At 70.8% G+C, this 173,215-nt stretch carries 156 protein-coding genes (1 of these 156 running past the window's edge); 53 read left to right on the top strand and 103 right to left on the bottom strand.

Going from position 1 to position 173,215, the window contains the following annotated elements; translation table 11 throughout:
* Positions 1-144: 144 nt before the first annotated feature.
* The 3 genes from IE246_RS06315 to lipP1 all read right to left on the bottom strand — a co-directional run bounded on the left by IE246_RS06315 (position 145) and on the right by lipP1 (position 2,712).
* Positions 145-831, bottom strand: coding sequence for a helix-turn-helix transcriptional regulator (locus tag IE246_RS06315; RefSeq protein ID WP_189988082.1), 687 nt, complete (start codon positions 829-831; stop codon positions 145-147).
* Positions 832-1,042: 211 nt separating this feature from the next.
* Positions 1,043-1,780 (bottom strand): GntR family transcriptional regulator, encoded by a 738-nt coding sequence (locus IE246_RS06310; RefSeq protein WP_189988081.1) that lies wholly within the window; start codon positions 1,778-1,780, stop codon positions 1,043-1,045.
* The gene (gene lipP1 / locus IE246_RS06305; protein WP_189988080.1) at positions 1,777-2,712 is read right to left on the bottom strand and encodes a LipP1 family hormone-sensitive lipase; all 936 of its coding nucleotides are present in this window, start codon (positions 2,710-2,712) and stop codon (positions 1,777-1,779) included. The genes IE246_RS06310 and lipP1 overlap by 4 nt, the downstream gene beginning before the upstream one ends.
* 210 nt (positions 2,713-2,922) lie before the next feature.
* Here lipP1 and IE246_RS06300 point away from each other — a divergent pair, with 210 nt between their 5' ends.
* Positions 2,923-3,975: a zinc-dependent alcohol dehydrogenase family protein gene (locus IE246_RS06300; RefSeq protein WP_189988079.1), complete on the top strand. Its 1,053-nt coding sequence runs from the start codon at positions 2,923-2,925 to the stop codon at positions 3,973-3,975.
* A 43-nt stretch (positions 3,976-4,018) separates the two neighbouring features.
* Positions 4,019-5,689, top strand: coding sequence for a flavin-containing monooxygenase (locus IE246_RS06295; protein WP_189988078.1), 1,671 nt, complete (start codon positions 4,019-4,021; stop codon positions 5,687-5,689).
* Between the two features lie 6 nt (positions 5,690-5,695).
* Here IE246_RS06295 and IE246_RS06290 read toward each other — a convergent pair whose 3' ends face one another.
* The 9 genes from IE246_RS06290 to IE246_RS06250 all read right to left on the bottom strand — a co-directional run bounded on the left by IE246_RS06290 (position 5,696) and on the right by IE246_RS06250 (position 14,662).
* Positions 5,696-7,111 carry an amidohydrolase family protein gene (locus IE246_RS06290; protein WP_189988077.1) on the bottom strand — a complete coding sequence of 472 codons (1,416 nt, stop codon included), beginning with the start codon at positions 7,109-7,111 and terminating at the stop codon, positions 5,696-5,698.
* The gene (locus IE246_RS06285) at positions 7,108-8,013 is read right to left on the bottom strand and encodes a LysR family transcriptional regulator (RefSeq protein WP_189988076.1); all 906 of its coding nucleotides are present in this window, start codon (positions 8,011-8,013) and stop codon (positions 7,108-7,110) included. Before IE246_RS06285 ends, IE246_RS06290 begins: the two co-directional genes overlap by 4 nt.
* A 282-nt stretch (positions 8,014-8,295) precedes the next feature.
* Positions 8,296-8,622 (bottom strand): ferredoxin, encoded by a 327-nt coding sequence (fdxA, locus tag IE246_RS06280; protein WP_189988075.1) that lies wholly within the window; start codon positions 8,620-8,622, stop codon positions 8,296-8,298.
* The gene (locus IE246_RS06275) at positions 8,622-9,398 is read right to left on the bottom strand and encodes an enoyl-CoA hydratase-related protein (RefSeq protein ID WP_189988074.1); all 777 of its coding nucleotides are present in this window, start codon (positions 9,396-9,398) and stop codon (positions 8,622-8,624) included. The genes fdxA and IE246_RS06275 overlap by 1 nt, the downstream gene beginning before the upstream one ends.
* Positions 9,398-10,579, bottom strand: coding sequence for a CaiB/BaiF CoA transferase family protein (locus tag IE246_RS06270; protein ID WP_229836512.1), 1,182 nt, complete (start codon positions 10,577-10,579; stop codon positions 9,398-9,400). Before IE246_RS06270 ends, IE246_RS06275 begins: the two co-directional genes overlap by 1 nt.
* Positions 10,576-11,928: an FAD-dependent oxidoreductase gene (locus tag IE246_RS06265; RefSeq protein ID WP_189988073.1), complete on the bottom strand. Its 1,353-nt coding sequence runs from the start codon at positions 11,926-11,928 to the stop codon at positions 10,576-10,578. The genes IE246_RS06270 and IE246_RS06265 overlap by 4 nt, the downstream gene beginning before the upstream one ends.
* Positions 11,929-11,962: 34 nt before the next feature.
* Positions 11,963-12,796 carry an ABC transporter permease gene (locus tag IE246_RS06260; protein ID WP_189988072.1) on the bottom strand — a complete coding sequence of 278 codons (834 nt, stop codon included), beginning with the start codon at positions 12,794-12,796 and terminating at the stop codon, positions 11,963-11,965.
* A complete protein-coding gene (locus IE246_RS06255) occupies positions 12,796-13,611 on the bottom strand; it encodes an ABC transporter ATP-binding protein (protein WP_189988071.1) in 816 nt (271 codons plus the stop codon). Before IE246_RS06255 ends, IE246_RS06260 begins: the two co-directional genes overlap by 1 nt.
* Positions 13,612-13,621: 10 nt before the next feature.
* The gene (locus tag IE246_RS06250; RefSeq protein WP_189988070.1) at positions 13,622-14,662 is read right to left on the bottom strand and encodes an ABC transporter substrate-binding protein; all 1,041 of its coding nucleotides are present in this window, start codon (positions 14,660-14,662) and stop codon (positions 13,622-13,624) included.
* Positions 14,663-14,984: 322 nt separating this feature from the next.
* Between IE246_RS06250 and IE246_RS06245 the strand changes: the two genes are divergently transcribed.
* On the top strand, positions 14,985-18,863 hold the full coding sequence (locus IE246_RS06245) for a hydantoinase B/oxoprolinase family protein (RefSeq protein WP_189988069.1): 3,879 nt from the start codon (positions 14,985-14,987) through the stop codon (positions 18,861-18,863).
* Positions 18,864-19,017: 154 nt separating this feature from the next.
* Here IE246_RS06245 and IE246_RS06240 read toward each other — a convergent pair whose 3' ends face one another.
* The 4 genes from IE246_RS06240 to IE246_RS06225 all read right to left on the bottom strand — a co-directional run bounded on the left by IE246_RS06240 (position 19,018) and on the right by IE246_RS06225 (position 24,157).
* Positions 19,018-20,310, bottom strand: a complete 1,293-nt coding sequence (locus IE246_RS06240; protein WP_189988068.1) for a hydantoinase/carbamoylase family amidase — start codon at positions 20,308-20,310, stop codon at positions 19,018-19,020.
* Between the two features lie 507 nt (positions 20,311-20,817).
* Entirely contained in the window at positions 20,818-21,507 is a 690-nt protein-coding gene (locus IE246_RS06235) for an AroM family protein (RefSeq protein WP_189988067.1), read from the bottom strand.
* The gene (locus IE246_RS06230) at positions 21,507-23,063 is read right to left on the bottom strand and encodes a hydantoinase/oxoprolinase N-terminal domain-containing protein (protein WP_189988066.1); all 1,557 of its coding nucleotides are present in this window, start codon (positions 23,061-23,063) and stop codon (positions 21,507-21,509) included. The genes IE246_RS06235 and IE246_RS06230 overlap by 1 nt, the downstream gene beginning before the upstream one ends.
* Complete coding sequence (locus IE246_RS06225) at positions 23,060-24,157, bottom strand: S-methyl thiohydantoin desulfurase family protein (protein ID WP_229836509.1); 1,098 nt, start codon at positions 24,155-24,157, stop codon at positions 23,060-23,062. Before IE246_RS06225 ends, IE246_RS06230 begins: the two co-directional genes overlap by 4 nt.
* Positions 24,158-24,393: 236 nt before the next feature.
* On the opposite strand from IE246_RS06225, the gene IE246_RS06220 reads away from it, so the two are divergent.
* The 6 genes from IE246_RS06220 (at position 24,394) to IE246_RS06195 (ending at position 31,196) form a co-directional block, all read left to right on the top strand.
* Complete coding sequence (locus tag IE246_RS06220; protein WP_189988065.1) at positions 24,394-25,386, top strand: AroM family protein; 993 nt, start codon at positions 24,394-24,396, stop codon at positions 25,384-25,386.
* Positions 25,387-25,585: 199 nt separating this feature from the next.
* Complete coding sequence (locus tag IE246_RS06215; RefSeq protein ID WP_189988064.1) at positions 25,586-27,163, top strand: ABC transporter substrate-binding protein; 1,578 nt, start codon at positions 25,586-25,588, stop codon at positions 27,161-27,163.
* A gap of 130 nt (positions 27,164-27,293) precedes the next feature.
* The gene (locus IE246_RS06210; RefSeq protein ID WP_189988063.1) at positions 27,294-28,304 is read left to right on the top strand and encodes an ABC transporter permease; all 1,011 of its coding nucleotides are present in this window, start codon (positions 27,294-27,296) and stop codon (positions 28,302-28,304) included.
* 3 nt (positions 28,305-28,307) lie between these two features.
* Entirely contained in the window at positions 28,308-29,219 is a 912-nt protein-coding gene (locus IE246_RS06205) for an ABC transporter permease (protein ID WP_189988062.1), read from the top strand.
* A complete protein-coding gene (locus IE246_RS06200) occupies positions 29,216-30,244 on the top strand; it encodes an ABC transporter ATP-binding protein (protein WP_229836506.1) in 1,029 nt (342 codons plus the stop codon). Before IE246_RS06205 ends, IE246_RS06200 begins: the two co-directional genes overlap by 4 nt.
* Complete coding sequence (locus IE246_RS06195; RefSeq protein WP_189988061.1) at positions 30,231-31,196, top strand: ABC transporter ATP-binding protein; 966 nt, start codon at positions 30,231-30,233, stop codon at positions 31,194-31,196. The genes IE246_RS06200 and IE246_RS06195 overlap by 14 nt, the downstream gene beginning before the upstream one ends.
* Positions 31,197-31,201: 5 nt before the next feature.
* Here IE246_RS06195 and IE246_RS06190 read toward each other — a convergent pair whose 3' ends face one another.
* Together IE246_RS06190 and IE246_RS06185 are read right to left on the bottom strand one after the other, a co-directional pair.
* A complete protein-coding gene (locus tag IE246_RS06190) occupies positions 31,202-31,660 on the bottom strand; it encodes a YbhB/YbcL family Raf kinase inhibitor-like protein (RefSeq protein WP_189988119.1) in 459 nt (152 codons plus the stop codon).
* A gap of 111 nt (positions 31,661-31,771) precedes the next feature.
* Positions 31,772-32,521 (bottom strand): hypothetical protein, encoded by a 750-nt coding sequence (locus IE246_RS06185; RefSeq protein ID WP_189988060.1) that lies wholly within the window; start codon positions 32,519-32,521, stop codon positions 31,772-31,774.
* A gap of 211 nt (positions 32,522-32,732) precedes the next feature.
* Here IE246_RS06185 and IE246_RS06180 point away from each other — a divergent pair, with 211 nt between their 5' ends.
* Positions 32,733-33,188: a universal stress protein gene (locus IE246_RS06180; protein ID WP_189988059.1), complete on the top strand. Its 456-nt coding sequence runs from the start codon at positions 32,733-32,735 to the stop codon at positions 33,186-33,188.
* A gap of 49 nt (positions 33,189-33,237) precedes the next feature.
* Here the strand turns inward: IE246_RS06180 and groL are convergent, their stop codons facing one another.
* Positions 33,238-34,860, bottom strand: a complete 1,623-nt coding sequence (gene groL / locus IE246_RS06175; RefSeq protein ID WP_189988058.1) for a chaperonin GroEL — start codon at positions 34,858-34,860, stop codon at positions 33,238-33,240.
* Positions 34,861-34,902: 42 nt separating this feature from the next.
* The gene (locus IE246_RS06170) at positions 34,903-35,871 is read right to left on the bottom strand and encodes a ribose-phosphate diphosphokinase (protein WP_189988057.1); all 969 of its coding nucleotides are present in this window, start codon (positions 35,869-35,871) and stop codon (positions 34,903-34,905) included.
* Positions 35,872-36,035: 164 nt separating this feature from the next.
* Here IE246_RS06170 and IE246_RS06165 point away from each other — a divergent pair, with 164 nt between their 5' ends.
* The 3 genes from IE246_RS06165 to IE246_RS06155 are packed head-to-tail and all read left to right on the top strand — an operon-like array spanning position 36,036 to position 38,388.
* Complete coding sequence (locus tag IE246_RS06165) at positions 36,036-36,713, top strand: dienelactone hydrolase family protein (protein WP_229836494.1); 678 nt, start codon at positions 36,036-36,038, stop codon at positions 36,711-36,713.
* Positions 36,710-37,372 (top strand): phosphoribosyltransferase, encoded by a 663-nt coding sequence (locus IE246_RS06160; protein ID WP_189988056.1) that lies wholly within the window; start codon positions 36,710-36,712, stop codon positions 37,370-37,372. Before IE246_RS06165 ends, IE246_RS06160 begins: the two co-directional genes overlap by 4 nt.
* Entirely contained in the window at positions 37,369-38,388 is a 1,020-nt protein-coding gene (locus IE246_RS06155; RefSeq protein ID WP_189988055.1) for a hypothetical protein, read from the top strand. Before IE246_RS06160 ends, IE246_RS06155 begins: the two co-directional genes overlap by 4 nt.
* 21 nt (positions 38,389-38,409) lie before the next feature.
* Here the strand turns inward: IE246_RS06155 and IE246_RS06150 are convergent, their stop codons facing one another.
* The 13 genes from IE246_RS06150 to IE246_RS06090 form a co-directional block, all read right to left on the bottom strand.
* Positions 38,410-39,036, bottom strand: coding sequence for a YeeE/YedE thiosulfate transporter family protein (locus IE246_RS06150; protein ID WP_189988054.1), 627 nt, complete (start codon positions 39,034-39,036; stop codon positions 38,410-38,412).
* A gap of 27 nt (positions 39,037-39,063) precedes the next feature.
* Complete coding sequence (locus tag IE246_RS06145; RefSeq protein ID WP_189988053.1) at positions 39,064-39,591, bottom strand: YeeE/YedE thiosulfate transporter family protein; 528 nt, start codon at positions 39,589-39,591, stop codon at positions 39,064-39,066.
* A gap of 215 nt (positions 39,592-39,806) precedes the next feature.
* Positions 39,807-40,982, bottom strand: coding sequence for an NAD(P)/FAD-dependent oxidoreductase (locus IE246_RS06140; RefSeq protein WP_229836489.1), 1,176 nt, complete (start codon positions 40,980-40,982; stop codon positions 39,807-39,809).
* A gap of 127 nt (positions 40,983-41,109) precedes the next feature.
* Positions 41,110-41,454 carry a c-type cytochrome gene (locus tag IE246_RS06135; RefSeq protein ID WP_189988051.1) on the bottom strand — a complete coding sequence of 115 codons (345 nt, stop codon included), beginning with the start codon at positions 41,452-41,454 and terminating at the stop codon, positions 41,110-41,112.
* A 41-nt stretch (positions 41,455-41,495) separates the two neighbouring features.
* The gene (locus IE246_RS06130) at positions 41,496-42,587 is read right to left on the bottom strand and encodes a c-type cytochrome (RefSeq protein ID WP_189988050.1); all 1,092 of its coding nucleotides are present in this window, start codon (positions 42,585-42,587) and stop codon (positions 41,496-41,498) included.
* Positions 42,571-43,866 carry a sulfite dehydrogenase gene (soxC, locus tag IE246_RS06125; protein WP_189988049.1) on the bottom strand — a complete coding sequence of 432 codons (1,296 nt, stop codon included), beginning with the start codon at positions 43,864-43,866 and terminating at the stop codon, positions 42,571-42,573. The genes IE246_RS06130 and soxC overlap by 17 nt, the downstream gene beginning before the upstream one ends.
* Before the next feature lie 26 nt (positions 43,867-43,892).
* A complete protein-coding gene (gene soxB, locus IE246_RS06120) occupies positions 43,893-45,584 on the bottom strand; it encodes a thiosulfohydrolase SoxB (protein WP_189988048.1) in 1,692 nt (563 codons plus the stop codon).
* Positions 45,585-45,705: 121 nt separating this feature from the next.
* Positions 45,706-46,566 carry a sulfur oxidation c-type cytochrome SoxA gene (soxA, locus tag IE246_RS06115; protein ID WP_229836486.1) on the bottom strand — a complete coding sequence of 287 codons (861 nt, stop codon included), beginning with the start codon at positions 46,564-46,566 and terminating at the stop codon, positions 45,706-45,708.
* Positions 46,567-46,625: 59 nt separating this feature from the next.
* Entirely contained in the window at positions 46,626-46,952 is a 327-nt protein-coding gene (gene soxZ / locus IE246_RS06110; RefSeq protein ID WP_189988047.1) for a thiosulfate oxidation carrier complex protein SoxZ, read from the bottom strand.
* 21 nt (positions 46,953-46,973) lie between these two features.
* The gene (gene soxY, locus IE246_RS06105; RefSeq protein ID WP_189988046.1) at positions 46,974-47,429 is read right to left on the bottom strand and encodes a thiosulfate oxidation carrier protein SoxY; all 456 of its coding nucleotides are present in this window, start codon (positions 47,427-47,429) and stop codon (positions 46,974-46,976) included.
* A gap of 36 nt (positions 47,430-47,465) precedes the next feature.
* Positions 47,466-47,936 (bottom strand): sulfur oxidation c-type cytochrome SoxX, encoded by a 471-nt coding sequence (gene soxX / locus IE246_RS06100; RefSeq protein ID WP_229836483.1) that lies wholly within the window; start codon positions 47,934-47,936, stop codon positions 47,466-47,468.
* Positions 47,937-48,119: 183 nt separating this feature from the next.
* Entirely contained in the window at positions 48,120-48,731 is a 612-nt protein-coding gene (locus IE246_RS06095) for a SoxW family protein (RefSeq protein ID WP_189988045.1), read from the bottom strand.
* Positions 48,732-48,745: 14 nt separating this feature from the next.
* Positions 48,746-49,483 carry a cytochrome c biogenesis CcdA family protein gene (locus tag IE246_RS06090; protein WP_189988044.1) on the bottom strand — a complete coding sequence of 246 codons (738 nt, stop codon included), beginning with the start codon at positions 49,481-49,483 and terminating at the stop codon, positions 48,746-48,748.
* 206 nt (positions 49,484-49,689) lie between these two features.
* Here IE246_RS06090 and IE246_RS06085 point away from each other — a divergent pair, with 206 nt between their 5' ends.
* The 3 genes from IE246_RS06085 to IE246_RS06075 all read left to right on the top strand — a co-directional run bounded on the left by IE246_RS06085 (position 49,690) and on the right by IE246_RS06075 (position 51,641).
* Positions 49,690-49,980, top strand: coding sequence for a thioredoxin domain-containing protein (locus IE246_RS06085; RefSeq protein ID WP_229836481.1), 291 nt, complete (start codon positions 49,690-49,692; stop codon positions 49,978-49,980).
* Positions 49,981-50,057: 77 nt separating this feature from the next.
* Positions 50,058-50,426, top strand: a complete 369-nt coding sequence (locus tag IE246_RS06080) for an ArsR/SmtB family transcription factor (RefSeq protein WP_189988042.1) — start codon at positions 50,058-50,060, stop codon at positions 50,424-50,426.
* Between the two features lie 114 nt (positions 50,427-50,540).
* Entirely contained in the window at positions 50,541-51,641 is a 1,101-nt protein-coding gene (locus IE246_RS06075; RefSeq protein ID WP_229836478.1) for a YeeE/YedE family protein, read from the top strand.
* Positions 51,642-51,658: 17 nt separating this feature from the next.
* Here the strand turns inward: IE246_RS06075 and IE246_RS06070 are convergent, their stop codons facing one another.
* Positions 51,659-52,621, bottom strand: coding sequence for an MBL fold metallo-hydrolase (locus IE246_RS06070; RefSeq protein ID WP_229836475.1), 963 nt, complete (start codon positions 52,619-52,621; stop codon positions 51,659-51,661).
* Between the two features lie 216 nt (positions 52,622-52,837).
* Between IE246_RS06070 and IE246_RS06065 the strand changes: the two genes are divergently transcribed.
* On the top strand, positions 52,838-54,436 hold the full coding sequence (locus tag IE246_RS06065; protein WP_189988040.1) for a Ycf46 family AAA ATPase: 1,599 nt from the start codon (positions 52,838-52,840) through the stop codon (positions 54,434-54,436).
* Between the two features lie 8 nt (positions 54,437-54,444).
* Here IE246_RS06065 and IE246_RS06060 read toward each other — a convergent pair whose 3' ends face one another.
* From IE246_RS06060 to IE246_RS06050, 3 genes are all read right to left on the bottom strand, one after another.
* A complete protein-coding gene (locus tag IE246_RS06060) occupies positions 54,445-55,272 on the bottom strand; it encodes a sugar phosphate isomerase/epimerase family protein (protein WP_189988039.1) in 828 nt (275 codons plus the stop codon).
* 122 nt (positions 55,273-55,394) lie between these two features.
* Positions 55,395-57,275 carry a methyl-accepting chemotaxis protein gene (locus IE246_RS06055; protein ID WP_189988038.1) on the bottom strand — a complete coding sequence of 627 codons (1,881 nt, stop codon included), beginning with the start codon at positions 57,273-57,275 and terminating at the stop codon, positions 55,395-55,397.
* Between the two features lie 121 nt (positions 57,276-57,396).
* Entirely contained in the window at positions 57,397-58,701 is a 1,305-nt protein-coding gene (locus tag IE246_RS06050) for an MFS transporter (RefSeq protein WP_189988037.1), read from the bottom strand.
* Positions 58,702-58,841: 140 nt separating this feature from the next.
* Between IE246_RS06050 and IE246_RS06045 the strand changes: the two genes are divergently transcribed.
* From IE246_RS06045 to IE246_RS06035, 3 genes are all read left to right on the top strand, one after another.
* Positions 58,842-59,549: an ArsR/SmtB family transcription factor gene (locus tag IE246_RS06045; protein WP_189988036.1), complete on the top strand. Its 708-nt coding sequence runs from the start codon at positions 58,842-58,844 to the stop codon at positions 59,547-59,549.
* 87 nt (positions 59,550-59,636) lie between these two features.
* Positions 59,637-59,951 carry an NIPSNAP family protein gene (locus IE246_RS06040; protein ID WP_189988035.1) on the top strand — a complete coding sequence of 105 codons (315 nt, stop codon included), beginning with the start codon at positions 59,637-59,639 and terminating at the stop codon, positions 59,949-59,951.
* Positions 59,952-59,985: 34 nt separating this feature from the next.
* Positions 59,986-60,339, top strand: a complete 354-nt coding sequence (locus IE246_RS06035) for an antibiotic biosynthesis monooxygenase family protein (RefSeq protein ID WP_189988034.1) — start codon at positions 59,986-59,988, stop codon at positions 60,337-60,339.
* Positions 60,340-60,465: 126 nt separating this feature from the next.
* On the opposite strand, the gene IE246_RS06030 is transcribed toward IE246_RS06035, so the two are convergent.
* The 9 genes from IE246_RS06030 to IE246_RS05990 all read right to left on the bottom strand — a co-directional run bounded on the left by IE246_RS06030 (position 60,466) and on the right by IE246_RS05990 (position 71,488).
* Positions 60,466-61,137 (bottom strand): GntR family transcriptional regulator, encoded by a 672-nt coding sequence (locus IE246_RS06030; protein ID WP_189988033.1) that lies wholly within the window; start codon positions 61,135-61,137, stop codon positions 60,466-60,468.
* Positions 61,134-62,186 carry a Gfo/Idh/MocA family protein gene (locus IE246_RS06025; RefSeq protein ID WP_189988032.1) on the bottom strand — a complete coding sequence of 351 codons (1,053 nt, stop codon included), beginning with the start codon at positions 62,184-62,186 and terminating at the stop codon, positions 61,134-61,136. The genes IE246_RS06030 and IE246_RS06025 overlap by 4 nt, the downstream gene beginning before the upstream one ends.
* Positions 62,183-63,286, bottom strand: coding sequence for an isocitrate/isopropylmalate dehydrogenase family protein (locus IE246_RS06020; protein ID WP_189988031.1), 1,104 nt, complete (start codon positions 63,284-63,286; stop codon positions 62,183-62,185). The genes IE246_RS06025 and IE246_RS06020 overlap by 4 nt, the downstream gene beginning before the upstream one ends.
* A 94-nt stretch (positions 63,287-63,380) precedes the next feature.
* Entirely contained in the window at positions 63,381-63,983 is a 603-nt protein-coding gene (locus IE246_RS06015) for a class I SAM-dependent methyltransferase (RefSeq protein WP_229836472.1), read from the bottom strand.
* Positions 63,984-64,221: 238 nt separating this feature from the next.
* A complete protein-coding gene (locus tag IE246_RS06010) occupies positions 64,222-64,935 on the bottom strand; it encodes a polyamine aminopropyltransferase (RefSeq protein ID WP_189988029.1) in 714 nt (237 codons plus the stop codon).
* A gap of 82 nt (positions 64,936-65,017) precedes the next feature.
* Positions 65,018-67,126: a TRAP transporter permease gene (locus IE246_RS06005; RefSeq protein ID WP_189988028.1), complete on the bottom strand. Its 2,109-nt coding sequence runs from the start codon at positions 67,124-67,126 to the stop codon at positions 65,018-65,020.
* An 82-nt stretch (positions 67,127-67,208) separates the two neighbouring features.
* Positions 67,209-68,165 (bottom strand): TAXI family TRAP transporter solute-binding subunit, encoded by a 957-nt coding sequence (locus tag IE246_RS06000; protein ID WP_229836469.1) that lies wholly within the window; start codon positions 68,163-68,165, stop codon positions 67,209-67,211.
* A 201-nt stretch (positions 68,166-68,366) separates the two neighbouring features.
* Positions 68,367-69,695: a sigma-54-dependent transcriptional regulator gene (locus tag IE246_RS05995; RefSeq protein WP_189988027.1), complete on the bottom strand. Its 1,329-nt coding sequence runs from the start codon at positions 69,693-69,695 to the stop codon at positions 68,367-68,369.
* Positions 69,692-71,488 (bottom strand): sensor histidine kinase, encoded by a 1,797-nt coding sequence (locus IE246_RS05990; RefSeq protein ID WP_189988026.1) that lies wholly within the window; start codon positions 71,486-71,488, stop codon positions 69,692-69,694. The genes IE246_RS05995 and IE246_RS05990 overlap by 4 nt, the downstream gene beginning before the upstream one ends.
* 312 nt (positions 71,489-71,800) lie before the next feature.
* Between IE246_RS05990 and IE246_RS05985 the strand changes: the two genes are divergently transcribed.
* Complete coding sequence (locus IE246_RS05985; protein ID WP_189988025.1) at positions 71,801-72,256, top strand: cache domain-containing protein; 456 nt, start codon at positions 71,801-71,803, stop codon at positions 72,254-72,256.
* 76 nt (positions 72,257-72,332) lie between these two features.
* Positions 72,333-74,021 carry a methyl-accepting chemotaxis protein gene (locus IE246_RS05980; protein ID WP_189988024.1) on the top strand — a complete coding sequence of 563 codons (1,689 nt, stop codon included), beginning with the start codon at positions 72,333-72,335 and terminating at the stop codon, positions 74,019-74,021.
* Positions 74,022-74,082: 61 nt separating this feature from the next.
* Here IE246_RS05980 and IE246_RS05975 read toward each other — a convergent pair whose 3' ends face one another.
* The 14 genes from IE246_RS05975 to IE246_RS05910 all read right to left on the bottom strand — a co-directional run bounded on the left by IE246_RS05975 (position 74,083) and on the right by IE246_RS05910 (position 90,180).
* A complete protein-coding gene (locus IE246_RS05975) occupies positions 74,083-77,358 on the bottom strand; it encodes an error-prone DNA polymerase (RefSeq protein ID WP_189988023.1) in 3,276 nt (1,091 codons plus the stop codon).
* Positions 77,359-77,554: 196 nt separating this feature from the next.
* The gene (locus IE246_RS05970; RefSeq protein ID WP_189988022.1) at positions 77,555-79,114 is read right to left on the bottom strand and encodes a Y-family DNA polymerase; all 1,560 of its coding nucleotides are present in this window, start codon (positions 79,112-79,114) and stop codon (positions 77,555-77,557) included.
* Complete coding sequence (locus IE246_RS05965) at positions 79,083-79,901, bottom strand: ImuA family protein (protein WP_229836464.1); 819 nt, start codon at positions 79,899-79,901, stop codon at positions 79,083-79,085. The genes IE246_RS05970 and IE246_RS05965 overlap by 32 nt, the downstream gene beginning before the upstream one ends.
* A 215-nt stretch (positions 79,902-80,116) precedes the next feature.
* On the bottom strand, positions 80,117-80,971 hold the full coding sequence (locus tag IE246_RS05960; RefSeq protein WP_189988021.1) for a glycosyltransferase family protein: 855 nt from the start codon (positions 80,969-80,971) through the stop codon (positions 80,117-80,119).
* Positions 80,968-81,660 carry a class I SAM-dependent methyltransferase gene (locus tag IE246_RS05955; protein ID WP_189988020.1) on the bottom strand — a complete coding sequence of 231 codons (693 nt, stop codon included), beginning with the start codon at positions 81,658-81,660 and terminating at the stop codon, positions 80,968-80,970. The genes IE246_RS05960 and IE246_RS05955 overlap by 4 nt, the downstream gene beginning before the upstream one ends.
* 88 nt (positions 81,661-81,748) lie before the next feature.
* The gene (locus tag IE246_RS05950; RefSeq protein ID WP_189988019.1) at positions 81,749-82,132 is read right to left on the bottom strand and encodes a RidA family protein; all 384 of its coding nucleotides are present in this window, start codon (positions 82,130-82,132) and stop codon (positions 81,749-81,751) included.
* A 95-nt stretch (positions 82,133-82,227) separates the two neighbouring features.
* Positions 82,228-82,992: an SDR family oxidoreductase gene (locus tag IE246_RS05945; RefSeq protein WP_189988018.1), complete on the bottom strand. Its 765-nt coding sequence runs from the start codon at positions 82,990-82,992 to the stop codon at positions 82,228-82,230.
* Between the two features lie 210 nt (positions 82,993-83,202).
* Positions 83,203-84,420, bottom strand: a complete 1,218-nt coding sequence (locus IE246_RS05940) for an ABC transporter substrate-binding protein (protein ID WP_189988017.1) — start codon at positions 84,418-84,420, stop codon at positions 83,203-83,205.
* Between the two features lie 36 nt (positions 84,421-84,456).
* Entirely contained in the window at positions 84,457-85,494 is a 1,038-nt protein-coding gene (locus IE246_RS05935) for a branched-chain amino acid ABC transporter permease (protein ID WP_189988016.1), read from the bottom strand.
* 4 nt (positions 85,495-85,498) lie between these two features.
* Positions 85,499-86,371 carry a branched-chain amino acid ABC transporter permease gene (locus IE246_RS05930; protein WP_189988015.1) on the bottom strand — a complete coding sequence of 291 codons (873 nt, stop codon included), beginning with the start codon at positions 86,369-86,371 and terminating at the stop codon, positions 85,499-85,501.
* Positions 86,372-86,381: 10 nt separating this feature from the next.
* A complete protein-coding gene (locus IE246_RS05925) occupies positions 86,382-87,095 on the bottom strand; it encodes an ABC transporter ATP-binding protein (RefSeq protein WP_189988014.1) in 714 nt (237 codons plus the stop codon).
* Position 87,096: 1 nt separating this feature from the next.
* The gene (locus IE246_RS05920; RefSeq protein ID WP_189988013.1) at positions 87,097-87,891 is read right to left on the bottom strand and encodes an ABC transporter ATP-binding protein; all 795 of its coding nucleotides are present in this window, start codon (positions 87,889-87,891) and stop codon (positions 87,097-87,099) included.
* Positions 87,892-88,109: 218 nt separating this feature from the next.
* Positions 88,110-88,976: an IclR family transcriptional regulator gene (locus IE246_RS05915; protein WP_189988012.1), complete on the bottom strand. Its 867-nt coding sequence runs from the start codon at positions 88,974-88,976 to the stop codon at positions 88,110-88,112.
* Positions 88,977-89,124: 148 nt separating this feature from the next.
* On the bottom strand, positions 89,125-90,180 hold the full coding sequence (locus tag IE246_RS05910) for an alpha/beta fold hydrolase (protein ID WP_189988011.1): 1,056 nt from the start codon (positions 90,178-90,180) through the stop codon (positions 89,125-89,127).
* A 215-nt stretch (positions 90,181-90,395) separates the two neighbouring features.
* On the opposite strand from IE246_RS05910, the gene IE246_RS05905 reads away from it, so the two are divergent.
* The gene (locus IE246_RS05905) at positions 90,396-90,581 is read left to right on the top strand and encodes a zinc-finger domain-containing protein (RefSeq protein WP_189988010.1); all 186 of its coding nucleotides are present in this window, start codon (positions 90,396-90,398) and stop codon (positions 90,579-90,581) included.
* Positions 90,582-90,585: 4 nt separating this feature from the next.
* Here IE246_RS05905 and IE246_RS05900 read toward each other — a convergent pair whose 3' ends face one another.
* The 3 genes from IE246_RS05900 to IE246_RS05890 all read right to left on the bottom strand — a co-directional run bounded on the left by IE246_RS05900 (position 90,586) and on the right by IE246_RS05890 (position 92,074).
* The gene (locus IE246_RS05900; RefSeq protein WP_189988009.1) at positions 90,586-91,056 is read right to left on the bottom strand and encodes a YHS domain-containing (seleno)protein; all 471 of its coding nucleotides are present in this window, start codon (positions 91,054-91,056) and stop codon (positions 90,586-90,588) included.
* Positions 91,057-91,140: 84 nt separating this feature from the next.
* Positions 91,141-91,623 (bottom strand): VOC family protein, encoded by a 483-nt coding sequence (locus tag IE246_RS05895; protein WP_189988008.1) that lies wholly within the window; start codon positions 91,621-91,623, stop codon positions 91,141-91,143.
* 100 nt (positions 91,624-91,723) lie between these two features.
* Entirely contained in the window at positions 91,724-92,074 is a 351-nt protein-coding gene (locus IE246_RS05890; protein ID WP_189988007.1) for a TraR/DksA family transcriptional regulator, read from the bottom strand.
* Positions 92,075-92,229: 155 nt separating this feature from the next.
* Between IE246_RS05890 and polA the strand changes: the two genes are divergently transcribed.
* Complete coding sequence (gene polA / locus IE246_RS05885; protein WP_189988006.1) at positions 92,230-95,064, top strand: DNA polymerase I; 2,835 nt, start codon at positions 92,230-92,232, stop codon at positions 95,062-95,064.
* 13 nt (positions 95,065-95,077) lie between these two features.
* Here the strand turns inward: polA and IE246_RS05880 are convergent, their stop codons facing one another.
* The 3 genes from IE246_RS05880 to IE246_RS05870 form a co-directional block, all read right to left on the bottom strand.
* Complete coding sequence (locus IE246_RS05880) at positions 95,078-96,205, bottom strand: M20/M25/M40 family metallo-hydrolase (protein ID WP_189988005.1); 1,128 nt, start codon at positions 96,203-96,205, stop codon at positions 95,078-95,080.
* A gap of 202 nt (positions 96,206-96,407) precedes the next feature.
* Positions 96,408-97,856 carry an amidohydrolase family protein gene (locus IE246_RS05875; RefSeq protein ID WP_189988004.1) on the bottom strand — a complete coding sequence of 483 codons (1,449 nt, stop codon included), beginning with the start codon at positions 97,854-97,856 and terminating at the stop codon, positions 96,408-96,410.
* 34 nt (positions 97,857-97,890) lie between these two features.
* The gene (locus IE246_RS05870) at positions 97,891-98,943 is read right to left on the bottom strand and encodes a hypothetical protein (RefSeq protein WP_189988003.1); all 1,053 of its coding nucleotides are present in this window, start codon (positions 98,941-98,943) and stop codon (positions 97,891-97,893) included.
* A gap of 135 nt (positions 98,944-99,078) precedes the next feature.
* Between IE246_RS05870 and IE246_RS05865 the strand changes: the two genes are divergently transcribed.
* The 3 genes from IE246_RS05865 (at position 99,079) to IE246_RS05855 (ending at position 102,627) form a co-directional block, all read left to right on the top strand.
* On the top strand, positions 99,079-99,987 hold the full coding sequence (locus IE246_RS05865; RefSeq protein ID WP_189988002.1) for a LysR family transcriptional regulator: 909 nt from the start codon (positions 99,079-99,081) through the stop codon (positions 99,985-99,987).
* A 97-nt stretch (positions 99,988-100,084) separates the two neighbouring features.
* Entirely contained in the window at positions 100,085-100,957 is an 873-nt protein-coding gene (locus tag IE246_RS05860; protein ID WP_189988001.1) for a TauD/TfdA dioxygenase family protein, read from the top strand.
* 50 nt (positions 100,958-101,007) lie between these two features.
* Positions 101,008-102,627: a GMC family oxidoreductase gene (locus tag IE246_RS05855; protein ID WP_229836461.1), complete on the top strand. Its 1,620-nt coding sequence runs from the start codon at positions 101,008-101,010 to the stop codon at positions 102,625-102,627.
* Here the strand turns inward: IE246_RS05855 and IE246_RS05850 are convergent.
* The 7 genes from IE246_RS05850 to IE246_RS05820 form a co-directional block, all read right to left on the bottom strand.
* Positions 102,622-102,834: a hypothetical protein gene (locus IE246_RS05850; RefSeq protein WP_189988000.1), complete on the bottom strand. Its 213-nt coding sequence runs from the start codon at positions 102,832-102,834 to the stop codon at positions 102,622-102,624. The genes IE246_RS05855 and IE246_RS05850 overlap by 6 nt on opposite strands.
* A gap of 44 nt (positions 102,835-102,878) precedes the next feature.
* Positions 102,879-103,082, bottom strand: coding sequence for a hypothetical protein (locus tag IE246_RS05845; RefSeq protein WP_189987999.1), 204 nt, complete (start codon positions 103,080-103,082; stop codon positions 102,879-102,881).
* A gap of 71 nt (positions 103,083-103,153) precedes the next feature.
* Positions 103,154-103,480, bottom strand: coding sequence for a hypothetical protein (locus IE246_RS05840; RefSeq protein WP_189987998.1), 327 nt, complete (start codon positions 103,478-103,480; stop codon positions 103,154-103,156).
* A 225-nt stretch (positions 103,481-103,705) separates the two neighbouring features.
* A complete protein-coding gene (locus tag IE246_RS05835) occupies positions 103,706-104,122 on the bottom strand; it encodes a hypothetical protein (RefSeq protein WP_189987997.1) in 417 nt (138 codons plus the stop codon).
* Positions 104,123-104,286: 164 nt separating this feature from the next.
* Positions 104,287-104,946 (bottom strand): NrsF family protein, encoded by a 660-nt coding sequence (locus IE246_RS05830; RefSeq protein WP_189987996.1) that lies wholly within the window; start codon positions 104,944-104,946, stop codon positions 104,287-104,289.
* A 95-nt stretch (positions 104,947-105,041) separates the two neighbouring features.
* A complete protein-coding gene (locus IE246_RS05825; protein WP_189987995.1) occupies positions 105,042-105,971 on the bottom strand; it encodes a metal ABC transporter substrate-binding protein in 930 nt (309 codons plus the stop codon).
* A gap of 236 nt (positions 105,972-106,207) precedes the next feature.
* The gene (locus tag IE246_RS05820) at positions 106,208-107,116 is read right to left on the bottom strand and encodes an EamA family transporter (protein WP_189987994.1); all 909 of its coding nucleotides are present in this window, start codon (positions 107,114-107,116) and stop codon (positions 106,208-106,210) included.
* 137 nt (positions 107,117-107,253) lie between these two features.
* On the opposite strand from IE246_RS05820, the gene IE246_RS05815 reads away from it, so the two are divergent.
* Both IE246_RS05815 and IE246_RS05810 read left to right on the top strand, forming a co-directional pair.
* Positions 107,254-108,549, top strand: coding sequence for an aspartate aminotransferase family protein (locus IE246_RS05815; RefSeq protein WP_189987993.1), 1,296 nt, complete (start codon positions 107,254-107,256; stop codon positions 108,547-108,549).
* A 53-nt stretch (positions 108,550-108,602) separates the two neighbouring features.
* A complete protein-coding gene (locus IE246_RS05810; protein ID WP_189987992.1) occupies positions 108,603-109,415 on the top strand; it encodes a hypothetical protein in 813 nt (270 codons plus the stop codon).
* A gap of 27 nt (positions 109,416-109,442) precedes the next feature.
* Here the strand turns inward: IE246_RS05810 and IE246_RS05805 are convergent, their stop codons facing one another.
* The 7 genes from IE246_RS05805 to IE246_RS05775 form a co-directional block, all read right to left on the bottom strand.
* On the bottom strand, positions 109,443-110,057 hold the full coding sequence (locus tag IE246_RS05805; protein ID WP_229836449.1) for a phage tail protein: 615 nt from the start codon (positions 110,055-110,057) through the stop codon (positions 109,443-109,445).
* A 58-nt stretch (positions 110,058-110,115) separates the two neighbouring features.
* Complete coding sequence (locus IE246_RS05800; RefSeq protein WP_189987990.1) at positions 110,116-110,454, bottom strand: DUF6916 family protein; 339 nt, start codon at positions 110,452-110,454, stop codon at positions 110,116-110,118.
* 54 nt (positions 110,455-110,508) lie between these two features.
* Complete coding sequence (locus IE246_RS05795) at positions 110,509-111,252, bottom strand: phage tail protein (protein ID WP_229836446.1); 744 nt, start codon at positions 111,250-111,252, stop codon at positions 110,509-110,511.
* A gap of 182 nt (positions 111,253-111,434) precedes the next feature.
* The gene (locus IE246_RS05790; RefSeq protein ID WP_189987988.1) at positions 111,435-112,745 is read right to left on the bottom strand and encodes an MFS transporter; all 1,311 of its coding nucleotides are present in this window, start codon (positions 112,743-112,745) and stop codon (positions 111,435-111,437) included.
* 71 nt (positions 112,746-112,816) lie between these two features.
* Complete coding sequence (locus IE246_RS05785; protein ID WP_189987987.1) at positions 112,817-113,995, bottom strand: YbfB/YjiJ family MFS transporter; 1,179 nt, start codon at positions 113,993-113,995, stop codon at positions 112,817-112,819.
* A gap of 38 nt (positions 113,996-114,033) precedes the next feature.
* Entirely contained in the window at positions 114,034-116,430 is a 2,397-nt protein-coding gene (locus IE246_RS05780) for a putative bifunctional diguanylate cyclase/phosphodiesterase (RefSeq protein ID WP_189987986.1), read from the bottom strand.
* 164 nt (positions 116,431-116,594) lie between these two features.
* Positions 116,595-120,026, bottom strand: coding sequence for an acyl-[ACP]--phospholipid O-acyltransferase (locus IE246_RS05775; protein WP_189987985.1), 3,432 nt, complete (start codon positions 120,024-120,026; stop codon positions 116,595-116,597).
* Between the two features lie 279 nt (positions 120,027-120,305).
* Here IE246_RS05775 and IE246_RS05770 point away from each other — a divergent pair, with 279 nt between their 5' ends.
* Complete coding sequence (locus tag IE246_RS05770; protein WP_308434476.1) at positions 120,306-121,439, top strand: M20 aminoacylase family protein; 1,134 nt, start codon at positions 120,306-120,308, stop codon at positions 121,437-121,439.
* Positions 121,440-121,605: 166 nt separating this feature from the next.
* On the opposite strand, the gene IE246_RS05765 is transcribed toward IE246_RS05770, so the two are convergent.
* Positions 121,606-123,312 carry an FAD-dependent oxidoreductase gene (locus IE246_RS05765; RefSeq protein WP_189987983.1) on the bottom strand — a complete coding sequence of 569 codons (1,707 nt, stop codon included), beginning with the start codon at positions 123,310-123,312 and terminating at the stop codon, positions 121,606-121,608.
* A 194-nt stretch (positions 123,313-123,506) separates the two neighbouring features.
* Here IE246_RS05765 and hmgA point away from each other — a divergent pair, with 194 nt between their 5' ends.
* Genes hmgA through IE246_RS05750 form a run of 3 tightly spaced genes read left to right on the top strand, consistent with a single transcriptional unit; the run spans position 123,507 to position 127,068 of the window.
* On the top strand, positions 123,507-124,859 hold the full coding sequence (gene hmgA / locus IE246_RS05760) for a homogentisate 1,2-dioxygenase (protein ID WP_189987982.1): 1,353 nt from the start codon (positions 123,507-123,509) through the stop codon (positions 124,857-124,859).
* Positions 124,856-126,091, top strand: a complete 1,236-nt coding sequence (fahA, locus tag IE246_RS05755) for a fumarylacetoacetase (protein ID WP_189987981.1) — start codon at positions 124,856-124,858, stop codon at positions 126,089-126,091. The genes hmgA and fahA overlap by 4 nt, the downstream gene beginning before the upstream one ends.
* Before the next feature lie 26 nt (positions 126,092-126,117).
* The gene (locus IE246_RS05750) at positions 126,118-127,068 is read left to right on the top strand and encodes an MBL fold metallo-hydrolase (protein ID WP_189987980.1); all 951 of its coding nucleotides are present in this window, start codon (positions 126,118-126,120) and stop codon (positions 127,066-127,068) included.
* A gap of 156 nt (positions 127,069-127,224) precedes the next feature.
* On the opposite strand, the gene IE246_RS05745 is transcribed toward IE246_RS05750, so the two are convergent.
* The 18 genes from IE246_RS05745 to IE246_RS05660 all read right to left on the bottom strand — a co-directional run bounded on the left by IE246_RS05745 (position 127,225) and on the right by IE246_RS05660 (position 146,400).
* Positions 127,225-128,025 (bottom strand): IclR family transcriptional regulator, encoded by an 801-nt coding sequence (locus tag IE246_RS05745; protein ID WP_189987979.1) that lies wholly within the window; start codon positions 128,023-128,025, stop codon positions 127,225-127,227.
* A 258-nt stretch (positions 128,026-128,283) separates the two neighbouring features.
* The gene (locus IE246_RS05740; protein ID WP_189987978.1) at positions 128,284-129,060 is read right to left on the bottom strand and encodes an inositol monophosphatase family protein; all 777 of its coding nucleotides are present in this window, start codon (positions 129,058-129,060) and stop codon (positions 128,284-128,286) included.
* 12 nt (positions 129,061-129,072) lie between these two features.
* Complete coding sequence (hisE, locus tag IE246_RS05735; RefSeq protein WP_189987977.1) at positions 129,073-129,387, bottom strand: phosphoribosyl-ATP diphosphatase; 315 nt, start codon at positions 129,385-129,387, stop codon at positions 129,073-129,075.
* Positions 129,387-131,081 carry a Na/Pi cotransporter family protein gene (locus tag IE246_RS05730; protein ID WP_189987976.1) on the bottom strand — a complete coding sequence of 565 codons (1,695 nt, stop codon included), beginning with the start codon at positions 131,079-131,081 and terminating at the stop codon, positions 129,387-129,389. Before IE246_RS05730 ends, hisE begins: the two co-directional genes overlap by 1 nt.
* A gap of 65 nt (positions 131,082-131,146) precedes the next feature.
* Positions 131,147-131,962, bottom strand: coding sequence for a phosphonate ABC transporter, permease protein PhnE (phnE, locus tag IE246_RS05725; protein WP_189987975.1), 816 nt, complete (start codon positions 131,960-131,962; stop codon positions 131,147-131,149).
* Positions 131,962-132,771: a phosphonate ABC transporter, permease protein PhnE gene (phnE, locus tag IE246_RS05720; RefSeq protein WP_189987974.1), complete on the bottom strand. Its 810-nt coding sequence runs from the start codon at positions 132,769-132,771 to the stop codon at positions 131,962-131,964. The genes phnE (IE246_RS05725) and phnE (IE246_RS05720) overlap by 1 nt, the downstream gene beginning before the upstream one ends.
* On the bottom strand, positions 132,768-133,631 hold the full coding sequence (gene phnC / locus IE246_RS05715; RefSeq protein ID WP_189987973.1) for a phosphonate ABC transporter ATP-binding protein: 864 nt from the start codon (positions 133,629-133,631) through the stop codon (positions 132,768-132,770). The genes phnE (IE246_RS05720) and phnC overlap by 4 nt, the downstream gene beginning before the upstream one ends.
* 28 nt (positions 133,632-133,659) lie before the next feature.
* Positions 133,660-134,622 (bottom strand): phosphate/phosphite/phosphonate ABC transporter substrate-binding protein, encoded by a 963-nt coding sequence (phnD, locus tag IE246_RS05710; protein WP_189987972.1) that lies wholly within the window; start codon positions 134,620-134,622, stop codon positions 133,660-133,662.
* A gap of 178 nt (positions 134,623-134,800) precedes the next feature.
* Positions 134,801-135,931, bottom strand: coding sequence for a DUF1513 domain-containing protein (locus IE246_RS05705; RefSeq protein WP_189987971.1), 1,131 nt, complete (start codon positions 135,929-135,931; stop codon positions 134,801-134,803).
* Positions 135,912-136,985 (bottom strand): imelysin family protein, encoded by a 1,074-nt coding sequence (locus IE246_RS05700; RefSeq protein ID WP_189987970.1) that lies wholly within the window; start codon positions 136,983-136,985, stop codon positions 135,912-135,914. The genes IE246_RS05705 and IE246_RS05700 overlap by 20 nt, the downstream gene beginning before the upstream one ends.
* Before the next feature lies 1 nt (position 136,986).
* Positions 136,987-138,204 (bottom strand): di-heme oxidoredictase family protein, encoded by a 1,218-nt coding sequence (locus IE246_RS05695; protein ID WP_229836443.1) that lies wholly within the window; start codon positions 138,202-138,204, stop codon positions 136,987-136,989.
* Positions 138,204-139,676, bottom strand: a complete 1,473-nt coding sequence (locus IE246_RS05690; RefSeq protein WP_189987969.1) for a multicopper oxidase family protein — start codon at positions 139,674-139,676, stop codon at positions 138,204-138,206. The genes IE246_RS05695 and IE246_RS05690 overlap by 1 nt, the downstream gene beginning before the upstream one ends.
* Positions 139,673-140,944 (bottom strand): DUF2325 domain-containing protein, encoded by a 1,272-nt coding sequence (locus IE246_RS05685; protein WP_189987968.1) that lies wholly within the window; start codon positions 140,942-140,944, stop codon positions 139,673-139,675. The genes IE246_RS05690 and IE246_RS05685 overlap by 4 nt, the downstream gene beginning before the upstream one ends.
* A 13-nt stretch (positions 140,945-140,957) precedes the next feature.
* Positions 140,958-142,241, bottom strand: coding sequence for an imelysin family protein (locus IE246_RS05680; protein ID WP_189987967.1), 1,284 nt, complete (start codon positions 142,239-142,241; stop codon positions 140,958-140,960).
* Between the two features lie 230 nt (positions 142,242-142,471).
* Positions 142,472-142,954 carry a DUF302 domain-containing protein gene (locus IE246_RS05675; RefSeq protein WP_189987966.1) on the bottom strand — a complete coding sequence of 161 codons (483 nt, stop codon included), beginning with the start codon at positions 142,952-142,954 and terminating at the stop codon, positions 142,472-142,474.
* A gap of 294 nt (positions 142,955-143,248) precedes the next feature.
* Positions 143,249-144,229: an aldo/keto reductase gene (locus IE246_RS05670; protein WP_189987965.1), complete on the bottom strand. Its 981-nt coding sequence runs from the start codon at positions 144,227-144,229 to the stop codon at positions 143,249-143,251.
* 70 nt (positions 144,230-144,299) lie between these two features.
* Complete coding sequence (locus IE246_RS05665; RefSeq protein WP_189987964.1) at positions 144,300-145,535, bottom strand: MFS transporter; 1,236 nt, start codon at positions 145,533-145,535, stop codon at positions 144,300-144,302.
* A gap of 4 nt (positions 145,536-145,539) precedes the next feature.
* Positions 145,540-146,400, bottom strand: a complete 861-nt coding sequence (locus IE246_RS05660) for an isocitrate lyase/PEP mutase family protein (RefSeq protein WP_189987963.1) — start codon at positions 146,398-146,400, stop codon at positions 145,540-145,542.
* Between the two features lie 274 nt (positions 146,401-146,674).
* On the opposite strand from IE246_RS05660, the gene IE246_RS05655 reads away from it, so the two are divergent.
* The 3 genes from IE246_RS05655 to IE246_RS05645 all read left to right on the top strand — a co-directional run bounded on the left by IE246_RS05655 (position 146,675) and on the right by IE246_RS05645 (position 150,596).
* Positions 146,675-147,103 carry a hypothetical protein gene (locus IE246_RS05655; RefSeq protein WP_189987962.1) on the top strand — a complete coding sequence of 143 codons (429 nt, stop codon included), beginning with the start codon at positions 146,675-146,677 and terminating at the stop codon, positions 147,101-147,103.
* Positions 147,104-147,115: 12 nt separating this feature from the next.
* Positions 147,116-148,348 (top strand): HlyD family secretion protein, encoded by a 1,233-nt coding sequence (locus IE246_RS05650; RefSeq protein WP_189987961.1) that lies wholly within the window; start codon positions 147,116-147,118, stop codon positions 148,346-148,348.
* 76 nt (positions 148,349-148,424) lie between these two features.
* Positions 148,425-150,596 carry a N,N-dimethylformamidase beta subunit family domain-containing protein gene (locus IE246_RS05645; RefSeq protein ID WP_189987960.1) on the top strand — a complete coding sequence of 724 codons (2,172 nt, stop codon included), beginning with the start codon at positions 148,425-148,427 and terminating at the stop codon, positions 150,594-150,596.
* Positions 150,597-150,780: 184 nt separating this feature from the next.
* On the opposite strand, the gene IE246_RS05640 is transcribed toward IE246_RS05645, so the two are convergent.
* Entirely contained in the window at positions 150,781-151,419 is a 639-nt protein-coding gene (locus IE246_RS05640; protein WP_189987959.1) for a TetR/AcrR family transcriptional regulator, read from the bottom strand.
* 211 nt (positions 151,420-151,630) lie between these two features.
* On the opposite strand from IE246_RS05640, the gene IE246_RS05635 reads away from it, so the two are divergent.
* Positions 151,631-152,230 (top strand): GNAT family N-acetyltransferase, encoded by a 600-nt coding sequence (locus tag IE246_RS05635; RefSeq protein WP_189987958.1) that lies wholly within the window; start codon positions 151,631-151,633, stop codon positions 152,228-152,230.
* A 53-nt stretch (positions 152,231-152,283) separates the two neighbouring features.
* On the top strand, positions 152,284-154,137 hold the full coding sequence (gene recQ, locus IE246_RS05630) for a DNA helicase RecQ (RefSeq protein WP_229836439.1): 1,854 nt from the start codon (positions 152,284-152,286) through the stop codon (positions 154,135-154,137).
* Positions 154,138-154,278: 141 nt separating this feature from the next.
* Here recQ and IE246_RS05625 read toward each other — a convergent pair whose 3' ends face one another.
* The gene (locus IE246_RS05625) at positions 154,279-155,436 is read right to left on the bottom strand and encodes an NADH:flavin oxidoreductase/NADH oxidase (RefSeq protein WP_189987957.1); all 1,158 of its coding nucleotides are present in this window, start codon (positions 155,434-155,436) and stop codon (positions 154,279-154,281) included.
* Between the two features lie 117 nt (positions 155,437-155,553).
* Here IE246_RS05625 and IE246_RS05620 point away from each other — a divergent pair, with 117 nt between their 5' ends.
* The 6 genes from IE246_RS05620 (at position 155,554) to IE246_RS05595 (ending at position 160,398) form a co-directional block, all read left to right on the top strand.
* Positions 155,554-156,033 carry a hypothetical protein gene (locus tag IE246_RS05620; protein WP_189987956.1) on the top strand — a complete coding sequence of 160 codons (480 nt, stop codon included), beginning with the start codon at positions 155,554-155,556 and terminating at the stop codon, positions 156,031-156,033.
* A gap of 10 nt (positions 156,034-156,043) precedes the next feature.
* On the top strand, positions 156,044-156,835 hold the full coding sequence (locus IE246_RS05615; protein WP_189987955.1) for a response regulator transcription factor: 792 nt from the start codon (positions 156,044-156,046) through the stop codon (positions 156,833-156,835).
* A 19-nt stretch (positions 156,836-156,854) separates the two neighbouring features.
* Positions 156,855-158,351, top strand: a complete 1,497-nt coding sequence (locus IE246_RS28110) for a sensor histidine kinase (protein ID WP_189987954.1) — start codon at positions 156,855-156,857, stop codon at positions 158,349-158,351.
* A 200-nt stretch (positions 158,352-158,551) separates the two neighbouring features.
* A complete protein-coding gene (locus tag IE246_RS05605; RefSeq protein ID WP_189987953.1) occupies positions 158,552-159,121 on the top strand; it encodes an RNA polymerase sigma factor in 570 nt (189 codons plus the stop codon).
* A gap of 146 nt (positions 159,122-159,267) precedes the next feature.
* A complete protein-coding gene (locus IE246_RS05600; protein WP_189987952.1) occupies positions 159,268-159,552 on the top strand; it encodes an anti-sigma factor family protein in 285 nt (94 codons plus the stop codon).
* 54 nt (positions 159,553-159,606) lie between these two features.
* Positions 159,607-160,398: an SDR family oxidoreductase gene (locus tag IE246_RS05595; RefSeq protein WP_189987951.1), complete on the top strand. Its 792-nt coding sequence runs from the start codon at positions 159,607-159,609 to the stop codon at positions 160,396-160,398.
* A 13-nt stretch (positions 160,399-160,411) separates the two neighbouring features.
* On the opposite strand, the gene glpK is transcribed toward IE246_RS05595, so the two are convergent.
* Positions 160,412-161,905, bottom strand: coding sequence for a glycerol kinase GlpK (glpK, locus tag IE246_RS05590; protein ID WP_189987950.1), 1,494 nt, complete (start codon positions 161,903-161,905; stop codon positions 160,412-160,414).
* A gap of 136 nt (positions 161,906-162,041) precedes the next feature.
* On the opposite strand from glpK, the gene IE246_RS05585 reads away from it, so the two are divergent.
* The 8 genes from IE246_RS05585 to IE246_RS05550 all read left to right on the top strand — a co-directional run bounded on the left by IE246_RS05585 (position 162,042) and on the right by IE246_RS05550 (position 170,888).
* Positions 162,042-162,809 carry a DeoR/GlpR family DNA-binding transcription regulator gene (locus IE246_RS05585; protein ID WP_189987949.1) on the top strand — a complete coding sequence of 256 codons (768 nt, stop codon included), beginning with the start codon at positions 162,042-162,044 and terminating at the stop codon, positions 162,807-162,809.
* Between the two features lie 125 nt (positions 162,810-162,934).
* Positions 162,935-164,473 (top strand): glycerol-3-phosphate dehydrogenase, encoded by a 1,539-nt coding sequence (gene glpD, locus IE246_RS05580; protein WP_189987948.1) that lies wholly within the window; start codon positions 162,935-162,937, stop codon positions 164,471-164,473.
* A gap of 431 nt (positions 164,474-164,904) precedes the next feature.
* Positions 164,905-166,650 carry an ABC transporter substrate-binding protein gene (locus IE246_RS05575; protein ID WP_189987947.1) on the top strand — a complete coding sequence of 582 codons (1,746 nt, stop codon included), beginning with the start codon at positions 164,905-164,907 and terminating at the stop codon, positions 166,648-166,650.
* Positions 166,651-166,753: 103 nt separating this feature from the next.
* Positions 166,754-167,824, top strand: coding sequence for an ABC transporter ATP-binding protein (locus tag IE246_RS05570; RefSeq protein WP_189987946.1), 1,071 nt, complete (start codon positions 166,754-166,756; stop codon positions 167,822-167,824).
* Positions 167,824-168,921 (top strand): ABC transporter ATP-binding protein, encoded by a 1,098-nt coding sequence (locus IE246_RS05565; RefSeq protein ID WP_189987945.1) that lies wholly within the window; start codon positions 167,824-167,826, stop codon positions 168,919-168,921. The genes IE246_RS05570 and IE246_RS05565 overlap by 1 nt, the downstream gene beginning before the upstream one ends.
* A complete protein-coding gene (locus tag IE246_RS05560) occupies positions 168,918-169,781 on the top strand; it encodes a carbohydrate ABC transporter permease (RefSeq protein ID WP_189987944.1) in 864 nt (287 codons plus the stop codon). The genes IE246_RS05565 and IE246_RS05560 overlap by 4 nt, the downstream gene beginning before the upstream one ends.
* 4 nt (positions 169,782-169,785) lie before the next feature.
* Positions 169,786-170,583, top strand: coding sequence for a carbohydrate ABC transporter permease (locus IE246_RS05555; protein WP_189987943.1), 798 nt, complete (start codon positions 169,786-169,788; stop codon positions 170,581-170,583).
* 11 nt (positions 170,584-170,594) lie between these two features.
* Positions 170,595-170,888 carry a DUF2160 domain-containing protein gene (locus IE246_RS05550; RefSeq protein WP_189987942.1) on the top strand — a complete coding sequence of 98 codons (294 nt, stop codon included), beginning with the start codon at positions 170,595-170,597 and terminating at the stop codon, positions 170,886-170,888.
* Positions 170,889-171,067: 179 nt separating this feature from the next.
* Here the strand turns inward: IE246_RS05550 and IE246_RS05545 are convergent, their stop codons facing one another.
* Entirely contained in the window at positions 171,068-172,768 is a 1,701-nt protein-coding gene (locus tag IE246_RS05545) for a methyl-accepting chemotaxis protein (RefSeq protein ID WP_189987941.1), read from the bottom strand.
* Between the two features lie 305 nt (positions 172,769-173,073).
* On the opposite strand from IE246_RS05545, the gene IE246_RS05540 reads away from it, so the two are divergent.
* Positions 173,074-173,215 carry the 5' end (the start) of an MFS transporter gene (locus IE246_RS05540; protein ID WP_229836436.1) on the top strand. 1,124 nt of this gene lie beyond the right edge of the window, so 142 of the gene's 1,266 nt are visible here — the first part of the coding sequence; the start codon lies at positions 173,074-173,076; the stop codon falls past the right edge of the window.

Here is a 173,215-nt window from a genome sequence, read left to right as displayed (position 1 = left end):
AGCAGCCCGGTAGCTCGTCAGGCTCATAACCTGAAGGTCGCAGGTTCAAATCCTGCCCCCGCAACCAAAAATATCAAGGCCTTGGCGCATGAACGCGCCGAGGCCTTTTTGCGTTTGGAAGCCCGTTCGGGTCCTGCGAGGGGGTTAGGCGTGTCCCACGGCCGGCGGCCAGAACGCCTGCTCCCGGCGCAGCACGTTGTCGCATTTCGACAGCATGGCCACGAGCTCGCTCTGCCGGCTGACGCCCAGCTTCGACATCACCGCCTTGAGCTGGCTGCGGGCGGTGTGCAGGGTGATGCCCTTGGCCGCGGCGATGTCGGACAAGGTGTCGCCGCCGACCAGGCGCTTGGCGACCAGGGCCTCGGCGTCGGTCAGCTGGAAGGCGTCCCTGAGGAACCGGTCGTCCAGCCCGACCGAGGGGGCGGTGTCGACCACGACCACCAGCACCGGGCGGTTCATGCCGATGCTGCCGGCCGCTTCCCCGACCGGGCACACCGACACGATCAGCGGGGCCGTCCCCCGCGATCCCCAGACCGGGATGTCGCGGGCCACCGACCGGTCGCCGGCGGAGCCGCCGCAGTCCGTGATCGCCGCCTGCAGCCGGGCGTTCTCGCCGGCCAGGACCGCGGCGATGCGGCCGCGTCGCACAACCAGCTGGTCGGCCGCACCGAGGACCGTCTCCAGCGTCCTGTTGATCGAGACGACGTCGCCATGCTCGTCGATCACGGCAACCCCGGCTTTCAGGGTGTGCAGCACGGCTTCCAGGTGTCGTGCCGCCGGCCCGGAGTCGTTGCCGATCGACGCCAGCGTCGGTGCGGTGACCGTTCTCATGACCGAGTTCATCGCGCTCCCCCACGGAAAAAGGTCCCATCGAGGCGGTCCGGGCGGGATCCCGTCGTCCGGTCGCCTCACCGGGGATTCAACAGGGGAGGCGAGGAACCCGCCGTGAATGGAGCGTGAAAGCCGCCCCGATTCGTCGCAACCCGTTCAGGAAGCGGGATATCTGACGGGCGGGGCGGCGGCTGCCCGGGTTTGGCCGGACCTACACACGCTGCCGGATCACGCTCCGTACCGAATAGCGCGACGCCGGGTATAGGTTCACGGAGATCTCGAAGGTCGCACCGGTGTGCGCGACGTAGCGACGGGCGACCTGCAGGGCCGCCGACTCCGCCCCGGCGCCGAGCAGGGCGGCGTAGTGCCGCGACAGGCCGCAAGCCGCGATCTCCTGCTCGACGTAGTCCAGCTTCAGGCCGTTGCGTTCCAGCACCACCTCGTAGATCGAGTCCCGGCCCTGGTGGAGCGTCGGCCGTGCGGGCGCTAGGTCCTCCGGCACCAGGATCTCGGACCAGCACAGCGGCTCGCCGTCCGCCCGGGTCGAACGCAGTCCGGCGATCCGGAACCAGCGGGTGTCCGCCAGGTCGGCGAAGCCGCCGATGGTTCCGCCGGCGACCGTCACGAAGCCCTCGTGCCGGATGTCGAGCCGGGTGCTCTGGGCGAAGTCGAGCAGGCCCCGCAGGTCGCGCAGACTGTGGACGTAGGGCGCCACCGGCCGGTCGGCGAGCACCACCGTCCCGGTCTTGCGCCGGCGGCCGAGCATGCCCTGCTCGGCCAGCAGTTTGAGCGCCTCGCGGACGGTGTGGCGGCCGACGCCGAACCGCGACTGCAGTTCGGTCTCGGTCGGGAACCGGCTGCCGACCGGGAACCGCCCCGCGCGGATCTCGTCGCTCAGCCGGCCGGCCAGTTCCCGGTGGCGCGACGACGGGGCCGCGAGGTCGTTCACGCCAGCGCGCGCCGCAGGGCGTCGGCCACGTAGCGCTGCGCCGCCACCGCGTCGTCGACCGCCGGGGTCATGCCGAAGAACGCGTGGATCATGCCGGGGTACTCCCTGTACTCGACCGCTGTCCCGGCCGCCCGCAGCGCCTCGGCGTAGCGCACCCCGTCATCGTGCAGCACGTCGCACTCGGCGGTGACGATCAGCGCCGGCGCCAGGCCGTCGTGCCGCTCCGCCTTCAGCGGCGAGGCCCGCCAGTCCTCGGCGTCCGCGGCGGAACCGAGGTAGTGGCGCTGGAACCACTCCATGGCGGCCCTGGTCAGGATGCCGTAGCCGGTCGCGTAGGTTCCGTAGCTGGCGCCGGACAGCGAATAGTCGGTCACCGGGTAGATCAGCGCCTGCAGCTTGATGGCGGTATCGCCGGCGTCACGGGCCCGGAGTGCCACGACCGCCGCCAGGTTGCCGCCGGCGCTGTCGCCGCAGACCGCGATCCGGGTCGGGTCGATGTCGAGTTCGGCCGCCGTCTCGACCACCCAGCGATAGGCCGCCCAGGCGTCGTCGGCGGCCGCCGGGAAGCGGTGCTCGGGACCCATGCGGTAGTCGACCGACACCAGCACCGCGCCGGAGCCGGCGCACAGGTTCCGGGCGATCACGTCGTGGGTCTCCAGGTTGCCGAGGACGTGGCCGCCGCCGTGGAAGTACAGCACCGTCGGCCGGGTTCCCGCGTCCTTCGGCCGGTACACCCGCACCGGGATGCCACCGCCCGGGCCGGGCACCGTCCGGTCCTGCGCCTCGGCGATCTCCGCCGGGGTGCCGCCGCGCGCCTTCGCCATGGCGTCGAAGAACTCCCGGGCCTTGCCCGGCTCCATGGTCTCGATCGCCGGCACCTGGGCCTCGGCCATGGCCTTCAGGGCCTGCTGGATCTGCGGATGCAACGCCATCGGACGGTTTCCTCCGGATTTCTCGGTTCGTGCGGGCCGGAAGGGTCACCGGTAGGCCCGTTCGGGTGGAATAGCGCCCGAACCGGTCGGGCCGTGTCAACGGTTGACGGTCGGCGTCGGGGTGCTGGCATACTGCCGTCGACAATAAGTTCGAACAAATAGCCGAAGCCGCTCTTCGAGAGCGCGCGAGCGGCCCGAGGGAGACAGAAGATGAAGGGCGCGGTGTTCGCCGGCGGCCGGACGGTGGAGTTGCGGGAGTTCGCGGACCCGACCCCGGGACCGGGCGAGGTCGTCCTCGAGATCAAGGCGTCCGGCATGTGCGGCAGCGACCTGAAGTTCTACCGCGCCGCCCCGGGCGAGACCGCGCGGAACCGCGGGCTCCCGGAAGGCAATCCGGTGATCGCCGGGCACGAGCCGTGCGGCGTGGTCGTCGCCGTCGGCCCGGGCGTCGACCCGAAGCTGGCCCGTGTCGGCCAGCGCGCCATGGTCCACCACTACCGCGGCTGCGGGGTCTGCCCGCACTGCTCGACCGGCTGGATGCAGCTCTGCCTCGACGGCGTCGCCGAGGTCTACGGCATCACCGGGCACGGCGCCCATGCCGAGTACATGAAGGTACCGGCCCGCACCCTGGTCACCCTGCCGGACGAACTGTCGTTCGAGACCGGGGCGGCGATCTCCTGCGGCACCGGCACCGCCTGGGGCGCGCTGAAGCGGCTCGAGCTCGCCGGCGACCAGACCATCGCGGTGTTCGGCCAGGGCCCGGTCGGGCTGTCGGCGACCCAGCTCGCCTCGGCGATGGGCGCGCGGGTGATCGCGCTCGACGTCAGCGAGGAGCGGCTGGCCCGGGCGAAGGAGTTCGGCGCCGACGTGCTGATCAACCCGACGAAGGTCGACGACCCGGTGGCGGCGATCCGCGAAGCGACCCACGGCCTCGGCGCGCATGCCAGCCTGGACGCCTCGTCCTCGGCCGAGGCCCGCCGCCAGGCGGTGCAGTGCGTGCGGACCTGGGGAAAGGCCTGCTACGTCGGCGAGGGCGGCAACGTCAACCTGGAGGTCAGCCCCGACATGCTGCGCCGGCAGGTCACCCTGATCGGCTCCTGGACCTTCTCGACCATCGGCCAGGCCGAGTGCGCGACCTTCGTCGCCGACCGCGGGATCGACGTCGACCGGCTGTTCACCCACCGCTGGACGCTGGCGCAGGCCGCCGAGGCGTACAGCCTTTTCGACAAGCAGACCTCGGGCAAGGGTGTCATCCTGTTCTGACGCCGTTCCGATCCCACCATTCACCGTTCGACGAGGGGACACCATGGCCGGTAGCGAGACCAAGACGGGCAGCGCCCCCGCCGACCCGAATACGACCAATCTGGACGTGGCGATCGTCGGCGGCGGGCTGGCCGGGCTGTACGCCCTGCACCGCATGCGCGGCCTCGGGCTGAAGGCCCGGGTGTACGAGGCCGGCAGCGGGGTCGGCGGCACCTGGTTCTGGAACCGCTACCCGGGTGCGCGCTGCGACATCGAGAGCCTGGAGTACTCGTACTCGTTCTCGGACGAGCTGCAGCAGGACTGGAAGTGGCCGGAGCGCTATGCCACCCAGCCGCAGATCCTGGCCTACATCAACCACGTCGCCGAGCGCTTCGACCTGCTGCGCGACGTGCAGCTGAACACCCGGATCAGGACCGCCGGCTTCGACCGTGCGACCGACCGCTGGACCCTGGCGACCGACGGCGGCGAGGCGGTGTCGGCGCGCTTCTGCATCATGGCGACCGGCAACCTGTCGACGCCGCGGGTGCCGGACTTCAAGGGCATCGAGAGCTTCCGCGGCCCCTGGTACCACAGCGGCCTGTGGCCGGCCGAGGGCGTCGACTTCAGCGGCAAGGTCGTCGGCGTGATCGGCACCGGCTCGACCGGCATCCAGATGATCCCGCTGATCGCCAAGCAGGCGAAGCACCTGTACGTGTTCCAGCGCACCGCGAACTTCAGCCTGCCGGCCCAGAACGGCCCGATGGAGACCGCGCGCGAGGCCGCCTACAAGGCCAATTACCCGGAGCGCCGGGCCGAGGCCCGGATGTCCGGCTTCGGGGTGTCCGGCTACCCGTCGCCGACCCAGTCGGCCCTGGCGGCGTCGGAGGCGGAGCGGCAGGGCAAGTACGAGACGCTGTGGCAGCGCGGCGGCAGCATCGGCTTCCTGTCCTGCTACAACGACTTCCTGGTCGACGAACAGGCCAACGACACCGCCGCCGAGTTCGTGCGGGAGAAGATCCGCAGCATCGTGCGCGACCCGAAGGTGGCCGAGCTGCTGGCGCCGAAGGACCACCCGATCGGCACTAAGCGGCTGTGCCTCGATACCGGCTACTACGAGACCTACAATCGCGACAACGTCACCCTGGTCGACGTGCGCAGCGCCCCGATCCAGGAGATCACCGAGCGCGGCGTGCGCACCGCCGAGCGCGAGTACGCGCTGGACGCCATCGCCTTCGCCACCGGCTTCGACGCCATGACCGGGGCGTTGCGCGAGATCGACATCCGCACCGACGGCGGGCCGTCGCTGGCGGAGGCCTGGGCCGACGGCCCGCGCACCTATCTCGGCCTGGCGGTCGCCGGCTACCCGAACATGTTCATGGTGACCGGGCCCGGCAGCCCGGGCGTGAAGAGCCAGATGATCCTGTCGATCGAGCAGCACGTCGACTGGATCGCCGACCTGATCGACCACGCCCGCGGCCACTCGATCACCCGTGTCGAGGCCGACGGCGAGGCCCAGGACCGCTGGGTCGAGCACGTCAACCAGGTGGCCGACAGCACGCTCTATCCGGTCGCGAACTCCTGGTACGTCGGCGCCAACATCCCCGGCAAGCCGCGGGTGTTCATGCCCTATGTCGCCGGTGTGGGCGTTTACCGGAAGAAGTGCGACGAGGTCGCGGCCAACGGCTACGAGGGCTTCACGCTGAGCGGGGCCGAGAGCCTGAAGCGGACCGGCTGAGCGCGGTTACGAATTCCGGGCGACCAGCGCGACGTCGCGCCGGGCCGCTTCCATGACCGCGCCGATCCGGTCGCGGAACCGGGCGATCGCGGCGGCCTCGTCGAACGCCAGGATGCGGCCGTCGCGGTAGGCCCAGCTTCCGCCCACCATGGTGGCGCGCACGTGCTGCGGTCCGCCGTGCTGCACCAGGGTGGCGACCGACGGCACGGCGGCGACCGCCGCGCTGCCGCCGACGTCGACGATCGCCAGGTCGGCCTGCCAGCCGGGCGCGATCCGGCCGGTCCGTCCGGCGAGGCCGAGGGCGGCGGCCCCGCCTTCGGTCGCCATCCGCAGCACCTCGGACGGTTTCAGCCAGCCGCGCCAGTCGCCGTCGCCGAGCCGCGGCAGCATCATCGCCAGCCGCATGATCTCGAACAGGTCAGCCGCCCCGCCGGTGTTGGCGGAATCGCTGCCGAGCGCCACGGTGACGCCGGCGCGCCGGAATCCCTGCAGCGGCGCCAGCCCGGAGCCGAGCATCAGGTTGCTGGCCGGGTTGTGCGACACCACCACGCCGCGCTCGGCCAGCAGGGCGCGTTCCTCCGGATCCAGCCAGACCCCGTGCGCGACCGACAGGCCGGGCGCCAGCAGCCCGCGCCGGTCCATCTCGCGCACCAGCCCGTGCGGCCAGACGCGCCGGCAGCCGTCGCGCTGCGCCCGGGTCTCCAGAAGGTGGGTGTGGACGCCGAGGCCGAGCCCGTCGCGCAGCCGGACCCACAGGTCGAGCAGGACGTCGGAGCAGCGCTGCGGCGCGTTCGGGCCGAGCAGCACCGCGACCCGGCCATCGCCGCTGTAGGCCTCTTCGGCGAGGCTCCGGAACATCGCCTCGGTGAAGTCCGCTGCGGCGAACCCCGGGCCTTCCAGGAACGCCCGCAGCTCGGCCGGCAGCGCCATCCCCAGGAAGTCGTGGTCGTGGATGTCGTGGAAGAACGGCGCGTAGCCGACCCGCAGGCCGCTGTCGCGATGCGCCGTGAACGCGGTCTCGTGCAGGCCGACCTGCGGGGAATGGTCGATCGCCGCGGTGACGCCGCCGCGCAGCATCTCCGCCGCTCCCAGCAGGATCGCGAGGCGCAGGGTCTCGGCGTCGAGGTGTCGGCCGTAGGCGACGGTGAACGGCGCCCACTGCTCCAGCGGCCGGTCGTTCTCGGTGCCGCGCAGGGCGTTGCCGTAGGCGTGGTGATGGGCGTTGACCAGGCCGGGCATCACCATGGCGCCGGACGCATCGACCGCCTCGGCGGCGCGCTCGGCCAGAGCCCGCGCGTCGGGGCCGTACGCCACCGCGTCGATCGTGCCGTCGCCGGCGACCAGAACGGTTCCGGGGACCGGCTCGGCATCCCAGCCGGCCAGCACCAGGCCGCCGGCGATGGCGGTCGGCGCCCCGGTCATCCGGCCGCCTCGAGCGCGCGCAGCGCCGTCGCCAGCCGGTCGGCGAAGGCCGAGGCGGCGAACGGCAGGGCGCGCGAGGTCGGCACCACCAGGCCGAGTCTGAGGGTGTTGATGCGGGCCGACGCGAACGGCCGCCACACGATCTCACCGTCGGCAATCTCCCGCAGGAAGCCGAAGCGCGTGAAGAAGGCGATGCCCATGTCGTGGCTGATCGCGTGCTTCAGCATGTGGATCGAGTTCGAGGTCAGCCGGGCCTCGACGGTGTCGCGGAAGGCGGCGAAGTCCGGATCGACGTCGATGGTCGGCGGCAGCGGGCCCTGCTGGGCCAGGATCGGATAGGCGAGCGCCTCGTCGAACCGGATCTCCTTGCGCCGGGCGAGCGGGTGACGGGCCGGCATGACCACGCCGAGCGGTGCCGCGATCGCCGCCGCCAGCTCCAGTCCCGGCGGCAGCCGCGACACGAAGGTGATGCCGAAGTCGACGTCGCCGGCGGCGATCTGGCCGCCGATGTCGGCCGGGGCGGCGGCGTACACCGAGTAGGTCACGGCCGGGAAGTCGGCCCGGAATCCGTCGAGCGCCCGCGGCAGCCAGTCGACCAGCAGGGAGTCGACGGCGGCGATCGACACGTGACCGGTCTTCACCCCGCGCAGCCCGTCGATCTCGCCGCGCACCCGCTCGAAGTCGTTCAGGGCCAGCTCGACATGGTGCAGCAGCATCTCGCCGGCGACCGTCAGCCGCAGGCGGCCCGGCAGCCGGTCGAACATCGCGGCACCCAGCTCGTCCTCGAGCTTCAGGATCTGGCGGTTGACCGCGCTGGCCGCGACGTTGAGCACCGACGCGGCGCGCCGGATCGAGCCCTGGCGGGCGACCTCGCGGAAGTACCTGAGGGCGACCGCGTGCATCAGCGGGTGCCCGCCCGTTGGGGGGGCAGGGGTTCGAGGCGGCGGGTGGGTTCCGGCTCGGCCGCGCCGAGGGCGGCGCGCCCGTCCGGAATGACGGCATGTAGGGTGGGCGTCAGAGGGCTCAACCGAACGCAGCGGATGGCATCACGCCCCTTGACGTCATTCCGGACCGGGCTGCCGAAGGCGGCACGGAGCCGGAACCCACGAAGCGACGGGCATTGCGAACTGGTATAGGCGACGGGCATGGCGGCGAGGTGCGTCCGATTTCCGCCCAGCACCACGTCAGCCACGCGGCCAGACCGCCACCGCCGGATGGTCCAGCTCGGTCGTGTAGCGTGCGTCGCGTCCACCCGGCGACCCCCAACCGGTAACCGCGGGGCCGAAGAACTCGGCGTTGATCTGCAGGAAGGGCCGCTCTTCCTCGGGCAGGCGATCGTCGGCATGGATCGCCGCCACCGGGCAGGCCGTCTCGCAGATCCCGCAGTCGATGCATTCCTCCGGATGGATATAGAGGGTGCGCCCACCCTCGTAAATGCAGTCAACCGGGCACACCTCCAGGCAGGCGGTGTCCTTGACGTCGATGCAGGCGGAGGCGATCACGAACGGCATCAGCGCCCCTCCCAGACCGGCTTTCGCTTCTCGCGGAAGGCGAGGGGGCCCTCGTCGGCGTCGCGCGACTGCAGGGCCTCGACCACCGCCGGCAGCCGCTGGGCCTGGGCCTCGGCGGCGGCCATGTGGGCGGTCCGGCGGACCGACTGCTTGACGGCTCGCAGCGACAGCGGCGCGCAGGCCAGCATGTCCTCGACCCAGGCCTCGACGGCGGCGTCGAGCTCGGCCCGCGGCACCACCTCGTTGACCAGGCCGAAGGCGGCTGCCTGCCGGGCGGCGATCCGCCTGCCGGTCAACAGCATGCCCATGGCGTGGCGGTACGGGATCTGGCGTTGCAGCAGCACCATGCCGCCGTCCAGCGCCAGCCGGCCGACCCGTGGCTCGGGCAGGCCGAAGGTCGCCTCCTCGGCCGCCACCACGATGTCGCAGCCCAGCACCATCTCCAGCCCGCCGCCGAGCGCGTGGCCGTTGACCCGGGCGATCACCGGTACGTCGAGGGTATCGCGCAGCGCGATGCCACCGAACCCGCCGGGACGCGTCGCCGCCCAGTATTCCAGGCCGGACAGCCCGCCGCCGGCGCTCATGTCGGCGCCGGCGCAGAACGCCCGGTCGCCGGCCCCGGTCAGCACCACCAGCCGGACCTCGCGGTCGGCCTCGATGCGCGCCCAAATCGCCTGCAGCTCGGCCTCGGCCTCGGCGTCGATGGCGTTCAGCACCTGCGGCCGGTCGATGGTGACCCGGGCGACGTGGCCGTCGAGCTGGTAGCGGACCGGCATCAGTCGCTGCCCGTCTCGGCGAGCGTCAGGCCGAGCTCGGCCAGCACCTCGCCGGTGTGCTGCCCGAGATGGGGTGGTGCTATGCGGATGCCGACCGGCGCGTCGGCCAGATGCACCGGCGAGCCGATGGCGCGCACCGTCTCGGCGTTGCCGGGCGCTTCCAGGACCATGCCGTTGACCGCGACCTGCTCGTCCTCCAGCGCCTCGGCCAGCGACCGGACCGGCGCGCACAGCAGGTCCTGGGCCTCCAGCCGGCCGATCCAGTAGGCGGTGTCGTTCTGCCGGAACCGCTCGCGGAAGATCGCCTGCAGGGCCGGCCGGTTGCGCATCTGCAGGTCGAAGCCGGCGAACCGCGGGTCGGTCGCCAGCTCAGGCAGGTCGAGGGCCTTGGCGATCTCCCCCAGCGGGTCGGCTTTGAACGCGCCGACCATGACCAGGGCGCCGTCGCTGGTCTCGAACACCCCCGACAGCGGCATCGAAGCCCAGTTGACCTCGGCGCCGCGCATCAGGTGGGCGGTGCCCTCCTGCATCTGGGCCGCCAGCATGGAATCGTGCAGCGACACCTCGACCCGCTGGCCGCGACCGGTCTTGTCGCGCTGCAGCAGGGCCAGCAGCACGCCCTGCACCAGGTGCATGCCGGCGCAGTAGTCGGCGAAGGTGACGCCGGGCACGGTGACCGGCACGTCCGGGGCGGAACGCCGGTACATCACGCCGGTCATCGCCTGGGCCAGCAGGTCCTGCCCGCCCTTGTAGGCGTACGGCCCGCTCGACCCGTAACCCGAGCCCTCGGCGAAGATCAGCCGCGGGTTCAGCCTGGACAGCGCGTCGTAGCCGAAGCCCATGCGGTCCATGACGCCGGCGCGGAAGTTGCTGACCACCACGTCGCTCCGCTCGATCAGCCGCAGCACCGCGTTCCTGTTCTCGGGCCGACGGGTGTCGAGCACGACGGAACGCTTGTTGCGGTTGAGCGAGCAGAACACCGGACCCAGCAGGCCGGCCGGGTCGTTCGGGAAGGCGGTGCGCGACAGGTCGCCGGTTCCGGGACGCTCGATCTTGATCACGTCGGCGCCGTAGTCGGCCAGCATTTGCGTCGCGCACGGCCCCATCATGACCTGCGTGAAGTCGACGACGGTGACGCCATCCAGTGGCAGTTGGGGGGCTGGCTGCGGGGTATCGGTCACTCGATGGTCTCCAGAATACGGGCGTTGGCGGACGGCCGGTCCCCGGGGTCGCCGCCCTGGGCGCGGACCTTGGCGCAGATCTGCTTGGGCGCGACGTCGCGCACCCGGATGCCCTGCTCGATCGCCAGCGCCGCGGCGACGCCGGCCGACTGGCCCATCGCCATGCAGGGCGGGATCTCACGGGACTGCTTCTGGGCGGCCTCGGTGGCCGAGTAGTGGCGGCCGGCGACCAGCAGCTGGTCGACGCCCTTCGGCAGCATGGCGCGGTACGGGGTGTAGTAGTCGCGGCCGCGGGCGACGGTGTCCGGGAAGTGGACGCGGTCGGCCACGTCCTCCTTGGTCACCACGTACTCGCCTTCGAGCAGCCGGGTGGTGCGCACGCCGAGCTGCGGGGCGACGTCGACCACGTAGCAGTTCTCGAAGCCCGGGGTGTTGGCGCGCACGAAGTCGACCAGGGCGTAGATCCGCCTGCGGCCCTCGAAGTCGGCGCGGGTCTGGTTCTCGACCGCCAGCGCATCGAAGCCCGGCATGTGCGGGCAGTTGCACCACACGATCCCGGGCAGCGGCGTCTTCAGCCACCACAGGTCCCAGGACCCGCCCATCACGCGCTTGGCCTGGCGCTCGACCTGGGCGAACGCGTCGGGATCCTCGAACCGGAAGCGCTCGGCCTTGTCGGTGTCGACGTTGCCGAGCCGGAACACGGTGGTGACGATGTAGTTGCCCTTGGAGTGCGGGGCGCCGGCCGCGGCTGCGACGTCCAGGTCGCCGGTGGCGTCGATGATCACGTCGCCCAGGATCGCCTGCGGCCCGGCCTTGGTCTCGCACACCACGCCCTTGATGCGGCCGTCCTCGACGATCGCCCGCGAGAACCAGGAGTGCAGGCGCAGGTCGACCGCCGACTCGGCGATCATGTCGTTGGACACCCGCTTCCAGCCGTCGGGATCGAAGGCGGCGGCGAACACGATCGGGTGCGGCTTGGTGTGCGCCCGGAAGTCGAAGGCGCCCCAGCGCGACCACTTGCGCCACATCTCCCAGTCCTGGCGGCGGTCCTCCTCCGGCGGGTACACGGCGAGGCCGAGCTTCTCCAGGCGCTCGATCATCTCCATGCAGATGCCGGTGGTGGTGATCTCGTTGCCGTTGTGCATGTCGTCGAGCACCAGCACCATCCCGCCGGACGCCAGCCCGCCGAGATAGGGGTAGCGCTCGACCAGCGTGACCTTCACGCCGAGGCGCGAGGCGGCGATGGCGGCCGAGAACCCGGCCGGTCCGCCGCCGACCACGACGACGTCTGAACGGGCGACGACCGGCGCCTCCCCGTGGCTGTCCCGTATGCGGTCCGATGCGACCATGGCGTCACACTCCCGGTAGTCGAGGTGAAGGGGATCAGGCGACGACCGGCGCCTGCCAGCGCACGACCAGGCGCTCCAGGCCGGTGATCGCCAGGAAGAACAGCACGCTGAACGTCGAGCCGACGATCACCGTGGCGTACAGCAGGGCCGAGTCGAAGTTGTAGGTCGCCTGGATGATCAGGGCGCCGATGCCGACGGTGGAGCCGATCCACTCGCCGACGATGGCGCCGATCACCGCGGTCGAGGCGGCGATCTTCAGGGCCGAGAACAGGTACGGCAGGGCGGTCGGCACCCGCAGCTTGAAGAACACCTCGCGCGGGCTGGCCGACAGCACCCGCATCAGCTCCATGGCCTGCGGGTTCACGGATTCCAGGCCGCGGACCATGTTCACCAGGGTCGGGAAGAAGCAGATCAGCGCGGCGATGGCGATCTTCGGCTCGATGCCGTTGCCGAGCAGCAGCACCAGGATCGGCGCCTTGGCGACCACCGGGATGGTGTTGATCAGCACCACCACCGGGAAGAACGCCTCCTCGGCGGTCTTCTTGTGCACGAACACCGTGGCGATCGCGATCGCCGCCGCGTTGCCGAGCAGGAAGCCGAGGACCGCCTCGAGCGCGGTCGGCCACAGATTGGCCAGCAGCATCCCGGCGTTCTCGACCAGGGTCTGCGCCACCGCGAACGGCGACGGCGCCACGAACGGCGGCACGTCGAACCCGTAGACCAGCAGGCCCCACAGCACCAGTACCGACAGCACGCCGGCGGCCGGCATGATGCGGCGGCGCAGCCGGCGCCGGCGCTGGGCCGCCCGGTACTCGGCCTCGGCGGCGTCGATGCCCTGGCCGCTCTGCAGGATCGCCACGTCGGCCATCACGCTTCTCCCAGCAGCCGGCGCAGCCGCGCCGCGATGCGCATGAAGTGGTCGGTCTCCCGGATGTCGAGGGTGCGGTCGGCCGGCAGGTCGATCGGCACGATCTCACGCACCCGCCCGGGATTGGCGGCCAGCACCAGTACGGTCTGGCCGAGGAAGGTCGCCTCGTAGATCGAGTGGGTGACGAACAGGATGGTGGTCCCGGTCTCCTGCCAGATCCGCCGCAGCTCCTCGTTCAGGTGGTCGCGGGTGATCTCGTCCAGGGCCCCGAACGGCTCGTCCATCAGCAGCACCTTCGGGCCGCCGACCAGGGCGCGGGCGATCGACACGCGCTGGCGCATGCCGCCCGACAGCTCGTGCGGATAGGCGTTCTCCCAGCCGGACAGGCCGACCAGGGCGAGCAGCTCGGTCGGGGTCGGCGAACCCGGCGGCAGCACCGAGCGGCCGCCGACCTCGAGCGGCAGGGAGACGTTCTGGATGGCGGTGCGCCAGGGCAGCAGGGCGGCGTCCTGGAACACGAAGCCGAGGGCATGGTCGCGGCGTGCCGTCTCGGCACTGCCGCCGAGCACGGTCACCCGTCCTTCGGTCGGCGGTACCAGGTCGGCGACCACGCGCAGCAGGGTCGACTTGCCGCAGCCGGACGGACCGAGGAGGGACAGGAACGAGCCCTCGGCGATCTCGAACGACACGTTCTCCAGGGCCGTGACGGTACGGCGTTCGGTGATGAACCGCACCGCCACGTCGTCGCACCGGATCGCCGGCGCCCCGGGGGCCTCGGCGACCGCCGGATCGAGAAGGGCAGCCTGGGTGACCATCACCCCGGCCTCAGCCGATCCGCGGGCGGCTCTGCTCGGTCGCCTTCAGCAGGTCGAGGGTCATCACCTCGTCGAGCTTCGGCACCCGCTTGGAGAACTGGCCGAGCGAGGCGTACTGGTCGATCTGGTCCTGCCAGACCGCCGGGTCCATGGCGCCCCAGCCGTTCGCCTTGGTGTTGCCGTTGAACGCGAACTTCAGCATGACGTCGACCGCCAGCCGCTCGTCGTCGCGCTTCAGGTTCGGATACTCCTTGACCAGCAGGTCGACCGCCTTGTCCGGGTTCTCGTGGGTGTACTGCCAGCCCTTGGCGGTGGCGGCGATGTACTTCTTCAGGGTGTCGGCGTGCTTGGTCAGGGTGTCGACCGTGGCGTAGTACGGCAGGCCGTACAGCCGCACCCCGGTGTCCCACAGCTTCATGTCGACGCGCTGGTCGCCCAGCACCTTCAGCGCCGTGGTGTTGGTCTGCCAGCCGGTGAACACGTCGACCTGGCCGGTCATCAGCGGCGACATGTCGCCGCCGGACGGAATGATCTCGACCTTGTCCTCGGCGATGCCGTTCTTGGCCAACAGCGCGCGCAGCAGGATGATGCCGGTCTTCTGGATACCGATCTTCTTGCCGATCAGGTCCTTCGGCTCGCGCACCGGATTCTTCGACAGCGAGAAGAAGGTGTACGGGTGCTGCTGGGCGCCGACCGCGAAGCAGCGGATCGGGATGTCCTGGGAGACCGCCAGCATCAGCGACGGGCTGGACGACAGCTGGCCGATCTCGAAGCGGCCGGACGCCACCATGGCGACGCCGTCGATGCTCGGGCCGCCCGGCTGGATCGTCAGCTCGATGCCCTCGGCGGCGTAGTAGCCGAGCTGCTTGGCGCAGACCTCGCCGATCTGGTTGCCGCCGATCAGCCAGCCGAGCTGGAGGTTCAGCGCGGTCTTGCCGGAGGCCAGTGCGCGCGCGCTCATCAGCCCGCCGCCGGCGGTCAGTGCGGCGGCGCCGGCGGCCTGCAGAAGCGTGCGCCGCGAAACGGTCTGGTATCGGGATTCACTGGTCATGACTTCGGTCTCCCCTGCCTACAGTGGAAGCGACACCCTGGGACGGATGCGTCTCGATCGGACGCATCTCTGATTGTTCGGTGCGGGGAGTATTCTCCCCGGCAAGCGTTCGCCAAAGATCAATTTTTCTGACGACGCGTTGCTGTTTCGGCAACGTGTGTGCGATGTCCGCCGCCGGCCGAATAGTGCTCGCCCGTATTTGCAGTCCCGGTGGCCGATCCTAGAGTCGCAAAATGCGAGGGTTCGCGCGCCCGCGGTGCCTGCCGGCACCCGGAACCGGCGGCACCCGGAACCGGCGGCACCCGGAACAGGAGGCGTTGGCATGGCATCGGCGACTGCGCGCTACCGGATCGGCTTCGACATTGGCGGCACCTTCACCGACTTCGTCCTGCTCGACGAGGATGACCGCGCGCTGCGGCTGCACAAATGCCTGACCACGCCGGCCGACCCCTCGGTCGGCGCCCTGCAGGGCATGCGCGAGCTGCTGGACGCCGCCGGGCTGAGCATGTCGGCGGTCGGGCACGTCGTGCACGGCACCACGCTGGCGACCAACGCGATCATCGAGCGCAAGGGCGCCCGGCTCGGCCTGCTGACCACGCGCGGGTTCCGCGACATCCTCGAGATGGGCACCGAGCAGCGCTACGACATCCACGACCTGTTCCTGACCTATCCGGACGCCCTGGCGCCGCGCCGCCGCCGCCGAGAGATCGACGAGCGGGTCGACCGCGACGGCAGGGTCGTCACCCCGGTGGACCTCGAGCAGGTGCGCGCCGAGGTGCGGGCGCTGCTGGACGACGGCGCCGAGGCGATCGCCGTCTGCTTCATCCACGCCTACGCCAACCCGGCGCACGAGCGGGCGGTGCGCGACCTGATCCGGGCCGAGTTCCCCGGTGTGGCGGTGTCGGCCTCCAGCGACGTGCACCCGCAGATCAAGGAGTACGAGCGCAGCTCGACCACCGCGGCCAACGCCTATGTCCAGCCGCTGATGTCGGAGTACGTCGCCAAGCTGTCGGCGGCGCTGGCGGATCAGGGCTTCACCGGCCGGTTCCACCTGATCCAGTCGTCGGGCGGGCTGACCGCGCCGGAGACCGCGGCCGAGCTGCCGATCCGGTTCCTGGAATCAGGGCCGGCCGGCGGCGCCCAGGCGACCGGGCTGATCGGCCGGGCGATCGGCCATCCCGACGTGCTGTCCTTCGACATGGGCGGCACCACGGCCAAGGCGGCGCTGATCCAGGACGGCGAGCCGGACATCGCGCCGATGCTGGAGGCCGGGCGCGTGCACCGCTTCAAGAAGGGCAGCGGCATCCCGGTGTTCGCGCCGGTGATCGACATGATCGAGATCGGCGCCGGCGGCGGCTCGATCGCCCGCGTCGACGACCTCGGCCTGCTGAAGGTCGGGCCGGACAGCGCCGGCGCCGACCCGGGGCCGGCCTGCTACGGCGCCGGCGGCACCCAGCCGACCGTCACCGACGCCAACCTGCTGCTGGGCTACCTCGACCCCGGCTATTTCCTCGGCGGCCGGATGAGCCTGGATGTCGCGGCGGCCGAGGCCGCGGTGGCGGGGCTGGCCGGCAGGCTCGGGCTGTCGACCCTGGAGGCGGCCTGGGGGATCTACGACCTGGTCAGCGAGAACATGGCCGGCGCCGCGCGCGTCCACATCGTCGAGAAGGGCCGCGACCCGCGCGGCTATGCCATGGTCGCCATGGGCGGCGCCGGTCCGCTGCACGCCGCCCGGGTCGCCCGCAAGCTCGGCATGCGCGAGGTGGTGGTGCCGCCGGCCTCGGGTGCGGCCTCGGCGCTCGGCTTCCTCGGCGCCCCGGTCAGCTACGAGATGGCGCGCTCGTTCCCGGTGCGGATCGCCGACCCGGACTATGCCGCGATCGAGGCGATGCTGGCGGAGATGGAGGCCGAGGGGCGCCAGCGCCTGGCCGATGCCGGCGCCGCGTCCGGTGTCACGGTCCAGCGCAAGGCCGACATGCGGCTGCGCGGCCAGATGCACGAGCTGTCGGTGACCATGCCGGGCGAGCCGCTGTCGCCGGACAACCTGCCGTCCATGGTCGCGGCGTTCACCGAGGAGTACCAGCGCCGCTACACCCATTTGTACGACGGCGCCGAGATCGAGGTGCTGAACTGGCGGGTCGTGTGCACCGGGCCGGCGCCCGAGCTGTCGACCCGGCTGGCCGGCGGCTCGACGGCCGAGCGTGCCCTCAAGGGTCACCGCAAGGCCTGGGTGCCGGAGCGCGGCGAGGTGGCCGAGGTACCGGTCTACGACCGCTATTCCCTGCGGCCGGGCGAGACCGTCGCCGGCCCGGCGATCGTCGAGGAGCGCGAGGCCACCACCATCGTGCCGGACGCCTGCACGGTCCGGGTCGACGAGCAGTTCAATCTCCGCCTGTCGCTGGCCGAGCTGAAGGCCGGCCAGGTGCTGGTCGGCGCCGACACCGCGCTGGACGACGCGATCGCCCGCATCGAGGCCGACCCGGTCGGGCTGGAGATCATGTGGAGCCGGCTGATCAACGTCGCCGAGGAGTGCTGGCACACGGTGATCCGCACGGCGTTCTCGCTGATCATCGGCGAGGCCCAGGACTTCGCCTGCGAGATCCTCGACGCCGACGGCAAGCAGATCGTGCACTCGCCGCGCGCCATGCCGGTGTTCAACCTGACCCTGCCGATCGCGGTCAACGCGATGATCGAGCGGTTCCCGCCGGAGACGCTGGAGCCGGGCGACGTGCTGGTCACCAACGACCCGTGGCTGTGCGCCGGCCACCTGTTCGACATCGCGGTCGCGGTGCCGGTGTTCCGCGAGGGCCGCGTCGTGGCGTTCGTCGGCGTGGTCGGCCACGTGTCCGACATCGGCGGCACCAAGGACAGCCTGAACGCCCGCGAGATCTACGACGAGGGCTTCCAGATCCCGCCGATGAAGCTGTTCCGCGCCGGCAAGCCGAACGAGGACCTGCTGGAGCTGTTCCGCGAGAACGTCCGCCGCCCGGACCAGGTGCTGGGCGACCTGCACGCCCTGGTCGCCTCGGGCATGACCGGGGCCGAGCGCATCGGCGAGTTCATGGAAGAGTACGGCATGCACGACCTGAAGGCGCTGGCCGCGGTCGTGCAGCGCCGGGCCGAGGCGGCCATGCGCCAGGCGATCCGCTCGGTGCCGGACGGCATCTACGAGCACATCGTCCAGGGCGACGGCCTCGACCAGGCGATGACCTACCCGATCCAGGTGTCGATCCAGGGCGACCGGGTCGACATCAGCTTCGACGGCGCGCCGCCGCAGATGGACCGGGGCGGCAGCAACTGCACGCTCACCTACACCAAGGCGCACGCCACCTACCCGCTGAAGTGCATCTTCTCACCGGATGTGCCGGGCAACGCCGGCTGCTACAGGCCGATGGGGGTCGACGCGCCGGCCGGCAGCATCCTGAACTGCGACCGGCCGCTGTCGGTGAACATGCGGACCCGCACCGGCTGGTACATCGCCCCGAACGTGTTCGGCGCGCTGGCCGACGCGGCACCCGACCGGGTACAGGCGTTCACCGGCCTGCCGTCGAGCGCGCTGTTCTACGGCATCGGGCCGGACGGCATCGTGTACAGCGACCACCTGTTCCAGGGCGGCGGCCAGGGCGCCTCGGCCCATGGCGACGGCAAGTCGGCGCTGCTGTACCCGACCAGTGCCGCGAACACCTCGGTCGAGTTGTTCGAGACCCGGGTGCCGGCGCTGGTGCTGGAGAAGGCGCTGATGGTCGACAGCGGCGGCCCGGGCCGCAAGCGCGGCGGGCTCGGCCAGGTGGTGTCGACCCGCAAGCTGCAGGACGACGGCCGGCCGTGCCAGGTCGGGATCTACCCGAACGGCGTGCTGACCCGGGTGCAGGGCCTGTTCGGCGGAAAGGCCGGGGCGCCGTCGGCCGGGCTGGTCGGCAGGTTCGGCGAGACCCCGCGGGACGTCGGCGTCGGCGCGCTGTCGAGCCTGACCGGCGTCGACCAGTTCGCCGAGCTCAGGATCTCCGGCGGCTCCGGCTTCGGCGACCCGCTGACCCGCGGCTACGACGAGGTCCAGGCCGACCTGGACGAGGGCTACGTCACCCCCGAGGGCGCGCGGCGGGACTACGGCTGCATCGTCGGCGCCGACGGCCGGATCGACCGGGTCGCCAGCGACCGCCTGCGCAAGGGCGAGGCGAGGGAGACCGAGCCGGCGGAGTAGGGGCTTTCCGGCTTCCGGCATGGGTCCCGGCTCGCCGCTTCGCGTCGGCCGGGATGAGGGCAGTGGGGTGACTTTCAATCCCCTCATCCCGGACGGCGCGGTGAAGCCGCGGCGAGCCGGGACCCATCGCCGCGAGAAGCAGCGGGGCGTCGACCTATCCCGCCACCGCGGCGATCGCCGCCGCCATCGTTCGCGTCCCCGCCATGAAGTCCTCGATCGCCATGGCCTCGTGCGGGTTGTGGCTGCCGTTGGTGTTGCGCACCAGGACCATGGCGCCGGGGATGCCGACGCCGGCGAACACAGCGGTGTCGTGGCCGACGGTGGCGAACTCCTGCGGCTGCATCCCCTGGGCCTCGGCCGCCGCGATCAGCGCCGCCCGCAGCCCCGGGTCGAGCGGCGTCGGCCGGGAGCCGACCCGGCCGCCGAGCTCGAAGCGCACGTCGCGGCGGGCCGCGATCTCGGCGGCCAGCTCGGCGATCCGGACCGCCGATGTTTCCAGGAAGTCGTTGGTGGTGCCGCCGAAGTTGAGGGTGAAGTCCATGCGGCCCGGCACCTTGGTCATGGCGTGCTCGGCGGCGTCGGTGAACAGCTTGCCGACGGTGAACACGGTGTCGGGCACGCCGGCCTGCTCCTGCTCGATCCACCAGGCCTCGAGCCGCGAGATCAGCTCGGCGGTGGCCAGCGCGGTGTCCTGGCGCCAGGCCCGCGGGCAGGCGGCGGAGTGGTCGTAGCGGCCGAGGCAGTGGGCATCCGGGAACCGCACGTTGCCGCGGATCGCCGTCGGGATCGCCACCGGCTGGTCGGCGTCGATCAGCAGCGGTCCCTGCTCGATGTGCAGCTCCAGGAAGGCCTTGGTGTTGGACGCGTCGATCCAGGGTTTCGCGGCGCGCAGGGCGGCGACGTCGAAGCCGCAGCCGGCGATGCACTCGGCCAGGGTCTGGCCGGTGTCGGCGCGGCGCAGCCGGTCGAGGTCGCCGTCCGGCAGGGTGCCGCAGGCCAGCTTGCTGCCGAGATAGGCGGTGCCGAACCACACGCTCTCCTCGCCGTGCATGGCGATGGCGGTGATGTCGCAGGGCGGCGTCCAGCCGAGGTCGCGGAACGCGGCGAGCGCGGTCAGCGAGGCCAGCACGCCGGCATGGCCGTCGTAGTTGCCGCCGCGCGGCACGCTGTCGACGTGCGAGCCGGTCAGCACCCGGCGGGCGCTGCGGTCCTGGCCCGGCAGGGTGGCCAGCAGGTTGCCGGCCGGGTCCCAGCTCGTCTCGAGGTCGAGTTGCCTGGCCGCCGCCTCGACCTGGCGGGCCGCTGCCATGTCGAGATCGCTCCAGGCCGGCCGGGTGACGCCCTCGACGTCGCGCGAGGCCTCGCGGGCGGTCTCGAACAGGGCGGCGGCGAAATCGGTGCGGGCGTCGACGGCACGGCCGACGGCGATCGGGTCGGGACTGGGCATGGGGGCTTCCGTTCGAACGCGGCGGGAGACGCAAGTAGAGCGCGCCGGGGCGGTGGGGGGCAACACGGACGGTCGCGGGCGGCTCGGGCCGGCCCTTCGCGGTTCATGCGCCGAGACTCTCGACAAATCCGTTACCGAAATTCGGTGACAGTGCACTCATCTCTAGATTGAGTGCACTGTCACCGGAATTCCCCTAGATTGAGTGCACTGTCACCGGATTTCCGCACCGGATTTCCGAGGTGTGCACTCCAGCGGGTAGTCGAAAGAATTCGATGTATTGTCACCGGGGCGTGGGTCTCGGCTCTGCGCTCCGCTCCGGCCGGGATGAGGGGGTAGGAATATGCCCATGATCCCTCATCCCGGCCGCAGCGGCGAAGCCGCGGAGAGCCGGGACCCACGCGCGGCGACAGTCGCGATCGCCTGACGTTGCTCGCGAGCCTGTAGACCCGGGCGCATCCCGGTGCGAGAGCGGGCCAAGAAGGGCAGGGGCCGGGTGCCCGCACCCCCTCACCCCGCCAGCTCGAGCGCCGTCCTCACCGCGCTCGACACCGCCAGGATCGCCGGGGCGCCGAGCACCTCGCGGACGATGCGCTTGGTGTCGCGGGTGTAGCTCATGCAGTCGAGCACCAGCAGCTCCGGGCGGTGGGCCCGCAGGCTCTCGGCGGCGGCGCGGATCTCGGCCTCGCCGGCGTTCGGCGACAGCGCCACCACCTCGGCGTCGTAGCCGGCCTCCCGCCAGCGCGGGCGGCTCTTCGCACACTGCTCGGCGAGCGGCGTGAACACCCCGAGCCGGCCGCCCTCGGCCAGGCAGCCGCGCACCATGGCGTTCAGGGTGCGCGACGGGAACAGCACCGGGTACTTGCCGAGCCAGTCCGGGAACTCGCCGGTGCACATCACCATTGTGACGTCGTAGCCGGCGGCAGACAGCGCCTCGAGCTGGGCGGTGCCGTGGGCCACCACGTGGCGCTTGCTGATCTTCACGCCGTCGCCGTTCGGCAGCCGGGTGAACAGGGTGTCGGGGTCGCTCTCCGGCGGGATGGCGTCGATCTCGGCCCGGCTGAGGCCATCCAGGCAGCCGCGCAGGTCGAGGTCGACCGGGCCGCCGGCGAGGTCCCGGATCACCGCTTCGACCTCCGGCCGCGGGCTCTGCCCGACCACCAGGGCACCGATCCTCGGCCCGATCCTGGGATTGCTCACTATCCGGCCCTCCTCATGCCTTCCGCCACGATGTCGCCGACCACGCGCACCCGGGCGCGCACCGCGTTGCCGGGCAGGTAGGCGAGCGGCAAATCCTCCATGTCGACGACCTTGAGGGTCGCCGGGTCGGCGCCGGCCGCCACCGCGCGCTCGCGGGCCATGGTCTCGGCCTCGCGCAGCAGGGCGTCGCGGTCCATGTCGCGGAACACGTGGTCGACCTCGCCGCTGACCTGGGCGGTGGCGGCGCCGACCGCGTTGGCGACCGCGAAATGCTCGACCCGCACCACCTCGGAGATGCCCGGCATCCGGTCCGGCGTCAGCATTGCGCCGCCGCCGACCGCCAGCAGCGGCACCGCAGCGGCGTCCGACTTCATGCGGTCGACGGTCTCGGCCAGCCGCCGGTGCACGGTCTCGACGGTCTCGCGCACCAGAGCGGCGGGCAGGGCGGCGATCCGGCTGCGATCGCCGATCTCGGCGATCCCGGCGGCGACCGCGATGTCGGTCAGGGTCAGGGTATCGCCGCCGAACACCAGGGCCTCGCGGGTCAGCCGGTGCCCGACGCTGACCGGCCCCACGGTCAGCGGGTCCTGCTTCACCACGGTGCCGCCGCCGATGCCGATCGACAGCACGTCCGGCATCCGGAACAGGGTGCGGACGCCGCCGACCTGCACGACGTTGTTGGCCTCGCGCGGGAAGCCGGCACGCAGGCAGCCGACGTCGCTCGTCGTGCCGCCGACGTCGACCACCATGGCGTCGTCGATGCCGGACAGGAACGCCGCCCCGCGCATGGAGTTGGTCGGGCCGGAGGCGAAGCCGAACACCGGCTGCTCGCGGGCGATGGCGGCGCTGGCCACGGTGCCGTCGTTCTGGGTGATGAACAGCGGGGCGTCGAGCCCGCTCTCGGCGATCGCGGTCTCGAAGGCGCGCACCGTCTCGCCGGCCAGATCCTGCAAGCAGGCGTTCAGGATCGTGACGTTCTCGCGTTCCAGCAGGCCGATGCGGCCGAGGGTGCTGGACAGGGTGATGCGCAGATCCGGATGCTCCTGGCGCAGGATCTCGGCGGCCCGGTCCTCGAACGCGCTGGTCAGCGGCGAGAACACCGAGGTCACGGCGACCGCGGTCACGCCGTCGGCGCGCATCCGGCGGCCGGCCTCGGCGACCGCGGCCTCGTCGAGCGGCATCAGCGGCCGGCCGTCGTACTCGTGGCCGCCCTCGACCAGGTAGGCGCCGCCGTCGACCAGCGCGGCCAGGTCGCGCGGCCAGTCGACCATCGGCGGCAGGCTGGCGCAGGCCGGCAGGCAGATCCGCAGGGCGGCCGCCCGGTTCAGGTGGCGGCGCTGGACCACCGCGTTGATGAAGTGGGTGGTGCCGATCATCACCGCCGCGGTGCCGGCGATGGCGCCGCCGACCTGGGCGGTCAGGTCGCGCAGGGCGGTGCGCACGCCGCCGGTGACGTCGTCGGTGGTGGCGGTCTTGACGGCACCGACCACGGTGCCGCCGTCGACCAGGACGGCGTCGGTGTTGGTGCCGCCGACGTCGATGCCGATGCGCTTCATCGGGCGCCCTCCGCAAAGACGGATCGAAAATCGAGATCGAAGCCGAAGGCCCGCGGGCCCACCGCCTCCAGCCCCTTCGGGCTCATGAACACCTCCGGCCCGGGCAGGGCGAGCACGGACACCCGCTGGCCGTAGCGGATGACGTCGGTGCCGATGCCGTCGCCGCTGACGCTGTCGACCACGCAGATCAGGTCCGGGGTCATCACCACCGGCTCGCCGTCCAGGTAGCCGACCGAGAACTCGTTCTGGAAATGCACGGTGAAGCGCCGGCCGGCATCGCCGCCGAGCCCGTCGATCTCGGCCCGGCCGCGCAGGAAGCCCTCGGTCGCCCGGCGCGCCACGTCGACCACCTTGCCGGCGAACAGCAGCTTGCCGGCGCAGGCGTCGAGGATCGCCCGGACCGGGTCGGCGTGGCGGGCGCGGGCGTCGAGCACGGCGCGGCCCAGGTCGATCGCCTTGGTGGTGGTGTACAGGATGCCGTGGTCCTTGACCTCGCGGCCGGTGCGCGGCGCCTTGCAGGTGGCGGCGACCGAGCCGACCTCGACGCAGGCCTTGCGGCTGATCCGCTCCATCCACTTCCAGCTGGCGGCGCGCGGGATGATCACCTCGTTGTCGCGGATGTCGGCCAGCGCGAACGGCCAGCACTGCAGCTCGGCGACCGCGACGCTGGTCATCTGCGCCTCGGGGTAGGCCCGGCCCATGGTGTCGGCGTCGACCACCGGGTAGCCGGTCAGCGCCGCCACCATCAGCGGGTGCACGCCGTTGCCGCCGCCGATCTCCAGCGACATGACGGCGTCGAACTTGCGCCCCAGATAGGTCTCCATGGTCCGTACCGGCTTGGTCGCGAACGCGGCGTCGGCCAGCCGCTCCTGCCCGACCAGCGGCGCGCCCATGTTGGACAGCACCGCGACCAGGGCGTCGTCGGCCAGCGACAGCGGGTCGATCAGGGTGACGGTGTGGCCCTTGCGGTACAGCTCCCGCACGTTCAGCAGCTTGTGGTACGGGTCGCCGCCGCCGCCGGTGCCGAGGATCCAGGCGCCCAGTGCCAGCGCCTCGACGTCGTCGATGGTGAGCACGCGCGGCGGGAGAGGCACGCGGCCGCCGATCGGGACGTCAGGGGCTGAGGCGCTTGGCACGGGGCAACTCCGCGTCGGTCGAGAGTCCGGAAACCGCGGCGAATATTATGGGCGAGGCGGCGGCGTCCCCAATACGCAGTGGCCCGTACGGGTCGCCACGCGGGGAACGGTCCCGGCAAACGGCCCGGCCCGCTTGATCCGCCGCCGGTCGGCTCCTACCATTCCACCTTCGACATCCCGGTGGAGGACCGTCCTTGAGCCAGGAGGCGGCGTTCGGAGCGACCCAGGCGGACCCCCGGTCCGCCGCCTCCGTGCAGCGCGTCGCCTTCGTCACGCTCGGCCAGACCCCGCGCAGCGACGTGGTTCCCGAACTCCGCAAGCTCGCCGACCGGCCGATCGAGGTCCTCGAGCTCGGCGTGCTGGACGACGTCCCGGCCGGCGACATGGCCCGGCTGGCGCCGCCGCCCGGCCACCCGGCCCTGCTGACCCGGCTGCGCGACGGTAGCGACGTGGTGCTGTCGCTGGACTGGACCAGCGACCGGATGCGCGGGATCTACGCCGAGATCGCCGCCGCCGACGTCGACCTGGTGGTGCTGATGTCGACCCTGCTGGGCGAGCCGCCGGCGATCGCCCGGACCACGATCTTCTGCGACCGCGTGGTGGCGCGCGCTATCGAGACCTTCGTCGACAGCGGCCTGCGGGTCGGCATCGTGCTGTCGCTGGAGAGCCAGGGCGACATGGTGGCGTTCCGGGGCACGCGGCGTGGCATGATCCGGCCGGCGGTCGCCCGGCCCGGCGACGCCGTCGCCCTGGAGACCGCGATCGACGAGCTGCGCGACTGCGACCTGCTGGTCCTGCACTCGGTGACCTATGCCGAGGCCGAGCGGGCTGCGGTCGCCGATCGTTCGGGAAAGCCGGTGGTGATGGCCCGGCACCTGGTGGCGAGCGCGATCCGCGAAGCGCTGGACCGGCTGGCCGGCCCGTGCGGCAACGCAGTCCACGGCGCCCCCCGCACCCACGGCGCCCCCCATAACGGTACCTTGCGCGACCGGCTGCGCACCCTCAGCCAGCGCGAGCGCGAGATCATGTTCCTGGTGGCCGACGGGCTGGCCAACAAGGAGATCGCCTTCCGGCTCGGAATCAGCTTCCGGACCGTCGAGATCCACCGCGCCCGGATGATGGGCAAGATGGAGTTCAGCACCATGGCGGACCTGGTGCGAACGGTCGACAGCCTGTCCGAGTTCTGACCGTCGGCAAGTCGAGCGGCGCCGGCTACGTGGCGGCGCGTATAGGACTCGGTCCGCGGTTCTGGCTTAGACTTTCCCTCCCGAATGCGTCGAAGAACGCAGAATCGACAGGACTCGAAGGGATTGGGAGGCCGCCGGCGTCGGTCCCGGACCGGACGGCCGTGGAGCGCGGCCGACGACGGACAACAGGGGGATGCACATGAGAAAGCTCATCGGAGTGGCCCTGGTCGCCGGCCTGACGGCGGCGAGCTTCGCGATCGCCTCGCCCTCGGCGCAAGCCTTCGAGCGGCGGGACGGCCAGAAGATCCTGGTCACGGCGCAGCGCCAGGCGGTGCCGACCATGGACCCGAGCGTCAAGTACGACGCCTCGATCCGCACCATGCAGCAGGCGATGTACGACGCGCTGCTGAAGTACGTCGACACGCCGCCGCGGATCGTTCCGTGGCTGGCGGAATCCTACGACGTCAGCGACGACGGCCTGACCTACACCTTCCACCTCGTCAAGGGCGCCAAGTTCCACAACGGCGACCCGGTCGACGCCGAGGCGGTGCGCTGGTCGTTCGAGCGCACCCTCAAGCTGGGCAAGGGCCCGGCGTGGATGCTGAACGCCTTCCTGAAGGCCGAGAACATCAAGGCGGTCGACGCGCAGACGGTCACCTTCACCCTCGACCGCCCGTTCGCGCCGTTCACCTCGTTCCTGCCCTGGTGGTACATCATGAACCCCAAGCAGGTGCTGGCGAACGAGGTCGACGGCGACCTCGGCCAGAAGTGGCTGATCGAGAACGAAGCCGGCTCCGGCCCCTACCGGCTGAAGCGGGTCGAGCAGGGCACGCTCTACGAGCTCGAGCGGTTCGACGGCTACTGGCGCGGCTTCGAGGGCAAGCTCGGCGGCATCATCTACAAGCTGATCCGGGAGTCCTCGGCGCAGCGCGCGGCGCTGATGCGCGGCGAGGCCGACCTGGTGACCGGGCTGAGCCCGGACGAGTTCGACCAGGTGGCCAAGGCCAAGGGCGTGGTCACCTCGACGCAGCCGGCGCTGACCGCCTTCGGCATCAAGTTCAACACCCAGGGCAAGCTGACCTCGGACATCAACCTGCGCAAGGCGGTCGCCTACGCCTTCGACTACGACGCCCTGATCAAGATCTACAACGGCCGGGCGGTGCTGCAGTCCAGCCCGTTCACCGACGCGATCCTCGGCAAGATCGACGTCCCCGGCATGCCCCGCAAGGACATGGCGAAGGCCAAGGAGTTCCTGGCCAAGTCGAAGCACCCGAACGGCGGCATCGAGCTGGAATACGTCTACGTCCAGGGGCTGGAGGAGGAGCGGCTGATGGGGCTGATCCTGATCGACAGCCTGAAGGAGCTGAACATCACCGTGAAGATGGTCCCGCTGACCTGGGCCAACATGGTGGCGCGCGGCTCCAAGGTCGAGACCTCGCCCGACATGATCGCGATCTTCGCCACGCCGGTGTCGATCGACCCGGACGCGGTGGCGATCCAGTACCACCCGTCCAGCCAGGGTGCGTACTACGGCGTCCACTGGCTCGACGATCCCGAACTGACCAAGATGATCGAGGAGGCCCGCTTCACCACCGACTGGGCGAAGCGCGAGCCGATGTACGCCGAGATCCAGAAGAAGATCGTCGATCTGCAGCCGGAGATCTTCGGGATGATGCGCGAGCGGCGGATCGCCTATCGCGACTGGGTCAAGGGCTACGAGTACAGCCCGGTCCGGATGACCGAGGAAGTCGACTTCTACCCGCTGTACATCGAGTGACCGATCGCGGGCGGGGACGGCCGGGCCGTCCCCGCCCCCCATCACCAGGCGCCCGGCCCCGCCCCCTCGCGGCGGCGTCCTGGCGGCTGGTGATGGGTGTCGTGGAACCGTAACGCCGAGGTCCCCGCAGATGCTTCGCTTCACGCTCAGGCGTGCAGTGCTGATGGTCTTCATGCTGCTGGGGCTGCTGGCGATCACCTTCACGATATCGCACATCGCCCCGGCAGACCCGGCCGCCCTGGCCGCCGGGCCGGACGCCGACCGGGCGATGATCGAGCGCTACCGCGTCGAGTACGGCCTCGATCGGCCGATGTACGAGCAGTTCGCGATCTACCTGCAGCGGCTGCTGACCGGCAACTGGGGCAAGTCGATCCATACCACTCGCCAGGTCTGGGACGACCTGGTGACGTACTTCCCCAACACCTTCGAGCTGGTGATGTTCTCGATCCTGATCGCGGTCGCGCTCGGCGTCCCGCTCGGCGTCGTCGCGGCGGTCTACCAGAACCGGCCGATCGACCACACGATCCGGATCCTGACGGTCTCCGGCGTCGCCCTGCCGATGTTCTGGCTCGGGCTGATGGCACAGCTCTACTTCGCCCTTCACCTCGGCTGGTTCCCGCTCGGCGGGCGCATCGAGATGATGACCGACCCGCCCCAGGCGATCACCCACCTGCTGCTGGTCGACTCGCTGCTGCGCGGCCAGTTCTCGACCTTCGTCGAGGGCCTGCACCACATCGTGCTGCCGGCGGTCGCGCTGTGCTTCCCGGCGCTGGCCTCGATCATCCGGGTCAACCGGGCCGAGATGCTGGAGACCCTCAATCAGGACTACATCGTCAACGCCCGCGCCCACGGGCTGTCGACCTTCCGGATCGTCGCCGTCTACGCGCTGAAGAACGCGATGCTGCCGACCATGGCGATGATCGGCCTGCGGTTCGGCTGGATGCTCGGCGGCACCGTGCTGGTCGAGACGGTGTTCGACTGGCCGGGGATCGGCCTGTACGCGGTGCAGGCGGCGATCAGCTCCGACTTCGAGCCGATCATGGGGGCGACCATCGTTCTCGGCTTCTTCTTCATGATGACCAACTTCGTCATCGACCTGATCTACGGCATCCTCGATCCGAGGGTGCGGGAGCAGGTGTAGCCGATGGCCGCGGGGACACAGGACGCGGCCCTGGCGCCGAGCTTCGCCGAGCGGCACGCCGGCACGATCCGCGCGCTGCGGCTGTACGCCCGCACCTTCGCGCGCAACGGCTCGGCGATGCTCGGCCTGGCGATCGTGCTGCTGTTCCTGACGACCGCGGCGATCGGCCCGTGGATCGTGCCGTTCCCCGAGGACGCCGCCGGCGCCATCCATCTCGACATCAAGCTGCAGCCGCCGGACGCGGTGCACTGGTTCGGCACCGACGAGGTCGGCAACGACGTGTTCACCCGGGTGGTGCTGGGGACCCGGGTCACCCTGCAGATCGCCTGCATCGTCACCGGCGTGGCGATGCTGATCGGCGTGCCGCTCGGCATGATCGCCGGGTTCGTCGGCGGCTGGGTCCAGGAAGCGATCATGCGGGTGACCGACGTGTTCCTGTCGGTGCCCGGCCTGGTGCTGGCGATCGCCATCGTCGGCGCGCTCGGCCCGGGCATCGTCAACGCCATGCTGGCGCTGTCGCTGGTCTGGTGGCCCGGCTACGTCCGGCTGGTGCAGGCCAAGACCCTGGCCCTGAAGAACGAGATCTACGTGCAGGCCGCCCGTTCCATGGGGGCCAGCAGCCTGCGCATCGTGTTCGTGCACATCCTGCCGAACTGCACCTCGCCGATCATGGTCAAGGCGTCGATGGACATGGGCATGGCGATCCTGGGGGCGGCCAGCCTCGGCTTCCTCGGGCTGGGCGCGCAGCCGCCGTTCCCGGAGTGGGGCGCGATGATCTCGGTGGCGCGCACCTACCTGCCGGACTGGTGGTGGTACTCGTTCTTCCCCGGGGTGGCGATCGCGGTCACGGTGCTCGGCTTCAATCTGCTGGGCGACGGGCTGCGCGACATCCTCGACCCGAAGCACCGCGAATGAGCGTGGCCGCGATGACAGGGCCGGCGCCCTTGCTGTCGGTGCAGGACTTCCGCCTGGAGTTCGACACCTTCGACGGCGTCTACAAGGCGATCGACGGCATCGGTTTCGATCTCGCCCCCGGCGAGTCGCTCGGGATCGTCGGCGAGACCGGCTGCGGCAAGTCGGTGACCGCCAAGTCGGTCATGGGGCTGCTGCCGAGCCCGCCGGCCCGGGTGCGCGGCGGCCGGATCCTGTTCGACGGCGAGGATCTGCTGCGGGTCGGCGAGCGGCGCATGCGGGCGATCCGCGGCAACGAGATCGCGATGATCTTCCAGGACCCGATGACCTACCTGAACCCGGTGTTCAGCATCGGCACCCAACTGGTCGACGTCATCCTGGCGCACCAGCGCGCGCGGCCGCGGGCCGAGCGCATGACCCGGGAGCGGGCCCGCGACCACGCGGTCGAGATGCTGCGCCGGGTGCATCTGCCGAACCCGGAGCGCCAGCTCGACAGCTATCCCTACCAGCTGTCCGGCGGCATGCGGCAACGGGTGCTGATCGCCATGGCGCTGTCCGGGCGGCCCCGGCTGCTGATCGCCGACGAGCCGACGACCGCGCTCGACGTCACGATCCAGGCGCAGATCCTCGACCTGATCGGCGAGCTGCGCCGCGACCTCGGCCTGTCGGTGGTGATGATCACCCACGACCTGGGCGTGGTGGCGTCGGTCTGCGACCGGGTGGTGGTCATGTACGCCGGGCAGATCGTCGAGGACGCCCCGGTGGCCCGGCTGTTCGACCACCCGGCACACCCCTATACCCGCGGCCTGCTGGCCGCGGTCCCGCATCCCGGCCGGCCGGCCGCAAGCCTGTCCAGCATCCCGGGCTCCCTGCCGAACCTGCTGGACCCGCCGGCCGGGTGCCGCTTCCACGGGCGCTGCCCGCTGGCCGGCGACGACTGCCTGCGGCCACCGCCGACCACGGCGGTGGCCGACGGGCACAGGGTCGCCTGCTGGCGCGCGATGGAGGCGGCTGATGCTGGCGCTTGACGGCCTGAAGGTGCATTTCGACGTCTCGCGCCGCCGCGGCGAGAAGGTGGTGGTGAAGGCGGTCGACGGCGTCACCCTGCGGCTGCGCAAGGGCGAGGCGTTCGGGCTGGTCGGGGAATCCGGTTCGGGCAAGTCGACGATCGGCAAGGCGGCGCTGCACCTGGTGCCGATCACCGGCGGCCGGCTGGAGATCGGCGGCGAGGAGATGACCCGCCTCGACCGCCGGGCCGAGAGGCGGCTGCGCCGCACCGCCCAGATGATCTTCCAGGACCCGCACTCGGCGCTCAATCCGCGCATGACCATCCTGCGCAGCGTCGCCGAGCCGCTGGTGCTGCACACCCCGCTGCGCGGCGCCGCTTTGACGGCCCGGGTGGCGGCCCTGCTGGAGATCGTCGGGCTGTCGCGGCAGTTCCTGTACCGCTACCCCCACGAGCTGTCGGGCGGGCAGAAGCAGCGGGTGTGCATCGCCCGGGCGATCGCGCTGGAGCCGGAGCTGCTGATCCTCGACGAGCCGACCTCGGCGCTCGACGTCTCGGTGCAGTCGCAGATCCTGGAGTTCCTCAAGAAGCTGCAGGCCGACCTCGGACTGACCTATCTGTTCATCTCTCACAACCTCGCTGTGGTCCGGTACCTGTGCCGGCGGGTCGCGGTGATGTATCTGGGCGTCATCGTCGAGGAGGGCGAGACCGAGGCGCTGTTCAGCAACCCCCGCCATCCCTATACCCAGGCGCTGCTGAAGGCCGTTCCGTACCCGCAGGCGGTGCAGCCGGACCGCGGGTCGCCGCTGCAGGGCGACATCCCGAGCCCGGTCGACCTGCCGCCCGGCTGCCGGTTCCACAAGCGCTGCCCGGCGTTCATCCCGGGTGTCTGCGACCGGCACGAGCCGCCGCAGGTGCGCGACGGCGACGCCATGGTGCGCTGCCACCTGTTCGCCGACGCCGCGCGAACCTAACGCCGTCAGCGCTCGTACAGCCCGGTCAGCACGGCCTCCTCGAGCGCATGCCGGGCCATGGCGGCCTTCAGCTCGGGGCAGGTCGGCTGGTTCGGGAGCGCCAGACGCTCGACCGACAGCGCGAACAGACGGAAGCGATAGCGATGGGCGCCGTGACCGCGCGGCGGGCACGGCCCGCCATAGCCGGTCCGGCCGAAATCGTTGGTGGCCTGGCGGCAACTGCCGACCCGGGCGGTCGTCGGAAATCCCTCGGGTAACCCGGTCTCGGTCGGCGGAATGTCGAATACGCCCCAGTGGTGCCAGGTGCCGCGTGGGGCATCGGGGTCCTCCACCACGATCGCCAGGCTCCGGCAGTCCCGCGGCAGGCCGCTCCAGAGGAGCGCCGGCGACAGGTCGTCGCCGTCGCAGGCATGACCCGAGGGAATCGCCGCGCCGTCCTGGAAGGAAGGACTTTCGAGTCGCATGGCCACGGAACCCGTCCTCCTCCCCGATCCGGTTGAAGCCTCGTGCCGCTCGGCCGCCCGATCACTGGTGAGGAATGATCCCCCTGCCTCGGTCGGGCGCGATGATGCAGATCAAAGTTGCGGTTCGGCCGACGCGGCAGCGCCGTCGACCAGTCGCAGCAGGGTGGTGGCCTGTCGCTGCAGTCGGGCCACGACCGCCTCGACCTGCTCGGCACCCGCGGCCAGGGCTTCGATCGCCGCGATCGCGTCGGCGTCGTCCCGGTTGGCGCCGGCGGCCAGGGTGCGCAGGGCCCCGAACGCCGTGCGGTTGCCGGCGTGCAGGGCGGCGAGGCCCTGCAGCATTTCGCCGACCGCACCGGAGAATGCCACCGGGTCGTCGATCGTGACCGGCCGGATCGGCCCTCCGGCGTGCTCGGGGGCCTCGGCCGGCGGGGCCGGGTGATGCCGGCCGCGCAGGACGGCCGTCAGGTCGGCGTCCACGACCGGCCGCCCGTCCGACGCCCGATAGACCATGTCGTCGCGGTCGCGGACCAGCCGGTCGCGCAGCACGCCGGCCTCGAACTCCAGGACCTCGCGGGCCACCGTCTCGCCGTCCAGCTCGGCGTCGAGCAGCAGCCTGCGGGCCAGGGCCTGGCGGCTCTGCCCGGCCCGCCCGTCGACCAGGCAGCGCTCGACGGCCGCACCCTGCGGGGTCCGCAGCATCGCGGTGACCGCGAGCGCCGGCAGGCCGGTGAGCGTCACCACCTGGTCCAGGGTCAGCCCATGGAACCGCGCCGCGAATTCGTCGGCTGCCAGCACCGGCGCCTCGTCGGCTCCGCCGTCCTTCAGGGCGCGCAGCGCCTCGGCGAGATTGTCGATCATCGGCTGCTCCTCGTGGCCTTCGTCCGCGGCGACGGTTCTGCCACGCCGCCTCCGGGCCTGCGTTGCGGCAGATCAACCGGTGGGCCGCGTCGACCCCGGGCACGCCCGGGTTGAGCGAGGTCAAGGCGGCTCCGCCGCCGCGGCGGATACGGTGCCGGTCGCCGGGCGTCCGTTCCGGGACGCAGCCGGCGGCTCAACCGGGAGATGCGCCATGGACATCAAGCTCATCCTGCACCCCACCGACGGATCGCCGAACGCGGCCAGGGCCCTCGACGTGGCCTGCGGCATGGCGCGCGACTACGGCGCCCGGCTGCTGATCCTGAACGCGCAGCGCCGGCACGGGCTGGACGTCATGCCCGAGGAGCTGGAGGCCTACCGTCGGGTCGAGCACGTCCGGGTCACCGATGCGGAGCTGCGGCGCGCGGCGGCCCAGGCGACCGTCGACGCGGCGGTCGAAACGGCCCGGGGCAACGGTCCGACCGAGGTCGAAGGGCTGGTGGTCGAGGGCGATCCCGGCCGGGTGGTGGCGGACGTGGCGAAGGATCGCGGGGTCGACCTGATCGTTATGGGCAGCCGGGGCTACACCGGCATTCAGGAACTGCTGCTCGGCAGCGTGACCCACAAGGTGCTGCACGCGGCCCCCTGCAACTGCCTGGTCGTGCGCTAGACGCCAGCGACCGCCCCGCGGGGAACCGGCGGGGCGGTCGCCCAAGCCCTCAGAACTCCATGCCCGGCTGGCCCGGGACCTCGGGCTTCGGTTCCGGGATCTCGGTCATGGTGGCCTCGGTCAGCAGCAGGGTGCTGGCGACCGACACCGCGTTCTCCAGGGCGACCCGGACCACCTTGGTCGGATCGATGATGCCGGCCTCCACCAGGTCGACGTAGCGGTTGCGGCCGGCGTCGAAGCCGTAGGCGCCGGCGCCTTCCAGCATGCGGGCGACCACCACGCCGCCGTCGACCGCGGAGTTCTCGGCGATCTGCCGGGTCGGCGCCTCCAGGGCGCGCCGCAGGATCTGCACCCCGGTGCGCTCGTCGCCCTCGCAGGACTCCTCCTCCTTGGCGACCGCCGTCACGCAGCGCAGCAGCGCCAGCCCGCCGCCGGGAACGATGCCCTCGTCGACCGCCGCCTTGGTGGCGCTGATGGCGTCGTCCAGGGCCTCCTTCTTCGACTTCATCTCCGCCTCGGACGGCGCGCCCACCCGGATCACCGCCACCCCGCCGGCCAGCTTGGCGAGGCGTTCCTGCAGCTTCTCACGGTCGTAGTCGCTGGTGGCGTTGTCGATCTCGCGGCGGATCTGCTCGATCCGGCCGTCGATCGCCGCGCGTTCGCCGGCGCCGCCGATGACCGTGGTGCTGTCCTTGTCGACCACCACCCGCGCGGCCCGGCCGAGGTCGGTTAGGGTCACCGCCTCCAGGGTCTGGCCGGTCTCCTCGGAGATCACCATGCCGCCGGTCAGGATCGCGATGTCCTGCAGCATCGCCTTGCGGCGGTCGCCGAAGCCCGGCGCCTTGACCGCGCAGCTCTTCAGCACGCCGCGCAGCTGGTTGACGATCAGGGTGGCCAGCGCCTCGCCCTCGATGTCCTCGGCGATCACCAGCAGCGGCCGGCCGGACTTGGCGACTTGGTCGAGCAGCTGGATCAGGTCCTTCAGGCTGCCGATCTTGCGGTCGCACAGCAGCACCAGCGCGTCCTCGACCACCGCCTCCATCTTGTCCGGGTTGGTGACGAAGTACGGCGACACGTAGCCGCGGTCGAACTGCAGGCCCTCCACCACCTCCAGCGCGGTCTCGGTGGTCTTCGATTCCTCGACCGTGATCACGCCGTCGCCGCCGACCTTCTCCATCGCCTCGGCCACCAGCTCGCCGACCTGCGGGTCGTTGTGGGCCGAGATCGTCGCCACCTGCTCCTTCTCCAGGCGCGAGCTGACCGGGCGTGACAGCTCGTGCAACGCCTGGATCGCCGCCTTCGAGGCGCGTTCCAGGCCGCGCTTCAGCTCGATGGCGCTGGCCCCGGCCACCACGTTGCGCACCCCGTCGGCGAAGATCGCGTGCGCCAGGATGGTCGAGGTGCTGGTGCCGTCGCCGACCACGTCGCCAGTACGTTCGGCGGCCTGCCGCAGCATGCGGGCGCCCAGCGATTCCTCGGGGTCCTTGAGGTCGAACTCCTTGGCGATGGTCACGCCGTCGTTGCACACCAGCGGCGGGCCCCATTTGCGCTCGATCAGCACCGATTTCGATTTCGGGCCGAGGGTGACGCGGACGGCGTCGGCCAGCTGCGTCACGCCGCGCAGGATCTTCTCCCGCGCCGCCGAACGGAACAGAACCTGCTTGTGTGCCATCAAGGTCCTCCTCTGCTTCGCGAACCCCGGTCGCGGATGCGGTCAGCGGGCTTCCTGCTCGCCGAAGTGCTCGGCCACGATCGCGTCGGCGAACAGCTCGGCGCAGCCGAGCACGGTCAGCCGGTCGCCCAGCCCGGCGCCGGTCTCCCGGCAGTTCGGCACGCTGTCGGTGACGATTACGCGGTCGAAGCCGCCGTCGCCGGCCAGGGCGGCGGTGCCGGCGCGGAACAGGCCGTGGCTGGCCGCCGCATACAGTTCGAGGGCGCCGGCGCGGCGGCAGGCGGTCGCCGCCCGCAGCATGGTCGTGCCGGTGGCGATGATGTCGTCGGCGACGATCACGCAGGCGTCCGAGACGTCGCCGTACAGCGCCTCGCCGGACACCACGCCCTCGCTGCGGGCCTTCTCCATCATCGCCCGCCCGACCGGGCGGCGAAGCCGGTCCTCCAGGTTCCGGCGCAAATCCTCGGCCCGCTTGGCGGCGCCGGCGTCGGGCGCCAGCACCACCACCGGCCGGTCGCCGACCAGCGGCGCCAGGTGGGCGGCGAACAGACCGCCCGGCTGCAGGTGCCGGGTCGGGCAGCGGAACGCGTTCTCGAAGGCCGCGACGTTGTGCACGTCCAGCGTGACCACGGAATGCACGCCCATGGCCTCGAGCAGGGCGGCGACGTAGCGGCTGGTCACCGGATCGTAGGGCTTGGTGCGGCGATCCTTGCGCGAATAGCAGAGATACGGCGTCAGCGCCGTGACCCGCTCGGCGCCGGCGTCCTTCAGCGCGGCGATGAAGAACAGCAGCCGGCACAGCCGGTCGTTGGGGCTGGCGGCGGCGTCGCCGTGCAGGCTGTGCAGCACGAAGACGTGGTGGCCGGCGACCCGCTGCAGCGGCCGGATCTTGTGCTCGCCGTCCTCGAACTCCCGCTCCTCGTGCCGGGACAGCGGGATCTCCAGCCGCTGCGCGATCCGCTCTCCCAGGGCCTCCGACCCATGCAGCGCGAACAGGGCGATCTCGGCCATGGCCCGGTCTCCGTGTCAGACTTGCGGCCATCCTGGGTATCCTGCCGAGCCGGGCGCATTGAGGTGCGTCAACCGGCTCGCCCAACGATTGATACGGGTCAAGGACGGCGCTCCCGGCCTCGGCCACGCTTGCCTGGTCGTGACCGCGAGTTCGGAGGTCGGCCATGAGGGATGACCCGGAACGCCCCGCGAGGCCGGAGGCGGGCGCGCCGCAGCCGGTTCGGATCACCCCGCTCGGCCTCGACGGACTGCTCGGGGTGCCGCCCGGCGCCCGCGGCATCGTGCTGTTCGCGCACGGCAGCGGCAGCAGCCGGTTCAGCCCGCGCAACAATTTCGTGGCCGACCGGCTGCGCGATGCCGGGCTCGCCACCCTGCTGTTCGACCTGCTGACCGAGCCGGAGGCGGCCGACCGCGGCAACGTGTTCGACATCCCGCTGCTCGCCGAGAGGCTGGCGGCAGCGACCGGATGGCTGGCGGAGCAGCCGACCCTGCGCGCGCTGCCGTGCGGCTATTTCGGCGCCAGCACCGGGGCGGCGGCGGCGCTGGTGGCGGCGGCGACGCAACCGCGGCGGATCCGGGCCGTGGTGTCGCGGGGCGGCCGCCCGGACATGGCGAACGGCTGGCTTGCACGGGTAGAGTGTCCGACACTGCTGATCGTCGGCGGGCGCGACCTCGAGGTGCTGGCACTGAACCAGGCCGCGCTCGCCCGCCTGACCTGCGAGAAGGAGCTGCGCATCGTGCCGCACGCCACCCATCTGTTCGAGGAACCGGGGACCCTGGAAGCGGTGGTCGAGCATGCGCGCGACTGGTTCCTGCACCATCTCGGCGGAGGTGCGCGATGATCTTCGCCGACCGCTTCGACGCCGGCCGTCGGCTGGCCGAGGCGCTGCAGCACCTGGCGGATCGCGACCCGGTGGTGCTGGCTCTGGTGCGCGGCGGGCTGCCGGTGGCGTTCGAGGTGGCGAAGGCACTCGCCGCGCCGCTCGACGTGGTGTTGGTCCGCAAGATCGGGGCGCCGTCGCAGCCCGAGCTGGCGGTCGGCGCGGTGGTCGACGGGGCGCAGCCGGAGATCGTCAGCAATCCCGAGATCATGGCCATGCTCGGGCTGTCGCAGAGCTATGTCGAGGCCGAGGCGAAGCGGCAGCTGGCCGAGATCGACCGGCGCCGCGCCGCCTACCTGCGCGGCCGGCCGCCGGTCGAAGTGCACGGCCGCACCGCCATCGTGGTCGACGACGGCATCGCGACCGGGGCCACCACGCGTGCCGCCCTGCATGCGGTCCGTCGCCGGCAGCCGTCGCGACTGGTGTTGGCGGTGCCGGTGGCCCCGCCGGACACCCTGGAGCGGCTGGCTGCCGACGCCGACGAGATCGTCTGCCTCGACCGGCCCGAGCCGTTCGGTGCGGTCGGCTATTTCTACAACGACTTCACCCAGGTGTCGGACCGGGAGGTGGTCGACCTGCTCGATCGGGCGCGCGCCGGGTCCGATCCGGAGGCGCCATGACCGTCGCGGACACCATGTCGCTCGCCGACAAGGTCGCGTTCCTGTCGCAGCAGTCGGCCTATCCGGGCGAGACGGGCCCGGTGGAGACCAAGGAAACCCACATGTCGTGGGTGTTCCTGACCGACCGCCACGCCTACAAGATGAAGAAGCCGATGCGCCAGGAACGGCTGGACTTCGGCACCCTCGAGCGCCGGCGGTTCTTCTGCGAGGAGGAGGTCCGGCTGAACCGGCGCCTGGCGCCGGACGTCTATCTCGCCACTCTGCCGCTGACGGTGGCCGACGACGGGGCGCCGGCGGTCGGCGGGGACGGGGCCGTCGTCGAATGGCTGGTGAAGATGCGCCGGCTGCCGGCTGCGGGCACCCTGGAGGCGATGGCGCTGGCCGGGCGCCTGCGCGGCGACCACGTCGAGGCCGTGGCCGAGCGGATGGCCCGGTTTTACGCCGGCTGCGTCCCGGAGCGTATCGCCGACCGCGACTACCGCCGGCGGTTCCGCCGCGCGCTGGCCGATACCCAGTGCGAGCTGCGGCGCCCGGAGTTCGCGATGCCGCTGCATGTCGTCGACCGGGCGGTCGACCGGCTGGCGCGCTTCGTGGACGTCGAGGGGGCGCGGCTGAACGCGCGGGTCTGGGAGGAGCGGATCGTCGAGGGGCACGGCGACCTGCGGCCGGAGCACATCTACCTGGAGCCGACCCTGCTGGTGACGGACTGCCTGGAGTTCGACCGCAGCCTGCGGCTGGTCGACCCGGCCGACGAGCTCGGCTATCTGGCGATGGAGTGCGAGCACATCGGGGCGACCCACGTCCACGACTGGCTGTTCGACGCCTACGCCGAGATCACCGGGGACCGGCCGACCGACGACCTCCTGGGATTCTACAAGGGCTGCCGGGCGCTGCACCGGGCGAAGCTGTCGATCTGGCACCTCAACGAGCCGGATTGCCGTCGGCCCGATCACTGGCGCGACCGGGCCCGCGGCTACCTGGAACAGGCGGCGATCGCCGCCGAGCGGCTGCTCTGACCGCAGGCCGCCGGGTCCGGCTCATTCGGCCGGGCTGGGATGGCCGCCCGGGACGCCGGTGCCCCGGCCGCCGCTCGTGTGCAGGCCGTCGACGTCCTCGCCCAGGTCGCGGCGCCACGGACGCCAGCCCTCGAGGGCGTACAACGCCACCAGCAGCGCCGCCGCGAGGGCGAGCGCGAGCACCCAGTACGGCAACCCGGCGAGGTCGGCGAAGGTGAGCTTGCCGGGACCGCCGGTCAGCAGCACCGGCGCCAGCGCCGGCTCGGCATAGCTGAAGGCGACGGCGCCGGCGATCCCACCCAGCAGGGTGAAGACCGCATCCCGGTAGCCGACGCCGACCTGCGCCAGGATCGTTCCGGGGCAGGCCCCGGCCAGCGCGATGCCGCCGCCGAGCAGCAGCCCGCCGACGATGTTCGCGGCGTAGACCGTCGCCTTCACGTGCAGCGTGACCAGCCCGGCGCCGTGCAGGACGGCGAGCACCACCGCCCCGGTCGCGACCGCGGTCAGGAACACCTTGAGCATGATGAAGTTTCGAAGCTGCATCTGCCCGACGATCATGCCGGGTTCGAAGACGCGCGACTTCTCCAGCGCGAGGCCGAACACCGCCCCCATCGCCAGTCCGATCAGCACTGCCGTCACGATTGACATGTCCGGTCCTCCAAGACCCGTCCGCGCTCAGACGCGGCGCAGAAGCAGAAGCGACACCAGGATGCCGCCGGCGAACATCGCGGCCACCGAGATGGTCGAGCTGACCGCGAGCTGGGAGACGCCCGACAGGCCGTGCCCGCTGGTGCAGCCGCCGGCGATCCGGGCGCCGATCAGCATCACGAAGCCGCCGGCGAACGCGACGGCATAGCGGACCGCGGCGCTCGGGGTGCCGAGCGCCCGCGTCCAGATCGGGGAGACCGGATGCCGGCGCGCGCCGGACAGCCGCATCGACGCGAACGCGCCGAGCGCGACGCCGACCACCAGGGCGACCTGCCACCAGTTCTTGGCGGTCGCGGCGACGTGCTTGGCGACGTAGTCGATCTCCGTGACCGACGGGTCGACCACCGAGGCGAGCAGCCCGCCGACGGTCACATAGGACGACGACGCACCCAGCGCCGTCTCGATGAGCAGGAAGGCGGGGATCTGGAGGAGCCCGATCACCACGCCGGCGAGATAGGGCGACCACGCCCGGTCCCGCAACGACACCTCAGACATGAAACCCTCCGAACAGGGATGCGGAGATCGCCGGCACGCGAGCCGCCCGACGGCGGTCCCATGCGCGTATTCGTTACATTAGGAATTTCTGTTGAGTGGGCATTGACCCAGGTCAATCCGGTGCGCCGCGGGGGCGGGCGGTCGCGCACGGCAAAACGCCCGGGATCGCTCCCGGGCGCCTGCGACGCGTCGAAATCACCGAAGCCGGATGCCGGTCAGCCGAAGATGTCGGCGGTGATGCTTTCGTACCAGCTGAGCGATTCGGTGTAGTTGTGCTGCCGAAGGTCGGCGGGTTCCCCGGTCTGGCTGACGAAGCTCGAGGCCGAGGCGATCTTGGTCTCCGACGCGGTGTACTGCGCGCCGACCTTCACGTCGTCGTTGGGCGCGATCAGGCTCCAGCAGGTGTTGCTGTAGCGCGCCGGGAACACGCGGGAGTCGGTCAGGTCGCCGCGGACCGCCATGGCCGCGACTTTGGCCTGGCTGTTCGCCGAGAAGGCCGATTTCGGCATGTCGCCGGCGATGCTGGCGTCGCCCACCACGAAGATCGACTCGTCGGCCTTGGACCGCATCGAGTTCGGGTCGATCGGGCAGAAGCCGCTGGCGTCGGTGAGGCCGGCCTCCGCGGCGATGGTGCCGGCCCGTTGCGCCGGAATGACGTTGACCAGGGCCCCCTTGAAGGTGTCCAGATCGGTGGTCACGGTTCCGGAGGCCGGATCGACGGCCTTGATCCCGCCGTGCACGTCCGGGCCGTACCACTCGACCATGCCGGGGTAGTGCTTCTCCCAGCCCTCGGCGAACAGGCCCTGCTTGGAGAATTTCGGCTTCGGGTCGAGAATGACGACCTTCGCGCCGGTATGGCCCTTGGCCTTGAGCACGTGCGCCATCATCGAGGCGCGTTCGTAGGGGCCCGGCGGGCAGCGATACGGGTTCGGCGGCGCCACCATGACGATCTGCTGGCCGTTCTCGACGGCGTCGAGCCTGGCCTTCAGCAGCCGGGTCTGCGGTCCCGCCTTCCAGGCATGCGGCATGGTCTCGCTGGCGGCCTCCGAGTAGCCGGGGACCGAATCCCAGATCAGGTCGATGCCGGGCGAGACCACCAGGCGGTCGTACGGGACCTTCGAGCCGTCGGCCATGACCACCTGCTTGGCGTCGCGGTCGACGGCGGCGGCGCGGGCGTTGACGACCTTGATGCCGTAACCGGAGGCGAGCTTGTCGTAGCCGTGGGTGATGGAGTCGAAGTCGCGGAACCCGCCGAGATACAGGTTCGAGAAGAAGCAGGTGGTGTAGCGCGCATTCTGCTCGATCAGCGTCACGTCGATCGCGCCGGCGCTGTCCTTGGCGATCTGACGGGCCGCGGTGCCGCCGCCGGCGCCGCCGCCGAGGACGACCACACGGGGTTTGCCTTGGGCTCGCAGGACGTTGGGGGCGGCTAGTCCGGCTAGCGTGGCCCCGGATATCAGTCCGAAACGACGACGGCTGAGCGGCAGCATGGCAGTCCTCCCTGGTGAAAACCTCGCGTCAGTTCGGCGACAGCGAGGCGAAGTACGCGGCGAGGGCCGATATCTCCTCGAGCCCGAGCGTGCTCGTCACGTTGCGCATGACCTGGTTTTCACGCTCGCCGTTCTTGTAGGACAACAGCGCGTCGACGAAGGCGGATGGCGGCAGGCCGACGATCGGCGGGATGCTGCCCTCGGAAGCGCCGGAATGGTGGCAGGTAACGCACTGCGTGGAGAGATACTCGCCATAGACGGGGTCGCCGGCGGGGGCCGCCGGGCCGGACGCCGGCGACAGCTCGGCCAGCAGCAGAACAGGAACAGCCGGCACCGCCAGCAGTGCCCTGCGGAGGTGTCCGGCTGTCGTCATCCGTCCCTGTCTCCTCGTCGGCGGGCGGCCCCGCCCGCCGGTCAGTCGACCTTGGTAGTACCCTCGTTCTCCTTGCCGGCTTCCGGGGTCACATCCAGGACCCGCGCCCGCATGGTGATCTTCACCTCGGCCTTGCAGTCTTTCATGCACGGCTCGACCTTGCCGGCGTAGTGAGGCTCCGCGCTCCGGTCGTCGGCGATGAAGTTCTCCTCGTTCGGCAGTTTTACCGAGGTGAAGTTCTCGCGCGACAGCTCGAAGCTATCGTCGGTCACAACGTCGTTCAGGTAAAGCAGGTAGGCGGTGATCGCATACACCTCGTCGTCGCTGAGCGACCGCGCGTCGCCGAACGGCATGGCCCGGCGCACGTAGTCGTACACCGTCGAGAGATACGGCCAGTAGGAGCCGATGGTCTTCTCGGGGCGGTCGGCCTTCAGCGTGTCGCGGCCGCCGGCCAGCACCGGCCAGCGCCCGGCCCCTTCGCCGAAGTCGCCGTGGCAGCTGGCGCAGCGCTCGGTGAACAGCACCTCGCCGTCGGCCGCCGTGCCGCGGCCCTCCGGCAGGCCGACGCCGTCCGGGCGAACGTCGATGTCCCAGGCGGCGATCTCGTCCGCGGTCGCCGCACGGCCGAGATGGAACACGCCGTGCGTCGGAACCGCCGCGTCCGCTGCCGGTACCGCGGCCGTCGGCGCCGGGGCGGGCGTCGCCTCCGCCGTCTTGGTCTCGGCAGGGGCCGGAGCGGCGGCCTGCTTGGAGAACGTCGCCAGATAGGCGATCACGTCGGCGCGGTCGTCGGCCTCCTTGATGCCGGGAAACGCCATCCGGGTGCCCTTGATGGCGGTCCGGGGCGATTCGAGATACGCGTCGAGCGTCGTCTCGTCCCACACCAGCCCGCCGGCACCGGCCTCGGTCATGGCCTTGGAATACTTGAACCCGTCGACCGAACCGGCGGTCCGGCCGATCAGGTCGTTCAGTTCCGGGCCGACCCGGTTCTTGGCGCCTTCGCCGACCTGATGACAGGCCGCGCACTTCTTGTACACGCGCTCACCCTTGCCGGCGTCGCCGGCGGCCAGGGCGGGACCGGCGACCAGCAGGGCGGCGCCGAGGAGCAGGGCTGCGCTAGGAGACTTCAACATTCTCGACCGTCCCGTCGGCTTTGACATACCAGGTCTGGATTCCGTTGTTGTGGTAGATCGAGTTCTCGCCGCGGGCGGCACGCAACTCGTTCTTGGTCGGCTGGACGAAGCCGGCCTCGTCGATCGCCCGCGACTGCAGCAGCAGCTCCGAGCCGTCCCAGTCGATGTCCAGGTAGAAGCGGTGCAGGGCCTTGTCGAGGCTGGGGCCGTCGAGCCGGGCCGTGGTCCAGTTGCGGCCGCCGTCGATCGATACGTCGACCCGCTTGATCTTGCCGTTGCCGGACCAGGCCAGGCCGGAGATCACGGCCCTGCCGCGCCCGTGCCGGATCGGCGCCTGCGGGCTCGGGCTGGTGATGACCGACTTCACGTCCATCACCCAGGTGAACCGGCGGGCCTTTCCGTTGGCCAGGAGGTCGGTGTATTTCGACGTCTCCTCGCGCTGGTGCCAGGGCTGGTCGCCGACCTCGAGCCGGCGCAGCCACTTGACCCACATGTTGCCTTCCCAGCCCGGCACCACCAGCCGGACCGGATAGCCCTGCTCGGGGCGCAGCGCCTCGCCGTTCATCTTGAACGCCACCAGGCAATCGTCGAGCGCCTTCTCGAGCGGGATCGAGCGGGTCATCGCGGCCGAATCCGCGCCCTCCGGCAGGATCCACTTGGCATTGGTCTTGACGCCGGCCTCTCCGAGGAGGTGCTTCAGCTTGACCCCGGTATAGACCACGCAGTGCACCATGCCGTGGGTGTACTGGCAGCCGTTCAGCTGGGCGCCGCGCCATTCCATGCCGGAGTTGGCCGCACACTCCAGGAAGTAGACGTGGTTCTCGCGCGGGAACCGCATCAGGTCCTGCATGGTGAACACCAGCGGGGTGTCGACCAGGCCGTTGATCATCAGACGGTGCTGCGACGGCTCGATCTCCGCGATGCCGGCGTGATGCCGCTCGAAGCACAGGCCGTTCGGCGTGATGATGCCGTCCAGTTCGTGCAGCGGGGTAAAGCTCACCGAGCTCTCGCGCGAGGCGGTCAGCCACTCGACGTCGCGGCGCACCACATTGGCCTCGTAGCGCGACGGTACGCCGTAGGGCTGGCTCACCACGCCGTCGCCCAGGTAGCGGTTCCAGTCCTGGATCTCGGTGATGACGGATTCGCCTTGGGCCGCCGCCGGCCCGGCGGTCGCAAGGCCGGCGGCCATCGCCGCGCCGCCGGCGGCCAGGCTGCCGGTCAGGAACCGGCGCCGGCTGGTCGCGACGGTTTCATCCTTGGTTTCGGTCTTCTCGGTCATCGTGCTCCTCGACGACGGGGTACGGCTCATGACGTCACCTTCACCGACCGGTTCTCCTCCAGCCGGACAACGGGGTTGCGGGCGAGATGGGCTTCGACGACGTCCCACACCGGCGGCCCCTCGGTGCCCTCGTTGACCGACGCCCAGCCGGCGACCACGTATTCGCGGTCGGGCTTCACGGCCTCGCCGGTCTTCAGGACGGTCATCTCGGAAATCCGGCTGCCGATCGCAGCCGTCGGGTCGATCCGATAGCCCATGCCGCCGACCCGGACCATGTCGCCGCCCTGCTGGTAATAGGGATCGGCGTTGAACAGGTTGTCGGCCACGTCCTCGAGGATGTCCTTGATCAGCTGGCCGGTCATCGGCGAGCGGTAGGCCGCCGGGTAGGTCATGGCGCAGGCGTTGTGCAGGTCCTCGACCGTGATGTCCTGGCCCGGCAGCAGCGAGGTGCCCCAGCGGAAGCCCGGCGACAGGGCGATCTCGGCGTCGCGCTCGGCCAGCAGGGCCTGGCAGATCAGGTCGTCGAAGGTGCCGTTGAAGTTGCCGCGCCGGTACAGCAGCGATTCGGTGGTCGCGAGCTTGCGGCCGAGTTCGGCCTCGTACGGCGCACGCACCTTGTCGATCAGCCCGGCGACCTCCGGGTCGGAGCCGATGACATCGGAGAACACCGGGATCAGCCGGTAGCTGTAGCCCTTGACCTTGCCGTCCCGGACGTCGAGGTCGAGGCGCGAGACGAACTTGCCGTTCGAGCCGGAGGCGATCACCAGGGTGTCGCCGACCTTGACCGGTTCCGGCAGCGCGTCGTGGGTGTGGCCGGTCAGGATGACGTCGATGCCGGGCACCCGGGACGCCAGCTTGCGGTCGACGTCGAAGCCGTTGTGCGACAGCAGCACCACCAGTTCGGCGCCCTCGGCCTTGACCGCCTCGACGTTCTTGGCCACGTCGGTCTCGCGGATGCCGAACGACCAGTTCGGGAACATCCAGCGCGGGTTGGCGATCGGCGTGTACGGGAACGCCTGGCCGATCACGCCGATCTTGACACCACCGCGCTCGAAGATCCGGTATGCCTCGAATGCCGGCTCGTTCCATTCGGCGTCGTAGATGTTGCCGCCGAGGAACGCGAACGGGAGGCTGTCGACCAGTTCCTTGACCCGGTCGGTGCCGTAGGTGAACTCCCAGTGCCCGGTCATGGCGTCCGGCTTCAGGGCGTTCATGACCTCGACCATGTCGGCGCCGAGGGTCTTGTTGGCGGTGTAGCTGCCCTGCCAGGTGTCGCCGCCGTCGAGCAGCAGCATGGAGTCGCCGCGCTCGTCGCGGATCCGCTTGACGATGCGGGCCGCCCGGTCGAGCCCGCCCATCTTGCCGTACTGCCGCGCCAGCGCCTCGAAGTCCTCCGAGGTCAGCGCGTAGGCGTGCGGGGTGCCGGGCCGGATGTTGTAGAGCTTGAGGAAGTCGGCGCCGGTGACGTGCGGCGGCAGGCCGGCGACCTCGCCGACGCCGAGGTTGATCGACGGCTCGCGGAAGTACAGCGGCTTCAGCTGGGCGTGGATGTCGGTGATGTGGACCAGGGTGACGTTGCCGTGCGGCGCCATGTCCAGCAGGTCGGCTTCGGTCAGCTTCTGCTGGGCGGCGGCCCGGCTCCAGCGCCCGACCGCTCCGGGTCCGAGGATGGCGGTGACCGCCGTGGCGGCCATCAGGAACTCGCGCCGTGAAAACATCCGATCCTCCGGCAAGCCGCCTCCGTCGGCGGAACGGCACTGTTCCGCGGCGGCCGTTGCGATGCGTCGAGCTTGAATTCGAGGGCGGCGCGGGCAGTCGGCCCGCGCCGCCCCGGTGTTGTTACTGCCGGACCGCCGGGGTCTCGATCGACAGGCCGGTACCGCGCCAGGTGACGTACACCTCGAGCGCCATCAGTTCGTCGGAGAACGCCTTTGGCTGTTCGGCGCGGGTGTCGCGGATGCAGCCGCGGAAGCGGTTGTGCAGCGACACCATGTTGGCCTGCTTCAGGCGGTAGGTCGGGAAGCCGTTGACGTTGCCCTGGCTCAGATGGTCGGCGCGGATGTACTTGCCGGCATTGGCCTCGTGGCAGGAAGCGCAGGCTAGGTTCAGCTGGCCGGTGCGGGTGTAGTAGAGGTCCTTGCCCTTCTCCCACCAGCTCTTCATCTCGCCCTGGCTGAGGTCGATCCCCATCGGGGTGCCCAGTGACTGGTGCTTGATGAAGGTGACCAGCGCCTTCTGGTCGGCATGGTCGAACTTGTACGGCTCCGCCTGCATGTTCTTCGCGCGGCAGTCGTTGACCTGCAGCTCGATGTTGTACGGCTTGCCGGCGGCGGCGTTCCACTTCGGATAGTGGGCGCCGACGTTCTTCATCGATTCGGCGGCATCACCGTGGCACGAGGCGCACGACTTGCCGGCCGCGCCGTCGACCGTGTTCCAGATCTCGGCGCCGCGCTCGACGTACAGCATGGCCGGGTTCTGGAAGGAGTCGGCCTCCATGGCACGGGTCTCGGGGGTGCGGAACAGCCACCCCGAGAGCACCTCGTCGAAAGGATGGCCCTCGGGGGCCTTGGTCCGCGTGATCATCTCCTTCTCGCCGTCGATGATCAGCTTGTCGTCCACCGGCTCGGCGCGCAGGTCCGAAGCGCCGAAGCCGATGGCGAGCGCGCCCAAAGCCACGGGTAGGATGGATTTCAGTTTCACTGTGCTTTTCCTCCCTCTCCGGCGGCTTCGATGTCCGCCCGATGTGTGCCGACCGCGGCTTACTGGACCGTGATCTTGTTCTTGGCCGAGTACGTCGAGCCGTCGTCGTCGACCCAGGTGAACTCGAAGGTCCCGCTCTCCATCACCTTGGCGGTGAACTCGAAGTACGGGTTGGCGGAGACCGCCGGCGCCAGATCGCACGAGAACACCGGCTGCCCGTTGAAGGTGCAGGTGAACTTGTTGATGATCTTGCGCGGGATCGGCTTGCCTTCCTTGTCCTTGCGCTGACCGGACTCCATCTCGTGGCTGATCAGCGTCTTGATCGTGACCACTTCGCCCTTGGCCGCCTTCGACGGGACCTTGATGCGGGGTTTCGGCGTAGCCATTGCTCGGTGTCTCCTGTTTGCTCAGCCGCCGCAGCCGCCGATCGTGACCTTGACCAGCTTGGTGTCCGAGAACACCGCGCCGTTGCTCATCTTCGCGACGGCGACGACGTTCTGGGTCTTGGCCAGCCGGATGCGGGTGGTCGCCGTGGCGGTTCCGCTCAGCGGCGTGAAATGGAAGGTGGCGACGGCCGGATTCGGGTTGCCGTCGGCCAGCAGCGTCACGGACTGAACGTAGTCGTCGCCGCTCATCGGGCTCTCGACCGAGACCGAGATCGGCACGGTATTGCCGTTCTCGGCGATCTCCGGCGCATCGAGGGTGATCCGGCCGGCCTCGGGGGCCGCGCCGCCGGTGAACTCCTTGATGGCCTTCTCGGTCGCTTCGGTGTTCGCCCAGGCGCGGGTCGTCGGCACGCCGAGAACCGCCAGGGTCGTGGCACCGAACGACAGCGCGAGTGCCTGGCGTCTGGTGAGCTTCATGATCATCTCCTTGGTTTTCCGCCCAGTTTCCCGGTCTTATTCCTTCAGGGTCCCGAGATAGGCGACGATGTCCTCGACCTGCTGTGCGGTCAGGATCGTCTGGCCCTGGAAGTTCTTTGCGACGTGCGTGCCCACCTCGAGGGTGTAGAAGCCCGGCATGACGGTGTCCGGGCCGAACACCTGCTTCGAGTTCACGACGATGGCGCGCAGTTCCTCCGGCTTCCAGCGGTCGGCCACACCGTCGAGCGGCGTTCCGACCTCGCCGTGGAAGAGCTGCTCGCTCATCTCGGAGTTCTTGTGGCAGGCGAGGCAGTTGCCGAGCTTCTTGTCGGCGAACGCCTTGCGGCCGGCGGCCGCGTCGCCGGGCTGCCCGGTCAGGGACGCCTTGACCGTCGCATCCTCGAACTTGACGTCGTTCGGCCCGACGGGACCGGCTGCCCAAGCGCTCGTGCCAACCGCCATCAGCAGAGCCGCGCCGATCAGGCCGTTCTTGCAGGTGTCGCGCACTGTATCCTCCCTCCACGAGCCGTTTTCGGCTTCGTTGCTGGACTTGACCCCTGCACGGACGGCCGGGTCGCTCATACGACAAATAGAATTATTGCAATATGTAGATTGGTGCAAGCGGAGTCGTCAACCGTCCCCGGCCCGGACGCCGGCATCGCCGGGCCGGGCCGGCCGTTTCGGCACGCCTCAGTTGGTCTTGGCGCTCGCCTTGCGGCGCTGTTCGATCATGCGGGCGTGGTACTTCTGGAAGTGCTCGTCGGTCTCGTAGCCCTTCTCGCGCACCCAGCGGAACATATCCAGGAACGTCCCCTTGCCGAACGAGCCCGGCATGGTCGCGACCGCCGCCTGGGCGACCGACTTGCCGGTCGGCACGGTGTCGGGCAGGAACACGACGGTCGGGGTGAAGACGTAGCCCCACTTCCGGACCGCCGACTTCTCGGTCAGCGTCTCGCCGTCGAGGTCGGTCACCTCCTCGTCGCCGAACATGTTGTACTGGACGACCATGAAGTTGGCCTTGATGTAGTCGGCGACCTCCGGGTCCGCGAGCAGCACCTCGTGCATCTTGCGGCAGTAGATGCAGCCGCGCTGCTCGAACACCAGCGCCAGCCGCTTGCCGGCGGCGTTGGCGGCTTCGATGTCCTCGGCGATGTCCCGGAAGGTGAGCGAAAACCAGTCCTGCTTGTGCAGGCCGTCGTCGCCCATGGTCGCGGCCGCGGCCGGCACCGGCGCGAACGCGAGGCCGAGCGCCAGGGCGCAGATCGACAGGATCGAGGTGACGGGCGAGAGGCGGGCGGGCATGGCGGAACTCCTCGCTAGCCGATTTCGGAAAACACCGGGAACGTGTCGAGCATCCAGTTGGCGATCGCCGACATCTGCCCGGTCATGAACAGCAGCCCGGTCAGGACCAGCAGCCCCCCCATCACCTTCTCGACGGTCGCGAGGTGGCGGCGGAACCGGGTCGCCCAGGCCAGGAACCGCGGCGCGAAGAACGCCGCGAAGATGAACGGCAGCCCGATTCCCAGGGCGTAGACCGCCAGCAGCGCGGCACCGCGCAGGGCGGTGTCCGTGGAGCCGGCGACGAACAGGATCGCCGCCAGGACCGGGCCGACGCAAGGCGTCCAGCCGAACGCGAATGCCAGGCCGATGACGTAGGCGCCGAGCGGGCCGGCCGGACGCCGCTCGACCGTGAAGCGCATGTCGCGGAACAGCGGGGCGATCCGGAACACCCCCAGGAAGTGCAGGCCGAGGATCGCGATGATCGCGCCGGCGACGATCGACAGCACGTCGAAGTACCGTGCCACCGTCTGCCCGACCACGCTGGCGGTCGCGCCGAGCGCCACGAACACGGTCGCGAAGCCGAGCACGAACACCACCGCCGACAGGATGACCCGGCGCGACGCGTCCGGCGGCGCGGAATCCTCGCCGGCGAGCTGGTCGAAGCTCAACCCGGTCAGGTAGCACAGGTAGGGCGGCACGATCGGCAGCACGCAGGGCGACACGAACGACAGCAGCCCCGCCAGAAAGGCGCCCGCGAAGGTGACATCGAGCATCTCGGCATTTCACTCCCGTGCCCGGCCGGAAGGCCGGTTGTTATGCAATCAATCATATTTACATTTATCTATGTATGACAAATGCTCTTTAGAGGGGTATGTATTCACAAATGAGCGCGCTTCGGATCGGCAGTGCGGCCGCTGCGGCGGTCTTGGCGGTTTGGACGACGGCGGCACCATCGGGTGCGGACGCCGCGGAGCTGCTCATGCTCGCCCAGCCGGGATGCGCATGGTGCCTGCGGTTCGACGAAGAGATCGCGCCGGGCTATCCGCATACCGCGGAGGGCCGGCGCGCGCCGTTGCGCCGGGTCGATATCACCGAGCCGTGGCCCGGCGACCTCGCTGGGATCGCGCCGGAGAGGCTGACGCCGACCTTCGTGCTGCTGGCCGACGACGGCACCGAGGTGGCGCGCCTGCGGGGCTATCCCGGCGACAATTTCTTCTGGCCGTTGCTCGGCGAGATGATGGAGAAACTCGGGCCGGCACCGGCCATGTGAAATGCGGGCTTGCACCGGACGCCCGTCCGCCTATGTTCGCGGGGCCGCTCGGTGGAGACCGTCCGAAAGCGGAGACTATGTCGGAAGCGCCGGTAACTGCCTGGAAGACACGCCTGCCCTCCGACCCGGAGGCGCTCCAGGAACTGCTGGATCAGGCCCATCGCGCCAGCGAGATGCTGAAGGCGCTGTCGCACGAGACGCGCCTGCTGATCCTGTGTCTGCTCTCGGAAGGCGAGAAGTCGGTGTCCGAACTCGAGGACACCCTGTCGATGTCGCAGGCCGCGGTGTCGCAGCAACTGGCGCGGCTGCGCTTCGACCGGCTGGTGAAGACCCGGCGCGAGGGCCGGTCGATCTTCTACAGCATCGCCGACGAAGAGGTCGCCGCCCTGATCGGCGCCCTGTACGACATCTTCTGCCGCAAGGTCCGCGAACAGCCCGGCGACTGATTCGGCCGGTGCCGTCCGCGCGGTCTTGTGCCCCCCCTGTCCCGCCCGTAACGTGACCGGAAACGACGAACGGCGTCCGTCGGCTGCGACGCGACTCCGCCGGGGAGGAAGGACGTGGACATTATCGAGGCGCATGTCGCGCTTCCCGTGGTCGGCGTAGCCGCCGGCATCGTCCTCGGATTCGTCGCCCGTCTGAACCGCTTCTGTACCCTGTCGGCCCTCGAACGGTACTGGTATTCGGGCGACGCGACGGGACTGCGAACCTGGGTCCTGGCGGCGACGGTGGCGATGCTGGCGACCCAGGGCCTGGCGGCGACCGGCTTGGCCGACATCCGGGACAGCTTCTACCTGCGGTCCTATCTCGGGCTCACCGGCGCGATCTTCGGCGGGCTGATGTTCGGGTTCGGCATGGCGATGGTCGGAACCTGCGCGTTCGGGGCGGTGATCCGGCTCGGCGGCGGCAGCTTGCGGTCGCTGGTGGTGCTGCTGACGCTCGGCCTGGCGGCGATCTCCACCCAGCGTGGCCTGATGGGGCAGGTGCGGGTCGTCCTGGTCGACAACCTGGCGCTCGACATGACCGCCGCCGGCGGCCAGTCGATCCCGGGCCTGATCTCCAGGCTGCTGGAAGTCGATGCCACACTGGCGGTGGTCGTGCTCCTGGGCGGCGGGCTGCTGGCCTGGATCTTCGCCGATCCGGCGTTCCGCCGGCGCTGGGCGGCGATCGGCACCGGCACCGCCGTCGGCCTGGTCATCGCCTTCGGGTGGGCCGCCACGACCTATTTCTCGACGATCTCCTTCGAGCCGGTGCAGATCGAGGCGGGCTCGTTCTCGGTTCCGGTCGGCGACGTGATCATGCACGTCATCACCTATACCGGCACCGTTCCGGACTATGGCACCGGCCTGGTGGTCGGCGCCGTCATCGGGGCCGGTCTCGCCGCGTGGTATCGGAACGATGCCCGCTGGGAGGCCTGCGACGATGCCCGCGAGCTCAGCCGTCACCTCGCGGGCGGCGCGCTGATGGGGATCGGCGGCGTGTTCGCCATGGGCTGCACGATCGGCCAGGGCGTGACCGGGTTCTCGACCCTGGCCATCTCCTCGCCGATCGCGTTCGCCTCGATCCTGCTCGGGGCCCGCCTCGGCCTGTCCTGGATGGTCGAGGGCAGCGTCTGGTCGATGTTCCGCGGCCGGCAGTCCGGTCACGGGCCGGCGGAGTAGCCACCGGCCCGCTTGCTTCAACCGGCCGGGGCGAACCGGTAGTGGGCGCCCTTGCGCTCGACGCTGCCGATGCCGGGATACGGCAGGTGGAAGCCGAGGATGCGCGCCTTGTCGGCGGTCAGCCGGTCCAGCAGCCGGCCCCGCGTGGCGGCGCCGGCCGCCGGATCCTGGTCGGAGCCGGCGTGCCAGTCCGGCCGCTCGAACGAGATCACCGCGTTGGCGATGGCGTCGCCGACCACCAGCAGCCCGTCGCCGCCGTGGATCATGAACGAGCAGTGCCCGGCGGTATGGCCGAACGAGGCGACCGCCTCGACGCCCGGCACCACTTCGGCTCCGGCGTCGAACAGGGTGACCTGTGGCTCGATCACGTCCATCCGGTTCTGGGCGCCGACCACGAAGCTCTTGCGGGCCTCCGGCATGGCGTCGAGGGTTTCGGGCGCCCGCCAGAAATCCCACTCCATCCGGTTCATCCAGAAGCGCGCGTTCGGAAACACCGGCTCGTCGAAGTCGTCGATCACGCCCCAGAGATGGTCCGGGTGGGCGTGTGTGAAGCAGACGTCGGTGATCTCGTCGGGTGCGACCCCGGCGGCCGACAGGCTCCCGGGCAGCTTGCCGGCGGTCTCCTGGAACAGCGGCCCGGCGCCGGCGTCGAACAGCACGACGCGGTCGCCGGTGCGCAGCAGGGTGAGGTTGCAGTCGGGCCGCACCATGTCGGTCGGCAGGCCGTGCGGCGTCAGCAGGGCGTCGATCTCGGCCTGCGGGGTCTCGGGCAGGTAGAAGCCCATCGGCAGGACCAGGCCGCCGTCGCTCAGCACCGTGACCTCGGCATCGCCGAGGGCGAGCCTGACGGGAGCGGGCGCCGCCAGGGCCGGCCGGCCGGGCAGCCCCGACACCGCCGCGGCGGCCGCTACCGCGCCCAGCACCCGGCGCCGGTTCCAGACCGTCGGGTCGCTGCGACCGTTTGCCGATTCGTTGCCCACCGCTTCCTCCATTCATACATTTAGATTTGTGAATTTAATTGGCCCTGGAGCGAAGCCTGTCAAGCGCTGACGCCGGCGGGCTCCCCGCGACGTCGAAGCGGCGAGCGTTGCCGGGGGCTTTGCTGATATTCTGCGTCCGGCCGTGACGGGGATGGCGGGACGGCGGAGCAAATGGCCGGTGCGGCGAAGGCCGTGCCTGCGGGCGGAGGCCGCGGCATGACGAAGGACGACTTCAAGACCGAACTGCGGCGGCTGCTACGCGCACACTTCCCGATCGTCCACATCGACAGCTACGAGGAAGACCGCGTGCTCGAGGCCGTCGAGGACCTGGCGCGCGAGTCGTCGGCCTCGATCTTCGTGTGGTCGACCAGCCACGGCGTCTACGACCCGACCCGCGCGGAGCGCGGTGCGTTCGACAGCAAGCTGGCGATGGCCGACCTGGCGGCCGCCCTCGAGACCTTCGAGCAGCTGATGCGGTCGAAGCAGGCCGAGCGCAAGAGCCTGATCTTCGTGCTCCTGGACCCCGGGGTATACCTGACCGAGCGCAACGCCAACCCGATCTACGTCCGCAAGCTGCGCGACCTCGCGCTCGCGATCCGGAGCGAGGACCGCGCCGCCACCTGCCTGATCGTCTCGCCGAGCTTCACCGTCCCGCGCGAGCTCGAGCGCGAGGTCACGGTGCTGGACTTCCCGCTGCCGAGCCGGCACGAGATCGCCACCTACATCGACCGGGTGTTCGCCGAGCTGGCGCGCTCGTCGACGATCGAGATCAGCGACGAGGAGGCGCTGCGGGGCCGGTTCACCGAGGCCGCCATCGGGCTCACCCTCGCCGAGATCCGCAATGCGGTGTCGTACGCCGTGGTCGACGACCTCCGGCTCGACGACCGGGACGTGCGTCACCTGTTCCTGCAGAAGCGGCAGATCGTCCGCAAGTCGGGACTGCTCGAGTTCATCGAATCCGCCGGCCTGTCGCTCGACGAGGTCGGCGGCCTCGACACCCTGAAGAACTGGCTGTACCGGCGCCGCGTGGCGTTCTCCGAGGAGGGAAGGGCGTTCGGCGTGCAGGCGCCGAAGGGCGTGCTGGTCACCGGGGTGCCGGGCTGCGGCAAGTCGTGGTCGGCCAAGTGCGTGGCGGCGTCCTGGGGCCTGCCGCTGCTCAAGCTCGACATGGGGCGGATCTACTCGGCGCTGGTCGGCTCGTCGGAGGAGCACATGCGTCACGCCATCCAGGTGGCGGAGGCGGTGGCGCCCTGCGTGCTGTGGCTCGACGAGATCGAGAAGGGACTGCCGCGACCGGGCGCGCATGTCGGCGACAACGGCGTGTCGCTGCGCGTGCTCGGGACCTTCCTGACCTGGATGCAGGAGAAGGAGAGCAGCGTCTTCGTGTTCGCCACCGCCAACGAGATCGGCCTGCTGCCGCCGGAGGTGCTGCGTAAGGGGCGGTTCGACGAGATCTTCTTCGTCGACCTGCCGAGCGACGAGGAACGCCGCGAGATCCTGGACATCCACGTGCGCCGGGCCGGCCGCGACCCGAAGACGCTGGACATGGACCGGCTGGTGGAGTTGTCGGGGCAGGCCGCCCACGGCCCGGACATCACCCTGACCGGGGCCGAGCTGGCGGCCTGGATCAACGAGGCGATGATCAACGCCTATCACCGCCGGCTCGAGCAGGACGGCGCCGCCGACCTCGACCTGCGCGACTTCGAGGCGACCGCCCACGGAACCGTGCCGCTGGCCCGGCTGCGGGCCGAGGAGATCTCGGCCCTGCGGCGCTGGGCCCAGGGCCACGCGCTGCGGGCGTCGACCGCGGAATAAGGTGGCGGCTACCGGGCCAGCCCGGCCTCGACCAGGTACCGGGCGGCGCGGCCGATCGCGCCGGTGTCGCGCAGCTCCAGGATCAGCCGCGGGTTCGACCCGAGGGTGGCGAGCTGACGGAACACGCCCGGCCACAGGATCGAGCCCTCGCCGATCGGCCAGTGGCGGTCGGCGTAGCCGTCGGCGTCCTGCAGGTGGACGTGTTCCAGCAGGTTGCCGGCCGCGGCCACGTAGTAGTCGACCGGCGGCGCGCCGGTCGAGACGTGGGCGTAGTAGGCATGGCCGGTGTCGAGCGAGACCCGGACCCGGTCGCTGCCGAACGACCGGGCGAGCTGCACCCGGGCGTGCGGGTCCTTGTCCTCGATGTTCTCGATCACCAGGGTGACGCCGATGCGCTCGGCCCGCGCCACCGCCCTGTCGAGGGCGGCATGCACGCGCTCCTGCAGCTTCTCGCGGGCCCCGGCCTGGTTGTCGAGGTTGTGGTGGGTCCAGGTCTTGAACGGGCTGTGCAGCACCATCTGGCTGGCGCCGAGCTCCTCGCAGACGTCGAGGCCCTGGTCGAGGCGCTTCTGGACGATCGCCCGGACCGCCGGGTCCTGGGTGTCGATGTCGAAGCCCATGAACGGTCCGTGGATGCCGAGGCGGCCGCGGTGGCCCTGCAGCTCGGCCCGGGCGGCGCGGGCGACCGTCCGCCAGTCGCCGTCCAGCAGCTCGGCCCGGAAGAAATCCTGCAGCTCGATGTCGCGCGGGCCCTCCGCCAGCCAGTCGCGCCAGGCGGGGAGAGCGGCGCTGGGCATCGCCGCGCCGAGCAGCGGCAGGTCGTCGGGTTGGTTCATCGCGGGCGCCTCGTCGCGGCCATGGCGTTGTCGGGAGTTCGCACTGTGTACCAGGGCAGTGGACAGGAACATCGTGAAGACACGATGAACGCGTGGCGATTGCGCGGCGCCGGCCGCCGGGCCTATTCCGCGGCCAGCGCCAGCTGCGGAAGCGGCGGCAACCGACGGTCCGCCAGCGCGATCGGACGCGAATCGGCCGGTTCGGTGCCCCGGGCCGAGGCGTCCGCCAGGATCGTGCGCAGGTGCTCGCGCGTATCCTCGACCGCCGCCGTGATCCGATCGGTCAGGGCCGTCATCTGGCCGCTCATCTGCCCGGTTTCCCGGGCCGCGGCGTCGACCTCCTGGTTGACGGCGGCGACCCGGCGGGCGTTGGTGGCGGCGTCGGCGACGCTGGCGGTGATGGAGGCGGTCTCGCCGCTCAGCAGCTCGACGTCGCCGGCCGCCTTCCGCATCCCGTCCGCGACCGCCCGGGCCCGCGCCTGGATCGAGGAGACCGCGCCGGCCGCCGCCCGGATGCCGGCACGGAACGAGTCGATGCGCTCGGCGATCCGCCGGGTGGCGTCGGCGGTCTCGCCGGACAGCTTCTTGACCTCGCCGGCGACCACCGCGAACCCGGCCCCGGCAGCGCCGGCCCGCGACGCCTCGATCGACGCGTTCAGGGCCAGCAGCTTGGTCTGGTCGGCGATGTCCTCGATCAGGCCGACCACGCTGCCGATCGCGCCGGCGGTGTCGGTCAGGTCGCGTACGGCCGCGGATACCTGGTCGGCCTCCGCCGCGACCTGCGCGGTCAGCTCGCGCTGGTCCCGGACCTCGGCGGCGATCCGTTCGGCCGACAGCCGCAGGGAGTCGACCACCGACATGACGTCGTCGGTGAACCGGGCGCTGGCTTCGGCCAGCTCCGTCGACTCGGTCGCCCGCGCGTGGGCAGCGCCGGCCAGCCGGTCCAGTTCCTCGGCGATGCCGACCAACTCCCCGGTGCTCGCCGTGACCACCGTCACCCGTGCGCCCATCCCCTGCTCGAGCGCGGTGCTGAGGTTGGACAGGCGGGCCGTCAGGCCGGCCTCCCGCGCCGCCCGTTCGGCTTCCTGCTCGGCCTTCAGGGCATGGATCTCGGCCAGCGTCTCCTTGAACCGGGCGACCCCCTTGGCCAGCGCGCCGATCTCGTCGGTGCGGTGCGCGAAGCCGACGGCCACGTCCTGATTGCCGGCGATGGCCGAGGCTGCGTGCGACAGCCGGGCCAGGGCGTCGGTGACCATCCGGCGCATGACCAGCCAGACCAGCAGGATCGCCAGCGCGACCGCCGCGAGGCTGACGCCGACGACCGCGAGACGGGCGGCGTGCGCAGTCTCGGTTACCGCGTGTTCCTTGACGGCGATCCCGTCGATCCGCTGGATGATCGCGTTGCGCGTCGCTTCCGCCGCCAGGGCGTCGTCGACCAGGGCCGTGGTCAGCTCGGCGACCCTGGCCTCGAGGGCGTCGGCACCGGTCGCCGCCGACAGCACCGCATCGACCTTGGCCCGGACCCCGGCCGGATCGGCGCCCGGCATTACTAGCTCCTCTACGGTGTCGGTATAGCGGCCGTCCTCGAACACGCCGTACGCGATCGCCGCGCCGCCGTCGTACGGCATGACGACCACCCGGTTCTCCTTCTGGACGTCGCGGCGCTGGCCGCGCGTCTTGAACCGGTCGACGATCCGGTCGCGCCCCCGGTAGGTCCGCACGGTCACGGCGAAGGTCTGCTCCGCCCAGTCCCGCAGCACCGGGATCGGGTCGGTCCGCAGCCGCTTCGGGATGTCGATCAGCCGGGCCTGCAGGCGGAAAACCTGCTTGCGGAGGTCCTGGTTGAGGCCGCGGTAAAGCTCGGCCCGCGCCTCCTGGTCGGCCATCAGCCGGTCGACCACGGTGAAGTACACGCCGGCGAGGCCGGCCATGACCAGGCACAGCGTGAGCGCCAGCGACAGGGTCAGCTTCATGGTGATGCGGGAACGGATCAGGGCGAGCATGGCGAGCATCCGGTCTGTTGGCCGATGCCCCGACTGAATGCAGTCCGCTTTCCGCAGGAATTATTTGAAAATGCTATATATTTTGCCCGTCGGGACGGTGCATCCCTAGGGCCGTTGTGCGTCAGTTTCGTGATGCCGAGGTTACGCGGCCGTGATGATCGGCATGGGTCGGCCGCCGCCCGAGAAGGAAGCCGGCGATGGCGGCGGCCTGTACCAGCGCGACCGCCAGGAAAAGATGCGGTGCGGCGCCGGCGACGGACGCGGAACCGTCGAAGGTCACCCGGACCAGGCCGAAGAACACCGGGGCGAAGGCATAGGTGGCCTGGCCGGTCGCCACGATCAGGGCGACGACCCGGCCGACGTCCTCCTTCGCGAACTCCGTCTGGGCGATCAGCGGCGGCAGCGAGGTGGCATTGCCGATGCCGGCGCCGAACAGCACCACGCCGAGCAGCAGCAGCGGGACGCTGTCGCCGGCAGCGGCGACGAGCATCAGCGAGCCGGCGATCTGCACCCCGTAGCTGACGCACGCCACCAGCCTGCGGTCGGCGCCGGCCGGCATCAGCCAGCCGACCAGGGTGCGGCCGCCGATCGCCGCCGCGGTCGCCAGTCCCATCGCCAGGCCGGCCCGGGCCTCCCCGAGCGCCGGCACCAGCAGCGAGAACAGGTGCGCCAGCAGGCCGGCCTGGGCGAACAGCCCGAGCGCCATGCCGGCCGCCAGGGTCAGGAACCCCGGGTCGCGCCACAGCAACCGGCCCGGCAGCGGCCGCGCTAGCGGCGCTGCGACCGGCCGCGCAGTCGCATCGGGAGCATCGCCATCTGGGTTATCGCCGTCCGGGGCCTGGCCCAGCGAGGCCGGGGTGCGTCCGAACACCCGGCCGGCCAGCAGCCAGATCGTCGCGACCATGAGGGCGCCGAGGATCGCCGCGGTCGCCGGGAAGCCGAGCCGGGCGATGCCGGCGGCCAGCACCGGGGTGAACACCACGCCGCCGATGCTGGCGCCGTTGTAGGCGGTCGACAGCGCCGCCGGCCGCGTCCGCACGAACCAGGGCGCGATGATCGCGTTGACCGCCGCGGCCCCCATCGCGACCCAGCCGGCGCCGCTCAGCAGCGCCACCGCGAACAGCTGCCAGGGCGCCTGCACGGTGGCCCAGCCGACGATGCCCAACGCCAGGGCGAGGGCGCCGGCCCGGGTCACCGCGGGAACCCCGAAGCGCCGGTACAGCCGCGGCAGGTTGGCGACCACCAGCGCTCCGAACAGGAAGTGCACGGTAACCGAGCCCGAGACCACGGCCAGCGGCCAGTCGTGCATCTGCCTGACCGCGTGCAGGTAGACCGGCGGGCCGTAGAACCCGAACCCCCAGCCGAAGCAGGCGAGCACGAAGGTCGCCGCCACCACCCGCCAGCCGTAGAAACCCTGCCTGCCCATGATCGGAAGCCCCGCCGGTCGATTGCGATGGCGGAGGTTTCGCGCCGGGCCGGCGTTCGATGCTACGGTCGGGGCCGAAGCATTCCGGACGATGCCCTGCCACGATGGACTCGGCGCGATGGGCGCGAGGAGGAAGCGGAATGGTGTCCACGGCGACGATCGCGGAGATCGCGGCCCTGGCCGGCGACCCGGCCCGGGCGGCGATGCTGAACACCCTGATGGACGGCCGCGCGCTGACCGCGACCGAGCTCGCCTCGGTGGCGGGGGTGACCCCGCAGACCGCCAGCGGCCACCTGGCGCGCCTGACCACGGCAGGGCTGCTGGCGGTCGAGAAGCAGGGGCGGCACCGCTATCACCGACTCGCCTCGCCGATGGTCGCGCAGATGGTCGAGAGCCTGTCCCAGCTCGCCGCGACCCTGGCGCCGCCGGGCCGGCGGGTCGCGACCGGGCCGCGCGACCTGGCGCTGCGCACCGCACGGACCTGCTACGACCACCTGGCCGGCCGGCTCGGGGTCGCCCTGACCGACGCCCTGCTGGACGCCGGCCATGCCGAGATCGACGGCGACGCCGGTGCGGTCACCGACGGCGGCCTGGCCTTCTTCGCCGGCATCGGGATCGACCTGGAACGGGCGACGACCCGCAACGGCCGGCGGTCGTCGCGGGTGTTCTGCCGGCCCTGCCTGGACTGGAGCGAGCGGCGGCCGCATCTGGCCGGCGCCGTCGGCGCGGCGATCTGCAGCCATGCCTTCGAGCAGGGCTGGATCCGACGGGTCGACGGCAGCCGCGCGGTGGCGGTCACCCGCAAGGGCGAGCAGGCGCTGCGCAGCGCGTTCGGGATTGCGCTCTGACGGGGATGGTTCGGCACCGGCCGAAGCATTGATCGGCGGCGTGCGACATCCTCGGGGCCGACGACACCCCGGCACGAGGACCCCGCCATGACCGTCACCGTCTTCATCCGTTACCGGATCGATCCGTTCAAGCGCGCCGCCTTCGAGGAATACGCCCGCAACTGGCTGACCATCATCCCGGCCTGCGGCGGCGAGCTGGTCGGCTACTGGATGCCGCACGAGGGCACCAACGACGTCGCCTACGGCCTGATCTCGTTCGACAGCCTGGCGTCCTACGAGGCATACCGGGCCCGGCTGCGGAGCGACCCGGCCGGAAGCGGCAACTTCGAGACCGCCGAGCGCGAGCAGTTCATCCTTGCCGAGGAACGCACTTTCCTGCGCAAGGTCGAGCCGGCAGCCTGACCGCGGACCAGCGACAACCAGGGAGGAACCACCGATGCTCGCCGTCATCTTCGAGGTCACCCCGGCGGACGGCCGCCGCGACGAGTACCTGGCATTTGCCGCCGACCTTCGCGAGGAGCTGCTGACCATCGACGGCTTCATCTCCGTCGAGCGGTTCCAGAGCCTGACCGAGCCCGGCAAGATGCTGTCGCTGTCGTTCTGGCGCGACGAGGCGGCGATCGCCGAGTGGCGCAATCGCGAGCGGCACCGCGCCGCCCAGGCGGCCGGTCGCGGCGGGGTGTTCGCCGGCTACCGGCTGCGGATCGCCTCTGTGGTCCGCGACTACGGGATGGACGACAACCGCGAGCAGGCTCCGGCCGACAGCCGGACGGCGCATGGCGGCGTCTGAACAGGGATGCCGATAGGTCCCGGATCCGACCCGCTTGCGGCGTGCCGGTCCGGAACGAGGAATCGTGGGAACTGATCCCTCATCCCGGCCGCAGCGGCGCAGCCGCGGAGAGCCGGGACCCATGCCTCACACCGCCGCGAAGCCGTGGGTCGCCAGCAGCCGGATCATGGTGTCCTTGGCTGCGATCCGGTGGGCGCGGTGGATCGCCCGGGCGGCGTCGGCGTCGCCGGCCGCGATCGCCTCGATCAGCCGGCGGTGGTCGGCGTTGGAGCCGCGCGGCTCCGGCCGCAGGAACAGGGTCACCAGCCGCGCCCGGCGCACCTGGTCGGACATGGTCTCCACGATCGCCTCCAGCCGGCGATTGCCGGCCAGCCGCACCAGGGTCCCGTGGAAGGCGTCGTCGGCCGCCGCCCAGCGCGGCCGGTCGCCGGCGTCGAGCGCGGCGTCCATCTCGTCGACCAGGCCGGTGAGTTCCGTCAGCGCTTCGGCCGGCGGACGCGACCGGGCCAGGTTGCTCGCCGCCAGCGACTCCAGTTCGGTCAGGACCGAGTAGATCTCCTCCATGTCGGCCGCCGAGACCGGCAGGACGCGGATGCCGTGACGGGGCCGGACCTCGACCAGCCCCTGCGCCTCCAGGGCGATCGCCGCCTCGCGCACCGGGGTGCGGGACATCCCGAGCAGTTCCGCGAGTTCGGTCTCCAGGTGATTGGAGCCCGGCGGCAGCCGGTTGGTCACGATCATCTCGCGCAGCAGCGCGGTCGCCCGCCGGGTCTGGGACGGGGGCCGGGCCCTGGTCATCGCGACGCGACCTCGACGACCCGGCCGGCGGCGGCGGAGTCGTAGAGCGCCTCCTCGATCTCCAGGTTCCGAAGGTACGCTTCGGCGTCGTTCTCGATCGGGGTCCCGCGCAGCAGATGGTCGCCGACATGCTTCTGCAGGGCGTAGACCGAGTCGCCGCCGAAGCCGGTGGTCGGGTAGCCGCCGCCGATCCGCTGCCAATCGTGGCCGCCGCGGGGACGGAACGTCAGTGTGCCGTCGCCGTCCAGCGCCATGACCCCGGCCGAGCCCTCGACCAGGCACTCGCCCATGGTGAAGCGGGTGTTGGCGGCGGCGTGGTCGACCAGCCGGTTGCCGTCGAGTACCGCGCGCCGGCCGTCGGCATAGCGGAACAGCAGCAGCCCGGCGTCCTCGCCGGCGATCGCCGGGTTCAGGCGGCGCAGGTCGGCGAACACCGCATCCGGCTCGCCCATCAGGAACCGGAAGGTGTCGATCCAGTGCACCGCGGTCTCGTGGATCAGGAACCGCGGCATCTTCTGGAAGTAGGGCTGGCGCGACAGGTAGGCATCCCGGCCCTGGCCGTCGCCCGGGCGCATGCGGAAGCCGATCTGGTACAGCTCGCCGACCCGGCCGGCGGCGATCTCGTCGCGGATCGCCCGGTACCAGGGCTGGAACCGGAAGTTCTCGTGGACCACCACAAGCTTGCCGCTGTCCCGGATCAGCCGGACCGCCTTCTGCGCCTCGGCCAGCGAGCCGCAGAACGGCTTCTGGCAGACGATCGCCCGTGCGTTCGTGTCCAGGGCCTGCCGGATCAACCCCAGATGGGCCGGTGGCGGGGCGGCGATGTCGATGATGTCGGGCCGGAGCGAGTCGAACAGGGCGGCGGCATCGGCCTCGATCCGTGCCGGGTGGCCGGGGGCGGCCTTCTCGGCCAGCAGGCGCGCGGCCTTGCCGGTGTCCAGGTCGGCGAGCCCGGCGAACGCCACGTCCGGGTTGCGCAGCCAGCCGTCGACGTGGAACCCGGCGAAGTAGCCGGCGCCGACGGTGACGACCTTGAGCGGCGGGGTCATGCGGACACCGGAGCCCGCAGCGCGGCGCCGACCGCCGCGGCGACCGCGTCGGTGCCCGCCGTTCCGCCGAGGTCGGCGGTCAGCACCCGGCCGTCCGCGAGCACGTCGGACACCGCCCGCCGCAGCGCCTCGCCGAGCGCCACCATCTCGCCGTTGCCGCGCTCGTGGCCGAGCCAGTCGAGCATCATGGCGGCCGACAGGATCATCGCCATCGGGTTGGCGACACCGCGCCCGGCGATGTCCGGCGCGCTGCCGTGGCAGGGCTGGAAGACGGCATGGCGTTCCCCGATGTCGGCCGACGGCGCCAGCCCGAGGCTGCCCATCAGCCCGGCGCCGAGATCGGACAGGATGTCACCGAACATGTTCTCGGTCACCAGCACGTCCAGGTCCCACGGGTTGCGGACCATCGACAGCGCCACGGCGTCGACATAGGCGGCCTCGGCCCGGATATCGGGGAAGCCGGCGGCGCGCTCGCGGAACACCTTGCGGAAGAACGCGAAGGCCTGGAACACGTTGGCCTTGTCGACGCAGTGCACCAGCCCCTTGCCGCGGCCGGCCGCCTTGCGGCGCCGGGCCAGGCGGAACGCGAAGTCGAACAGCTTCTCGGAGGTCGCGCGGGTGATCACCAGGGTCTCGCGGGCCTCGCGGTCGCCGTCGACCGTGCCCTTGCCGTGCGAGGCGAACAGCCCCTCGGTGGACTCGCGCACGATCACGAAGTCGATGTCGGTGACCCGCGGCGATTTCAGCGGCACGTCCTGGCCGGGCTGCACGAACACCGGCCGCACACCGGCGAACAGCCCGAGCTTCATGCGCAGCTCGATCTGCGGCGAGATCTCGGTGCCGTCGGGATAGCGGACCTCGGGCAGGCCCATGGCCGACAGCAGGATGGCGTCGGCGGCGCGCGCCGTGTCGAGCGAGGCGGCGGGCAGCGACTCGCCGGTTTCGCGGTAGTGACCGGCGCCGGCCGGGACGGGCTGGAACTCGAGCGAGAAACTGCCGGCCCGGCGGGCGACGTCGCGCACCAGGGCGACGGTCGGCGCCATGATCTCGGGGCCGATGCCGTCGCCCTCGAAGACGGCGATGGTGAACGTTCTGGGCATGGCGACCTCCGCCGGTTGTCGGGCGGCGGGCCGGTCCCGCTGCCGTCATCCGGTCATATCGGGACTCTGTGTTCGAATCAATGCATACATTAAATCATGCGTTATTGTCCGGCTTGCGCATCAGGGCAACGTCCTTCGCCGGGATCTCGCAGTCCCAGCCGTGCCGGGCGGCGATCGTTCGGAAGGTTTCCGCGCGGTAGAACACCACGTGGGTCGGGTCGCGCCGGTAGTGCCATCCGGCGAACCGGGCGTCGTCGGTCTGGAAGCTGGTCATCACCGCCAGCCAGCCGCCCGGCCGCAGCAGCCGCTCCAGGCGGTCGAACTCGTCGGCCGGCCGGTGGAAGTGCTCGGCGACCTCGGTGCAGGTGACGAAGTCGTAGGTCCGCTCCAGGGCCGCCGGATCGGGCCGGAAGAACGGGTCGTACAGCGCGACCGCGTGGCCTGCCTCGCGGAGCATGGCGGCGAGCGCCGGCCCCGGCCCGCAACCGTAGTCGAGGCCGGTCGCACCTTGCGGCAGGCGCGCGAGCAGCGGGGTCGCCAGCTTCGCCAGGAAGCCGCGATAGCCGGGATCGTCCGGGTCGTTGCGGTGGGTCAGGTAGTGGGCCCGCTCGACGGCGGCGGACGGGTACCGTGCCGGGTCGAGGAACCTGGCCTCGCAGTCCTCGCACCGCCAGTAGGCGAGGGCGCCGACCTGCACGAAGGGACGTGGCCCGGCCCGGCGACAGACGGGGCATGCCGCCGGGGCGTTCCCGCCGGTATGCTCCGATGGCGTTTCCGGGACTCGGCTCATGCTCCCTGCAGCATCGCACACCGGGCGGTGCCGGCGCACGCGCCGACACCTCCGGCACTCGAGGCCCGGCGGATGACGGTCGACGCGGCACGGAACGACGTCCGGTACCCATACGCGGCACCGGCCGGCGGCCCGTTGTTGGCGGTCAGGTCCGGCCCAGGTAGACGGTCTGGGTGACCGACCGGTCCTGCAGAGGGTTGTGGAACACCACGGGCTCGGCACTGGCCTCGGCGAACACCGTGCCCAGCCGGGCGGTGAACGCGTCGTCCGGCGGCTCGTTCGACCACAGGCCGAACACGCCGCCGGGGCGCAGGTGCGACGCCAGGCGGCGCAGTCCGTCAGGCTGGTAGAAGCCTTCGCTGCCGGGTGCCAGCAGGGCGTCCGGGGAATGGTCGATATCAACCAGGATGGCGTCGAAGCGGCGTTCCGGCTGGGCCGGGTCGAAGCCGGCTGTGCCGGCCGACAGCGCGAAGAAGTCGCCGTGCACGAACCGGCAGCGCGGGTCGCCGGTAAGCTCCGGTCCCAGCGGCAGCAGCCCGGATTCGTGCCACTCGATCACGGCGTCGAGGGCATCGACCACGATCAGCGACGCCACCGCGTCGTCCTGCAGCACGGCCCGGGCGGTGTAGCCGAGCCCCAGCCCGCCGACCACGACGTCGAGGCCGCCGGTCCCCGCCGCCGCAAGGCCGAGCCTCGCCAGCTCGATCTCCGAGGCGGTGAACAGGCTGGACATCAGGAACTCGTCGCCGAGCTTGATCTCGTAGACCTCGACCCCGAGCGACAGCTCGCGGCGGCGGCGCAGGCTCAGCTCGCCGATCGGCGTCGCCCGGTAGTCGAGTTCTTCGAAGTACAGGCTCAAGCCGGCGATCCTCTCCGCAGTGGACCGCTCGGCTTGTAGCACGGGTCGGCCGGCGGACCCACCCGCCGGCCGGGGCCGGCGACTATGCCCCGACCGCCGCCGGCCGCCGGCTGCGCCACAGATGCCCGGCGATCGACAGGGCGGCGAGCGCGAAACCGATCTCGTCGGTGATCGGGAAGGCGGCGACCAGCATGAAGGCCGCGAGGGTCGCCAGGACCCGCTCCCAGGCCGTCATGCGGGTGCGCAGGAAGCCGATCACCGCGGCGCCCCACAGGCCGATCGCCAGGGTCGTCTTGAAGACGATGTACGCGACCGCGACCGGATAGCCGAGCGCCTCCGACAGTGGACCGCCGTCCTGCAGCATCAGCGCCGGGGTGTAGACCGCCATGAACGGGATCACGAACCCGGCGGTCGCCACCTTGATCGCCTCGAACGAGATCTTCAGGCCGCTGGCCCGGGCGATCGGCGCCGCCGCGAAGCAGGCCAGTGCCACCGGTGGCGTCAGGTCGGCCAGGATCCCGAAATAGAACACGAACATGTGGCTGACCATCAGCGGCACGCCGAGCTTCAGCAGCGCCGGCCCGGCGATCGACGAGGTGATGATGTAGTTCGGGATGGTCGGGATCCCCATGCCGAGCACCAGGCAGGTCAGCATGGTGAGCAGCAGCGACAGGAACAGGCTCTGGTCGCCGACCGATACGATGAACTGGCCGAAGGTGTTGGCGGCGCCGGTCAGGGTCATGGTGCCGATGATGATGCCGACGATCGTGCAGGCGACGCCGACCGGGAGCGCCGTCTTCGCCCCTTCGGCCAGGCTGTCGCGGCACAGGGCCAGGGTGGCGCGGCCGCCGCGCGAGAGCAGGTTCGCGGCGATCAGCACGGCGACGGCCGCCGCGATCACCTCGATGCCCCATTCCAGGAAGGCGGCGGCCACCAGGCCCAGGCAGACCCAGAACACCGAGCGCAGGGCGTTCGAACGCAGCCCGAGTGCCACCGAGCCGCCGAGGATCAGCAGCACGGTCAGCGCCAGGCCGACGGTGCCCGCGAACAGCGGCGTGTAGCCGGAGAACAGAAGATAGACCAGGGCCGCGAGCGGCAGCAGCAGGTACCAGTTCTTGCGGATCGCCGCGGTCACCGACGGCAGCTCTTCCTTCGGCAAGCCCAGGAGCCGGTGCTTGCCGGCCTCCAGATGCACCACCCAGAAGGCGCTGGCGAAGTACAGCACCGCGGGGATGATCGCGGCCTTCACGACCTCGTAGTACGGGACGTCCAGGGTCTCGGCCATGATGAAGGCGACCGCGCCCATCACCGGCGGCATGATCTGGCCGCCCATCGAGGCGGTCGCCTCGACCCCGCCGGCGAATGCCGGCCGGTAGCCGAATCTTTTCATCAGCGGGATGGTGAACTGGCCGGTCGCCACCACGTTGGCGACGCCGGAACCCGAGATGGTGCCCATCAGGCCGGACGACACCACCGCGACCTTGGCGCCGCCGCCGCGGGCGTGGCCGACCAGCCCCATCGCCACGTCGGTGAACAGCCCGATCATCCCGGCCTTCTCCAGGAAGGCGCCGAACAGGATGAACAGGAAGATGTAGGTCGAGGATACGAAGACCGGGATGCCGTAGATGCCCTCGGTGCCGAACGCCATGTGGTCGATCACCTGGGCGATGTCGTAGCCGCGGTGGTTCAGCGGCGACGGCAGGTACTGGCCGAGCAGGCAGTACAGCAGGAAGGCACCGGAGATGATCGGCAGGGCCGGCCCCATGATCGCGTAGGCCGCCAGGAACACGGTCGCCAGCGCCAGGATGCCGAAGCCGATGTCGAGCGGCAGCGGGTCGCCGGCGCGCAGCAGCAGCGGCGTGTACTCCACCCACTGATACAGCGCGACCGCGAAGCCGGCGATGCCGAGCGCCCAGGCGGCGACCCGCGGGGCGGTCGCGTAGCGGCGGCCGAGGGCGACCAGCGGAAAGGTCAGGGCGACCAGGAAGCCGACGTGGATGGCCCGCGTCACCTGGCTCGGCAGGTCCAGCAGGTGTGCGGCCGTCGCGATCTGGAACGCCGAGAAGGCGAACGCGATCCAGAACAGCAGGCGGCCCTCGACGGTCGCCGGGAAGCCGGCCGCCAGGACGTCGTGGTGGCCGCCCGCGGCCTCGGCCTGCGGCGCAACGTGGCGGTTGGCGGTTTCGCTCATCGCCCGGTATCCCCCCAGTTTTGTTGGCTTGTTGTCGGCCGTCGCCACCCGCCGAAGCCGGCGGGTGGCGCGGCGGATGGCCTTACATCAGGCCTTTTTCCCTGTAGTAGCGCTCGGCACCCGGATGCAGCGGCACCGGCATGCCGTTCAGGGCGTTCTCGAGCTTGATCGCGGCGGCCGCCTTGTGGGCCGCGACCATGTCCGGCAGGTTCTCGAACATCTGCTTGGTCATCTGGTAGACGGTCTCTTCCGGCACGTCGACATGGGTGACCGCGAAGTTCACGACCGCCACGGTGGCGACGTCCGCGGTCTGGCCGTGGTAGGTGTTCGCCGGGATGGTGGCGCCGATGTAGGGCGCGCCGAGCTTGGCGACCATGTCGGCGGGCACGGCCACGACCTGGACCGGGATCGACGAGGCGAGGTCGCGGATCGAGGCGACCCCGAGGCCGGCCGACTGCAGGGTGGCGTCGAGCTGGCGGTTCTTGATCAGCTCGACCGACTCGGCGAACGGCAGGTACTCGGTCTTGCCGAGGTCACTGTAGCTCATGCCGGCGGCCGCCAGGATCGCCCGGCTGTTCAGCTCGGTGCCGGACTTCGGCGCGCCGACCGACAGGCTCTTGCCCTTCAGGTCGGCCAGCGTGGTGATGCCCGACTCCTTGGACGCGACGATCTGGATGTAGTTCGGGTAGACGGCGGCGATGCCGCGGATCTTGTCGAGCGGCTTCTTGAAGCCGGCATCGGCGTCGCCGGCCCAGGCGAGCTTCAGGGAGTCGCCGAGGGTCAGGGCGAACTCGCCCTTGCCGGCCTGCAGCAGGTTCAGGTTCTCGACCGAGCCCTTGGTCGACTGCACCTGGGTGCGGGCACCGTCGATCTTGTCGCCGTAGATCTTCGCCAGCGCGACGCCGAGCGGGTAGTACACGCCGGCGGTGCCGCCGGTCAGGATGTTGATGAACTGGTCGGCCTTGGCGGCCGTGGCGCCGGCGCCCATGCCGACGGCGATGGCGCAGGCGAGCAACGCGCCTTTCATGCGAAACGTCATTCGGATCCTCCCGAGGTTCGCGTTCGAGCGGCGGGTCTTCCGCCGCCGACGCCACCGGAGAGCAAGCACCCTGCCAGTGCTGCGGGCAGTCATGGTTGTCGGCAAATCAAGGGGTTGGGGCGTGCTCGTGTCGCAGTCGCGACGCGGTTCGGGCGGAAATCCGCCCGGACCCGGGGGCGCTCGGGCGGATGTCCGCCGGGGTCAGCCGCCGCGCTTGAGCCCGTAGCGGGCGATCTTCTCGTTCAGCGTCCGGCGCGGCACGCCCAGCCGCTCCGCGGCGTCGGCCGTGGACCAGCCGGCGGCGTCCAGCGCATCGCGGATGCGCGACGCCTCGAAGCGCGCGACCTCCTCCGGGAGCGTTCCGCCGGGGCCTCCGGCGGTCGCCGGCGCCGGCCGGTCCAGCGACAAGGCCGCGCGCTCGGCCCGCGCCTTCAGTTCGCGGACGTTCCCGGGCCAGGGACGGGCCGCCAGTTCGGCGAGCTCGGCGGCGCCCGGAGGGCGCGCGGCGATGCCGAACCGGCGTTCGGCGTCGGCCAGGAAGGCGCGATACAGCAGCGCGATGTCCTCGCGCCGCTCGCGCAGCGGCGGGATCGTCAGCTCGACGGTGGCGAGGCGGTAGTAGAGGTCGGCCCGGAATCTCCCGGCGGCGCTCTCCGCCGCCAGATCGACCTTCGAGGCGGCGACGAACCGGACGTCGATCGGGACCTGACGGTTGCCGCCGAGCGGCTCGACGACGCGCTCCTGGATGGCCCGCAAGACCTTGGCCTGCAGGCCGAGGGGCATGGATTCGATCTCGTCCAGGAACACCGTCCCGCCATGGGCGAAAGCGAGCTTGCCGACCCGGTCGGCCGACGCGCCGGTGAACGCCCCGCGGGCGTGGCCGAAGATCTCGCTCTCGAACACCGATTCCGGGACCGCTGCGCAGTTGATCGCGACGAACCTGCCGGCCGCGCGCGGTCCGAGGTCGTGCAGTGCGCGTGCGACGATCTCCTTGCCGGTACCGGTCTCGCCGAGGACCAGGACGTCGACGTCGATGCCGGCGAGCTGCAGCACCCGCTCGCGAAGCTCGACGATGCCCGGCGAACTGCCGACCAGCCGGTCCTCGACCGACCGCCTGGCCCCGGCGGCGGCGCGCAGCCGGACCAGCTCGAGGGCCAGCCGGCGCTGCGACACCGCCCGGTCGAGCACCGCGACCAGGTGGTCGGCGTCGTACGGCTTCTCCAGGAAGTCGTGGGCGCCGCGCCGCATCGCCTCGACGGCCGCCGCCACGTCGCCGTGCCCGGTGAGCAGCACGACCGGCAGGTCGGGGTCGACCCGGGCGATCGCGTCGAGCACCGCCATGCCGTCCCGCCCGGGCATCCGCAGGTCGGTGACGACGACGTCGAACGACCGGCCGCGGAGCTCATGCTCGGCGGCGTCCGCGCCCTCGGCGGTCGCGACGGCGAAGCCCGACAGCGTCAGCCACTCCGCGGCCGAGCTGCGGACCGCCGCCTCGTCGTCGACCAGCAGCACCGTGCCGCGCGCCGTCATTCCGCGGCCTCCGACGGAGTCTGCTCGGCGGCCGCCGGCAGGCGCACGGTGAACACGCTGCCCTCGCCGGGAGCCCCGGCGAAGGACAGGCTGCCGCCCAGTTCCTCGACGATCGCCCGCGAGATCGCCAGGCCGAGCCCCAGGCCCTCGCCGGTCTCCTTGGTGGTGAAGAACGGCTCGGTGATGCGGTCGCGGACCGCCTCGTCGATGCCGGGGCCGGTGTCGTGCACGGCGATCGTCACGGCGCCGTCGCCGGCGGACAGGATGACCCGGACCGCCGGCGCGGCGGCGTTGCGGACCGCGTCGAGCGCGTTGACCAGCAGGTTCACGACCACCTGCTCGAGCCGGACCGCGTGGCCGAACACCCGGGGAAGCCCGGCCGGCGCCTCGACCGTGATCGCCAGGCCCTGGTCGCGGGCCCGGTGCGACGCCAGCTCGACCGCGGCCTCGACGACCTGCGCCGGATCGACCGGCTGCCGGCCGCCGCGGTCGCGGCGCGCGAAGCTCTTCAGGTGGCGGACCGTGCGCTGCATGCGCCGAACCAGGTCCCGGGCCGCGCCGACGGTGCGCTTGACGTCGTCGGGGCTGCCACGCTCGGCCAGCACCGCGGTGGAGGCCAGCGTCGTCTCCATCGCCGCCAGCGGCTGGCTGACCTCGTGCACGATCGCGGTCGACATTCGGCCGAGCGCTGCCAGCTTGGCGGCCTGGATGAGCTCTTCCTGGGCGGCCCGAAGGTCGGCCTCGGCGCGCTTGCGCTCCTCGACCTCATGGGCGAGTTCGCGGGTGCGCTCGGCGACCCGGCGCTCGAGGGCGGCATGGGCGTCGAGGGTCATGCGGACGATCTGCCGGCGCTGCCGCAGGTACAGGACGACCGCGGCGACCAGCAGGGTTCCGAACGCGGTCATCAGGGCCGCCAGACGGGCCTGGTTCAGCACCGGGGTCAGCGACACGGTGGCGAACAGCTGCCAGCCATCGGGCGAGATCCGCCGGCGCCGCAGCAGGAACGCCTCGCCGCCGTCCGACAGGGTCTCGGCCTGGTCGGCGTAGGGCGTGCCGGCGGTCAGCGGTGGCGAGACGACGAGCCTGACTCCCTCGTACTGCCGGGCCTCGACGATCGCCTTCGAGGCCGCGTCGGACAGCGGGTCGAGCACGCGGTACTTCCAGGGCAGGTGTCCGGTCAGGAAGATCACCCCCGCCAGATCGGCGACGCCGGTCCGCTCGCCGGCCCGCGACCAGGCGAGTTCGAGCGGCGCCATGTCGACCTTCACCACCGCGACTCCCTGGATACCGGAGGCCGTCGGGATCCTGGAGGCCAGGAAGTAGCCGGGCTTTCCGGTCGTCACGCCGACCGCGTAGAAGCGGCCCTCGCCGAGGGTCAGGGCATCCTTGAAGTAGGCCCGGAACCGGTAGTTGCGGCCGACGAAGCTGGTTTCCTCCGCCCAGTTGCTGGCGGCCAGCGTGGTGCCGTCGGCGGCCAGGATGTAGATCTCGTCGGCGCCGGCATGGTCGCGGAGCCGGGTCAGGTATCGGTTGGCGACATCGATCGTTCCGGACCGGCCCGGGTGTTCGATCAGGCCGGCCACCCGCGGGTCCAGGGCCAGCACGCCCGGCAGGTAGCGGAAGCGCTCGACCTCGCTGAGCACGGCCCGTCCGGTAACGGTCAGCTTGTCGGCGAGGTCGCGCGACAGGCGCGCCCGCCCGGCTTCGGCGGTCAGGTTCCAGACCGCCGCCGACAGGGCCGCCACGCCGAGCGCGACCGCCACCATTCCTGCAATGCCGCGACGTCCGATCATGCCCGGACTCATAGAGCAATTCGCCCGCAGGCGGCGAGGAATCGATTGGGCCGCGGTGGGGTGGGCGGGGCGCCCGAATAGGTTGTGGTAAATAGTAAAACTCAAAACCAATAAAAGTGATTAACATATCAATTTCTGTAAAAAACTAAATACTTACCGTTCAACCTCCGGGAATCAAGCTGGATATATCAACGAATTCTTAAGTGATGGCGGCCTTAATGGCCTTCACGTCGGTCGTTGTGCCGGGGCGACGAAGAAATCGGCCTGGTGACCGGACAGGAAATGCCCGCAACCGTAGATGGGACGTCAACGATGCTCACCAATGTTTTCCGCGGTCTCGCCGCTGCCATGGTCGCCGTGTTTCTGGCGGTGTCGCCGGCTGGCGCTGCCGAGCGCGCCTCCGTCGACGAAGCCAAGGCGATGGCCGAGAAGGCTGCTGCCTACCTGAAGGCCGAAGGCAAGGACAAGGCGCTCCCGGCGTTCAACGGCGACGCGCAGTTCAAGGACCGCGACCTGTACGTCTTCGTGATCGACGATGCCGGCGCCACGGTGGCGCACGGTGCGAACGCCAACCTCGTCGGCAAGAACCTGAAGGAACTGCGCGACCCGACCGGCAAGCTGTTCGTCCAGGAGATGATGGCGATCAAGGACAGCGGCTGGGTCGACTACTCCTGGCAGAACCCGACCACCAAGGCCATCGAGCCCAAGCGCTCCTACGTGGTCCGTGTGGCTGACGTCGTCGTCGGCGTCGGCGCCTACGTGAAGTAACTGACGATCCAGAGAAAGGGCGGGCCCCGGCTCGCCCTTCTTCGCCTTCAGGTTCTGTCGATTTGTGGGGGACGCCGTGAAGTCCATCAGCAACATCTCCATTCAGGTCAAGTCACTGGTCTCTCCCGTCCTGGCCGCGGTGATGATCTTCGTGATCGCGGGCGTCTTCGTCGGCGCCTATCTCGAGGTCACCGAGAAGTCGCAGGTCCAGGCCCAGGTCTCCGCCCTGCGGTCCGATCTGCAGAGCACCATGCTCGAGCTGTCGTCGGCCCACCTCGAGACCCTGCGGGCGATCAGCTGGAAGCAGGGTCAGGTCGAGGACAAGCTGATCGCCCAGTCGATCGAGACCGCCCGCAAGTCGCTCGACGCCGTGCAGGTCGTGTTCGACCAGTGGGCCATGAACCCGGCCGGCATCGAGCAGGAAGGGTTCGCCAAGCTGGACACCGACTTCCGGGCCTACCGGGCGGCGGCCGAGCAGACCCTGGACGGCATCCAGATGGACATCTTCCTGGCGCTGATGTTCCTCAACGACACCCAGGTCAAGCAGGCGGCGGTGGCCGAGGGAGGCCAGGCGCTGCTGAAGCGGGTCGTCCAGGCGGATGCCATGATCAACGATGAGGTCAAGGGCTCGCTCTCGACCACCCTGATCGCCGTAGTGTCGAGCGCCGCCGTCGCGGTCGTGCTGTCGCTGCTGGCCGCCGTGCTGATGGGGCGGGCGATCTCCCGGCCGACCATCGCCCTGACCGCGTCGATGAACCGGCTGGCCGACGGCGACACCTCGGAGGAGATCCCCGGGAGCGACCGCGGCGACGAGATCGGCCAGATGGCGCGGACCGTCCAGGTCTTCAAGGACAACATGATCCGCAACGTCGAGCTGAGCCGGCAGGCGGCGGAGGAGCAGAAGGAGCGGACCGCCCGCGCCGAGCGGCTCGAGCGCCTGACCGCCGGCTTCGACGCCAAGGTGCGCAGCCTGCTCGACGTCCTGTCGACCGCGGCCACCGACATGAACCACACGTCCGCCACCCTGACCGACGCCGCCGGGGCGACCAACTCCCAGGCCACGTCGATGGCCGCGACCGCCAAGCAGATGTCCGGCAACGTGCAGACCGTCGCGTCGGCGGCCGAGGAGCTGGGCCATTCGATCAGCGAGATCAGCCAGCAGGTGCAGCGGCAGTCGGGCATGGCGCAGAGCGCCTCCGACGCCGCCGAGGGCAGCCGGCAGCAGGTCCGCGAGCTGGCCGACCAGGCCGAGCGGATCGGCGAGGTGGTCAACCTGATCTCGGCGATCGCCGAGCAGACCAACCTGCTGGCCCTGAACGCCACCATCGAGGCGGCCCGGGCCGGCGATGCCGGCAAGGGCTTCGCGGTGGTCGCCTCCGAGGTGAAGAGCCTGGCGACCCAGACCGCCAAGGCGACCGAGGAGATCGCCGCCCAGATCCAGGCGGTGCAGAGCCAGACCGGCACCACGGTGCAGGCCATCGAGGCGATCGTCGGCCTGATCCAGGAGATGACCGAGGTCTCCGCCTCGATCGCCTCGGCGGTCGAGCAGCAGAACTCGGCGACCCAGGAGATCGGGCGCAGCGCCCATCAGGCGGCGCAGGGCACCGAGGAGGTGACCGGCGGCATCGAGGAGATGACCCGGGCCGCCGGCAGCACCGGTTCCGCCTCGAACGAGGTGGCGGCGGCGGCCGGCAAGCTGTCGGACAACACCGGCACCCTGAAGCAGCTGGTCGACGGTTTCCTGTCCGACGTCAAGGCGGCCTGACGCCCGGGATCGGGACCACGACCAAGGATCGGGATCGGGGGAGGCTTCGGCCTCCCCCTTTTCATTGGAAGTTCCGGCCCTTCGGCAGCACCCGCACGTCCCGCGGATGCTTGCGCGGGTTGCCGTCGGGGCGCACCGGCGGGCGGGACGAGGCCGGGCGGGGTGGGGCCGCCGGGTCCGGCTCGGCGAGGACGTCGAACAGTTCGACGCTGAGGTCCTCGAACCGCCGGACCACAACGTGGATCACCTCCTGCTCCTTCTGCAGCATGCCCTCGGCGACCACCAGCCGGCCGGCCAGCACGGTCCGGCGCCACGCCTCGAACACCTTGGGCCAGACGATGACGTTGGCGATGCCGGTCTCGTCCTCCAGGGTCATGAAGATCACCCCGCTGGCGGTCGCCGGGCGCTGCCGCACCAGCACCAGCCCGGCGACCCGCACCGGCCGGGCGGCCGGGCGCTCCGGCAGGGCGGCGGCCGGCACCACCCGGCGGGCCGTCAGGCGGGGCCGCAGGAACGCGACCGGATGCGCCTTCAGCGACAGGCTCAGCGCCCGGTAGTCCTCCACCACGTGTTCGCCGAGCGGCATCGCCGGCAGCGCCACCTCGGCCTCGTCCTGGAACACCGCAACCGGTCCGTCGCCGGGCGAGGCGAACAGCGGCAGGTCCTCGACCGCGCCGCGCCCGCTGCCGGATCCGTCGACCGGGCCGCCGAGGCCGCGCACCGCCCACAGGGCGGCCCGGCGGTCGAGCCCGAGCGACCGGAACGCGTCGGCGTCGGCCAGCCGGGTCAGGGCGCGCAGCGGCAGGCCGGTTCGGAAATACACGTCGCGCACGCTGTCGAAGCCGGCCCCGCGCACCGCCTCCAGCCGCCTTCCGGCCGTCTCGCCGAGCCCGTCGACCTGGCGCAGGCCGAGGCGCAGCGCGAACCGGCCGCCGCCCTCGGCGGTGGCGGCACCACGGTGCCCGGTCGGCTCCAGGGTGTGGTCCCAGCGGCTGTGGTTGACGTCGACCGGCCGGACCTCGCCGCCATGCTCGCGGAAGTCGCGGACCAGGGTCGAGGCGGAATAGAAGCCCATCGGCTGGGCGTTCAGGATCGCGCAGGTGAAGACGTCCGGATAGTGGCACTTCATCCAGGACGAGGCATAGGCCAGCAGCGCGAAGCTGGCGGAGTGGCTCTCCGGGAAGCCGTAGTCGCTGAACCCCTCGATCTGCCGGAAGCAGGCCTCGGCGAAGTCGCGCGGGTAGCCGTTGCGCGCCATGCCGGCGACGAACCGGTCGCGGAAGCTGCCGATGTCGCCGTTGCGCCGGAACGTCGCCATCGCCCGGCGCAGCCGGTCGGCCTCGGACGGGGCGAAGCCGGCGCCGACGATGGCGATCTTCATGGCCTGCTCCTGGAACAGCGGCACGCCGAGGGTCTTGCGCAGCACCGCGTCCAGCGCCGGCGACAGCTCCTGTACCGGCTCCAGCCCCTGCCGGCGGCGCAGGTAGGGGTGCACCATGTCGCCCTGGATCGGCCCCGGGCGGACGATCGCGATCTCGATCACCAGGTCGTAGAAGCTGGCCGGCCGCAGCCGCGGCAGCATCGACATCTGCGCCCGGCTCTCGATCTGGAACACCCCGACGGTGTCGGCCTTCTGGATCATCGCGTAGACCCGCGGGTCCTCGCGCGGCACCCGGGCCAGGCCGAGGTCGCGACCGTAGCGGTCGCGCAGCAGGTCGAAGCCCTTGCGCAGACAGGTCAGCATGCCGAGCGCCAGCACGTCGATCTTCAGGATGCCGAGGGCGTCCAGGTCGTCCTTGTCCCATTCCACGAAGGTGCGGTCCGGCATGGCGGCGTTGGCGATCGGCACCAGCTCCTCCAGCGGGCCGCGGGTGATCACGAAGCCGCCGACGTGCTGCGACAGGTGGCGCGGGAAGCCCATCAGCTCGCGCGCCAGCCGCAGGGCCTGGGCCAGCCGCGGGTCGGCCGGGTCGAGCCCGGCGTCGGCGACCTGCTTCTCGCCGAGGCCGTCGGACGACCAGCCCCAGACCGTGCCGGCGAGCGCGCCGACCACGTCCGGCGACAGGCCCATGGCCTTGCCGACCTCGCGGATCGCGCTGCGCGTGCGGTAGCTGATCACGGTGGCCGCCAGCCCGGCCCGGTGCCGGCCGTACTTGGCGTAGATGTACTGGATCACCTCCTCGCGGCGCTCGTGCTCGAAGTCGACGTCGATGTCCGGCGGCTCGTCGCGGTCCTCGGAGATGAAGCGCTCGAACAGCAGGTCGACTTCGGTCGGGTTGACCGCGGTGATGCCGAGGCAGAAGCAGACCGCCGAGTTGGCGGCCGAGCCGCGGCCCTGGCACAGGATCGGCGGATCGAGCGAGCGGGCGAACCGCACGATGTCGTACACGGTGAGGAAGTACGGCGCGTAGTTCTTGGCAGCGATCAGCGCCAGCTCGCGCCGGATGGTGGCACGCAGCGCGTCGGTCATGGCCGGGAGCCGCTCGGCCGCCCCCTGCCAGGTCAGGCGCTCCAGCTCGGCCTGCGGCGAGGCGCTCTCGCCGGCCGGCTCGTCCGGGTACTCGTAGGCCAGCTCGTCGAGCGAGAACCGGCAGCGCGTCACGATCTCCAGGCTGCGGTCGACGGCCTCCGGGCAGCCGGCGAACAGCCGCCGCATCTCGTCCGCCGGCTTCAGGTGCCGCTCGGCGTTGGCCTCGAGCCGGAACCCGGCCTGGTCGATGGTGCAGTGCTCGCGGATGCAGGTCAGGACGTCCTGCAGCGGCCGGCGGGCCGGGGCGTGGTACAGCACGTCCGAGGTGGCGACCAGCGGGGTGCCGTGCGCCGCGGCCAGCGCCCGCAGCCGGGCGAGCCGGCGGCGGTCGTCGCCGCGCCGCGGCAAGGTGGCGGCCAGGTACGTCGAACCGGGAAAGTCGCCGGCCAGCCGGGCGAGGCCGGGGGCGACGGCCTCGACCCGGCCGTAGGGCGGCAGCACGACGAACACCTGGCCCTCGCCGAAGTCCCGGACGTCGTCGAGGGTCAGCCGGCACCGGCCCTTCGGCGCCCGCCGGCTGCCGCGGGTGAGCAGCCGGGCGAGCCGACCGTAGGCGGCGCGGTCGGTCGGCAGGCACAGCGTCTCGAAGCCGTCCTCCAGCACCAGCCGGGCCCCGACCACCAGCCGGATGCCGTGCTCCCTGGCGGCGACATGGGCGCGCACCGCGCCGGCCAGCGTGTTGCGGTCGGCGATGCCGACGGCGTCGAGGCCGAGGGCGGCGGCGCTCGCCACCAGCTCCCACGGGTGCGAGGCGCCGCGCAGGAAGCTGAAGTTGCTGGCCACGGCCAGTTCCGCGAAGCCGGTCATCGCGGGCTCCGGGATAGGCGATCGGGTCGGCGCGACGGAGCGGCCGGTAGGTTCCGGATCGCCCGCGCTGTAGCGCGGCCGTCCGGAATGACGAAAGGAAGGCGGAAGGTGCGTTCTCTCTCTCCGTCATTCCGAAGCGGACCGCCGGAGGCGGTACGCATCCGGAACCCACGCAGCGACGGGCATCGCAATTGGGTCATGCGAACAGCCCGTGCAGGAACCAGCGCGGGGTGTCGCCCGGGCGGTCGTACAGCCCTTCGCGGAACAGCCAGAACCGCCGGCCGACGGAATCCTCGACCCGGAAGTAGTCGCGGGTGTGGCGGCCGTCGCCGGGACGCCACCACTCGGGGGCCAGCCGCTCCGGCCCGTCGGCGCGCACCACCCGGTGGGTGACCCGCCGCCATTCGAACTGCACCGGCGGGCCGTCCGGCACCTCGGCGACGGTGGCGATCGGGTCCGGCGGCAGGACCAGCAGCAGCGGCCGGCCGAGGTGGGTGCCGCCCTGCACGGCCCGCAGGTGCGCCGGCCAGTCTTCCACCGCTTCCCCCGGCCGGGCCGCCTCCAGCACCGGGACCGTCCGCACCGCCCGCTCCGGGATCGTGCTCGCCCGCGGGGCGTAGCGCACTACGCGGTCGAAGCCGAACCGGTTGCCGAACCGGTCGAGCAGCCGGGCGACCTCGTCCGGATGTTCCCGGGAAGCCGCCGTGCCGACCCCGAGCCCGTCCTGGCGGGCGACCACCGGCTCCACCGCCTGCGCCGCCAGCACCGCCAGGTCGAAGCCGAAGCCGGTGTCGAGTTCCTCGCCGGAGGCCGTCAGCCGCTCGCGGAACAGCCGGATCATGTGCGGGGCCTCCCGGCACAGCGTGCCGGTGCGCACCTCGGCGGTCCGGACATGGCCGTCGACCCGATACAGCCGCAGGTCCAGGCGGCGGGCGCCGACCCCGGCATCGTCGAGCCGGATGGCGAGTTCCCCGGCCAGCTCGGCGACGGTGCGCTCGACGTCGGCGGTCAGCACGATCGGCTCGGCGAACACCCGGCGGGCCTGGTGGCGCGGCGGCGGCTGCAGGCCGTGCACGGTCTCCGCCTGCCGGCCGAGCGCCTGGTCGAGCCGGGTGAGCAGGCGCGGGCCGAACCGGGCGGTCAGCGGTGCCGCTGGCTTGCCCAGCACGTCGCGCACCCGCTTCAGCCCGACCCGGGCCATCGCCTCCACGGTGGTCTCGTCGAGCCGCAGCGCGGCCAGCGGCAGCGGCGCCAGAACGTCGGCAAGCGTGCCATCGGTGACGACGGCCCACGGGGCCTGACCATGGGAGGCCGGGCCGTGGCGCGCGACCGCCCAGGCGGCCCCCAGGGTCGGGGCCGCGGCCACCCGGGCGGTCAGCCCGAAGCCGGCGAGCCGGCCGACGATGTCGTCGAGCATGGTCTCCTCGCCGCCGAACAGGTGGGCGCAGCCGGTGATGTCGAGCGCGACCCCGTCCGGCGCGTCGGCCGCGATCCACGGGCTGTAGCGGCCGCACCACAGCGCCAGCCGGCCGAGCGCGTCGGTGTCGCCCTCGGGGTCGGCCGAGGCGACGGCGAGCGCCGGGCACAGGGCGCGAGCGTCGGCGAGCGGCATGCCGGCGCTCACCCCGGCGCGCTCGGCCGCGGGATCGGTGGCGGCGACCCGCAGGCCGTGCCGGGACACCTCGGCCAGCGCCAGCGGCGGACCCTGGCCGTCGCCGCCGCGGTCAGGCGGCGTGCCAGCGGTCGGTGTCGGCATGGCGCCGCGCCCCGGCGTCCGTCTGAACCGGCGCTCGATCGGCCAGCGGGGCAGCCAGATGGAAACGAAGCGTCTCATGGTCCCACTCGACCAGCCAGTCGCGCGGCCGGCCCCTCTTGCAGCGCACCAGTTCGACCCGCCAGCGCGGCGCCCCGAGCCCCGGCATGGCGTGGCCGGGATGGCGGACCGGCAGGCTCGGCCGGGCGGCGACCGACCAGCGGGTGGCGGCGGCGCTGGCGCCGATACCCCCATTGGCGCCGCCATCGGTGCGCAAGACGATCGCGGTGCCGCCGGCGGCGGCGGCGCGCAGGGACAGCCGGCGGCTGGCGGTGAAGTCGTAGCGCTGGCCGTCGTGCGCCAGGACGCCGATGGCGGCGGCGATGCCGGGGGTCGCCAGGCTCTCCTCCAGCGCCCACAGCACGTCGTGCGCGGTGCGTCCGTTCAGGTGGATCAGCCGGCCGGGATCGAAGCCGGCGGCCGCCATGCCGACCGGGTAGGCGGTGCCGTGCCGGCCGGGATCGCGCGCGGTGGCCCACAGCACCGGCCCCGGGCGGGCGGCGGCGATGCGGGCCAGCAGTCCGAGCCCGAAGCCGAGCGTCGCCGCCATGTCGCCGGGCCCGGCCGGGACGACCTCGTGCACCACGCCGAGCTCCAGCCCGCCCTCGGGCAGGGCGGCGTCCAGCGCCGGGTCGCCGAGCGAGACCGGGGCCGGCCGGCGGGTGCCGGGTGGCCGGGCCGGTTCGCCGCCGGCCGGAAGAGAGACGGTATCGAGGGACTGCATGATCATGTTTTGTTCTTCGATCGAAGGCGCCACGTCGCGTATCGGCGTCTCCAGGCCGGATTATCGACAGGGAGTCATTTTGAGAACAAATAGAGAACATTTCAAGGGGAACGCGCCCCCTGCCGAGCCGCTCGACATGTGGTTGTCGCCGGACTTCCGGACCCCAAGCCGTTGCGGCGGCAGGGGGGCTGGGGGGGCTCGGGGGGCTCGGGAGACGGGCTTCAGGAACTCGCCGGCGACTCGCCGTCGGCCCGTCGTTCCGGACGCTTCGGCCGGTACACGCCCGGCCACAGCCGTTCCAGTGTTTCCTCGGTGACCGCCGGCGCCGTCTCCGCCATCCATCGCCGCCTGAACAGCGCCCGGTTGCGGGCGTGGAAGTCGCCGTGCTCGGCCCGCAGCGCCTCTGCCTTGCGCCGTATCAGCTTCTCCTGACCGCCCAGATAGGCGTGCACCTGCGCGATCGGAATCCAGGCGAGCTTCAGGCCGGCATGCACATAGCGCCGGCACAGGTCGGTGTCCTCGAAATAGGCCGGCGAATAGGCCGCGTCGAACAGGCCGAAGCGCTCGACGGCGTCGGTCCGGACGATGGCGACCGAGCCCTGGATGCTGAAGATCCGCTCGACGTCCGGCTGCGGCGACGTCTCCAGCAGCACGCCGGGCCGGTCGCAGAGCTGCCAGACCACCGGTCCGCCGATGGCGACCGCCGGATCTGCCATGCCTTCGACCAGCTGGTCGACCCAGCCGGGATGGCCGAACAGGACGTCCTGGTTGACCATTACGAAGTAGTCGAACCGGGTCTGCCGGTAGACCCGCTCGAACACCCGGTTGTGGCCGCGGCCGAAGCCGATGTTGCCGGGCAGAAACGCAGCCGACCGGCTGCCGCCGCGGGCCACGAAGCTTCGGATCAGCTCGCAGGTCTCCGCATCGCTGCCCTGGTCGAGCACGTGGAGGTGCACCGATGTCCGCCCGCCGACCGACGGCGGCAGGCCGTCCAGGTTGTCGAGCAGGTTCGCCAGGTAGCGCGGCGAGTCCCAGGACAGGATGCTGACCAGGACCGAGGGCGCCCGGTCGGTCACGGGGCGTCCCCGAAGCGGGCCCGGACCAGATACTGGTAGGCCAGGAAGCGGCGGGCGTCGAACGCCAGATCGAAGGCGTCGCAGAGGCGGCGGATCTCGGCCATCATCGCCTCGTGCCGGTCCCAGCGCGGGATCAACGGAGCGCCGGGGCGCGGGATCAGCGGCTCCGCCCGCTCGACGGTGCAGCCGGCGTCGCGCAGGAACTCGACGAAGGTCGCCAGGGTGAAGAACCGCAGGTGCGTCCGGTCGAACAGTCCCTCGTCGCGGTAGTCCCAGCGCCCGGCGAGCAGCGACAGGATCGCGCTCCAGTGCTGGATGTTCGGGATGCTCACGCATACGCTGCCGCCCGGCTTCAGCCAGCCCAGGTGCCGTGCCAGGGTCGCGGCCGGATCGCGGAAGTGCTCGAGGGTGTCGGCATAGACCAGGGCGTCGAACGGTCCGCCGGGCGGGGCGTCGGCCATGCTCTCGACGTCACCGGCCACCACGTGGTCCAGCGCTTCGCGCGCCACCGCCGCCGCCTCGGGGTCGATCTCGATGCCGGTCCAGCGCGAGCCGGGGTTCGCCGCCTTGTAGGCGCGGCCGAGCACGCCGGCCGCGCAGCCGACGTCCAGCACCGAGCCGAGACCCGGGGGCAGGAACGCCAGCAGAGGTCGATTCAGCCGGGTGAAGTACTGGCCTGCTTCCGCCATCGAGGATGCGCCTTCGTGTCGCCGGCCCGGATCCTAGTCGGTCGTCCGGTCCGCGGCCATGGCAATGCCGCTCCCCCCCGGGGGGGGCTCACGGGCCGGTATAGGCCACCGCCTCGATCTCCACCTTCATGCGCGGGTCGACCAGGGCCGACACCTCGACCAGGGTCGAGGCCGGCCGGTGCTCGCCGAAATACCGCTGGCGGACCGGGTTGATGCGGCCGCGCTCGGCGATGTCGGTCATGAACACCTGGACCTTGACGACCTGGTCGGGCCGGCCGCCGGCCGCCCGCAGGCAGGTGTCGATGGCGTCCAGCGCGATCTGGAACTGCTCGACGGTGTCGTCCGGGATCGTGCCGTCGGCCCGCATCCCGACCATGCCCGACAGCCAGATCCAGTCGCCGGCCCGGACCACGTGGGTGTAGTGGCTGACCGGCTCCAGCTGGCCCGGCACCATCAGTCTCTCGATCGGCATGAGGTCTCCTCCGGTCGCGGTTTCGCAGGGCGTTTCCCGAAGCGTTGCCGGGCGGTCCGGCAAGGGCAAGCGGAACCTGGGGGGCGGCCGGCCCCTCAGGTCCGGTTGATCGAGACGCCGCCGTCCGCCAGCAGCGCGCTGCCGGTGGTGAAGCGGGCGGCGTCGGACGCCAGGAACAGCACCGACCCAGCGATCTCGTCCGGCGTGGCGATCCGTTTCAGGGCGTGCAGGCCCTCGACGAACGTCCAGCCCTCCTCGGTGGCGACCATCTCGTGGGCCATCGGCGTGTCGGTGCCGCCGGGCAGGACCGCGTTCACCCGGATGCCGCGCGGGCCGAACTCGACCGCCAGCGCCTTCATCAGCCCGATCACCCCGGCCTTGGCGGCGGCGTAGGCCGCCACGCCGGGCATGCCGGCGGTATGACCCACGAACGACGAGGTGAAGATCAGCGATCCGCCGCCGCGCTCCAGCAGGGCCGGGATCTGGTGCTTGGCGCCGAGGAACGCGCCGGTCAGGTTGGCGTCCAGGGCATCGGCCCAGGCCTCGCGCGACACCTCGGGCGTCGGCCCGGTCGGGCCGAGCGTCCCGGCGTTGTTGAAGGCGACGTCGAGGCCGCCGAACCGCTCGACCGCGGTATCGACCAGGGTCCGCGCGAACGCCTCGTCCCGGACGTCGCCGGCGACCGCGACGGCGGTGCCGCCGGCCGTCCCGATCTCGTCCACGAGCTTCGCGAGCTCGGGCCCGCGGCGGGCGGCGGCGACCAGCTTGGCGCCTTCCCGGGCGAACAGCAGGGCGGTCGCCCGGCCGATCCCCGAACTGGCACCGGTGACGATGGCGACCTTGGAGGCGAGGGTGCTCATGACGGCCCCCCGGCGGGGAGGGTGGCGGCTTCGGACATCGGTGCCTCCGGTTGCAGGCCGGGCGGGACTGCCCGGTCCGGCGACGGTCTCCGATTCGAAGGCCGGCTTCTCCCCGCGGCTTGCCGTGCAATCCCGGACGGCGGCGGGCTTCCCATGAAAAAAGGCCGCCGGATCGCTCCGGCGGCCCTGGAGGTCAGGAGACGTCGACGCTCAGCTGCCGGCTTCGCCGCTGATGATCTCGCCGAACAGCTCCCAGCTCTTGCCGTTGAACTTGGCGAGCTGCATCTGCTCGATCGGGAAGAAGTCGTTCGGGCCGGTGGTGACCTTGATGCCGGGCAGCAGCATGCCGAGCTCGAGGCCCTTCAGGCTGGCGGCCTGCTTCATGACGTTGGCGCGGGTCAGGTCGTCGCCGCACTGCTCGAGGACCTTCACCATGGTCTGGGCGACGCTGTAGCCGTACACCGTGAACGAGGACTTCTTGTCGCCGTCCGGATAGTACTTGTCCATGAAGGCGCTCCACGCCTTGTACGCGGCGTCGTCCTTCCACTGCGGGTCGGTCGGGTCCTTGGTGTAGAAGGTCGAGATGATGCCGACGCCGTTCTCCGGGCCGGCCGGATTCATGACCGAGCCGACCGAGTTGGAGACGTTGTTCAGGAAGTGGGTGGGCTTCCAGCCGAGTTCGGCGATCTTGCGGATCGCCTGGGCCGCGAACTTCGGCGTGGTGACGTTGAAGAACACGTCGGCGCCGCTGGCCTTGAGCTTGATGATCTGCGAGTCGATGGTCGGCTCGGTGGTCTCGTAGCTCTCCTCGGCGACGATCATCTTGGACGCCATGTCGCCCAGGCCGTCCTTCATGCCCTGGACGTAGTCCTTACCGTAGTCGTCGTTCTGGTAGAGGATCGCGATCTTGGCGTTCGGCAGGTTCTGCTTGATGTACTTCGCGTAGATCCGGCCCTCGGCCTGGTAGTTCGGCTGCCAGCCCATGGTCCACGGGTACTTCTTCGGGTCGCCCCACTTGGTGGCGCCGGTCGCCACGAACAGCTGCGGGACCTTCTCGCGGTTCATGTAGGCGTGCACCGCCGAGTTGGTCGGGGTGCCGAGAGACTGGAAGATCGCGAGCACCTTTTCGCTCTCGACCAGCTTGCGGAACTGCTCCTTGGTCTTCGGCGGGCTGTAGCCGTCGTCCAGCGAGACGAAGTTGATCTTGCGGCCGTTGATCCCGCCTTCCTCGTTCACCTTGTTGAAGTAGGCGGCGATGGTCTTGCCGATCTGGCCGTAGGCCGAGGCCGGGCCGCTGTACGGGTTGGTGTTGCCGATCTTGATCTCGGTGTCGCTGGCACCGTCGTCGTATTTCCCGGCGGCAATCGCGGCCGCGGGCAGCGAGAGGCTGGCGGCCGTAAGCAAGGCGATGGCGATTCTTCTGTTCATGGCACTTCCTCCTTCAGACGTGCTGGCCGGCGGTTTTCACGCCTTGTTGTTGTCTTGGTCGAAACCCCTCTGCAGCCGGGTGACCGCGAGGCGGACGAGCCCCGACGCACCCGACGGCATCAGGTAGATGACGAGCAGGATGATGACTCCGAACAGCACCCCGGCGAGGCCGGTCGAGATGCCCTCGGCGAGGTTCGGCACGTACAGCACGAAGGCGCCACCGATCACCGCCCCCGGGATCCAGCCGACACCGCCGACCACGAGGCCGATCAGGAAGTACACCGACAGCAGGAAGGTGAAGCTGTCGGGTGCCACGTACTCCACGACGATGGCGCTCAGCGCGCCGGCGACCGCGGTCAGGAATGCGCTGACGCCGAAGGTGAGGGTCTTGTACAGCGCGGTGTTGACGCCCATGGTCGCCGCCGCGATCGGGTTGTCGCGGATCGCCATGATCGCGCGCCCGGTGCGGCTGTGGACCAGGTTGCGGGCCATCCAGAAGCACAGCAGCGCGATCGCCAGGGTCACGAAGTACCACCACTGATCGACGCTGAACGGCAGGTCGAAGGGGGCCGAGTCCTTCAGCAGGTTGATGCCCTGCACGCCGCCGGTGAACTCCTCGAAGTGATTGTACTTGAGCAGCTGCGGGGTCGCGACCGACAGCGCGAAGGTGGCGAGCGCCAGGTACAGGCCGCTCAACCGCAGCGCCGGGAAGCCGAACAGGAAGCCGGCCACGAAGCCGAAGCCGCCGGCGATCGGGATCGTCAGGTACGACGTCATCTCGTAGCGGTCCATCAGGATCGCCGAGGTATAGGCGCCGATCGCGAAGAACGCGCTGTGGCCGAGCGAGAACTGGCCGTTGAAGCCAGTCAGGATGTTCAGGCCGAGGATCGCGATCGCGTAGATCAGCACCAGCGTGACCTGGAAGGTCTGGAAGCTGCCGAGCCCGAACGGCAGCGCCACGGCCGCCGCCAGGATCAGGGCCATGACGGCCTTGCGCCAGCCGTCGGCGGTCAGCCCGGCGATCCGCCGCTCCCGGTCCATCGCACGCCCCGTGACTTCGGTATCTGCCGTCATGGTCTCACACCCTCGTCACGGTGGTACGGCCGAACAGCCCGCTCGGCTTCACCATCAGCACGGCGACGATCAGCACCAGTGCCACGGTCAGCTTGAGCTCGCTGCCGACGAACGGGATGTAGGTGCCGACCAGGTTCTCGAGCACGCCGACCATGAAACCGCCGGCGACCGCACCCGCCGGATTGGTGATGCCGCCGACGATCGCGGCGGCGAATCCGTACAGCAGGATGCCGAGCATCATGTTCGGCTCCAGGAACACCACCGGGGCGATCAGCATGCCGCCGACCGCACCGATCGCCGAGGCCATGCCCCAGCCGAGCGCGATCATCCAGCCGACCGAGATGCCGCATAGCCTGGCCGATTCCGGGTTCTGCGCCGCCGCCCGCATCGCCAGGCCGACCGAGGTGAACCGGAAGAACACGAACAGCAGCGCCAGCATCACCAGCACCACGCCGATCATGCCGATCTGGTGGTAGCTGATCAGGCCGGAGATCGAGCCTTCCGGGAACGGGCTCGGCATCGGCTTGATGGTGAAGTCCCAGATCCAGCCGGCGCCGTTGTTCAGGATGAAGAACAGGCCGAGGAAGGCGATGATGTGACTGAGCACCGGCGCCGAGTGCAGCGGCCGGAACAGCACCCGCTCGATGACCACGCCGAACGCGAACGCGAACGCGATGGTCAGGATGAAGGCCAGCCAGTACGGCGTCCCGGCGTCCAGCAGCGCCCAGCACACGAAGGTGCTGAACATCGCCATCTCGCCCTGGGCGAAGTTGAAGTGGTCGATCGCCAGGAAGATCATCACCACGGCGAGGGCCACCGCGGCGTAGATCGAGCCGGTGGCGAGGCCGGAGAACACCTGGTTCAGGAACAGTTCCATCCGGCGCTCCTCAGTATCCGAGGTAGGATCGCCGGACCTGCTCGTCCGCGACGATCTCCTTGGCCGGCCCGCTCATCGCGACCCGGCCGGTCTCCAGCAGGTAGGCGGTGTCGGCGAGGTCGAGCGCGAGCGCGGCGTTCTGCTCGACCAGCAGCATGCTCACCTTCTCTTCCTCGTTGATCCGCCGCAGGATCCGGAACATCTCCTGGACGATCAGCGGTGCCAGGCCGAAGGACGGCTCGTCCAGCAGCATCAGCCGCGGCCGCAGCATCAGGGCACGGGCGATCGCCAGCATCTGCTGCTCGCCGCCGCTGAGCGTTCCCGCCTGCTGCTGACGGCGCTCCCGGAGCCGCGGGAAGTAGCCGTACATGCGCTCCAGGTCGGCCTCGACGCCGTCCCGGTCGCGCCGGGAGATGGCGCCGAGCCGGAGGTTCTCCTCGGTGGACAGCCGGGTGAAGGTGCCGCGCCCCTCCGGGACGTGGGCGACGCCGCGCTTGGCGACCGATTCCGTGGCGAGCCCGGTGATCGCTTCGCCGCCGAGCGTGACCTGCCCGACCGACCGGACCATCCCGCACAGTGCGCGCAGCGTGGTGGTCTTGCCGGCGCCGTTGGCCCCCAGGATGGTGGTGATGCCGCCCTCGTCGAGCGAGAAGCTGATGCCGTGCAGGACCTTGGTCGGGCCGTAGTACGCCGAGAGGTCCGCGACCTCGAGAAGGGCCGCCATGTCAGTGTCCCCCTGCGGCGTTGCCGGACCCGAGGTAGGCCTCGATCACGTGCGGGTCCCGCTGGACCTGCGACGGCGTGCCTTCGGCGATCTTGCGCCCGAAGTTCAGCACCACGACCTGGTCGGAGACGCTCATCACCAGGTTCATGTGGTGCTCGACCAGCAGGATGGAGATCCGGCGCTCGTCGCGGATCCGCCGGACCACGTCCTTGAACTCCTCGACCTCGTCGTGGTTCAGCCCGCCGGCCGGCTCGTCCAGCATCAGAAGGGTCGGCCGGGAGGCCAGGGCGCGGGCCAGCTCGACCCGCTTCTGGGTGCCGAACGGCAGCGCCGCCACCAGCTCGCCGGCGATGCCGTCGAGCCGCAGCTCCTCCAGCAGGGCCATCGCCTCGTCGCGGATCGCCGCCTCGCGCTGGCGGACGCCGAACAGCCGGAGGGCGTCGTTGACGAAGTTGCCGGTGGTCCGGGCGTGGGCGCCGATCATCACGTTGTCGAGCACCGACAGCTTGCCGAACAGCGCCAGGTTCTGGAACGTCCGGCTGAGGCCGGCGCTGCTGATGCCGTGGGTCGGCGTGTCCAGGATCGGCTGGCCGTCGACCCGGATGGCCCCGGTGTCGACCTGGTAGATGCGGCTGATGCAGTTGAAGAGCGTGGTCTTGCCGGCGCCGTTCGGTCCGATCAGCCCGGCGATCGAGCCGCGCTGGACCGAGAACGACACGCCGTCCAGGGCCACGATGCCGCCGAAGGTAACTCGGACGTTCTCGACCTCCAGCAGGGGCGTCGCGGTCCCCGTCATCGCGACCCCTCGAGGGATCGCGCCCCCACCACGGGCAAAGCGCGCCCGTTCCACCAGACCATGTTTCTCCTCCCTCGACCCTCGGGCGGTCGTTGATCGCCGCCGTTTCGGATCCGCCGCGCGGCGTGAAGCCCCGTGACGCAGGTGACAGTTTGACCGGCCCGCGAACCGTGTCAAACAAAATGAAATTATATTCCGTATCGCGGAAACGGCGCGTTCTAAACGGCTTGAAGCGGGACCGTGGCCGGCATCGACCCGGCCGGGGCCGTGAACAGCTCGCGCCGCACGCGCTCGGCCATGTCGGACAGGGCCGGTCCGAGCCGGCGCTCCAGGAGCGGGCGGGTCAGGCGGTGGCTGGCACCGCCGCAGTTGAACGCCAGGACCTGCGACCCGCCGTCCAGCGTCACCGCCACGCCGGCCGAGGAGATCCCGTCGTGCCAGGCGCCGACCGCGACGCAGTAGCCCTGGTCCCGGCATTGCCGCCGGGCCTCGTCGAGCGCGCGGCGGGTCTCGGCCCAGCCGTCCGGGTCGGCGTCGTGCAGCCGCCGAAGCACCAGGTCGCGCTCGCGTTCGGGCAGCGCAGCGACGTAGGCCCGTCCCATGGCGGTGCGCACGATCGGGACGCGCGACCCGACGCCGAGGCGCAGGATCATCGGGCCGGCACCGTGGCAGACCTCGATGTAGATCATGGTGACCCGGTCGGGCGTGCCCATGGCGATCGCGCAGTCGGCGGCATTGGCGAGCGCCTGCATGTGCGGCCGGGCGGCCTCGCGGACCCCGGACGCGGCGAGCCGGTGATAGCCGAGCGCCAGGATGCCGGCGCCGAGCTGGTACTTCTCGAAGCGCTCGACGTGGCGCAGGTAGCCGAGGGCGGTCAGGGTCTGGGTCAGGCGCGAGACGGTCGAGCGCGGGATGCCGGTGCGCTCGGCGAGATCGCCGTTGCCGAGCAGGTCGTCGGCCGGCCCGAAGGCGCGCAGGATGTCCAGCCCGCGCGCCAGGGCGGTGACGAAGCCCGGCTCGCTCGCGCTGCCGGTCTGCCAGTCGTCCACCGTCGCGATGCGGGGACGCTTGGGGGGGCGCGCCAAGCCGCTCGCCTAGGGTTGCGGCACGGCCGTGACGGCCCCGCGGGGGATCCGATGTGCGGTCATGCGCACCTCGCTTTCCGTCGGTCCGCGTCGCCGCGGACGATCGAGCATACGACCCTCATTGCGCGAATGTAAATAAAACGGCGTTTCACGAACCGTCGGGGCGGCCGGCGCCGTTGCAGAAGCGCTCCAGCCAGGCCCCGTCCGGCGCGCGCTCGTCGCCGGACGGCAGCGGCCCCGCCGGATTCCGGGCCCAGGCGGCGATGTCGGCGACCACGCGCGCGCCGTCCAGATCGCGGAACAGCATGTGATGGCCGTTCGGGTACAGCACGACCCGCATGCCGCCGGCGCCGACGGGGCGGGCACGCAGCTTGGCAAGCACGGCGCAGGTCGGCTTCTTCGGCACCAGGTCGTCGCGGTCGCCGTACAGCACCAGCAGCGGGCCGCGCACGGCGGGCCCGGCGGCCTGGGCGGCGTCCATCAGGTCGACCAGCCCGTAGACCGCGTCGACCCGCGGGTTCTTCACGAACAGCGGATCGCGCGACAGCCGGCGCAGCATGGCGATGTTGTCGGACGGCTTGAACGGCAGGCCGCGCGGGTTCAGCGGCAGCCAGGGGACGGTGTGGCCGGCCAGCTCCAGGCCCCAGACCTGATAGAACGGCATCCAGTCGCGGCCCCAGACCGCCGGGGCCGACAGGATGGCGCCGTCGGCCGCCGGCCCCGACCCGGAACCGTCGCCAGCCATCGCCAGCAGGGCGACCGCGCCCCCCATGCTCTCCCCCATCAGGTAGACCGGGCGCCCGGGGAACTCGGCGCGGAGCAGGTCCGCCAGGGCGCGGGCGTCGGCGACCATCGCCGCGGCCCCGTGCCAGCGGCCCCAGCTTCCGGCCCGGCCGAAGCCGCGCTGGTCGGCCGCGAACACCGCGACCCCGGCTTTCGCGAGGGTCGGGCCGAGCTCGGCGAAGGCGTTCGAGTAGTCGCCGAAGCCGTGCAGCGCCACGATCGCCGCCACGGCCTCGCCGTCCGGGCGCCAGACCCGCAGCGGCAGGCGGGTGCCGTCCGCCATCAGCGCCGCGTGGTCGTCGACCAGCCAGGGCCGGCGACCGTCCGGACCGGGCGCGATCGCCATCGGGGCGCAGGCGCCCAGGACCAGGCTCAGAAGGACCGCGAGAAGGACCGGCAGCGGAGTCCGGTCAGGCCGCATGAGCGCCCGCCGCGGTCGATGTCGGGCCGGTTCCGGCGCTCGAGAACGGGGTGACGGAGGCGGTCATTCGGGGCCGGAGATCCTTGCGGAAGGCGCCGCCCTGGGTATCATCCGGGGCCGCGCTGGACAAGCGGCCCGCCATCCCGCATACGGGTCCGGCACACGAGGCGTAGCGGCGGCCGGTCCGGCCGCCAGACGAGCACGGGGAGCGCAGCATGGCCCAGCCGTTCGAGACCATCGAGGTCACCGACCACACCGTCGCCTGCGACGGCGGCGACGGCGCGCTCGGCCATCCGCGGGTGTTCCTGGAGATCCCCGAGGACGAGCACGAGGTGGTGTGCCCGTACTGCTCGCGCACCTACGTGCTGGTCGGCCACGGCGAAGACGAGAAGGCGGCCTGAACCGCTACTTCGTCAGCTTCGGCCAGTTCTCGTCGCCGGCCCTGATGTGGGCCGGGATGTTCTCTTCCCACAGCTTCTGCGCGTCGGCGTTGTAGTTCAGGTACAGCCTGCCGCCGACGATCTTCCAGGTCTCCGGGTCGCCCTTGGCGGTATAGCCCTGCGACACCGCCCAGGCGCAGTAGCCGCCGTATTGCGGGGCGTACCTCTCCGGCTCGGCGTCGAACGACGCCTTGTGCGCGGCCGAGGCGAACCGCCAGGTGGCACCCTTGTACCTGCTCTCGAACTCCGACGAGCCCTCGACCGGTCGGCCGTCGGTGAAGTAGGCGACCGGGTCGTAGCCGCCGACCGCCAGGTTCGACAGGAAGCCGGTGTAGACCGGCGCCTCGCCGGCCCGTGCCGGATGCAGGGCGCCCGCGATCGTGGCGACGGCCAGCAGCGCCGCCGCCAGCAGCGCGCCGAGATGGGTCTTCCGCATGGGGGCAGCCTCCGTGCTCCGGGTCACGGGCGGGCAATGCCCCGGCCGGCGCAGGGGTTACGACGGCCTTTCCGGATGCCCGGGTCAGCCGGCCTTCGCGGCCTGCCACTCGTCGAGCATCGCGCGGGCCTCGCTGCGGGCCGGGTCCATCGCCTCGTCGAAGCCCGGCTCGCGGGTCGACAGCTCGATCACGTAGCCGTTCGGGTCGCGGAAGTAGATCGAGCGGCAGAAATCGTGGTCGCTGATGCCGCGGGTCTCCATGCCCAGCGCCTTGCCCTTCTCGTACATCGCCTGAAGGTCCTCGGGGCTGACCTCGATCGCGATGTGCAGGTCGAAGTCGTGCTGGTCCTTGAACTCGAACGGCATGTCCGGCGCCTCGAAGAACGCCAGGCAGGAGCCGTCCTCGAGCTGGTAGAAGGTGTGCAGGACGTTGGCGTTGCGGCCGGTCTTGGTGGTGGTGATCGGCGTGGTGTGGGCCAACGGCAGGCCCAGGAAGTCCTCGTAGAACTTGCGGGTCTCCTCGGAATCCCGGCAGCGGTAGGCGGCGTGGTGCAGGCGCTTGATCATGGCTGTGTCCTCCTCCCGGTTGCGGCTGGTCCCCCGGCCCTCGTCAAAAGATGGACCGGTGTCCGGGCCGCGCCAACCCCTAGGTGGATACCGCCCTCGGTCAGCCTGCCTTGGCCGCGCAGTCGATGCAGGTCGGCACGGTCGGGTCGGCGGCCAGCCGCTTCGGCGCGATTTCCTCGCCGCACTGCACGCACCAGCCGTAGTCGCCGTCGTCGATCCGCTTCAGCGCCGCCTCGATGCGGGCGACCTCGACCTCCCGGCGCCGCCCGGTCGCCTGTGCCATCGCCTGCATCTGCAGGGCGTCCATGCGCGACAGCCGGCCGACCGAGGCCTGGTCGAGCTCGACCGGCCGGCGGTCGTCGGCGGTCGCCTCGGCGGTGTGGCGGAGCGCGTCGAGCCGGTCGGTCAACGCCCGCCGGATCCGCTCGAGGTCGTCGTCGGTCGCGGTCATGCCATGCCTCCGAGGCCGGTTGACGCTCCGGAACAATACGGGAACACTCTAACGGTCGAGGCTCGGCGGTCAACACCTGCCGGCCGCCCTTGCCCCGACCGCTCACCGGGGTAGAGTCCGACCCCCGTCCGAACCCGCCCGAGAAAGGCCCGACGATGGCCGAGTCCGACGCACAGATCGACGCCCCGCCGCCCGCCAAGGAGGGGCAGAGCCACCTCTACCTGGTGGACGGCTCCGGCTACATCTTTCGGGCTTACCACGCGCTGCCGCCGATGACCCGGCCGGACGGCACGCCGGTGAACGCGGTGTTCGGGTTCTCGGCCATGCTGGTGCGGCTGATCGACGATTTGGACGCCGACCACCTGGCGGTGATCTTCGACGCCGCCCGCGAGAACTTCCGCAACGAGATCTACCCCGAGTACAAGGCCCAGCGCCCGGAGGCGCCGGAGGACCTGATCCCGCAGTTCCCGCTGATCCGCGAGGCGACGCGCGCGTTCAACGTGCCGTGCATCGAGATGGAGGGGTTCGAGGCCGACGACCTGATCGCGACCTATGCCCGGCTGGCGCGCGAGCGCGGCTGGCGAGTCACCATCGTGTCGTCCGACAAGGACCTGATGCAGCTGGTCACCGACGGGGTCGACATGTTCGATCCGATGAAGAACCGGCCGATCGGCCGGGCCGAGGTGATCGAGAAGTTCGGGGTGCCGCCGGAGAAGGTGGTCGACGTGCAGTCGCTGGCCGGCGACAGCGTCGACAACGTGCCGGGCGTGCCGGGCATCGGCATCAAGACCGCGGCCCAGCTGATCGAGGAGTACGGCGACCTCGAGACGCTGCTGGCGCGGGCCGGCGAGATCAAGCAGCCGAAGCGCCGCGAAAACCTGATCGAGAACGCCGACAAGGCACGGATCTCCAAGCGGCTGGTCACGTTGCGCGACGACGTCGAGGTGCCGGAGCCGCTGGAGGATCTAGCGGTCCGCCACATCGACCCGGCCGGCGTTCTGCCGTTCCTGAAGGAGCAGGCGTTCAAGCGGCTGATCGCCCGGTTCGAGAGCGAGGCGGCGCAGGGCGGCTCGGAGGAGGGCCGGTCGGCCGAGACCGTGGCGATCTCCGAGGCTGCCGGCGCCGATGCCGGCTACGAACTGGTGCAGGACCTCGACGACCTGAAGCGCTGGATCGCCGCCGCCGAGGACCAGGGCCTGGTGGCGTTCGACACCGAGACCACCGGGCTCGACGCCATGCGCGCCGACCTGGTCGGGGTGTCGCTGGCGCTCAGCCCCGGCCGCGCCTGCTACATCCCGCTGCGCCATGTCGGCCGCCAGCCGCAGGGCGACCTGCTGGGCGGGGCGCCGGCCGAGGAGGCGCCGAAGCAGGTGCCGTTCGACGCGGCGATGGCGCTGCTGAAGGACCTGCTGGAGAACCCGGCGGTGCTGAAGGTCGCGCACAACGCCAAGTACGACGCCCTGGTGCTGAGCCGGCAGCGCAACGGCGGCATCGCGGTGGCGCCGATCGACGACACCATGTGCCTGTCCTACGTGCTGGAGGGCGGGCTGCACGGCCACGGGCTCGACGAGCTGGCGCAGCTGCACCTCGGCCACACCAACATCAAGTTCGAGGAGGTGTGCGGCAAGGGCAAGAACCAGATCACCTTCGCCGAGGTCGCGCTCGACAAGGCCCGCGACTACGCCGCCGAGGACGCCGACGTGACGGTCCGGCTGCACGCCCTGCTGAAGCCGCGGCTGGTCGCCGAGCACATGGTCACGGTCTACGAGACCCTGGAGCGGCCGCTGATCCCGGTGCTGGTCGCCATGGAGCGCAACGGCATCAAGGTCGACCCGGCGATCCTGCGCGACATGTCGGCCGACTTCGCCAAGCGCATGGTGACCCTGGAGGGCGAGATCCACGGCCTGGCCGGCGAGGAGTTCAACGTCGGCTCGCCCAAGCAGCTCGGCGAGATCCTGTTCGACAAGATGGGCCTCTCCGGTGGCAAGAAGGGCAAGACCGGCGCCTACGGCACCGGCGCCGACGTGCTGGAGACCCTGGCGGCGGAGGGCTCGGAGCTGGCCCGCAAGGTGCTGGACTGGCGGCAGGTCGCGAAGCTGAAGTCGACCTACACCGACGCCCTGGTCGAGAGCATCAACCCGGACACCGGGCGGGTCCACACCTCCTACTCGATGGTCGGGGCGGCGACCGGCCGGCTGTCGTCGAACGACCCGAACCTGCAGAACATCCCGGTCCGCACCGAGGAGGGGCGGAAGATCCGCACCGCCTTCGTGGCCGAGCCGGGCAATTTGCTGCTGTCGGTCGACTACTCGCAGATCGAGCTGCGGCTGGTCGCCGACATCGCCGGCATCGAGAGCCTTCGCCAGGCGTTCCTGGACGGCAAGGACATCCACGCCCAGACCGCGTCCGAGGTGTTCGGGGTGCCGCTCGATGAGATGACGCCGGAGACAAGGCGCCGGGCCAAGGCCATCAACTTCGGCATCATCTACGGCATCTCCGGCTTCGGGCTGGCGCGCCAGCTGTCGGTTCCGCAGGGCGAGGCCCAGGCCTACATCAACGCCTATTTCGAGCGGTATCCGGGGATCCGCGACTACATGGACTCGATGAAGGCGTTCGCCCGCGAGCACGGCTTCGTCGAGACCAAGTTCGGCCGCAAGGTCCACATCCAGGCGATCCGCGACAAGAATCCGGCGATGCGCAGCTTCGGCGAGCGCGCCGCCATCAACGCACCGATCCAGGGCACCGCCGCCGACGTCATCAAGCGCGCCATGGCCCGGCTGCGCCCGGCGCTGGAGAAGGCCGACTCGCCGGCCCGCATGCTGCTGCAGGTCCACGACGAGTTGGTGTTCGAGGTGCCGGAGGACGCGGTCGAGAAGACCGCCGAGCTGGTCCGCGAGGTGATGGAGGGGGCGGCGGCGCCGACCCTCAACCTGTCGGTCCCGCTGGTCGCCGACGCCGGCTGGGGCAAGTCCTGGGCCGAGGCGCACTGACGGCGCGCGACCGCTACTCCAGGGTCTCGAACAGCCTAGCCAGCAGCTTCGTGCGCGGCACCAGGCAGGACGCCAGCAGGTGCTCCTGGTGGGTGTGCGGCCCGTCGCCGACCACCCCGAGGCCGTCCAGGGTCGGCAGGCCGAGGGCGCCGGTGAAGTTGCCGTCGCTGCCGCCGCCGGCGACCCGCTCGCCCGGGATCTCGAAGCCGATCTCGCGGGCCAGGTCGCAGGCGTGGTCGTACAGCGCCTGGATCTCCGGGCTCTTGGCGTAGGGCGGCCGGAACAGGCCGGGGGTGACCTCCAACACGACGTCCGGGTCGACCGGCCTCAGGGCCAGCAGTCGTGCCCGCACATCCGCTTCGTCCTCGGCGGTGGCGACCATCGCCAGCACCTTGGCCTCGCAGTGGATCGGCACCTGGTTCTCGTGCCGGCCGCCGGCGATCGTGCCGACGTTCAGGGTGACGTTGCGGTCGTAGTCGGTCATCGCCTCGACCGCGATCACCTGGTGGGCCATCTCGCGGATCGCGCTGCGGCCCTTCCAGTGATAGGCGCCGGCATGCGCCGGCTTTCCGGTGGTCTTCAGGTGGTAGCGGGCGATGCCGTGGCGGGCGACCGTGATGCGGCCGCCGTCGCCCGACGGCTCGACCACCAGCGCCAGCCGGTGCCGGCGCGCCTCCGCCTCGATCCGGGCGCGCGAGCTCGGGCTGCCCATCTCCTCGTCCGGGATGAACATCACGGTGACCGGCAGCCGCGGGCGGCGGCCGTTGGCGTGGAGGTGGGTCAGGGCCTGCAGCGCCATCACGTTGCCGCCCTTCATGTCGTAGATGCCGGGGCCGTAGACCCGGTCGCCGTCGACCCGCCAGGGCAGCGGCCCGGCCATGGTGCCGACCGGGTGGACGGTGTCCATGTGGCCGAGCAGCAGGAGGCCCTCGCCGTTGGTCTCGCCGGGGATCCGGCCGATCAGGATGTCGCCGAAGCCGTCGCTGCCGGGGATCCGCTCGATGCCGGCACCGATCGCCTTGAGCTGGCTCTCGGCCAGGTCGGCGACCCGGTTGACCGCCGCCGCATCCTGGGTCGGGCTCTCGATCTCGACCCATTCCCGGACGGCGTCGAGCAGGGCGTCGGTGGTGAGGGTTCTCATGGTTGCTGCTGTCCTCTCGTGCCCGTCGCTTCGTGGGTCCCGGGTCGTCGCTGACGCGCCGTCCGGGATGACGACAAGGGGGGCGTCCGCTACATTAGGCCGAGCCCCTCGATGCCCTCCCTAACTGACGTCATTCCGGACGGGCGCGCCGCCCTCGGCGCGGTCGAGCCGGAATCCACCCGCTGCTTCGGCCCGGTCCGCCTCAGTTCAGGCCGTCCCGGATCTCGAAGGCCATCGGCGACAGCTGGTCGGCCGTCCGCCCGGCCCAGTCCAGGTCCGGGATGCTGCGCATCGAGCGGGCCTGGGCGGCCTGCAGCTCGCTCAGGGCTGCGCGCAGGTCGATGGTCGTCACCTCGCCGTCCTTCACGACCTGGTGGCCGTCGACGAACACGTCGCGCACCGCCCGGTCGCAGGCGGCGAACACCAGGCTGCGCAGCGGCTCCCGCACCGGCATCATCGACGGCGCGGTCAGGTCGACGCACACCAGGTCGGCGCGGGCGCCCACGGCCAGCCGGCCGATGTCGTCGCGACGCAGGGCGCGGGCGCCGCCGACCGTGGCGGCGTTGAAGATGTCGGAGGTGTTCAGGTCGTCGACGGTCTCGGCGACGGCGCGGGCGATCGTCCCGACGTTGCGCATCTCCTCCAGGAAGTTGTGCGGGTAGGTGTCGGTGCCGATGCCCATGTTGATGCCCTCGCGGACGTAGCCGCCGAAGGTCTGCAGGGCGATGCCGCGGCGCATGAACACGGTCGGGCAGTGCGCCACGGTGGCGCCCCTGTCGGCCAGCAGCCGCAAATCCTGGCGGGTCGACCAGTGCACCCAGGGGTGGTGGTCGAGGAAGATGCCGTGGCCGATGATGCTGTGCTCGCCCAGCACGCCGATGTCGTCCATCCACTGGATCGGCGTGCGGCCGTGCCGGCGGATCATCTCCTGGAACTCGTTGACCGACTGCGCCGCGTGGGTCTGCCAGGGCAGGTTCTTCTCCTCGGCGTAGTCGTAGGCGTCGCGTAGCAGGTCGGCCGAGCAGGTGTCGATCTGCGACGGCGCCATCATCCCCATCAGCCGGCCGGACGGGTGCTGGTTGGCCAGGTCGATGACGCGCTGCGCCTTCTCGAAGCCGGCGCGGCCGGCCTTCTCGTTCCATTCGTAGTCGAGCAGGTGGCCGTTGGTGGTGAACCAGCGGGCGTCGCGGAACGCCGGCGCCACGCAGGCCCGGATGCCGGACTCCGCCAGCACGTCCAGCCAGGCGTCGAACGGGGCGGAGAAGTCGACGACCGTGGTGACGCCGCTCTTCAGCAGCTCGGCCATCGCGACCCGCACGCTGGCGGCCAGGCCCTCGGCGTCGTTCTCGAAGATCGTCAGGAACTCGTACAGCGACGAGTGGTAGAAGCCGGGGCTGCGGATCTCGTCGGTGATGCCCTTGCGCAGCGGCTCGCTGGTCGGGTGGCTGTGCACGTTGATCATGCCCGGCATGACCATCAGATCCGAGCCGTCGATCTCGGCCGTCGCCTCGCCGGCGAACCGGCCGCCGACATGGACGATCGCGCCTTCGCTGAACGCCACGTCGGCGTTCTGCAGGTAGACGTGGCGGCTGTCGCGGGTGCTCCAGGCGACGACCCAGGCGGCGTTTCGGATGACGGTGGTCGCGGGCATCGGGTTCCTCTCGGACGGTCGTCAGGGATTGGGGTCAGCCGGCGGCGATCGCGTAGATGTCCTTCACCTGGCCGGGCAGCGGCATCGCCTCCCAGGTCGCGCCGCCGTCGCGGGTGCCGAACACCTCGCCGTCGTAGCGGGCGGCGACGTAGACTTGGTCGGGATCTGAGGTGTGCAGGCCGACCGACATGACGGTGCCGTGCACCTGCACCTTGTCGAACCGCGCCCAGGTCTCGCCGGCGTCGCGGCTGCGGTAGACCCCGCCGTCGTGGCTGGCGGCGGCGACCGACAGCGCGGCGTACAGGGTGTTCGGGTCGTGCGGCGAGGTCTTCACGTCGCGGGCGTAGGTCGTCGGCGAGAACCGGCCGACCTCCATGTCCTGCCAGGTCCGGCCGCCGTCGCGGGTGCGGAACAGCCCCATGCGCACGGCGATGATCGGCGCGTCCGGATCGGCCGGGCTGACGGTGATGGCGTGGCCGTCCAGCATGCCCTCGGCGTCGGTCTCGCTCTGCACGATCTGGCTGCGCAGGTGCGGCAGGTCGGACAGCCGGACCAGATCGTCGCCCAGGTCCTGCCAGGTCTCGCCGCCGTCGGTGGTGCGCATGGCGCCGGCGATCTCCATCGCCGCATAGACCTCGTCCGGCCGACCGGGGCGCTGTGCCATCCGCATCACCCGCGGCGCGAACGGGCCGGAGCAGCGTGCCGGGATGCTCGGCTCGGGCAGCCTGCGCCAGGTGGCGCCGCGGTCGTCGGAGCGGAACACCCCGATCGGCGAGGCGCCGGCATACATGCGGTCGGGATCCCCGTCGCTGGCCAGCAGGCTCCAGACCTGCCGGCCGGCGTCGGGGAACCCGGTGCGCTGGAAGGTGGCACCGCGGTCGGTGCTGCGCCACACGCCGTCGGAGGTGCCGGCGAACACCAGGCCGGGATCGGCCGGGTGGACGTAGACCGTGTAGACCTCGAGGGTGCGGATCACGTGCTGCCAGTCGCCGCCGTCGGTCGACCGCCGGAACAGCCCGACGGCGCCGGGCGCGTCGGGGCGGCCGACATAGCCGGCGACGCCGACGTAGATGTTGGATCCCGTCATGGAGGCCTCCGGTTGGAACGCGGAGAAGCGGTGGGATCGAAACGGTAGAACCGGGCCGGCGGGCGGTCAATCGGCTGCCAGGAAGGGCTGCGGCCGCTAGACTGCGCCTGCCATTCCGCCTGGAGGAGCCCGTCCTTGGATCGCCTGTCCGCCCTGCGCCTGTTCGTCCGGGTGGTCGAGACCGGCAGCATCACCGGCGCCGGCCGCTCGCTCGGCCTGTCCAGCACCGCGGCCTCCAAGCGCATGCAGGACCTGGAGGCCGAACTGAAGGTCCGGCTGCTCGACCGCACCACGCGGACGGTGTCGGCGACCGAGGCCGGGCGGCACCTGTACGACCGGATGGCCGGCCTGCTGGACGAGCTCGACGGGGCGATGCGACAGGCCGGCGAGCTGCAGTCGCGGCCGACCGGGGTGCTGCGGATCACCGCCCGGCGGTCGTTCGGCATGCTGCACGTGATGCCGGCGCTGCCGTCGTTCCGGGCGGCCTGCCCGGAGGTCGAGATCGACCTGAGCCTGACCGAGACCGTCGAGATCGCCCCGACCCGCGGCGTCGACCTGGTGATCCGCCTGGGCGCGCCGGCCGAGAAGTCGCTGGTCGCCCACCGGCTGGCCTCGGCCGAGCGGGTGATGTGCGCCAGCCCGGCGTATTTCGCGACAAACCCGCCGCCGGCCGGCCCGGACGACCTGGGCCGCCACGACTGCCTCGGCTACCGCCATGCCTTCGAGCCGTCGGTGTGGGTGTTCGAGACCGCCCGGGGCCGCCGCGAGGTGGCGGTGTCCGGGCCGCTCCGGTCGAACAGCGGCGAGGTGCTGCGGGCGGCCGCGCTCGACGGCCTCGGGCTGGCGCTGCTGCCGACCTGGATGGTGGCGGGCGACCTGAAGGCCGGGACCCTGGTCCGCTGCCTCGCCGACACGGTCTGCTACCCGGAGGGCTACCGCGAGGAGATCTACGCGGTGCATGCCCGCACGCCGCTGGTGCCGGCCAAGACCCGGGCGTTCGTCGAGCACCTGCAGGAATTCCTGGCTCGCTCGGCGCTGCTTTGATCCCGATTTTCGGGAACGAATTTCCCTTATTTTCCCACTTCTGGCGTCCGGTGGTCCTGGAGCAGGGTGTTCCCCGCAACCAAGAGGGAGGTCGCCGATGGTCCGTATCACGCCGCTGCACAAGCTGTTCGCCGCCGAGGTCACGGGCCTCGACCTGGCGTCCGGTCCGGACGACGCCACCTTCGAGACCATTCGCCGGGCGTTCGCGACGCGCTCGGTCCTGGTATTCCGCGACCAGGACATCGACGACGAACAGCAGATCCGCTTCAGCCGCCGGTTCGGCGAGCTCGAGACCACCAAGGTCGGGACCAGCGGCGCCGGCAGCCAGCTGGTGATTCTGTCGAACCTGGCGCCGGACGGCTCGATCGTGCCGCCGACCTCGCGACAGATGCTGAACAACCGGGCCAACCGGTTCTGGCACGCCGACAGCTCGTTCAAGCCGGTTCCGGCCAAGGCCTCGATGCTGTCGGCCCGGATCATTCCGTCCGAGGGCGGCGACACCCAGTACTGCTGCATGCGCGCCGCCTATGCCGAGCTGCCCCAGCGCCTGAAGGACGCGGTCGAGGGCCGGGTGGCGGTTCACGACTACGGCTGGTCGCGCAGCAAGGTCGATCCCGACCTCGTGACCGAGGAGGAGAAGCGGGCGGTGCCGCCGGTCCGCCAGGCGATGGTGCTCGACCACGGCCCGGAGCTCGGCCGCTCGCTGTATCTCGGCGCCCATGCAGCCCGGGTCGAGGGCATGGACGAGGCGGCGGGCCGGGCGCTGATCGACGAGCTGATGGCGTTCTGCACCCAGGAGCGGTTCGTCTACAGTCACGAGTGGCGGCCGCACGACCTGGTGCTGTGGAACAACCGGGCGGTCCTGCACCGGGCCACCCCGTTCCGCGGCAGCGACGAGGCCCGCCACATGGTCCGCACCACGATCGCCGGCGACGGGCCGACGGTCGAGACGCCGCATATCGCTGCCTGAAGGAGGCGAGCCTGAAGCCGGAGAACGAGTCCGACACCTGGGACTACATCGTGGTCGGCGCCGGCTCGGCCGGCTGCGTTCTGGCCAACCGGCTGTCGCAGGATCCGCGCATCCGGGTGCTGGTGCTGGAGGCCGGCGGATCGGACGCGCATCCCTATGTCCGGGCCCCGGTCGGATTCCTGAAGACTTTCCAGGATCCGCGCTTCAACTGGTGCTACACGACCGAGCCGGGGCCGGGCGTGGACGGCCGGGCGATCTTCTTCCCGCGCGGCAAGGTGCTGGGCGGGTCGAGCTCGATCAACGGCCACCTCTACGTCCGCGGCCAGGCCCGCGACTTCGACACCTGGGCGCAGATGGGCAACCGCGGCTGGTCCTACGACGACGTGCTGCCGTACTTCCGGCGCGCCGAGGACCGTTCCAGCGGCGCCGACGACTTCCACGGATCGGGCGGCCCGCAGCACGTCTCCGACATCCACGAGCGGCACCCGGTCTGCGAGGCGTTCATCGCCGGCGCCGAGCAGGCCGGGGTGCCGCGCAACCCGGACTACAACGGCGCGGTCCAGGAGGGCGTCGGTTACTACCAGCGCACCATCCGCAAGGGCCGCCGGCACAGCGCCGCCACCGGTTTCCTGCACCCGGTCCGCAACCGCCCGAACCTGCGGGTCGAGACCGGCGCGCATGTCCTTCGGATCGACGTCGAGGATGGCCGGGCGACCGGGGTGACCTGGCGGCAGCACGGCAAGGTCCACCGGTCGCGGGCCGGGGCCGAGGTGGTCCTGGCGGCCGGCGCGATCAACACGCCGCACCTGCTGCAGCTCTCCGGCATCGGGCCGGCCGGCCTGCTGCGCGACCTCGGCATCCCGGTGCTGCGCGACCTGGCCGGCGTCGGCGCGGGGCTGCAGGACCACTACGCGGTCCGGGTCGTGCACCGGGTGACCGGCTCGGCCACCCTGAACGAGCGGGCGCGTGGGCCCCGGCTGTGGTGGGAGATCGCCCGCTGGCTGGCGACCGGCGGTGGCCTGCTGGCGTTCAGCCCGGCGCATGTCGGGGCGTTCGTGCGCTCGCGCCCGGAGCTCGAGCTGCCGGACCTGCAGTTCGTGTTCACCCCGGCCAGCTACACCGACGGCGTGGTCGGGCAGCTTCAGCGGGAGCCCGGCATGACCCTCGGGGTCTGGCAGATGCGGCCGGAGAGCCGCGGGCACGTCCGCGCCCGCTCGGCCGACCCGGACGCGCCGCCGGCAATCCAGCCGAACTACCTGGCGGACGAGATCGACCGGCGGTCGATCGTCGAGGGCCTGCGCTGGGGCCGCCGGCTGCTGGCGAGCCCGGCGCTGGAGGGGTATCGCGGGCCGGAGACCCTGCCGGGGGCGGCGGTCCGGTCAGATGACGAGCTGCTGGCCTACGCCCGGGCCAAGGGCGCGACCGTCTACCACGCCATCGGCACCTGCCGGATGGGCACGGATCCCGAGGCGGTGGTCGGTCCCGATCTCCGGGTCCGGGGCCTGGAGGGCCTGCGGGTGGTCGACGCCTCGGTGATGCCGACCATGGTGTCGGCCAACACCAACGCCGCCACCCTCATGATCGCCGAGAAGGCGTCGGACATGATCCGGGAGGCGGCGCGAACCGGTGCCGGTCGCCCGGCTTCGGGGACCGGCACCGAGCACTCATGAGAACACGTCGATCAGGAAGCTGATCCCGAAGAAGAGCAGGCCGATGATCGCCAGTGCGTAGAAGTTCGTGGCGACGATCGCCCCGCCCGACGTGTCGTTCTGCCGTGCGGTGTCGACCGCCGGTCGGCGACGCAGGGCAAGCACGAACATGGCGATGGCGCCGACGACGGCGGCCGCGGCGATGATGAATTCCAACCCGACAAGCATGGTCGTTTCCTTTCCCTTAAGGCTTGGTGCCAGGGGTCAGCGGTTCAGGTGTCGTCGCCGTAGCGCTCGACCCGCCAGGTACGGCGGGCCAGCGCTACGGCCGGAAGCAGGGCGGCCGCGGCGGTCAGGGCGCCGGTTGTCAGGGCCCATTCGTCGGACGCGCCGAGCAGATGAACGGCGGTTCCGACGATGGTGGCGCCGGTCGTGCCCAGGGTGCCGGCGACGAGCAGGGCCACGGCCGAGGCCATGACGCCGGCCGGGATGGCCGACCGTCTGACCGTCGCAACCGGCCGGGTGACGAGGGGGGGCGCGACCAGCATCATGCCGATGCCCGCCGTCCGGCGGCCTCCGCGGCGCGCGGGCCGAACCACTGCCAGATCACCGTCGGGACCAGAACGACGACGGCGATTCCGCCGGCGGCGAAGACCGGTTGCCAGAGACCGTCGGCCTCGAAGGCGGCTCGGCCCAGATAGAACGCGCCGCCGACCAGCAGCGCGACCAGCGCGACCGAGACGAACGAAGTCGAGAAGAAGCGGTCCTCGGTACCCGTGAACCGTTGGAAGTGGACGGCGGCACGGGCGAGACCGATGGCCGCCAGCGTGACGAGAGCAGCACCGACGGCGGCGTGCTCGAGCATGGGCAACATGGGAGATGGTCCTTGCGAAGGAGCCCGGCACGACCTCCGCGGCATGACCTCCGGCGGCACGCAGCCTCCGGCTGGCATGCAGCCGGATCGGAAGCGGTGCGGACGCTCGGATGGCCATGGCGAGAGGCCCGGGCGGTGTGCCTGTCACCCGTCGGCCGGACCGGCCGGCGGGCGATTGGGCACGGTCGGATGCGGTTTCGAGGGCCGCTCAGGCGCGGCCGGCCGTCATCCCTTGCCGGGTGGGCTGCGTGCCGTGGTGGAATGGCTGTCTCGTGACAGCGTCGCGACGGTCCGGGTGCGCTGCGGTGCGGCGCGGAACTCGCCGGCGATCGTCAGTTGCGGGTGATGGGGAACCGCGTCGAGGTCGTCGTTGGACGGCAGGGAGCGTTGACCGGCCGGCCGTGCCTCGAAGGCGGCGGGGGCGGCCGTCGACCTCGCCTCGACCGCTGGCGAAGGGTGCTCGGCGGCTGCCGGCGGCGGTTCCAGCGTCGCGCCTTCGCCGAGCCGGGCAAGCAGCCACGGATCGACGCTCGGGGCGATCCATTGCAGGAGCGACAAGGCGGAGAGCAGCCAGACGAGTGTCGCCACCCGCAGCCGCCGCTTCGGGCTCTGGTCGTTCGATCCGTGATGAGCCCCCGTCATGGAGGTCCGCTCGCTCCCGAACCCCGGACCCGGCGGTCGCAGGACCGGCGTGTTCCGGCGGGGCGGCGCGCGAACGCCTCTTCGTCGTGGAGGCCGGCCCGATGTTCGAAGCGATTATATTGCTACGGCGGCCGTCCGCCACAAGATCGTGGTCGGCCGGGCGTTCAGCCGGCCCGACGGCGAGGCGGTCGGCCGGCCAGGGCCGCGTTCGCAGCGACCACGACAGCCACCGCGAGCCCGTGGGACAGCAGGTCGGGCAGGGCCGAGTCGTGCGGGTGCACGAGCGCCAGCAGGCTCACCGCGGCGGCCGCCGCGGCAACGCCGCCGAGGAGACCGACCAGCCGGGGCCTGGGTGTCGGCCGCCGGCGCTGCAGTCCGAACAGCACGACGGAGAGAGGCGCGGCCGCGAGGAGAATGAACCGCAGGCACTCCCCGGCTTCGCCGGCCGCGTTGCCCCAGCTGTCGGGCGCGAACAGCGTGCCGACACAGCCGGCGCCGGTGGCCGCGAACCAGACGACCGCTGCGGGAACCGGCAGCAGTGCCCACCGGGCCGGACGGCCCGGCTGGGCCAGCTCGAATGCGGCCAGCGCCGCCAGGACGGCGGTCGCGGCCGAACCCAGGGTGGAGGTCAGCAGGTAGGTATTGACGGGCGCCGACGGGGCCCCGGTCAGCCGGCCTGCGATCAAGACCAGGACGACCACCGGAACGACGCCGGCAAGCAGCCACAGGAGCGTGCGCGCTACCGGCGCCGAGGGCACCGGGACCGTCCGCAGCAGGCCCGCCACGGCGCGATTGAGGCTGTCCCGACGGATGGTGCCCGGCATGGAAGAATTCTAACGCCGCCGGGCTGCGCGCAACAGCCCGGACCGTCGCCCGAACCGCGCGCCAGCCGTCGTCACCGGCCGCAGGTTCCGTCGGATCAGGGCCGGTCCTTTCCGTTCAGGCCGTCGAGCAGCCGGTCCACGGAATCCCTGTAGAACCGCGCGAAGGTCGGTCCGCCGCCATCGGTCCCGCCGACCGTGAAAGGGACCTTCACCAGGGGAATGCCGGCCCGTTCGGTGACGTATTTCGACGGCCGCGGGTCCTCGTAGGCGGCGTACAGCGCCAGCTTCACGTTTTCTCGCGGGATCAACTCGATGATCCGGGCGAGGTCCTGCGGTCCCGGCGGCACGCCGACTTCCGGCTCGACGATCGCGGCGCTGTGGACCTTCAGCCAATTCAGCAGGTACACCGAGTGCTCGTGCTGGGCGACGATGTTGATCCCGCGCAGGGCGGCCGCCTTCTCCTCGAGCTTCTTGGCGAGGTCGCCGATCTCTTGCACGAACCGCTTGGTGTTCGCCGAGTAGACGGATGCTTCGGCGGCGTCCAGGGCGATCATGCGCTTGCCGAGCTGGCCGCCCAGGGTGCGGATCCGGTGCGGGTCGCCCTGGATGTGCGGGTTGCCGTGCTCGTGCAGGTCGCCGGCCTTCTTCTCGTCGGCATGGTGGTCGTCCTCGAGCGTCTTGACGAAGTCCGCGGCGAAGAACCGACCGGCTTGCCCCTCCGCGAGCTTGGGGTTCTGGACCCGGGCGAGAGCGGCGGGCAGCCACTCGTCCTCGAAGCCGCCGCCGGTGCAGACCAGGAGATCGGCCGCCTTGAGCGAGGCCAGCAGTTCCGGCGTCACGGTCACGTGGTCCGGGTTCACCAGCGGCGAGACCGCGGTGAACACCTCGACCTCGTCACCGCCGATTTCCTTCGCGAGCGCCTCCCATTCCGGGAAGCAGGCGAAGACCTTGAGCGTTGCCTCGGCCTGGGGAGATGCCAAGGCGGCACACGCAAATCCGACGACACCAACCAACAGTCGCTTCATCTGGACTTCCTCCCGATCTGCCAAGCTCGTTGCGTGCTGGCTACGACGACAGTCGAGCCAGGACCCTCCAAGCCGAACTTAACCGGAGTTCGAGCGGATCGCCTAGTATTCCGCTTCGTCGAAAAAACATAAAAACAATAATATTATTTAATGTTTAAATCGTCGAGAACCTCGATCGGCACTCTCGCGCAAGGATGACCGCGGCGGATCTCCGGGCTCTTCGGCCTGACCCCCGGTTAGTGTCCGAGGACAAGTGTCAAAATCGCCACGACCACCAGCAGGATGCCGACGATCTCGGCGCGCGAGGTTCTCTCGCGGAAGATCACCACCGAGGACAGGAAGGTGAACACCAGCTCGATCTGGCCGAGGGCGCGGACATAGGCGGCGTTCTGCAGGGTGAAGGCGGTCACCCAGGCGATCGATGCCAGCACCCCGGCGAGCCCGACGACCGCCGCCCAGCGCCAGTGCACGAACACGTCGCGCATGGTCTTCGGTTCGGTGACCGCCAGGTAGATCCCCATGCCGACGGTCTGCAGCACCACCGCGGAGGTCAGCGTGAAGGCCGCCGACATCCACGCCCCGTGCTCGTAGCCGAGCGACAGCGAGGCGCCGCGGAAGAACACCACCGAGGCCCCCAGGAAGGCGCCGCAGGTCAGCCCGACCAGCGTCGACTTCTCGGTCATGCCCGCCAGCAGCCGGCCGACCGAGATCCGCGACTGCCCGGCCGACATCGCCATCACCCCCACCATCGCGACCGCGATGGCGATCGCCGGGATCAGCGAGACCGTGTCGCCCAGGAACAGCAGCCCGAGGATCGCCACCTGCACCACTTCGGTCTTCGAGTAGGTGGTGCCGACCGCGAAATTGCGCAGCGAGAACATGTAGACCAGCAAAGCCGTGAACAGGATCTGCGAGACCCCGCCGGCGATGCAGTAGGCGATGAAGGCCAGGTTCGGCTCGGGCCAGGGCAGGCCGGTCCCCGTCTTCAGGCCGACCAGGTACAGCAACGCGAACGGCGAGGCGTACAGGAACCGGACATAGGCCGCGCCGAGCGTGGTCAGCCGGCCCTTCAGGTGCTTCTGCACCGCCGAGCGCAGGTTCTGCATGAAGGCGCCGAGGATGGTCAGCGGGATCCAGAGTTCCATGCAGGGGCGCTCGTCGGGATGGAGGGCTTGAACCGGAGGCACGGCGGGGGCGAAGCTTGCCGCCGGCCGAATGCTTTGGCCAGCGTCACGGGCGCGGGACGGTCCTGCGGAAATCGAGCGGCGAAGAGGAGAGCGCAATGAGCGGCCTGCCGAAGAGCGAGGCGGAGACGGCGTTGATCGAGACGGCCAGGCGGGTGCTGCCGGCCGGGACCTTCGGCAACTTCGCCGCCGACGTGGTGATCCGCGAGGGCCGCGGCGGCCGCGTGTGGGACGAGAGCGGCAACGAGTACGTCGACTTCCTGCTCGGCTCCGGCCCGATGTTCGTCGGCCACGCCCACCCGGCGGTCACCGAGGCGGTGCTGGCCCAGGTGCCGAAAGGCACCACCTTCTTCGCCAACAACGCCGCCGGCATCCAGCTGGCCGAGGCGATCGTCGAGGCGGTGCCGTGCGCCGACAAGGTGCGGTTCGTCTCGACCGGCTCGGAGGCGACGTTCTACGCCATGCGGATCGCCCGGGCGCACCGCGGCCGCGACAGGATCCTGAAGTTCGAGGGCGGCTTCCACGGCATGAGCGACTATGCGCTGATGAGCATGGCGCCGAAGCGGCCGGCCAACTTCCCGCAGGCGGTGCCGGATTCCGCCGGCATTCCGGCCAAGGTGCGCGACGAGGTGCTGATCGCCCCGTTCAACGACCTGGAGACCGCCGTCGGGATCATCCGGGAGTACAAGGACGAGCTGGCCGGCGTGATCGTCGAGCCGTTCCAGCGCCTGCTGCCGCCGCAGCCGGGCTTCCTGGAGGGGCTGCGCGCGATCACCGCCGAGCTCGGCATCCCGCTGATCTTCGACGAGGTGGTGACCGGCTTCCGCTTCGCCTATGGCGGCGCCCAGGCCTATTATGGGGTCACCCCGGACCTGTGCGCGCTCGGCAAGATCGTCGGCGGCGGCTTCCCGCTGGCGGCGGTGGCCGGGCGCGACGAGCTGATGGTGCATTTCGACAAGGACGGCGTCGCCGAGGACGCGTTCGCGCCGCAGATCGGCACCCTCAGTGGCAACCCGGTGGCGGCGGTCGCCGGCCTCGCGACCCTGGCGGTGCTCCGCCGGCCGGGCACCTACGAGCGGGTGTTCGAGACCGGCCGGACCCTGATGGCGGCGCTCGACGAGACGCTGCGCGGCGCCGGCTTCGCGGTCCAGGTGGTCGGCGAGCCGCCGCTGTTCGACGTGCTGTTCGCCGACCGGGCGATCCACGACTACCGCGCCACCATGACCGCCGACGCCGGCCTGCTGCGCCGGTTCAACGCGCTGCTGCGGCCGCGCGGCATCCTGAAAGGCGAGAGCAAGTACTACGTCTCGGTGGCCCACGATGCCGCCGACGTGCAGCAGACGCTGGACGCCTGGAAGGAGGCGGCCGTCGCGCTGCGGCGCCAGGCGGCGTAGCCTCGGCGCTTCGCACCCCGAACCTCCGCCGTCCGCACCGACCGGAGCCGTCCATGATCCGAGACGCCGCCGCCGACCAGGTCGACCCCCGCGACTTCCTCGGCGGGCTCCTCGACGACCTGTATTTTCCGCGCTACCGGCCCGGGAGCCGCGGCGGCTGGGAGATGAAGGTCATCCCGATGCCGTCCGGCCGCGGCTATTGGGGCGGCGTCTATCAGATGACCGGCACGGTCATCATGGAGGGCCCGGCCGACGGCGAGCGCCAGTCCTGGATGCTGATGGTGCCCGCCGAACTGCAAAGCCAGGAAATCGGGCTGCGGGCGGCGCACGGGCACACCGTGGTGTTCGGGCTCGGCATGGGGTGGCTGGCCGCCAACGTCGCCATGCGGCCGGCGGTCGAGCGGCTGACCGTGGTCGAGCGCGACCCGGACGTCATCGGGCTGATCGAGGACCAGGGCGTGTTCACGCAACTGCCGGACGAGGCCCGTCGCAAGGTCGAGGTGGTCGAGGCCGACGCGCTGGACTGGCGCCCCGACGGCGCCGTCGACAGCCTGCAGGCCGACATCTGGCTGGCGCTGTTCGGCGGCGAGAGCAAGCTCGACGAGGTCAGGCGAATGCAGGCCAATGTCGGGGCCGGCCAGCTGTACTTCTGGGGACAGGAGCTGGAAATCTGGCGCTACGCCTGCCGCCGCGCCGGGGGCACGCCGGACCTCGACTGGCCGACCGTGCGGGCGATCGTCGAGGAGGACCTGCGGCTGCCGCTGGTGCTGCCCGACTGGGAGGACTATCCGGAGAGGATCGCGGCCGCGGCACCCTTGTGGACGCCGCGGGAGGAAGGCTGGTGGCGGGCCGACGCCGCACCGTGAGGACGGCGACCGGCAATGCCGCCGCGGCTAGTTCCGCGAGGGGTAAAGGCCCGCGGTGCAGATCACGAAGTTCACTGTTTGCATCGGATTGACGATTTCGAAAGGCCGGCCCTCGCCGGTGTCGTCGACCGTCACCGTTCCGCCGCCACCGCCGCCGCCGCCGATGGTCAGGCCGGCGAGTTCGACGAGCTGGGCGCCGAGGCCGCCGGTTCCGAACATCGGGGCGCCGCCGCCGGAGATGTAGCTGCCGGGGTCCGGCGTGTCGGTTGACGCGCGCGTGTTGTACGCCTCCAGCTTGCCGGCCACCTCTTCACCGCCGCTGGGCGTGAACACTGCCGCGTGATTGTGCGCCGGCAGCTGGCTCTCGGTGAGCGTATGGGTCTGCGCTCCGACCTTGGTTCCGAGGTTGAAGGTGGTCAGACCCGGCGCGTTGCCCATTATGTTCGAGCCGACCGGCATCCGGGCCCGCAGGTCGGGCACGCCGAACACCGTGCGTGCGTCGCCGCCGTAGGCGTCGCCGAGCAGCGAGAACAGGGCATTGTTCTGGCTGATCGGGATCAGCTGCCCGCTGCAGAACGTGAAGTGCAGCGGCGCGTAAGCGTACGCGACCATCTGGATCACGCCGAGGTACTGGTCTCCCATGCTGGTCACTCCCTGTTCGGATTGTCTGCTGCCGGACGATCCGTCCGGTCCCTGCGGGTCAGGTGAAGTCGGCGCTCCAGAGCTGGCCCTGGCCGAACTGCGGTGGCGGCTCGCCGGCCACCGGGCCGATGAAGACGCCCTCGATCAGGCCGAGCCTCGGGTGCCGAAGGTTGGTCATGACGTGCGCGCGGGCGCGCACGGATGGCGGGCCGAGGAAGAACAGCGAGAACGGCCGTCGTTCCGTCCCGCGGAACAGTGGCTCCTTGCCTTCCCACACCCGGACCAGGGTTATGGCCAGCGCCCCCTCGGGGCCTTCGAGGTAGAACAGTTGCCCGACCTTGTCGCGGAAGGTCTCCGCGCGCAGGGCGTAGAGGCTGGTCGATACCGTCTGGTTCATCGGAAGTCCGGATTGCGCCCCGACAGTGGCCGAGATCTCGCCGTGTCCAGGGGATCAGTTGCGCGACGGGTAGAGACCTTCCGTGCAGATCACGAAGTTCACCGCCTGGAGCGGGTTGACGATTTCGAAAGGCCGGCCATCGCCGGTGTCACCGACCGTCACGGTGCCGCCGCCACCGCCGCCCCCGGAGACGGTCAGGCCGCTGAGTTCGACGAGCTCTGCACCGAGGCCGCCGGTTCCGAAGACCGCGGCGCCGCCGCCGGAAATGAAGTCGCCGACCGAGGGCGTGTCGCTGGATGCGCGAGTGTTGTACGCCTCGAGCCTGCCGGTCACCTCGGTGTGTCCGCCCGGCGTGAAGGTTGCGGCGTGGTTGTGCTGCGGCATCTGGGCGACGCTGAGGGTATGGGTCTGAAGACCGTACCTCACACCGCGCGGGAAGCTCGTCAGGCCGGGGGCCTGACCCATGTCGTTCGAGCCGACCGGCGTCCGGGCGCGCAGGTCGGGCAGCCCGAACACGGTCCGTGCATCGCCGCCATAGGAGTCGCCGAGCAGCGAGAACAGGGCGGTGTTCTGGCCGATCGCGATGAAAGCGCCGTTGCAGAACGCGAAGTTCTCCGGCGCAAACGCGAACGCGGTGATCTGGACGACCCCGAGATACTGCTCACCCACGCCTCTGTCCCCCCTGTCTGACGCGTCTCCGTCCGGCCGCGCCCTTCCGGGCTGTCCGGCTGGCTCGGGCCGCTCGTTGCCACCGGGCCGTTCTCCGAGGCTGTGCGCCTTTTCGGGGTATACGGCCATAGGTATAACACGCGACAATAAAGTAGCATTTTATGTAACGCAATCTGCCATTGTTCATCGGGATTTGTGAGCAGCCATGCCGGAGTGCCGGCTTGCGGGGACGGCGGCGTTCGACCTGTCGTCGGCGTGCGTTTGCCGGGTCTGGGGCCGGCGCGGTTCTTCGCGGCGGCGGATTTCGGCCGTCAGGCTTCGTACCCGGTCTCCGCGCGGCCCGATACGAACGGCCGCCACCAGCGCCAGGTCAGTGCCAGTGCCAGCAGGCCCTGGGCGGCGAGCGCGATCGTGGCGGTCCGGGCGCCGACCGCCTCGGCCATGAAGCCGAGATAGAAGAACCCGACCGGCCCGACGCCGATGCATACCGACAGCAGGCCGAGCAGCCGCCCGCGCATCTCGGTCGGGGCGTGCAGGTAGACCAGGGTCGCCTGCATCACGCTGAAGCCGGCCCCGCCGATCCCGACGGTCAGCAGGGCGGCCCCGGCGAGTGCCGGGACCGGCCCGACGATCGCCGGCAGCGCCGCGAAGGCGACCATCGACGCCAGATACAGGCCGATGCCGCCGAGATAGATCCGGCCGTACCATTCGGGCCGGGCCAGGGCGGCGATGGTCAGGGCGCCGAGGAAGGCGCCGACCCCGTCGACCCCCGCGAGCAGCCCGACGCCCTCCGGTCCCAGGTGCAGTTCGTCCTTGCCGAGCACGGGGATCATGCTGGTCGAGGGCCAGCCGAAGACGTTGAAGATCACCGTGATCAGCAGTACCCCGGTCATCCGCCGGTTGCCCCGGGTCCATGCCAGGCCCTCGCGCATCCGGGTCAGGACCGGCACCGGGTCGACGACGGCGGGCCGGCTGCGGACGCCGATGCGCAGCGACGCGCCGAGCCCGAGCGCATACAGCGCGGCGCCCAGCCAGAACACCCCGGCGATCCCCAGCGTGGCCAGCATCACCCCGCCGACCGTCGGACCGAGCATCCGGCTGGCGTTGTTGGCGCCGACGTCCAGCGACATCGCCGGACCCATTCGGTCCGGCCCGACCACGTCGCCGATCATCATCCGGCGCACCGGATTGTCGGTGGCCCAGGCCAGGCCGTTCAGGAATCCGGCGACCGCCAGGTGCCAGACCTCCAGGTTGCCGGTGCTGGCGAGCATGGCGACCGCGACCGAAGACGCGGTCAGCATCGCCATCACCGCGACCAGGGCGCTGCGCCGCTCGACCCGCTCGGCCAGCGCGCCCATCGGGGCACCGAACAGCCCCATCGGAAGCAGGCGCAGCATGGTCAGCATGGCCACCAGGAACGCCGACTCCGTCGCCTGGTAGGCGAACACCCCGACCGCCAGGATCTCCAGCCAGCGCACCACGAACGCGATCAGCCCGGTCAGCCAGAGCCGCCGGAAGTCGGGGATCGCGAGGAGTCCCGCGCGCGCCGGCGGGGACGGAGGGCGGGCGGGCGGCGGCGGGTCGTCGTCGGCCGACGGACCGTCCGGGGAGGGGGGAGGCACTGGCGTTTCCTGGTCTGCGGCCCGGTTGGATCCGGGCACGCGCCGAGTCTGTCACGGTCGGGGGGGCGGGTTCAACGCGGAGTCGATGCCCGTCCGGCCTCGGTGTGGCGCAGCCCGAACGCCAGCACGGCGCCGCCGGCCATGGCCGCCGCCCCGACCAGGAACACCTCCGCATAGCTGCCGCGGGCGTTGAACAGCGCCACCAGTCCGTAGCCGGCGGCCAGCTGCCCGGTCCCGACCGCCAGCACCATCCAGCGCCAAAGGCCCAGCATCGAGCCGTTGCCGATCGCGCGCTGCGCCCGCCCGGCGATCACCGCCGACAGGCCGGGCTGGGCGCCGACCAGCAGCGACGACAGCACCACCGTCACCGGCCCCGGCGCCAGCACCGGCAGGGCGATGCCGGCAGCCAGGCTGGCGAACACCAGCGTCAGCGCCGGCGAGAACCCGATGCGGTCGGCCAGCCGGCCCCAGGCGATCGTGCCGAGCACGGCGCCGAGGCCGAACAGCGTCCACTGCGCTCCGCCCTCGGCGATCGATCGGCCGAGGCCGCGCACCAGGTAGTCCACCCAGTAGATCGAGTGCGGCACCAGCCCGACCGAGAACAGGCCCTGGGCCGCCACCAGCCGGGCCGCGTCGGCGCCGAGGTGGGTCGGCAGCGGATCGCGGCGGACCGGCGGCGGGGCGTCGCTGCCGCCGCTCCAGCCCCACAGCCCGATGGCGAGCCCGATCGCGCCGATGGCTGCGGTTCCGGACCAGGCCCACAACAGCCCGTGCGACAGCAGCAGCGGCAGGGCCGCCGCCGAGAAGAAGATCCCGAGGCCGACGCCGGTGAACGCGATGCCGGCCGCCTTGCCGAGATGCCGCGCCGGGGCCGCGGCGGTGACCGACGCGATCGACAGGATCATCATGACCGCGACCGCGACCCCCAGCAGCAGGCGGCAGGCCAGCAGCCAGGCGAACCCGGCCGGCACCGCGCTGGCTGCGAGCGCGACGAACGACAGGATCAGGCAGGCCCGCAGGATGCGCGGGGCCGCGGCGCGCTGCAGCAGCCAGGGCACCGCCAGCCCGCCGACCAGGTAGCCGCCGAGGTTGGCGGCGCCGATCCAGCCGGCCTGGTCGGCCGAGACCGCGCCGTTGTCGATCAGCGCCGGCACCATCGGGGTGTAGGAGAACCGCCCGAGCCCCATGCCGACCAGCAGCGTCGCCTGTGCACCGATCGCGGTGCGGAGCCAGGGGGGCGGGGGTGTCATGCGCCGCCGGCGCGCAGGCCCGGGGTGGACCGTCTCGCTCACGCCTTGCCGACGGCCCGCTGATCGAGGATCCAGGCCTGATAGCGCTCGATCGGCATCGGCCGCGCGTACCGGAAGCCCTGGAACTCATCGTAGCCGAGGTGGCGCAGCACCGCGGCCTCGTCGTCGGTCTCGACGCCCTCGGCGATCACCGTCAGGCCGAGCGCATGGCCGAGGCCGACGATCGCCGAGGCGATCGAGCGGCCGTCGTCGCCGAGCACGTCGCGGGTGAAGCTGCGGTCCAGCTTCAGGTAGTCGATCGGCAGCCGCTTGAGGTGGCTGAGCGAGGAGTAGCCGGTGCCGAAGTCGTCGATGGCGATGCGGATCCCGAAGGTGCGCAGCGCCGCCAGCATCGGCACCACCTCGTCGATCTGGTCCATGGTGGCGCTCTCGGTCACCTCGAACTGCAGGGCCGAGGGCGGCAGCCGATGCGCCTCCAGCGCCTGGCGGGCGGTGCGCAGCATGTCGTCGTTCTGGAACTGGATCGCCGAGACGTTGACCGCCACGGGAACCATCAGGCCGGTGTCGCGCGCCAGCCGCTCCTGGTCGGCGCACACCCGGCGCACCACGAAGCGGCCGAGGTCGATGATCTGGCCGGTGGACTCCGCCACCGGGATGAACTCGGCCGGCGAGATGAAGCCGCCGTCGGCGGTCGGCCAGCGGATCAGTGCCTCGGCGCCGACGATGCGGCCGTCATCGACCCGGATCTTCGGCTGATAGTGCACGTCGAGGCCGCCGGTGGTCAGCGCTTCGGCGAGTTGGCTCTCGATGTCGTAGCGGCGCGAGGCCTCGGCGTTCATCGACTGGTCGGAGAACACCACCTGCCGGGCCTTGCGCATGTTGGCGCTGCCGCAAGCCCGCTCTGCCGCGAGCGTCAGCTCTTCGGCGTTGCGGCCGTCGAACGGCCAGACCGCGGCACCGTAGGACAGGGTCGCCTGAACCGACTGGCCGGCGATGGTGAAGCGGGCGCGCAGCAGCTCGTCGAACCGCTGGGCCAGCGCGATCATCTCGCTCTCGTCGTCGATCGCCGGCATCAGCACCGCGAACTTGTCGCCGGGGAACTTGGCGATCAGCGCGCGGCCGGAGATCTGCGAACGCAGCCGTTCGCCGATGTGCCGCAGCAGCTCGTCGCCCCCGGCCAGGCCGAGCGCGTCGTTGAACCCCTTCATTCGGTTGACGTTGACGAACAGGATCCCGAGCCGGCCGGGCCGGGCATCGCGCAGCGCGAAGCCGAGCTGCTCCAGGAACAGCGACTTGTTGGGCAGGTGGGTCAGCGCGTCGCGGGTGGCGAGGTCGCGCAGCTCCTGCTCGGCCCGGACCCGGGCGCTGACGTCGATCAGCGCAACCTGGACCGCCCACTCGCCCTCCCAGCGGATCTTGCGGGCGGCGATCTCCGCGAGGAACCGGCTGCCGTCGCGACGCAGGCGCGGGCGCGTCAGCAGGTGCACCTCCTCCAGGTCTTCACGGCCGGCGATGTCGACGAACCCCTCGAGCGAGCCGTCGGGGTTCAGCGGGAAGGTCTTGCGCAGGTCGCACGCCTCCAGCATCTCGCCGGCGTCGACGTAGCCGAACATGCGGGCTGCGGCGTCGTTGGCGAACAGCAGGTTCAGGTCGCGATGCACGACGATGGCCTGTAGCGAGCCGTCGAGGATGTTGCGCAGCTTGGTCTGGGCGTCCTCGGCCTCGCGGGTGCGGTGCGAGAGGTCCTTGACCGTCGAGATGAAGGCGCGCGCCACCTGCCCGATCTCGTCGTCCCGCTGCACCAGTTCCGCCGCCATGCCGGCGCCCGGGTCGTACGAGGCGCCGATCGCCCGGATGCTGTCGGCGAGCCGCTGCAACGGCCGGGCGGTCGTCATCAGCGCGATCACGAAGATCGAGGCCATCATGAAGGAGCCGAGCAGGGCGACCGTCCAGAAGGTCTTGAGGAACTGATCCAGCACCAGCGCGTGGAGGGCGGCGTAGTCGGCCTGCAGTTCCAGGTTCCCGACCGGCTGGCTCGCCTCGCCGGGGAGCGAGCCGCTGCGCACCATCGCCCGCACCCGGTCGAGCCCCGGGCGGTTGCCGGTCAGCAGCGACCGGCTGAGCCACTCCTCGCCCATGGGGGATCGCTGCGACTTCGCGATCACCTCGCCGCTGTCGTCGCGCAGGATCGCCGTCCGGATCAGGGGGCTGTTGGTCAGACCCTCGACCAGCCGATCGGCCTGTTGCAGGTTGAACTGCCACAGCGCCTCTTCGGCGGCGCCCTGGACCGAGACCTCGCTGGCGGATATCGCCTTCTCGGCGCGGTCCCAGGTCTGGCGGATCGTGAGCTCGAGACTGATCGCGAGCACGACCAGCAGCAATGCCAGCGACACCCCGGTGCTCTGGGCCAGGAGCCGGGTCGTCAACGACCGCATGGGCGAAACCGGAGTCGGCATTTATCGGTCCCGAGGGCACGTCCAGCCCGAGTCGAACTCTAGTCGATCCGCCCGACGGCTCGAGTATCGCCGGGGGAACATACTGGCACGATACCGCCTACGCGCTAATGAAAGACTAACATGCCGGCCTCGAGGCGTTTCCCTCATACATTGTGCCGAGTCTGCCCGAATTCGACCCGGGCCAGCGCCTCGACCGCCGGGTAGTCGGTCTTGCCGGTTCCGAGCAGCGGAACCGAGGCCACCGGTACGACCTGTCGCGGCACCGCCAGCTCCGCGAAGCCGGCCGTCCTGGCCGCGTCCAGCAGGGGCATCCGGTCGGCGTCGCGGCGGTCGGTCACCAGCACCAGCTGCTCGCCCTTGCGCGGGTCCGGCAGCGTGACGACGGCATGGGCATGACCCGGCCAGACCCGGGCCGCGAGCTCCTCGACGGCGCCGAGCGACACCATCTCGCCGGCGATCTTGGCGAACCGCCTGGCGCGCCCCAGGACGCGCACGAAGCCGTCGGGATCGACCTCGACGATGTCGCCGGTGTCGTACTCCCCGCCGGCCGCCTGCAGCTCGCCCGGGCGGTCCGCCAGCAGGTAGCCGAGCATGACGTTCGGTCCCGAGACCACCAGCCGGCCGCCGCGCTCGACGCCGGGTACCGGGTCGAGACGGGTCGAGATGCCGGGCACGACGCGGCCGACGGTGCCGGCGCGGAAGTGCATCGGCGTGTTGACGGCGATGACCGGCGCCGTCTCGGTGGCGCCGTAGCCCTCCAGGATGCGGATGCCGAAGCGGTCGGCCCACGCCCGCCGGGTCTCGTCCTTCACCCGTTCGGCCCCGGCGAACACGTAGCGCACGTTGAAGAAGTCGTACGGGTGGGCCAGCCGGGCATAGCCGGCCAGGAAGGTGTCGGTGCCGAACACGATGGTGGCGTTGGTGTCGTAGGCCAGCGCCGGCACGATCCGGTAGTGCAGCGGCGACGGGTACTGGAAGGAGCGTACCCCGGACAGCAGCGGCAGGATCAGCCCGCCGGTCAGGCCGAAGGAGTGGAACACCGGCAGGGCGTTGAACACCCGGTCGGTCGCGTTGAAGTCGATCCGGGCCGACAGCTGATGCCGGTTGGCCAGCAGGTTGGCGTGGCTCAGCACCACGCCCTTCGGCGTCCCCTCCGAGCCGGAGGTGAACAGCACCGCCGCCGGATCGTCGGGGCGCACGCGGAGGCGGCTGTGGACCAGGCGTGCGAACGGGCGCTCCAGCAGGCCGGCCAGCCGGTCCAGCAGGGTCACGCCGGCTCTGACGTCCTCCAGGTACACGACCCGGGCGACCGGCTCGATCGCCGCCACCAGTTCCTGCAGGCGGGCCAGCTCGACGAACCGGCGCGAGGTGACGACCGTGCGCAGGGTGGCGGTGCGGCAGGCGGTGGCGAGGTTCCGGGGGCCGGCCGAAAAGTTCAGCAGCGCCGGCACCCGACCGCGCGCCAGCAGGGCGAACAGGCAGACCGCCATGCCGGCCGAGTTCGGCAGCATGACGCCGACCCGCTCGCCCGGCCGGCTGAAGCCGGCCAGCTTGCGGCCCAGGACCAGGGCGCCGGCGACCAGCCGGTCGTAGCTGACCGGCCTGCGCTCGACGTCCTCGATCACCGCGGTGCGGCCGCCATGCACCCTGCGGGCGTCCAGCAGGGCGCCGAACAGGGTCTCGTCGCGGTCGCGGGTCTCGACCATCATCTCCGACATGACGTCGTAGAGCTGGTCGCCGGCGAGCCGCCGCCGGGCCCGACCCCGGGCCTGCTCCGGGATCCGGAAGCGGCGCGGCTCCAGCACCGTGATGGCGATGCGCGGGAACAGCCGGCGCCGCAGCTTGCCCCTCATCCGCGAGAACACGCTGGCCTCGGCGCCGTCGATGCGGACCGGGATCAGGTCGGCGTCGGCCTTGTCGGCGATCATCCCGGGCCCCTCGTGGACCTTCATCAGCGCGCCGGTCACGGTGATCCGGCCCTCCGGGAAGATCACCAGGTGGTTGCCGGCCTGGACCTCCCGCACCAGCGCCTTGGTGGCGAACGGGTTGCCGGGGTCGACCGTGAAGACCCGGGCCAGCGCCAGGATCGGCCGCGCCCACCAGCGCCGTGCGATGTGGGTGTCGACCGCGAACACCGGGCTGCCGGGCAGGAACACCGCCAGCAGCAGGCCGTCCAGGAACGAGACGTGGTTGGCGACCACCACCGCCCGCGGGCCGGCCTGGCGGTAGTTCTCCAGGCCCCGCACCCGGACCCGGAACAGCAGCCGCAGCGGGATCGCCAGCAGGCTCTTGGCCAGCTCGGCCGGCAGCAGCCGGCAGATGTACAGCGCGACCACCGCGTTCACCGCCGCCACCGCGGCGAACACCGCGACCACGTCGAAGTCTAGCGCCAGCATGACCGCGGCCCAGACCGCGCCGGCCACCATGAACAGGGCGTTCAGCACGTTGTTGGCCGCGATGTTTCGGGCCCGGTGCTCGGGCTCGCTGCGGGCCTGCAGGATCGCGAACAGCGGCACGCTGTACAGCCCGCCGGCCACCGCCAGGCCGACCAGGTCGGCGAGGATCCGCCAGTTGGCCGGATCGGCGGCGAAGGCAACCGCTCCGATCGCCGTGGTGCCGGGCGCACGGCCGTCCAGGGTCAGGCACAGATCGGCGATGAACGCGGTCATGGCGATCGCCGCCAGCGGCACGTAGCGGGCCGAGACCTCGCCCTTCAGCAGCGCGTTGCAGGCCAGCGAGCCGATGGCGATGCCGACGGCGAACGCCACCAGGAACAGCGTCACCACGGTCTCGTCGGCGCCCAGCACCGCCTGCGCCAGGGTCGGGAACTGCGACAGGAAGGTGGCGCCGACCAGCCAGAACCAGGACAGCCCCAGGATCGTCAGGAACACCGGCCGGCTGCGCCCGGCATGGGCGACGATGCGGACGGTCTCGGCGACCACGTTGCGGCCGACCCGCAGGCCGGGCTGGTCCGGACGGGCCTCGGGGATGGCGCGGCTGGCGGCCCAGCCGGCGACCGCGATCGCCAGCAGGGCGACCGAGACAAGGACCGTGCCGTCGGCCCGCAGCACCATCAGGCCGCCGGCGATGGTGCCGATCAGGATCGCCAGGAAGGTTCCGGCCTCGATCAGGCCGTTGCCGCCGACCAGCTCGTGCTCGGCCAGGTGGTCCGGCAGGATCCCGTACTTGACCGGCCCGAAGAACGCCGACTGCGCCCCCATCAGGAACAGCACGGCCATCAGCAGCCACGGGTCGCCGAGCTGCAGGCCGAGCACGCCGCCGGCCATGATCGCGATCTCGGCGAGCTTGATGCGGCGGATCAGCCGCGACTTCTCGACCGCGTCGGCGAGCTGCCCGGCGGTCGCTGAGAACAGGAAGTACGGCAGGATGAACACGCCGGCGGCGGCGGTGACCAGGATCTGCGCCTGGGTGCCGGCGATGTCGGCCATGCCGTACAGCACCAGGATCACGAACGCGTTCTTGAACACGTTGTCGTTCATCGCCCCGAGGAACTGGGTCACGAACAGCGGCAGGAAGCGGCGCGACCGGAGCAGGGCGAACTCGGACTGTCTCATGGTCTGGCACTCCGACAGGGGAACCGGCGGGCGGTTCATTGATAGTAAGTGAATATTCACTAACAATGAGAACAATGGAGCAGCCTGTCAAGGGCACGCCCGTCGGCGCCCGCTTTCCCGGTTGCCTGACCGCCCCGGTTGCGGCCTATGATCGGGGCAACCTCATCATGGCGGACCGAGCCCGCGGTTCCCTTCCGCGTTCCCCTTGCCGGCCCCGCCGTCCCGTTTCGGAGTCGACCGATGCCCGTGAACAACCGCATTGCGGAATTTCATGACGACATGACCGAGTGGCGACGCGATTTCCACGCCCACCCGGAGATCAAGTTCGAGGAGCATCGGACCGCCGCCAGGGTCGCCGAGATGCTGCAGTCCTGGGGCATCGAGGTGCACACCGGGATCGCCGGCACCGGCGTCGTCGGCGTGCTGCGCGGCACCGGTTCCAGCGGCCGCGCGATCGGCCTGCGCGCCGACATGGACGCGCTGCCGATGGATGAGGAGGGCAATCCGCCCTATCGGTCGCAGAACCCGGGACGCATGCATGCCTGCGGCCACGACGGCCACACCACCATGCTGCTGGGGGCGGCCCGCTACCTGGCCGAGACCAGGAACTTCGACGGCACCGTGAACTTCATCTTCCAGCCGGCCGAGGAGGGCGGCGCCGGCGCCCGCATCATGATCGAGGAAGGCCTGTTCGACCGGTTCCCGTGCGACACCGTGTGGGGCATCCACAACGCTCCGCACATGCCGGCCGGCACCATCGGCGTGCGGCCGGGGCCGCTGATGGCCGGCGCCGACCAGGCGTTCCTGACCGTCAAGGGCAAGGGCGCCCACGCCGCCCGCCCGCACGACGGCATCGACCCGATCGCGGTCGGCGTGCAGCTCTACCAGGGCATCCAGACGGTGGTCAGCCGCAACGTCGACCCGCTGAAGTCGGCCGTCGTCACGGTGGCGCAGTTCCACGCCGGCACCGCCAACAACGTCATCCCGCACACCGCCGAGCTGAAGCTGTCGATCCGCACCTTCGACGAGGACGTGCGCAGCCTCGTCGAGCAGCGCATCCGGGCGCTGTGCGAAGGCGTCGGCACGGCGTTCGGCTGCGAGGTCGAGGTCGAATACCGCCGCGGCTACTCGCCGGTGATCAACCCGGAGGAGACCGCCGGCATCGTCGGCGACGTCGCCGAGCAGGTGGTCGGGGCCGAGAAGGTCGAGCGCGACACCACGCCGATCATGGCCAGCGAGGACTTCGCGTTCATGCTGGCCGAACGGCCCGGGGCGTTCCTGTGGCTGGGCGGCGGCGCCCCCGGCAAGGATTACGGCCTGCACCACCCGATGTACGACTTCAACGACGAGGTCCTGCCGGTCGGCGCCAGCTTCTGGGCGAAGCTGGTCGAGACCCAGATGCCGCGGGGGTAGGGGGCGGAAGTAGGGGGCGGAAGTCCGTCGCTCTCTGGACGCTGAGGCCCGGCTCTGCGCCCGGACCAGGTCCGGGCTTCGGCCGGGATGAGGCAATTGAGCGGTGTTCCCCGATGCCTCATCCCGGACGGACGCGTATGCGGCCGATCCGGGACCCGTCGACGCCTTACGCGTTCGCCCCCGACATGTGGCGGGCGGCGATGTAGCCGAAGGTGATCGCCGGGCCGAGCGTGATCCCGCCGCCCGGATAGTTCCCGCCCATGATGCTGGCGGCGTCGTTGCCGGCCGCGTAGAGGCCCGGAATCGGCCGGCCGCCGTCGCCCAGGACCTGGGCGTTCTGGTTGCAGCGCAGGCCGGCGAACGTCCCGAGGTCGCCCATGACCACTTTGACCGCGTAGAACGGGCCGGTCTCCAGCGGCGCCACGCACGGGTTCGGCTTGTGCTCGGGATCGCCGAGCGACCGGTTGTAGGAGGTCGTGCCGCGGCCGAACTCCGGATCCTCGCCGGTGCGGGCGTGCTCGTTGTACTTGCGGATGGTCTCGGCGAACTGCGCCGGATCGGCACCGATCTCCCGGGCCAGGGCTTCCGGCGTGTCGCCGCGGAACAGGTAGCCGGAGCGAAGATGGTGGCCGAACGGCACCGGGGCCGGCTTGACGTGGCCGAGGCCGTACTTGCGCAGCACCCGGTGGTCGCAGACGAAGAACGCGCAGATCTCGCCGCCCTCCTCGGCGATCCGCTTCGTCAGCGACTGGCCGAAATCGTGATAGCTGTCGGCCTCGTTGCAGAACCGGCGGCCCGAGCGGGTGACCGCGATCACGCCGGGCTTCGAGCGGTCGACGAAATGCGGGAAGGTGCCGAGCGTGCCGTCCTTGCGCGGCGGCCGCGAGATCGGCACCCAGGCCGCGGCGTTCGGCAACTCGGTCTCCACGCTGGCTCCCACGGCCTCGCCCAGCCGCAGCCCGTCGCCGGTATTGCCCGGAGGCGCCGGCGAGGCGTGCTCGTAGCCGCTCTCGGCGTGGCCGAACATCGCCTTGCGCCGGACCGGGTCCTGCGGGAAGCCGCCGGCGGCCAGCACCACGCCCTTGGCGGCCCGGACCTCGACCGTGCCCTTCGCCGTGTCGACCAGCGCGCCGGTGACCGCGCCTGCATCGTTCCGGATCAGCTGGCGGACCGGCGCGCGCGTCCAGATCGGCACGCCCTTGTCGAAGCACGACTTGGCCAGCCGGCCGATCAGCGCGTTGCCGTTCATCAGCCGCATCGGACGGCCGTGGAACGCCATGTCGCGCAGGAACTTGACGAACAGCTTGGCCACGTAGAACGCGGAGACCGGCGAGCGCGTCACGTTGAAGAAGTGCAGCAGCTCCTTGCCGGAGCCGATCATCATGCCGAGGAAGGTGATCTCCGCGAGCGGCGGGCGCAGCCGCTTGATCTCGCCGCCGAGCTCGCGGCCGTCGAACGGCCGGGCGACGATCGAGCGGCCGGCGTCCATGCCGCCGGGGGCCTTCGGGTGATAGTCGGCGAAGGTCGGGCCGAGGTCGAACTGCAGGCTGGTGCTCTGCTCGAAGAAGTCGACCGCCTTGGGCCCGGCCTCCAGGAACGCGTCGACCCGGGCCTCGTCGAAACGCTCGCCGGTCTCGTGTCGCAGGTAGGTCTTGGCCTTCTCGGCACTGTCCTCGATGCCGGCGCGCCTGGCCGGCGCGTTGCCCGGAACCCACATCCAGCCGCCGGAGCGCGCCGTGGTGCCGCCGAACACCGGCTCCTTCTCCACCACCAGCGTCTTCAGGCCGCGATGGGCGGCGGCCACCGCGGAGGCGAGCCCGCCGGCGCCGGAGCCGACCACCAGCACGTCGCAATCGTAGGTTTCCTGGGCCATCCGTCGTTCCTCCGGTCGTCGTTCGGGCGGTCTGGTCGCTGCCTTCGCGATTTCGTCTATTGCGAACGGCTTTGCTATTAGCTAATACCTGGACTGCTGGCAAGCGATATCCGACCCTCCGCGGCAGGAGAGACGTGTCGGGTGGGTGCTGCCGACCGTCCGAGCGCAAGGTTCACAGGGAAGGGACGAATCCCATGAGCGCACTGGAGACACCGATCGGACCGCCGGAACGGTCCGCGGCCCCCGCCGGCTACATGTCGGGGTTCGGCAACGACTTCGAGACCGAGGCCCTGCCGGGCGCCCTGCCGCAGGGCATGAACAGCCCGCAGAAGTGCAACTACGGACTCTATGGCGAGCAGCTCTCGGGCACTGCCTTCACCGCGCCGAGCCACCAGAACGAGCGGACCTGGTGCTACCGGATCCGGCCGTCGGTGAAGCACACCCACCGCTTCACCAAGATCGACCTGCCGTACTGGCGATCGGCCCCGGACATCGATCCCGACGTGATCTCGCTCGGCCAGTACCGCTGGGACCCGGTGCCGCACGCCGGCGAGGAACTGACCTGGCTGACCGGCATGCGGACCATGACCACCGCCGGCGACGTCAACACCCAGGTCGGCATGGCCAGCCACATCTATCTGGTGTCCGCCTCGATGGTCGACGAGTACTTCTACTCGGCCGACAGCGAGCTGCTGGTGGTGCCGCAGGAGGGCAAGCTGCGGTTCTGCACCGAGCTCGGCGTCATCGACCTGGAACCGCAGGAGATCGCGCTGATCCCGCGCGGCCTGGTCTACCGGGTCGAGGTCCTGGAAGGTCCGGCGCGCGGCTTCGTGTGCGAGAACTACGGCCAGAAGTTCGAGCTGCCGGGCCGCGGCCCGATCGGCGCCAACTGCATGGCCAACCGGCGCGACTTCAAGACCCCGGTGGCGGCGTTCGAGGACCGCGAGGTGGCGTCGACCGTCACCGTGAAGTGGTGCGGCCAGTTCCACCGCACCGGGATCGGCCACAGCCCGCTCGACGTGGTGGCGTGGCACGGCAACTACGCGCCCTGCAAGTACGACCTGAAGAACTACTGCCCGATCGGCGCGATCCTGTTCGACCATCCGGACCCGTCGATCTTCACGGTGCTGACCGCGCCGTCCGGCGTGCCGGGCACCGCCAACATCGACTTCGTGCTGTTCCGGGAGCGCTGGATGGTGATGGAGAACACCTTCCGCCCGCCCTGGTACCACAAGAACGTGATGTCGGAGCTGATGGGCAACATCTACGGCGAGTACGACGCCAAGCCGCAGGGCTTCGTGCCGGGCGGCATGAGCCTGCACAACATGATGCTGCCGCACGGGCCGGACCGCGAGGCCTTCGAGAAGGCCTCGAACGCCGACCTGAAGCCGCACAAGCTGGACAACACCATGAGCTTCATGTTCGAGACCCGGTTCCCGCAGCACCTGACGGCGTTCGCCGCCAAGGAGGCGCCGCTGCAGGACGACTACATCGACTGCTGGGCGGATCTCGAGAAGAAGTTCGACGGCACACCGGGGGTGAAATGACCACGACACGAAGCTGGCTGGAAGCGGCCAACGGCGACACCGACTTCCCGATCCGCAACCTGCCCTACGGGGTGTTCGACGACGGCAGGGGCGCGCGTTGCGGCGTCGCCATCGGCGACCGGATCCTCGACGTGGCCAGGGTCGACCATGGCGTCGATCCGGTGCTGTTCGGCGAGCCGGCTTGGAACGCGGTGATGGCGGCCGGCCCGGCGGTGTGGTCGGCGCTGCGCGCGCGGCTGACCGAGCTGCTGTCGGACGAGGCGCACCGCGCCGCCGTCGAGCCGCACCTGGTGGCGATGGCGTCGGCAAGGATGCTGATGCCGTTCCGGGTGTCGGAGTACACCGACTTCTACGCCGGCAAGCACCACGCGACCAATGTCGGCACCATGTTCCGCGGCCCGGAGAACGCGCTGCCGCCGAACTGGCTGTCGATCCCGATCGGCTACAACGGCCGGGCCTCCTCGGTGGTGGTGTCCGGCACGCCGGTGCGCCGGCCATGGGGCCAGGTGAAGGGGCCGGACGACGCGCTGCCGCGGTTCGCGCCGTCGGCGCGGTTCGACATCGAGCTGGAGATGGGCGCGATCGTCGGGCAGCCGTCCGAGGGCATGGTGTCGGTCGCCGAGGCCGAGGGCATGATCTTCGGCTACGTGCTGCTGAACGACTGGTCGGCCCGCGACATCCAGGCCTGGGAGTACCAGCCGCTCGGCCCGTTCCAGGCCAAGGCGACCGCAACCACCATCAGCCCGTGGATCGTCACCAAGGCGGCGCTGGAGCCGTTCCGGGTGCCGACCCCGGAGCCGGAGCGGCCGCTGCTGCCGTACCTGCAGGCACGGGTCCCCGGGCTGTACGACATCGACCTGGAGGTGGCGCTGGCGCCGGACGGCGCGGCCGAGACGGTGATCGCCCGCACCAACTACCGCGAGATGTACTACTCGGCGGCCCAGCAGCTCGCCCACCACACCACCTCGGGCTGCCCGATGCGGGTCGGCGACCTGCTCGGCTCCGGGACCATCTCCGGGCCGGACCGGGAGAACCGCGGCTCGCTGCTCGAGCTGAGCTGGGGCGGCAAGGAGCCGGTCGAGCTGGCCGGCGGCGGCCAGCGCCGGTTCATCGAGGACGGCGACACCCTGACCCTTCGCGGGGCCGCCCATGGCGACGGCTTCCGCATCGGCTTCGGCGCCTGCAGCGGCCAGGTGCTGCCGCCGGTCGCTCTGCCCGACTGGGCGAAATAACGATCCGAGAGACGGGAGACACCATCATGGCCAAGGCATTCGCTTCGCAGGGCGACCTGTCGGAGAAGAAGATCAGCTTCACCGAGGTCGGCAAGGGCCTCTGGGCCTTCACCGCCGAGGGCGATCCGAACTCCGGCGTCATCATCGGCGACGACAGCGTGATGATCGTCGAGGCCCAGGCCACGCCGCGCCTCGCCAACAAGGTGATCGAGAAGGTCCGGGAGGTGACCGACAAGCCGATCACCCACGTGGTGCTGACCCACTACCACGCGGTCCGCGTGCTCGGGGCCAGCGCCTTCGGCGCCCAGCAGGTCATCATGTCCGACAAGGCCCGGGCCATGGTCGTCGAACGCGGCCAGGAGGACTGGGACAGCGAGTTCCAGCGCTTCCCGCGGCTGTTCGAGGGCCACGAGAGCATTCCCGGCCTGACCTGGCCGACCACCACCTTCTCGGACTCGATGACCGTCTACCTCGGCAAGCGCAAGGTCGAGATCAAGCAGATCGGCCGCGCCCACACCGCCGGCGACGCGGTCATCTGGGTGCCGGACGAGCAGGTGATGTTCACCGGCGACATCGTCGAGTACCACTCCGCCTGCTATTGCGGCGACGGCCATTTCGAGGACTGGGGCGCCACCCTCGACGCGGTGAAGGCCTACGACCCGAAGTCGATCGCGCCGGGCCGCGGCGACGCCCTGGTCGGGGTCGACATGGTGGACGCCGCGCTCGAGGCGACCCGCGACTTCGTCCAGAGCACCTACAAGCCGGCCCAGCAGGTGGCGGCGCGCGGCGGCAGCCTGAAGGACGCCTGGGACGCGGTGCGCGACGCCTGCGACGCCAAGTTCAAGGACTACGCGATCTACGAGCACTGCCTGCCGTTCAACGTGGCGCGCGCCTACGACGAGGCCCGCGGCATCGACACCCCGCGGATCTGGACCGCCCAGCGCGACCTCGAGATGTGGGAAGCCCTGCAGGGCTGACCGGGGCCGATCGAGCGGCGGCGGGTGGGTTCCGGAGCCGCCCCGGATCAAGTCCGGGGCTCTCCGGCATGACGGAGAGAGTAGAGCGTCCCATTGCTTCGTCATCCCGGAGAGTCCGCGCCAGCGGGCGGCTCCGGGACACGGAGCGACGGGCGCTCAGCCCGCCTGCCGCCCTGCCGCGGGCAGATATCCCAGCCGCGCCGACACCGTCCCCGCGCAGGCGCGCAGTTCCTTTGCGATCGGGCCGTCCCAGTCGGCGTCGAACACCCCGGAAGGCCCGATGGCGGTGAGTGCCAGCACGATCGAGCCGGTCTGGTCGAACACCGGTGCGCACAGCGCGTTGACACCGGGGATCGGGCGGTCGACGGCGCGGGCGAGGCCGCGCTGCCGGACCTCGGCGACCGCCGCCTCGACCTGTGGCCGGCTCATCCTTCGGGCCTGCTCGTCGCCGACGCTGGCCCGGCCGACGTCGGAGTCCAGGAACCCCTCGATCATCTTCGGCGGCAGGAAGGCGGCGAACACCCGGCCGGTGGCGGTACCGAGCAGCGACATGACGCTGCCGACCCGCATGTTGACGTGAATGGCGCTGACGCCCTCCTCGATGCGCACGACGGTCGGCCCGTGATTGCCCCAGACGGCGAGCGCGACGGTCTGCCCGATCGTGTCGACAAGGCCGCTGACGATGCCCTCGGCGACCCGAACCGGCTGCAGGCGCCGCATGCTGGCGAGCCCGATCTGCAGGGCCAGCGGGCCGAGCTCGTAGCGGCCGGTCGCCTTGTCCTGGTCGACCATGCCGATCCGCATGAAGCTGACGAGATACGGATGAGCCCTGGCGGCCGACATGTCGGCGCTCCTGGCGAGGTCGCGCAGCATCATCGGCCCGTCGGCCTCGGCCAGCGCCCGCAGCAACTGACCGCCGACCTCGACCGACTGAATGCCTCTCTGATCGCCGGCCATCGGCAGTTCCCTTCGCTCGGCGGTGGCGCTCCGGGATTATCGGCGAACAGTTCGTTTTAATCAAATCAATTTGAAAATAGCGAATTATGCGCTCCGGCGGCACTGGCGCGAGACCCACGGCCTGCTCGCCGCGAAGCTTCCGGGGCCGCGCTCGCTGCTGATGCCGGACGGACGGCGATGACCCGTGCCAGCGAGTTCATCTCGGAGATCTCGACGTTCCCAGTCGAGGTCCACGAGGTCGTCTGATCCGGAGTCTTCCTACGGCAGCAGAGGCCTGAGCGCGTCGACCAGGCCGGCGTTGCCGGCCAGCAGGCGGTCGGCCGACGGGCCGAGCCGGCCCGGCACGAACGGCACCGCGCTGCCGCCGGCCTCTTCGACCAGCAGGATCCCGGCGGCCACGTCCCAGTCCAGCAGGTACGGGTCCCAGGTCGCGTCGAGCCGGCCGTCCGCCACATAGGCGAGTTGCAGGGCGGCACAGCAGTAGTTGCGGGTCTGGGAGCCGGCCGACACCACCGCCGCGACCGTGGCGTTGTACTGCGCGGCCGGGTGCCGCGGCGAATGCCCGACGCCGAGCACCGCCCGGTCCAGGGCGCCGATACCGCTGACCCGGATCGGCGTGCCGTTGCGGGTGGCGCCGCGGCCGCGGCGTGCGGCGTGGATGTCGCCGGTGTTCGGGTCGTGGATCACCCCGACCTCGGTCCGTCCGGCCCGGCGGTAGGCGATCGACACCACGAAATGCGGGATCCCGCGCAGGAAGTTCTGGGTGCCGTCGATCGGGTCGACCACCCAGCCGGTGTCGGCGGCGTCGCCGCCGTGCTCCTCGCCGACCAGCGGGTCGTCGGGGAACGTCCCGGCGATCACCCTGCGGATCTCGGTCTCGACCGCGCGGTCGGCGACGCTCACCAGGTCGTGCGGGCCCTTGGTCTCGACCGCCAGCTCGGCCCGCCGTTCGAAATACTCCCGGGCCAGCGCGCCGCCGGCCTCGGCCGCCGCGCGCGCGACCGCGAGGCGCGCATCGAGCCGATCGTCGTCCATGAACCGTCTCCGTCAGGATTTGGGCAGCTTGCCGGCCAGGCCGAAGGTCTTCTCGCGATGCTCCATCTCGGCCCAGACCTCCGATGGCGTGATGCCCATCCAGACCCACAGCACCATCAGGTTGTACAGCAGGTCGGCGGATTCACGGATCACCCCGTCGCGATCCGACACCGCGGCGTCGAGCGCCACCTCGGCGGCTTCCTCGACCACCTTCTTGGCGATCTTGGGATTGCCGTCGCGCAGCAGCTGGGCGGTCCGGCTCTCCGGCGGCGACTCCGCCCGGGCCATGTGGACGCCGTGGTAGAGCCGGTCGATCGGATGCGTCATCAGGCGTCCGCCTCGGTCGCCGGCGTGGCACGTTCGCTGTGGCCGGCCGCCGGCTTCGGAGAGCGCAGGCGGCTGGACACGATCTCGCCGGCGTCCTCCAGGATCGGATAGGCGACCGAGGTGACGTGGCTGTTGATCCGCTTCAGGTCGCGCAGCACGTCGAGATGCAGCGAGCTGCTGTCGACCGATTCCGGCCGGCCGGCACCGATCCGCGCGTAGTGCGCCTCCGAGTAGCGCTGCTCCATCTCGCGGATCATCACCTTCTGCTCCAGGAGCTTGCGCGCCAGCTTGATGTCTCCCGACATGAAGACGTTCAAGGCCAGTTGCAGGTTGCCGACGACCTGGGCGTGCATGGTCTCGATCTCGGCCAGGCCCTCCTTCGAGAACGAGGAGTGGGTCTTGATCTTCTTGGCCGCGAGTTCCATCAGGTTCTTGTCGATGATGTCGCCGACGTGCTCCAGGTTGGTGGTGAAGCTCAGGATCTCGACGGTCCGGCGGCTCTCGGTCGGGTCCAGCTCGTTGCGGGCGAGCCGGGTCAGGTAGATCTTGATCGCCTCGTGCAGGCCGTCGACCACGTCGTCCGACCGCTCCACCTCCTTGACCATGCCGGCATCGTCGCGCCGGAACACCTCCATGGTGCGGCCCAGCATCTCCGACACCACGTCGCCCATCCGCAGGGTCTCGCGGCTGGCGCAGGTCAGCGCCACCGCCGGCGAGTCCAGCGCCGACTGCTCCAGGTAGCGGGGCTGCTTGTCGTCGTCGACCACTTCGCGCTCCGGCAGGATACGCATGACCAGGGCCGCCACCGGGCCGACCAGCGGCAGGAACACGAGCGCGAGTGCCAGGTTGAAGGCGGTGTGGAAGTTCGCGACCTGGTGCGCGGTGTCGAAGGACACTGTGGCGAGGTAGGGCGGCAGGTACGGGATCGCCCAGATGCATCCGGCGGCCCCGGCCGCCCGCATCAGCAGGTTGCCCAGCGGCACCCGGCGTGCGCTCGGCGGCTGGCCCAGGGTCATCATCAGCGGCGTGACGGCGCCGCCGACATTGGCGCCGAGGACCAGCGTCAGCGCCAGCTGCAGGCTGATCACCTGCAGCGACGCCAGCGACATCACGAGCACCACGACGGTCAGGCTGGAATGCGCGAGCCAGGTCAGCACCGCCGCCACCAGGATCGCCAGCAGCGGCTCGTTGGTCAGCGGGTGCAGCAGCACGGACAGGGTCTCGGCATCGCGCAGCGGGTGCGAGGCCAGCATGATCAGGCGGATCGCCAGCAGCATCAGGCCGAGGCCGATCATGATGCGCGACAGGTTCTTGCGCCGGCTGTCCTCGGTGGTCAGGAACCCGACCACGCCGATCAGCAGGAACAGCGGCGACAGCCAGGACACGTCCAGCGACAGCACCTGCACGACCAGCGTGCTGCCGACGTCGGCCCCGAGCATGACCGCCAGCGCCGCCGGCAGCGCGATCATGCCGCGGCCGCCGAAGGACGAGACGATCAGCGCGGTGGCGGTGCTGCTCTGCAGGATCCCGGTGACCGCCATGCCGGTGCCGAACGCGGTCAGGCGCCGGCGGGTCGCCACCGCGATGCCGCGCCGGATCGCCGAGCCGAAGGCCCGGGTCACACCGGTGCGCACCATGCGCACGCCCCACAGCAGGAGCGCGATACCGCCGGCGATGTTGATCAGGATGTCCAATCCGTTGTCCTCGACTGCGGAACGACAGGCCGGTGCGGACCGGGCCCAGATACAGTCCCAGGCCCTCAGATGATCGCGTGACGTACCCGGGCCGAGACCCACTCGCTGACCAGCACCGTCAACAGGATAAGCACGAAGATCACGGTAACCTGGGGCCAGGCGAGAATATTCAACGAATCCTGGAGTTTCAGCCCGAGGCCGCCGGCGCCGACGAGGCCGAGAACCGCCGATTCGCGGATGTTGATGTCCCAGCGGAACACGCAGATCCCGGCGAAGGCCGGCAGGATCTGCGGGACGATCGCGTAGTCGATCACCTGGGCGGTGGAGGCACCGGTGGCGGTCACCGCCTCGACCTGCTGCGCGTCGATCTCCTCGATCGCCTCGTACAGCAGCTTGGCGACGAAGCCGATCGAGCGCAGCGCGATCGCGACGATGCCGGCCGGCACGCCGGGGCCGATGATGGCGACCAGCAGCAGGGCCCAGATCAGGGCGTTGATCGAGCGGCTGGCGACGATCACCAGCATCGCGACGGGCCGCACGAAGCGCACGCTGGGCGTGGTGTTGCGGGCGGCCAGGAACGCCACCGGCACCGCCATGATCACGGCCAGCAGGGTGCCCAGGGTGGCGATGTTGATGGTGTCCCACAGCGGCGCCATCAGGTCCGGCAGGTAGGCCCAGCGCGGCGGCACCATGCGCGACCCGATGTCGGCGGCCTGGCTCGGGGCGTCGGCCACGAACATCCAGATCGTGTCCTGGGTCATCACCTGCCAGCAGAAGACGAACAGCGCGACCAGGGCCAACCACCCGGCCCAGATCAGCAGCTCGGTCCGGGTCGTGCGCTTGCGCCAGCTTTCCGGGAAGGTACGGGACGCGTCGACCATCACTGCACCCGCTGGCGGATGATGCTGGAGCCGTATTCGGCGAGCATCACGATGACGATGATCAGGATCAGGATGGCGGCGGCGGAATCGTACTCGTAGCGGTCCATCGCGGTGTTCAGGGTGGCGCCGATGCCGCCGGCGCCGACGATGCCGATCACCGAGGACTCCCGGAAGTTGATGTCCAGCCGGTACAGGCTGAGGCCGATCAGCCGCGGCATCACCTGCGGCTGGATGCCGTAGTTCACGACCTGCCACCAGCCGGCGCCGGTCGACCGGATCGCCTCGGCCTGGGCCTCGTCGATGTCCTCGATGTCCTCGGCCAGCAGCTTGGCCAGGAACCCGATGGTGGCGAACGACAGCGTCAGGAACCCGGCGAACGGCCCGAAGCCGAACATCGCCACGAACAGGATGGCGATGATGATCTCCTGGAAGCTGCGCGACAGTGCGATGATTCCCCGACAGGCCAGGTAGATCGGCAGCGGGGCGATGTTGCGGGCGGCGCCGATGCCGATCGGTACCGAGACCATGATCCCGACCACCGTCGCCGTGACGGTCATGGTCAGGCTCTCCTGCATGCCCTGGGCGATGTCGCCCCAGCGGCTGACGAAGTCGGGTACCAGGAAGCCCTCGACGAAGCGCAGGCCACGGTCCAGCCCCTCGTAGACGCGTGTCCAGTTCACGTCGACCGAGGCGAACGCCAGAACCAGGTAGACCAGGCTGCCGCCGTAGATCGCCCAGCGCAGGCGCGGATTGCGGATCAGCGGCGGGCGGCGCCAGACGGCCCGCGCGGTACCGGCGGCCGCGGTCATGACAGTCCCGCCATGCGCTCGCGGTCGAGTACCTCGGCCGGGCCGTGGTGCTCGGCCTCGGCATCCGGGTCGTCCACCTGGTCGTCGCTTTCCTCGTCGACCGGACGGATCGTCGCCGACCAGTCCTCCTCGCCGTAGATCCGGGTCAGGACCGCGTCGGTCAGTTCGTTCGGGGCGCCGTCGAACACCACCTCGCCGGACTTCAGGCCGATGATCCGGCGCACGAAGCTCTGGGCCAGGGCGACGTCGTGGATGTTGATGATGGCCGGCAGGCCGCGCTCGTCGCAGATCTCGACGATCAGCCGCATGATCTGCCGCGAGGTCTTGGGATCGAGCGAGGCGGTCGGCTCGTCGACCAGCAGCAGGTCGGGGTCCTGCGCCAGGGCGCGGGCGATGCCGACGCGCTGGCGCTGGCCACCGGACAGGGCGTCGGCCCGCTTGTCGACATGGTCGCTCAGGCCGACCCGGTCGAGCAGGGCATAGGCCTTGGAGACGGCGTCGGGCGGGAACTTCCGGAAGAAGCTGCGCCAGAAGCCGACATAGCCGAGGCGGCCGGAGAGCACGTTCTCCATGACCGTCAGCCGTTCCACCAGGGCGTATTCCTGGAAGATCATGCCGATCCGCCGCCGCGCCCGCCGGAGCGAGCCGTGCCCGAGCCCGGTGAGCGCGGTGTCCCCGAGCGTCACCTGACCCGAGCTCGGCTCGACCAGACGGTTGATACAGCGGATCAGGGTGGACTTGCCGGCACCGGAGGGACCGATCAGCCCGACGACCTGGCCCGGCTCGACGGTGAGCGACACGCCGTTCAGAGCCCGGTCGCCGGTGCGGTAGGTCTTGGTCAGGTTCTGCAGACGCAGCATCGATGCGGTCCTCCGACGCCGTCGTCCGTCACTTGCAGGCGTAGGAGACGCCGTTCGCCGCGTCGATCTTGCGGATCACTTCCCAGTGGGACTTGTAGGTGATCGGGATGAACTGCTCCTCACCGGAACGGGCGAACTCCTCCTTCAGGGCCGAACCTTCCCAGTTGAAGGTGAAGAAGGCCTCCTTGATCTTCTCCTGCAGCGCCGGCTTCAGGTTGTAGACGTAGCCGAAGCCGGTGGTCGGGAAGGTCTGCGACTTGTAGATCGACACCACCTGGTCGGGCTTGATCACGTCGCGCGCGATCATCCGGTGCATGACCGAGTTGGCGATCGAGGCGGCCGGATAGTCCTTGTTGGCGACGCCGAGAATCGAGTTGTCGTGCTTGCCGGAGAACACCGGCTCGAAGTCCTTGCCGGCTTCCAGGCCGTACTCGGCCTTCAGGATCGCCGAAGGCGCCTTGAATCCGGAGTTCGAGGTCTGCGAGGTAAAGGCCATCTTCTTGCCCTTGATGTCCTCGACCTTGGTGATGCCGCTCCCCGGATAGGTGATGATCTCCATCTCGTAGCCGAAGTGGCCGTCCTTGCTGGCCATGATCGTGAACGACACGAAGCCGGCGCAGTTGACGGCGAGCGGGTTGGAGCCGGTGTTGAAGCCGGCGACGTGCAGGCGGCCGGCCCGCATCGCCTCGATCTGGGCGGCGTTCGACTGCACCGGGAAGAACTGCACCTTCTTGCCGGTGACCTTCTCCATATGGCGGAGGAAGCCGTCCCAGACCTTGGCGTAGACCGCGGGGTCCTCGACCGGGGTGTAGGCGAAGATGAGGGTGCTCGGGTCGATCTGCTGGCTCGGATCGGTCGGGGTGTCGGCGACGAGGTCCCCGTTCTCGTCCTTGAATCGCGAGTCGAGGGCGGCAGCCGGGTTCGACCACGCCAGGACGGTGGCGAGCACCGCGGCCACACCGGACAGTTTCAGCAACGCACGTCGAACCATGATTCTCCTCCCTCGAGTCTGTTGAGCACCGGCTTGTCCGCCGACGTTGTCCGTCGATCCGATCCGGAATCCGACGATTCTACAATCGTCAAATCGATATAGCCGGCAAAATTTTCGAATTCGAGCATTTATTGTGACGGCTTCGCGGACGCGACGGCGCGAAACGCGTCGTCGATGTTCAGATTCGCGCGAAGTGATTGTCGAATGCGAGCCCGGCGATCGGCGTGACGACGCTCCGGGCGAGCGACCGTCCGGGGTCGATCGGGCCGATCTCGCCGGCGCCGTCGCTGATCCACAGCCGGCTGGTCCCGGACTCGGCCGCCAGCCCGCAGGCGTCGAACGCCGGCACCAGGCCGAGACACCGGCCGGCCGGCAGGTCCCAGACTCCGACCTTGCCGCCGCGCGGGAAGCTGGCGGCGAGGTAGCGGCCGGTGGCGTCGACCGCGACGTCGCCGACGTAGTTGCGGGTTTCGGCCGGGGTCGCGTCCGGGAGCGGCAGCAGGACGACGGTGCCGTCGACCGCCCAGGTGCCGGCCAGCGGCACGGTGTCGGACTGGGGGCCCTCGTACTGCATGCCGAAGCCGACGCTGCCGTCGCGGGCGATGCAAAGGTGGCGGATGCCGAGCTGGTGCAGCTCCTGCGGCAGCACCAGCCGGCGCAGCAGCGCGCCGGTCCGGCGGTCGATCACCGACAGGCACGGCTGCATGCTGGCGAGGTTGAGCTTGGCGCGGCCGAAATCCGGGTGGGTGAGGAGCCCGCCATTGGCGATCGCCAGGGTCCGGCCGTCGGCGCCGAGTGCCAGGTCGTGCGGGCCGATGCCGTGGGCGTCGAGCTCGCCGACCCGGGCATAGCCGGCGGCGGCGTCCCACACGCCGATCACGCCGCGGCCGCCGTCGTAGTCGTTCTCGGTGGTGTACAGCAGCCGGTGGTCCGGCCCGAACACCGCGTGGCCGTAGAAGTGTCGGCCGGCCGGCGCCGACAGGGTGCGGCGCAGGTTGCCGTCGGCCAGGGCGACGACCGCCAGGAACCGGCCCGGCCGGCGCGCCATCACCACGACCTCGCCGCGGCCGGCGGCGACCACCGGCTCGTGGCCGCGGCCCGGCAGCGGCGTCGCGAACCGCACCGCCCCGTCCGGCTCCACCGCGACCAGGCCGAACCGGCCGTCGGGCAGCCGCGCGGTCGAGACCAGCAGCCGGGTGGCGGCGCCCGATGCCCGTGGCCCGAGCACCGCTCCGAAGGCGATGGCGGCGGCGCCGCGCAGCAGCGCCCGGCGGTTGATCCGCCGCCCCTCAGTCGCCGTCGAGCGCATTGAAGCCTCCCTTCAGGTCGAGGGCGGTCGCGAGGTCCTGCCGGGTCATGGTCTGCAGGTTGCCGAGCACCACGAACAGGTACTCCAGCCGGCCGCGCGCGGTCTGGTCGTACACCGCCTCGTCGATCGGCAGCTCGACCGAGCCGACCGCCCGCACCGCGTTGCCGAACTCGAAGGCCAGAGAGTTGTCGAGCCAGCGGTACTCGTCCGGCAGGTCGCGGGCGAAGCCGGCGGCCGCGGTGAACGCCCCGAGGGCGGACAGGTCGGCGGCCAGCACCGCGACGCTCAGGCCGGCCCGGCGGAACGGCGCCAGGAACGGCTTGGCGGTGTCCGGCGTGTCGCCCAGCACAGGCTTCAGCTTCTGGTCCCGGGTGACCTGCAGGCCGGTGGTCAGCGCGCGGTGCAGTTCGGCAAGGGATTCCGCGGGGGTCCGGTAGACCGGGTCGTCGCTGCCCGGCCGGATCAGGCGTTGGGCGAAGCCGTCCGGGGCGGCCCACTCGCCGGCGATGGCATCCGCGACCGCGGCGAGCGAGCCGGCGGCGGCGGTCGCGAAGGCGCAGCGGAATGCGTCGAGCTGGTCGCCGCCGTCGCCGTACAGCAGGTATTCCAGCGCCGTCAGACCCTGCAGCGCCACGCTCTTGCCGGCGAGCTGCCCGGGGTCGGTCACGGTGGCGTCGCGGTCGGCCAGGGCCCGGCGCAGCTGGCGCAGCCCGATGCCCTTGGGGTCGGGCCAGAACGCGATGCGCTCCAGCCGGTGCTCCTCGACCAGCGGGCCGAAGCGCAGGAACTGGATGCCGCTCCAGCCCTCGACCGCTCCCCGGAACGCCGCGTCGAGGGCTGCGCGGGTGTCGCCGCCGGGGGCCGCGCAGAATCCCTCGACGGCGTCGTCGAGGCCGTGGGTGTCCCGGGCGAACCGCTCGGTCGCCGGCCGGATGTAGTCGGTGACGGCGCGGGCGACGATCGCTGCGTCGCGCGCCGGATCGGCGGCGGCCGGCGTCGCGGAGAACGGCGCCGCGAGCAGGGCCAGGGCGAGGACGGTCGGCAGTACGCGCATGTCAAAGTCCTTCGAGATAGGCGCGCAGGCGGTCGGCGTCGTCGGGCGGCAGCGCCAGATAGCGCCGGCGCGCCGTAGACGCTTCGCCGGCATGCCAGCGGATCGCCTCGTCGAGCGTAGCGGCCCGGCCGTCGTGCAGGAACCGGTCGCCGCGCCGGACCGCGGCGGCGATGCCCCACAACGGCGCGGTCCGCCACTCCGAGCGCGAGGCGGTGCCCTCGGGGAAGCCGCCCTGCAGGCCGGGACCGAGGTCGTGCAGCAGCAGGTCGGTGAAGGCCGGGACCGGCCGGCCGGCGGCATCCGCCAGCGCCGGCACGTGGCATGCCGCGCAGCCGGTGTCGCGGAACAGCGCCCCGCCTGCCAGGTCGGTGGCGGGATCGGGGGCGGATCGCGGTGCCGGCAGGGCCGAGACATAGGCGACCAGGGCCCGCAGGGCGTCGCGCGGCACCTCGACCCCGTCGGCATTGCCGCCGTCGCCGTGCGGTGCCGCCAGGCAGGCGGTCTCGGCCGCCGTGCAGTCGCCGGCGTGGGCCGGCCGGGCGGGGGTCGACAGGCCGAGGTCGGTCGCCAGCGCCGCCTCGGTCTGGCTGGTCACGGTGGGCTCCAGGGCCTTCCAGCCGAACCGCCCGGTGCCGCGGCGGCCGGAGATCCCGTCGCCGTCGCGGTCGTCCGGGTCGGCCAGGGCGTCCAGGGTGGCGTCCGGGACCGAGACCAGCAGCCCCACGCCGTACAGGGCCGGCGCCCGTCGCGCTTCCAGGCGGGTCGCCCGGGCGAGCGGGCCGTAGGCCAGGGCGTCGAGCCGGATGCCGGTGACCGTCGGGCCGAGCGACGGGTCCGGCGACGGGTTCAGGTCGAACGCCACCGCCGCCTCGGGGGCGACGATCGCGGTCCCGAGCGGCTGGAGTTGCAACCCGTAGACCGGGTCGCCGGGGCCGGCGTCGGAGCCGAGCCGCACCACCAGGGCGCCCGGGTCGATCGTCGAATCCGGCCGGGCGGCGCTGCGGGTGCCGCCGCCGCCGGCGTGGCAGCCGGCGCAGGAGCGGGCGGCGTGCAGCGGGCCGAGGCCGTCGCTGCCGCGGGTCGAGGCCGGGGCCGGCACCCACAGCCGGTCGAACAGCGCCTTGCCGACCGCCACGTCGAGCGGATCGGCCCAGGCGGCGGTCGCCGACATCCAGGTGGCGACCAGGGCCCCGGCCAGGGTGGCGAGCAGGCGTCGCATCAGGCCACCGTCACGTAGCCCATCATGCCGGTGTCCTGGTGCTCGATGATGTGGCAGTGGAACATCCAGCGGCCGGGATTGTCGGCGACGAAGGCGATCCTCACCCGCTCCTTCGGGGTCAGCAGCACCGTGTCGGCCCAGTGCACCGGACGGTCGACCTTGTTGGATTCCAGCACCTTGAAGGTGTGGCCGTGCAGGTGGATCGGGTGCATGTGCGGGGTGACGTTGCGCAGCTCGAACACGTAGCTGCGCCCTTGCGTCAGCTCGGCGAGCGGCGGCGGCGGAAGCTCGTGGCCGCGCTCCGGCCAGGTCTGCCTGTTGATCGCCCAGTAGGTGGCGGTGTTCAGGCATAGCTCCCTGGACAGGTCGATGACCCCGCCGTCCGGGGTCTTCACGGTCTGGTTCACCGCCGTCGAGCTGAAGGTGAAGGGCAGCGCCTCGGCGTCGCGCAGGTCCGGCTCCGGCAGGGTCGGGGCGTACAGCGGCGCCGGATCGAAGTCCCCCGGGCTCGCTGGCATTTCGCCGTCGCCGACCAGGGTCATCAGGGGGACCGGGTCCTTGGCGAAGTAGTCGACGACCGTCGCTGTGCTGCCGGGCGCCGGGGCCCGCACCGCCACGTCCAGCCGCATCGCCGGGCCCATGCGCCAGGCGGTCAGCGGGAATGGCGACACCGCGTTGCCGTCGACCGCGATCACCGCGGCCTCGGCGCCCATGACCCCGACCTGGCTGACCCGGGTCACGTCCAGGTTCAGGATCCGCACCCGAACGTCGCGCCCGGCCGGGACCCGGACCGTCGGTGTCGCTTCGAAGTTGGTCGAGCGCACGGTGCCGAAAGTGCCGGCCTTGGCGGCGCCGGAATCGGTAAGGAAGTCCAGGAACCGACCCGTGCTCTCGTCAAGCCGCCAGTCCTTCAGCAGGCACAGCACGTCGGCGGCGTACGGTACCGGTGCGTCACCCTCGACCACTAGCACGCCGGCGAGGCCGCGGCCGACCTGCTGGACCGTGTCGCAGTGCGGGTGGAAGAAGAAGGTGCCGGTGTCCGGCAGGACGAAGCGGTAGTCGAAGTGCTCGCCGGTCCCGACCGGAGGCTGGGTGATGTAGGGCACCCCGTCCATGGCGTTCGGGATCCGCAGCCCGTGCCAGTGCACCGAGGTGTGCTCCGGCAGCCGGTTCTCCAGCCGCGTCTCCAGGGTATCGCCGCGCCGGGCGCGGATCACCGTCAGCGGCTGCTCGCCATAGGTCCACAGCGGCGACGCCGGGTGGTCCGGGCCGAGCAGGCGGGTCGGGCGCTCGGCGGCGGTCAGGGTGACCTTCCGGGTCGTCGGCGAGGCCGGCCCGGGCGCCGGCGGCAGCGGCCTTCGGGGCCGGAATCCGGCCGCCAGACCGGCGGTCGACAGTACCGCGACCGTCGCCGCGCCGCCGATCAGCAGGCGGCGGCGGCCGACCCTCGGCAGTCCATGTTCTGCGGTCATCGCGACCCCGCAGGCCGACGCCCACCGGCCTCCGTCGGCGGCGGCGTCAGTCCGAGTTGCACCAGTGCCCGTGCGAAGCACGACCGGCTCGACGTCTTCAGCGGCAGGAAAGGTTTGTCGTGGCGCTGGCAGAGATGCTTGACCCGCAGGCAGGCCGAGTGGCTGACGCAGTCGATCGGGCAAAGCACGGCATCGACCCGTTCGACCAGATCGTCGATGCGCTGCAGGGTCTCTTCCTTGCCGCCGTCGTGGTGCACCAGACTGGCCTGCCGGCGCTCGGCGACGTCGCGCAGGTGCGGCAGCAGGCCCGGCCGGCCACCGACATAGAGCAGCCGGCACGCGCCGCCCGGAATCCGCGGCGGCAGCGTCGCCGGGGCATCGGCGGCGAGCGCCGGCACGGTGGCGGAAGGCAGGGGGCCGGGGCGCTCGGCGGGCCGGAGCGCGGCGAGTTCGGTGGCGAGTCTCTCGACCTGGGCCTCCAGGTCGCGGGCCCGCACTCGAGCGGCCGCCAGGCTGCGCTCGCGCTTGGCCAGCTTGCGCTCGATAGCGCTGGCGACCGGGCGTCCGGGACGGGCGGCGGCGGCCTCGGCGGCGGTCAGCCGCTCGGACAGGCCGGCGATCCGGCGGTCGCGCTCCTCCAGCGCGGTCTGGGCATCCTGGGCGGCACGGGCGGTGCGGCCCAGGCGCTCGCGCAGCTCGGCGTTCTCGCGCTCGAGCTGGTCGACCCGGGCGGCCTGGTCGCGCACCGCGGCACCCTGCAGGTGCGACATCATGTGGACCTCGCCGAAGGCGCGGGCGCGCAGCTCCTGCGGGACGTGGCGGTGCGACAGCAAGGCCCAGTAGCCGCCGGCGACCCGACCGGACGCCTTGAACTCGTCCCAGAGGACGGCGAGCGCGCGGTCGTCCCGGGTGCGGGCGACCCGCCGTAAGGCGCCTTCGTGGCGGTGGTCGAGCAGCCGGTGCAGGGCGCGGGCGACGGCGCCCTCCTTGGTGGCCTGCTGGACGTAGTAGCCGTGGATCTCGTAGTCGGTGGCGTCGATCGGCGGGGTCAGCCGCAGCCGGCGGGTGAGCGCCGTCAGGTCCGATGTGGCGAGGCAGGTGCCGACGATCGAGCAGTGGAAGCCGCCGCCGATCTCCCAGAGCTTCAGCCGGCCGCCCGACGGTGCCGAATCCGGGGCAGCCTCGGGTGCCGCATCCGCGCCCGGTTCCGGGGCGGTGTGCGCGCCCCGGGCCGGGTCGTGGTCCGTCAGGCGGCCGGTGAAGATCATGGCGGCGGCCGGCTCAGTTCTTCCCGACGGTCGCCGGGTTGTCGAGGCTGTCCGACCCTTCGATCTCGATCTTCAGGTCGAGCGCGGCGACCACGCGCTCCACGGTCTTGGTCTGTGCGACCAGGCCGTCGATGGCGTCCTGGACGATCCTGTTCCCGGCCTCGTTGCCCTCGCCGATCATCTGGTCGTAGGCCATTTTGCCGCTGTCGGCGGTGACCTTCATGACCTGCATCCGGGCCTTGGTCGCCTCGAACGCCTTGCGCATCTCGTCGGCGGCCGCCTTGTCCTTGGCGGCGGCGAGATCGAGGATGCCCGGCCCCTCGACCACCGTGCCGTCGGTCCGCACGTAGCGGCCGGTGGCGATCGCCAGCATCCCGACCTGATCGTAGTAGTGCGAGTTGTGGGTGTTGTCGGAGAAGCAGTCATGCTCCTCCTCCGGGTCGTGCAGGATCAGGCCGAGCTTCATGCGCTCGCCGGCCAGTTCGCCGTAGGACAGGCTGCCGAGGCCGGTCAGGATGGCGGCCAGCGCGCCCTCGGTGCCCTTGCCCTCCAGCTCGGCGCGGGCCGGGCCGCCGGGCGCCCAGTTGGCGACCATCTCGGCCAGGTCGTCGACCAGCAGGTCGGTGGCGGCCACCAGGTAGGCGGCGCGCCGGTCGCAGTGGCCGTGGGTGCAGGTGGCGGTGTCGTAGTCGGTGTAGGGCCGGTTGCCGGCACCCGGGCCGGTGCCGTTCAGGTCCTGGCCCCACAGCAGGAACTCGATGGCGTGGTAGCCGATCGACACGTTGGCCTCGACCTCCTGGGCCTCGTGCAGGTCAGCGATCAGCTTCTTGTCGATGGTGGTGGCGTCGACCATGGTCGCGCCGACCCGGATCTTCGGGTTGGCGATCACGTTGGCGGTGTACAGCGGGTTGTGCGGCGCCTCGCTGCCGTAGCCGGCGTCGACGTAGTCGATCAGCCCCTCGTCCAGCGGCCAGGCGTTCACCCGGCCTTCCCAGTCGTCGACGATGGCGCTGCCGAACCGGAAACCCTCGGTCTGCTGGTAGGCCGGGCGGGCGGCGATCCAGGCGGCGCGGGCGGCCGCCAGGGTCTGCTCCGACGGGGCCGCGACCAGCTTGTCGACCGCCGCCTTCAGCGCGACCGCGCCGGTGTGGGCGTCCTGGTACATCGCATGGGCGATCGCCTGGTAGTTGGCGATCACCGCCTTGCCGTCGGGGGCGGTGGCGGTTGCTGCCGTCGGCAGTGCCGCGGCCGTGGCGAGCGCGACCGCCATGGCGGCGGTGCGGGTGAAGGCGATCATCCGGTCCCTCCCGGTGCTGGGCTCCTGCGGGGAGCGCCACACCGGTCGCCGGGTGGCGCTGACCGGGGCATTGGTATTGCGAACGCCTCGCAGTTTCAAGGGGTGTTTTGCGAGCCGGTCGCAATAAGTGCAGCAGAAGGGACGGCGGCAGGACTATCGCCAACGCCGCGGCATCGCCGCCGGCGGGGTGCGCCGGCTGGGTGGCGCGCGATCATGGCGCACCGGTCGGTCTATCGACCGGTGGCTTCCCGGGCGATCTCGTCCAGCAGGGCGTTGACCGCCGCCAGCGCCGCCTTCGAGACCTCGCTTCCGCGTTCGTCCAGACGCCGGAAGCCCACATGGACCTTGCCCGGCGCGTCCGCCGTCTCGTAGGCGAACAGGACGTAGGGACAGAAGGCGATGTTGGCCGCATCGGCTTCCATCGCCCGCCGCGACAGCACGGCGGAGCAGAACTGAATGGTCTCCGCGTGCTTGTAGATCGTCTTCTTGCCGCCGACGTCGTCGGACGTCCGCGCCAGCATGTCGCCGATGAAGGCTTCGTAGTCGATCGTGTACCCGCGGTTGATCACGGCATCGCGCAGGTCCAGACGGACGCCATCGAAGGTGGCTTCGACCACGTATTCGGTGACGTCCGAAGCGCGGGCGTGCAGCGGGAGTGCCATGGACGCGGCCACGGCGGCGCCGATCCACGCGTAGCGTAAGATTTTGGGCATGTGCTGTTCCTCCTCCCGTGCCGAGGCGAGGTCAGATTCTCGCAGGCCCAGCGTACCGCTTTCCGCTGCCGGCCGCGATTCGTTCGGCAGGTCGCGGGAGGAAGGGATGCGCCCGTCGGTGCCGTGGGTTCCGGCTCGACTGCGCCGAGGGCGGCGCATCCGTCCGGAATGACGATCGGAGAAGGGAAACCGGGCGCCCCTCTCTTCCTGTCGTCATTCCGGACCGGACCGCCGTCGGCGGGACGGAGCCGGAACCCATGAAGCGACGGGCTCCGCGGCCGGAGCCGACACTCCTCAGTGGTGCAGCATCGCCAGCTGGGCGGCCGGGTAGCGGTCGCCGTGGGCGGCTCCGGGCGGGAAGGCGGCGTCGAGGGCGGCCAGGTCGGCGGCCGACAGGGCGATCTCGGCGGCCGCGGCGTTGGCCTCCAGGTGCCTGACCCGCCGGGTCCCCGGGATCGCGACGATGTTGTCGGCCCGGGCCAGCACCCAGGCGATGGCGATCTGCGCCGGCGTGCAGCCCTTGGCGTCGGCGACCGCCCGCAGCTTGTCGACCAGCGCCAGGTTGTGCGCCAGGTTGTCGCCCTGGAAGCGCGGGTGCTCGCGCCGTCGGTCGCCCTCGCCGATGCTGTCGGCGCCGGCGACTTCGCCGCCCAGCATGCCGCGGCCGAGCGGCGAGTAGGCGACGTAGCCGATGCCGAGCTCGGCGGTCAGCGGCAGCACGTGCTGCTCGGAATCGCGCGACCACAGCGAGTACTCGGTCTGCAGGGCCGCGATCGGGTGCACCGCATGGGCCCGCCGGATGGTGTCGGGGGCCGCCTCGGACAGCCCGAGGAACCGCACCTTGCCCTGCTCGACCAGCCGGGCCATGGCGCCGACCGTGTCCTCGATCGGCACCGAGGTGTCGACCCGGTGCTGGTAGTACAGGTCGATGACGTCGATGCCGAGCCGCTTCAGGCTGGCCTCGCAGGCCTGCTGGACGTAGTCGGGTCGGCCGTCGGCCGCGGGCTTGCCGTCGGGGGTGCGGGTGTTGCCGAACTTCGAGGCGATGACGTAGCGGTCGCGCCTGCCCTTGATGGCGTTGCCGATCAGCTCCTCGTTCCGGCCGGCGCCGTAGGCGTCGGAAGTGTCGAGGTGGGTGACGCCGATCTCGGCGGCGCGGTGCAGGGTGGCGATCGACTCCGCCTCGTCGGCCGGACCGTAGAAGCCGGGCATCACCATGCAGCCGAGACCGATCACCGGCAGGTCGAGCCCGCCGCCCATTCGTCGGATGCGCATGGCCTGAACCCTCCCGTTCATTGTCTGACAACAGGCTAGGACGGCCAGCGGCCGTGCGTCCACCCGGGTGTCAGGCGGAGATCCGCCGCAGGCGCAGGGCGCCCACCGCAAGCAGCGCGCCGACCCCGGCGAGCAGGAACAGCCCGGCGTCGAAGCCGCCGGTGGCGTCGTACAGCACGCCGAGCAGGATCGGTCCGCCGGCACCGCCGATCTCGGCGGCCGAGAAGAACAGCCCGGTCGCGGTGCCTGCATACCGCTCGCCGACGCCGCGGGTCTCGACCAGTGTCAGGATGGCCACGGTCATCAGCGAGCTGCGGGCGATCCCCTGCAGCACCAGCCCGGCCATCAGGGTCGGCCCGGCGCCGGTGTCGAGCATCAGGCTGGCCAGCATGGCGGCCCCGCCGAGCCCGGCCAGCAGCACGAAGCGCCGTTCCGGCGTCGCCAGCCGCGGGATCAGCAGCGAGCCCATGATGCCGACGGCGGTCGGCACCGTCGCCCAGTAACCGGCTTCGGTGGCGGTCATGCCGCCGTGGCGCAGCAGCTCCGGCAGCCAGTTGTTGAGGCCGTGGTTGAAGCTGAAGATCCCGACCGCCATCAGAAGCAGAAGCCGGACGGCCGGCAGCCGGAACAGGTCGCCGACCACCTGGATCTGCTTCGGCCGCGGACCGCCGTCGGACCCGGCGTCGAGCCGGCGCGCCGCCGGGTGCAGCGACAGCAGCAGCCAGATCCCGGCACCGGCGAAGGTGGCGATCGACCACAGCTGCAGGGCGCGATGCCAGTCGTGGCCGACCGCCGGCATCACTATCGAATTGGTCATCGACAGTACGATCACCGAACCGAGCGCCGGCCCGGTGATGTAGATCCCCATGGCCAGCCCGCGCTGGCTGCCGGTGAACAGCTGGGCGACCGCCTTCGGGGCGCCGGACGACACGATCGGCCCGCCGATCCCGAACAGCCCGACCGCCAGCAGCAGGGTGGCGTAGTCGGCCGCGAAGCTGCGGGCGAGCCCGGAGGCGGCGACGATCAGCGCGCCGATGAACAGGGCGCGCCGGGCGCCCAGACGGTCGAGCAGGGCGCCGCAGGGAATGGCGGCGGCGATGTACACCAGCTGCCAGATGCCGAGCACGCTGCCCATGGCGGCGTGGCTGAGCCCCAGGTCGCGGGTGATCGGCGCGACGATCGGCGCCAGCGACACCGTGGTCATCCCGAAGCAGAGATAGACCAGCCAGATCCCGAACAGGATCAGCCAGCGCGCGCCGCCCAGCGCCGCCGTCGCATCGGTGCTGACCTGCGCCCCCGTCGACATCCGCTCAGTCCAGGAAGTCCCGGGTCCAGCGGTCGTAGTCGTCGCCGCGCGTCACCTGCTTCATCAGCTCGGCCGAGGCCACGCCCGGCAGGTCGGCCGGGGCGACGCCGTCGCGCAGCGCCTTCAGGGTGGCGTATACCGCCTGCACCCCGGCGGCGAATGGCTGGTGCCCCTGCAGGCAGATCCGCACGCCCTGCGACGCCAGGTAGTCCTTGTCCATCATCGCCTTGCCGGCGCCGCCCAGCATCAGCGGCAGCCGGGTCTCGGCGGCGATCGCCTCGAGCTGGGCACGGTCCTTCACGCCGACCAGGAAGATCGCGTCGACCCCGGTGTCCTGATAGGCCTTCACGCGGGCGATGCAGTCCTCGGTGCCGGTGATGCCGGCCGCACTGGTCCGCCCGAAGATGCACAACCCGGGATCGGATCGCCCGGCGACCGCCGCCTTCATCTTGCCGACGCCCTCCTCGATCGACAGCAGCTCGGTCTTGCCGCCGGAGCCGAACGGGCGCGGCAGCACGGTGTCCTCGATGCTGAGGCCGGAGATGCCCGCGACCTCCAGCTCCTCGACCGTGCGCTTGACGTTCAGCGCGTTGCCGTAGCCGTGGTCGGCGTCGACCATCAGCGGCAGCGACCCGGCCCGGCAGATTCGCCGCGCCTGGTCGGCGAACTCGCTCAGGGTCAGGACGATCAGGTCGGGCGCGCCCAGCACCGCCATCGACGCGACCGATCCGGCGAACATGCCGACCTCGAATCCGAGGTCCTCGGCGATGCGCGCCGAGATCGGGTCGTAGACCGATCCCGGATGCACGCAGCGCTCGCCCGACAGGACGGCGCGGAACTTCTCGCGCGGCGTGGTCGACCGCATGGGGCATCTCCGTTAACTGGTGGCGTGCCTGACGGCAAGGCGGGCCGGCATGTTAGCGCACGAAGCCGGGGGAAGGGCCAGTGCCTGCGCGCACGGACGGCTTTTTCCGGGACGAGCGGAGCGAAGCGCCGGTTCCGTCCCCCGCGCCTCGTCGCCCCGGTCGAGAGGCAGATCGCCCGGGCTTGTGGCGGGCCGCGGGCGACGCATCTGTTCGGGCGCCATCGATTTGGCGTATATTCGCCTCAAACATTAATCAAAAAACAGCGGGGCGATCATGGCTGTTCCCGGTATGCACGAGCTTGCTGGCCATGTTCCCAGCTATATCGCCGGGCCGGGCGGGGACGATGTTCTGTTCAGCAGGCTCTCCGTTTTCATCCTGCTCTTGGTCGTCTTGATCGGCGTGACGTACTTCAGGCTGCACGCGCTGCCGGAGAGTATTGCGCATCGCGAGAATCACGCTCAATTCCAGTTGGTGGGTGTCCTGTCGCTGGTTGCCCTGTTCACCCACGACAACATCTTCTGGATCGCTGCCCTGTTGCTTGCGGCAGTCCGATTGCCGAACTTCACGGCGCCGCTTCAGGCAATTGCCGACAATCTGAAGGAACTCGCGCGCCCGGCCGGCAGGCCGGCGGTGCAGGAGGCGCCGACCGCCGGGCCGATGCCGACGGCGAAGACGCCGGTCCCGAACGAGCCGGCCGACTGACCGGGGGCCCCGATGCTCGAGTTCCTCTTCTGCTCGCTGTTGACGATCCTGCCCGACTTCCTCGTCCGGCGTTACGTGCAGGGCAAACGCTGGGGCCAGGAGCTCACGATCTTCTCGATCTGGTACGAGCTCCGTTGGGGGATTACGGCCTGCCTGATCCTGACGTTGAGCATCATCACGATCGTCTTCTACTACCATCCGTCCACCCGCAGCGTGACGTCGCTGTTCCGTACCATCACCATCCTCCCGGAGGCCGGGGGACGGGTGAGCGAAGTGTTCGTGCGCAACAACCAGAAGGTCCAAGCCGGTACGGTTCTCTTCACGCTCGACGATGCCCGCCAGCGCGCGGCCGTCGACGCTGCCAAGCGTCGGGTCGAGGAGGTCGAGGCGGCGATCGTGGTGGCCGACGCGGACCTGCTGGCGGCCGGTGGCCAGGTGCGGCAGGCAGAGGGCTCCTATCAGCAGACCTTCGACGAGCTTGCGAGGAAGAAGGAACTCGCCGGCCGCAACGCTTCGACCGTCACCAGGGCCGAGATCGACAGGCTCACCAACGAGTTGGCCAGCCGGCGGGGGGCGCTGGAGGCGGCGCACGCCCAGCAGGCTGCCGTCGAGAAGCAGATCTCGGTGCTGTTGCCGGCCCAGCGTGCGAGCGCGGTTGCCGCGCTGACGCAGGCGGAGGTCGAGTTGGACAAGACGGTGATCTATGCCGGTGTGCCGGGAACGATCGAGCAGTTCGCCCTGCAGCCCGGCGATTTCGTCAGTCCGGTCCTGCGCCCGGCGGGGATCCTGGTGCCTTCGGACGTGACCGGGCGCCGGTTCCAGGCCGGTTTCGACCAGCTGGCCGCTCAGGTGCTCAAGGTCGGGATGATTGCCGAAATCAGCTGCCTGTCGCACCCGTTCAGGGTGTTCCCGATGGTGATCGTCGAAGTACAGGACGTGATCGCCAGCGGGCAGTTCCGCCCCTCCGACACGCTGCGCGACGTGCGGGCGGTCGCTCGGCCCGGTTCGATCACGGCGTTCATGGAACCGCTCTACACCGGCGAAGACATCGATATCCTTCCCGGCAGCTCCTGCGCGGCCAATGCCTATACCGACAACCACGACCTCATAGCGGCCGGGGGGCTGGGGATGGGCGAGTGGCTATTCTACCATCTGGTCGACACGGTCGGACTGGTCCACGCGATCCTGCTTCGCGCTCAGACGCTGCTCCTGCCGATCCGCGCCCTGGTGTTCAGCGGGCATTGAGGATCCGACCCGAGCCCTCTTCCCTCGGACCGGGAAGCCGCCCACCATACGGCGATCGTTCGCCATGGGGGAAAGCATGCTCGCGCTCACGGGTTACGTCGACCGGCTCTCGGCAGCGCCGGGCGGGACGCTTTCGTTCAACGTCAGCAGCACGCTCGGCGAAGACTACACCGCCGATCTCGTGCGTATCCGCTGCGCCGACCCGAACCCGGCCGGGCCGGGCCTGAAGCTTCTGCCGGTCGACGTCCCGTTCGGCGGCCGGTTCCCGTCGCGCGCCCAGCCGGTGCACCTCGGCTCCTACGGCCGGATCGACACGCCGGCCGAGCTGGTGGACGTGCCGGTGCTGACCTTGTCGGCCCTGGTCTGGCCGACCCTGCCCGATCGCGGGCCGCAGGCGATACTGACGGTGGGCGACCCGGACGGCGGCGAAGGTGTCGGCCTTGAGGTCGGGCCGCGCGGGGCGGCGTTGCGGGTTTCGTCCGATCCGTCCGGCACGGTCGCGACCGGCGAGCCGCTGGTCGCCCGCGCCTGGTACCGCATCGAGGCCACCATCGATTCCCGCGCCGGCATCGTGCGGGTCGCCCAGGTGCCGCTCGACCCTGTGCGACTGGGGCTGCAGGCGGCCTCCGCGACCGCGACCCTCCGGCTGCCGGAACGCCCCGGCCCGGGCGTGATGCTGGCCGCCGCCCCCGGGAGCGAGGTGCCTGCCGTCCGCCACTACGACGGCAAGCTCGAGGCGCCGATGCTGGTCGCCGGCACCCTCGACGCGGACGGCGCCCCGGCCGGCACCGTGCTCGCCGCCTGGGATCTCGGGCGCGGGATCGACGGTGTCCGGGTCGAGGACATCGGTCCCGGCTTCTATCACGGCGCTCTGGTCAACCTGCCGACCCGCGGCGTCACCGGCGCGCGCTGGACCGGCCGCGAGATGTGCTGGCGGCACGCGCCGGACGAGTACGCGGCGATCCACTTCCACAGCGACGACCTGTACGACTGCGGCTGGGAGACCGGCTTCACCTTCACCGTGCCGGAGGGCATGCCGTCGGGGGTCTACGGCGCCCGGCTGCGCTGTGCCGGGCACGAGGACATCATCCCGTTCTACGTCACGCCGGCGCCCGGCGCGCCGACGGCCAAGGTGCTGTTCATCGGCTCGACCTACACCTTCCAGGCCTATGCCAACCATCAGCGCGGCAACCTGGACGACGCGTTCCGGGCCCGCATCCGCGACTGGGGCGCCTATCCGCACAATCCCGACGACCACCACGACTACGCCCACTCGACCTACAACCGGCACCCCGACGGCTCCGGCGTGGCGCTGTCGTCGCGGCTCAGGCCGATCCTGACCATGCGGCCCGGCTTCCTGACCTTCAACGACGCCCGCGGCTCCGGCCTGCGTCACTTCCCGGCCGACAGCCACGTGACCGACTGGCTGGAGGCCAAGGGCATCGCCTACGACGTGCTGACCGACGAGGACATCGACGAGGGCGGCGCCGAGATCCTGCGGCCGTATTCGGTGGTCCTGACCGGCTCGCACCCGGAGTACCACACCCCGGGCACCCTGGACGCGCTCGAGGGCTACACCCGCGGCGGCGGCCGGCTGTGCTACCTCGGCGGCAACGGCTTCTACTGGCGGATCGCCCGCAACCCGGACCTGCCGGGGGTGATCGAGGTGCGCCGCGCCGAGACCGGCATCCGGGCCTGGGCGGCCGAGACCGGCGAGTACTACAACCAGCTCGACGGCGGGCTCGGCGGGCTGTGGCGGCGCAACGCCCGGCCGCCGCAGCGGCTCGCCGGCGTCGGGTTCTCGTCGCAGGGCCTGTTCGAGGGCGGCTGGTACCGTCGGCTGCCGGCCGCCGACGATCCGAAGGTCTCCTGGATCTTCGAGGGCGTGCCGGAGCAGGTCATCGGCGATTTCGGGCTGTCGGGCGGCGGTGCCGCCGGCTTCGAGCTGGACCGCGCCGATCCGACGCTCGGCACCCCGCCGGGCACCGTGGTGCTGGCGTCGTCCGAGGGCCACGGGCCGAGCTTCATCCCGGTGTTCGAGGACCTGCTGAGCCACGTCAACACGCTGAACGGCGAGCCGCGCGACCGGTTGGTGCGGGCCGACATGATCTACGCCGACCTGCCGTCCGGCGGGGCGCTGTTCAGCGTCGGCTCGATCACCTTCTGCGGCAGCCTCTCGCACGACGGCTACGACAACCCGGTGTCGCGCATCCTGGAGAACGTGGTCCGGCGGTTCGCGGGGGTGTAAGGGCGAGCGCTCGTCGCTGCGTGGGTTCCGGCTCCGTCTCGCCTTTGGTGGCGATCCGGTCCGGAATGACGTCAGGGAGAGGGAGGCGCCGCTACCCCCTCTTTGACGTCATTCCGGATGGACGCGCCGCCCTGGCGCGGCCGAGCCGGAACCCACGGAGCGACGGGCGTTCGCCGGACGGCGCTCAAGCCGCCCGCTCGATCGCCGCGGCTTCCAGCCCGAAAAGCAGGCGCAGGTAGTTCTGCAGGTGGCGGAGCTGCTGGGCGACGATCCGGGCGTCGTCGAGGGTGCGCGAGACGATGAACGCGCCCTCGAACACCACGGTGACCGCGTCGGCCAGGCTGTCGGCGTCGACCGGCAGGCGCGGCTCGGACCTAGCCGCCGCCGCGCGCAGCTTGTCGGCGATCCGGGTGCGCCAGACCAGCATCGAGTCGCGCATGACCTCCGTGGTCCGGTCCTCGAATAGGCCGGCCTCGTAGCAGAACGACGCGAACAGGCAGCCGGGGTAGGGGGTCGTCCACTGCTCGGCGATGTCGATGAACTGCTCCAGGAACAGCAGGAGCTGGAGTGCCGGGTCCGGCGTCGCCTGCTCGGCGGCTTCCATCTTGCCGGCCAGCTGCCGGGTGTCGCGGCGGGCGTAGCGCTCGGCCAGCTCATGGGCCAGGTCGACCTTGGTCGGGAAATGGTAGAAGAACGTGCCCTTGGTGATGCCGGCCCGGGCGATGATCTGGTCGATGGCGGTGGCCGAATAGCCCTGCGCCATGATCAGCTCCTCGGCCGCGTCCATGATCGCCTTGTGCGTCTTCTCGCCGTTGCGTGCCACCAGGTCCTCTCCCGTCGGTCGGCCGGGGCCCGCCCCGGTTGCGCTGGGCCGCCTCTTACCGACCAGTTAGTTTAAATTTGATTGACGCCCCGTCACGGAATTTTTATACCGACCACCCAGTTCAAAATGCCCCGGGGTGAGTGCCGTGGTTACGCAGGCCGCGCAGCGCCTTTCGACGGTTCCCGATCAGACGACGCCTCGGCCTCGACCGATGCCGTTCGCCAGCCGCACCCGCCTGCGCTGCGCGACCGTCGAGGATGCCCGGGCGATTGCCGAACTGATCGCGATCGCCGGCGAGGGCATCCCGATCTGGGTGTGGCGCGAGGAGGCCGAGGACGGCCGCGACCCGCTGTCCGTCGGGGCGGAGCGCGCGGCCCGTCCGGACAGCATGTTCTCCTATCGCAACGCGATCCTGGCCGAGCACGACGGCGAGGTGGCCGGCATGATGCTCGGCTTCCGCGTCGACCAGCCGACTGGGCGGAACTGGGCCGCCCTGGCGGCCGTGCCGTCGCCGCTGCGGCCGATCGTCGAGCTCGAGTACCGGGTGCCGGGGGCGTTCTACATCAACGCCCTGGCGGTGTTCGAGCGGTTCCGGGACCTCGGCATCGGCACCCGCCTGCTGCAGGCCGCGGCCAGCCGGGCGACGGCGCTCGGCTGCACGCGGCTGGCCCACCAGGTGTTCAGCGGCAACCGGGCGGCCGTCCGCCTGTACGAGCGCAACGGTTTCCGCCAGATCGATTCGCGTCCCATCGAGCCGCATCCCGGCCATTCGCTGGAAGGCCGAGTCCTGCTGATGGTGCGCCCGCTGTAGCCGGGGCGTGGCCGCCGGGTGACCCGGCGGCCCGGTGGTGCTATCCACGGGGCATGTCGCTCCCGGATCCCGTCGACCGTCATCCCGACCCGCTCGCCCCGGCCGCTACGATGCTGGCCGGGGCGCGGGCTGCACTTGCCGAGGTATTCGGCTTCCAGGACTTCCGTCCCGGCCAGGAGGCGGTGGTGGCCAGCCTGCTGGCCGGCCGCGACACCCTGGCGGTGATGCCGACCGGTGCGGGCAAGTCGCTGTGCTTCCAGCTGCCGGCGGTGATCGACGACGGCCTGACCGTGGTGGTCTCGCCGCTGATCGCGCTGATGGACGACCAGGTCCGCGGCCTGCGGCTGCAGGGCGTGGCCGCCGGGGCGCTGCATTCCGGGCGCAGCCGAGAGGACAACGCCGAGACCTGGCGCGACGCCATGGCCGGCCGGCTGCGGCTGCTGTACGCGGCACCGGAGCGGCTGATGCTCGACGGCGTGATGGACGGGCTGTCGCGGATCAGGCTGTCGCGGATCGTGGTCGACGAGGCGCACTGCATCAGCCGCTGGGGTCACGCGTTCCGGCCCGAATACCTGGCCCTGCCGAAGCTGCGGGCCCGCTTCCCCGGCGTGCCGGTGGCGGCGTTCACCGCGACCGCCGACGCCCCGACCCGGCGCGACATCGTCGAGATCCTGTGCGGCGGCGACGCCGCCGAGTTCGTGTTCGGCTTCGACCGGCCGAACCTGACCATCCGGATTGCCGAGAAGCGCGACCCGCTGCGCCAGGTCCTGGCGATCCTCGACGACCACCGGGGCCAGAGCGGCATCGTCTACCGGCTGTCGCGCAAGTCGGTCGAGGAGACCGCCGCCGACCTGGTCCGCCAGGGCTACACCGCGCTGCCGTATCACGCCGGCATGCCGGCGGAGGTGCGGGCGGAGAACCAGGACCGGTTCGTCAGCGAGGACGGCATCGTGATGGTCGCGACCATCGCGTTCGGCATGGGCATCGACAAGCCGGACGTTCGGTTCGTGGTCCATGTCGACCTGCCGAGCTCGGTCGAAGCCTACTACCAGGAGATCGGGCGCGCCGGCCGCGACGGCCTGCCGTCGACGGTGACCATGCTGTACGGCTTGGCGGACATCCGTCAGCGCCGCCGGTTCATCGACGAATCGGACGCGCCGGAGGAGCAGCGCCGGGTCGAGCACCAGCGCCTCAACGCCCTGCTCGGCGTGTGCGAGACCACCGAGTGCCGGCGCCGCGCCCTGCTGCGGACCTTCGGCGAGGAGCTGGAGAAGCCCTGCGGCAACTGCGACGTCTGCCTGGAGCCGCCGGAGGTGCTGGACGGCACGGTGCCGGCCCAGAAGGTGCTGTCGGCGATCCTGCGGACCGGCTCGCGGTTCGGGTCGGGGCACATCATCGACGTGCTGACCGGCCACATGAACGACGCCATCGAGCAGTACGGCCACGATTCCCTGCCGACCTTCGGGGTTGGGAGCGAGTTCGACAAGAACGGCTGGCGCTCGGTGGTCCGGCAGTTGGTGGCGACCGGCGTGGTCGACATCGATACCACCGGATACGGGGCGCTGCAGCTGGGGCCGCGCGGCCGCGCCGTGCTCAAGGGCGAGGAGACGGTCGGCCTGCGGCGACCGTCGGCCGCCAAGACCAGGCGCCGGCGCGGCGACGGCGCCGCGGCACCGAGCGCCTCGCCGGAGAACGCCGGCCTGCTGTCGCGGCTGAAGGCGCTGCGACTGGCGATCGCCCAGGAACTCGGCATTCCCGCGTACACGGTGTTCCACGACCGCACGCTGATCGAGCTGGCCGAGCGCCGGCCGCGCGACCTCGACGCCATGTCGAGCGTCCACGGCGTCGGCGCCGCCAAGCTGACCAAGTTCGGCCCGCGCTTCCTCGAGGCGATCGCCGCGGGGTAGCGGTACGTCTCTGCGGGGTCCCGGATCGCGCCGAGCGCGTCCGGGATGAGGGTGTTTGTGGCTTCAATGGCCTCATCCCGGACCGGTCCGCCGCAGGCGGGGCGGATCCGGGACCCATGCCACGGAGCGACGGGCGCCCCGCTACTCCGCGGCCTGCTCGCGTGCCCGGCGCAGGCCCTTGTCCCACTTCTCGAGCCACCAGGCGTACTGGTGCGGCCACTTCTCGAAGTCCGGGTCGATGTCGAAGTGCTGGGCGGCGTGCAGCGCCCAGAACGGGTCGACCAGGGCCTGCCGCCCGATGGCGATCAGGTCGGCGCGGCCGTCCTGCAGGATCTGCTCGGCGAAGTCCGGCTCGCGGATCAGGCCGACCGCCATGGTCTTGATCCCGACCTCGTGCTTGATCCGCTCGGCGAACGGCACCTGGAAGCCGGGGCCGCGCGTCAGGTTGGCATTGGTGGCGCCCTTCGGGCTGTTGCCGCCGGACGAGCAGTCGATGACGTCGACGCCGCGCGCCTTCAGCTCGTGGGCCAGCGCCACGCTGTCGTCGATCTCCCAGCCGCCGTCGATACCGTCGACCGAGGAGATGCGCACGAACAGCGGCTTGTCCTTCGGCCAGACCGCCCGGACCGCCTCGGCGACCTCGAGCGGGAACCGCATGCGTCCCTGCCGGTCGCCGCCGTAACTGTCGTTGCGCTTGTTGGACAGCGGCGACAGGAACGACTGCAGCAGATAGCCGTGCGCCATGTGGATCTCGACGACCTCGAAGCCGGCCTCCAGCGCGCGCTCGGCGGCGTCGGCGAAGTCCTGCCGGGTCTTCTTCAGGTCGGCGTCGTCCATCATCTTCGGCAGCAGCCAGCCCTCGGCCAGCGCGTTCTCCGACGGGCCGAGCGGCTTCCAGAGCCGGTCGCCCTTGGCGATCTCCGCTGCGCCGACCGGGCCGCCGCCTTCCCACGGCCGCTGGGTGCTGGCCTTGCGGCCGCCATGGCCGATCTGCACCGCCGGGACCGAGCGCTGCTGCTTGATGAAGTCGGTGATCGGCCGGAACGCCGCGACCTGATCGGCGTTGTAGAGCCCGGGGCAGCCGTTGGTGATCCGGCCCTCCTCGGAGATGCCGGTCGCCTCGACGATGACGGTGCCGGCGCCGCCCATGGCGAATTTCCCGTAATGCACCAGATGATAGGTGCCGGGGATGCCGTCGACCGCGGAATACTGGTCCATCGGGGAGATCACGATGCGGTTGGGCAGGGTGACGGACGCGATGGTGAGCGGCTCGAAGAGCAGCGGGAGGGTGGATGTCATGGGGCTACTCCGGAATTCTGGACGCCGTCATGAAAGCGGCCGGGCCGGACCTTGGCAAGGGGCGAGGACCTGTCAGCGGTCGTTGACTCGGCCCTGCCGCCGGGAGATGAGATGGCCATGCGCCAGTTGCTCGCCTTGACCGTGGCGATCGCCACCGCGGCCTGCTCGACGGCGGCTCCGCCGACCTCGTCGCGGCCGGTGGAGCGGTCGGCGACTGCCTTGCCGCTGCCGACCCCGAGGCCGGCTGCGGCCGGCGCTGACCGGTCCCGGTTCCCGGTTCCGCGCCCGGTTCCGCGTCCGGTTCCGCGCGAGGGGCGACCGGCGGGCGAGCCGTTCGACCTCGACCGGCTGGGCGGGGCGACCGAATCGGCCGTGCTGGCGCTGATCGGCGATCCGGACGCGGTCCGGCAGCAGCCGCCGGGCAAGGTCTGGATCTACGGTCACGGCGGCTGCCGGATCGAGGTCTACCTGTATCCCAGCGTCGACGTCGGCAGCATGGCGGTGCTGGGAACGGCGCTGATCCCGGCCGATCTGCCGGCCGCCGAGCAGGAGCGCTGCCGGCGCGGCCTGGCCCACCGGACGATGGCGAAGCAGTGAGCGCGCCGGCATGACGGACGGCGCCCGGATCCTGGTGGTCGACGACGATTCGATCATCCGTGAGACCCTGACGCTCAACCTCGAGGATCAGGGTTTCGAGGTCGACGGCCTGGCGAGCGGCGAGGCGCTGCTGGAGCATCTCGAGGCCGGCGGCGGCGCCGACCTGATCCTGCTCGACTGGAAGATGGGCAGGCTCAGCGGTCTCGATACGCTGCGCGAGATGTCGCGACGCGGCGTCGAGGTCCCGGTGATCTTCCTCACCAGCCTGACCGACCAGATCTACGAGGAGGCGGCGCTGGCGACCGGCGCGCTCGACTTCATCGACAAGTCGCGCAGCTTCTCGATCCTGCTGCACCGGGTGCGGACCGTTCTCGCCGGCCGGCGGGTGGCGGGCGGCGCCGACGGGACGGCCGCGGGCGGCGACGGTCAGGGGATCGAGCGGATCGGCGGGCTGACCCTCGACCCCGACGTCGGCCGTGCCTACTGGCGCGACCAGCTGGTGCCGCTGACCCTGACCGAGTTCCAGATCGTCCATGCGCTGGCGGCCGCGGCCGGGCGCGACATGCGGTATCGCGAGATCTACGACCTGGTCCACGGCGACGGGTTCCGGGCCGGTGCCTCGGGCGACGGCTACCGCGCCAACGTGCGCGGCTTCATCAAGCGGATCCGGCGCAAGTTCGAGGAGATGGATCCGGCGTTCTCGGAGATCGAGAACTATCCGGGCTTCGGATACCGCTGGCGCGCCCAGGAGCCGGGGGGCCGGGAACCAGGGGGTCAGAAGGCCGGGGAGGGCGGGGCGTGAGCCCCGGTCTGCGGGCCCGGTGACCGATCCCACCCCGCTCCGGCCGATCGCCGTCAAGCTGGTGCTGGCGGCCATCCTGTTCGCGGCCGTGCCGGCGGTCGTCTACCAGCAGTTCCGGGTCGCCGACGAAGAGCGCACGGCCCTGCTGCTCGACAGCGTCGCCGGCCAGGGCCGGGCCATCGTCGAGGCCCTGCGCCCGGTGCTGGAGACCGGCGATCCGGCGACCGTCAGCAGGGTCGGTGACCGGATGGCGGCGCTTGCCGGGCCGCAGGTCGAGCTGCGGCTGCTGTTCCGGCCACGGGCGGCGACCATCGACTCGTTCCTGCTGGTGGCGGCGGTGCCGGCGGTCCCGCCCGATGCGCTGGAGGCCGAGCGAGGGTTCCTGATCCGATCGCGGCTGCTGGAGGCCGCCTGGCGGTCGTGCGACGCCACCGAGTCGATCCGGCGCTCGGTCGACCGGGACGACGATGCCGAACGGCTGGTCGTCGCGGTGACGCCGGTGCAGACCCGCGCCGGGTGCTGGGCCCTGGTGACCCGGCTGACCGCCTCGGAGTCGCTGGCCCGGACGGTCGCGACGCCGTACTGGCAGCGCCCGGAGGTGGTGCTGGCGCTGGGGCTGTACGTCGCCCTGGCGGCGTTCATCCTGCTGGTGCTGGTGTCGGTGTCGCGCAGCCTGTCGCGGTTCGAGCGGCTGGCCCGGTCGATCAGCGTCGGCCGCGAGGGCCACCGCCGGTTCGAGAAGCTGAACGACGTGCCGGAACTGGCCGGCGTCGCCCGGCAGTTCGACGCCATGGTCGACCGGCTGCGGGAGAGCGCGGCGGCGATCCGCGAGACCGCTGAGGAGAGCGCGCACGCGCTCAAGACCCCGATCGGGGCGATCCGGCAGTCCCTGGAGCCGCTGCGCAACGCGGTTCCGGAGCAGGACCGCCGCGGCCGGCGCGCGATCGAGATCATCGACCAGTGCTGCGCCCGGCTCGGCGAACTCGTTTCCGAGGCCCGCCGGTCGATCGAGGCGGCTGCCCTGATGGCGGACCCGCCGGTCGAGCGGATCGACCTCGGGCAGGTGGTCGCCGGGCTGGTCGAGGAGATGCGCGGCCCGTCCGAGGCGGCGGACGTCCGGCTCGAGGCCCAGGTCGAGCCGGGCGTGACCGTGCTGGGCAGCGACGAGGCGATCGAGACGATCGTGGAGAACCTGGTCGACAACGCCGTCGGGTTCTCGCCGCCCGGCGGTGCGGTGCGGGTGATCGTGGCGGCGGACCGGCACCGGGCGCACCTCAAGGTCATGGACCAGGGCCCCGGGGTCGGCCCGCAGTCGCTCGACCGGATCTTCGAGAAGGGGTTTTCCAGCCGTCCCGGAGCCGGCAGGGAACCGGCGGGCGCCGACCGGAATTTCGGCATGGGACTGTGGATCGTCCGGCGCAACGTCGAGGCGATGAGCGGGACCGTTCGGGTCGAAAACCGGGCCTCGGGCGGCTTCATCGTCGAGATCGTGCTGCCGCTGGCCGGGCCGGCGTGACCCGCGGCGGTCACAGCCTGCTCCGACCTGATCCATCCGGTGCCGATTGGTAAAACGCTGTGTCATTTAAGTATATATTCTGTGTTATTGCTGTGAAGCAAGTGATGGCGTTGTGTTATGTTAAGGATCGGGTTGATTGAATGTTGATGGTTTAGGCTTCTTCATTAAATCTGTCTCCGTGAACAACGCGGAGGCAAGACATGCGAAGCGAATTCGTTGATGCGGTCGAGCAGATGATCCCGACATTGCGGCGGTTCGCGCATTCGCTGGCCCGCAACGCGGCGGACGCCGACGACCTGTTGCAGGACACCCTCGAGCGGGCGCTGGCGCGGGCTCATCAGTTCGAGGCCGGGACCAACCTGAAGGCCTGGCTGTTCACCATCATGCGGAACCGCTTCTACACCGAGTGCCGTCGCCGGCAGCGCGTCCGTGACCATGCCGACGAGCGCCGGCTCGGTGCGGCCGATGGCGACGACAGTGCACTCGGCGGGCAGATCGCCCGGGTCGAGAGCCGGGAGTTCGCCTGGGCGTTCTCGCAGCTCTCGGCCGAGGAGCGCTCGCTCCTGATCATGGCGACCGTCGAGGAGACGCCTTACGAGACCATCGCGCGGTTGCTCGAGGTCGAGATCGGGACGGTGAAGTCCAGGGTCTCCCGGGTGCGCGCCAAACTGCGTCGAATTCAGGAGGAGGACCGTGGCGTCGCGCTGGCGCGCCGCCCGCGTCCCGCGACCGCCGGCCGGATGCTTCCCGCCGCCGCCGCGCTCTCCTGACACGGTAGCCGCCCGGTTTCCGAGACCGGTCCATCCCCGTCGTTCCCCACCCCCTGGTCAGGGAACCGGGCGGCGCCTTCCGGCGTTACTCCCCACGCAGGCATGATCGGCCCTCCAGGCTCGGGCCGTGCGCGCGGGGAGACGCCATGGGTGAAGACCTCGACTTCGGTTCCTGGGAAACCCTGTCCGCCTACATGGACGGGGAACTCGACGACATCGCCGCGGCGATGGTCGAACGCGCGGTCCGATGCGACCCCGAGCTGCAGGAGGCGCTGGCGTCGCTGCGGCGGCAGCGGGCATCGCTGCGGGACTGGGCGGGGCAACTCGACCGCCGGCCGGTCCCGCCCGGCGTGAGGGCGGTCCTCGAGCGGGCCCGCCGGGGGCACGACACCGTTCCCGGCCGGGCCGGAGATAATCCCCCGAAAGAATGATATGACCCACCCTGTGCGGGGACGCACCGACAACGATCGCACAGGGAGGGTGGCATGCAGGTACGTCTGGACGGGCGCACGGCGCTGATTACCGGCGGAAGCCTCGGGGTGGGTCGCGCGATCGCGACGCTGTTCGTGGAGGCCGGGGCCCGCGTGGTGATCGCCTCGCGGCGGGCCGAAGTGCTCGCCGAGGCCTGCGAGGCGGTCGCGGCGAGCGCCGGCACGGCGCCGGTCGCGGTCGCCGCCGACGTCTCCGACGCCGGCGACTGCGCCCGCCTGGTCCGCGAGGCCGAGGCCGCGGTCGGCCCGATCGACATCCTGGTCAACAACGCCGGCACCTCGAAGCGCGGCAAGTTCCTGGAGATCGACGACGCCACCTGGCAGACCGACCTGGACCTCAAGCTGTTCGCGGCGATCCGGCTGGCCCGGCTGGTCGCCCCGGGCATGATCGAGCGGCGCTGGGGCCGGATCATCAACGTGCTGAACACCGGGGCCAAAGCGCCGCCGGCCGAGGGCGCGCCGACCGCCGTCAGCCGGGCCGCCGGCATGGCCCTGACCAAGGTGCTAGCCGGCGAGCTGGCGCCGCACAACGTGCTGGTCAACGCGCTGCTGGTCGGCCGCATCAAGAGCGACCAGTGGGTGCGCCGCCACGAGACCGCGGCGGCCGGCGGGTCGAACGCCACCCTCGACGACTACTATGCCGAAATGGGCAAGAACATCCCGCTCGGCCGGGTCGGCGAGGCCGACGAGTTCGCGGCCGTCGCCTGTCTGCTGGCGTCGGATCTCGGCGGCTATGTCACCGGCACCGCGATCAACGTCGACGGCGGTGCCTGCCCGGTGGTCTGAGCGGTTGCCGCGGTCAGCCTATCCGGATGCGGGTGCGGGCAACCGCCGCGTCCCAGCCGGACAGCAGCCGGCGGCGGGTGGCGGGCGTCATCGACGGCTCGAATCGTCGGTCCAGGGCCCAGGACGACGCCACGTCGTCGAGCGAGCCGTAGATGCCGGCCTGCAGGGCCGCCAGGGCGGCGGCCCCGAGGGCGGTGGTCTCGGTGACGACCGGCCGCTCGACCGGGATCGCCAGGATGTCGGCCAGGAACTGCATCAGCCAGTTGTTCGCCGCCATGCCGCCGTCGACCCGCAGGGTCCCGGGTTTCACGCCGTCTTCGGCCATCGCCCGGAACAGGTCGCGGGTCTGGTAGGCGACCGCTTCCAGGGCGGCGCGCGCCAGGTGGGCGCGGCCGGTGTCGCGGGTCACGCCGAACATGGCGCCGCGCGCCTCGGCGTCCCAGAACGGCGCGCCCAGGCCAGTGAACGCCGGTACCAGGTAAACGCCGCCGGTATCTTCGACGGATCGGGCCAGATGTTCGGTCTCGGCGGCCCGCTCGATCACGCCGAGGCCGTCGCGCAGCCACTGCACGACCGCACCGGACACGAAGATGGCGCCTTCCAGCGCATAGGTGCTCTTGCCGCCGATCCGGTAGCACAGGGTGCCGAGCAGGCGGTTGTGCGAGCGCACCGGGGTGTCGCCGGTGTTCAGGATCACGAAGCAGCCGGTGCCGTAGGTCGACTTGATGTCGCCCGGCCGGAAGCAGGCCTGGCCGACGGCGGCGGCCTGCTGGTCGCCGGCGATGCCGAGCACGGGCAGCCGGTGGCCCAGCACCGACGGGTCGGTCTCACCGAAATCGGCGGCGCAGTCACGGATCTCCGGCAGCAGCGACGGCGGCACCTGGAAGATCGCCAGCAGCTCGTCGTCCCATTCCCCGGACACCAGTCCGCACAGGTTGGTGCGGGCGGCGTTGGTGGCGTCGGTGACGTGCACCCGCCCGCCGGTCAGCCGCCACATCAGGAAGCTGTCGACCGTGCCGAACGCCAGCTCGCCGCGCGCCGCGCGGTCGCGGGCACCGTCGACGTGGTCGAGGATCCAGGCGGCCTTGGTGGCGGAGAAGTACGGGTCGAGCAGCAGGCCGGTGCGGTCGGTGACCAGGTCCTCGAGGCCGTCCTCGCGCAGCCGGGCGCACACCCCGGCGGTGCGCCGGTCCTGCCAGACGATGGCGTTGTGGATGGCGCGGCCGGTCTCGCGGTCCCACACGATGGTGGTCTCGCGCTGGTTGGTGATGCCGAGCGCGGCGACCCGCAGCCCGGCGGCAGCGGCGGCGTCGATCGCCTCGCGGGTGACCGCCAGCGTGGTCGACCAGATTTCCTCGGGGTCGTGCTCGACCCAGCCGCTCGCCGGATAGATCTGGCGGAACTCGCGCTGGGCGACCGCCGCGATCGAGCCGTCGGCCCGGAACACGATGGCGCGGCTGCTCGTGGTGCCCTGGTCGATCGCCACGATCGCGCGGCTGTCCGCCATGCCATCCTCCCTAGAATGTCCCGTTCCGCGGTTCCACCGATGCCGGACCGGGCGGGTTTCGTTCGTGGATTTTCGATTGAGAAAGAAAATCGAAAACGCCTACCCTTTTCCAGAAAAAAGAAAACGAGGTCCGGTCATGGACAAGGCGACCCGGCGGCGCGGCCGCATCCGTGAGATCGTTACCGAGCGCGGCTATGCGTCGATCGACGAGCTGGTCCGGTTGTTCGAGGTGACCCCGCAGACCATCCGGCGCGACATCAACCACCTGGCCGAGCGCGGCGACCTCAAGCGCTACCACGGCGGCGCCGGGCTGTCGTCGAGCGTCGAGAACGCGCCCTACGACCGCCGGCGGCTGGCGTTCGATGCCGAGAAGCAGGCGATCGGCTACAAGGTGGCGGCCGAGATCCCGGACCATTCCTCGCTGTTCATCAACATCGGCACGACCACCGAGGCGGTGGCGCGGGCGCTGCTGGACCACACCGGCCTGCGGGTGATCACCAACAACCTGAACGTCGCGCAGATCCTGATCGGCAACCCGAGCTTCGAGGTCATCATCGCCGGCGGCGTGGTGCGCAACCGCGACGGCGGGATCGTCGGCGAGTCGGCCACCGACCTGATCCAGCAGTTCCGGGTCGACGTCGGCGTCATCGGGATCAGCGGCATCGCCGACGATGGCTCGCTGTTGGATTTCGACTATCGCGAGGTCCGCGTCGCCCAGTCTATCGTGCGCAATTCCGAAAAAGTCTTCCTGTGCGCCGACAACTCGAAATTCGGCCGCAAGGCGATGGTGCGCCTCGGGCATATCTCGCAGATGCATACGCTTTTCACCAACGATCCGGTCCCGGAGCCGTTCGCCGAGGTTTTCCGTCATCACAACGTTCGCGTGGTGACCGTCGAGGCCTGAAGCCGGCAATTTCGTTTGCGAAAATTCTGACCCTCCTGTACGACTCCGAAGCCTCAAATTCGAAAAGAGGGCCTTGTCTCTGACGGGCAAGGGCTCCGGGTCCGGGAGGTCAGGTGAACACGCCATTGGCGAGTGTTGACGTTCTGGTGGTGGGCGGCGGCATCAACGGTGCCGGCATCGCCCGGGACGCTGCCGGCCGCGGCCTGTCGGTGGTGCTGGCCGAGAAGGGCGACCTGGCCTCGGCGACCTCCTCGGCCAGCACCAAGCTCGTCCACGGCGGCCTGCGCTATCTCGAGCACTACGAGTTCCGGCTGGTCCGCGAGGCGCTGAAGGAGCGCGAGGTCCTGCTGCGCGCGGCGCCGCACATCATCTGGCCGCTGCGCTTCGTGTTGCCGCATCACCGGGGACTGCGGCCGGCCTGGCTGCTGCGCCTCGGGCTGTTCCTGTACGATCATCTGGGGGGCCGTGACCTGCTGCCGGGCACCCGGGTGATCGATCTCGACCGCTCGCCGGTCGGCACCCCGCTGAAGACCGACTACCGACTCGGCTTCGAGTACTCCGACTGCTGGGTCGAGGACACCCGGCTGGTGGTCCTGAACGCCATCGACGCGCGCGAGCGCGGCGCCGAGATCCTGACCCGAACGGCACTGGTCGACGCCCGGGTCGAGAACGGCGTCTGGCTGGCCCGCCTGCAGGGCCCGGACGGCGAGCGCACGGTGCGGGCGCGCGCCGTGGTGAACGCCGCCGGTCCGTGGGTGGCCGATGTCCTGGGCGGGCGGCTCGGCGTGAACTCCGGCAGCGCGGTCCGGCTGGTCAAGGGCAGCCACGTGGTGGTGCCGCGGCTGTACGAGCACGACCGCTGCTACATCTTCCAGAACTCCGACGGCCGGATCATCTTCGCGATCCCCTACGAGGGCGCGTTCACGCTGATCGGTACCACCGACGAGGACTACAAGGGCGACCCGGGGGCGGCGGCGATCAGCGAGGACGAGATCGCCTATCTGTGCCGGCTGACCGCCGAGTACTTCCAGGCGCCGGTCACGCCGGCCGACGTGGTGTGGAGCTATTCCGGCGTGCGGCCACTGTACGACGACGGCGCCAGCAAGGCCCAGGAGGCGACCCGCGACTACGTGCTGGAGTGGTCGGAGACCGGCGGGGCGCCGGCGCTGAGCGTGTTCGGCGGCAAGATCACCACCTACCGCCGGCTCGCCGAGGCGGCGATGGAGCACCTGAAGCGCAGCTTCCCGCGGCTGGGCCCGTCGTGGACCGCGTCCGCGCCGCTGCCCGGCGGCGATTTCGAGCCGCGCGGCGTCGACGCCCTGGTCGGCGAGCTGCGGAGGCGGCTCCCCGGTCTCGGCCATACCGATGCGCGCCGGCTGGTGCGGGCCTACGGGACCCGGGTCTGGACGGTGATCGGGGACGCGGCGTCGGCCGCCGAGCTCGGGAACGCCTTCGGCGCCGGGCCGACCGAGGCCGAGGTCGCCTACCTGATGGACAACGAGTGGGCGCTGCGGGCCGCGGACGTGGTCTGGCGGCGCACCAAGCTCGGACTGCGAATGACAGAACAAGAGATCCGCCGGCTCGACGACTGGATGGTCGCGCGCACGGCGGGCGGAAATCTGGGAGGACAACGTGGCACGGAGAGAGTGGCGGGCGGCGGATAGGATACCGCCGACGGCGGCCGTGCCGACCAGGGGAGGCACGGCGCAATGGACCTGAGCCCCCATCGCGCGACCCGCAGGGTCGGGCGCGACACCCGTATTTGCGAATTCGCCATCCTTGCGATCGGCCGCGATCCCGGTCCCCGGACCGCCAGCGTGCCGCACGATCCGACACCGGCCGGCCATGCGCCGACCCAGCCCCTGCGAGGGGCCCGCCGACTGTCGGTTTACAGGCCGCCGGACGCCCGACCGGCCGCGCCGAATGCCCTGGCCTTCGCCAGATGCGACTTCGGGCCAATCACGACGAACCAGACATCGCCATCACCTCGTCTCGGCCGCACGTCGGTCACGGGGAGTGGAAGCTGCCGGGACGCAGAACGTGCGCCCTGGTCCGGCAGCGCAAATCAACGTGCGCACACTGGGAGGTAGTGAGCATGTCGATCCGAACGACATTGCCGGCAGCCGCGCTGCTGGTAGCGATGTTCGGAGCATCCTCGGCCTTCGCGGACGAAGCGGCCGCGAAGAAGTGGATCGACTCCGAATTCCAGCCTTCGACGCTCTCCAAGGACGAGCAGATGAAGGAGATGATGTGGTTCGCCAAGGCGGCGGAACCCTTCAAGGGCATGGAGATCAACGTGCTGTCGGAGGGGATTCCGACGCACACTTACGAAGCGGAGGTGCTGGCCAAGGCTTTCGAGGAGATCACCGGCATTAAGGTTAACCACCAGATCCTCGGCGAGGGCGAGGTGGTGCAGGCGGTCCAGACGCAGATGCAGACGAACCGCAACCTCTATGACGGCTACGTCAACGACTCCGACCTGATCGGCACGCATTCGCGCCTGCAGAGCGCGATCAACCTCACCGACTGGATGGCCGGCGAGGGCAAGGACGTCACCAATCCGATGCTCGACCTCGACGACTTCATGGGCAAGTCGTTCACCACCGGGCCGGACGGCAAGCTGTGGCAGTTGCCCGACCAGCAGTTCGCCAACCTGTACTGGTTCCGCAAGGACTGGTTCGATCGGCCGGACCTCAAGGAGAAGTTCAAGGCCAAGTACGGCTACGAGCTCGGTGTCCCGGTCAACTGGTCGGCCTACGAGGACATCGCCGAGTTCTTCACCAACGACGTGAAGGAGATCGACGGCGTCCGGGTCTACGGCCACATGGACTACGGCAAGCGGGCCCCCGACCTCGGCTGGCGGATGACCGACGCCTGGCTGTCGATGGCCGGCGAGGCCGATGTCGGCATCCCGAACGGCCGCCCGGTCGACGAGTGGGGCATCCGCATGGAGAAGGGGTCGTGCAACCCGGTCGGCGCCTCGGTGTCGCGCGGCGGCGGCGCCAACAGCCCGGCGGCGGTCTACGCCGTCCGTAAGTGGGACGAGTGGCTCCGGCAGTACGCCCCGCCGGGTGCCGCCGACCTCGACTTCTACCAGTCGCTGCCGGCACTGGCGCAGGGCAACGTCGCCCAGCAGATCTTCTGGTACTCGGCGTTCACCGCGACCATGGTGCAGCCGAAGGCCCAGGGCAACAACACGGTCGACGAAGCCGGCAAGCCGCTGTGGCGGATGGCGCCGTCGCCGCATGGCCCGTACTGGAAGGAAGGCTCCCAGCGCGGCTACCAGGACGCCGGCTCGTGGACCCTGTTCAACTCCACGCCGGTCGATCGTCGCAAGGCCGCGTGGCTGTACGCCCAGTTCGTGGTGTCGAAGACCGTCGACGTGAAGAAGAGCCACGTCGGGCTGACCTTCATCCGCGACAGCACCGTGCGCCACAAGTCGTTCACCGAGCGGGCGCCGAACCTCGGCGGTCTGATCGAGTTCTATCGCTCGCCGGACCGTGTGGCGTGGACGCCGACCGGCGTCAACGTGCCGGACTACCCGAAGCTCGCCCAGCTGTTCTGGCAGAACATCGGTGACGTCAACTCGGGTGCGTTCACCCCGCAGCAGGCGATGGACCGGCTGGCCGAGCAGATGGACCAGGTGATGGCCCGCATGCAGGCGGTCGACGAGTCCAACAACGTCTACCACGGCTGCGGACCGCGCCTGAATCCGAAGAGCGATCCGTCGAAGTGGCTGAGCAAGGACCACGCGCCGTGGGCCAAGCTCGACAACGAGAAGCCGAAGGGCGAGACGATCGCCTATGACGAGCTGATCAAGCGCTGGACCGAGAACCAGTAGGCGACGGCTCGGACTTCGACTCTTCGGGGCGGGCGCGGTCGATGCCCGCTCCGGAGGGTCCTCTCGCAGATCCACGTGGCGACCACGGAACTGGCACCCGGCGATGTCCCTGGAACTGAAACGGATCACCAAGCGCGTCGGCGCCGAGACCACCATCCACGAGACCAGCCTCGTGCTCGAGGAACGGTCGTTCAACACGCTGCTCGGGCCGACCCTGGCCGGCAAGACCACGCTGATGCAGCTGATGGCCGGGCTCGACCGCCCTACCTCGGGCGAGATCTGGTTCCGCGGCGAGAACGTCACCGGCGTTCCGGTCCAGAAGCGCAATGTCGCGATGGTCTACCAGCAGTTCATCAACTACCCGAATTTCACGGTGTACGAGAACATCGCCTCGCCGCTGCGGGTCGCCCGCATGGCGGCCGCCGAGATCGACCGGCGGGTCATGCACGCCGCCGAGCTGCTGCGCCTGACGCCGATGCTGAAGCGCCGGCCGGCCGAGCTGTCGGGCGGTCAGCAGCAGCGCACCGCGATCGCGCGGGCGCTGGTCAAGGACGCCGACCTGGTGCTGCTCGACGAGCCGCTCGCCAACCTCGACTACAAGCTGCGCGAGGAACTCAGGGACGAGCTGCCGCGGTTCTTCGCGGACCGCAACTGCATCGTGGTTTACGCCACCACCGAGCCCGGCGAGGCCCTGCTGTTCGGCGGCAACACCGCGACCCTGCACGCCGGCGGCATCACCCAGTTCGGCGAGACCGCGGCGCTGTACCGGCGCCCCGCCGATCTGGTCACCGCCCGGGTGTTCTCCGACCCGCCGATCAACACCGCGCAGGTCGTCAAGCGGGGCGGCGAGATCCGGCTCGGCGACTTCCGGCTGCCGGTCGGACAGGCCGCCGCCGGGCTGCCCGACGGCTCTTACGTCATCGGCATCCGCCCGCATCACGTGACGCCGTCGCCGGTCACGGCGAACGCGGCTCCGATCGATGGCACCGTCGTGATCGCCGAGCTCAGCGGCTCGGAGAGCGCGGTGCACTTCGACATCGACGGCCAGACCTGGGTCTCGCAGTCGCCCGGCATCCATCCGTTCGAGGTCGGGTCGGTCGCCCGGCTCTACGTCGACATGGACCACGCGATGTTCTTCGACCTCGACCACCGCCGCGTCGAAGGAGCCGAATGATGGCGCAGATACAGCTTCGCGAGCTTCGCCACAGCTACGTCGACCAGCCGGCGGCCGACAGCGACTGGGCGCTCAAGCGCCTGACGATCGACTGGGCCGACGGCGGCGCCTATGCCCTGCTCGGCCCGTCCGGCTGCGGCAAGACCACCCTGCTGAACGTGATCTCGGGCCTGCTGCGGCCGACCGGCGGGCAGATCCTGTTCGACGGCCGCGACGTTACCGACGCCTCGCCCGAACAGCGCAACATCGCCCAGGTGTTCCAGTTCCCGGTCATCTACGACACCATGACGGTCTACGACAATCTCGCCTTCCCGCTGCGCAACCGCGGGGTCGACGCCCGCGAGGTCGACCGCCGGGTGCGCGAGGTCGCCGAGATGCTCGAGCTCGACGACATGCTCCGGCACCGCGCCGCCGGGCTGACCGCCGACGGCAAGCAGAAGATCTCGCTCGGCCGCGGCCTCGCCCGCTCGGACGTCAACGTCATCATGTTCGACGAGCCGCTGACGGTCATCGACCCGCACCTGAAGTGGGTGCTGCGGTCCAAGCTGAAGGAGCTGCACCAGCGCATCCGCGTCACGATGATCTACGTCACCCACGACCAGACCGAGGCGTTGACCTTCGCCGACCAGGTGGTGGTGATGAACGACGGCGAAATCGTGCAGACCGGCACGCCGGTCGAGCTGTTCGAGCGCCCGAACCACACCTTCGTCGGGCACTTCATCGGCTCGCCGGGCATGAACGTGCTGCCCTGCGAGATCGCCGGCGGCCGGGCGACGTTCGCCGGCCTGCCGGTCGACAGCGTGAACGCCGGCGCCTACCGCGGCGACGGCGGCCGGCTGGAGCTCGGTGTCCGCCCGGAGTTCGTGAGCTTCGCCCCGGCGGGCGCTGATGACGGCATCCCGGTCCGGATCGTGAAGGCGCTCGACGCCGGCCGCCACCGCATCGTCGAGACCGAGCACGCCGACCACAAGATCAAGCTGCTGGTTCCGGAGGGCGAGGCGATACCGGGCGACACCGCGCATGTGCGGCTCGCGCCGGAGCGTACCTGGGTCTATCGCGACGGCTGGCTGGTGACCGGCAAGGGGGCAGCGCGATGAACAAGACGGTCAATCAACGCGCCTGGTGGTTCGTCCTGCCGGTCGTCCTGCTGGTGGCGTTCAACGCCGTCATCCCGCTGATGACGGTGGTCAACTATTCGGTCCAGGAGTCGTTCGGCTCCAACATGTTCTTCTGGTCCGGCGTGCGCTGGTTCGAGGAGGTCCTGCGCTCCGAGCGCTTCCACGCCTCGCTGCTGCGCCAACTCGCGTTCACCGCGGCGATCCTGGCGATCGAGGTGCCGCTGGGGCTGGCGATCGCGCTGGCGATGCCGCGCCGCGGGCCGTGGGTCTCGGTCTGCCTGGTGCTGATGGCGCTGCCGCTGCTGATCCCGTGGAACGTGGTCGGGGCGATGTGGAACATCATGGCGCTGCCGACCATCGGCCTGCTCAGCGAGACGCTCCACGCCCTCGGCTTCGACTACAACTACACGCGCGAGCCCGGGGCCGCCTGGTTCACCGTGATCCTGATGGACGTCTGGCACTGGACGTCGCTGGTGGTCCTGCTGTGCTACGCCGGGCTGGTGTCGATCCCGGATGCCTACTACCAGGCGGCCAAGATCGACGGCGCGCGGCCCTGGGCGGTGTTCCGCTACATCCAGCTGCCGAAGCTGCGCTACGTACTGACCATCGCCATCCTGCTGCGGTTCATGGACTCGTTCATGATCTACACGGAGGTCGTGGTGCTGACCGGCGGTGGCCCCGGCACCGCCACCACCTTCCTGTCGATCGACCTGGTGAAGACCGCGCTCGGCCAGTTCGACCTCGGCCCGGCGGCGGCGATGTCGCTGGTCTACTTCCTGATCATCCTGCTCATGAGCTGGCTGTTCTACACGCTCATGATGCGCAACCAGTCGAGGTAGGCCCATGCGCGCGCGATACTGGGTGCCGACCCTCTACATCGTCTTCCTGCTGCTGCCGATCTACTGGCTGCTGAACATGTCGTTCAAGACGACGAACGAGATTCTCGGCGGCTTCAGCCTGTGGCCGCACGAGTTCACGCTGGAGAACTACCGCGTCATCTTCACCGACGCGACCTGGTACAACGGCTACATCGCGTCGATCCAGTATGTCGCCCTGAACACCGTGCTGTCGGTGGCGGCGGCGCTGCCGGCGGCGTACGCGTTCTCGCGCTACCGGTTCCTCGGCGACAAGCACCTGTTCTTCTGGCTGCTGACCAACCGGATGGCGCCGCCGGCGGTGTTCGCTCTGCCGTTCTACCAGCTGTACTCGGCGGTCGGGCTGTTCGACACGCCGTTCGCGGTGGCGCTGGCGCACACCCTGTTCAACATCCCGCTGGCGGTGTGGATCCTCGAGGGCTTCATGTCCGGCGTGCCGAAGGAACTGGACGAGACCGCCTATGTCGACGGCTACTCGTTCTGGGGCTTCTTCATCAGGATCTTCATCCCGACGATCGCCGCCGGGATCGGCGTCGCCTGCTTCTTCTGCTTCATGTTCTCCTGGGTCGAGCTGCTGCTGGCGAAGACCCTGACGGCGGTCGACGCCAAGCCGATCGCGGCCCTGATGACCAAGACCGCGAGCACCTCGGGCTACCAGCTCGGCCTGCTCGCCGCCGCCGGGTCGTTGACCCTGATCCCGGGGGCCGTGGTGATCTATTTCGTGCGCAACTACATCGCCAAGGGCTTCGCCCTGGGCCGGGTGTGAGGGAGGCCGCGATGCAGGGAACCTCGGTCTTTGCGTGGATGGCGTGGACCTGGCCGACGGCGGCGTTCTTCGCCTTCATCGTGCTGTGCCTGGTCGGTATGACGGTGTGGGAGTTCCGCAGCCCCGGCGGGGCGCCGCGGCACGGCATCCTCGGGCTCGACACGACCCGCGGCGACCGGCTGTTCATCTCGCTGCTGGGCAGCGCCTTCATCTTCCTGGCGTGGCTGGGTCTGGTCGGCACCCCGTTGTGGGCGCCGCTGGTCATCGCAGTGCTGTATGCGGGCGCGGTGTTCCGCTGGGTGTAGCGATCCGCGACCCCGGCGGAGGCCCGGCGCGAGAACCGGGCGACGTAAGTCCCCTTCCCGGGTGACGACGCAGACTGGGCGGGATCCGCGAGGATCCCGCCCGTTTTCTTTGGCGTCGGAAAACAGATCCCCGCCCTGCGCGGCTTCGCCGCTGCGGCCGATCCGGGACCCGCCCGGCCTCAGGCCGCCCGGATCCGCGCCAGGAAGCCGTCGACCTGGGCGCGCAGGGACTCGGCGTTGCGCGACAGTTCGCCGGCGGCGTCCAGCACCTGCGACGACGCCGAGCCGGTCTCGGTCGCCGAGCGGGTGACCTCGGCGATGGTGAACGACACGTCGTGGGTGCCGGTCGACGCCTCCTGAACGTTGCGGGCGATCTCGCGGGTCGCGGCACCCTGCTCCTCGACCGCCGAGGCGATCGCGGTCGCGATCTCGTTGATCTGCTCGATGGTGTTCCCGATCAGCCGGACCGCCTGCACCGACTGGTTGGTGGCGGTCTGCATCTCGGCGATCTTGGTGCTGATCTCCTCGGTCGCGGTGGCGGTCTGGTTGGCCAGACTCTTCACCTCGGAGGCCACGACCGCGAAGCCCTTGCCTGCTTCGCCCGCACGGGCGGCTTCGATCGTGGCGTTCAGCGCCAGCAGGTTGGTCTGCTCGGCGATGTCCTGGATCAGCTTGACCACGTCGCCGATCCGCTGCGCGGCCTCGGCCAGCCCGTGGATCTGGTCGTTGGTACGGGTCGCCTGCTCGGTGGCGTCGCCGGCGATCCGGGTCGACTCGGTGACCTGCCGACTGATCTCGGCGATCGAGCTCGACAGCTCCTCGGCGGCGCTGGCCGCCGACTGCACGTTGGTCGAGGCCTGCTCGGACGCGCTGGCGACCGCCTGCGACTGCCGGCTGGTCTCCTCGGCGGTCGCCGACATCGACTGGGCGGTCGACTGCAGCTGGGTCGAGGCCGACGATACGATCTGCACGACCCCCGTCACGCTCGCTTCGAACTCGTCCGCGAGGCGCTGCATGGCGGCCCGTTTCTCCGCCTCGTTGCGGGACTTGGCCTGCTCCTGCTCGCTGCGGATGCGCTCGGCCTCGACCATGCTGTCCTTGAACACCTGGACGGTGCCGGCCATCACCCCGATCTCGTCGCGGTCCTCGCTGGACGGCACGTCCACCGTCAGGTCCTGCGCGGCCAGTCGCTGCATGACGGCAGCCAGCCCGTTCATGCGGGTGGTCATGGAGCGGACCAGCCACAGTCCGAAGACCAGCACCACGACGCCGGCGCCGCCCGCGACGGCCAGGACCGCGGCCCGCATCATGTCGCGGGAGGTGGTGAGTTCATTGCCGGCGGTCTGGGCCTTCTCGCGGTTGGCGTCCAGCATCGCGCCGACGGCTTCCGAGATCGCGTCGACGCTGGCGCCGTACTCGCCGTTGATCAACTCGTTGGCCTGGACCTGGGCGAAGCTGTTGGCGAAGTCGAAGACCTGGGTACCGGTGGCGTTCACCGGCTCAAGCTTGGCGGCGATATCGCCGATCGAGGCGGCGGTGTCCGGGTCGGCGGTCTCGCGGGCGGTGGCCAGGGTCTCCTGGAAGGTCTGCATGGTCGCCACGAACTGCTCGCGCAGCGACGCCTGCCGGTCCAGGTCGAGCTCGGCGGCGGCGCCGGTGACCAGTCCGCGCTGCGTCTCGACCAGCAGCGACACCCGCGACCCGAACTGGAAGTTCCGGACTGCGCTGCCGAGACTGTCGCCGGCCTCGGCCATCCGGCCGGAACCGTAGACGGCCGCAGCCGAGACGGCGGCCAGCGCGCCGCAGGCGACCAGCATCAGGATATACAACTTAGCCTTGAATGTGAGCGACATCGAATTGCGGGTCGAGGCGGTCGTCACCGTGTGCTCCTCAGCTTGGCGGACGGTCGGTCCGGTTGTTCCGGAGGCGACTACTTTGTCCATTGCACGTGGGTCTGTCGAGTTACGCGAGGTGGCTGGCTTTTTATAAGTATTGCGTGTACTTTAACCATGTCCACAACGCTATCCCCGGGTACTTACCAAACCGTTAAATGGCGATGGTGCCATCGTGCCGGGGCAGTTGTGCGGTCGGGGCGACCCCGATAACGTGACGGCCCGACGGCAATTGCGCCGTCGTGGGCGGCGGGAGCCTACCGGCCGCCCGGTTTCTGAGAGGATTGATCGAGGTGACCACGGCCAGTCGCGCCCCCGAAGGAGCGGCGCCGGCCGGCGAGGCCGATAGCGCCTACGCCTGGTATCGGCTCGCCATGTCGCTGCTGGTCAGCATGATCGGCGGTGTCGGCCTGTGGTCGGTGGTGGTGACCCTGC

Origin of the sequence: Thalassobaculum fulvum (genome assembly GCF_014652915.1) — a bacterium.
In the GTDB taxonomy this organism is placed as follows: Bacteria; Pseudomonadota; Alphaproteobacteria; order Thalassobaculales; family Thalassobaculaceae; genus Thalassobaculum_A; species Thalassobaculum_A fulvum.
Note: the sequence above shows the minus strand (reverse complement) of the source record. Positions and strands in the feature narration are given on the sequence as shown.

Excerpts from the sequence above, each read along its gene's own strand:
- IE246_RS05955 (WP_189988020.1), bottom strand. The coding sequence starts at position 81,660 with ATGGCGGAAGCAGGCCAGTACTTCACCCGGCTGAATCGACCTCTGCTG.
- IE246_RS05645 (WP_189987960.1), top strand. The coding sequence starts at position 148,425 with ATGCTCGCGCTCACGGGTTACGTCGACCGGCTCTCGGCAGCGCCGGGC.
- IE246_RS05555 (WP_189987943.1), top strand. The coding sequence starts at position 169,786 with ATGCGCGCGCGATACTGGGTGCCGACCCTCTACATCGTCTTCCTGCTG.
- IE246_RS06250 (WP_189988070.1), bottom strand. The coding sequence starts at position 14,662 with ATGACCAGTGAATCCCGATACCAGACCGTTTCGCGGCGCACGCTTCTG.
- soxB (WP_189988048.1), bottom strand. The coding sequence starts at position 45,584 with ATGTTTTCACGGCGCGAGTTCCTGATGGCCGCCACGGCGGTCACCGCC.
- IE246_RS06085 (WP_229836481.1), top strand. The coding sequence starts at position 49,690 with ATGCTCGCCCAGCCGGGATGCGCATGGTGCCTGCGGTTCGACGAAGAG.
- IE246_RS06020 (WP_189988031.1), bottom strand. The coding sequence starts at position 63,286 with ATGCCCAGAACGTTCACCATCGCCGTCTTCGAGGGCGACGGCATCGGC.
- IE246_RS05600 (WP_189987952.1), top strand. The coding sequence starts at position 159,268 with ATGGGTGAAGACCTCGACTTCGGTTCCTGGGAAACCCTGTCCGCCTAC.
- polA (WP_189988006.1), top strand. The coding sequence starts at position 92,230 with ATGGCCGAGTCCGACGCACAGATCGACGCCCCGCCGCCCGCCAAGGAG.
- IE246_RS05815 (WP_189987993.1), top strand. The coding sequence starts at position 107,254 with ATGAGCGGCCTGCCGAAGAGCGAGGCGGAGACGGCGTTGATCGAGACG.
- IE246_RS05770 (WP_308434476.1), top strand. The coding sequence starts at position 120,306 with ATGACCGAGTGGCGACGCGATTTCCACGCCCACCCGGAGATCAAGTTC.
- IE246_RS06255 (WP_189988071.1), bottom strand. The coding sequence starts at position 13,611 with ATGGTCACCCAGGCTGCCCTTCTCGATCCGGCGGTCGCCGAGGCCCCC.
- IE246_RS06095 (WP_189988045.1), bottom strand. The coding sequence starts at position 48,731 with ATGCCCGCCCGCCTCTCGCCCGTCACCTCGATCCTGTCGATCTGCGCC.
- IE246_RS05860 (WP_189988001.1), top strand. The coding sequence starts at position 100,085 with ATGGTCCGTATCACGCCGCTGCACAAGCTGTTCGCCGCCGAGGTCACG.
- recQ (WP_229836439.1), top strand. The coding sequence starts at position 152,284 with ATGTCGCTCCCGGATCCCGTCGACCGTCATCCCGACCCGCTCGCCCCG.
- phnC (WP_189987973.1), bottom strand. The coding sequence starts at position 133,631 with ATGCTGCGTCTGCAGAACCTGACCAAGACCTACCGCACCGGCGACCGG.
- IE246_RS06035 (WP_189988034.1), top strand. The coding sequence starts at position 59,986 with ATGCTCGCCGTCATCTTCGAGGTCACCCCGGCGGACGGCCGCCGCGAC.
- IE246_RS05965 (WP_229836464.1), bottom strand. The coding sequence starts at position 79,901 with ATGATCATGCAGTCCCTCGATACCGTCTCTCTTCCGGCCGGCGGCGAA.
- phnD (WP_189987972.1), bottom strand. The coding sequence starts at position 134,622 with ATGGTTCGACGTGCGTTGCTGAAACTGTCCGGTGTGGCCGCGGTGCTC.
- IE246_RS06300 (WP_189988079.1), top strand. The coding sequence starts at position 2,923 with ATGAAGGGCGCGGTGTTCGCCGGCGGCCGGACGGTGGAGTTGCGGGAG.
- IE246_RS05970 (WP_189988022.1), bottom strand. The coding sequence starts at position 79,114 with ATGCCGACACCGACCGCTGGCACGCCGCCTGACCGCGGCGGCGACGGC.
- soxZ (WP_189988047.1), bottom strand. The coding sequence starts at position 46,952 with ATGGCTACGCCGAAACCCCGCATCAAGGTCCCGTCGAAGGCGGCCAAG.
- IE246_RS05620 (WP_189987956.1), top strand. The coding sequence starts at position 155,554 with ATGCGCCAGTTGCTCGCCTTGACCGTGGCGATCGCCACCGCGGCCTGC.
- IE246_RS05740 (WP_189987978.1), bottom strand. The coding sequence starts at position 129,060 with ATGGACGACGATCGGCTCGATGCGCGCCTCGCGGTCGCGCGCGCGGCG.
- IE246_RS05570 (WP_189987946.1), top strand. The coding sequence starts at position 166,754 with ATGTCCCTGGAACTGAAACGGATCACCAAGCGCGTCGGCGCCGAGACC.
- IE246_RS05850 (WP_189988000.1), bottom strand. The coding sequence starts at position 102,834 with ATGCTTGTCGGGTTGGAATTCATCATCGCCGCGGCCGCCGTCGTCGGC.
- IE246_RS05705 (WP_189987971.1), bottom strand. The coding sequence starts at position 135,931 with ATGCGCTCGACGGCGACTGAGGGGCGGCGGATCAACCGCCGGGCGCTG.
- IE246_RS05835 (WP_189987997.1), bottom strand. The coding sequence starts at position 104,122 with ATGACGGGGGCTCATCACGGATCGAACGACCAGAGCCCGAAGCGGCGG.
- soxY (WP_189988046.1), bottom strand. The coding sequence starts at position 47,429 with ATGAAGCTCACCAGACGCCAGGCACTCGCGCTGTCGTTCGGTGCCACG.
- IE246_RS06315 (WP_189988082.1), bottom strand. The coding sequence starts at position 831 with ATGAGAACGGTCACCGCACCGACGCTGGCGTCGATCGGCAACGACTCC.
- IE246_RS06245 (WP_189988069.1), top strand. The coding sequence starts at position 14,985 with ATGGCATCGGCGACTGCGCGCTACCGGATCGGCTTCGACATTGGCGGC.
- IE246_RS05635 (WP_189987958.1), top strand. The coding sequence starts at position 151,631 with ATGCCGTTCGCCAGCCGCACCCGCCTGCGCTGCGCGACCGTCGAGGAT.
- soxC (WP_189988049.1), bottom strand. The coding sequence starts at position 43,866 with ATGACCGAGAAGACCGAAACCAAGGATGAAACCGTCGCGACCAGCCGG.
- IE246_RS06045 (WP_189988036.1), top strand. The coding sequence starts at position 58,842 with ATGGTGTCCACGGCGACGATCGCGGAGATCGCGGCCCTGGCCGGCGAC.
- IE246_RS06180 (WP_189988059.1), top strand. The coding sequence starts at position 32,733 with ATGGACATCAAGCTCATCCTGCACCCCACCGACGGATCGCCGAACGCG.
- IE246_RS05785 (WP_189987987.1), bottom strand. The coding sequence starts at position 113,995 with ATGACACCCCCGCCCCCCTGGCTCCGCACCGCGATCGGTGCACAGGCG.
- IE246_RS05665 (WP_189987964.1), bottom strand. The coding sequence starts at position 145,535 with ATGTCGACGGGGGCGCAGGTCAGCACCGATGCGACGGCGGCGCTGGGC.
- IE246_RS05615 (WP_189987955.1), top strand. The coding sequence starts at position 156,044 with ATGACGGACGGCGCCCGGATCCTGGTGGTCGACGACGATTCGATCATC.
- groL (WP_189988058.1), bottom strand. The coding sequence starts at position 34,860 with ATGGCACACAAGCAGGTTCTGTTCCGTTCGGCGGCGCGGGAGAAGATC.
- IE246_RS06195 (WP_189988061.1), top strand. The coding sequence starts at position 30,231 with ATGCTGGCGCTTGACGGCCTGAAGGTGCATTTCGACGTCTCGCGCCGC.
- IE246_RS06205 (WP_189988062.1), top strand. The coding sequence starts at position 28,308 with ATGGCCGCGGGGACACAGGACGCGGCCCTGGCGCCGAGCTTCGCCGAG.
- IE246_RS05810 (WP_189987992.1), top strand. The coding sequence starts at position 108,603 with ATGATCCGAGACGCCGCCGCCGACCAGGTCGACCCCCGCGACTTCCTC.
- IE246_RS06030 (WP_189988033.1), bottom strand. The coding sequence starts at position 61,137 with ATGACCAGGGCCCGGCCCCCGTCCCAGACCCGGCGGGCGACCGCGCTG.
- IE246_RS05750 (WP_189987980.1), top strand. The coding sequence starts at position 126,118 with ATGGCCAAGGCATTCGCTTCGCAGGGCGACCTGTCGGAGAAGAAGATC.
- IE246_RS05775 (WP_189987985.1), bottom strand. The coding sequence starts at position 120,026 with ATGAGACAGTCCGAGTTCGCCCTGCTCCGGTCGCGCCGCTTCCTGCCG.
- IE246_RS06275 (WP_189988074.1), bottom strand. The coding sequence starts at position 9,398 with ATGCCGGTCCGCTACCAGCTCGACGGCCACGTCGCCCGGGTCACCATC.
- IE246_RS05950 (WP_189988019.1), bottom strand. The coding sequence starts at position 82,132 with ATGCCGATCGAGAGACTGATGGTGCCGGGCCAGCTGGAGCCGGTCAGC.
- IE246_RS06285 (WP_189988076.1), bottom strand. The coding sequence starts at position 8,013 with ATGCACGCGGTCGCCCTCAGGTACTTCCGCGAGGTCGCCCGCCAGGGC.
- IE246_RS05780 (WP_189987986.1), bottom strand. The coding sequence starts at position 116,430 with ATGCGGTCGTTGACGACCCGGCTCCTGGCCCAGAGCACCGGGGTGTCG.
- IE246_RS05585 (WP_189987949.1), top strand. The coding sequence starts at position 162,042 with ATGGACAAGGCGACCCGGCGGCGCGGCCGCATCCGTGAGATCGTTACC.
- IE246_RS05550 (WP_189987942.1), top strand. The coding sequence starts at position 170,595 with ATGCAGGGAACCTCGGTCTTTGCGTGGATGGCGTGGACCTGGCCGACG.
- phnE (WP_189987975.1), bottom strand. The coding sequence starts at position 131,962 with ATGGTCGACGCGTCCCGTACCTTCCCGGAAAGCTGGCGCAAGCGCACG.
- IE246_RS06145 (WP_189988053.1), bottom strand. The coding sequence starts at position 39,591 with ATGTCTGAGGTGTCGTTGCGGGACCGGGCGTGGTCGCCCTATCTCGCC.
- IE246_RS05840 (WP_189987998.1), bottom strand. The coding sequence starts at position 103,480 with ATGTTGCCCATGCTCGAGCACGCCGCCGTCGGTGCTGCTCTCGTCACG.
- lipP1 (WP_189988080.1), bottom strand. The coding sequence starts at position 2,712 with ATGGCGTTGCATCCGCAGATCCAGCAGGCCCTGAAGGCCATGGCCGAG.
- IE246_RS05595 (WP_189987951.1), top strand. The coding sequence starts at position 159,607 with ATGCAGGTACGTCTGGACGGGCGCACGGCGCTGATTACCGGCGGAAGC.
- glpK (WP_189987950.1), bottom strand. The coding sequence starts at position 161,905 with ATGGCGGACAGCCGCGCGATCGTGGCGATCGACCAGGGCACCACGAGC.
- IE246_RS05745 (WP_189987979.1), bottom strand. The coding sequence starts at position 128,025 with ATGGCCGGCGATCAGAGAGGCATTCAGTCGGTCGAGGTCGGCGGTCAG.
- IE246_RS05560 (WP_189987944.1), top strand. The coding sequence starts at position 168,918 with ATGAACAAGACGGTCAATCAACGCGCCTGGTGGTTCGTCCTGCCGGTC.
- IE246_RS06025 (WP_189988032.1), bottom strand. The coding sequence starts at position 62,186 with ATGACCCCGCCGCTCAAGGTCGTCACCGTCGGCGCCGGCTACTTCGCC.
- IE246_RS05890 (WP_189988007.1), bottom strand. The coding sequence starts at position 92,074 with ATGACCGCGACCGACGACGACCTCGAGCGGATCCGGCGGGCGTTGACC.
- IE246_RS05700 (WP_189987970.1), bottom strand. The coding sequence starts at position 136,985 with ATGCGCGTACTGCCGACCGTCCTCGCCCTGGCCCTGCTCGCGGCGCCG.
- IE246_RS05920 (WP_189988013.1), bottom strand. The coding sequence starts at position 87,891 with ATGACGGGGACCGCGACGCCCCTGCTGGAGGTCGAGAACGTCCGAGTT.
- IE246_RS05925 (WP_189988014.1), bottom strand. The coding sequence starts at position 87,095 with ATGGCGGCCCTTCTCGAGGTCGCGGACCTCTCGGCGTACTACGGCCCG.
- IE246_RS05800 (WP_189987990.1), bottom strand. The coding sequence starts at position 110,454 with ATGAACCAGACGGTATCGACCAGCCTCTACGCCCTGCGCGCGGAGACC.
- IE246_RS05765 (WP_189987983.1), bottom strand. The coding sequence starts at position 123,312 with ATGGCCCAGGAAACCTACGATTGCGACGTGCTGGTGGTCGGCTCCGGC.
- IE246_RS06160 (WP_189988056.1), top strand. The coding sequence starts at position 36,710 with ATGATCTTCGCCGACCGCTTCGACGCCGGCCGTCGGCTGGCCGAGGCG.
- IE246_RS05910 (WP_189988011.1), bottom strand. The coding sequence starts at position 90,180 with ATGCGGCCTGACCGGACTCCGCTGCCGGTCCTTCTCGCGGTCCTTCTG.
- IE246_RS06230 (WP_189988066.1), bottom strand. The coding sequence starts at position 23,063 with ATGAAGCGCATCGGCATCGACGTCGGCGGCACCAACACCGACGCCGTC.
- hmgA (WP_189987982.1), top strand. The coding sequence starts at position 123,507 with ATGAGCGCACTGGAGACACCGATCGGACCGCCGGAACGGTCCGCGGCC.
- IE246_RS05805 (WP_229836449.1), bottom strand. The coding sequence starts at position 110,057 with ATGGGAGACCAGTACCTCGGCGTGATCCAGATGGTCGCGTACGCTTAC.
- IE246_RS06055 (WP_189988038.1), bottom strand. The coding sequence starts at position 57,275 with ATGCTCGCCCTGATCCGTTCCCGCATCACCATGAAGCTGACCCTGTCG.
- IE246_RS05875 (WP_189988004.1), bottom strand. The coding sequence starts at position 97,856 with ATGCCCGCGACCACCGTCATCCGAAACGCCGCCTGGGTCGTCGCCTGG.
- IE246_RS06265 (WP_189988073.1), bottom strand. The coding sequence starts at position 11,928 with ATGGTCGCATCGGACCGCATACGGGACAGCCACGGGGAGGCGCCGGTC.
- IE246_RS05995 (WP_189988027.1), bottom strand. The coding sequence starts at position 69,695 with ATGACGGCGCGCGGCACGGTGCTGCTGGTCGACGACGAGGCGGCGGTC.
- IE246_RS05985 (WP_189988025.1), top strand. The coding sequence starts at position 71,801 with ATGCTCACCAATGTTTTCCGCGGTCTCGCCGCTGCCATGGTCGCCGTG.
- IE246_RS06240 (WP_189988068.1), bottom strand. The coding sequence starts at position 20,310 with ATGCCCAGTCCCGACCCGATCGCCGTCGGCCGTGCCGTCGACGCCCGC.
- IE246_RS05680 (WP_189987967.1), bottom strand. The coding sequence starts at position 142,241 with ATGATCGCCTTCACCCGCACCGCCGCCATGGCGGTCGCGCTCGCCACG.
- IE246_RS06000 (WP_229836469.1), bottom strand. The coding sequence starts at position 68,165 with ATGACGTTTCGCATGAAAGGCGCGTTGCTCGCCTGCGCCATCGCCGTC.
- IE246_RS05820 (WP_189987994.1), bottom strand. The coding sequence starts at position 107,116 with ATGGAACTCTGGATCCCGCTGACCATCCTCGGCGCCTTCATGCAGAAC.
- IE246_RS06165 (WP_229836494.1), top strand. The coding sequence starts at position 36,036 with ATGAGGGATGACCCGGAACGCCCCGCGAGGCCGGAGGCGGGCGCGCCG.
- IE246_RS05660 (WP_189987963.1), bottom strand. The coding sequence starts at position 146,400 with ATGCGGTCGACCACGCCGCGCGAGAAGTTCCGCGCCGTCCTGTCGGGC.
- IE246_RS06040 (WP_189988035.1), top strand. The coding sequence starts at position 59,637 with ATGACCGTCACCGTCTTCATCCGTTACCGGATCGATCCGTTCAAGCGC.
- IE246_RS05695 (WP_229836443.1), bottom strand. The coding sequence starts at position 138,204 with ATGCGACGCCTGCTCGCCACCCTGGCCGGGGCCCTGGTCGCCACCTGG.
- IE246_RS05690 (WP_189987969.1), bottom strand. The coding sequence starts at position 139,676 with ATGACCGCAGAACATGGACTGCCGAGGGTCGGCCGCCGCCGCCTGCTG.
- IE246_RS05900 (WP_189988009.1), bottom strand. The coding sequence starts at position 91,056 with ATGCGGAAGACCCATCTCGGCGCGCTGCTGGCGGCGGCGCTGCTGGCC.
- IE246_RS06005 (WP_189988028.1), bottom strand. The coding sequence starts at position 67,126 with ATGAGCGAAACCGCCAACCGCCACGTTGCGCCGCAGGCCGAGGCCGCG.
- IE246_RS05895 (WP_189988008.1), bottom strand. The coding sequence starts at position 91,623 with ATGATCAAGCGCCTGCACCACGCCGCCTACCGCTGCCGGGATTCCGAG.
- IE246_RS06185 (WP_189988060.1), bottom strand. The coding sequence starts at position 32,521 with ATGATCGACAATCTCGCCGAGGCGCTGCGCGCCCTGAAGGACGGCGGA.
- IE246_RS05650 (WP_189987961.1), top strand. The coding sequence starts at position 147,116 with ATGCTCGAGTTCCTCTTCTGCTCGCTGTTGACGATCCTGCCCGACTTC.
- IE246_RS06090 (WP_189988044.1), bottom strand. The coding sequence starts at position 49,483 with ATGCTCGATGTCACCTTCGCGGGCGCCTTTCTGGCGGGGCTGCTGTCG.
- IE246_RS05990 (WP_189988026.1), bottom strand. The coding sequence starts at position 71,488 with ATGATCGGACGTCGCGGCATTGCAGGAATGGTGGCGGTCGCGCTCGGC.
- IE246_RS06200 (WP_229836506.1), top strand. The coding sequence starts at position 29,216 with ATGAGCGTGGCCGCGATGACAGGGCCGGCGCCCTTGCTGTCGGTGCAG.
- IE246_RS06130 (WP_189988050.1), bottom strand. The coding sequence starts at position 42,587 with ATGTTGAAGTCTCCTAGCGCAGCCCTGCTCCTCGGCGCCGCCCTGCTG.
- IE246_RS06215 (WP_189988064.1), top strand. The coding sequence starts at position 25,586 with ATGAGAAAGCTCATCGGAGTGGCCCTGGTCGCCGGCCTGACGGCGGCG.
- IE246_RS06190 (WP_189988119.1), bottom strand. The coding sequence starts at position 31,660 with ATGCGACTCGAAAGTCCTTCCTTCCAGGACGGCGCGGCGATTCCCTCG.
- IE246_RS06155 (WP_189988055.1), top strand. The coding sequence starts at position 37,369 with ATGACCGTCGCGGACACCATGTCGCTCGCCGACAAGGTCGCGTTCCTG.
- IE246_RS05675 (WP_189987966.1), bottom strand. The coding sequence starts at position 142,954 with ATGCCCAAAATCTTACGCTACGCGTGGATCGGCGCCGCCGTGGCCGCG.
- IE246_RS06065 (WP_189988040.1), top strand. The coding sequence starts at position 52,838 with ATGACGAAGGACGACTTCAAGACCGAACTGCGGCGGCTGCTACGCGCA.
- IE246_RS06290 (WP_189988077.1), bottom strand. The coding sequence starts at position 7,111 with ATGACCGGGGCGCCGACCGCCATCGCCGGCGGCCTGGTGCTGGCCGGC.
- IE246_RS05565 (WP_189987945.1), top strand. The coding sequence starts at position 167,824 with ATGGCGCAGATACAGCTTCGCGAGCTTCGCCACAGCTACGTCGACCAG.
- IE246_RS05575 (WP_189987947.1), top strand. The coding sequence starts at position 164,905 with ATGTCGATCCGAACGACATTGCCGGCAGCCGCGCTGCTGGTAGCGATG.
- IE246_RS05625 (WP_189987957.1), bottom strand. The coding sequence starts at position 155,436 with ATGACATCCACCCTCCCGCTGCTCTTCGAGCCGCTCACCATCGCGTCC.
- IE246_RS05685 (WP_189987968.1), bottom strand. The coding sequence starts at position 140,944 with ATGATCTTCACCGGCCGCCTGACGGACCACGACCCGGCCCGGGGCGCG.
- IE246_RS05655 (WP_189987962.1), top strand. The coding sequence starts at position 146,675 with ATGGCTGTTCCCGGTATGCACGAGCTTGCTGGCCATGTTCCCAGCTAT.
- IE246_RS05930 (WP_189988015.1), bottom strand. The coding sequence starts at position 86,371 with ATGGAACTGTTCCTGAACCAGGTGTTCTCCGGCCTCGCCACCGGCTCG.
- IE246_RS05830 (WP_189987996.1), bottom strand. The coding sequence starts at position 104,946 with ATGCCGGGCACCATCCGTCGGGACAGCCTCAATCGCGCCGTGGCGGGC.
- IE246_RS05940 (WP_189988017.1), bottom strand. The coding sequence starts at position 84,420 with ATGAACAGAAGAATCGCCATCGCCTTGCTTACGGCCGCCAGCCTCTCG.
- IE246_RS06060 (WP_189988039.1), bottom strand. The coding sequence starts at position 55,272 with ATGAACCAACCCGACGACCTGCCGCTGCTCGGCGCGGCGATGCCCAGC.
- IE246_RS05945 (WP_189988018.1), bottom strand. The coding sequence starts at position 82,992 with ATGAGCACCCTCGCCTCCAAGGTCGCCATCGTCACCGGTGCCAGTTCG.
- IE246_RS05845 (WP_189987999.1), bottom strand. The coding sequence starts at position 103,082 with ATGGCCTCGGCCGTGGCCCTGCTCGTCGCCGGCACCCTGGGCACGACC.
- IE246_RS05605 (WP_189987953.1), top strand. The coding sequence starts at position 158,552 with ATGCGAAGCGAATTCGTTGATGCGGTCGAGCAGATGATCCCGACATTG.
- fdxA (WP_189988075.1), bottom strand. The coding sequence starts at position 8,622 with ATGCCGTTCGTGATCGCCTCCGCCTGCATCGACGTCAAGGACACCGCC.
- IE246_RS05935 (WP_189988016.1), bottom strand. The coding sequence starts at position 85,494 with ATGACGGCAGATACCGAAGTCACGGGGCGTGCGATGGACCGGGAGCGG.
- IE246_RS05870 (WP_189988003.1), bottom strand. The coding sequence starts at position 98,943 with ATGACGGGATCCAACATCTACGTCGGCGTCGCCGGCTATGTCGGCCGC.
- phnE (WP_189987974.1), bottom strand. The coding sequence starts at position 132,771 with ATGACCGCGGCCGCCGGTACCGCGCGGGCCGTCTGGCGCCGCCCGCCG.
- IE246_RS05825 (WP_189987995.1), bottom strand. The coding sequence starts at position 105,971 with ATGAAGCGACTGTTGGTTGGTGTCGTCGGATTTGCGTGTGCCGCCTTG.
- IE246_RS06295 (WP_189988078.1), top strand. The coding sequence starts at position 4,019 with ATGGCCGGTAGCGAGACCAAGACGGGCAGCGCCCCCGCCGACCCGAAT.
- IE246_RS05905 (WP_189988010.1), top strand. The coding sequence starts at position 90,396 with ATGGCCCAGCCGTTCGAGACCATCGAGGTCACCGACCACACCGTCGCC.
- IE246_RS05975 (WP_189988023.1), bottom strand. The coding sequence starts at position 77,358 with ATGACCGGCTTCGCGGAACTGGCCGTGGCCAGCAACTTCAGCTTCCTG.
- IE246_RS06050 (WP_189988037.1), bottom strand. The coding sequence starts at position 58,701 with ATGGGCAGGCAGGGTTTCTACGGCTGGCGGGTGGTGGCGGCGACCTTC.
- IE246_RS06260 (WP_189988072.1), bottom strand. The coding sequence starts at position 12,796 with ATGGCCGACGTGGCGATCCTGCAGAGCGGCCAGGGCATCGACGCCGCC.
- IE246_RS06150 (WP_189988054.1), bottom strand. The coding sequence starts at position 39,036 with ATGTCAATCGTGACGGCAGTGCTGATCGGACTGGCGATGGGGGCGGTG.
- fahA (WP_189987981.1), top strand. The coding sequence starts at position 124,856 with ATGACCACGACACGAAGCTGGCTGGAAGCGGCCAACGGCGACACCGAC.
- IE246_RS06080 (WP_189988042.1), top strand. The coding sequence starts at position 50,058 with ATGTCGGAAGCGCCGGTAACTGCCTGGAAGACACGCCTGCCCTCCGAC.
- IE246_RS05670 (WP_189987965.1), bottom strand. The coding sequence starts at position 144,229 with ATGCGCATCCGACGAATGGGCGGCGGGCTCGACCTGCCGGTGATCGGT.
- IE246_RS05795 (WP_229836446.1), bottom strand. The coding sequence starts at position 111,252 with ATGGCCGTATACCCCGAAAAGGCGCACAGCCTCGGAGAACGGCCCGGT.
- IE246_RS06135 (WP_189988051.1), bottom strand. The coding sequence starts at position 41,454 with ATGACGACAGCCGGACACCTCCGCAGGGCACTGCTGGCGGTGCCGGCT.
- IE246_RS06210 (WP_189988063.1), top strand. The coding sequence starts at position 27,294 with ATGCTTCGCTTCACGCTCAGGCGTGCAGTGCTGATGGTCTTCATGCTG.
- hisE (WP_189987977.1), bottom strand. The coding sequence starts at position 129,387 with ATGACGCATCCGATCGACCGGCTCTACCACGGCGTCCACATGGCCCGG.
- IE246_RS05880 (WP_189988005.1), bottom strand. The coding sequence starts at position 96,205 with ATGAGAACCCTCACCACCGACGCCCTGCTCGACGCCGTCCGGGAATGG.
- IE246_RS06170 (WP_189988057.1), bottom strand. The coding sequence starts at position 35,871 with ATGGCCGAGATCGCCCTGTTCGCGCTGCATGGGTCGGAGGCCCTGGGA.